Genomic DNA, 226,111 nt, shown 5'->3' on the forward strand with positions numbered 1-226,111 from the left:
GCCTCAAACGCGCACTCTGCCGCGAACTCCTACCCCTCATCACCCAAGCCCTCACCCCAGACTTGACACCCAACGATCTATAGGAGCATCAGGCTCCGCAAACCCTCGTTGACCACAACCCGGCCCGTCAACCAGGATCAACGCAACGTGATCGAACCAAGCGAATCCTGGGGTCGCCGTGAGTACACCCCTGCCAGCCGCGCAACCCTCTAGTCCGCGATCCAGAACACTCGGAGGCAGCTCGGATGATGCAAGTACAACTCCAGGTCGATCTGGAGGGAGACATGTTGGGTGATAGCAGACTCGAGCTTCTGCGCGATCGGTTGGGGCTGCGGAAGCGCGGGCGGCTGTCGGATGACTGGGACGTGATTTTCGGACATCGAGACCTTCGGCCGGGAAGCGCAGAGCGGTTGTGGCTCGATCTGACGAGAGACGCCGACACCTCCTGGAGCCTCCTGGTCAGCTACGAGTCCGAACCACTGTCAGCTGCAGAGCTCCAGGACCTTCGCCAGCAGATCATCAGCACGGCGAGCGAGCTCGGCCTCCGAATTGTCAACGACCACCCCGCCGAGACCCGATCACCTGACCGACCGGCCGCGCGGGAACGGTTGGCTGCCTGGATGACGGAGAAGTCGCCGATCACCGGCCGGCACTTCAGCGCAGACGACCTCGCCGAATACACCGTCACGACCAGAGACGATTGGCTCATCTTCACCCCACCCGCCCGCACCAACCGCGTCTACCTGGTCTCCGACGACACCATCTACTCCTACGCACCCAGCCGCGAAACCCTCGAAACCGCGATCGCCAACGCACAAGCCCAGAGGGATGAGCCCAGACAGGAGAGTGCGATGCGGCTGCTCAACATCTACCTACAGGGTGAGGTCGACGGCACAGCGCTGAGGATCTTGCGGGAGCGTCTGGATCTCACTCCACGCGGGCGGATAGACGACGGCTGGGACCAGGAGTTCGGTGAGCGAGCTCTCCGGGCGCCCGAACAAGGCCGGGCGGAGCTGAATCTGTTCAGGCATGCCGACGATTATTGGAGTCTCCAAGTGTCCGCGGACGCTGGGCTGATCCCACACGCGGAAGTGGAACAGCTCCGGCGGCAAATGCTGGCGGTCGTTGAAGCGGCAGGGCTCACGGTGTCAGAGCAGATCCCTCTGCCGGGAGAGCAGCAGATCGCGCCCAACCGGCTGGGCGCGGCACGACGGCGGCTAACCGCCTGGCTCACCGACAACTCTGAGGAGCCTGGGCGTACCTCCACCACAGCAGATCTCGACCACTATGCAATCGAGCAGCAGGACGACTGGCTTGTCTTCTCACCACGCAACGGCGCCGGCCCGGTCTACCTGGTCGGCGACAACACCGTCTTCGCGTTCTCCCCTGCCTCGGAAACCCTCGAAGCCGCGATCGCGAACGCCCAAGCAGAGCGGGACTAGCTCAGATAGGAGAGCGTGATGCTGAAGCCGCAGCTCGATGTGTTCATGCGGGGCGAGGTCGACGGGCCGAAGCTGCAGATACTGCAGGAACGCCTGGGCCTGAAACCCCGTGGGCGAATGAGCGACGACTGGGACCAGCTGTTCGGTAAGCGCGATCTCCGCGAGCCCGCGCAAGGCCGAGCCTGGCTGAGACTCTACCGGTACGCCGACGACGACTGGAGATACGCCATCTCCACCGAAGGCGAACCAATCCCACGCGACGAGATGGAACAACTCCGCCAGCAAATGCTAGTTGCCATCTGCCACAGGGCTGCACTCAAGGGCAGGGTAGGTCGTTCCGTGGTGGATCCAACCGCGGATATTTGCCCCGACCAGCCATACCTGGTGTTGTTGGAGCACCCCGGAGAACGTGCCTTCGATCAACACCAAGTAGGCGATTACAATGCCCAGGGCGGCGGCCGTATGGCGCGTCATTAGCCCCACGGCCGTACCGACAATCGCGCTGGCGCAAGTAAGCAGGATGATTCGTCCTGCCGTGCCGGCCAGGTCGCCCCATGTGTTGGCAGTGACGCCGGCAGTCGACCCATAGCGATCGACGATCAGCCAAATTCCACCCGTCAGCAAGCTGACAACGAGGATTGCTACTGGCGCTGCAACGAGAGAGGGCGCTGCAAGCTTGCTGATGTAGACGCGGAGCCTGCGCGGCTCGAAGGTCAGCCAGGTGGCGATCGAGCCGGTGCTGAAGTCGGCGCCGATGAAGCTGGCTCCAATCAGGAAAGCGAGAAGGCCGAGCATGTAACCGGAACCAAGAAGGATCTCAGGAACAAGTTCGGTGAATCTGGTCTCAGGTCCTCCGGCCCTGCCTGCTGCGGTAGGTCTTGCGCAGTCCCCGCGCGCTGACCGCTACCGCTGCCGAAAATGTCACCAGGACCGTCCCTCGGCCAGGTCCTGGTGTTCATTACGAGAAGTGTTCACTCGTCCTCAGAGCCCGTCGTTTCGTGCTGCCGCGAAGACCTCCGCGGCGCACCTTTCCAGGTGCTCCTGTAGTTGCGGGTGCGTTTCCACAATCTGGATGCCTGGCCGGTCGCCTTCGTCGTAGACGGCATTAACGCCGTGACGCCGCAGACACGCAACAACTGCCCTATTCTGGTCTGCATAGAACAACTCAAGCTTGCCTTGAATCTCGGTATTCACCAGCGCGCCGCACGGTCCACGCAGCGTCGCCTCCTCCATCCTGTTCACATCACCGCCGAGGCGTAGACTGCCGGACTCGTCTTCGAACAGTCGAATATCGTACTTCTCGAGGCATTTCGCGAGCGCCTGTTCGTGCTGGTTCACGCTGGATCCCTTCGGCTCGCCCTGTCCGGCGACCGCGGCTAGAGGCATGATGCTCAAACTAGCGCTGGCCAGGAGCAACGCTGCCTTGCGACGCATGGTTTATGGGTTCGGCTTGTAGGAGCCGATCGTGGTTGTGCCTGACGGGCAACTGCCGATATCCAGTCTGAATGATGAGACACGGTCGTCGAAGTTGAAGTCGTTCAGGTTCCTCACGCCGTACATTTTGGGCACACACACGACACCTTCAGTCGTACTTCCGTTCTCGTCATTGTCCCAATAGCCAGCGTTGTAGAGACCGGGATCGTTCTCCTGCTTCCACGGCCCTCCGCTCCAGTCACGGTTTCCTCATAGACATGCGTATCCGGCGTTGCATTGGGAAGCGGAGGCGGGGCCAAATGGTGACTTCAATCCAGGGCTTCGTTGGGTTGCTGGCACTCCCGGCGTTCTGATCCACATCGTGCCCGCGGCCGCGTTCGATGATTCGACCGGGCCGACTCTCGAAGACTGCGGGCGCTCTTTCGCGGGCGCCCGTAATGCTGCCTGAGGTGGCAACCCGCCCTAGGCGACCGGTCAGCTCTCGCGGCCACGGTGTTGAGAATCGATCGTTCTCACCACACCCGGCTGAGCCCCTTCGCTGGTCGACCGGCCGCGTGATTACAGTCCGCGGCGCCGAGCACACTCAGGCTCCTCCACATGAGGAGCACCCGCCGAGGGCGGCAACAGACAGGTGCCACGAAGTGGTGTGTCCGCCACCTACTGGATTCCCACTCACCACGATCCTTCTGCGCAAACCAGGCGCGCGTGACCCGATCTGCGCTCCCGCCGAAGGCGCAGAAGGCTGTCGCCGCGCAGCGGCGTCCATTCGCGTCCCAACCACAGCTCCCAGGCGCCGACCACATTCAGCCCGTCGCACGTCATGCGCACCCGCCGGAGGCGGCAAGGGAACAGTCGCCGCGGAGCGGTGTTCTTTGGACGGGGCCGAGTGGTGTTGTTTAGAAGGTGTCGGCGGGGATGTAGGTGCCCCAGACTTCTCGGAGGGTGTTGCAGACTTCGCCTACGGTGGCTCGGGCTTTGAGGGCTTGTTTCATGGGGGGTAGGCAGTTGTCGGTGCCCTCGGCTGCTTTCTTGAGGGCAGTTAGGGCCTCGTCTACGGCCGCCTGGTCTCGGTCGGCGCGGAGTTTGGCCAGGCGGGCTACCTGTTGGGCCTCGATCGCGGGGTCGACGCGGAGGGGTTCGTACGGCTCCTCCTCGGCGATCCGGTACTTGTTCATCCCGACGACCACCCGTTCGGCCGAGTCGATCTCCTGGGCGATGCGGTACGCGGACTGCTCGATCTCCTGCTTCTGAAAACCTTGCTCGATCGCGGCGACGGCACCGCCGTACTCCTCGACCTGGTCCATCAGCTCGACCGCGGCGGCCTCGACCTCGTCGGTGAGCGACTCGACAACATAGGAACCGGCGAACGGATCGACCGTCGCGGTGATGTCGGTTTCGTACGCGAGCACTTGCTGCGTACGAAGCGCCAGCCGGGCCGCCTTCTCGGTGGGAAGGGCGATCGCCTCGTCGTAGGAGTTCGTGTGCAGAGACTGCGTCCCACCCAGTACGGCGGCCAGTCCCTGAATCGCGACCCGGACGAGATTGACCTCCGGCTGCTGCGCGGTCAGCTGCACGCCGGCCGTCTGCGTATGGAACCGCAACATCAACGACTTCGGATTCTGCGCACCAAAGGAATCCCGCATCACCCGCGCCCAGATCCGCCGAGCGGCCCGGAACTTGGCGACCTCCTCGAGCAGTGTCGTACGCGAGACGAAGAAGAACGACAGCCGCGGCGCAAACGTGTCGACGTCGAGCCCTGCGGCGACCGCCGTACGCACGTACTCGATCCCGTCGGCCAACGTGAACGCGATCTCCTGCGCGGGCGTCGCCCCCGCCTCGGCCATGTGGTAGCCGGAGATCGAGATCGTGTTCCAGCGCGGCAACTCCGTCTGGCAGTACGCGAAGATGTCGCTGATCAGCCGCAGCGACTCCTTGGGCGGATAGATGTAGGTGCCGCGGGCAATGTATTCCTTGAGTACGTCGTTCTGGATCGTCCCGGTGAGCTTGTCACCGGCGACGCCCTGCTCCTCGGCGACGAGTTGGTACAGCAGCAACAGCACCGATCCCGGCGCGTTGATCGTCATCGAGGTGGAGACCTGGTCCAGCGGGATGTTGTCGAACAGCACCCGCATGTCGTCGATCGAGTCGATCGCCACGCCGACCTTGCCGACCTCGCCGTGCGCGATCGGGGCGTCGGAGTCGTACCCCATCTGGGTCGGCAGGTCGAAGGCGACCGAAAGGCCCATGGTCCCGGCGTCGATCAGCTGGTGATAGCGCTGGTTCGACTCGGCCGCCGTACCGAATCCGGCGTACTGGCGCATGGTCCACGGCCGCTGGGTGTACATCGTCGGATACACACCACGGGTGAACGGGAACCTGCCCGGCTCGCCCAGCTTCTCCTCGGGCTCGAACCCGTCCAGCGCGTCCGCTCCGTACACCGGCGCGATCTCGAACCCCGACTCACTCCGATGACTCATCCTCCCACCGTAGGCCGAACCACCGCCCCACTGGTACGCACCACCCAGGTGAGATCCAGCACCCCGGGTGACTGAATGAAGTAGGATTCCTACTAGTCGGATTCTTACCGTAGGAGGTCTCGGATGAAGCTCAGGGCGAAAGGGCAGCTGACGATTCCCGCCGAGATCCGCGAGCATCTCGGGCTCCACGAGGGAGACGACGTCGAGTTCGAGATCCACGACAACGTCGTCCATCTGACCAGAGCTCAGGAGAGCCGGCCCCACGGACGGCGGATCGCCTCCCGGCTGCGTGGGCGAGGCTCGAGCGGGATGAGTACCGACGAAATCATGGGTCTACTCCGTGGCGAGGACTGACCTCAGGCTGGTCCGGCCGACGACCCTGGTAGACGCCTGCGTGATCCTGGATCTGACCACGAACGACCCGAAGTGGGCCGACTGGTCCGAGGACGCGATCGCACAGGCCGCGGACCAAGGTCCGCTGATCATCAACCCGATCGTGTACGCCGAGATCTCGGTGGACTTCACGTCGATCGAGGAGCTGGACGAGGTGCTGGAGGACGCGGAGCTGCGTCGCGAGCCGCTGCCGTTCGAGGCCGGCTTCCTGGCGGGCAAGGCGTACCTGTCGTACCGGCGGCGGGGCGGCACGCAGAGGTCGCCGCTCGCCGACTTCTACATCGGCGCCCACGCGGCAGTCGCCGGCCACCGCCTCCTCACGCGCGACGACACCCGCTACAGCTCGTACTTCCCCTCCGTCCCCCTGCTCACCCCGTCCAACTGAGACTCAGACGACGGTGAATCCAAGCTTTGTGGCTACTTCGGCTTGAGCATCGTCGCGGGTGGCGAAGCCGCATTCCTCGGGCGCGGCGAGTGGCAGCGCAGCCAGTTCGGCGACGGCGAGGTGAAGTGCGTCGAGAGAGCGTAGAGCGTGGTGGGCGGCGATCTCGATCGCGCGGGTCTCGACGGCGATCTGATCGGGTCGTAGCAAGGTGACCGGACCGTCTGCCGAGGTATCCGATTCGAACGCTGCCAGCAGGCTGTCCAGATCACCCCGGCCGCGGCGCGCCGCGCGGCTGAGCGCGCTGGTCACCTCGACCAACGTCCACGTCGAGGAGACGAGCGCGTCCTCGCCGAAGAGCAGCTGGCTGGCGGCCTCGTGCCCGTCCTCGTCCGGCAGGTACGCCCGCGCGAGAACAGAGGAGTCGACGTAGATGATCACCTAGCGACCATCCTCGAAGATCTCGTCCAGCACCGGGCCGAGACCTCGGGCAGAGTCGAGCGCTGCTTGCCGTTCGTCCATCGAGAGAACCCGCCGCGGCCGGTGCGGCTCGGCGAGCACGCCGAGTTGGTGGGCTTTCGCACGGACTCGGCGTCGGATCGACGCTGGATCCTCCTCGATCGAATGGTCGAGGAGCTCGGTCGCCAGCGCATTCACCGACTGGCCGCGTTCACGCGCACGCGCCGCCAGCCGCGCGTGGAGATCGTCTGGCACCCGCAGCAGAATTTGCCTCATGCCGTGAATGCTATCACCGATGTTTGATGATAGCTATCACTCTCGTCGAGGGGCGTCGCAGTTGAAGGTCTGGGACTCGGGTTAGGTGGTGGCGAGGAACTGGGTCATCGACGGGGTGAGGGTGCCCAGCTCGTCGGCCGGGATCGAACTGATCGGCCGATTCGAGGGTGAACCTGAAGTGAACACGAAGTTTGGAACGAGCTCAGCAACTGACCCGCGAAGTCACCCAACTCCCAAGACCGTTGCCGCGGTCACCTTTCCGTGCCGCCAGACTCCGCAAGCCACTCTCGCCCGTCGAGGGCGCCTGCGGCAGGTCCGGCGGGTAGTACCAACTGAACTGCATCAGCAGCGCCGGCCGATCCTCAGAGTTCGCATAGGTCTTACCAAGCACAGCCGGGTGGTCACCTGACGGCCATCGGGCTGCCTCGGACCCGTCGACAGGGCATCGACGGCGCGTTACGAGAGTGTCGCCTAGGGTTCATGCGCGGTGGGGAACCTCACAGGTGTGCGCATCGTGATGGTGGCTGAGACCTTCCTGCCTCAGATCAATGGCGTGGCGAACACGGCTCGCCACGTCGCCGATCGGCTCCGTGCCCGCGGGCACGAACTGCTGATCATCGCTCCCGGACCCGGTCCCGACCGGTACGCGGATGTCCCGGTGATCCGGGCCCGCAGCTTCCGGACCCCGGGCTACAAGGAGTTCCCTGTCGGTCTGCCCGATCCCTCGATCGAACGGGCGATGGCCGACTTCAAGCCGGATCTCGTCCACCTCGCGTCGCCGTTCATCATCGGCGCCTACGGGCTGCGCGCGGCACGCAAGCTGGGCCTGCCGACGGTCGCGATCTTCCAGACCGACATCGCCGGGTTCGCCCGTCAGTACCCGTGGTTCGCCGCCGCGGACAAGGGGATCTGGCGCTGGGTACGGCGTACGCACTCGCGCGCCGACCGGACCCTCGCGCCGTCGACCACGTCGGTACAGGCCCTCGTACAGGGCGGCGTCCCCCGGGTCCACCTGTGGGGCCGCGGCGTGAACCTGGACCTGTTCGACCCCAAGCACCGCGACGAGGAGTGGCGCCGGCAGATCTCGCCGGACGGCAAGCCGATCGTCGGGTACGTCGGCCGCCTGGCCGCGGAGAAGAAGGTCCGCAGGCTCGCCGAGCTGTCCGACCTCGACTGCCGCATCGTGATCGTCGGCGACGGACCGGACCGGGCCTCGCTCGAGCACACGTTGCCGAACGCAACCTTCCTCGGAATGCGCCGGGGCGCCGACCTGGCCTCGATCTTCGCGGGGTTGGATGTCTTCGTGCACACCGGTGAACACGAGACCTTCTGCCAGACGATCCAGGAGGCGCAGGCCTCGGGCGTCGCGACGGTCGGCCCGGCCGCGGGCGGACCGCTCGACCTGATCCACCCGGGTGAGAACGGCCTGCTGTTCGAGCCGGGTGAGCACGGATCGCTGCGGGAGCAGGTCAAGGTCATGCTGGACCACCCGACCGCCCGGAGCCGGATGGCCGCCAGCGGCCTGGAACGCGTGCAGACCAAGACCTGGCCGGCGGTGGTCGACGACCTGGTGGACCGGCACTACGCCGAGGTCCTCGCCGAGGCCGCAGCGGTCCGGCGGGTCGCATGAGCAGACTCCGCATTGCCCAGCTGGCCAACTTCGTCGGGCCGACGTCCGGTGGGATGCGGACCGCGATCGAGCACGTCGGTCAGGGGTACGTCGAGGCCGGCGCCGAACGGATCGTGATCACCCCGGGCGAGAAGGACGTGGTGGTCGAGACCGAGTTCGGCACCGTGGTCCGGACGAAGGCGCTGAAGATCGCCGGCGGGTACCGCATGATCATCGACCCGTGGAAGGTGATCGAGACGCTCGAGAAGTTCCGCCCGACCACGGTGGAGATCTCGGACAAGTCGACGCTGCTGCCGGTCGCGCGCTGGGCCCGCAAGAACGACATCGGCTCGGTGCTGTTCAGCCACGAACGGCTCGACGCGATGCTGTCGCTGTACACCGCGAAGCCGCGCACGCTCGGTGGTGAAGGCGCCCAGTACCGCCAAGGCGTGATCGTCGGCGTCGGCGCGCTCTACAAGCTCCTCAGCCGGACGTACGACGCGGTCGTCGTGACCTCGCGCTACGCGGCCGCCGAGTTCGACGAGGTGACCACGCCGCTGGTCCGGATCCCGCTCGGGGTCGACCTGGACACGTTCCACCCCGCACTGGGTGAACCGGTCGACGACGGCGTACTGAAGCTCGTGCACGCCGGCCGGCTGTCGCGCGAGAAGAGCCCGCACCTCGCGGTCGCCACGGCCGTCGAGCTGCACCGGCGCGGCGTCAACCTGCGGATGGACGTCTACGGATCCGGACCGCACCTCGACGAGCTGATCGAGATCGCCGGCGACGCCCCGATCACCTTCCACGGGTACGTCGACGGTCGCCAGACCCTCGCCCGTCACCTCGCCGAGGCGGACATCGCGTTGTCTGTGTGCCCGGGCGAGACGTTCGGACTTGCCGTCCTGGAGGCACTGGCCGCCGGTACGCCGGTCGTCACGGCGAACCGGGGTGGCGCCCGTGAACTGGTCGACGAGAGCTGCGGCCGGTGGGCACCCGCGAACGCCGCCGACCTCGCCGACGCCGTGCTGCGGCTGACGCAGGTCCCCGGCCGCCGAGCCGCGGCCCGTCGCCGGGCCGAGCTCTACGACTGGGACTCCTGCATCCGCCACATGCTCGCCCTCCACACCCGCCTGGCCGAAGGCCGCTTGGCCGCCTAGGTCAGGTGGTCGTAGTCGCCGCGGACCCAGGCGGCGTGGCGGTCGGCGGAACGGCGTACGACGGCCTTGGCGTCGACCGGGATCACCGAGCCGAAGTTGTTGTACAACCGGTCGTACTCGAACGGGTCGAGCGCCCGGGCGACCCGGTCGACAACCGCGCCGGACAGCGGGATCCGGTTCGGGTAGCTGCGCATGAAGCTGACCGAGGTGCGGTCCGGGTTCGCGAAGATCGTGTCGCCGGACAGGATCACACCGTTGCCCTCGGCACCGTTCGCCCAGTGCACCACGGCACTGCCCGGGAAGTGCCCGCCGGGCTGGATCAGGGTCACCCCCGGTAACGGGTTCAGCGTGCCCGACCAGGTCTGGATCACCGGGTCCGGCCGCGCGACCCACTCCGCGTCCGGCTCGGACACGTACACCGGTACGTTGCCGAGGCGGTGACTCCACTCGACCTGGACGCCGTACATGTGCGGGTGACTCGCGATGATCGCGACCACCTCGCCGACCTCACGCACCCGCCGTACGGCGTCGTCGTCGACGTACCCGATCGGGTCCCAGAGCAGGTTGCCCGCAGCGGTCCGCACCAGCATCGACTGCTGACCGATCCCCACCGGAGGCTTCGAGCGAACGCCGTACAGGTCCGGCTCGACCTCGTCGATCGTGACCTCGGTGCCGGCGGCGGCCAGCTCCTCGAGCGTGGTCCAGTGCTGACCGTCGGCGGGCACCCATTGACGTTCGTCGGCGCAGATCGCGCAGACGTCCACCTGTTCGGAGTGCTCCACCGCACAGGTTGCACAGATCCAGAAACTCACCGTAATTCTCCCCTTCGCTCGGATGCCCTCAGCCAATGCGTTCAAGCTCGGTTGAAGTCAAGCCGCGACGCGACCGAAATCACATCCTCCGCGATCGATGTCACAGCTGTCATGACATTTCCGCGCCGCGCGCGGGTCTAGCATCAAGACGATTCGGCAAACTCGTGCGAGGAGGATCTGGTGCCCAGCAAACCAGCCGGCACGCTGTACCGCGGCCGGGAGGGCATGTGGTCGTGGGTCGCGCACAGGATCACCGGCGTGGGGATCTTCTTCTTCCTGCTGGTGCACGTCCTGGACACCGCACTGGTCCGGGTCTCCCCAGAGGCTTACAACGAGGTCATCGGCACCTACAAGAACCCGATCGTCGGCCTGCTCGAGGTCGGGCTGGTGGCGGCGATCCTGTTCCACGCGTTCAACGGCATCCGGCTGATCCTGGTTGATTTCTGGGCCAAGGGCCCGCGCTACCAGCGCCAACTGATGATCGGCGTCGGCGTGATCTGGGTGGTCCTGTTCGTTCCGTTCGTCATCCGCCATCTGACCCACGTGTTCGGAGGTTGAGATGAGCGACATCGCCGCACCGCGGTCGAGTTCGCGCAGCCGTTCGGTCAAGGGCGGCGGCCGGAACCGGTCCGGTCAGACCAACTTCGAGCTCTACAGCTGGCTGTTCATGCGGCTGTCCGGTCTCGCGCTGGTCATCCTGGTGCTCGGCCACCTGTTCGTGAACCTCATGCTCGGCGGCGGGATCACCGCGCTGGACTTCGGCTTCGTGGCCGGCAAATGGGCCAACCCGTTGTGGCAGGTCTGGGACCTGCTGATGCTGTGGCTGGCGATGCTGCACGGCAGCAACGGGCTGCGCACGATCATCAACGACTACGCCGAGAAGGACCAGACCCGCTTCTGGCTCAAGGCCCTGCTGATCACGGCCGCGCTGGTGGTCGTCGTCCTCGGCACCCTGGTGATCTTCACCTTCGACCCGTGCCTCGATCCCAACTCCACATTGTCTGTCTGTAAGTAAGGAAGTCATGCAGCAGCACCAGTACGACGTCATCATCGTCGGCGCGGGCGGCGCAGGCATGCGTGCCGCTCTCGAGTCGAGCAAGCGGACCCGTACCGCCGTACTCACGAAGCTCTACCCGACCCGGTCGCACACCGGCGCGGCCCAGGGCGGCATGTGCGCCGCGCTGGCCAACGTCGAGGAGGACAACTGGGAGTGGCACACCTTCGACACGGTCAAGGGTGGTGACTTCCTGGTCGACCAGGACGCGGCCGAGGTGATGTGCCGCGAGGCCGTCGACGCGGTCCTGGACCTGGAGAAGATGGGTCTCCCCTTCAACCGGACCCCCGAAGGCAAGATCGACCAGCGGTACTTCGGCGGCCACACGCGCAACCACGGTGAGGCCGTCGTACGGCGTTCCTGCTTCGCGGCCGACCGGACCGGTCACATGATCCTGCAGACGCTGTACCAGCAGTGCATCAAGCAGAACGTCGAGTTCTTCAACGAGTACTACGTTCTCGACCTGTTGATGACCGACGGCAAGGCCAGCGGCGTGGTCGCCTACGAGCTGGCCACCGGCGAGCTGCACGTGTTCTCGGCGAAGTCCGTGATCTTCGCGTCCGGTGGTTTCGGCAAGGTCTTCCGGACGACGTCCAACGCGCACACCCTCACCGGTGACGGCATGGGCATCGTGTGGCGGAAGGGTCTGCCGCTCGAGGACATGGAGTTCTTCCAGTTCCACCCGACCGGCCTGGCGGGTCTCGGCGTACTGCTGTCCGAGGCCGCTCGTGGCGAGGGCGGAATCCTGCGGAACAAGGACAACGAGCGCTTCATGGAGCGGTACGCGCCGACCGTGAAGGACCTCGCGCCGCGGGACATGGTCGCCCGAGCGATGGCGAACGAGGTTCGTGAGGGTCGCGGCTGCGGTCCGGACGGCGCGTACGTGATGCTCGACCTGACGCACCTGGAGCCCGCGCACATCGACGCGAAGCTGCCCGACATCACGGAGTTCGCGCGGACGTATCTGGGCGTGGAGCCGTACACCGAGCAGATCCCGGTCTTCCCGACCGCGCACTACGCGATGGGCGGGATCCCGACCAACATCAAGGGCGAGGCGCTGGCCGACAACGACACCGTGATTCCCGGCCTGTACGCCGCGGGTGAGGTCGCATGTGTCTCCGTGCACGGCGCGAACCGGCTGGGAACGAACTCGTTGCTCGACATCAACGTGTTCGGCCGGCGGGCCGGGATCGCCGCCGCGGAGTACGCCGAGACGGCTGTCTTCGAGGAGCTGCCGACCGACCCCCAGGCGTACGTCGTGGAGTTGGTCGAGGGACTGCGGAGCTCGCCCGGCGAGGAGCGGATCGCGGCGATCCGGTCCGACCTGCAGGCGACGATGGACCTGAACGCGCAGGTGTACCGGACCGAGGGCTCGCTGAAGCAGGCGCTGGTCGACATCGAGGCGCTCAAGCTGCGGTTCACCCAGGTCGGCGTGCAGGACAAGGGCAAACGGTTCAACACCGATCTGCTGGAGGCGGTCGAGCTCGGGTTCCTGCTCGACCTCGCCGAGGTGCTCGTGGTCTCCGCGCTGGCCCGCAAGGAGTCGCGCGGCGGTCACTTCCGCGAGGACTACGCGACCCGGGACGACGTCAACTTCATGCGACACACGATGGCGTACCGCGAGGTCGATGCCGAGGGCAACATCAACATCCGGCTCGACTACAAACCGGTGATCCAGACCCGCTACAAGCCGATGGAGCGGAAGTACTGATGGACGTCAAGGTCAAGATCCTGCGGTACAACCCCGAGGTCCTCGACGAGTCCGAGTGGAAGACGTACTCCGTCACGCTGCAGCCGACCGATCGGGTCCTGGACGCGCTGCACAAGATCAAGTGGGAGCAGGACGGCACGTTGACGTTCCGGCGTTCCTGCGCGCACGGTGTCTGCGGCTCGGACGCGATGCGGATCAACGGGCGGAACCGGCTGGCCTGCAAGACGCTGATCAAGGACCTGAATCCGCACAAGGAGATCACTGTCGAGCCGATCAAGGGCCTGCCGGTGCTCAAGGACCTGGTCGTCGACATGGAGCCGTTCTTCGACGCGTACCGCTCGGTGATGCCGTTCCTGGTCACCAGCGGCCACGAGCCGACCCGCGAGCGGATCCAGTCCCAGGCCGACCGCGACCGCTTCGACGACACCACCAAGTGCATCCTCTGCGCCGCCTGTACGACGTCCTGCCCGGTGTTCTGGTCCGACGGCCAGTACTTCGGCCCGCAGGCGATCGTCGGCGCGCACCGGTTCATCTTCGACAGCCGCGACGAGGGCACCGAGCAGCGGCTGGAGATCCTGAACGACAAGGAGGGCGTCTGGCGCTGCCGGACCACCTTCAACTGCACCGATGCCTGCCCCCGCGGCATCGAGGTCACCAAGGCGATCCAGGAAGTGAAGCGCGCGCTGATCTTCCGCCGAGTGTGAGCTAGACCACACCCAGCAACCAACCTCTAGCCGCCGGGAGTCGTGCGGGCAGAGGTTGGATCCTTACTGGGGGTGACGCAATGGATGGCCTGCGCGAGGCGTACGACGGTTGCTACCGTCGGCTGGTCGGGCAGTTGTACTCCGTCTGCGGCAACTTGGCCGAGGCCGAGGACGCCGTACAGGAGGCGTTCGTCCGCGCGGTCGAGAAGCCGCGTCGCTTCGCCCAGGTGGACAACCCGGAGGCGTGGCTACGGACAGTCGCGCTGAACGTGGCGCGCACGCGCTTCCGCCGGACCATGCGGTTCCACGGGCTGATGAGCCGGGCCGGGCCGCCGCCGGACTCCGTACCAGGGCTGTCGCCCGACCATGTCCTGCTGGTCGACGCGCTGCGGCAGCTGCCGTGGGAGCAGCGTGAGGCGCTGACTCTGCACCACATCGTCGACCTCCCGGTCCGCGAGATCGCCGCTCAGCTCGGCGTCCCGGAGGGGACGGTCAAGGCCCGGCTGGCCCGCGGCCGGAGCCGGCTGGCACCGCTGGTTCGCGAGTTCGCCGAGGAGGTCGACCATGTCTGAGCTGAAGAACCTGGCCTGGACGGTGCAGGAGAAGGTCGAGACCACGCCGTTCGAGCAGCTGGAGCGTCGGGGCGTACGACGTCGGCACCGCCGGCAGGCCCTGGTCGTCACGGGCATCGCGGCCGCGACTGCCGCCGTACTGGTTGCCGTTCTGCTGCCGTCGGCCGGTCGACCCCGCACTGAGCAGCCCCCGGTCGCTCCGGGCCCGACACCGACAACTGTGGACCAGCCGGGAGAGACCGTGGTGGGGGCGACGGATGCCACGATCGACTCGATCAGCATGGCATCGCCGGTCCTCTGGGCGGCCGCCTGGCGATCCTGTCCCAACGGCGCCGCGTGCAGCTACGCGGCGGTGCTGCATTTCAACGACGGCGGCAAGACCGTGACCTCGGCACGCTCGGAGCCCTACACGACGGCGCGGGTCGGGTCGGACGTGATCGCCATCGCTGCCCCCTCGTCCGAGCGGCTGACGCGCGATGATCCAGGCTGGGAGTCGGCCGGGTTCGTCCGCGCGAACGCCGACGGGATGACCTCGTCCGCGCTGCGGTACGCCCCACCGACGGCGACCTGGAAGGCCGGCGAGATCCTCACTGACCGGATCGTGCCAGGTCAGACCGTGATCGTGAATCTCGAGGACGAGACGATGCGGATGCTGGAGATGGCGGACTACAGGTCGCCGGTCGTCGACTCGACCGGGCGGACCTGGTTCCTCAGCGGCACCGGCCGGGCGGACGTCGCCTGGACCGACGACAACGGGAAGCACTGGGACTCGGACCTGCTGGATCCGGACAACCAGAGCGGCCGGGTCGCGGTGAGTCCCGACGGTCGCACGGTGCTGGCGGCGTCGTTCAAGACCGAGGGCAAGATCCAGGTCGTCTCGACGATGAAGATGTCGGCGGACCGCGGCGCGCACTGGATGACCGTGCAGAACTATGCGTCGTCCGGTGATGCCGGACCGGTCGTCTTCGACGACGGGACTGCGGTCGTGCTGGGCGCGCGAGCCAACGACTCCTCGCCGCGGCTCTACCGCATCGGCGACGGCAAGGCCACTCCGCTGGCGAGTGCGCCCACCTCGATCACCGGCCTGTACGGCGACAGCAAGTGGCTCTACGGCCCGCAGCCCGGCGGACCGGGCGGGCCGAGGGTCGCCACCAGCACCGACCGTGGCGCCACCTGGCGGTACGTCGCAGCCCGTTAAGAATCGGTGTGATCTGACTCATAAGCGCGTACCGAATCAACCCTGGTCGGCGGACGTCTGGAACCTGGGACCTGGGAGGATGAGGTGTGGAACGGCTGCGCGAGATCTACGACGACTACTTCCGTCGTGGAGTCGAGTGGGTGTCCCGGCACCGCGGACGGAGCCGCCGTCGGCCGCTGATCATCATCGGCGTCGGAGCAGCCGTGATATCCGTCGTACTGGCGTCTGTTCTGTGGATCACCGACCGGACCGCGCCCGTGCAAGTGCCGACCGCGCTCGAGCCCGCCAACGCGGTCAAGGACGGCAGCGCGGTGGTGAAGTCGAAGGGCGCGCAGGTGCGGTCGGTCGTGATGGTGACGCCGAACCGCTGGGCGGCCGGTTGGTCCGCGTGTGACAACGGTGGCAACTGCCGGTACTCCGCCGTCCTCGATCGGGAGGGGCAGAAGTCGGTCGCCCCGGAGTGGCCGGTGCCGTATGCGATCCTGCGGGCCGGCGGCGAGGCGATCGCGGTGGCTCCGCCGCGCGAGGGCACGCTGTTGGGCGACCCGACGCTGCTGTTCCGGCTGACGTACGACGGACCGGTCACCACGAAGCTCCGGCCGGACCCGCCGACGCGGACCTTCCAGGCCGGCGAGATCCTCACTGACCGGATCGTGCCGGGGCGGATCGTGGTCGTGAACCTCGAGCAGTTGACCGTGCGGATGCTGCAGACGTCCGGCACGAGATCACCGGTCTGCGACATCACCGGCCGGTGCTGGATGCTGACCGGGGTCGGCCGGACGGAGATTGTCTGGACCGACGACGGCGGCCAGTCGTGGGGCTCGGCTCCGCTGGACCAACGCAACCAGCGTGGGCGGCTCGCGGTCAGCCCGAACGGCCAGACGCTGGTGAAGACCGCGGTCACGATCGGCAACGTCGAGACAGTGGCGTCGGTGCAGATCTCGACCGATCGCGGTGTGCACTGGACGACGGTGCTGCATCCTCCCTCGCGGCTGCAGGCGGCGCCGATCGCGTTCGACGACGGGTCCGCGGTGATGCTCGGCGTACGGCGTGGTGGCACGTCACCGCAGCTCTACCGCATCACCAACGGCGCGGCGGAGCCGGACAAGGGGTCTCCCGGTCTTCTGACCGAGCTCGGCGCTACCTCCGACCTGCTGTACAGCCCCGAGACCGGTCGGCGTGGGTCGAGCGTCGCGCTGAGTACCGATCAAGGGAAGAGCTGGAAGCCGTTCCAGCCACGGTGACGCCTTACGGGTGCTTTGCGGCGCCTTTGAGGACCTTGTCGACGGCGTTCTTCGGGCCGTAGACGGCGATCCCGACCAGGTCGAGCTCGGCCGTCGGGACCGCGCGGACGGCCGCCCGGTTGTCGCGGTCGTTGCCGGTGGCAAACAAGTCCTGGGTGAAGACGGCACACTCGAGCTCGCGCTTGAGCGCCCGCTCGTGCGCAACCGTCATGAACTCCTTGCTGCCCTCGAACACCATCACCGGCTGCCTGAACATCGGCAGGTACTGCGTGCCGTCGGCATCCTCGTACGGCGCGCCCACGACCTCGGCATGCGTCCCGGCGATTCCACTCACGAGGAATGCGGTCACGTTCAGGCGTTGCCAGGTCGCGAGGTCGTCGCGCAACAGGACGGCGATCTTGGTGTCGAATCTGATCGGCTCGTTCGGGTTATCCACAGCTCAGAACTCTGCCGCTGTGGGCGGCGTCAGGTCTTGTACGTTCTAAGCATCCAGGACAAACCTGCTGGAGGTCAGGCGCCGGCCTTCGTGAGCAACTTCAGCAGGGTCGATCGCTCCGCCGACGAAAGGGGACTCAACGACACAGTCAGCACAGACTCGAGAATCTTGCCACCCGCCACGCGGATCCGCTCGCCCTCAGGGGTGAGCGTGTGGCGAATCGCCCGCCCAGGCCCCTCAACGCGCTCGATCAACCCACGCGCCACCATCCGGGCAGCCAACGACCCCATCGACTGATCGGTCTGAAACGTCAATTGAGCCAAGTCATGCAACGACGCATCCGGCTTCTCCCGCAGCCGCCGCAACACATCCCACTGCGGCAACGAAACCCCCAGCTCGGCCAACCCCTTACTGGCCTCACTGTGATGCCGCCATTGCAGCCGCTTAACAGCAACCCCAACCTCCTGAACAGAAACCTCCACAACCCCAACCCTACCAGCCATCTCCACTTCCTTATATAAACCTCCTGACCTGATCTTGCCGCCCACCACCTACTTCGGGGGCTGTAGGTGCGGGCGCAGCGTATGTTTTAGGGGTGAGTGGTGGTGCGGAGGTGCGGGCTTGGCGGCCTGGTGTGGAGGGGGTTGTGGAGGTTCTGCACGCCTACTTTCCGTCGCATGCGTACCCGACGCACACGCATGACGCGTGGACGGTTCTGATCGTTGACGAGGGCGCGGTGCGGTACGACCTGGACCATCGGGAGCATGGGTTGGCTCAGGCGCAGGTGTCGCTGTTGCCGCCGCACGTGCCGCATGATGGGCGGTCGGTTCGGCCGGAGGGGTTCCGGAAGCGGGTGTTGTATCTGGCGCCCGAGCGGCTTGGTGACCAGCTGATCGGCGCGGCTGTCGATCGGCCCGAGTACGTCGATCCGCTGCTGCGGCACCGGATCCATCAGCTGCATGGGGTCCTGGTCGACGGCCGGGAGGACCTCGAAGCGCAGAGCCGGCTGACTCTGATCGAGGAACGGCTCGGCCAGCATCTGCGCCGAGCTGTCGCCGATCCGGTCAACAACCGCGATCCAGGAGTCGCAGGACGGCTGCGCGACGTACTGGACGCCAGCGTGCCAGGCGGGATCACGCTGGACGACGCGGCCAAGGTGGTGCATGCGCATCCAGCACATCTGGTCCGGGCGTTCAGCCGGGAGTACGGGATGCCACCGCATCGGTACCTGACCGGCCGACGGGTGGATCTGGCCCGCCGGTACCTACTCGACGGGCATCCGGCCGCCGAGGTGGCCACGCTGGCCGGGTTCTACGACCAGTCCCACCTGAACCGCCATTTCCGCAAGCTGCTCGGCGTCACGCCGATGAGCTTTGTGAAGGGCTGACCTTGGCGGCCTTGTAGGCGCGGACACCCCAGGTGCCGAGCAGCGCCGCGATCAGCAGGTTCACGATGATCAGGATCGTGTGGGCGACGTAGTACCCGGTCGGGCGGCCGGGGTCGTCGACGAGCGCTTTGATGAAGCGGAGGTACGTGACGACGTTCCAGACCGCGATGGCGAGCAGGATCAGGGCGTGCTTGCGTTCGAGCTTCACCCACTCATTGTGTCCAACGGCTCCGTCAGGGGTTCGGGCGGTCGACCGTTCGGAGGAGCTGGGTGCGGTTGGCCACGCCGAACCGGCGGTACAGACGAGTCAGCTGCGACTCCACCGCCTTGACCGACAGGTAGAGGGCCGCGGCGATCTCGCGGTTGGTGGAGCCGTCGCGGACCATGGAGACGATCTGCTGCTCGTTGTCGGTCAGCTCGGACGGCTGCCTGCTGCGACTCGGTACGTCGAGACGCGCGAGCTCGGTCTCCGCCACCTCTCGCCACGCAGGAGCGCCGTACGCCTCGAATTGCTCGATCGCGTCCAGGAACGCCGTCCGCGCGACGGAACGCCGGCGGGCCTGCCGCGCGACGCGGCCGCGAGTGAGCTCACAGCGAGCCAGATCCAGCGGGTACACCCGGTCGCCCGCGCCGCTGATCGTTTCCTCCAGCAAATCCAGCGCCGCGGCCGGATCACCTTGTTTGGCGATGAGCAGGGCCTCGGACCGCGCCAACCCAACTCGCACGACCGCGCGGTCAAGGTTGTCGGCGCGGGTCCTGATCTCGGCGATCAACGCGGCCGCATCCTCGAGCCGACCGGCCGCGACCAAGGCCTCCGCGTAGTCGGCGTGCCAGGGGATCACCGCCGGGTCGTACGGCATCGCCGCCTCCCCCGACTCCGCGATCGCGTCGAACGCCTCCACCGCACGCTGCGGATCACCGGTCAGTACGCCGATCAGCCCGCGCGACACCAATGCGGGTCCGGTCCATTCGTCGTTCCCGACCAGGCGGCATCCTTCGAGCGCGGCCTCGGCCAGCTGCCGGCCCATCTCCGCCGAACCGCCGACCCACTCGGCGCGGCTGGCGATGATCATCCCGACCTCGGCCTCTTCACCGATGTCCTGCATCAGCTGATAGCACTCGTGCCCGGCGGCCAACGCGTCCGCGCCACGACCGCTGCGCTCGTAGATCGCGGTCGCGGAGATCAGTACGGACGCCAACCACCGCATCGCGCCTTGGTCCCGGACCTCGTCGACCAGTGCGCTGATGGAAGCGATCGCCTCAGCGGTCCGGCCGCGGAAGAGCTCGCGCATCGCAGCCATCTGCCGGGCGTTCACGACGGTCATGGTGAGCGGCAGGTCGCGCGCCAGCTCGGCGGCCTCCTGCAGCAAGGCGTCCCCGGTCTGCTCGGCGTCCCGCGCGATCTGCACCGAGCTGGCCGCGCTCAACGCGTCGACGATCGCCTCGGTGTCGCCGCACGCCCGCGCCAACCCCTCGGCAATGCGCGCGTCCTCCGCCGCTTCGTCGAGCCGACGATCGAAATACTCACTGTGGCTGCGCAGGATCCGAACCCGGGCCTCCAGCCGCTGATCACCCAACGATGCCTGGAACGCCTGGTCCAGTAGCTCGACCCGGCGATCCCGATCCGGCCAGGCCGCATCCGCCATCAGCAACAGCGCAGGCACCTTGGTCTCGGCCGTCGTCGAAGCCCGTACGGCGTTCTGCGCCATGTCGGCCGACTCCGCCAAGTGCCCGGCGGCCGCTGCATCATCGGCGGCCCGGGTCAGCCTGCGGGCACGCTCGTCCGGCAAGGTGCTCGGCGTACGCTCCGCAGCCAGTCGCCACAGCGTGGCGGCAGCACCGGGCGCACCTCGACCGGCTGCCACCGCGGCAGCCGCTTCGATCGTGGTCGCGAGCTCCGGGTCGGCTTCTTGCGTCGCGAGCGCACGATGGGTCGCGTTCTCCACCGGTTCGTCGACCACAGCGGCCAGCTGTGCGTGGGCGTGCCGACGAGCCGCTGACGTGGCTTCGGCGTACACGAACTCCCGGAGCAGCGGATGGGTGAACCGCAGTCGCTCGGAGGAAACGTCGACCAACCCGAGCGCCTCCGCCTCGGCCAGCTCGGTCTCGATCGGCCGCTTGAGCGACTGGGTGAGCTGAACCGTGGTCGGGCGCGGTGACGAGGCCGCGTGCAGGAGAAGCTCATGCGTCCCGCGCGAGAGATCGGACAGGCGGTCACCGAGCAGCGTCTTCAGCCGGCTCGACACCGGCAGCGGGTCGTTCGGTGAGACGCCCTGCGGGTGGCGCAGCACCGCGCGGCCCAGCTCGAGCGCCATGAACGGGTTCCCGGCGCTGGCGGTGAAGATGCGCCGGGCCGTCCGCACCGGGAGCGGGCTGGAGAGGCGCTGCCGCAGCAGACCGAGCACATCGGGCTCGGTGAGCGGCGGGACCTCCAGCTGCAGCACCGGCTCCGGGCAGGCCTCGACCATCACCGGGAGGTCGCCGTCGGCTACCTGCTCGGACGCGAGCATGTGCACGCCTTCGGAGAGCCGGCGGGCACAGAACGTGAGCACCTCCAGGCTCGACGGGTCCACCCACTGGATGTCGTCGACCACGAGCAGGACCGGCCCGGAGGCGGCCAGGCGGCGCAGAACGTGCAGCACGGCGAGGCGCACGGCCAGCTCGTCACGGACCGTGTCGGGCGCGCTGGCCTTCAGCAGGGCGACCTCGAGCGGCTGGCGGAGATGGTCGGGCAGCACCTGCCAGGCGAGATCGAGCTGGTGAGAGAGGAGATCGAGGAGCGTGACGTACGGAAGACCGGCTTCGGACTGGGACGGGGCTGCGCTCAGGATCCGGCACCCGGCCTTGGCCCGCTCCGCGACGAGGGCACGACCGAGGGCGGACTTGCCGATCCCGGTCGGGCCGTAGAGCAACACGCTGCCGCTGGTCTCGAGCTGCTTGTTCGCACGCTCGACCAGGCCGGATCGCCCTACTAACTCGTCGTCAGTCATCTATCTCCTCGAAGGTTTACCTTCGCCGATTATCACAGTCAACGACCATCCGACACGGCGAGTGTCACATGAGGAAACTGTCTCGTCACCATCCTGTCACCCGTCGCTGCCCAGATATGAGCAGTCACGGCGGCACGAAAGTGCCGGGGCACCGGATGGCCCACCCGGTGGGTGGACAAGAGACACCCGAACGCAGACAAAGGACAGCGCTTGCCGCGCAAGTGCGCGGCAAGCGCCTGAAAGTTGTCGATCAGATCGAGTCGAGATCGCGTTCGATCGCGGCGAGCTGCTCCGGCGTGCCCTGGACCTGCGGACCCTTGAACCAGTGCCGCGCGGAGGCGAACCACCAGATCCCGGCGAAGCCGAGGACGACCAGGACCGCGAGCGGGGTGTAGTTGAACGTGCTCCCGCTGACCGGGCTGACCTGCGGAAGCATGAACAGGATCGTGATGAACACGACCCAGACGATCGCGATGATCCCGATCGGCCGGCTCCAGCGGCCGAGGTGCCAGGGGCCGGGCTGGAAGTTGTCCCCCTGCAGCAACCGGAGCAGAGTCGGCAGCACGTAGGCGATGTAGAGGCCGATCACGGCGATCGAGGTGACCGCGGCGTACGCGGTCGCGTTCCACAGGTACGGGAGCCCGAGGACGAACGCGCCCCCGGCGGCCAGCCAGATCGCGTTGGTTGGTGTCCGGGTCTTCGGGTTGATCTTGTGCCAGAACGCCGACCCCGGCAGGGCACCGTCGCGTGAGAACGCGTAGATCATCCGCGAGTTCGCCGTCACCGACGACATCCCGCAGAACAACTGGGCCCCGATCACGATCAGCAGCAGGATCTTCCCGGTCACCGCGCCGACCGCGTCGATGAAGATCTGCGCGGGCGGTACGCCGACATCGCTGTTCAGGGCACCGTCGTAGCTCTGGATCGCGAAGGTCAGGCCGATCAGCAGCACCCAGCCGGCGCCGAGCGAGACCAGGATCGACATCACGATCCCGCGCGGACCCGACCGGGCGGCGTCGTGGGTCTCCTCGGTCATGTGCGCGGAGGCGTCGTACCCGGTCAGGGTGTACTGCGCGAGCAGCAGGCCGAGGAGCGCGACGTAGAAGGTGGATCCCCAGCCGGTGTTGTTGACGAAGTGGCCGAAGACGAACCCGGCCGACTGGTGCTTGTCCGGCACGAAGACGAGCGCGCCGACGATGAACAGCACGCCGAGGATGTGCCACCACACGCTGATGTCGTTGAGCCGCGCGACCAGCTTCACGCCGAACGAGTTCAGCAGGCCGTGGACGATCAGGATGACGCCGAACAGCAGGATGGTGTGGCCCGGGGTCGCGCCGAAGCCGAACTGCAGGTCGAGGAACGCGTTCAGGAAGAACGCCGCGCCGAAGTCGATGCCCGCGGTCACGGCGACCTGGCCGAGGAAGTTGAACCAGCCGGTGAACCAGGACCAGGCCGCTCCGTTGGACGGCGCGAGCTTGGCGGACCAGTAATACAGGCCGCCCGCGGTCGGGAAGCTCGAACACACCTCGGCCATCGCGAGGCCGACGAACAACGTCATCAGGCCGACGATCGGCCAGCCCCAGACGATCATCACCGGGCCGCCGGTGTTCATGCCGAACCCGTACAGCGTCAGGCAGCCGGACAGGATCGAGATGATCGTGAACGACACCGCGAAGTTCGAGAAGCCGGACATGGTCCGGGACAGCTCTTGCGCATACCCCAACTGATGCAGGCGTTTCTCGTCCTCGGTCAGGCCTGCGGGTTCAACCGTCTCGTCCTTGCTCACCGGGGCCTCCTCAATGGTCCGCCTCCAGACCTTTGAGCAATTGAGACACGCACAAATCACACTGTCAAGGGAAGTGCTATTAGCTGAGGAAGGCTCTCAATAATGTTGCGGTGCCGGAGAGGTGTTCCTGCATTGCTTGGCGGGCGGCTGGTGAATTGCCGCTGAGGATGGCGTCGACGATGGCCCGGTGTTGGTCGTTGGAGTGCTCGATGTTGCGTTCCAGCAAGGGGATCGCGTCGAGGAGCTCGTTCAGGCGCATGCGGACGTCGGCGGTTGCGGACGTGAGTGACGGCGAGCCCGTCACCTCGGCGATCGCCAGGTGCAGGCGGGAATCGAGCCGGCGGTAGTCGGACAACGACGCCGCCGAGGTGTCGTCCAGGCACCGGGACAGGTGCTCGCGCTCGGCAGCGCTCAAGGTCCGCGACGCGGCGGCCTCCGCGGCACCGGTTTCCAACGCAGAACGCAGTACGAGCGCGTCTTCCAGCCCGTCACCCAGCTCTTGCGCCAGCTTCTTGGCGGGCGTACGACGAGGCTTCGGGAGCTGCTCGTTCACGAAGGTCCCGCCGTACCGGCCGCGACGCGACTCGACGTACCCGGCCTCGGCGAGCGCGTGGATCGCCTCGCGGAGCGTGACCCGGCTGACGTTCAGCCGGGCCGCGAGGTCGCGTTCGGACGGCAGCCGATCGCCCGGTACGACGACGCCGAGCTTGATTGCCTGCAGCAACCGCTCGACCGTCTCCTCGAACGGGTTCCCGGTCCGCACCGGCCGGAACACCGCATCGTCTGCCTGCCCACCCATGACCACAGACTAGATGGGAGTGACGTACGCCCCCGAGATTCCCCCGTCCACGAGGAACGTGTTGGCGGTGATGAAGGAGGAGTCGTCGCTGGCCAGGAACGCGACCGCGGCCGCGATCTCGTCGGGCTCCCCGAACCGGCCCATCGGCACATGGACGAGCCGGCGCTGGGCCCGCTCAGGATCCTTCGCGAACAACTCCGTCAGCAGGGGCGTGTTCACCGGTCCCGGGCAGAGCGCATTGACCCGGATCCCCTGGCGCGCGAACTCGACCCCGAGCTCGCGGCTCATCGCGAGTACGCCACCCTTCGACGCGGAGTACGAGATCTGCGACGTGGCCGCGCCCATCACCGCGACGAACGACGCCGTGTTGATGATCGATCCCTTGCCTCGCCGTTGCATATAAGGAATCGCGGCCTTGCAGCACAGGTACACCGAGGTCAGGTTGACCTCCTGCACCTTGCGCCAGGCCTCCAGCCCGGTGTCGAGGATCGACGCGTCGTCGGGCGGCGAGATGCCGGCGTTGTTGAAGGCGATGTCCACGCTGCCGTAGGTGTCGAAGGCCTGCTGGAACAGGTTCTCCACCGCGGCGGCATCGGTGACGTCGGTCTGCACGAACAGCCCGGCGACCTCGTCCGCCGCTGCCTTGCCCGCGGCCGGATCGAGGTCACCGATCACGACGTGCGCGCCCTCCGCAGCAAGCCGTCGTACCGTGGCCAACCCGATCCCGCTCGCACCGCCGGTCACCACAGCGACGCGACCCTCGAGCCGATGCGCCTTCACGTCCATTCAGTCCTCCGTGCTGATGAAGATGTTCTTGGTCTCGGTGAACGCGTCCAGCGCGTCCGGGCCGAGCTCACGGCCGAGCCCGGACTGCTTGTAGCCGCCGAACGGCGTCGAGTACCGGACCGACGAGTTGGAGTTGATCGACAGGTTGCCGGCCTCGACCCCGCGGCCCACCCGCAGTGCGCGACCGAGGTCCCGGGTCCAGATCGAGCCGGACAGGCCGTACTCGCTGTCGTTCGCAATCCGCAGCGCATCGGCCTCGTCCTCGAACGGGACGACCGCAACCACCGGCCCGAAGATCTCCTCCCGCACAGCCCGATCACTGGCCGGCGCGAGCACAGTGGGCGGGAACCAGAATCCGGGTCCGCTCGGAGCAGTCCCCTGGATCGCCGGATTCTCGACGAACGACGCCACTGTCTCGAGCTGACCCCGGGAGATCAACGGCCCCATCTCCGTGGCCGGATCGCTCGGATCACCGACCTTGAAGCTCTTCACCGCCGGCTCCAGCAACTCCATGAACCGGTCGTACGCCGACCGCTCGACCAGGATCCGCGACCGCGCACAACAATCCTGCCCAGCGTTGTCGAACACCCCGTACGGCGCCTGCGCCGCGGCCTTCTCCAGATCCGCATCGGCGAACACCACGTTGGCCGACTTCCCGCCCAGCTCCAGCGTCACCCGCTTCACCTGCTCGGCGCAGCCCGCCATGATCTGCTTCCCGACGCCGGTCGACCCGGTGAAGACCACCTTCCGGACGGAGGGATGCGTCACGAACCGCTGCCCGACCACCGTGCCCTTGCCTGGCACGACCTCGAACACCCCCGGCGGCAGCCCCGCCTCCAACGCCAACTCTCCAAGTCTTATAGCTGTCAATGGCGTGAGCTCGGCCGGCTTGAGCACGACCGTGTTGCCCGCGGCAAGCGCTGGCGCGAAACCCCAACCAGCGATAGGCATCGGGAAGTTCCACGGCACGATCACGCCGACCACGCCGAGCGGTTCCTTGAAGGTGATGTCGATGCCACCGGCAACGGGAATCTGCGCGCCCAGGAGGCGTTCCGGAGCGGCCGCGTAGTACGTCAGCACATCGCGAACGTTGCCCGCTTCCCAGCGAGCGTTGCCGATCGTGTGTCCGGCGTTCTCAACCTCCAACGCAGCAAGGGTTTCCAGATCCGCGTCAACCGCGTCGGCGAAGCGCCGCAGCAGCCGGCCGCGATCCGCCGGAGTGACGCTTCGCCAAGTTTCAAAAGCCTTTGCGGCCCGCGCGATCGCCTCGTCCGCCTCCTGCTCGGTGGCGAGCGAGATCGTCCGGACGACCTTCTCGGTGGCTGGATTGATGACGTCGTAGGTCATGAGGCGCTCCTGGTGAGGGCGGTGAACAGCCGCAAGTCCTCGGGATTCTCCTCCGGGTGCCATTGCACGCCGAGGGCGAAGTCGTGGCCGTCCACCTCGACAGCCTCGACGGTCCCGTCCCCGGCCCGTGCGGTCACGGTCAGTCCGGGCGCGACGACGTCGATGGCCTGGTGGTGGTAGCAGTGCACACTGCTCCGGTCGCCGAGTAGACGCGCGGTCAGCGTGTCCGGCTCGACCTTCACGTCGGTCCGCCCGAAGACCGCCGGCGACGGACGGTGCTCGTCGTGGGCGACAACCTCGGGAAGATGTTGATGCAACGTGCCGCCGAGCGTGACGTTGAGCATCTGCAACCCGCGGCAGATCGCGAGTAACGGCAGGTCGCGGTCGAGCGCGGCCCGGATCAACACCTGCTCATGCGCGTCGCGGCCCGGCCTGGTGTCGACGGTCTCCGGATGGGGCTCAGCGCCGTACGACGAAGGATCGACGTCGCATCCACCGGCCACGATCAGCCCGTCGAGGACCTCCAGGACGGTCGGGTCGGTCCCCACCGGCGGTAGCAGCAGCGGCACCCCTCCGGCCGCTGCCACCGCCTCGAGGTAGACCCGCGGGAGCAGTGCCGCGTCGCGCTCCCAAATCCCCCAGACCGTCGGCTCCAGGTACGTCGTGATGCCGATCCGCGGCTTATAACCTTTCGAAGCCACGGACCTTCTCCCAGTCGGTGACGGCGGCGTCGTAGGCGTCGAGCTCGACCCGCGCCGCGTTGGTGTAGTGGTCGACCATCTCGTCGCCGAAGGCGGTCCTGGCGATCCTCGAGCCGGTGAACAGGGCCGACGCCTCGCGCAGGGTCGAGGGGACGTGCGGCTTGCCGGATTCGTAGGCGTTGCCGTCCAGGAGTGGCTCGAGGTCGAGCTTGTTCTCGATGCCGTGCAGGCCGGCGGCGATGATCGCGGCGACCGCGAGGTACGGGTTCACGTCGCCGCCGGGGAGGCGGTTCTCCACCCGCAGCGAGTCGCCGTGGCCGACCACGCGGAGCGAGCAGGTCCGGTTGTCCAGACCCCACGCGACCGCGGTCGGCGCGAAGCTGCCGTCGACGAACCGCTTGTAGGAGTTGATGTTCGGCGCGAGCAGATACGTGAACTCAGGCAGGCAAGCCAGCTGGCCGGCGATGAACCACTCCATCAACTCCGAGAAGCCGTGCTCCCGGTCCCCGGCAAGTACGGCGTCGCCGTCCTCCGCGCCGCGGAAGCTCAGATGGATGTGACACGAGTTGCCCTCGCGTTCGTCGTACTTCGCCATGAAGGTCAGGCTCTTGCCGTGCTTGGCGGCGATCTCCTTCGCACCCGTCTTGTAGATCGAGTGGTTGTCGCACGTGACCAGTGCTTCGTCGTACCGGAAGGCGATCTCGTGCTGGCCGAGATTGCACTCGCCCTTGGCGGACTCGACGTACAGGCCGGCCCCGGTCATGCCGTTGCGGATGTCGCGCAGGAGCGGCTCGATCCGCGCGGTGCCGAGGAGTGAGTAGTCGACGTTGTACTGGTTCGCCGGGGTGAGGTCGCGGTAGCGCTTGTCCCAGGCCGCCTCGAAGGTGTCGTCGAAGACCATGAACTCCAGCTCGGTCCCGACGTACGCCGTCAGCCCCCGTTCGGCCAGGCGGTCCAGTTGCTTGCGGAGCACCTGGCGTGGCGACGCGACCACGGGCGTGCCGTCGAGCCACTGCACGTCGCACAGCACCATCGCCGTACCTTCGAGCCAGGGGATCAGCCGGAGCGTGTCCAAGTCGGGCGCCATCACCAGGTCGCCGTACCCACGCTCCCAGGACGACATCGCGTACCCGTCGACGGTGTTCATGTCCACGTCGACCGCGAGCAGGTAGTTGCACCCCTCGGTCCCGTGCTTCAGCACCTCGTCCTTGAAGTACCGGGCACCGCATCGCTTCCCCTGCAACCGGCCCTGCATATCCACGATCGCCACCAGCACGGTGTCGATCTCACCGGCATCGATCAACCCCCGAAGCTCACCCACCCCGAACGCCCCACCAGCCACCGCGACCACTCCCATCCATTGGTCTATGCCCAGCCCATTGACTCAAACCAACCTACCGCTGTCAATCCACTCGCCCCGAGCAGTCGGGTCACCCGGCGTGCTGGTGCCGTGGCACTGGGGGGCCAGGAAATGGCTAGGTGATCCGCGGGGTGATGGGGAAAATCGCCGGATTCGGCCACACCGCCCAAGTGGCCCGATTTCTGGAGGACCGCCATGCGATCTTTCGTCACCCGCCCCCGCGTGTACGCCGTCTTACTAGCCGGCGCGGCGCTCACCTTCAGTCCGCTTGGTAGTCAGGCGACAGCTCAGTTGCCTGCCGGCCAGGCGGCGAACCCTTGTGTCACCCCGGTCGAGGGAGACGCCGCACGTGGCGGCTTCGGGGCCGACCACCGCGAGTTGTCCGCGGCCGAGCAGAAGGCGATCGACGCTCGGACGGCGGAGATCCTGAAGGCCAAGGCGGCCCGCGGGCTCGCGCCCAAGGCCGGCACGCTGGCCGCGGCGAACGTTCCGGTCTACATCCACGTGATGCGGAGCAGCACCGGCGCCGGCGATGTCACCGACGCGCAGATCACCCAGCAGATCGCCGAGCTGAACCAGGACTTCGCCGGTGGCGAGTCGTCGGCGGCCGCGAACACCGGCTTCACGTTCTACCTGGCCGGCACCGACCGGTTCAACAACAACACGTGGCACACCGACGGCCAGAGCACGACGTACCGCGCCCAGACCCGCAAGGGTGGCAAGAACGCGCTGAACATCTGGCTGGTCGACTTCTCCTACCTCGGCATCGCGACGTTCCCGTGGGACTACGCGGGTAACCCGGGGATCGACGGCATCCGGGTGCAGTACAGCTCGCTGCCCGGCGGCTCGGCGACCAACTTCAACCTCGGCAAGACCGCCAGCCACGAGGCCGGACACTGGTTCGGGCTCTACCACACCTTCCAGGGTGGCTGCACCAGCACGAACGACTCCGTCGCCGACACCCCGGCCCAGAGCAGCGCCAGCAGCGGCTGCCCGACCGGCCGCGACTCCTGCTCGCTCTCGGGCGTGGACCCCATCCACAACTACATGGATTACTCCTACGACTCCTGCTACAACCAGTTCACTCCGGGTCAGAGCACCCGCATCAGCAGCATGTGGACCGCCTACCGCGCGTGACACCCTTGCTGTGACATGTGCACCAAAGGCCAACTAGAGTGCGGCCGATGCGTTTGCTTCTGACGGCCTGCGCGACCACCGCACTGGTGGCCGCCGGACCTCTGACAGCGACCGCCGCCGGCCTGGGCTCACAGAGCCCGGTCGGCGGCGCGCTGATGACGACGAAGCCGACGGTCGTCGCCGACGGGGCGGCGCCGCCGGCCGTCCAGGCATCTTCGTACGTCGTGGCCGACCTCGACACCGGCGACGTACTGGCCGCCAAGGCACCGCACGCCCAACTGCGGCCCGCGAGCACCCTCAAGACCCTCACCGCGCTGGTCCTGCTGCCGCGGCTGAAGAAGACCGACCCCGTGATCGGTTCGGATGCCGACGCGGCCATCATCGGCAGCAAGGTCGGCGTGTACCCGGGACTGCACTACACCGTCGACCTGCTCTTCCAAGGCATGTTCCTGGCCTCCGGGAACGACGCCGTCCACGCCCTCTGCGCGCACGACCAGGGCGGCATCCCGGCGACCATCCAGCGGATGAACGACAAGGCCGCCGAGATCGGAGCGGACGACACTCACGTCACCGACCCGACCGGTCTGGACGCCGACGGGCAATATTCCAGCGCCTATGACCTCGCCCTGTTCGCCCAGGCCGGTCTACGCCGGCCGGACTTCGCCAGGTACGCGGCCACGAAGTACACCAACTTCCCGAACGCCGGGAACAAGGGCACATACCAGGTCGCAAACCAGAACAAACTCCTGTTCAACTACGCCGGCGCCCTCGGCGTGAAGACCGGCTACACCACACTGGCCCGGAACACGTTCGTCGGCGCCGCACGCCGCAACGGGCACACGCTGGTCGTGACGATGATGAACGCACCTCACGGCATCACCGAGGACGCCGGCAACCTGCTGACCTGGTCGTTCGACAACTACGCCAAGCTGAGTCCGGTCGGCACCCTGGTCAAGCCGGCCGAGCAGTCCAAGCCAGAGACCGCGCCGACCGACAAGAAGGCGCAGGCCGGTACGCCAGCCCCACCAGGCAGCCGGACCGTGCTCAACCCCGGGCAGGCGATGCAGTCACTCGCCCTCCGCGTCCCAGTCTGGACGTACGCCGCGCCACCGGTCCTTCTCCTCGGACTCTTCCTTCGACGCCCCCGCACACTGCGCAGACGCCAGTCCAAGGCGCGCCGACTAGCGTCGTAGCGACCGGGCAGCCTTGCCGAGCTGTGAGGCCATGATTGCGGCAGTGAGACCCAGTACGGCGCCAGCGGCGACCGCAACCGTGTCAGCCTTCCGCTGTGGTACCGGTACGACCTTGAAACGCTTCCCGGGCGGACCTAGTAGCAGCGGCTCGTCAACAGGCTCCGGAACCGGCTCCGCGGCCTCAACCCGCGCCTGCGCGTCCAACTCGGCCTCTTTCGTCCACGCCGCGATCAGCATGATCACGCGGGTCATCAGGTAGATCCACACCAACAGCGCCAGCGGCAAGGCCAACGCGCCGTACGCCGCGTTGCTGCCGATCACGTGGGTGACGTAGACGTTGCCGAGCTTCTGTGCGAGGTAGAACAGGACGCCACCGGCCAGGGCAGCGATCAGGGACACCTTGCGCGGCAGGATGATCCGGGGCAGGGCAGTCTGCAGGTACAGGAACAGGACTGCGCCGGCCGCGATGCCGAGCACGATGCTGATCAGGTCGAGACCCCAGTTCGCCAGCCAGGTGCCGTCGAGGCCGGTCCAGCCCACGATCCGCCGGGACAGGCCGGTCAGGACCGACGAGGCGCCGGTGGCGATCATCCCGATCAGCCCCAGGCCGATCAGCGCGCCCAGGTCGGTCAGCTTCAACACGAACGTATTGCCCGGCTCGTCGTCGAGCTCGTGCATCGAACGGATCGAGGCCCGGAGCGAGTCGATCCAGCCGAGGCCGGTGAGCAGGAGCGAGATTCCCGAGACCAGGCCGATGGCGCCCGCATGGGAGATCAGCGAGTCGATGTCGATCTTGTCGCCGATGCCGGGCAGGTTCTTCTGGAGGGCGTCCTTGAGGGCCTGGATCGCCTTGTCGCCCAGCAGCGGACCGGTGACCGCCGCGGCCAGCACGATCAGCGGGAACAGCGACAGGAACCCGAAGAAACTCGTTGCCCCGGCCAACCGGTTGCCCCGACGATCGCCGTACCGCTTCCAGGCCCGCCACACCTGCGTCTTGCTGAACCGGCCCCAGGCCGCCTTACCTTGCTGCGAAATGCTGGCCATGCCGCTCCTGTACCCGAGAGTGCCCGCGGCTAGCCTGCCAGGGGGAAGTCGCGCTGCGGACGCCACACGCCGTCGGCGCCGTGTTCGTAGCGACTGAAGGCGGCGACGTCGAAAGCGCAGTCGTACTCGGACAAGGCGTCGTACGCGCGGTCGAGTGCGTCCTTGTCGAGGTCATGGGCGATCGTGACGTGCGGGTGGTACGGGAACCGCAGGTCGACCTGCAGCGGGCCCGACCGGACCTGGGACTGCAGCACCTCGCAGGACGAGATCCCCTCCGCCAGCGGGACGAACACGACCGGCGAGATCGGCCGGAACGTCGCCGTACCGCGCAGCCGGATCCGGAAGCTCGGGAACCGGGCGGCCACCTCGAGCAGGTGGTCGTCGATCAGTCCCAGGTCCGCGTCGTCGATCTCGGTCGGCGGCAGCAGCGTCACGTGGGTCGGGATCGAGGTGGCCATCGGGTCACCGAACTCGGACCGGTACTTCTGCAGCTCCGAACCGTAGGGCTCCGCGATCGGGATCGCGACACCGATGGTCGCCATCCGCGGCCTTACCGGCCCGACCCGGCGGGCGGACCCGGCACGAATCCCAGCCGGTCGTAGACCTGCGCCAGCGTCGGCTCGGTCACCGCGCGGGCACGCTCGGCGCCTTGGGCCAGGATCGCGTCGAGTTGCGCCTTGTCGTCCAGGAATCCGAGTGTCTTCTCCCGGAACGGCGTGACGAACTCGACCACGATCTCCGCGAGGTCCTTCTTGAAGTCGCCGTACCCGCGACCGGCGTACTCGTCCTCGAGTTCGCTGATCTTGCGGCCGGTCAGGGCCGAGTAGATCGTCAGCAGGTTGGCGACGCCGGCCTTGTTCTCCGGGTCGAAGACGACGTCGCGGCCGGAGTCGGTGACCGCGGAGCGGATCTTCTTCGCGCTCACCTTCGGGTCGTCGAGCAGGTCGATGATGCCGGCCGGCGACGAGCTGGACTTGCTCATCTTCGCGCTCGGGTCCTGCAGGTCGGAGATCTTCGCGGTCTCCTTGACGATGTACGGCTCGGGCAGCCGGAAGGTCTTGCCGAAGCGGTGGTTGAACCGCTGGGCCAGGTCGCGGGTCAGCTCCAGGTGCTGGCGCTGGTCCTCGCCGACCGGGACGCGGTCGGCCTGGTAGATCAGGATGTCCGCTGCCTGCAGGATCGGGTACGTGAACAGGCCGACGGTGGCGCGGTCCGCGCCGCCCTTGGCGGACTTGTCCTTGAACTGCGTCATCCGGCTGGCCTCGCCGAATCCGGTCAGGCAGCCGAGCACCCAGGCCAGCTGGGCGTGCTCAGGCACATGCGACTGGACGAACAGCGTCGACCGCTGCGGGTCGATCCCGGCGGCGAGCAACTGCGCTGCCGAACGACGGGTGCGCTCCCGCAACTGCTTCGGCTCGTACTCCACCGTGATCGCGTGCAGGTCGACGACGCAGTAGAACGCGTCATGGTCGTCCTGCAGGGCCACCCACTGCCGCACCGCACCGAGGTAGTTGCCGAAGTGGAAGGAGTCCGCCGTCGGCTGGATCCCGGACAGCACCCGAGGGCGACGCTGGGAACCGGCTGCGGAGGGGTCAGACGCAGCGAGGGACATAAGACCGATTCTGCCAGCGCCCACAGATCACCGCCCACCCGGGCGGGTGAGACCAGCCATACCATCCGGATTATGACCTCGGTGGGTTCACCAGGACCAGCCGCGGGAGGCTAGTTCTTGTTCTTCTTGCCAGCGTTTGGCTTCGCTGCGCTTGAGATCGGCTTCGGCGGGGACGCCGGCCAGGCGGCAGGCTTCGTCGAGCAGATCGTCGTACGCGGCTTCGAGCGCCATCAAGCGGTGGGCCTTGGCGTACATCCGGGCTGACTCCACCCGCCGGATCTCACCGGCGAGATGTCCGAGCCTGGTCTGCAACCACAACGTGTCGAACGGGTCGGGCTCAGGAATCGCGCGCCGGCGCAGCCGCACCCGCTCCACTCGGCGCCTGACTCGCCGCCACCACCGCGGAGGCGGAGGCTGCGGCAGGAGCAGGTTGAGCAGCCCACACAAAACCAGGAACAAGATGACCAATGCCACCCACTCCACCAAACCCACCTCCCACCACTCAACGTTTTGAGCGTACGACTGGTGGGGGTTGGGGGCGAGGGGTTATGCGGCTCTGCGACGGATGTCTAGGGTGATCGGACGCTCGGAAACCGGTGATGAGCTGCTCCTATTTCATGGGTCAGCCCATGAAATAGGAGGTTGCGGACCCTGAGTGTGAGTGAGGAACCCCCGATTTCGTGGGTAGACCCACGAATTTCAGTGGCCTACCCAGGAAAGCGGGGAAGGGGGCCGAGCCGGTGGGGGTGGGTCGTTGAGTCGTGGCGATTGGTTGTACCGGGCCATTCGAGTCGTGGATTTCGGCGGGGTGATCGCGCGTGTCGTCGACCGCGATCCACGACTCGCCGGCCCGACCCGGCTTGATCTCGGGATGCGGCCGGATCCGACCACGGGGGCTGGTTATCCGGCGGTGGTGGCGGGGTTTCCGTCTACAGCGGCGGCTAGTTTGGGGACCAGCTGGTCGAGGACGATCGGGAGGCTGAGGACGGTGCCGAAGCTGGTGGCGTTGTAGAGGGGGTCGTCGTAGTTCGCCTCGATGAAGACGTCACGGCCCTGCGTCCGGACCTTGAGGTTCTTGTACAGCGGGTCCGCCTTCAGCTTCGCCGTACCGCCCTTCTCCGGGAACCACACCAACGCCTGCTGATCCAGGAACGAGATCCGCTCCTTACTGAGATTGGCCCCGAACTTGTCCCCGATCTCCTTGTCCAGATCGGCCGGCAGCTTGAACCCGAACTCCGTCAACAGCCGCGACCGCGGATCCTGACTGCCGTACACGAAATACCCCTCGTACGGCGTCGCCATCAGCGCAACCTTGTCCTTGAACTCCGGATGATCGGCCCGCACCTTCGCAAACCGATCCTCCACCCCCTTCACCAGTTCCTCGGCCTCCGCGGACTTCCCGACCGCCTGCCCGACCGTCCGGGTGACGACCTGCCAGGACACCCCGTAGTCGTTGACGCCGGTCGGTTGCGCGATGGTCGGCGCGATCGCGGTCAGCTTCTTGTAGTCGTCCGCACTGATATCCGAGTACAGCCCGACGATCAGATCCGGCTGCAGCGCGGCGATCTGCTCGAACTGCAGGCCGTCCGCGTCCTTCAGCACCTCGGGTACGGGCGCATCCCCCGCCTTCTCCTTGGCCCACGGGAACAGCGCACCGGGCTTCTCGCCGTACCACTCGGTGGTCGCGATCGGTACGACGCCCAGCGCGATCAACGCGTCCTGGTCGGTCAGCCCGACCGTCACGACCCGCTTCGGCGCCGCCTTCACCACGGTGTCGCCGTACTTGTTCTTGATCGTCACCGGGAACGCGCCGCCACCTTGCGACTCGGACCCGGTCGGCCCGTCGGACGCACCGGAGCAGCCGGACAGTACGAGCAGGGGTACGACGAGCAACGCGAGCAGGCGCAGCGGGTGGCGCATCAGAAGCCTCACAAGAACCGACAGGGGACTTAGGTTGCCCTAACCTAACCGATTCCTCAGTCCCGGCGGTACTTGGTGATCCCGTTGTCCGACTTCAGCTTGTCCGCGGCCGCCTGGATCCGGGCCGTCCACTCCCCCAACTGCAGCCCGCCGGCCATGAACTGCCCGGTCGTCACGGCAGCGGTCGTGGCGAACTCCGGATACCAGCCGTCGAAGTACCACGTGATGGCCTGATCGCCCGCCGCCGACAACAGATCCCGGGCCGACCTGAGCGCCGTACTGATCTCCAGCCCGTCGGCCGCACCACGCACGATCGTCAACTGGTTGGACTCCGACGTGACCTGCGCCGCGACACCCTTCGACAGCGTCGCGCGAAGATACTCGAAGCCGCCGGCCAAGTTCTTCGCCTTCGCCGGCACCACGTACGGCGCGGTCGCCGCGACATGCAGCCCGCGAGTCAGCGCAGGCGACCCGTCCAGAGCCGGTACGCCGATCATCGTCAACGCGAACCCGGGTGGGATCAGCGTCTTCATCTCGTTCTCGAGCCAGTTGCCACAGGGCAGTAGACCCGCCTTCGAGGCGAGCAACTTCCGCTGCGATCCGATGTGGTCGAGCTCCGCGCTCCCCGGCGCGATCAGCCCGCGTTTGGCGAGGTCACCGACCGCGGTGATCGCGCGGGTGACGCTCTCGTCCTTCCAGGCACCGTCCTCGAGGTTGTCGATCCGCTTCACCACGTCGTGGCCGCCGGTCTTGGCGGCCAGCGTGAGCACCAGCTCCAGCAGGTAATACGGATGCGCGCCGGCGTAGATGAAGGGACCGAGACCGGCGCCCTTCATCTCGGTGCCGAGGGCAACCAATTCCGGCCAGGTCCGGGGTGCGTCCCAGTTGTTGCGCTGGAACAGGCTCGCCGAGTACCACAGCCCGTACACCGTGGCGATGTGATTCAGGGACCGCTGTGTCCCGTCGTACTGTCCGCCCGGCAACATCCCGGGCAGCAAGGTGTCCTCGACCGTCACGTTCGGGTCGTCCCACGATGGGGCCTGCAGCAACGATTTCAGACTCGCCAGTTGCTTGTCCCGGACCAGCCGGGCCAGGTCCAGCCCGTCGTCACCCGTGCTCAGGATCGCGTCGGGCGGGTTCCCGGCCGTGAACCGCGGCGTCACCGCGTCCCCCAGCTTCGCGGTCACGGTCGGCGTCACCGTTGCCGTCGCATACTTCTTCCGGTACGCCGACGCCGCGAAACCGCCGTACTCCGCACTGACGACCACGTCGACCGGAGCGTTCGCGTCCACGCTGAACGGATTGTCCGGCGACTCTTGCCGCGGCGGTGGACCGGACGAACATCCGGTCAGCACCGCACCAGCCACGACCCCCTGAAGCACTGTCCGGCGTGTGAGCACCCCGGCAGGTTACTTCCCCCGAGTGTTCAGGCAGACAGCGTGGTTGAGGTGGAGCGGCTCAGGCAGAGCGGCGGATGCGACCGGCGTATCTCGCTTCGAGGGCGTGGTTGTGGTCGTCGCCGCCGGGAATATTCGCGGACAGGTAGACCGGCGGGGTCTCTCCGGCGTCGGTCATCCGGCGCAGGACCTCGGCGACCAGCAGCTGCGCGAGCAACGCGGCCGTGATGGACGACACGGCGCAGACCTTGCCGCCGGACGGCAGGTCGAGCACGGAATCGCCGTACGGAGCATGGTTGTCCAGGACAACATCCGCGAAGTCGATCAGCTTCTTGCCGGACGGGTGCCGGGACTCCATGCCACCGGTGTGCTGCAGCGAGGTGATCGCGATCAGCGGGTGGCCGTGCTCCTTGACCACATTCGCCAGCTCGACGATCGATCCGTTGACGCCGGAGTTCGACGCGATCACGAACAGGTCACCCGGCCGCGCCGCGGAGAGCTCGTACAGCTTGCGGGAGTACGACGGGTCCCGCTCGAGCTCGGCGCTCCGCAGCAGCTCGGGCGGCTCACCACCGAGCAGGACCAGGTCGCGCAGCGCGATCCGGTTGGTCGCGATCAGACCACCCGCGCGGCCGGCGATCTCCATCGCGAGGGCCTCGGAGTGGCCCGACCCGAAGGCCTGGATGACTCCGTCGGCGCGCAGCGAGGTGGTGACGAGATCGGCCGCTGCCTGGATCGGTCCGTCGATCTGCTCGGTGACCGCGGCCAGAATCGGAGTGAGCGCCTGCACATAAGACTGTGCACTCACGCCGCTCGTCTGCTCCGATCCCCCGTGCTTACTGCTGGCCATCTGCGGCCCACCCCTCGACTAATCTGTTCGCCCCGACACTCGTGGTGCCGACAAGTGCGCAAGTTTGCGGTTTGCTGGACAGAACTTTTCTCAACTGGCAGCTAAAGTCAAGGCTCATCTTCGTCTCCTCGCCGGATCGGGACCGTTGCGTGACCTTGTTCTCTCGTGCTTGTCAATAGGCTCTTTGGAGCAGTTTGGAGCATTGCGAATGTCGGTCGAATCCCCGCTTCCGGAACCTGCCGACCCAGTGGCCCTGAGGCCGGCCACACCGCTGGTCCTGGGTGGTGACCTCGGTGGCACCTCCACCCGGATCGTGATCGCGGACTCTGAGGGCAACGTAGTCGGTCGAGGTGCCGCAGCGGGTGGAAACCCGACCAGCCATCCCGTCAGCGCGGCGGCCAATTTCGGTCAGGCCCTGCACGCGGCGCTGGCCGGGCTGGGTTCGACCGGAGCGCTGGACCCGACCGCGGTCAAGGCGGCGATCGTCGGTGCGGCCGGTGGCGTGGCGTTCGGGCGTCCCGACGTTCAGGCGCAGTTCGACGCCGCCTGGTCGGGCGCGGGCCTGACCACCAAGCCCGAGTTCATCGGCGATCTCGAGGTCGCCTTCGCCTCCGGTACGCCGGAACCCGACGGCACCGTGCTGATCGCGGGCACCGGCAGCAACGCCGGCCTGGTCCGCGACCACAAGCTCCTGCGCACCTCCGGCGGCCACGGCTGGCTGCTGGGCGACGACGGTTCGGGCTTCTGGCTGGGCCGGGAGGCTGTGCGCAGCGTGTTGCGCACCGCCGATCTCGGCGAGCCGCTGGGTCTGCTCGGAGAGCTCGTCGTCCAGGCCGTCCTGCCGGATCGCGACGAGCAGGCAATCGCCTTGAGGACCGGATACGACGTACTGCGCGACGACCTGGTCCGGACGGTGAACAGCCGACCCCCGGTCCTGCTCGCGGAGCTGGCACCGACTGTGGTGAAGGCGTACGAGCAGGGCGACGAGACCGCGCAGGCCCTGGTGAAACGCGCGGCCGAGCTGCTCACCGAGACCGTCGCCGTCCTCCAGACGACCTCGGACCGGGGTCCGGTCGTGCTAGCGGGCAGCGTCGCGGGCGAATCCTCACCGGTCGGCAAGCTGATCCGAGAGACGATTCACCAGCACTTCTCCGGCGAGGTGCTGACCGCGCGCGACGGGGTCGGCGGCGCCACCTGGCTGGCCCTCGGCGCCCTCGACCCCACCCTCGCGACGCAGGAGAACCACACCCGCCTAGTCCATCAGTGAGACGGGACGGACTTCGACCGCGAAGAACTGCGCCTCCGGGATCGTTGCGGCGACCTCTTCGGCGCGTTCTGGGCTGTCGACATCGATGAGGAAGACACCGGCGAGCTGTTCCTTCGCCTCGGAGTAGGGGCCGTCGGTGGTCGCCCGGACGCCTTCGCGGACCCGGACGACCCGGGTCCGGTCCGGTGCGTCGAGGGGTACGGCGGCGACCAGTTCGCCGTTCGCATCAAGTTCCCGGACCAGGGTCTGGAGCTGGTCGGCGAGCGCGTCGCGGGCCTTCTTCGGGAGCGCCCTGCCCTCCTCGGTCTCGAGGAACGACGGGTGGCCCCAGGTGATCGGGTTGGTGTGGATGAGCAACAGGTACTTCATGACGGTCCCTTCCGGAGTCTGAGTGGCAACAACTTATGGGCAGCAACCTCTGCCCTCGAATGTCGAGTCCGGGCAGAGCTTTCCGACGTACTGCTCAGCAAGAGCCCGACGACCTAAGGTGAACGACATGAACGAGACGGACATCCGGCTGCCGGACGGCCGGACGCTGCACGCGTACGACAGCGCGCCCGGTGACGACGGCCGGCTCGCGGTCGTCTGGCACCACGGCACGCCGAACCTCGGCGTCCCGCCGGAGCCGCTGTTCGAGGCCGGCGAGTGGCTCGGCATCCGCTGGATCTCGTTCGACCGGCCCGGGTACGGCGGCTCCACCGCGGCGCCCGGACGGACGATGGCCTCGGTCACCGCGGATCTGACCACGGTGCTGGATGCACTCGGGATCGGCACCTTCGCACTGATGGGCTACTCCGGCGGCGGCTCGTACGCACTCGCCGCAGCCGCGGCGCTCGGCGAGCGGGTCGAGGCCGTGACCACGTTCGCGGCGATCGCGCCGTACGACGCGGACGGTCTCGACTGGTACGACGGGATGATCCCGTCCGGACTGGCGTCACTGCGGGCGGCGGCCGCGGGACGGGCGGCCCGGGTCGCGCACGAGGCGTCGGGGATCGAGTACGACCCGGAGTTCAGCGCCGCCGACGTGGCGATGTTCGACGGGCCGTGGGGCTGGCTGGGATCGGTGGCCGGGGACAAGTCGATGCCGCAGGGACCGGACGGGCAGATCGACGACGACTGTTCTTATACGGTCGATTGGGGCTGCGACCCGAGCAAGATCACCGCGCCGACGCTCCTGGCCCACGGGACGCAGGACGGCATCGTCCCCAGCTCACACGGCCGCTGGCTCGCCGAAAACATACCCACTGCCAGGCTTCAGCTGCACCCCGGCGACGGACACATCTCGATCCTCGCCCACGCCGAGCCCGGCCTGGAGTGGATCCGCGAAATGACCGGCTAGTTGGCCCGTAGGCTAGTTGGCCAGTAGGTGCCGGGTGGTCGGCGGTTCGAGGGCGAGTTCGTTGGCTGCGCGGTACAGCTCCGCGTCCCCGCCGGTGATGCGTTCGCGGTGTTGCCGTAGGTGTTCGGACCAGGTCGCCACCTCGAACACTTCGACGTACACATCCGCAGCGCTGACGTCCCGGTACGACGACCACCGGCGAGCTCCGGTGCGTTGGCGCGACAGGCCGACTCTGGTCAGGGCGGCCTGGAACAGCACGGCGTTCTCGGGTGGAACGCGGTACGAGACCTCGACCAGGACCGGGCCTGCTCTGGGATCGATGTCCTCCTGCTCCTCGCTCAGGATCGCGATCTCCGGGTCGGGCCACGGCATCACGATGGTCCGGTCCAGCGACCCGGTCCGCGCATGGATCGGTAGGACCACGAGCGACGTCGCACCCAGCACGAGCAGCACGCCGGAGACGACCAACGTCGTGGCTGCGCCCAGCCCGGCGGCGACCAGTCCCCAGATCAACGCACCGACGCCCTGACCGCCCAGGAAGACCATCAGATAGACGGCCAACGCACGCGCGCGAACCCAGGTAGGCAGCGCGAGCTGGAGCGTCGTGTTGAGCGTCGACAGCCCGGCAAGCCAGCCCGCGCCGGCCAGCACGAAGAGCACGGCGACAATCGTTGCGTTGTGCAACAACGCGACCGCGAAGACCCCGATCGCGTACGCGACGGTGGCGCCGCCCAGCAACACGTTGCGGCCGAGATGCTCGCGGAGCCACTTCAGCGTCACCGCGCCGACGATGGCACCCACCCCGAGAGCGCCGAGCAGAACGCCGTACCCGGTGGAACCTAGGCCGAGGCGGTTGACGGCGGCGACCGGGAGGAGACCCCACAGCGCGGACGCCGGGAGGACGAACAGGCCGGCTCGGAGCAGAACCCGCCGTATTCCGGGCGCGTAGACGACGTACCGGATCCCGGCGCGGAGTGCCGGAAGCATCGCCTCGCCGGCCGCTGCGGAGGTGGCGGGCCGGTGCCAGCGGAGCAGCGCGAAAAGAACCGCGAGATACGAGACCGCGTTGACCGCGAAGACCACGGATGGACCGGTCAGGCCGAGCACGACGCCGGCCAGGGCCGGGCCGATCGCGCGCGCGATGTTGACGTTGAGACTGCCCAGCGCGGCCGCCTCGGGCAGCTCCGCGCGCGGAACCAGCTCGGGCTGGATCGCCTGCCACGCCGGGCTCGTCAGGGCCTGGCAGGCACCGAGCACGAAGATGATCGCGATCAGCGCGGCCGGCGTCAGCAGCCCTTGACCGCTCAGCACGGCCAGCGCGCCCGCGACGATGGCCATCGCGAGGGTGACCGCAGCGATCAACCGACGGCGATCGAGTACGTCGGCGAGCACACCCGCCGGCAGCGACACGAACAGCACCGGAATCAGGCCGGCCGCCTGAACGATCGAGGCGAGGGCGGCCGCGTTGGGCTGATGGACGACCGTCCACTGTGCGCCGACGGTCTGCATCCAGCTGCCGATGTTCGAGCCGAGCTGGGCGAACCACAACGCCCGGAACACACTCCGCCGCAGCGGCGCCCAGGTCGAGGTCTCCGCCGCGGCAGTCACGAGCGCATCCTACGACCGAACTTCTCATTCCAAGCAACAGCTTGACATCTGCTCCGGACCGGCGCATATTCCAAGCATGTCTTTGGAAAAGGATCCGCGACGAACCCGACTGCTCGACGACCCGGTCGCGATCCGGGCGATGGCTCACCCGATCCGGCTGGATCTGCACGCCTTGCTCGGGCGAGAGGGCCCGATGACGGCGGCCGACGCGGCCCGGCAGCTGGGCATCAGCCAGGCGCTGGCATCGCACCACCTGCGCCAACTGGCGAAGTACGACTTCGTCGAACCGGCACCGGGGAAGGACAACCGGGAACGCCCCTGGCAGGTGGTCTCGACCTCGCAGAGCTGGAAGGACGCGTTCAACACCCCGGAGGGCGCCGCGGCCGCCAACGTGCTCGAGCAGCTGATGGCCGAGCGCGCCCTGGACGAGCTCGCCGGCTGGCAGGAGCGCCGGACGGACGAAGAGCCGATCTGGCGGGATCACTCCGGCATCGGGCGAACCGGGATCTACCTGACCGCCGAGGAGTTGGCCGGGCTGGTCGAGGACATCGACGCGCTGCTGAACCGGTACGTCGAGGAGCGACCGATCGACGACAAGTCCACCCGGCCGCCGGGCAGCCGGCACGTCTCCATCACCCAGATCGTCACGATCACCGCAGCAGCAGACGGCACGAAGGAGTAAGCGATGAAGGACTTGTGGGGCGTCCTCGCGCGGCAGCGCGACTATCGGCTGATGTTGAGTGCGGGGCTGGTCTCGCTGATCGGCGACTGGCTACTGCGGACCGGACTCGCGTTCCAGGTGTATGTGCTGACGGGTTCCACGCTGGCCTCCGGCGGGCTGCTGCTGGCGTCGTTCATCCCGCCGGTGTTCCTCGGTTCGCTGGCCGGTGTCTTCGTCGACCGCTGGGACCGGCGCAAGACGATGATCGTCACGAATGTACTGAACGCCCTTGTTCTCTTGCCCTTGCTGGCCGTGCACAGTCAGAGCGCGATCTGGATTGTGTACGGCGTCGTCCTCGCACAGTCTTGTTTGCAACAGTTCTTCAGCCCGGCCGAGCAGTCACTGGTACCGGTCCTGGTCGACTCGAGACAGCTGGTCACCGCAAATGCGTTGAACGGCCAGATCCGCGACATCGCCCGCCTGGTCGGCGCCGCGCTCGGTGGCGTGCTCGCGGCGGCGGGTGGTCTCACCCTGCTCGCTCTCGCCGACGCGGCCACCTTCCTGATCGCGGTCGCGCTGATCGCCCGGATGCGGCACCGACACGTACGTCCGACGTCCGAGGAAGCCACCGCGGGCGGGGCGATCAAGCGATTGAAGGCCGAGTGGACCGAGGGGCTGCGACTGTGCGTCGGCGGTTCGGCGATGCAGTTGCTGCTCGCGTTCTGCCTGGTCACGGCCGTCGGCGAGGGCGTGATGAGCACGCTGTTCGCGCCCTTTGTGAGTTCGGTGCTCGGCGGCGACGGAAGGGCGTACGGCCTGATCGTTTCGTCGCAGGCGATCGGCGGCATCGCCGGCGGGCTGGTCGCCGCGGCGGTTGGTTCGCGGTTGCCTGCGGCAACTATGTGGGGTGCGGGCGCCTTCTGCTTCGGGCTGGTCGACCTGACCCTGTTCTGCTATCCGCTGATCTCGGACAGCCTGCTTCCGGCGTTCGTCTGCATGATCATCGTCGGCCTGCCCGGAGCGTTCACGGTCGCGGGCATGGTCACCGTCCTGCAGAACCTGACCGAGGACGGGACCCGCGGCCGGGTCTTCGGGGCGATCACCGCGGCCGAGAGTATCGCCGTCCTGATCGGGATCACCGCCGCCGGTGTCCTCGGCGACGTCGTCGGGATCATCCCGGTGCTGGTCTTCCAGGGCCTCGGCTATGTCATCGGCGGCGCGGTGATCTTCACTCAGCGGCGGGTGCTGGCTCCTCGTCCGGAGCCGGTTCCTCACCTGACGGCTTGACCAGGTGCATCCGGACGCGGGCGACCCGGCGGCCGTCCATCTGGGTGACCGTCAGGGTGTGGTGGTCGACGCGGGCCTCGTCGCCGGTGCTCGGGACCTTGCCGAGCTGGGCGGCGAGGAAGCCGCCGACCGTTTCGTAGGGTCCGTCGGGGAGCTCGACGCCGGTCTCGTCGGCGAAGTCGTCGAGGTTGAGCAGGCCGTCCACCTCGATGTCGCCGCTGCGCAACCGGGTGGTCTCGGCGGCCTCTTCGTCGTACTCGTCCTTGATGTCGCCGATGAGCTCCTCGACCAGGTCCTCGAGCGTGACGATGCCGGCGGTCCCGCCGTACTCGTCCAGGACGATCGCCAGATGGGTCGAGCGGCGACGCATCTCGGTCAGCGTGGGCAGCAGCTTCGCGGTGTCGGGCAGCATCAGCACTTCACGGGCCAGGTCACCGACCCGGACCGAACGGGACGCGACCGCCGGGTCGAACAGGTCCCGGACATGGACAAAGCCGACGATGTCGTCGGCCGAGCCGTTCATCACCGGATAGCGCGAGTGCGGCCGCTCGGCAGCGAACTTGACCGCCTTGTACGCCGGCATCTCCGCGTCCACGAAGTCCACCTCGGTCCGCGGCAGCATCAGCTCCCGCAACTGCCGGCCGCCGGCCTCGAAGACGTCGTCGACGATGCGACGCTCCTCCTCACCGAGCGACTCGTGCGCGGAGACGAGGTCGCGCAGCTCCTCGTCGGACATCACCTCGCGGTTCGCGTTCGGGTCGCCACCGAGCGCGCGAACCACCAGGTCGGTGGACCTGGAGAGCAGCCAGATGACCGGGCGGGCGCCGGAGGCGATCTTGTCGACCAGCGGCGCAAGGCCGAGCGCGAAGGTCTCGGCGCGCTGCAGCGCGAGCCGTTTGGCGGCGAGTTCGCCGATCACGATCGAGACGTAGGAGATCAGGATGGTGATCAGGATCAGGGCGACCGTGCCGGCCACGGACTCGGGCAGACCGAGGTCCTGCAGGTGCGGGGAGAGGCTGTCGGCCAGCGTCGCGCCACCGAAGGCGGCGGACAGGAAGCCCATCAGGGTCACGCCGATCTGGACGGCGGACAGGAAGCGGTTCGGATTGGCGGCGACCTTGGCCACGATCTCGCCGCGGCGGCCGCGGTGCGACAGTGACTTGATCTGACTCTCGCGCAGCGAGACCAGAGCCATCTCGGCGGCGGCGAAGACCCCGCCGATCATGACGAAGACCAGGATCAGGACGATGTTGAGCAGGGTGTCGTTCATCGGTGGAGGTTCCTAGCGCCCTCTCGGCAGACAGCGAGAGGGCGTGCGTTGGGCGTGGTCGTCCATCTATCTACCCTACCGGTGGCGCAGCCAACGATGCATGTTCGACTTTGTTGGTTTACGATGATTCCTGGCTGTCCACGCGGGATCGCCAGGAGGGTCGAACGATGAACACACCGCGCGGTGTACGCCGGACCGACACCACACTGTCCGACGGACGCCAGCTGATCTACTACGACCCCGCCGACGCGCCGGAGCGGGTTCCGCTCGAGGACACCCGCGGACTGGCGGCTCCGCAGCCGCAGGTGGAGCTCCGGACCGATCCGCTCACCGGTGACGTCATCACCTACGCCACCCATCGCAACACCCGGACCTACCTGCCGCCGGCCGATGAGTGTCCGCTGGACGCGAGCAAGCCCGGCCACCCGACCGAGATCCCGGACCACGACTACAACGTCGCCGTCTTCGAGAACCGGTTCCCCTCCTTCGCCGGCCCGGGCCGGACCGAGGTGGTCTGCTTCACCAGCGACCACAACCAGTCCTTCACCGACCTCTCCCAGGGCCAGGCCCGCCTGGTCGTCGACACCTGGGCCGACCGGACCGCCGAGCTCGGCGCCCGCGACGACGTCGAGCTGGTGTTCCCGTTCGAGAACCGCGGCCGTGAGATCGGTGTGACGCTCAGCCACCCGCACGGTCAGATCTACGCGTACCCGTTCATCCCGCCGCGGATGCAGAACCTGCTGGAGCAGGCCCGCAAGCACCAGGAAGTTGCCGGCAGCAACCTGTTCGCCGACGTCCTGGCCGCCGAGCGGAAGGAAGGCACCCGCGTCATCGCGGAGAACGGCAACTGGACCGCGTTCGTGCCCGAGGCCGCCCGCTGGCCGGTCGAGGTCCACCTCTACCCGCACCGCCAGGTCTTCGGCATCGACGAACTGTCGGTCGGCGAGCGCGACGACTTCGCCGAGCTGTACCTCGACGTCCTCAACCGTTTCGACGGCCTGTACGACGACCCGCTGCCCTACATCGCCGCCTGGCACCAGGCACCGACCCGGCTCGACCGCGAGCTCGGCTACCTTCACCTGGAGCTGTTGTCGATCCGCCGGGCCAAGGACAAGATCAAATATCTGGCCGGCTCGGAGTCCGGGATGGGCGCGTTCATCAGCGACACCAGGCCCGAGGACGTGGCCGAGACCCTGCGGAAGGTTCGCCCGTGAGCTTCAACGACGTGTTCGGTACGGCGCCCGACGGCAGCTGGCGTGCTCCCGGCCGGGTGAACCTGATCGGCGAGCACACCGACTACAACGACGGCCTGGTCCTGCCGATCGCCCTGCCGAACCAGATCGTCGTCACCGCGGCCGCGCGCGACGACGGTCGGATCGCGGTCGCGTCCACCGGGCACGAGGGAGTCACCGAGTTCGCCATCGACGAGCTCTCACCACGATCCGTCGGCGACTGGGCGGCGTACCCGGCCGGTGCGGCCTGGATCCTGCGGGAGTCCGGCTACGCGACCGGCGGCGCCAACCTGCTGATCGACTCGGACCTGCCGTCCGGCGCGGGGCTCTCGTCGTCCGCGGCGCTGCTCTGCGCGACCTTGACCGCGCTACTCGGCCTGCACGCCATCGACGTGGACCCGGCTGAGGTCGCGCGGCTCGCGCAGAAGGCCGAGAACCAGTACGTCGGCGCACCGGTCGGACTCATGGACCAGACGGCCTCGATGTGTTGTACCGAAGGCCATGCGCTGTTCTTCGACATCCGCGCGATGTCCACCGAGCAGATCCCGTTCGACCCGGCCGCCGACGAGCTCGCGCTGCTCGTCGTCGATGTGAAGGCTCCGCACCGCCATGCCGGCGGTGAGTACGCGGCTCGACGCAAGAGCTGCGAGCAGGCCGCGGCCGAGCTCGGCGTACCGGCTCTGCGGTCGATCGCGTACGACGACCTCGACGAGGCGCTCGCCCGGTTGTCCGATGATGTCGAACGGCGTCGCGTACGGCACGTGGTCACCGAGATTCGCCGGGTCGAGGAAGCGGTCGCGTTGATGCATGCCGGTCGGCTGCGCGACGTCGGACCGCTCTTCACGGCGTCACACGTGTCGCTGCGGGACGACTTCGAGGTCACGGTGCCCGAGCTGGACGTCGCGGTCGGCAGCGCTCTCGAGGCGGGTGCGCTCGGCGCGCGGATGACCGGCGGTGGCTTCGGCGGCTGCATCATCGCGCTGGTCGAGGCGGACGCGTCCGAGTCCGTGCTCGCCGCCATCGAGAAGGCCTTTGCGGAGCACGGTTTCAACGCTCCGAGCTCGCTCGCGGCCACGCCGTCGGCCGGCGCCTCCCGCCTGAGCTGATCCGTCAGGAGGCGATCACTAGCTCGCAACCCGTGTCGCGCATGGCCTTGCGAGCAGGATTGGCCAGGCCGTTGTCGGTCACGATGACGTCGAGGTCGGCCCAGGTGGCGAACGTGCTCAGGCCGACAGTCCCCCACTTGGTGTGGTCCGCGACCACGATGACCTCACGGCTCGCGGCGATGAAGGACCGGTTGGTCTCGGCCTCCATCAGGTTCGGCGTGCTGAGGCCGTGCTCGGCGTCGACGCCATGCGCGCCGAGGAACAGCAGATCCAGATGCAGCGACGCCAGCGCGGCCGTCGCGATCGGCCCGACCAACGCGTCCGACGGCGTCCGGATCCCGCCGATCAGCACCACGGTGCGATCCGAGCGGCCGTTGCCGTGGAACACGTCCGCGATGCGAGCCGAATTCGTCACGACCGTCAGGTTCTCGACGCGCAAGAGTTGACGAGCCAGTGCGTACGTCGTCGTCCCGGCGCCGATCCCGATCGCACTGTCGGGCTGGACCCGGCCCGCGGCCTCGGCCGCGATCGCCTGCTTGGCCGCGGACTCCTGCGTGAGCTTGGCATCGAACCCGGGCTCGTGCGCACTCCGCAGCCCGACCGAGGTCGCACCGCCGTGCACCTTGTGCAGCAGGCCACTGGAGTCCAGCGCGTCCAGGTCCCGCCGGATCGTCATGTCCGAGACGCCGAAGCGGTCCACCAGCTCGGCCACCGTGATCGCGCCGCGACTGTTGACTTCGGCAACAATCGTGGCCTGCCGCTGGGCGGCGAGCTGGCCGCCACGGCCCCGCGGCGGCTCGACTCCGGCTGGGTTCACGCCCACAGCCTAGTCTCGAAACCGAGAACTGTCAGTGAAATCGTGTTGCCCGACCCGTCGCACCACGTCACGCTGAAGCATGCGATTCCCCGAAGACGTGCCCGTCCGGACCGATGGCGTCGTGACCCTGCGTGCACACACGGATGCCGATATCGACGGCGCCTACGCGATGTGCCAGGACCCGGAGATGCAGCGATGGACCACGATCCCGGTCCCCTACCTGCGCGAGCACGCGGTGAACTTCCTCACCCAGATCATCCCGAACGGCTGGCGTGACGGCGGGATCTGGGGCTTCGCGATCGAGTACGACGGCAAGTTCGCCGGCACCCTCGATCTGCACGACGGCCGGGGTCGCGGCGGTGAGCTCGGGTTCTCGCTCGCGCCGTGGGCGCGCGGTGCCGGGGTGATGACGCGGGCGGTCAAGCTGGTGCTGCGGTACGCCTTTGACGAGCTCGGGTGGGACCGGGTGATCTGGCGGGCGTTCGTCGGCAACTGGGCGTCGCGCCGGGTGGCCTGGAAATGCGGCTTCCGCGGGCTGGTCGTCGTACCGGGTGGTGGTACGGCGCGCGACGTACGGATGGACGAGTGGGTTGCCACGATCGGGCGGGACGACGAGCTCGAACCGCAGGGCAATTGGTGGCGAGTGTCGGAGCTGGAAGGTGGCGGGCTCCGGTTGCGTGCGTGGCTGCCGACCGATGCGCCACGGATTCAGGAGGCGTGCGGTGACGAGCGGACCCAGTACTGGTTGTCCGGGCTGCCGTCGCCGTACCAGCTCAGTGATGCGGAAGGATTCATCCACACCCGGCTGGACAACCTGGCCAGCGGCGAAGGCGTGTCGTGGGCCATCGCTGATGCCGCCTCGAATCAGTTGCTCGGGTGCGTGAGTGTCTTCGGTATGAACGGCCGGATGGACAAGACGGTCGGCGAGATCGGGTACTGGCTGCACCCGGATGCGCGCGGTCGCAAGGTGATGTCGACCGCAGTAGGCATGGTGATCGAGCATGCCTTCACCCCGATCGCCGACGGCGGGCTCGGGCGTCGACGGCTGAAGTTGTTGGCTGCCGACGGCAACACCGCGTCGGCGCATGTTGCCGAGGTCAACGGCTTCACCCGGGTCGGATTCGAACGCGAGGCGTTCCGCCGCCGCGACGGGGTCTACGACAACGACCTCGTCTTCGACCTGCTCAGCACCGATCCCCGGCCCTGAACCTCGGCTTTCTTCACTCCGGTCAGCAAACTCTCCGGGAGGGGTTGTTTCCAGGCGTGGCGTGGGGTATTGGTGACCGGCTGAAAGCGAGGGGATACGGCCAGTTTGTGTCAGCCGACACAAGTTCCCCTCGCCGTGACGGGGTCTGACTGCTTGAATCAACTGGTGAGAGATCGTGAGGAGCTCGTCCGCCGTTGGCAGGCCGGGTGGTCAGTCTCGCGGGGCTGGACCACAGTCGAGGACGACAACGACGGCATTCTGACCGTTCGTGCGGGCGAGGAGAACCGCGCGACGGAGTACGTCGTACTGGACGCCGACGACAAACCGGAACGGGTCGAGCGCGCCGCCGAGCTGGCGTCGGCCGGAGGTGGCGGACGCGGGGCGGGCTGGATCACCCTGGCCACCGACGACAAGGAAGCCAGGATCGAGCAACTGGAGGACCTCGGCCTCGAGGTCCAGCAGGACCAGGACTGGCTGATGACGATCCAGCTGTCGGAGCAACCTGCCCTGAAACTGAACGAGCGCTATGCCCTGCACACCGAGCTCGAGGACGACCTGATCATCACCCGTGCGACGCTGCACGGCGGGGTGGTGTCGAGCGGCCGGATGGCCGTGGTCGGCGAGGACGCCGTAGCCGATCGGATCGAGACCGATCCGGCACATCGGCGACGCGGCCTCGGCAGCGCGGTGATGGCATCGCTGGTCGAGACGGCCGCGGCCCAGGGCGCCAAGCGCGGCATCCTGATCGCCTCGATCGACGGCCTCCGGCTGTACCGCAGCCTGGGCTGGAAGGTGGTCGCAGACATCGTCATCGCCCGGTCTAGGTAGTGACTGCAGCCGTTTGAAACGGGTGGGATAGTCAAAGGTTTGTGAAGTGCGGCCTGCGCGGGGAGTCACTCGTGGGTGACCTGGGCAAGGCTGCACACCATGACGAACCACAAGCGGACGCCGGACACCGATGAAGGTCCGCGTAACGGCCCGGGCAACGGCATTGCCGGTCCCGCGATCGCTTCGCTGTCGGCCCTGGTCCTGCTGGCCGGCATCGGGTGGTTCGTGCTGCACGACACCAGCAGCCGCAACGTCGGTCAGGAGAGTCCGGCGACCTCGGTCGCCCCGGTGACCGACGACGCGACGGTCGCTGACGACGCGACCCCGACACCGATCCGTCCGACGAGTCCGTCGTACACACCGCGTCGTACGACGGCGACCCCGAGCGTCACGCCGGCCAAGACAACGCGGCCGACGCCGACCCGGTCGACCACCGCACCCAGTCGCGAGGGCACCCGGACTCCCCGGCCGTCGACGAAGCCGACGCCGACGCGCACGACCAGCCCGACATCGAAGCCGTCGACGACGAAGCCGCCCAGCGGGTCGGGAACTGCCGAGGCCCAGGTGCTTGCCTTGACCAACCAAGAGCGGGCCAAGGCCGGCTGTGGACCGCTGCGTACCAACACCGCGCTGACGAGGGCCGCGGACGCGCACGCGTCCGACATGGTTGCCAAGCACTACTTCGCGCACGACAGTCTGGACGGCCGCAGCCCGTTCGACCGGATGAAGGCGGCCGGGTTCAGCGGCGGGTCGATGGCCGAGAACATTGCCGTCGGCTACTCGACCGCGGCCGCGGTGGTGAAGGGCTGGATGAACAGCCCGGGTCACCGCCAGAACATCCTCAACTGCGGCTACTCGATGATCGGCATCGGTTACGACTCGGGTCAGGTGAAGCCCGAGTGGGGTAACGGAAGCTGGGTGCAGGACTTCGGCGGCTGACCGGTTCCTGCCATCGAGAACGGCGTACTTTCTCCTGAAAATCTTCGGGTTTCGGGCCGAACCTTCAGGTTTCGTTAAGGGGCGTACCAGACCTGTAACAGTGACCTTGCCCATCGGTTAAGGTCGCTCTTCGGTGACCAGGGGGGACCTGGCAACAATCACGGGGAACGACGCAGCACTCGGTACGACGAAAAACGAAGAGGACTCGCCCATCCCATGACGGATTCGCCAACCCCCCGGCGGCACCGCGGCAGTCGACGAGCTCCCCGGCGGAGCCGTGGCCTGATCGGTCCGATCGCCAGCGCGTTGTCCGTGCTGCTCGCCGTCGGCCCGGTCGTCTGGCTGATGTCGCACGACAAGTCGACGACCGACGATGCCGCCAAGATCCTGAACGTCTCCGAGGACACCCGCGACGGCGGTTCTCAGGTCGAGGGCACCACCGCCGGCCCGAGCGTCACCGTGACCAAGACCCTGCCGAACGGGCAGACCACCACGGCCGTCGTCGGCCTGTCGGCCCTCGGGTCGGCCGAGTCCGCCGCTCCGTCGTCAACGGGTACGCCGGCCACACCGGCCACTGGCGCCACCCCGACCGGTTCACCGACAAGCATCCTGACCACGCCGACGGCTCCGACCGTCGGCGTGACGACCGTGACGGTGGCGCCGAGCGCGCCGCGGACCACGACCGGCACCAAGCCCGGTCAGCCGAAGCCGCGCCCGTCGCAGACCAAGCCGACCACTACGCAGCCGACCACGACGCAGCCGACTCCGAGCGATACGCCGCAGCCGCCGGCGGGTGGTGGCGGTACGAGTTCGCAGGAGCGCGAGGTCCTCGAGTACACCAACCAGTACCGCGAGCAGGCCGGTTGCGGACCGCTGCGGCTGGACAGTGCGCTGGTCGAGGCCGCGGGCAAGCATGCGTCGGACATGGTTCGCCGGCACTACATGGACCACACCAATCCGGACGGCCAGGATCCTGGCGACCGGATGCGGGCGGCCGGCTACAACGGCTCGAGGTGGGGCGAGAACATCGCGGCCGGTTACAGCACCGCCCAGAAGGTCATGAATGCCTGGATGCAGAGCGACGGCCACCGGCAGAACATCCTGAACTGCAAGTACACGTCGATCGGCATCGGGTACGACTCGGGCCGAGTCAAGTCAGACATGGGTCCAGGCAGCTGGGTCCAGGACTTCGGTCGCAGCTGAGCCGAGCCGATCGTGGTGTGGGGGTCGCTTGTCATTGTGCCGAACACACCGACTGTGGCCGAGACGTTGTCTCACCGCCACAACGTCCGGCCGGTTCCTGGCCGGTCACTGCGGGTAGATCCGTCCTTGTCATGCTGTCGGGCCCTCCTGGAGGGCTCCGGTGAGACGTTTGATGAGGCACGTCTTGGGGGCGAGACAGTGAAGGGAACAACGAAATAATGTCCGACTCCGGCAGTAGCCGGTCCAAGGGCCGCAGGAAGGCGACGCGCGCCGCCACGCGCTCGTCCCGCTCCGGCAACCGGTCCACACCGCCCGCCGACACCACTCCACCCGCTCCACCGGAACCACCCCGCTACGCACCCCGCGGCAACGAGGAGCCCTGGGCGAACACGCAGTCCACCCCGGCGGCCAACGAGTCGCCGTTCTGGGCCAACGCGCAGTCACGCCCGGCCACACCGCAGTACGCGCCGCGTCCGAGCATTCCGAGCTACACCACGCCGGACCCGAACTCCGACCTGGCCGCACGGTCGAAGCCCGGCGGCGGTCCGTCCTGGGTCTCCCAGTCCATCGCCGGCACCGAACCCGAGCCGACACCCGCGCCCGCGCCGCGCCGCCTGACCGCCCGCCGAGCCGCGGCCCGATCCAAAAACTCCAACACCGATCCGGCCGAGACGCGCGCATCCCGCCGTACGCCGGAAACCTCCACGGACAGCTGGCCCGCAGAACCCCAGCCCGCCGCCACAGACAACTGGCCGTCCCGCCTCGGGGCATCCGCCACGGAGCGCTGGCCGTCACGCCCGGCAGAACCGCCGACGGACAACCGAATCTCACGCCCCACCGAACAACAGCCCGCCGGCGAAACGGCCGGCTCATGGTCCGCCCGCCAAGCCGCCACCCCGGAAGCACGCGCCGCGAGCCTCGGACAGGTCGCCAACGACTGGGCCTCCCTCGGCCCCGCACCCGAAACAAGCGCCGTACCCGCCAGCACCAGTCACCCGGGAACGGATCACGCGGGCACCGCACGGGCTGGTACCGATCGTGCTGGCGCTGCACGCGCTGGCAGCGCGAGCGCTGCGGTCGCGGGCGCTGGGGTTGCAGGTGGTGGGGTTGCAGCTGGCTCGGTGGCAGCTGCCGGTGCGCCTACCTCAGTTTCGGGGAGCACGAGCACGTTTGCTGCGGTCGACTCGGCTGCGGGAGTCGGCACGGCCGGCGCTGCAGGATCAAGCGCGGCGGGCACCGAAGGACTCGGTGGACTCCGGACCAGCGGCACCGGTGGATCCGGCGCCGGCGGGCGCGGTGGTTCCGGCGCGCGTGGTGGGTCTGGTGGCAGCGGGCGTGGGCCGTCGGGGCCTGGGCGGGGTGGGTCGCGGTCGGCGGCTCGGAGTGCGGCGGCTGGGAAGGCGGTACGGTCCCGGCGGGTATTGATCGCGATCGCGTCGGTGATCATCGTGATCACCCCGATCTCGTGGATCCTGCTGCACCAGCCGCAGAACGATCCGGCCGACGCATCGGTCCCGATCGTCACTCGCACCGACGACACGTACATCACCCCCAGCGCCAAGTCGGTCGTCGCAACCCCGACCCCGCACCCGAGCACCACGGCCCCAACCACAACCCCAACGACCACCCCCACCGGGACGCCGACGGATTCGGCCACCCCGACCACCGTCCCAACCACCACAGGCCCGACGGACGCCCCAACCACCGCCCCCACCCGCGGCCGCCTGACCGAAGCCCCCACCACCCAACCAACCGACCCAGGCAGCACCACCCCACCAGACCAACCAACCCCCACCGCCCCGACCCCAACCAGCACCCGCACCACCAACAACCCACCACCCCCGCCGGTGCAGGACGGGGATATGGACAGCGACGAGATCCAGCTCTTCAACCTGATCGACAACGCTCGGGTCAACAACGGCTGCAGACGACTGGAGCAAGATCCGAACCTCACCCGCGGCGCGGAGTCGGAGGCCGGCGACCGGGCAAACTCGGGTTCGGTGAACAGCAGCGGATCGTCGAAGTCGACCGCCGGTGGTAACAGCTGGTCCGCTCAGCAGGCCTACGACCAGATCATGGCTCAGAGCAGGAGCACGGTCCTGAACTGCGGCTTGACGACGCTCGGAGTCGGCCGCGACACGCACCAGTACTGCACCGCAGTCGACCTGCTCGGGATCTGCCTGGGGTCCAAGCCGACCCGGGTCGCCTGGGTGGCTGACTTCTCATGATGTTCTGGGGACTTTCGCTGGGGGTTGGTGCGACCATGGGGTGACGTGGTCGCACAACCGTCGGAGGCTGGATGTTCGGGGAACGTGAGGAACTGGATCCGGCCCGGCCCGCGCACTTCGGGATTCCGCCCGACGCGCTGGCGGACGAACGGCCCGATCCCCGCCCGGAGGAGGCCAAGCGGATGGGTCTGAGCCGGCACACCGAGGAGGGCGCAGTGCTCTACTTCGCGTCGTCCCTCGACCGCGGCAACTCCCGGCACCGGATGATCGCCTGGATCCTCCTGATCACCTTCGCCGCGCCCGCCCTCTACATGCTCCTACTGCTGCTGTAGAACGGCCCCGAACTCCTGCCGGTGCCGCTGCGGCGTCGTACCCAGCACGGCGTGGAAGTGATGCCGCAACGCCGCACTGCTTCCGAACCCGCTCTCCCCCGCCACCCGCTCCACCGGGTGATCTGTCGTTTCGAGCAACAATCGCGCCCGGTCCAACCGCTGCCGCAACAACCACGCCTGCCCCGAGCTCCCGGTCCGCGCGCGGAACTGCCGGGTGAACGTACGACGGGACAGTGCGACCGCGGCCGCCCATTCGTCCAGGGACACGGGCTGGTCGAGCCGTGCCCGCGCCCACACCATCGCCTTCTCGATCACGTCATCGCTGGGATCGGGCGGCACCGGGACCGGGATGTACTGCGCCTGCGAACCACTCCGATGCGGCGCAACCACGATGTCCCGCGCCACTTCCTCCGCGTACTCCACCCCGTGCTGAGTCCGGACCACGTGCAAACAGCAGTCCAGCGACGACGCCGTACCCGCTGAGGTGATGACGTCGCCCAGATCGGACCACAGCACGTCCGCCCGGACCGTGAGCTCTGGATGACGCGCCTGCAGCCGCTCGGCCCAGCGCCAATGCGTCACCACCTCGCGCCCGTCAGCGATCCCGCTCGCCGCGACGAGGAACGCGCCGATGCACAACCCGACCACGATCGCGCCGCGCGCGGACGCCTTCCGGATCGCATCGAGCAGTACGTCGGAAGGCTCGCGGGCCGGATCCCAGCTGGGCAGGACGACCATGTCGGCCCGGTCCATCGCCTCGAGCCCGTGCTCGACCGTGACCCCGAACCCCGCGTTGGTCCGCAACGCCCCCGGCTCCTCGGCACAGACGAGTACGTCGTACCGCCTGAGTGCCTCCCGGCGATCGCCGAACACCAGGCAGGGCACGGACAGGTGGAACGGGCTCATCCCGTCGAACGCGAGTACGGCGACTGTGCGCATGGGTCCAGTATGGCCCGATCTTCAGCAAGCATGGCTCCCGGGCCAATGGTGGAACGGCTCACTCGGCCCGAGGATTGCTGACATGAAGATCACGCACATCGGTGGCCCGACCACCGTCATCGACCTTGGTGGACTCAGGTTCCTGACCGATCCGGCGTTCGACGAGCCGCAGGATTACCAACTGCCGGGCCGGGTGATGACCAAGCTCGTCGGCCCGGCGATCCCGGCGACCGAGCTCGGCCCGGTCGACGTCGTTCTGCTCTCGCACGACGAGCACAAGGACAACCTCGACAACGCCGGCCGGGCCTTGCTGCCGGCGATACCGAACGTTCTGTCGACGCCCGGTGCGGCCGGCCGGATTCCAGGTGTTCGTGGTGTGGCGAACTGGGAGTCTGTCGAGCTCGCCCGGCCGGACGGCGGTGTCATCACGGTGACCGGCGTACCAGCGTTGCATGGTCCCGAGGGTGCCGAGGCCGTCCTGGGTGTGGTGACCGGATTCGTGCTGCAGGGCGAGGGGTTGCCGACCGTCTACGTCTCGGGTGACAACGCGTCGGTCGACCTGGTCAAGGAGATCGCCGACCGCTTCGGTCCGGTCGATGTGGCAGTCCTGTTCGCGGGCGGCGCCCGGACTGGCATCTTCGACGGAGCCACACTCACGCTGACCTCGGCGGCCGCGGTCGAGGCCGCCCACCTGCTCGCACCGGCGATCGTCGTCCCGGTTCACACCGAGGGCTGGGCGCACTTCACCGAAGGGCCGGAAACGATCGTCGAGGCCTTCCGCGAGGCCGGGCTCACCGACCGCCTGAGGGTCCTCGATCACGGTGTCGCCACGACAGTTGGTTGAGCCCTTGACGAGCACGGAGCGTGACGGCTAGCGTGCGGGTCGCCGGGGGGAAACCGGCAGCCATGATCGTCGGGCCGGGGGGAATTCGGCCCACTGCCGAAGGGGAATCCTTTGTTCGTACGACGCTTTCGCCTGCTCGTCTCCGGGGTCGCCGCCGTCGCGCTGATCGTCGCCGCGGCGGTGGTCTCACCACTGTCCGCATCCGCGGCGATCACCGTGGTGCTGAGCGGGATTCAGTACGACCCGCCGGGGTCCGACGTTCGCACCAACGCCCAACTGAACCAGGAGTTCTTCACGATCCGGAACATCAGCACGCGCCCGATCAACCTCTCCGGCTTCCGCGTACTGGACGCCGCCAACCACCTCTTCGTCTTCCCGCGCGGCTACGTGCTCACGGGCCGGACGACGGCGATCATCCGGACCGGCAAGAACCGGAACCGCGCGCAAACGCTGTACTGGAACCAGACCTGGTACATCTGGAACAACGACGGCGACACGGCTCGCTTCCAGACTCCGGCCGGCAAGACCTTCGACACCTGCAGCTACAAGGCTGTCACCGGACGGGCTCGCGTCGCGTGCTAGTGCACCGGGGGGCACTAGTTCATCGCGTGTGAGCTCCAGAACGCGCCCAGGTCGGTCATGGTGGCGGCCTGGGCAGCGTTCTTGAAGTCAGCCGGCGTGGAAACGCCGTACCAGTGGGCTTTCGCGTACGACGCCAGCAGTTTGGCCATCGCGGGTGAGCCGAGCACGCGCTCCAGGTCGTGCAGCATGCAAGCGCCGTAGGTGTAGACGTACGGCCCGTACGACGACTGGTGCGCGCCGAAGTAGCCCATGTCCGAAGTGATTGCCCCAGGCAATCGTCCCGGCCAGCAGTTCGGCTGCTGATCGCCGTCCTGCAGCTGGGTCGAGTAGGTCGCGAACGCCTCGTCCAGCCAGGGATCGGCGTACTCGTTGTTGCCCACGATCCCGTACCACCACTGATGCGCGACCTCGTGCGCCACCGGACTCTCCGGCGAGATCAGCAACACGAACCCCGGATACTCCATCCCGCTGAACGACGTCCATCGATCGTTCAGGACCAGGTCGAGCTCGCCGTACGGATAGGCACCGAAGCGCTTGCCGAAGTCATCGATTTCCTTCATCGCCTCGGCCCGCGACGCGGCGGCCGCGGCGGCGGTGACCGTCGGCGTCGCCCAGGTACGCACCGTGACACCACCCGGAGACTTCGCCGTCGTCGTCTGGAACGGCCCGGCCGCCCAGGCGAAATCCCTGACCTGCTTGGCGATCGTGAGTCCATCCTTCGTCACACCGGTCGACGGAACGGCGATCCCGCTCGGATGCGTCAACCGTACGGCGAAGTCGGCGGCGACGGTGTAATAGCTCTCCCCGATCCCGACATCCGGGTCGAGGTGCCAGCCCTTGTCATCGCGGACTGCGAGCACCGGCAGCGCGTTGCCGAAGAAGCTGAATGCGCCCGATCGGCCGAAGTGATCCTGCCGGTCCGGCGCAGTCATCGTGACGTCGACGGTGATCGACGTACGCTGCCCCGGCTCGAGGACCTTCGGCAACACGACCTTCGCCACTGTGCAATCAGCCGTCGTCACCGCACCGACGACCTTCACGGCACCGCAGGCGCGCGCATTTCCCCACAACCGCAGGTAAATCTCCGGTAGTGGATCGGACGAGGTGTTGGTGAAGGCAACCGTCTCCCGCCCGGACCAGGTCGCGCCGTCGGCGCTGCCCGTCAGTTCGACCTGGTACGACGGGATCCCCGGCGCGCGCGGGACCTCGGCGGTTGCCGGGGCTGCCTGAGCAGTTGCCTGAGCGGTTGCCGCGAACAACGAGACTGATGCCAGTAGCAACGATATGACCCGGAGCACGGGTCAGGACGTTACCGACCGTCCTGGGCCGGGTCCGTCCCGGCCGGGATCCATTCGTGTACCAAGATCTCATCGCCGACGGAGATGGTGCCCTCGGCAAGCACCGCGGCCTTGATGCCGAAGCTGACACCGCCGCCATAGGTGGGCTCACGCCGGTACGATGCCAACGTCCGGGTCGGCTCCGGACCACACTTCGCACCGGTCGCCTGGTCGACGGTCGGGACCGCGCACCGGATCCCACGGGCCGAGTATCCGATCTCGACCGAGCCCGCCGACATCCGCAGGACCCGGTCCTCGGTGTGCGGCTCGGGCCAGCCCGTGATGACGAGGTTCGGACGGAAGCGGTTCATCGGGATGGGCTCGCCGCCACCCTCGACCATCCGCGCGTTCAGCCCGTCGAGCGACGAGAACGACGTGATCATCAGCGCGTGCGCGTCACCGAATCCGGTCAGCCCGCGATGCACACCCCACCCCGGCCGGTCATGCTCCGGAGTCACCCGCACCAGCCCCGCCGGCTTGCCGAGTCGCTCGGTCAACCAGGCATCCGCGGCGGGATCCTGCACAACGCCCTGCCCGAACCAGTTGCCGAACAGGCTGACGTCCCGGCGCTTCCCGTCGTACCGGATGTCGACCTCGAGATCCGGCGCGTCCGGCCCGCTCAACCGCAGCACGTCACCGGCAAGCTCCGCCCGCAACGACGCCATCGCGGGCAGGCTGCGCTGACTCAGGAACGACCCATCGGGCTCGACCAGCATGAAATTCCGGTCGTCCCGCAGCCCGGTCGGACCAACCTGCGCGGTCTCGACGGGGATCCCGGTCAGGCCTTTCACCGGGTAGTACTTCAGAGCGGCAACCCTCGCGACGGACATTGCTCGATCATACCGGCACCCGTCTCTTGATTTGTTTGATCGTGTTGGATTATGTTTGATCGCGAGGAGGCTGACATGGATGTCGCTGGGTTCGCCGCCGCGTTGCAGCGGGTTCGGTGCCAGGCCGGGGTGACCTATCGGGAGCTCGCGGATCGGGCGCATTACTCGCATGCGCATCTGGTGCGGGCGACGAGTGGGAGGCAGTTGCCGACCTGGGAGGTCGCGACGGCGTTCCTGGCGGGTTGCGGCGTACCAGCTGAGCTTCTTCCGGTTTGGCGGCGGCACTGGGAGGCTGCCAGCCGGGATTCGCGCGATGTGGTTGGGCTGTTGCGGGTGGCCGATTCGCTGGAGGAGTTGGGGATCGCGCTGTCGGCGCTCGCGCGGCCGCACTCGTTGCGCACGCTCGAGCAGCTGACCGGGATCCCGAGGACCACGATCCAGGCGTGGTTCCAGGGGACCCGGCTGGCCGGGCGGGATCGGCTCGATCAGCTGGTGCACGCGGTCGGTGGGACGGCCGGTGAGCGGACGGCGGCCGCGGCGGCGTTGGACCGGCTCAGCTCCGGAAGATCGCGGGCGGCGCCTGCGGCGTGACGAACCCTTCGGCGTCGGTGAGCGGTGCCGCCTTACCAGCCAGGTCGCCCAACGGCATCACGTCGTACGGCGGTTGAGCCTTGCGCCCGGCCGCGGTGAGGTCGGGGACGGGCTGGGGTGAGGCGACCACGATGACGTTCCCGAAGCCTTTGCCGCGCAGGATCCGTCGCTCGGCGAGAAGGACACCGTCGCCGATCGCGTCGCGTACGGTCGCCGTCGTACGACGGATGAACGGCAGGCCGGCGGATCCGTCGATCAGGTTCGCGACCAGCACGCCGGTGGGGCGGAGGACCCGGGCGCACTCGGCGAAGAACTCGGCGGTGACGAGGTTGGCCGGGACCGCCTCGTGCTCGAACGCATCCAGGATGACGAGGTCGAGGGAGTCGTCGTACACGTCGGCGATGCCGGCGCGGCCCGTGACCGGGCGGACCTTGATGCCGGAGCGCTTCGGCACCGGGAGTGTCTCGCGGACGAAGTCGGTCAGGTCCTCGTCGGGTTCGAGGACGATCTGCCGGGAGCGGGGACGGGTCGCGGCGACGTACCTGGGCAGGCTCAGCGCCGCGCCGCCGACGTGCAGCACCGCGATCGGCTGACGCCGGGGCGCGACCGCGTCCACGACGTCGCCGATGCGGCGCATGTACTCGAACGACAGATGGGTGGGGTCGGCAAGGTCGACCTGGGACTGCAGCGACCCGTCGACCCGCAGCACGAACGTGCCATCGGCAACAGCCTCGACACTCGCCAGCCCCGAACCAACCCTGCGCTCCACCCACCCATCTTTACAGCTACCTACTGTCGCGCTTTACAGCTACTTACCCTCGCGCTCCTCGGCGACGGCAACATCCGTGTTGTCCGTGAACAACCCGTCGATCCCGGTCTTGCGGAAGGCGGCGATCTCGCCGAACAGGTTGCCGGAGTCGGTCGCGACGGCGTCGCTGTCGAAGTCGGCCGGGAGGAAGGTGTTCTCGACCCGGAACGTGTACGGGTGGACGACCAGGCCGGCGCGGTGTGCGTCGGCGACCAGGCTGGTCGGCGTGCCGAGCTTGCCGGCCGCGTCGAGCGGGATGATCTGGTCCTTCGACGGGCCGAGGCCGTCGGCGTACTTCGCGACCTCACGCAGACCGGCCGCGCTGCAGATGTCGGCGTACGTGCGCTTGTCCCCGGCGGCGACGAAGTCGTACGGCGCACCCACCGAGCTGGTCAGCTGGACCAGCGGGACCCGCAGCTGCTTGGACAGCGCCTTCAGGTTGCCGACCTCGAAGGACTGCACGAAGACCTTGGCGTCCGGACGGTTCAGGCCGTTGCGGTTCAGGGTCTTGATCAGCTCCGGCTCGAGCGGCAGGCCCTGCTGACGGAAGAAGGTCGGGTGCTTGGTCTCCGGGTAGATCCCGATCGGCCGGCCGAGCTCCTTGGACAGCCGGCGGGTCAGGTCGATGACTTCCTGGAACGTCGGGATCTGGTACCGCCCGTCGAAGACCGTGTTGTGCTGCCGAATCGCCGGGATCCGCTCCTTGGCGCGTAGCGTCTTCAGCTCGGCCAGCGTGAAGTCCTCGGTGAACCAACCCGTGGTCGCGACCCCGTCCAGCAGCTTGGTGGTCTTGCGGTTGGCGAACTCCGGGTGGCTCGCGACATCCGTCGTACCGCCGATCTCCGGCTCGTGCCGGGTCACCAGCACGTGGTCCTTGGTGGTGACCAGGTCGGGCTCGATGTAGTCGGCGCCCATCCGCGCGGCCAGCTCGTACGACGCCAACGTGTGCTCGGGCCGGTAGCCGGAGGCACCCCGGTGCCCGATGATCACGAAGTCGTCGCGGTGCTTGTCGGCCTGGACCGTTTGCGCCGCGGCACCGGTGGACGGAGCCGAGTTCGGGACCGCCTGGGGGACCAGGACGGCGGCCGCCACGGCCAGCGCCGAGGCCGCGACCGGGACGAACCGGCGGGGCAACACCGTTCGCTTCATGTGTTTCTCCTTACAGATCAGGGACTGAGCGCCACACTTGGGCACCTCAGCGGCCCGCCGACGTACGCCGGATGGCTGTCCGGTGAACGATCCGCCCCTCGCCCAGGTGACTTTGCGCACCCGCGGAGCTCCGAGCGGTGCAGTGATGTGAGGAAGAAGGTGCGGCCCCAGGGTTGGGTTGGGGTGGGGAGGTTGCTAGCGTCCGAACCACACAAAGACTGATGGGAGCGATGTGTCGTGAGCACTACACCGGTGAAGGTGGCCGTAACCGGGGCCGCTGGAAATATCGGCTACAGCCTGCTGTTCCGGATCGCGAGCGGTGCGCTGCTCGGGCCGGACACCCCGGTGGAGTTGCGCCTGCTGGAGATCACGCCGGCCCTGAAGGCGCTCGAGGGCGTCGTGATGGAGCTCGAGGACAGCGCGTTCCCGACGCTGGCCGGGATCGAGATCGGCGATGACGCCAACACCATCTTCGACGGCGCGAACGTGGCCCTGCTGGTCGGCGCCCGCCCGCGGACCAAGGGGATGGAGCGCGGTGACCTGCTCGAGGCCAACGGCGCGATCTTCACCGTCCAGGGCAAGGCGCTGAACGACCACGCCGCCGACGACATCCGGATCACCGTGACCGGCAACCCGGCCAACACGAACGCGCTGATCACCAAGAGCAACGCGCCGGACATCCCGACCGAGCGCTTCTCCGCGCTGACCCGCCTGGACCACAACCGGGCGATGGCGCAGATCGCGAAGAAGACCGGCGCCCCGGTGACCGAGATCAAGAAGCTGACGATCTGGGGCAACCACTCCTCGACGCAGTACCCGGACATCTTCCACGCCGAGGTCGCCGGCAAGAGCGCCGTCGAGGTCATCAACGACCAGGACTGGATCGAGAACGACTTCCTGCCGACCACGCAGAAGCGCGGCGCCGCGATCATCGAGGCCCGCGGTTCCTCCAGCGCCGCCTCGGCCGCCGCGGCCACGATCGACCACACCCGCGACTGGCTGCGCGGCACGGCCGACGGCGACTGGACCTCGATGGCCGTCGTCTCGGACGGCTCGTACGGCGTACCCGCCGGCCTGATCTCGTCCTTCCCGGTCACCACGAAGGACGGCAACTGGGAAATCGTCCAGGGCCTGGACATCAACGACTTCTCCCAGAACCGCATCAACGCCACCGTCGCCGAACTCAACGAAGAACGAGACGCCGTAGAATCCCTCAACCTCCTCGGCTGACAACCCAACACCCAAACACTTGGCGGTCCCAGGCAACGCCTGGGACCGCCAAGTCATTCAAAGACAAGAGCAAAGAACAAGGAAGATCCAAAGAAAAACAGAGTTGCTGGGCGCGTGGCGGGCTCGGTGCATAGGTGCGGGCGGCCTGTGGTTGGCGTGCCGGGAAGGCGATGACCGCGGTGCATGAGGGATCGGGGCTGTCGAAGACCAGTCGCTGAGTGAGCGGTCCTCCCCTTCCGGGTGCGGATGCCTTGCGTGCCCGCTGGGTGGTTCGAGTCGTGGATTGTGGCGTGGTGGGGTGTGTCTGGCCGACCACGATCCACACAGGGACTGGGTCCCTGGCTGGGGTCGGCGGCGGGAAGGAGGTTTGGGAGGATATCGCGCCTGATCAGGGAAGAGATCCTCCCCGAACCTGACTGTTCCGGGCCGACAGTGGTGGTTGAACCGACGATCGGCCGCACCCGACCGCCAGGCCATCACAATCGTCGTCCGGCAGGAGACTCAGGCCTGATACCCGCCGGGACCGTGGATTGTGATGGCCTGGAGCCCTGCTCACTCAGTGGCTGGTCCTCAGCGGCGCCGGCCCCTCGCATGCGGTGAGTCGCTGCACTCCTCACCCGAAGGCCACCGACTGGCCGCACCTACGCACCGAGCCCGCCAGGCACCCAGCCACTTTATCTTTCTGTCCCTGCTGTTTCTTTCCCTTGCTCTTCTTCTATGGGGTTCTGAATAACCCTCTTCTTTGAGGGTTCTGAATAACCCTCGGAGAGGAGCTGGGTGCCTGGCTGGTCTGGGCGGGCCGCCGCCCTCGCCAGGCACCCAGCTCTCTATTTTTCTGCTCGCCCGCTGCTTACTTCAGCGGATACGCACCGATCACGGTCAGGTCGGTGATGTTGCCGGCCGCGTCGACCACGTGAGACTTCAGTGAGATCGTCGGCGCGCCCTTCGGCGTTGCGAAGATCGCCTTGTAGGTGCCGTGGCCGGTCGGCGCGACTGCGGCCTTGTGCCAGGTCTTGCCGCCGTCGCCGGAGACCTGGATCTCCAGCTTCTTGATCCGTGGCGTCGTCCCCGCCGCGGCGTCGATCACCACCGGCAGGACCGTGACCGGCTTCCGCTCGGCCACGTTGTGCCTGTCCACCTTGGGTTGGTAGCGCACCCCGAGCATCGGCAGGTTGGTGTCCTGACTCGCCGCTGCCGACGAGAACGTCCAGCGCAGATCCGTCCTGGTGCTGAACGCCGAGTACGTCTGCCGCGTCTGCGACGATTCCAGCGTGTACGTCGCCTTCCCGGCCGGCAGCCCGTCCGTCACGATGAAGCCGAAGTACGGGGACTCGGCAACGACCTGCCCGTCCCGCTTCAACGTGCTGGACTCGGCGTCGGTCGCGGTGAACCCGCGATCACCGTCCGCGCCGGCGAGGTTGTAGCCCGACACGATCAGCTCGCCCGTCCCGGTCCGCACCGCAACATCCGGCGCGATCGTGAACGCCGCCGCGTTGGCCCGCTGCCGGTACGTCGCCCCGCCCCGGTATTCCTTGACCGGCGATGTGAGGAGGGTGACAACCTGCGGGAACGGGTCGTTCGGGTCGGTGCTCGGGATGATCTCCCGATTCTCGGTCTGCCAGGTGGCCGGCTTGGCGTCGGCGTACACGGTCGCGGCCAGCGGCGCCTTGCCGTAGTCGAGAACGATCGACCAACTGCCGTTCATCCCCGGGGCCGAACCCCACAGGATCCGTTCGATCTGCCGGTTGCTGGCGGCGTTGATCGACTGCCGCAGCACGGCCTGGTCCTTGGTCTTGACCGCCCGGATGAATCCGGTCGGGAACACACCCGGGAAGCTGTTCACCTGGCCGGTGATGTACGGCGAGTTGTCGAAGGTGCCGTCCGCACCACGCTTCGCCCATTGCGAGGTGACGTGACCGGTCAGCTGGTCCGGCGGCAACGCCGCGCCGATCATCGCGGTGTAGACGCCGGCGAAGTTCTCCAAGAGCGTCCCGGAGCTCAGCCCGTAGCTGCCATCAGCAGCCCGTCGGTCGAAGCCGAGGTCGACGAGCGCGGTCTCCGCGTCGGCCTGCGGCACGGTGACCTTGACGGGCTTGGCGGTCCGAGCATCGAAGACGATCGTGGCGTCCTTCGTCAGCTGGATCGACGGGTGCACCACTTCATAGGTGCTGAAGGAACCGTCCGGCTGCTCGACGAACTGAGTGATGTCAGCCATGTACTCACCCTTCGGCAGGCGGTACGTCACGGTGTCCTGGCCGGTGCCGACGAACTGGGACTGAGTCCCGTCCAGCTTGTCCAGGAACCCGAAGATCGGCGTCGGCTTGCCGTCCGGTCCGATCGCGCTCAGCGTCAGGTTGTAGCTCTCGGCCTCCTTCACGACACCCACTACAGAGGTCACGGTGGTGTTGCCGCCGGTCGCGGTGACCCGGCCGGAGTAGCTGCCGTCCGGGCCGGCGTTGTTGGTGTTCGAGGTGGCCTGCACCGACGCCGTACCGCCCGCCGGGATCGTGACCGAGGTGGCGCTCAGCTGGAACGCACCCGCCGGCGCAGGTGCGCCGTCCGGGCCGGCGAGTGAACCGGTCAGGTTGAGCGTGACGGCGTGGTCGCCGAGGTTGCGGTAGGTCAGGGTCTTGGTGACCGGGGTGTCGTCGCCGTGCGGCCAGATCGCCGTACCGAACGACAGATTGCCGGGCTCGGCGAGCACGGTCTGCTTGATCCCCTTGGCCACGTCGATCCGGCCCGCGCCCTGCTGGAACGCGGTCTGACCGGCGGCCGGCTTCGCGGATCCCATCAGTGCGCTCTTGAGCTCCGCGGCCTTCCACTCGGGGTGCTCCTGCGCGAGGATCGCGGCCGCACCAGCGGTGTGCGGGGTGGCCATCGACGTACCGTCGAGACGCAGGTAGTACTGACCGACCGGCTCGCCGATGACCGAGTCCTTCGCCTTCGCCGCGACGATCGAGACGCCAGGCGCAGTGACGTCGGGCTTGACCGCGCCGTCGCCGACCCGCGGACCCTGGCTGGAGAAATCGGCCAGCTGGTCCTGTTTGTCGACCGCACCGACCGTCAGTGCGGCGTCAGCAGAACCCGGCGAGCCGACCGTGCCGGCACCAGGGCCTTCGTTGCCTGCGGCAATCACAAACAGGGTGCCGGTCTCGGCGGTGAGCCGGTTCACGGCCTCCTCGAGCGGGTCGACACCCGGGGTATCGGTACCGCCGACGCTCAGGTTGACGACCTTCGCCTTGACCTCCTTCGCGGCCCACTCGAACCCGGCCAGCAGCGACGAGTCCGAGCAGCTGCCGAAGTCGTCACAGACCTTGCCGTCGTAGAGCCTCGCGTCCGGCGCGACACCCTTGTACTTGCCGTTCGAGGCCGCCGCCGTACCGGCGATCGTCGACGCGACATGGGTGCCGTGACCGAAGTGGTCACCGTCAGGGGAATCGGTGAAGTTCTTCTCCGCACCGACCACCTGGGTCGCCAGGTCCGGGTGCGTCACGTCGATGCCGGTGTCGAGAACGGCGACCGGGATGCCCTTACCGGTGAAGCCTGCCTGCCACGCGGTCGGTGCACCGATCTGCGGGACCGATTGGTCCAGAGCAACCTTGTGCTTGCCGTCCAGCCAGACCTTGTCGATCCCGGCGGCGGACCGAGCGGCCGTCGTACTGGTGAGGAAGGTGGCGGCCTTGGTCTTGTCCACCTTCAAAGCCGCGCCGTTGATCGACGGGAACTGGCGCGCCACCGTCGCGCCCGGTGCCGCCGATCGCTTCTGGGCCTGACCGCCGTACGTGACGATCACGGGGATCGAGCCGGTCGACTTGTCGTCGTACCCGTCCTTGATCAGCTCGGTGACGTCGAACAGCCTGCGGTCGAGCGTGCCGTTCGCAACCTGCTGACGGACATCGGCCGGTACGACGTACAGGTGGCCCTTCACGCGGTGGGTACTGAACGCCAGGTGTTCGCGCCCGGCACCGGGCCGGACCGAGGCGCGCGTCGCGTCACCGCCGGACAAGATGATCCGGTCACCGGTGATGAGCGTGACGGTCTTGTCCGCGGCGTGCCGCTGCACTGCGGTCGCCGCAGACTCGGCCCCGACAAGTTGCGACTGCCCCGAATTCTGGGCCGCACTCTGGGCCGAAGCCTGGCCTGGGGCGGACAGCCCCAGCCCCAAGGCTGTGATCGAAGCGACGGCGGCTACGCCGAGGCGCCTCGACCGTGGTGTGGATATCACAATGAGTCCCTCCCGATCGGTTGTCCTCACAGCTCCTCACAAGGGGTCGACCGATCGCCTCACACAGCGCGGCCGCCCGACCACTCCTGGGTAAGAGTCCGCACCGGTCCGTACGGTTGCATCAACTGCCTGCCACGGCACGAACCTGCACGATTACTGCCCGTAAAGGCAGCAACCCCCTGCCCGTCCATGACGGGCAGGGGGTCACTTCAGCGGATCACCGCAGCGGGTACGCCCCGATGGTGGTCTCGTCGAAGACGTTCCCGTCACGATCGACCACGTGGGCCCGCAGCGAGATCGCCTTGGCGCCCTTCGGCGTCACGAAGATCGCCTTGTACGTGCCGTGCCCGGTCGGCGCGACCGCAGCGTCATGCCACGTCTTGCCGTCGTCACCGGACACCTTGACCGTCACGGTCCGCAGCTTCGGCACGGTCGCACCCTCCTGCGCCACCACAGTCACCGGCAGCGAGGTCACCGTCGTACGGTCGGCGATGTTGTGCTTGTCGACCTTCGGTTGATAGCGAACCCCGACGTACGGAAGGAGCGTCTCGTCCGCGGTCGCGGCCGAGGTGAACGTCCAGCTCAGATCCGTCCTGGTCGTGAACCCGGCGTACGACGGCCTGGTCTGTGACGTCTCCAAGGTGTACTTCGCCTTCCCGGCCGGCAGGCCGTCGACGTAGACCCCACCGAAGTAGTCGCCTTCGGCAATCACGGTGCCGTCGTGGAGCAGCTTGGCGGACTGGGTGTCCACCGCGGTGAACCCACGGTGTCCGTCGGCGTCCTGGAGCGAGTAGGTGTTGATCCCCAGTGCGTCGCCGGACCGCGCCGCATAGCCCGGCGCCGTGGTGAAGGCGGCCGCGTTGAACCGCTCGTCGTACTTCTTACCGGCCTTGTACGTCGCAGTACTGATCAGCTGGGTGATGTCGTCCGGGAACGGCCAATTCGGGTCCGTGCTCGGAACGATCTCGTTCAGCTTGTGCATCCAGCTCGCCGGCTCGGCATCCAGCAGCAGACGGGTGTTCGACGGCTGGGTGAAGTTCAGGTCGGCCGACCAACCGCCCGCGCCGTTCGGACCGCTGCCGAAGTGTGCCACCGAGACGATCCGGTCGCTGGCGGCGTTGATCTGCTGGTGCACGACGGCCAGTTCCTTGTCCCGCACGTTCCGGACGAATCCGGTCGGGAAGCGTCCGGCGAACTCGTTGATCTGGCCGTACAGGTACGGCGTGTTCGTGTACGTCCCGTCGGCACCGGCATCAGCCCACTGCGAGGCGACGTAGCCGGCCATCTGGTCTCCCGGCAGGGTCTCGTCGCCGATCTGACCCGAGTACGCTCCGGTGAAGTCTTGCAGCAGGACCGACGAGCTCAGGCCCACGCCATTCTCCTCGGGCGCTCGCTCGTATCCGAACACGGCCAGTGCCGGCGAGGCGCCGGCCTTGGGCACAGTCACCTTGATCGGCTTCGCGGTCCGGAAGTCCACGACCACCGTGGTGTCCTTGGTCAGCTTGATCGACGGCTGGACCAGGGTGTAGACGTCGAGCTGGTCCGGGTCGTCGGGGCGTTCGACGAACGCGCTGGCCTGCAGCAGGTACTTACCCACCGGCAGCCGATTCTCGACCGTCGGACCGCCCTCGATGAAGCCGAACCGATCGTTGTCGACTCCGCTCAGAATCCCTTCGAACGTACCCGGCTTGCCGTCCGGACCGATCACGTTCAGGGTCAGGTTGTAGCTCTCGCCCTCCTTGACCGTGCCGACCGCGGTGGTGACCTGGGTGTCGCCGGCGGTCGCGGTGACCCGGCCGGAGTAGGCGCCGTTCGGTCCGTCGTTCTTGGTGTTCGAGGTCGCCTGGACCGACGCCGTACCGCCCGCTGGGACGGTCACCGTCGAGGCGCTGAGCTGGAAGGCTCCGGCCGGCGCCGGGGTGCCGTCCGGGGCGTTGAAGGTGGCGGCCAGGTTGAGGGTCACCGACTGGTCGCCGAGGTTGCGGTAGGTCAGCGTCTTGGTGACCGGGGTGTCGTCGTCGTGCGGGTAGGACGCCGTACCGAAGGACAGGCTGGCCGGCTCGGCGAGCACGGTCTGCTTGATACCTCGGGTCAGGTCGATCCGGCCGGCTCCCTGCTGGAACGCGGTCTGGTTGGCGGCCGGCTTGGCCGACGTCATCAGGGCGCTCTTCAGGTCGGTCGCCGTCCAGGTCGGGTGTTCCTGCAGGAGCAGCGCCGCGGCGCCCGCGACGTGCGGGGTGGCCATCGACGTACCGTCGAGACGTAGGTACTGGTCGCCGACCGGTTCGCCGATGATCGAGTCCTTCGCCTTCGCCGCCACGATCGAGACACCCGGAGCGGTGACATCCGGCTTGACTGCGCCGTCGCCGACCCGCGGGCCTTGGCTGGAGAAGTCGGCCAGCTGGTCCTGCTTGTCGACCGCACCGACCGTCAGTGCGGCGTCAGCAGAACCCGGCGAGCCGACCGTGCCGGCGCCGGGACCATCGTTGCCTGCGGCAATCACAAACAGGGTGCCGGTCTCCGCGGTGAGCCGGTTGACGGCTTCCTCGAGCGGGTCGACGCCGGGGAGGTCGGTGCCGCCGACGCTCAGGTTGACGATCTTCGCCTTGACCTCGTTCGCGGCCCACTCGAAGCCCGCCAGGAGCGCCGAGTCCGAGCAACTGCCGAAGTCGTCGCACACCTTGCCGTCGTACAGCTTGGCGTCCGGTGCGACACCCTTGTACTTGCCGTTCGAGGCCGCGGCCGTGCCGGCGACGGTCGAGGCGACGTGGGTTCCGTGGCCGAAGTGGTCACCATCGGGGGAATCCGTGAAGTTCTTCTCCGCCCCGATCACCTGGGTGGCCAGGTCCGGGTGGGAGACGTCGATACCGGTGTCAAGGACAGCCACCGAGATGCCCTTACCGGTGTAGCCGGCCTGCCAGGCGACCGGACCGCCGATCTGCGGGACCGACTGGTCCAGCGCGACCTTGTGCTTGCCGTCGAGCCAGATCTTGTCGACCGCGGCGGCGGACCGAGCTGCCGTCGTACCGGTGAGGAAGGTGGCGGCCTTGGCCTTGTCCACCTTCAGAGCCGCGCCGTTGATCGACGGCAATTGGTGGGTGACCGTCGCGCCTGGAGCGGCCGCGCGCTTCTGGGCCTGACCGCCGTAGGTCACGATCACGGGGATCGACTTCGACGACTTGTCGTCGTACCCGTCCTTGATCAGCTCGGTCACGTCGAAGAGCCGGCGGTCCAGCTTGCCGCTCGCGATCTGCGGCTGGATGTCGGACGGTACGACGTACAGGTGGTCCTTGAGCCGGTACGAGTTGAAGGCTAGGTGCTTGCGGCCCGGTCCCGGCACCAGGGTGGCGCGGCCGCCGTCTCCGCCGCTCAGGATGACGCGGTCACCGGTGAGCAGCGTGACGCTCTGGTCGGCCTTCGCCGTCGCCGGCGCCTTGAGTGGACGAGGTTGAGGTTGCGTTGTCGCGTGGGCGGGGGCAGAAAACGCCAGGCCCAGGGCTGTGATCGAAGCAACGGCGGCTACGCCGATACGCCTCGACCGTGGTGTGGATACCACGATGAGTCCCTCCCGATCGGTTGTCCTCACACGAGGTCGACCGGGTCACTCACTGAACGAATCCGATCGACCACTCACCGGAAGATGTTTTGGCAGCACGCTTCGGTTGCCGCAACTTGCTGCCACGGCAGGTTCCTGCCGGGTCGCCAGGGTTAGGCAGGCGGTGCGACTTCGGCGCTGGACTGGCCGGAGGTGGCCAGGGACTTGGCGATGAAACCGCTGGCCTTGAGGTCCTCGATGACGGTGTGGAGGTAGGCGACGGTCTCGGCGCTGCGGGTTTTCGTCGTACCGACGGCTTGCTGGATCTGCATGAAGCGCTCGTCGATCAGGCGGACCTCGGGGTTCGCGGCGACGAACTGGGTGATCGGCTGGCGGATGCCGGCAGCGACCTCCAAACCCTCGGCCAGGAAGACGTCCACACCTTCGTCGCCACGCACAATCGTTGCCTGCTGCAACGTTCTGGTCAGGTACAGGTCGTACGCCGAACCCTTCTTCACGCCGACCCGGACTCCTTCGGCATCCACGTCGGCGACCGTGGTCAGCGCCGAGTCGGCCGGTACGGCGAAGACGCCTTCGATCACGGCGTACGGTGCGGTGAACGCCACCTCGGCCGCCCGCGCCGGGTCGATCGCGAGGAAGCAGATGTCCGCCTGACCGGTCGTCATCGCCTCGAACGACTTCCGGGCGGCATCGAAACAGACGAACTCCACCGGCAACTCGAGCCGCCGTCCGAGCTCGCGCGCGATGTCCACGGTCACGCCCGACGGCTCGTCCGGTGTGCCCTGCGCGAGCACCGGATTCCCCAGGTTGATCGACGCGCGCAGGACGCCGGTCGGCGCCAGATCCTCACCAATCATCGTCATACCCGGACACTATCCACCCATTTCTGCAGAGACATTGTGTAAGTAGTCGGTGGCTCTTACTGTGTGCGCAAGAACCGTCCGATGGGGGTTGGAAATGAAGCGTCGGAGTTTGGGGCTGCTGGTGTCGGCCGCGCTGGTGTCGGCGGGGGTCTTCGCCGTACCGGCCGAGGCACACGACAGCGGCAAACGAGTGGTGGGGTACTACACGAACTGGAGTGGGTACGCCCGGAACTTCCTGGTCAGCGACCTGGTCAAGAACGGGTCGGCTGCCAAGCTGACTCACATCAACTACGCGTTCGGGTTCGTCGACGCCCAGGGGAACTGCACCAGCAGCGACGCGTGGGCCGACTACCAGCGGCCGTTCAGTGCCGAGCAGAGCGTCAGCGGTATCGCCGACGCGCCCGGTCAGGTCCTCAACGGCAATCTCAATCAACTCAAGCAGTTGAAGCAGAAGTACCCGAGGTTGCACATCAGCATCTCGCTCGGCGGCTGGACCGGATCGGCCCACTTCTCCGACGCGGCGCTCACGCCGGCGTCGCGGGCCGCGCACGTGAAGTCCTGCCTGGACCTGTGGCTGAAGGGCAACCTGCCCGGCCTCCCGGCGGGTGCGGCGAAGGGGATCTTCGACGGGGTCGACCTCGACTGGGAATGGCCTGCCAGCGAAGGCAACCCGGGCAACGTCATCCGGCCGGAGGACAAGCAGAACTTCACCGCGCTCGTGCACGAGTACCGCCAGCAGTTGGATCGGCTGTCCTGGCGCGATCACTACACGCTGACCGCGTTCCTGCCGGCGAACCCGACCATGATCGACAAGGGCTTCGAGGTCAAGAAGCTCTTCAAGGACCTGACCTTCGGTACGACGCAGGGCTACGACTACCACGGTCCGTGGGAGCCGCTCACGAACCAGCAGTCCGCGATCGACGGGCCGAAGGGCGATCCGACCACACCGGAGTTCAGCTCGCAGGTGACGATCGATTCGTACCTCTCCCGCGGTGCGCCCCGCAGCAAGCTCGTCATGGGAGTGCCGTTCTACTCACATGGCTGGACCGGAGTGACGGACCAGAATCACGGTCTCTTCCAGCCCTCAACCGGCGCGGCGCCGTCGACGTTCGACGCGGGCACCGAGGACTACCGCTACCTCAAGGCCAAGGCGGGCGACTTCACCGTCTACCGGGACAACCGGGCCGGATTCGCCTGGCTCTTCGACGGTACGACGTTCTGGACCTGGGACGACCCGATCGAGATGAAGCGCAAGGCGCAGTACATCGACCACCGCGACCTCGGCGGCGCAATGATCTGGTCACTCGACGGCGACACCGCAAATGGAGAGCTCATCTCAGCGTTGCACCGTAACCTTCACTGAGTGAATCTCGACGCACTGACGGACCGGTTCGGCGCCACCCGCGCCGAACCGATCCACGCCGGATTCTCCGAAGCAACCGTCGTACGACTCGACAGCGGCCCAGACCGCCTCTACTACAAGACCGGCGGTAGGTGTTAGTCGGTGGTGCGGAGGTCGGTGGGGGCGCCGTGGACGGCGGGGATCGTGCCGAGCTTGCCGGCCTGGAAGTCTTCGAACGCCTGGATGACCTCGGCGCGGGTGTTCATCACGAACGGTCCGGCCATGGCGACCGGCTCGCGGATCGGACGGCCGCCGAGGACGAGTACGTCGAGATTCGGCTCGGCCTGCGATTGCGTCGTACCGGCTGCGGTGCGAATCGTGTCGCCGGGACCGAAGACGGCCAGCTGACCCTTGTGGATCGGGCGGCGGGCAGCGCCGACGGTGCCCTGACCGGCGAGGACGTAGACGAGCGCGTTGTAGTCCGGCTGCCACGGCAGCACGAGCTCGGCGCCCGGGCTGACGGTCGCGTGCACCAAGGTGATCGGTGTGTGGGTCGAGCCAGGGCCGCTGTGACCGTCGACCTCGCCGGCGATGATCCGGATCAGCGCACCACCGTCGGCAGTCGACAGCAGGGCTGAGTCACCACCGCGGATGTCCTGGTAGCGCGGGGCTGCCCACTTCTGCGCTTGCGGCAGGTTGACCCAGAGCTGGATGCCGTGGAACAGACCGCCACTCAGCACGAGCTGCTCCGGCGGCGTTTCGATGTGCAAGAGCCCGGATCCAGCGGTCATCCACTGGGTGTCGCCGTTGCTGATCACACCGCCGCCACCGTTGGAGTCCTGGTGCTCCATGATCCCGTCGAGCATGTACGTCACGGTCTCGAACCCGCGATGCGGATGCCACGGCGTGCCCTTGGGCTCGCCCGGCGCGTACTCGACCTCGCCCATCTGATCCATGTGGATGAACGGATCCAGGTCACGGAGATCCACGCCGGCGAAGGCTCGCCGTACCGGGAATCCCTCGCCCTCGAACCCGCTGGGCGCCGAAGTCACCGACCGAACCGCCCGCTCGCGCACGACGGCCGGGTCGGGCTCATGCACCCGGGGCAGCACGGTGATGTCACTGACGGTCACGGCAGGCATGGTGATCTCCTCGGTTAGGTAGTTCAAGAATAAACTACCTGGCTCAACCCCGGCAAGAGTGGACGCATTCCCGGCTCCCAGGAACCTCCCAGGCTCTGCCCAGGGTGGTGGGAGGGCCGCTTGTCACCGTTGCAGTGGATGACCCGACGGGACTGGAGACCACTGATGACGACGACGCTCGACCGACCATTGACGACCGATTCGGACCATGCTGCGGGGTGGCTTCGGAGGCTGGTGCGTGGGCCTGCCGAGCAGGCGGCGTACGTCCGGCCGACGGCTGTCTCGCTCCTGATCGGCACCGCGTTCCTGTATCTGTGGAACCTGACCGCCTCCGGCTACGGCAACAGTTTCTATGCGGCCGCGGAGCTCGCCGGGACGCAGAGCTGGAAGGCGTGGCTGTTCGGGTCGCTCGACGCGGGGAACGTGATCACCGTCGACAAACCACCGGGCGCGTTGTGGGTGTCGACGGCGTTCGCGCGGATCTTCGGGTTCAACAGCTTCACCGTGCTCGCTCCGCAGGCGCTGATGGGGATAGTTGCCGTTGGCATCCTTTACCTGACGGTCAAGCGTGTCTCGGGTCCGGGCGCGGGCTTGCTGGCCGGGACCGCGTTGGCCTTGACGCCGGTCGCCGTACTGATGTTCCGGTTCAACAATCCTGATGCGTTGCTCGTTCTGCTCATGGTGGTGGCGGCGTACTTCGTCGTTCGCTCGCTGGAGAAGGCGTCGTGGCGTTGGCTGGCGTTGGCGGGAGTGGCGATCGGGTTCGCGTTCCTGACCAAGATGATGCAGGGGTTCCTGGTGTTGCCGGCGTTCGCGCTGGTGTATTTGATCGCAGCGCCGACGTCGTTGCGGCGGCGGTTCGTGCATCTGCTCGGGGCGCTGGGTGCCGTGATCGTGAGCGCCGGGTGGTATGTCGCTCTCGTTGAGCTGTGGCCGGCCTCGAGTCGACCGTATATCGGTGGGTCGACCAACAATTCGCTGCTGGAGCTTGCCCTCGGCTACAACGGGCTCGGCCGGTTGCTCGGCGGGGACGGCAACCGTGGTGGCGGAGGTGGCGGTGGGAACACGGGGTTTGGTGGGAGCACCGGCATCACGCGGATGTTCGGTGACACCTTCGGTACGGAGATCTCGTGGTTGTTGCCGGCGGCATTGATCGCGCTGGTCGGCGGGCTGTGGTTGACGCGCCGGGCGCCGCGGACGGACCTCACGCGGGCCGGGTTCGTGCTGTGGGGCGGTTGGTTGATTGTGACCGCGGCGGTGTTCAGCTTCATGAGCGGGACCATTCACCCGTACTACGCGGTCGCTCTGGCGCCGGCGATCGCCGGGCTGGTGGCGATGGGTGTTCGGCTGGCTTGGCAGCGGCGGACGTCATGGGCTGGTCGGGGGACGCTGGCGGCGATGGTGCTGGCGACCGGCGGCTGGGACTACGTGTTGCTCGGGCGTACGGCGGACTTCGTGCCTTGGGCGAAGTACGTCGTACTGGTCGCTGGCGTGGTCGGTGCTGCACTCGTCCTTGGTGGACGTTTCGTGCGGACGTTGTTGCCCGGTGTGGTGTTGGCGGTGGTGGTGTCGCTTGGGCTCGGGAGTACGGCGTACGCGGTATCGACGGCGTCGCAGGCGCATACCGGGGCGATCCCGACGTCGGGGCCGAGCACCAGCGCGATGGGCGGCGGGGGCGGGGCGCGGGGTGGCTTCGGCGGCGGTTTCGGCGGCGGGCAGGACGGTGGACCGGGTGGCGGGACGCCGCCTGGCCGCTCGGGGACCACGCAGGGGTCAGCGCCGGGCTCTGGTTCAACCTCGGGCTCGACCTCTGGTTCGGAGTCGGGGTCGGCGCCGGGGGCGGGTGAGGCGGGCGCGGGTCGGATGGGTGCTGACGCTGCTGCTAGTAGTGAGTTGACTGACCTGCTGGGCAAGACCACGACGGCTTGGGCGGCCGCGACGAGCGGGTCGCAGTCGGCGGCCTCGCTCGAGCTCGCTACCGGAAAGGCTGTGATCGCGATCGGCGGGTTCAGCGGGAGTGACGACGCGCCGACGTTGGCCCAGTTCAAGCAGTGGGTTGCCGAGGGCAAGATCTCGTACTACATCAGCGGCGGCCAAGGCGGCAGTCGCGGCGGCGGCTCCTCGGCAGCGTCGGAGATCCAGGCCTGGGTCACCGCCAACTACACCGCCACGACCGTCGGCAGCACCACGGTCTACAAGCTGACGACCTGACGATCTCCAGGCCATCACAATCGTCCGCCTCGGCCACGCCCACGCCTGGGAGTTAGCCGACGCGCCGATTGTGATGGCCTGGAGATCCGGACCTCCGCCACTCACCAACCTGGCCCGACCAGCCGGTTCACGCTCGGCGTCCGTCGCCGGAGCGGGGTTGGTCAGTGGCGGAGGTCCGGCGTGCGGTGGCACATGGCAGACTCAGGCGTTGTGACGGCGCAGATTCTGGATGGCAAGGCGACGGCGGCGGCGATCAAGGACGAGCTGAAGGTCCGGGTCGCGAAGCTGGCCGAGCAAGGTGTGGTGCCCGGGCTCGGGACGATTCTGGTCGGGGACGACCCGGGCAGCCGGGCGTACGTGGCCGGCAAGCACCGCGACTGCGCGGCGGTCGGGATCGCGTCGATCCAGGTCGAGCTGCCCGACACCGCGACCCAGGACGAGATCGCCGCGAAGGTGATGGAGCTCAACGAGAACCCGGACTGCACCGGCTTCATCGTCCAACTCCCGCTCCCCAAGCACGTCGACACGAACACGATCCTCGGTCTGATCGACCCCGACAAGGACGCCGACGGCCTGCACCCGTACAGCCTCGGCAAGCTCGTCCTCGGCCAGGACGGCCCCCTGCCCTGCACGCCGAAGGGCTGCGTCGAGATCCTGCGGCGGTACGACGTACCGATCGCCGGAGCTCACGTGGTCGTCGTCGGCCGCGGCGTGACGGCGGGCCGGCCGATGGGTCTGCTGTTCACCCGGCGGAGCGAGAACGCGACCGTCACCCAATGCCACACCGGTACGACGGACCTCGCCGCGGTAGTCCGCACCGGCGACATCGTGATCGCTGCGGCTGGTTCGGCCGGTCTGATCACCGCCGACATGGTGAAGCCCGGCGCCGTTCTCCTGGACGTCGGCACCAGCCGCAACGCCGAGGGCAAGATCGTCGGCGACATCGACCCCGCCGCCCGCGAGAAGGCAGCGTGGATCGCCCCCATGCCCGGCGGCATCGGCCCGATGACCCGAGCCATGCTCCTCACCAACGTCGTCGAAGCCGCCGAAGCGGCCCTGGCCGGATGAGCCACGTAGCCACGAAGAAGAGCGTGACGTGCTGATGGCAGGAGAAGTCCAGCGCCGCAGCGAGTGGCCCCTGATCCTGACCCTCCTGATCGGCGCCACCGGCCTGATCGTCATGCACTTCTACGACTGGCGCAACGGCATCCTCATCATCGCCGGCGGCGTCGTCCTGGCAGGCCTCCTCCGCGCCACCCTCCCCGACGCCGCCGCCGGCCTCCTCCGAGTCCGCGGCCGCATCTTCGACATCACCTTCCTCCTCCTAGTAGGCGCAGCCATAGCCGTCCTAGGCCTGATAATCCCCAACTGACCGATCCCCCCACGCGTGCGGCAGAACTGCGGTGAGCCCGGCGGACTGTGGTGATGGGATGGGTGTGGTTCACCCCCGCCCGGCCGACTCATGGCTTCCGGCTATCGCGGGACCTGCCGGGCGACGGGTAGGTGGTTGGACAAGCTGAAGAAGAACAAGGTTCTTGAACGGAGGGCGAGGTGACGGAGGTGGACGCACACCGGTTTGCCTGCAGCCGGACCGAGATCGTCGCCGGCTTCGGCGACGAGCGTCTTGGGCTTGGCTGACCCGTGGTGCTGCGGGCTGTGCGACCTGCTACGGCGGCGGACGTGTTGCGGATTGTTGAGATCTACGTGGAGTCGTGGAACGCCGGGTTCGTGGGGTTGATGGCACCCATCGCAGTCGACCAGGGTCGGATCGACCGGTGGGCAAGGGACCTGGCGAGCGGACGGTGGTGGGTCGCCGAGTACGACGGGAGCCTGGTCGGGCTCGTGGGAATCGGAGCGAGCCGGGATCCGGTGCAGCCCGGGCTGGGTGAGCTGGACACCATCGCGGTGGACCCGGCGTACTGGCGCAGTGGGGTTGGACGCGCCCTGATGCACACAGCAATCGAGGCGCTCGCCGCCGAATACCCAGAGGCGATCCTCTGGACGCTGGCCAACTACCCCCAAGCCCAACGCTTCTACGAAGCCACCGGCTGGACCCTCGACGGCAACACCCGCGACAACACCCGCCAGGTCTCCTACCGCCGAAGGTTTTGACCGTCAGGCGATCGCGCGTTCGTAACCTGCACGCCGCAGACTGTCGTTGTATTGGGAATGTTCTAGCGTGCTGTCAGGAAAGAGCAATCCATGTCTTGTACGCGCTGGCGCACGCGGTCGGCGAACGCCGGGCATCCGGCGGCGCGGAGCGCTGCCGGAAGATCGACTGCGCCGTCTTTCTGGAACCAGTACGTCATCTGATTCACGATGACTTTCTGGATCACATTGGGCGCCGATGCCTCGGCGATGCAGAAGAAGTCGTCCGGGTGCTGCGGCTCGTAGGGCAGGGCGGCGAGCTGCTTGTCGGTCATCTTGTGCCATCCGCCGTCGATGGTCAGGAGCACCTCGGCCCTGCAGGCTTTCGCTGCAGCGTCGACATGGGCGTCACCCGCGTCGTTCCCCACGAAGCTCTCATCGATCGTGTACTCCTCGACACGCTCGTCGATGTTCTCATCGATCCGCTTGAACATGGTCGAGATCACTCCGCCTCGGGCCTTCGGGTGGCGGTCGCGGTAACGCGCCGTCGCCTCGGCCATGACGTCCAAGCCGGTCGCGACCGTAAACATCCTCCCGTCGGACTCCAGCTTGGTGAGAAATAGCCAGTCGCGCAGAGTCCTGGAGAACAGAACGTCCGCGTCAACGAAGACCCGGGTAACCATGCTCGGCAGGCTACCCGGGTCCAGTCACGACTGGTCGAGCTCATCCTCCAGCGCACGCAGCTCGTCGAATGCCTTCCGCTGCCGCTCGAGACGAGCGCGCCTGAAGGCCTGCACATCGCTGAGGTTGAGCCGGTGATGGCTTCCCTTACGGTGTGCTGGGATCTCACCGTTCCGGATCATCTTCATCAACGTCGGTCGTGAGATGCCGAGCTGGTCAGCAGCCACGGTTGTCGTCAATTCCTCCGGCAGTGAGCCGATCGTGACTGACCCGCCCCGAGCCATCACCTCGACGACTGTCGCGAGGATGCCGGCCAGCTCCGGAGGAAGCCCGCGCAGCCGCTCAGCATTCTCGACAGCTAGCCGCTCAGGGTGGCCCGCAAGGGCTTCGAAGAGCTCAGTGGCTTGGCGCCGTTCCTTCGCCTCGACCAAGAGACTCTTGTCCTGGCTGACAAGTGCACTAGCCATCTCAACCTCCAACAGGGATCCTTACGGATACAAGTGAAGCACGTTACACCTGCAACCGCAAAGAGATTGCACGCGCCCCGTCCAGCGGAGACTCCGAGATCTCCAAATACAAGTGCGTCCGGGGGGGTAGTCCGAACGCCGCATGAGCGTCGGGCTCCAGCGCGTTCGCGTTGCCCCACCCGCGGTCCTCGAGCAACTCGACAGGTCAGCCCACTTCGTCAACCGGCGCCGTCTCGGGACTGGTCGATCTGGAGGGGGAGCTCCAACAACACCTGGGCAACGCGAATCCATGGCGCCGATACAGAAACGCACTGCGTTCCGAGGGACATACCACCAGCGTGTCGAACCTTTCGGCGCGCGCGTGTGCACGAAGCGCGTCCAGCAGTCGGCCGCCGAGGCCGCTGCCGCGATGCGCTGGGTCAACGAAGACGTTCGTCACCTAGCCCAGCAGGCAGGGTCCCGGATAAGGGCCGGGCACTTTCTCAATGACGTGCAGGAACACCTGCCCACACATGCGGCCATCCACCTCGGCAATCCAAGCCAGCCAGGTCCCGTTCTGCAGTCGCCCCTCGATCCACCGGCCGGCTTCATCCACGGAGGACTCATCCGACACCGGCGTCTCCGCCCCGTCGTTGTCTTCTCTCTTGAAGTCAAGGCGCATCTGCGCCAACACGAATGCGTCGTTGACGGTTGCGCGGCGGATGGTTGCGTCGCTCATCGGCTCAGCCTCGCACACCGTTTGCCTGGCGATCGATCTAGGAAGAGTCTGGTTTCTGGTGGAGCCAGGTGAGGGCGAGTGGGGCGACCTCGGCGGGTGTCAGGTTCCGGGTGTCGAGGCGAAGATGGCGGTGCCGGGTGAGGAACTCGTCGGCCGGGGTCGGCGTGGAACCCGTCGGGTCCGTACTCAGTTGATGGATTTCCAAGCTTCGCACGTTGCCGTCGGACCATTCCGTATTCCGCTTGCTCGGTTTGGCAGCCAGCCGCGATTCGCCCCGGTTGCGCACCAGGCGCGTTGCAAGATCAGCCGTCAGCTCGAGCACGCACACCTCGCCGCCGGCCTCCTCGACCGGCGCGACGAGTTGTTCGACGTAGGCAGTGTCAGCCGGGTCCTGCAGGTCCCAGACGAGGGTGAAGATCAGATCCACGCTGTTACGCACTGCCTCTTCGATCACCCGCCGCCGGAACTCGACGTTCAAGACGTTGAACGGCTCGGTGCCGTAGCCGAAGACCTCCATCAGCGGCTCAATGGTGTGGTGGTTGTGAAACAACCTGAAGTCACTCCGGGCAGCGATCTCTCGTCCTACCGTCATTTTCCCGACGGCCGGTGGTCCGATGATCAGAAGCAACCTCATGGTGGCCAACAGTCCCAGACGGTCCGTCGTACCGGCAACCAAATTCGCACGAGCCCCGGAGAACTGGCCGATCGGCATCCGACGCCACAGGTCGACGATCGCCCCGCACGGCGATAGCAGCCGCGCCGCAAGCGGGTGGACCACATCCACCCCATCACCACACCCAGTTCTAGTGGAAGAAGTGCCGCGTTCCTGTGAAGTACATGGTGATGCCGGCCTTGGTGGCGGCTTCGATGGCGGCTTCGTCTCGGATCGAACCGCCGGGCTGGACGACTGCCTTGACGCCGCCCTCGATCAGAACCTCGAGACCGTCCGGGAACGGGAAGAAGGCGTCGGACGCGGCCACGGACCCGACCGCACGCTCCCCAGCCCGAGACACAGCCAACCGGCAGGAGTCGACGCGGTTGACTTGCCCCATCCCGACACCAACCGAGGCGCCGTCCGAAGCCAGCAGGATCGCGTTCGACTTGACCGCGCGGCACGCCCGCCACGCGAAGGTGAGGTCGGCCAGCACCTCAGGCGTTGCCGGTGCACCAGCCGCGAGCTTCCAGGCGGCCGGATCGTCGCCCGGTGCTTGGAAGCGGTCGCGGTGCTGCAGCAGCAGACCGCCGCTGATCGCGCGCATCTCGACCACTTCGGAGCGGCTGAATGGCGGCGCGACGAGGAGTCGGATGTTCTTCTTCGCCTGCAGGATCTCGGCCGCGCCGTCCTCGAACGCCGGCGCCACCAGCACCTCGGTGAAGATCTCGGCGACCTGCTTGGCCATCTCGACCGACACGGGCGCGTTGGTGGCGATCACTCCGCCGTACGCCGAGACCGGGTCGCATTCGTGCGCCCGTCGGTGCGCCTCGGCGATGTCCTTGCCGACGGCGATGCCGCACGGGTTCGCGTGCTTGATGATCGCGACCGCGGGGTCGCTGAAGTCGTACGCCGTACGACGAGCAGCGTCGGCGTCGACGTAGTTGTTGTACGACATCTCCTTGCCGTGCAGCTGCTCAGCACCCGCGAGACCGCCGGAGCCGTTGAGGTACAGCGCGGCGGGCTGGTGCGGGTTCTCGCCGTACCGGAGCACGGTCGCCTTGTCCCAGGCCGAACCGACCCACGCGGGAAAGCCGCTGCCCTCGGAGGTGTCCGTGAGGTTGCTGCCCATCCAGGATGCGACCGCGACGTCGTACTCGGCGGTGTGGACGAACGCGTCGACGGCCAGCTGACGTCGCTGCTCGAGCGAGAAGCCGCCCTCCTCGATCGCGTCGAAGATCTCGGTGTACCGGTTCGGCGAGACGACGACCGCGACGTTCGCGTGGTTCTTGGCGGCGCCGCGAACCATCGACGGGCCGCCGATGTCGATCTGCTCGATGCACTCGTCGACCGAGGCGCCCGACGCGACGGTCTCGGTGAACGGGTACAGGTTGCTCACCAGCAGGTCGAACGGCTCGACCCGCATCTCGGCCAGCTGCTCCACGTGCTCGGGCTTGCGGACGTCGGCGAGGAGACCGGCGTGCACCCGCGGGTGCAGCGTCTTCACCCGCCCGTCCAGGCACTCCGGGAATCCGGTCAGCTCCTCGACCTTCATCACCGGTACGCCGGCCGCCGCGATCCGGGCCGCGGTGGTACCGGTCGACACGATCTGTACGCCGGCCTCGGACAGCGCCTTGGCGAGCTCCTCCAGACCGGACTTGTCGTAGACGCTGATCAGCGCCCGGCGGATCGGCCTGCGGTCGGTGCTCACTTCAGTCGAACCTTTCGTCCGGTGATGGTCCAGCCTTCGCGGACCAGGCGGCCGACCCACTCCACCAATTGGCGGCGTTCGACCTCCTTGATTCGCTCGGTCAAGTCTTCTTCGGTGTCGTCGTCGAGAACTGGTACGACGACCTGCGCGATGATCGGCCCGGTGTCGACGCCACCGTCCACGAAGAACAGTGTGGCCCCGGCCACCTTCACGCCGTACGCGAGCGCGTCCCGCGGTCCGTGGATCCCGGGGAACGCGGGCAGCAGCGCGTTGTGCGTGTTGATGTAGCGATCGCCGAAGGCTTCGAGGAAGTCGTCGCCGACCAGCTTCAGGAACCCGGCCGACACGACCAGATCAGGCTTGTACGACGCGACGGACGTGGTCAGCGCGCGATCCCAGTCGGCCCGCTCGGCGTAGTCCTTCACCTTGTGCACGAAACTCGGCACACCGGCGGTCTCGGCGCGGTCCAGCCCGGCGATCCCGTCCCGGTCCGCGCCCACAGCGACGACCTGAGCGCCGTACGCCGGATCCGCGCACGCATCCAGCAGGGCCTGCAGATTGGACCCCGATCCGGACACGAGCACGACGAGGCGCGCCGGCTCGGGAGTGGGCGCAACGGGGTCTGTCACGCGCCAAACCCTATCGCTCAGGGTCCGCCTCAACGTCAGCCGGTCGGCGGGAGGCGATGATCGCGGCCGTGATCGAGGCCCCGATCGCCATCCCCGCAGCCAGTACGCCGGCCGCCGGCAGCGCACTCGGGATCCCGACCACGGCCATCCGCCCTGGTCCGGCCGAGCCACCCGACAACGCCATGAGCAGGTAAAGCATGAGTCCGGCGAGCAGTGCGGCGATCCCACCCCGCAGAGCGAACGCATCCCACCCGAGCGCCTCAGCGTCCCGGTCCACCAGCCCACGCCGCGCCACCACGAGTCCCGCGACCACTCCGGCCGCCAGCGGCACCACAGCGGTCAGAACGAGCAGGTACGACGGAGTCGCGCCATCTGCAGGTACTGCGGCCAAGAGCGGCAGCGCAGGCAGGTTCCCGACATCCACGCCGGTCGGGGCGATCGACGTCCCCACTCCCAGCTGGAATCCGGGTCCGGCGAGGAAGGAAACGACGTACAGGATCAGGTTCGGCACCAGCATCAGGCAGATGGCGAACAGCACCACCGACCCGATCACCCCGGCGTCCAGGAGCTCGAGCATCCCGGTGATGCGGGAGAAGTGGATCGCGAGCAGAACGCCGTACAGGATCGATGCGATCCCGATGATGGTCATCACGGCGGCCACCGCGGCGGGAACGGCGTCCCGCAGCCCGGTGGGAGTCGCGTCGGCGATGTCCTGCGCAGCACCGGACTCGACCAGTACGCCGACAGTCCCCGCGACGAACGCAAGTAACGCCGCGCCGAGGAATGCGGACAGCGCAGAGACCTTGAGCCCGCCATCCGCCGTCAGCAACGCCACCACGAGCCCACCGAGGCCATAGACGACCGCAAATAGTCCGGAGAGCAGAATGAGGTCTCGGGCACGGTCAGCGCCGCTACTGCGCGCGGCAGACTTACCACCGCGATAGAGGCACCACGCGAAGAACAGCGTGAGACCGAGCGGCGCGACCGTGAGAGAACCGCCGTTGAGCGTCACACCGGCCTTGTGAGCGACCAGCCACGCCGATGCGCCCGCGCGGATCGCTCCGGACGCACCACCGAAGGTCGCAGCGAGCCAACCGATCACAGCGACCGCCGCACACGTCAGAAGACCCGTCAGCAGGCATGCCCCGGCTGAGATCACGGCGGCGACGACCACGGGCTTGGTCGGGGCGGCAGTGACCTCCGGCGGGCCGGACCCGGGCGGGTTCTGTGCACCGTCCCGGGCGCCCGGACGGCTCAGCATGTCGGTCATCTGCCTCCATCGTCACCCGTCGCGAGACACCACTCGTTCTGACACGCCGGATATGGAAGACTTCAGCGCGCTTACTCACGCAGGGTCCGCACGTTTTCACGTGGGGGTAGCTGTTTGTGGGCAGCGAAGGTTCACCGGGTACTGTCGGGTGGAATCAGTCAGGAGGTCGAGCTTTGGCCGGTTCCCACCGCGCACCACGCGGCGGCGGTCGTGCCGCTGCCCGGGAGGCGCGCCGGCAGAAGGCGCGCAAGCGGAACCAGACGATCGCCGCCGGGATAGCGGTTGTCGTGCTGGTCGGTGGCGGCGGGGTCGCCGCGCTGAACGCCTTCGGCGGCGACAAGTCGCCCGGTTCGAAAGCCGGCAACGGGCCCTCCGACGACAAGTCGAGCGACTCCAAGGTGCTCGCCGACGACAAGGCACTGCTCGACGTCGCCGGCGCGAAGCTCCTCGGCGCGACCGGCGCCTGGACAGTCACCGGGACGTCCGAGGGCAGCGACGGACCGGAGAAGTCCTTCCTCTGTCAGTCGCAGCGATTCGCCGATCCGTCCGGTCTGCGCACGTGGGTCCGGACCTTTCAGAACTCGGCCACCAAGGACACCGCCGTTCAGTACGTCGAGGTCTCGAACGACAAGACCGCCGCGGGCAAGGCTTACACCTCGATCGTCGGCTGGCTGAGCTCGTGCACGGTCCCGCAGACCCAGCTGACCACGAGCTACGCCACGAACGGCGTCGGCGACCGCGGTGTGATCGCGGTGTATGCCCAGCCGGCCGGCGCGAAGACGCGGTACAAGACGGTTGCGGTCTCGCTGGCCGGCCAGGCCACGATCGTGACCGAGCACGACACTCTGAGCGCGGCACCGCCCAAGCCGGACGCCGTGCTGGCGACGGCCGCGGCGGGGGTGAAGAAGATCTGTGCGCAGTCCGGCGGGTGTGGCAGTGGCGCCGCGACGGCCGCGGTCAGTCTGATGCCGTACGCCGATTCGCCCGGGTTCATGGCGGCGGTCGACCTGCCGACGCTGACCAAGATCCAGAAGCCGTGGGTGGCGGTTGCCGCGCAGACCGGTGTCGGAACGGGCTGCGAGAGGATCGAGATCAAGAAACCGAAGTGGTCGAAGGCCTCGACGTTCACGTATGTGACGCCGGATGCCGGGGTCGCGACGGAGTTCGGTCTCGACGACACGGTGGCGAAGTTCGCGTCGGTGAATGCGGCAAGCAGCTTCGTGGCCGGGATCCGGAAGAACGTCGACGGATGTCAGAAGGCGGTCTCGAACGCGAAGGTGAAATCGACCGGAACGATCTCGACCACGTCGATCAAGGGCGAGACCTGGCGGGCGACCTACGACACCGGCGGCGGCAAGAAGTTCACCTACCGCATCGGCATCGCCTCGGTCGGCACCCAGTCGGTCTATCTGCTCTTTCCGGTCCTCGAAGACCTGGACATCACCGACAGTGCGTTCAACCAAACCCTCACCAGAGCAGCCGAGCGAGCAACCACCTACAAATAGCCCCTCGCTTCGCTGGGGGGATGGATGGGTGATCCGCACCCGAGCAGCCGCGCAGGCTAACGACGTACGAAAAGCAGAAAGCGGGACCCACCGCCGGTGGGTCCCGCTTTCTGGTGTCTGTACTACTTGCTCAGGTTCTGCATGATTTCGCGCATCAGGTTGGCGGTCTCGGTGGGCGTTTTGCCGACCTTGACGCCGACGGCCTCGAGGGCCTCCTTCTTGGCGGCCGCCGTCCCCGACGAACCGGAGACGATGGCGCCGGCGTGGCCCATCGTCTTGCCCTCGGGAGCGGTGAAGCCGGCCACGTAGCCGACGACCGGCTTGGTGACGTTGTCCTTGATGAACGCCGCCGCACGCTCCTCGGCGTCACCACCGATCTCACCGATCATCACGATCGCGTCGGTGCCGGGGTCGGCCTCGAACGCCGCGAGCGCGTCGATGTGCGTCGTACCGATGATCGGGTCGCCGCCGATGCCGATCGCGCTCGAGAAGCCGAAGTCGCTCAGCTCGTACATCATCTGGTACGTCAGCGTGCCCGACTTCGACACCAGACCGATCCGGCCCGGCCCGGCGATGCTGGCCGGGATGATGCCGGCGTTGGACTCGCCCGGCGTGATGATGCCCGGGCAGTTCGGCCCGATGATCCGGGTCGTGCCGGAGGCCTGCGCGGCGGCGAAGAACGCGGCGGTGTCGTGCACCGGTACGCCCTCGGTGATCACCACGACCAGCGGTACGGCGGCGTCGATCGCCTCCAGCACCGCGTCCTTGGTGAACTTCGGCGGCACGAAGATGACCGATACGTCCGCCCCGGTCTCCTTGACGGCGTCCGCGACGGTCCCGAAGACCGCGATCGCCTTACCGTCGAAATCCTGGCTCTGCCCCGCCTTGCGCGGGTTCACGCCACCGACGATGTTGGTGCCCGAGGCAAGCATCCGGGTGGTGTGCTTGGTGCCCTCGGAGCCGGTCATGCCCTGGACGATGACCAAGCTGTGTTTGTTGAGGAAGATAGACATTGTTCGGCGATCCCTTACTTCGCAGCCAGCTCGGCGGCGCGCTTGGCGGCGCCGTCCATCGTGTCGACCCGCTCCAGACCGGCGAGGCCCGCCTCGTCGAGGATCCGGCGTCCCTCCTCGGCGTTGTTCCCGTCCAGCCGGACGACCAGCGGCTTGCTCACGGCCTCGCCGCGCGACGCCAGCAGCTCGAACGCCTGCACGATCCCGTTCGCGACCGCGTCACAGGCGGTGATGCCACCGAAGACGTTGACGAACACGCTCTCGACCTGCGGGTCGGAGATGATGATCTCGAGCCCGTTGGCCATCACCTCGGCCGACGCGCCACCACCGATGTCGAGGAAGTTGGCCGGCTTGACGCCACCGAACTCCTCACCGGCGTACGCAACGACGTCGAGGGTCGACATGACCAGCCCGGCGCCGTTACCGATGATCCCGACCGAACCGTCGAGCTTCACGTAGTTCAGGCCCTTGGCCTTGGCCGCGGCCTCCAGCGGATCGGCCGCCGAGATGTCCTCGAACTCGGCGTGCTCCGGGTGCCGGAAGTCCGCGTTCTCGTCCAGCGTGACCTTGCCGTCGAGCGCCTCGACGTTGCCGTCCTCGAGCTTGACCAGCGGGTTCACCTCGACCAGGGAGGCGTCCTCGGCGATGAAGACGTCGTACAGCTTGACGATCTCGGGTACGACGGCGTCGATCACGTCGGCCGGGTACTTCGCGGCGACCGCGATCTCGCGCGCCTTCGCCTCGTTCACGCCGGTGGCCGGGTCGATCGAGATCTGCGCGATCGCGGTCGGGTCGGTGTGGGCGATCTCCTCGATCTCCATGCCGCCGGCGGCGGAGGCGATGCAGAGGTAGTTGCGATTGGCCCGGTCGACCAGGAAGGAGAAGTAGTACTCCTCCGCGATCGCCGCGGCCGGGACGATGTTCAGGATCTTGACGAGGTGACCCTTGATGTCCAGCCCCAGGATCTCGCGGGCCTTCTCCTCGGCCTCGTCCGGGCTGCTGGCCAGCTTGACGCCGCCGGCCTTGCCGCGGCCGCCGGTCTTGACCTGGGCCTTCACGACCACCCGGCCACCGATCTTCTCGGCCGCCGCGCGGGCTTCTTCCGGAGTCGTGACGACCTCGCCAACGGTCGTCCGTACTCCGTGCTTGGCGAAGACCGTCTTCGCCTGGTATTCCATCAAGTCCACGACTGTGGTCCCTCTCTCGCCTGTTCGAGTAGGCCGCGGCAGGCGGGCTGGTCCCGGAAGAGGGCACGGTCGCCGGCGCGTTCCGTCGGCCTGAGACTAGCCACCTCACCGGGCCCGGCAACAGTCGGGGTACACGCTGAGACGACCGTCACAGATTCCTGGCGTGACCGTGCGAGGCTGGTCGGCATGACTGTTTCCGCAACCAGACCAGCTGACGACTGGTGGCGTAGCGCCGTCGTCTACCAGGTGTACCCGCGCTCCTTCGCCGACGCCGACGGAGACGGCACCGGCGACGTCAACGGGATCCGCGCCCGGCTGCCGTACCTGGCCGACCTCGGCGTCGACGCGATCTGGATCAGCCCCTGGTACCCGTCCCCGCTGCTCGACGGTGGGTACGACGTCTCCGACTATCGCGACATCAATCCCGAGTTCGGGACGCTGGCGGACGCGGACGCGCTGATCGCCGAGGCGCACGCGCTCGGGCTGCGGATCCTGATCGACCTGGTACCGAACCACTGCTCCTGGGAGCACCCGTGGTTCAAGGCGGCACTGGCCGCGGGCAAGGGTTCTCCGGAGCGGGACCTGTTCTGGTTCCGCGACGGCAAGGAGGGCGGGCTGCCGCCGACCAACTGGCCGGCCGCGTTCGGTGGCGGCGCGTGGCAGCAGATCGACGACGGCCAGTGGTACCTGCATCTGTTCGACATCTCCCAGCCGGACTGGAACTGGGACAACCCCAAGGTGATCGAGGAGTTCGACTCGATCCTGCGGTTCTGGTTCGACCGTGGCATCGACGGTTTCCGGATCGACGTGGCCGACTCGATGGCGAAGGATGCCGCCCTGCCCGACGTACAGCTCAAGGACGGTGAGCCGACGCACGAGAAGTACGTCGGGCACCCGTACTACGACCAGCCCGGCGTCCACACGATCCACCAGCGGTGGCGGGCGATCGCCGATTCGTACGCCGATACGCCGCAAGGACCCCGGGTGTTCGTCGCGGAGGCGTGGTTGTCGCCGGCCGAGCGGCTCGCGCAGTACGTCCGGTCGAACGAACTGCATTCCGCGTTCAACTTCGACGTACTGCGGGCTGCTTGGGACGCGAAGGAGTTGCGTGAGGTCATCGACCACACGACCGAGAACCTGTGGGCCGTTGGAGCACCGGCGACGTGGGTGCTGAGCAACCACGACACGATCCGGCACCGCACTCGCTACGGCCGGGACCAGCGGGATGCGCTGGAAGGGGCAGGCGTCGTACCGACCGATCTTGAGCTCGGTCTGCGCCGGGCGCGGGCCGCTGCGTTGCTGGAGCTCGCGTTGCCTGGTGGGGCGTACGTGTATCAAGGCGATGAGCTCGGACTGCCCGAGGTCGAGGATCTGCCCGAGGACGTCCTCGACGACCCGACCTGGGAGCGTTCAGGCCACACCGTCCGCGGCCGCGACGGCTGCCGCGTACCCATCCCGTGGTCCGGCACCGAGCCGCCCTTCGGCTTCGGTCCTGGCGAGGGCCAGCCCTGGCTGCCTCAACCGGCGGACTGGTCCACTCTCACCGCAGAGTCCGAAATCGCCGACGCCAACAGCCACCACAACCTCTACAAAGCCGCACTCGCCATCCGCAAATCCCACCCAGACCTGGGCGAAGGCCGCCTCACCTGGGACGAAGACGCCCCCGCCGACACCCTCTCCTTCACCCGCAACACCTTCCGCTGCGTAACAAACCTCGGCGACGCCCCAGTCCCCCTCCCCACCCACACCGCCATCCTCCTCACCAGCCAACCCCTGACCCCCACCAACCAACTCCCCCCAAACACCACCACCTGGCTAGCCGTCTGAGCCGCGATGCAAGAACCACAACACCCTCGTAACTGAGTGTGTATACTGATAATGCCAAGGCGGTAGCTGCGGAAGTGGACCCGGGAGCCAGCCGGACGACTGGTCGCCCGGGTTTCGCGCGTTCAAGCCAGTTGATCGGATACCGCTCCGCGGCGCCTGTTCTGTTGCCCCTGCGGCGGGTGCGCGAACTGCGGGGACACGCTCATCTGATCTGCGCCGAGCGGACTGTGGTTGGGTCAGGCCTTTGCAGAGGAACTGTGGTCCGCCGGCTCCCGCGGGGAGCTTTGAGCCGAGTGATGTGGATCCGGGAGGTCGGCGTGGAGCCCCGGCTGGTCTAGCTCGGTGCGATCCGGGCAGTCTCATCGGCCTGCCGATCGCCGGGCCCGTGACCCCAGGTTCGGGAAGATCTCTTCCCGTTCCGAGCACAACATCCTCCCGGACCGCCTTCCCCGCACCACGATTCCGCGGTCCGGACACCCGCGACCACATGCCGAGACCCGGCTCCGGGTGGGCATCGAGTCGTGGCTCAGGGTCGGCGACACGCGGCAGATCGCGCCAAAGTCCACGACTCGAACACCCGGCCCGCCCCACCCACCACGATTCAGCGATGTGATCACGCCGGCACCCCATAACCCCGGTCCGTCAGCCCACCACGATCCACCGCCGTGAACACCTCCGACGTACGACCACTCGGGTGAGCGGCTCCGCGACCAGCACGATCACGCAGCCCGAAGACCGCGACACCACAGTCCCTGCGCATGGCTTGGCCCAATCACAGCCCCTCCGCGAGGCTCGACCGCACCACGCTCGCCCGGCGCCAAACCGCACCTGCGGCGGATCCACGATCCGCGCCCCGCCGAAGGCAGAGACAGCCGCCGCGCAGCGGTGTCCGATCAATCCCCGCATCACACTTTCGTCGTTCTGGGGGAACCAGGGCCGGGATAGCATCTCGGCTGGTCTTCTAGGAGGGGTTGGGCGGATGTGGCGTGGGCGGCGGGAGCGGCGGGATGAGGTGGAGTCGCCTGTCGGGCAGGTGATGGGTGGGGATGTGGCTGGGGCTGAGAATCTGCGGTTGCGGGTTTATCGGGAGGATGCGTTTCCGGCGGAGGTGTGGCCGCATCTGCTGACTCGGCCGTTGGCGCCGGGGCTGGTGCAGGCCGTCGTACGGGACTTTCCGGACAAGCTGATGCCGGTGAACCGGATCGATCTGGATGGTGCGGACGAGAACGTCGTGTTCGGGCGGGCTGCGGCGCTGTCGCTCGGTGAGGAGTCGTACGTCCAGGAGCAGGAGGCGATGGCCCTGCCGATGCGAGTGATCGGAGGCACGCATCGGTACGTCGGTTCGCACCTGCAAGTGCTGCGTCGGTACGTCGATCCCGCGACCGCGCCGTACGGTGCCTTGATCGCTTTGCCGCTGCCCGAGTACGTCTTCATCCACGTGATCAGTCCGGAAACGCACGTGATCCTGGCGATCGACAGCCTGCAATCCGTGTCCCAGGAGTTTTTCGGCGGCGGCGACCACCCGATCACCCCGCAGGTCTACTGGTGGCGTCCCGGTGCGTACGAGGCGCTGCCCGAAGAGCAGGCTCTGGTCAGCGGCCAGGTCCCGGACCTCCAGCCGGTGGCCGTGGAGATCCAGCGCGACCCGGTCACCGTCAACGTCCTCAACGAGCAGACCAACGACCTGATCCAGCGCTGGCTGGCCGACAACGGGGCATAGCAAGAGGGCCGGAAACCCTGAGGTTTCCGGCCCTCTCCCCTGTTCAGCGGTAACGCTCTCGGTCCTGGCGGTCGCGCTCGTCGCGCTCCCACCGGTCCCTGTCCTCGCGGTCCCGCCGATCCCGTTCGTCCCGATCACGGCGGTCCCGGTCCTCCCGGTCCCGCCGAGCTCGGTCGTCCCGAGCCTGTTCCGCGCGTTTGCGGAACAGGCTCACTTCACGCCGCCTGCCGTCAGGCCGGCGACGATGCGGCGCTGGAAGAGCAGTACGGCGATCACGAGCGGAATCGTCACCACGACACCGGCCGCCATCTGGCTGCCGAACGGTTGGTCCCGGCCGGTCGTGCCGGTGAACTGCGAGATGATCACGTTCGCCGTCTGGATCGACTTCTTGTTCGTCATGCTCAGCGCGATCAGGAATTCGTTCCAGGCCGCGATGAACGTGATGATCGCGGTCGTGAAGACACCAGGCGCGGCCAACGGGATGATGACCTTGCGGAACGCCTGCGCCGGAGTACACCCGTCCACCATCGCCGCCTGCTCGAGCTCCTGCGGCATCTGCCGGAAGAACGCGGTCAGGTTCCACACCGCCAGCGGCAGTGCGAACGACAGGCTGGGCACGATCATCGCCTGGTAGGTGTTGATCCACTTGATGTCGATGAACAGCTTCAGCAGCGGGATCACCAGCGAGATGCCCGGGAACATCGACGTGGTGATGATGATGGCCAGCACGACGTTCTTGAACTTGAAGTCGAGCCGGGCCAGCGTGTACGCCGCGACCATGCCGATGATCAGCGTCAGGATCGTCACGGTGCCGGCCACGATCAGGCTGTTCAGCAGGCCCCGGCCGAAGCCGTTGGAGCCGGCGAAGACATCCTTGAAGTTCTGGATCGAGAACGGCGCCGGGATGATCTTGTTCGAGAACTGGTCCGACGGCCGGCGCAGCGCCGACACGACCATCCAGTAGAACGGCGCGAGGCAGTAGATCACGATCACCGCGACGCCGAGCAGCGGTGCGAACCGGCGGAACCAGCTGGCCTCGGCCGGCTGGGGAGCTACGGCGGCCATTACATCCCACCTCCCATGGCGACGGCACCGACCGAGGTGTTGTCGCTCGAGCCCGAGACCGCGTTCTTCTTCCGCCAGCGCTTGCCGCCACTGCCGCCGCCACCGGGCTTCTTCGCCCGGGCCTCACCGATCACATCGGCTCCGAGGATCCGCACAAAGGCATAGGCGACCACGGCGACGTAAACGAACAACACCGTCGCATAAGCGGCCGCCGGCCCATATCTGGTGTTGAAGGCTTCGTCGTACGCGAGCATCGACAAGGTCTCGACCGAGTCCTTGTGCGGGCCGACCAGCACGAACGGCAGGTCGAAGATCCGCAGCGTGTCGAGGATCCGGAACAGCACTGCCACCAGCAGTGCCGGCTTCACGAGCGGCAAAGTGATCCGGGTGAACGTCTTCCAGACGCTCGCGCCGTCCACCTTCGCCGCCTCGTACACCTCGGCCGGGATGGTCTGCAGACCTGCGAGGACCAGCAGGCCGATGAACGGTGCGGTCTTCCAGGTATCGGCGATGATCACCGACAGCTTGGACTGCCAGCCCTCGGTGGACCACAGCACCTGCGCGCCGATGAGTTGGTTGGCGACGCCGTCGGCCTGGAAGATCCACTTCCACAGCAACGCCGAGACGACGGTCGGGATGGCCCACGGGACCAGGATGCTGGCCCGGACGATGCCGCGGCCCTTGAAGGCCTTGTGCATGATCAGCGCCATCGCGACGCCGAGGACCGTCTCCAGTACGACGCAGACCACGGTGAAGAACGTCGTGTTGTAGAACGCGTTCCAGAACCGGTGGCCGGTGTCGCCCTTGAAGATGTCGAGGTAGTTGTCGAGCCCGACGAACGTCGAGCCCTTCACGATGAAGCCGTTCGCGTCGAGCTTCGTGCCGCTCGTGAACAGCGACTCACGCAACGCCGAGATGATCGGGAACAGTACGACGAGTCCGAGCACGAGCAGCGTCGGCGAGAGCAGTAGCGCGGCCAGCCGGCCGGTGCCCTCGTTGAAGCGCTGCTGCCGCTTCGGTTGCTTGGGTTCCTTGGCCGGCCGTTCTGCGACCGGCGCGGTTGCAGTCACCTGCGCCTCCTTCTGCTTCCCGGGCGAACCCGGGCAGGGACTGGCCGGGGCCGGCGCGCGGTCACTGTCTCACCGCGCACCGGCCCCGGCACATCGGTCATTGCGTGATGAGCGATTGCAGCTTGGTCTGCAGAGCGGTCAGGGCCGTCTTGGGATCCGTCGCCGGCTTACTCAAGATGTCGTACGCCGTCTGCTGGATCGCTGCCGTCACGTCGCCGTACTTGACCACGCGCGGCCGCGGCTGCGCGGACGCGATCGAGGCCTTCAGCTCGGGCAGGTACGGGAACTGCTTGGCCAGCGCCGGGTCGTCGTACAGCGAGGCCCAGGTCGGCGCCAGCGACGTCTTGGTGAGGTTGTCCTTCTGCTGGGCCTCACTGGCCATGAAGTTGATGAAGTCGACCGCGGTCGCCTTGTTCTTGGCGAACTGGCTGATCGCGTAGTCGTGACCACCCAGGGACGAGACGCCCGGGCCGGACTTGCCCGGCAGCGGTGCGACCGCGAACTTGCCGGCGACCTTCGACGAACCGTCGGTCTTGTTCGCCAGCGAGTAGACGTAGGGCCAGTTCCGCAGGAACAGCAGCTTGCCGTCCTGGAACGCGCGCCGGCTCTCCTCTTCTTTGTAAGTGATGGCGGCCTTCGGGATGGCGCCGGTCTTGAAGCCGTTCTGCAGCTCCTGTGCGCCGGCCAGTGCCTCCGGGGTGTCGACGTTCGGCTTGCCGTCCTTGTCGACGATCGCGCCGCCCGCGGAGTTGATCGCCTCGGAGAAGTTGACCGTCAGGCCTTCGTACTTCTCGAACTGGCCCGCGTAGCAGTTCAGGCCCTTGCCGGCCGGCGTCGCCGCGACCTTCTGGCAGTCGGCGAGCAGCTCGTCCCACGTCTTCGGCGGGTCGGTCACACCGGCCGCCGTCAGCAGGTCCTTGCGGTAGTAGAGCAGACCACCGTCGGAGGTGATCGGCACGCCGTACAGCTTGTCGCGGTACTTGGCGGTCTCCACCGTCGCCGGGACGAGCTTGCCCAGGTCGGGCACCTTGTCCTCGGGGATCTGGGTGATCCACTGGTTGGCCGCGAACTCCGACGTCCAGACGACGTCCATCACCAGCACGCTGTACGCGTCGGACTGGTTCTGCGCGTTCTGGACCATCTGCTGCCGCTGCGCGTCCGCGTCGTCGGGGAGCTCCTTGAGCTCCACCTTCTCGTTCGGGTGCGTGGAGTTCCAGGCGTCGAGCTGGTGCTGCAGGTTTCCGGACGTGTCCTTGCCACTGGCAAGGGTGATCGGTCCTCGGCCCTCGAGCGCGCCGGCCGAGCCCGAGCCCCCGTTGCCACTGCTCCCGTCGTCACCGCCACACGCGGATGCCAGCAGCACCAGGCTGCTTGCGACGGCAACGAATGCCGCCTTGCGTGTGTGTGATCGTTCAAACCTCATCGTTTACCTGCCCTCTCCCGATGGGACGTCGCTTTGGGTCTGCGTCAGCGGGTTGCACAGTCCCCCACCGCACTGCGATCCGCCCTGTCCGGACAGTAACCGAGAGTGGGGCCGATGTGTTCTGAGCCACACACACATTCCCACCGGACAGTCTCTGAAACGGACAGCCGCATGGCTGTATGCGACCGCGATTCGACAGCCCGCACAACCAGGTATTTCTTAACGATTCGGTATTACCGACAAGTAACCCGTCTGAACCCGGCCGGTACGTTCAGTTCGACTCCGGGCTGTCGTCATCACGCTCCGGAGCGGATCCGGGACTCCGGGAAAGACTCAGGTGGGACTCAGGCCGGACTCAGGCAGGTGATGCGGACGCGTCACCGACGTTGGCCCGAACCCACTCGACGATCTCGGTCGTCGTCGCGCCGGGAGTGAAGATCTTGTGTACGCCGAGCTCGGCGAGCGGCGCCAGATCCGCATCGGGGATGATCCCGCCGCCGAACACGACGATGTCGTCGGCCTCCCGGTCGACCAGCAGCTCGCGGACCCGCTTGAACAGGGTCATGTGCGCCCCGGACAGCACCGACAGGCCGATCGCGTCGGCGTCCTCGGCGATGGCGGTCTCGACGATCTGCTCGGGCGTCTGGTGCAGACCGGTGTAGATGACCTCCATCCCGGCGTCCCGCAGGGCCCGGGCGACGACCTTCGCGCCACGGTCGTGGCCGTCCAGGCCAGGCTTGGCGACGACGACGCGCAGAGGACTCGTAGCAGGCATGCTCGCAGGCTAACCGGTCCGTACCTCACGGATAAGACACGGAGCAGTGTGTTCCCCCACACGCAGGATGGGAACCGGTTACCGTGGAAAGTGATCGGACCATTCGGGGGGTCTGATTCGCCGGGAGGAGTCGCCCATGAGTGCCTGGCAAGAGGAAGTACGCGGTGCGCTGGACGGGTTGAAGTACGGCGCCCGCTCTGCACTGAACCTGCGAGTCCTGCAGGGCGCCGCCGTGGAGATCGGGTGGCTCACTACCCACCTGGCCATGTATCCGCTCGGCCTGGTCGGCGGATCCGCAGCCCCGATCCAGCGGCTCTCCCTGACCGGCCTGACGCCGGCTCAGCGCAGCCTGCTGGTCAGCGACGTTCGAGCGGCCGGTACGCCGATCCTGCTCGCCCACGGGATCATCGACAACCACACGATCTTCGCGCTGATGCGCCGCCAGCTCGCGCGGCGTGGATTCAGCAGCATCCACACGTTCTCGTACTCACCTCTGACGCTGGACGTACGCCGTACCGCGGAACGGATGGGCCAGGAGATCGAGGCGATCTGCGAGGCGTCCGGTTCGGACCAGATCCACGTCGTCGGGCACAGCCTGGGCGGTCTGATCGCGCGGTACTACATCCAGCGGCTGGGCGGCCATGAGCGCGTCCACACCTGCGTCACGCTCGGGACTCCGCACCAGGGCACGATGGCGGCCCGATTGTTGCCCTGGCCCCTGGTCAAGCAGGTGCGCCCGGACAGCGACCTGATGGCCGAGCTGGCCGAGCCGGCGCCGGAGTGCGGGACCAGGTTCATCGCCTTCTACAGCGACGTCGACCAGCTGATCGTGCCGCAACGCAGGGCCCGGATTCGGCATCCCGATCTGGTGGCGAGTAACGTGCGCGTTCACGGCGTGGGCCACCTGTCCCTGCCGTTCCATGGCGAGGTCGTGCACCAGATCACCGGGGTGCTGGCCCACCTTGACGAGCAACAGAGCAGTCCGGAATCTGCCTGACCAGGCAGGCAACCGGGCACTCGGAGCGGATGCACGTGCAGCCGCTCATGCAAAGGTTTCGTGAAGGAGACGGGGAAAAAGGGGTGGCAGGGTTTGTGCCCCCGTGACCCATCCGTTATGGTGCATGAGCCCGACGGGGGAATAAAACCTCCCGGAGGGTGGACAACCCCTCCCCTGTGACCGAAAGGCCACGTTGTGTCCCAGCACCGTGCCGCGGGCGACCGCGACACGCCAGGCAACACTGCGCGCAAGCCCGGCGCAGGACGTCACAGTGCCAAGCATCGTGTTGCCAGGCGTAATACACCAGGTGGTACCCAGATCGTCGGTTTGACCGCGGCCCTCGCCGCGGCGGCAGGCGCTGTCGGTTTCAGCGCCAGCTCGCTCGCGTCACCGACGCAGGCGAACTCGGCGGTCAATCTCGCCGCGCTCAGCCTCGACAGCGGGCAGCAGCTGTCCGGTATCACCACCGCACGGATTCAGGCCCGCCAGCTCGCCACCCGTGACTCCTCCCGGGTCCAGCTGGCCGCCACGGACACGACGAAGAAGCAGGCCGCGGCCACTCAGCTGGCCAAGCAGCGGGCCCTCAAGCTCAGCGCCACCCAGGCGCTCACCAACCAGCGCGCGAGCGCGCTGGCATCGGCGAAGGCGAAGCAGGAGCTCAAGGAGAAGACCGCCCGCGAGTCCGCCACCCGCTGCCAGATCATGGTCACCGGCTACCACATCACCGCGACCTTCGGTCAGGGCGGCAGCCGCTGGGCCAACAACCACACCGGCCTCGACTTCGCCGCCCCGCAGGGCACCCGGATCGGGGCCGTGATGAAGGGCGTTGTGATCTTCGCGAACTGGGCCGGCCCGTACGGCCGCCAGGTCCAGGTCCGGCACGAGGACGGCACCGTCACCTGGTACAACCACATGTCGGAGTTCGCCGTATCGGTCGGCGAGACCGTGTATGCGGGTGACAAGGTCGGCGAGATCGGGATGACCGGCAACACCACCGGCCCGCACCTCCACTTCGAGGTTCACCCCGACGGCGGCGCGGCGATCGACCCGGCACCCTGGCTGCGCAACCACTGTGGTCTGGACCCGTAAAGAAAACCTCTCTGCCTGGCCCCCTCTGCACGGCTAGGCTCCGCGCATGACGTCGTACGCCGAGGTTGCCGAGGCAGCCTGGAGTTGGGTCCTCGATCAGGTGCACTGGGACGACGACGGCCCGTGGATCCCGGAGTCGGCCGGTGGTCAGAAGCCGACCGAGTACCTCGACGGCATGCACAGCGGGATCGGCGGACTCACCCACGCACTGACCGAGATCCGGTTGACTCGTCCCTGGACCTCCGACGAGCAGCGTCTCGCGTCCGGCATCGCGGACCGCATCCGCGCCGTCATCCCGGCGGACGGCTCGATCAGCTACTTCGACGGCCTGGTCAGCTCGATCGGCATCCTGACGGCGCTCGGCGAGCCCGGCAGTGCCGCCGCGGTCGAGCGTGCCCTCGAGATCGTGACCGACGCGGGCTGGCACGAGAGCTTCCTGGACGACACCGACAGGTATCACCCAGGCGGCGCGGTCAACGACGCCACACTCGGCACCGCAGGGGCCTTGATGGGCGCTCTGTGGGCGCTGCGGCACGGTGTAGATGCCCGGCCCTTGGCTGACCGCGCTGTCGAGCTCCTGCTGGCCGAGCAGGAAGAGACGGCAGCCGGTCTGAACTGGCTGTTCATCCCGCGACGATTCGTGGTCGCGTCGCCGCCGACCGAGATGCCGAACTTCTCGCACGGGCTGGCCGGTATCGCAGCAGTCCTGGCCACAGCCGGCGTCGAGCTGCAACGGCCGGAGCTCGTGACCACGGCCCGGCGGGGTGCCGAGCATCTGGTCACTCTCGGCATCAACGACGACAAGGGTTTCCGCGTGCCGCGGGTGATCCCGTGGGCCGAGCGTCACGGCGACGAGTACACGTACAACTGGTGTCACGGCGGCGCCGGTACGGCGTTGCTCTTCAGCGCCCTCGAGTACGCCGGAGTCGGCCAGATCGCCGGTGAGTCCCCGACCGTCTGGCGCCGGCGCTGCCTGGACAGCGTGCGGTACTCCGGCATCCCCGAACGTCTCCACCCGGGCTTCTGGGACAACGACGGACGCTGCTGCGGTACGGCGGGATCCGGCGACGCGTTCCTGGACGGCTGGCTGCGCGACGGCGACAAGCAGGACCTGGAGTTCGCGATCCAACTGGGTGACACCCTGCTCGACCGGGCGTACCGCGAGAACGATCACGCGTACTGGCGTTTCCTCGAGCACAAGAACGACGAGCCCCTACTGCCGCCGGGCGTCGGCTGGATGCAGGGAGCGGCCGGGATCTCGGCGTACCTGTTCCGGCTCGAGCGCGTGCTCGGCGGCGATCAGACCGCGGTCGCGCGGATGGACAACTGGTGGGCCATCATCCCGAATAGCTAACTAGCGCTGCCAGACCTCGGCGGTGGTGAGGAACGCGGACGAGCCGGGCCGGTCGGGTGAGCCGTCGACCTGGACGAAACCGGGGACCGAGGCGCCGCCGATCGAGACGGTCGCGGACCGGACCGGTGCGATCACCAGGCTGAGGCTGTGGGTGCCCTCGGCCAGCTGGAAGTTGTCGGTCGCGAACAGCCGGCGGTCGAGCACGCCGCCCATCTCGATCTGGATGTCGGCGGCTTTGGCGCTGAGCCCGTCGGCCAGGTTCATCGAGACCTGGACGAGGTCACGCTCGACCGCGGGCTCGTGCCACGGCAGGCCCTGCACCTCGAGGAACGAACGCACGAAGTACCGCTCCAGCCAGGCGGCCAGGTCGACGTCCTCCGACACCACGCGAACGATTCCGTCGAACCAGAGGACCACCGCCGTACCCGCACCGCGGATCGACCAGTCGACCATCCAGATCGACGCGTACGCCGTGACCTTGCCGTTCTCGTCGAACAGCCGCAGCCCAGGGTTGGACCCCGCCAGGATGATCCGGCGGTTGGTGTCCGACGACTTGGGCATGGGGAACGCTTCCGGGGAGGGGCGAAGAGCCTTGATTGTCTCAATCTCCGGCTCAGACGCAACGTAAACGTCCAAAACCTTGACCGAGCTATGCCCTTCCCGCTCAGATCTTTTCTACCGGTGCATACCGCAACAACAATCTCTTGACGCCTTCGGACCCGAAATCTATGTCGGCTTGGGCTTGTTGACCCTCGCCTCGGACCACCACGACTGTGCCCATCCCGAAGCTGTCGTGGACGACCCGGTCGCCGGGGTTGAGGCTGATGACGGGCTTGTCCGAGGCCGTCTTGCGCGGCGGCTCGTACCGGCTGGAGATCCCGCTGCCGCGCGTCGTCCCGGTCCCCGACCAGCGGGTGATCGCGGACTCGTCCCGGCGCCAGTCGAGCAGCTCGGCCGGGAGCTCCTCCAGGAACCGTGACGGCGGGTTGTGCTGGGGAGCGCCGTACGCCGATCGCACCGCGGCGCGGGACAACGCCAGGCGTTGCCGGGCGCGAGTGATGCCGACGTACGCGAGCCGGCGCTCTTCCTCGAGCTCCTTCATGTCGGTCAGCGACCGCGAGTGCGGGAAGACACCGTCCTCCATCCCGGTCAGGAACACGACCGGGAACTCCAGGCCCTTCGCGGTGTGCAGTGTCATCAACGTGACCACACCGCCGTCCGCGGCCGCATCCGGGATCTGATCCGCGTCCGCGACCAGGGCGACCCGCTCGAGGAACGCCTGCAGGTCGGACGGTTCGCCGGCCGTGGTGCGCTCCTCGACGAACTCGCGGGCCACGGAGATGAATTCGTCCAGGTTCTCCAGGCGGGTCTCGTCCTGCGGATCCGTGGACTTCTGCAGCTCGTCGTAATACCCGGAGCGGTGCAGGGCGAAGTCCAGGATCTCGTCCGGCGGCGCACTCGAGTCGACCATCACGGTCAGCTCGTCGAGGATGTCGATGAAGGCCTGAACGGCGTTGACCGAGCGCGACGCCATCGCCGGCGCGTCCTCGGCCCGGCGCAGCGCCTCGGCGAACGAGATCCGGTCCCGCGCGGCCAATGCCTCGATCGCGGCCTCGGCCCGATCGCCGATGCCACGCTTGGGCACGTTGAGGATCCGGCGCAGTGAGACGGTGTCGGCCGGATTCACCAGCACGCGCAGGTACGCGAGCGCGTCGCGGACCTCCTTGCGCTCGTAGAACCGAACGCCGCCGACGACCTTGTACGGATGGCCGGTGCGGATGAAGACCTCTTCGAAGACTCGCGATTGCGCGTTGGTCCGGTAGAACACCGCGACATCGGACGGCTTCACCTTGTCGGCGTCGGCGAGCCGGTCGATCTCGTCGGCGACGAACTGGGCCTCGTCGTGCTCGTTGTCGGCGACGTACACCGCGATCTGCTCGCCCTGCCCCTGGTCGGACCAGAGGTTCTTCGCCATCCGGCCTTCGTTGCGGCTGATCACCGCGTTCGCCGCGGTCAGGATGGTCTGGGTGGAACGGTAGTTCTGCTCGAGCAGGATCGTCTCGGCGCCGACGAAGTCCTCTTCGAACGCGAGGATGTTGCGGATCGTCGCGCCCCGGAACGCGTAGATGGACTGGTCGGAGTCGCCGACCACCATCAGCTCACCAGGTGGCGCCGTCGGACCGTTGTAGTCGGTCGGATCCTCACCGCAGAGCTCGCGGATCAGCGTGTACTGCGCGTGGTTGGTGTCCTGGTACTCGTCGACGAGCACATGGCGGAAACGGCGGCGATAGTACTCACGGACCTCGGGGAAGGCCTGCAGCAGATTGACCGTGGTCATCAGCAGGTCGTCGAAGTCCAGCGCATTCGCCTGGGCCAACCGCTCCTGGTAGATGCGGTAGCACTCGGCGTACGTCTCCTCCAAGTGGTTGGAGGTCTTCGCCGCGGCGGTCTCGTGGTCGATCAGCTCGTTCTTCTGGGTGCTGATCCAGTTCAGCACGGCGCGCGGGTTGTACCGCTTGACGTCCAGGTCGAGCTCGCGGCAGACGAGCGTCATCAGCCGGCGCGAGTCGGTGTCGTCGTAGATCGAGAACGTCGAGTTGATCCCGAACCGCTTGATGTCGCGGCGCAGGATCCGCACACACGACGAGTGGAACGTCGAGACCCACATCAGCTTCGCCCGCGGGCCGACCAGCTCGACGACCCGCTCGCGCATCTCGGCGGCGGCCTTGTTCGTGAACGTGATCGCCAGGATCGAACCGGGGTGCGCGTCGCGGGCCGCCAGCAGGTAGGCGATCCGGCGGGTCAGCACCCGGGTCTTGCCGGAGCCCGCGCCGGCCACCACGAGTAGTGGTTTGCCGGAGTGCACGACCGCGGCCCGTTGCTGTGGATTGAGCCCCTCCAGCAGCGATTCCGGATCGGTCCGATGCTTTGTGGGCTCCTCCAGCGGCACCGGGAGCTCGTCAGGCGAAAACAGCGTAGTCATCACCGACCACCTTAGGCGCTCCCTCCGACACTTACCGAACGCCGGTTCGAACGGCCTAGGGTGAGGTATGAGGAATCCGGTGTTCGCGCGGTTGTATGCGCGGCTTCGGCCGCGGATGGACGAGGCCGGGGCGAGTGAGTACCGGCGGCGGTTGCTGGACGGGTTGTCGGGCCAGGTGGTCGAGGTCGGTGCTGGTGACGGCGGGAACTTCGCGCACTACCCCGCCGCGGTGACGAGCGTGCTCGCGATCGAGCCCGAGCCGTACCTCCGCGGCAAGGCACAGCAGCAAGCCGAGTCGGCACCGGGCGGCATCGTGGTCGTGAACAGTACGGCGGACCGCCTGCCGCTGCCCGACGACTCGGTCGACGCCGTGGTGATGTCGCTGGTCCTGTGCTCGGTCCCCGACCAGGTAGTCGCGCTCACCGAGGCTCGTCGCGTCCTACGGCCTGGCGGCGAGCTCCGCTTCTGGGAACACGTCGCAGCCCCTCCCGGCGCGATGGAGACCTTCCAGAAACTCCTCGACCTGACCATCTGGCCGCCACTGGCCGGCGGCTGCCATCTCCATCGCGACACCGCCACCGCAATCACCACCGCGGGCTTCACCATCGCCACCATCGACCGCTTCAGTTTCCCGCCCAGCGGACCGGACCCATCCCGCCACCACATCCTCGGCCGCGCCACCTGAGACCGGTCGTTGCGGGCTGAGCTGGCACATTTCATGGGTTGGCCCATGAAATGCGGGGTTGCGGACCCTGAACATGGGTCAGGAACCCCCGATTTCACTGGCAGACCCAGGAAATTCGGTGGCCAACCCAGGAAATCAGGCCGGGTGATCTCCTGATGTGGCCGGACTCGCCTTGTGGGGTTGGGGTTGGGGGAGCTCGACCTGTCGAATCTGGTTCGTCACGCTCCCCGGTCGGGGCTGTTTTGTGTCCGCAGTCCCCAGTCGGTGGTCATGGGCGAGTCAGGACGGCGACTGCCGCGCGACCCGTCCTTAGGACAGCTGGCGGGTCAGCTGAAGCTCAACCGGGCTGATGGAACCGAGCCACAGCATCTTGGCAGCGTGGTCGTCGCAGGACGTGATGCGGAGCCCGGGGACGCCTTCGATCGTCCCCTCGTAGTCCTTCGCAGCAAGGTGCGCCACGACGGTCGCGAGCTCAGGCCCGTCCATCCACTCCACCCGAGCCAGATCCGGGCGCGCCTGCCACATGTCGACCCAAGCGGCGGGGTCCTCGCTGAACAGCGTGGTCCGCAAGATCATGGAGACGGCACCGAGCAGCGTCGCGGCCGGGGTGGCGGTCAACTCCAGCAGAGTGCGTTCCTGATCGGACAGACCATCGGCGACCAGGATCGCGTTGTCACTCAAATTCACTCGACGGAGACTGCCATAACACTTTGTTGGCTGTGGGCAGACTTGCCGTGAGCAGAAAAGCTGGGATCTGCCTGGTCGGCCGGGTCAGTGTTGACGACATGGCAGAAGACATGAAACCGCCGATGTTCAACGAGACCGCGCGGCAGCGGTTGCTCGGGCAGCGGATCGTCGTACTCGACGGAGTCCTCGACGACGACAACGGCACCTTGCTCGCGACCCAGCTCCTGACGCTGGCCGCCGAGGACCCCAAGGCCGACATCGCCTTGTGGATCCACTCACCCGGCGGATCAGTACCGTCGATGCTCGCGATCCGGGACGTGATGCGGCTGATCCCGTGCGACGTGTCGACGCTGGCGATCGGGCTGGCCTGCAGCGCCGGACAGTTCCTGCTGTCGGCCGGTACGCCGGGCAAACGCTACGCGCTGCGGCACTCGAGAGTGCTGATGCATCAGGGCTCGGCCGGTATCGGCGGGTCCGCGGCGGAGATCGAGATCCAGGGCAACGACCTGCGGCACATCCGCGACACCGTCCTCGCGCTGGTCGCCGAGGACACCGGGCAGTCGTTCGACACGGTGCATGAGGACTCTCGCCACGACCACTGGTACACCGCCGAACAGGCCCGTCAGTACGGCTTCATCGACCACATCGTCGAGTCGTTCGACCAAGTGACGCCCGCACGAAAGGACGCCGCATGAGCAACAGCTACATGATCCCGAACGTGATCGCCGAGCACCCGCGGGGTGAGCGGATCATGGACGTCTACTCGCATCTGCTCTCGCAGCGGATCATCTACATCGGTACGGCGATCGACGCCGGCGTGGCGAACGCGATCATCGCCCAACTGCTGCACCTGGAGACGGACAAGCCCGACCAGGAGATCGAGGTCTGCATCAACTGCGAGGGCGGCGACATGTCCGCGATGCTCGCGATCTACGACACCATGCGGTTCATCCGCTCGCCGATCGCGACCCGAGGCATCGGCCAGGTGATGGCGGCCGGCGCGGTCCTGCTGGCGGCGGGTGAGCCCGGGCGCCGCGCCGTACTGCCGCACACCCGGGTCGTGCTGCACCAGCCGGCCGCCCGCGGCCAGGGCACGATCCCCGATCTGATCCTGCAGGCCGACGAGGTGGTTCGGGTCCGCAGTGAGGTCGAGGAGATCCTGTCGCACCACACCGGCCAGTCGATCGACAAGCTGCGGCACGACACCGACCGGGACCTCGTGCTGACCGCGGAGGCGGCGAAGGAGTACGGGATCGTGGACGAGGTGATCACTGCGCGGATGCCGCTGGCCGCACTGGCCTAGCCGGCGGCAGCGAGGACCTCGTCCGCGACGGCGACGTGGTGGGCGAGGTCAGCGGCCGGACGGCCGAGGCGGTTGGTCAGATAGGCGTACGCGATCCGCCGGTCGGGGTCCGCCCACCCCACGCAGCAGTTGCTGCCGTTGTGACCGAACGTCCGCGGACTGCTCAGCGTCCCGAACGACGGAACCGAATCCGGCACCGACCGCGGACCGCCGAGCTGGAACCCTTGTGACCACCGGATCGGCGACCGCGCGGTCCGATCGATCGCACCCTCGCTGGACGGCTCGGTTGCGATCGCGAGCGACTCCGGACGCAGCAACCGCCCGGCCGGACCGACTCCACCGTGCAGCAAGGCCTGATAGAGCGCAGCAAGGTCCCGTGCGGTGGTCGAGATCCCAGCAGCCGGTACGACGGCCGCCCGGGTACTGCGGCGGTTCACCACGGACTGGATGAACGGGCCAGCCGGTCCCGCCACCCTCAGTGGGACGTGCCGATCCCACTGGTCTGCGGGGAGTCCGAGGTAGGTGTCCGTGACCGCGAGTGGTTCAAGGACGGCACGGCGTACCAGATCCTCGATCGGCCGCCCACTACACCGTCGAGCGACCTCACCGAGGATGAAACCGAAGGCCAGCGGGCTGTAGGCCACTGTGCCGACCGGCCAGCGCGGAGTGGCCTCTTCGATCCGCCGCAGCGACCGGTCCCAGTCCGCCATGGCACGGGCGTCGCCGAGGTACGAACCGGCGGTGGTGACACCGGACCGGTGCTGAAGCACCTGGCGGACGGTGATCTCCCGCTTGCCGTTGTGCGCGAACTCGGGCCAGTAGGCCGCGACCGCGTCGTCCAGGTGGAGCCGTCCGGCCTCGATCAGCTGGTAGATCACGATGGCGACGTACGGCTTGCTCGCGGAGAAGAGCCAGAACAACGCGTCCGGTGCGCACCCGAAGGATCTGTCGAGGATCAGGTGGCCGTCGCGGAGCACACAGAGCTGGGCGATCGCTCCTCGGTTCTGGACGAGCTCAACCGCCGCAGCGAGCCGGCCGGAGTCCAGGCCGACGTCCTCCGGGTCGCACGTACCGCCGAATTCCATCGCACCTCCTAGGAGTCCAGCTTGCAGTGACGTATCAAGGGCCGCACCAAGCAGTTAGGGTCGGTCAGGTGAACGTGCCTGTGGGAAATCCGCGTCCGGACCGCGAAATCGAGCGAGTGCTGTGCGTGGTCGCGCACCCGGACGACATCGACTTCGCCGCAGCCGGCACGATCGCGTTGTGGACGAAGGCCGGTATCGAGGTCCACTACTGCATCGTCACCGACGGCCAGGCCGGCGGGTTCGAGCCGGATCGGGACCGGGCCGAGATCCCCGTCGTCCGGCGGGCCGAGCAGACCGCCGCGGCCGAGAAAGTCGGCGTCACCGATGTGCACTTCCTCGGGTACCACGACGGCGCGGTCGAGCCCACCCAGGACCTGGTCCGTGACATCGTCCGAGTGATCCGCAAGGTCCGCCCGCAGCGGCTGCTGAGTCCTTCACCGGACCGCAACTGGATGCGGCTGCAGGTCTCCCACCCCGACCACCTGGCCACGGCCGAGGCGGCCGTCCGCGCGTTCTACCCGGCGGCCGGCAACCCCTTCGCCTTCACCGAGCTCAGCGAAGAGGCCTGGGACCTCGACGAGCTCTGGATGATGGAACACCCCGAGGTCAACCACTACGTCGACATCACCGACACCTTCGACCAGAAGATGGCCGCTCTGATGTCCCACGCCAGCCAGCACCACGACCCCGAGCATTTGGCCGGTGCCATGCGCGACCTCAGCCTCCGCCGGGCCACCACCGCCGGCTTCCCCGCCAACCACTACGCCGAGCAGTTCACCGTCATCCGGCTTTAATGATTTTGCCGGTGGGCCGCGACCAGACAGGGTTCGGGCATGACGATTTCGCATGCGGTGGTTGGAGATGGGCCTGCGTTGCTACTGGTGCACGCGGGGGTGGCGGACGCACGGATGTGGGCTCGCCAGGTCGAGGAGCTCAAGGCAGACCACCGGGTGATCACGGTCGACCTGCGAGGGTACGGCGAGACCCCGCTGCAGCCCGCCGCCAAGTACTCCGACGCTGGTGACCTCCTCGCCGTACTGGACGAGCTCGGCGTGGACAGTGTCACGGCGGTCGGAGCGTCGTACGGCGGTTACGTCGTACAGCAGGCGGCCAGCCGACAGCCGGAGCGGTTCAACCGCCTCGTCCTGATCTGCGCGCCGACCGACAACGTCGTACCAACCGACGACCTCCGCGCCGTGTGGGCCGAGGAGAACCGCCTGGTCGAGGCGAACGACGTAGCCGGTGCCACCGACCTCACAGTCCGCAAGTGGATCGGACCGGACGCCGACGACGACGCCCGCGAACTACTCCGAGCGATGCAACAGCGCGCCTACGACCTCCAGATCCCCGCCGGCGACGTAGACAACGAGGAGTACACCGTCGAGCCCGAAAAGATCAGCGCGCCCGTGCGACTGATCACGGGCGCACATGATTTCCAGTTCTTCGCGGACTGCGCAACCTACCTACAGGAACGCCTGCCCAACCCCGAGCGCCTCGACCTCCCGTGGGCCGGGCATCTCCCGACCCTCGAGCGTCCCGCCGAAGCGCTCCGGCTGATCCTCTAGTCGGCCAGGGCACCCATCGGGTCCCAGGCCGGGAGCACGATAGGGGCTTCGTCCAAGCGGGCCTGGAGGTCGGCGGGGAGGGCGGAGCGGCGGACGGCGATCTCGAAGACGTGCTCGGCGAACCAGGAGTCGTTCATCGTCCAGAAGCCGCTGTCGCCCTTCTCCTCGCCCCAGCTGTTCTCTACCCGCCAGCGCCGCGGTTTGCCGTCCAGTACGTCGACGCCGGTGAAGAGCATCGCGTGGGTCATCAGGGTCTCGTGGTGGACCAGGCGATCGGCCTTGTTCAGCGTGAACTCGGTGTCGTAGACCGAGCCGTAGTCGTAGAGCTTGGCGTCCCAGTAGCCGAGGTCGCCATTCATCTGCTTGCCGACGTCGCAGCCGAACCAAACCGGCTCACCGTTGAGGATCGCGTCCTGGGTGAGCTGCTTCATCAGGTCGATCTCGACGTTCAGGTAGGTCACCGGGGGTGCGTCGATGACGTTGCCCAGGTAGTCGACGGTGAAGGTCTTGCCGATCGGGCTGGTCTCGCGCGGGTCGTGCACCAGGCAGACGTAGTCGTCGACCGGCAGCTCCACATACGCCGCGGCGAACTCGGCCGGCGTGGTCCAGCCGTCGCGGTGGAAGGCCTTGTCACTGTCCTTCCACTGCCACAGGAACTTCTGCGGCGGCGTCCCGAGGTGGATGCTCAGCACCCGGTGCACAGTGCTCAGGATCTCCTGCTTGCGATCGCGGCGCGCGTCCACACTGTCGAGTGCGCGCAGATCCCGGGCGCCCTGGCGGAGCACCTTGCGCAGGATGTCGTTCATCTGGGCGGTCGAGGACGAGCTCTCGGTCTCCGGCATCGCCGACTTGGGCACCAGGCCGTGCTTGCGGACCACCGCGACGAACATGTTCCACTGGCCGCCGTCACCGATCGGGTCGGAGAGCAGGTGTGCCACCGTCCGGTCGTCGGCGTCGCGCTCGGCCGTCTCGATGATCGCCTCGAGGAAGAAGTTCGAACGTTCGAACTTGTCCCAAAAAAGAACGTAGTTCTGGGAGAACTCGAAGTCCTTCACCCCGAGCTTCGCGGCCGCCCCGGCCCGGAGCAGGTTGAGCCCGGCGAACATCCAGCACCGGCCGCTCTTCTTCTGATGGGTGACCTTCCAGTCGTCCAGCACGTTCGACACCGAGTGGTCGATCGAGGTGACCACCTGGCGGTCCAGGGCGATGGTGTTGACCGGCGTCTGCGTGACGGCGTTCTGCATCACCCGGTACTGCGGGTTCGACGCGAACTCCTTCTCGAAGAGCGCGAGCTGATCGGCTGTGAGATTCCGCTCCATAAGAGTCGACGGTATAACAGCCACCAAGCCCCGGACGCCCGTACCGGGGTGGCGGATGGGTGCCCTGTCCAGATCTCGCCACCCACACCGCGTGCGTTAGGCTTGATGAAAACGACGTTCAACAGAGGAGGGACCATGCCGCGACGCCCACCACCCACCGGTAAGCGCAAGCCGAAGCAGAACCCGCTCGACCGCGACGGCATCACCTACATCGACTACAAGGACACGGCGTTGCTGCGGAAGTTCATCTCCGACCGCGGCAAGATCCGCTCCCGCCGGGTCACCGGACTGTCGGTGCAGCAGCAGAAGCAGATCGCCCGCGCCATCAAGAACGCCCGCGAAATGGCGCTCCTGCCCTACACGTCGGCAAGCCGCTGACGGTACGGCGACCTCACACCAGACGACGGTCCGTGGCCCAGCGGGTCAGCTCGTGGCGGTTGGAGAGCTGGAGCTTGCGCAGCACCGACGAGACGTGGGTCTCGACGGTCTTCACCGAGATGAACAGCTCGCGGGCCACTTCCTTGTAGGCGTAGCCGCGGGCGATCAGCCGCAGGACCTCGCGCTCACGCTGGGAGAGCCGGTCGAGGTCCTCGTCGACCGACGCGATGTCGATGGCACCGGAGAACGCGTCCAGCACGAAGCCGGCCAAGCGCGGTGAGAAGACCGCGTCACCCTCGGCGACCCGATTGATCGCGTCGATCAGCTCGGTACCGCTGATGTTCTTGGTGACGTAGCCGCGCGCGCCGGCCCGGATCACGCCGATCACGTCCTCGGCCGCGTCGGAGACCGACAGCGCCAGGAACTTGATCTCCGGGTGCCGCTGGTGGACCTGCTTCATCACCTCGGTGCCACCGCCACCTGGCAGGTGGACGTCCAGCAGCACCACGTCGGGCTCGGTGCCGACGATGGCCTTGACGGCAGAGTCGACGTCGGATCCCTCCCCGACGATGTCGACCGCGGTGCCGATCTCGCTGCGCACCCCGGCCCGGAACATGTCGTGGTCATCGATGACGACAACGCGCCTGCTGCTCATCTGTCCATCTCCAGTCGCACTTCGGTCCCTGTCTCCGGATCGGACCGCACCGTTGCGCGGCCGCCGTGCCGTTCCATCCTGCCCAACACACTGTGCCGCAACCCGAGCCGATCGTCCGGCACGCCCTCGACATCGAACCCCTTGCCGCGGTCCCGGACGAACATCTCCGCCCGGTCGCCGTCCACCTCGACGAACACGTCGATCTTCGCCGCGCCCGAGTGCTTGGCCGCGTTAACCATCGACTCGCGCGCGGCCCGGACCATCGCGGCGAGCCCTTCGGTCAGGTCGCAGTCGCCGACCGTCACGACCTCGACCGGCACGCCGTGCGAGTCCTCGACCTCGGCGGCGGCCCGCTTGGCGGCTCCGGCCAGAGTCTGGTCGGTGTTGTCGTCCTCGTCGTACAACCAGGACCGCAGCTCACGCTCCTGCGACCGGGCCAGCCTGGCGACGGCCTTCGGATCGTCGGCCTGCTTCTGGATCAGGGCGAGCGTCTGCAGCACCGAGTCGTGCAGGTGGGCGGCCATGTCGGCGCGCTCCTCCGACCGGGCCCGCTCCGCGCGTTCGTTGTTCAGGTCCCGGCTCAGCCGGTGCACCCACGGTCCGGCGATTACGCCGAGGCCGACCACGGCGAGCACCAGCGCGATCAGTACGTCGCCGACCATCGACAGCCGGCCGTTCTGTACCAGGAACAGCGTGACCGCGGTCCCGAGCAGCACCAGCCCGACGGCGATCCGGATCAGCGACTTCCAGCCGCCCTTCCCGAGCACGATGCCGAGGATCGGAACCCGAACGTCCCGGGCCCACTGCTGCTTCTGGCTCTCGTCGGCCTGTCGCCAGATCAGCGCGAGACCGGTCCCGGCGAACACCAGCGGCCAGAACATCTTCCCGGCGATCCCGAGCCCGGCGACCTGCAGCAGGATCAGCAGCCCGATCCCGATCGCCACCAGGGCCGTGACCTGTCCGCGGCTTTTCTCCCGCTTCCGCTCCTTGGCCTCGGCAACCGGTGGCGGCGGTTCATCCGAACGCAGCCCGCCGCGGGTGTGCGCAGCCAATCCGGGCGCCGCCGGCATCGTCCGCGGCGCCAGCGGCATCAGGAACCACAACGCCGCATAGACAAGTACGCCGACGCCGCCGAAGACCGTGGTCGCGATCAGCACCAGCCGGACGACGGTGTCGGAGACGCCGAGGTGATCGGCGACCCCACCGGCAACGCCGGCGATGACACGTCCTTCGGTCCGGCGATACGCCCGGCGGACCGGGAGTGGCTCGGTCGGCGGCCGCGGCTGACCACCTGGGCCGGGCTGACCGCCGTACGCCGGTCCGGCACCGTTCGGTCCAGCGTTGCTCGGTCCGGCACTCGGTCCCGCGCTGAACGGTCCGGCGCTGTAGGTCGGCCCGCTGCTGTAGGGATGGCCTGAGTAGCTCTGTCCTGAATAGCCCGCGTAGCCCTGGCCTGCACTGCCGTTGGGTGCGCTGCCGTTGGTGGCATTACCCATCCTGGCCGCGTAGGCGGCGTACGGGCCTTGGTACTGCGCGGGGCCTTGGGGTCCCCAGCCCTTGTACTGCCACGGGCTCTGGTCCGGCCCAGCCGGGTTTTGCGCGGCCGGGTTTTGCCCAGGCGCGGGCTCGGGTGGGGCTCCGTTCGCGGAGGACCCGCCCGGAGGCGTGGCGGCTGGCTGGCTCATCCCTACGATCGTCACATGCCGGACCGGTCCACACCAGCAGGCTTACCCCGGGCGGCATCCTCACCGCGGTTCGCCCCGGCTCAGGGTCTGCTCGGGGAGAACCCCGAGTCCGGCAGACTCCGGGGTCCTCGGGGGGCATCCCCGATGTGATCACGCCGCCGAACGCGCCACTATCGATGTCATGGAGCAGAACCAGAGTGGACCCGGTGGGTTCGACCGCAACCGCCTGCAGAACGTGCAGAGCTGGCAGCGGAGCCGGTCGGACCGGTGGGTGGCGGGTGTCTGTGGCGGTATCGGCCGCGCGCTGAACATCGACCCGGTCCTGGTTCGGGTGGTGATGGCGGTGCTGATCATCAGCGGCCCGGGCATCATCTTCTACATCGCCGCCTGGGTGCTGATGCCCGAGGACGGCAGCGAGCGCTCCGCCGCGCAGGGTCTGCTCGGCGACCGGGTCCGGCCCGATCACCCGTGGCTGTGGCCGATCGTGATCGGCGTCTGCGTGTTCGCGGGGATCGCGATGATGTCGTCGTTCAACATCGGCCGCTTCATCCCCGGTCCGCTGATCGTGCTCGCGGTCATCTGGGTGGTCGCCCGCAGCCGCAAGGGCGGAGGACGCCGCCGCCATCAATGGGGTGGCACGGGCGTCAACCTGACGCAGCAGGGCCAGCAGTGGGACGGCCGCGGGACGGACTGGGCGGGTCGCCCCCAGGACACCACCCCGGGCACCCCACCGGCTTCGCCGTACGCAGCTCCGCAGAGCGCAACTGCCCCGACATTCGCACAGACCGGCCCGTCCGTTCCCCCGACGGGCACGGCGTCCTCGGCCACACAGCGACCTCAGGACCGCACCGTCGAATCGGTCCAGCCTGTGTGGACCGAGGACGACCCCCTCGGCCTGTACGTCGACGAACCGCCGACCGCTCCCCCGCCCAACCGGACCACGACTGCGGAGCCGCCGGCCAAGGGTGTCCGCGGGATCAAGTCGATCGTCGTCGTACTCACCGGTCTCGCGATCGGGATCGCCGCACTCGCGGGCGCCCCGACGGCGACCATGCTGATCATCGGCCTGGCCACGCTCGGCGCCGGCATGCTGATCGGTGGGTTCGCCGGTCGCACGCTCGGCCTGCTGCCGCTGGGCATCCTGCTTGCCCTCGGGGCGGTGGCGAGCACCGTCTTCCCGAGCGTGCCGCGCGATGTCGCCGACATCAACTACGTCGCACCGGCCGATCAGACGATCAGCGCGACCGGGACGACCTACACCTTCGACGTCGGGTCGGCCCACCTGGACCTGACCAAGGCCACGTTCGCCCCGGGCGCCAAGGTCGAGGTGCACGGCGGGGTCGGCGAGATCCTCGTCAAGGTCCCGGCGGACGTCGACCTCGAGGGGCAGCTGACGTCCAAGACCGGCGAGGTGGTCTGGCAGGACCAGCACAAGGGCGGCCATAATGCGGAACTGACCCTCAACGACCTCGGCGCCGACGGCAAGGCAGGCCCACAGAAGGTCACCCTCGACCTGGACCTCCGTCTGGGCAGCATCAAAGTGGAGCGCGGATGAAGCAGCCGCAGAATCAGCCCCGCAAGCGGGCCAAGCCGGATGTTCCGGGCGTGATCGCCGGGACCATCCTGACCGGTGCCGCCACGATCTGGATGCTGAACGACAACGGCGTCCTGCAGACCGACGACCTCGGCGTCACCGGCGCCCTCCTCCTGGTCACCGCCGGCGTCATCGGCCTCGCCGCCTCCCACCGCAGCTGATCGGTTCTTGTAACGGACGTATGGACTTGGTTCGGACGCCGCTTCGCGGCGGCTGTGTTAGTTGCCGCCTTCGGCGGGGCGTCGAGGGTGGATGCGCCGCTCGGGTGGTGTGCGAGAGGGGGGCTGTGGTTGGGTCGGGCCTCGCAGAGGGACTGTGGTGTCGCGGTCTCCGGGCTGCGATCGTGCCAGTCATTTCCGCGGGCCACCTGTGACCAGACCGCTGGCAACCAGCTTCCTGCAAACCATCCCAGCACCGCGAGATGGAGTCAGGAATCTGGCGTCGCGGACCTGCACCACTGACCAACCACGCCGGTGAAGACCTACCCAGCGCTCGGAATCTCGCCGGGCCGGCCCCGGGACCGCGATTGATGAGTGGCTGAGGTCCGGGCGCCGCCTCGGCTTCGTTGCCGGTGGCATCTTGTTGCCCGGCTGGCGCGCGTTCGCACTGATCGCATCGCTGCCGCCGGCAGGATGCCCTAAGCTTGTGGACCGCCCGCCGGCTTCGGTCGGTGGGCGAGTACCCGAGGGGTCCGGGTAGAGCGGGTCCCGTGCTCGAGGAGTTCTGATGGTGCGCGGCACCGTGAAGTGGTTCAACGCCGACAAGGGCTACGGCTTTCTGGCCGCCGACGGCGAGGACGACGTCTTCGTCCACTGGAGCAAGATCGTCTCCGACGGCTACAAGACGCTGGAGGACGGCCAGCAGGTCGAGTTCCAGATCGTCGACGGGCCGAAGGGCCGGGAGGCCGACGCCGTCACCGCGGTCTGACCCGACGCACGGGTCGGAGTTTCGGCCCTGCACCGAACGGTCGTCAACCGGTAACCTGACGTCTCACGGTGTGAGGGGTGGAGAGTGACAGAGCCGGTACCTGTGATCCGCAAGCTCGAGCGAGCGCTGGCCGACGACGACTTCGCGTGGTCGTTGATTCTCACCGGCGAGGACCAGACCGACAAGCTGGCCACGCTGACCGGCGACCTGCGCGGACCGTTCTCGAAGACCGGCGACGGCAAGCAGATCGCCTCGGGCTTCTCCTATTGGGGTATCGGCCCGACGATCGCCTGGGCGAACGCCACCAACGATCCGTTCTACCTGGTCATGAAGGCCGGCGCGGAGTCCTTCCTGCGGCACTGGCGCAAGGTCCTGCCGCACGTTGCCCACGGCGGCTATCACCTGGTCAGCCTCGGCGTCGGCACCGGCGTCAAGGACCGCACCATCCTCGGCGACCTGCACCGGAACAACCCGGACATGTATTACCTCCCGGTCGACATGAGCTCGGAGATGCTCCGGCTGGGGACGCTGGAGCCGGTCCGTGGCGCCCAGTTCCCGATGCCGCAAGTGCTGCCGGTGCAGCTCGACTTCTCGCTGACCGACAACATGAAGGAGCTCGGCCAGATGCTGGCCCGGCTGGTCGGCGCCGACCCGATCCTGTTCACCCTGACCGGGAACACGCTGGCCAACTTCGAGAGCGACGAGGAGCTCCTCAGCACGCTGACCCAGGTCCTGCGCCCGCAGGACCGGCTGCTGCTCGAGGTCGCGACCACGAGTCGCCTGGACCAGGAAGCGGCGAAGGCCGCCGCCGACGAGTACCACCAGACGCGGGCGTTCGCCGAGTTCGTCACCAGCGCCCTGCGCTACAACACCGATCTGGCCATCGACAACGAGCGCATCGACTTCCGCGGCGAGATCGAGAACGACGACGCCCTGCGGGTCAAGATCGTCTGGCAGAACAACACCGGCGCGCCGATCCTGATGGGCTTGCCGGACCACACCGAGGTGGTGCTCGAGCCGGAGGACACGATCCTGCTCTACACCACCCGCAAGTTCTCCAACGAGCGGCTGAAGAAGCTCACCGAGGCGTGCGACCTGACCCCGATCGAGCACGCGCACTCCGGGTTCCGGCACACCCGGCGGCCGAGTCCGTTCGGCCTCGACCTGCTGCTGCTCGCGCCCGGTACGGCGGAGAACATCGAAGCCAACTCCATCGCCGACGACCTCTGGTCCAACCCGAGATGATCCCAGCCGTCGCGCGCTGGACGGCGTACCGGAGATCCATTGTCACCGCGATCAGCTACGGGCTGCTCGCGCTGGCGTTCGTGCTGGGCGTGATCTGGTTCATCTCGCCCGGCAACGCCCGTTGGGAGCCGGCGGTCAACTCGCTCACGCTGGTCGCGGGCCTGACCGGCATCTTCGTCGAACGGCTGACGGCCGAGGCAGAACGCCGTACCGAGGTGCTGCGCGCGGTCCGGGACGAGCTGCAGGAGAACACCAAGCTCCTGTACGACGACCGGTTCTCGCCGAACGCGCCGACCACGCGGCAGGTGTACCCGCGGCTGGTCGTGTCGGCGGTCGACCTCGCGCTGGTCTCCGGCGCGCTCGGGCTGCATCGCGACGCCGAGCTGGTCGGCCTGCTGCACCGCTGGCGCGACACCGTGCACCTGTTCAACCGGCGCCTCGACCTGACCGAGATCAGCACGTTCTCGAACACGATCTCGGCGGCCGAGCTGGCCGCGTTCCACCGGGCCCTGCATCGCGAGAACAGCTACTTCGCCGCGACCCGGGCGACGCTCGACACTCTGCTCGCCCGACTCCCCGTTGCTTAACGGCTGAGGCCGTAACTAACGCTTTCGTTGCCAGTACCGGCAAATCTTGCCGAGCGATTGACTTCGCCAGCCGGTCAGGGCTTCACTTTCGGACAGGACCGTAAATACGGCACCGGGAGGCGCCTGTGAGATCTGCCCGCTCGCTCGTCGCGGTAGTGCTCGCTGCCGTTCTCGTCAGCACCTCCGCGCCGGCCGAGGCCACTCGACACCACCCACCCACAGCCACCGTCGTCTCCCTCGGTACGCCGTTGTCCGACGTACTACTGATCGGCGGCACGGTCGCACCGGGCCCGAACGGCAAGACGGCGATCTGGAACGTGTCGACCGGGACTCCGGCGTACCTGAGCGCTATCGATCCCGTCACCGGCGCCAGCCTGCTGTCCCAAGCGCTGCCCGGCGCCGACGGCAGCTACGCGGTGGCCGCGACCCCGGACGGCACGATCTACGTCGGCACCTACAACAACGGCCACCTCTACCGCCTGCGCCCGGGCGGTACGGTCGAGGACCTCGGCCGGCCGATCGCGACCGAGTCGTTCATCTGGCGGATCACCACCGACGACCAGGGCAACGTGTACGGCGGCACCTTCCCGAACGGCAAGGTCTTCCGGTACGACGACAAGACCGGCGCCGTCCGCGACTACGGCCAGGTCAGGGCCGGGCAGCCGTACGTCAAGAGCCTGGATTACGCGAACGGCAAGATCTACACCGGCTCTCTCCCGGACGCGCACGTGATGGAGCTCGACGTGACCTCGGGCGCGATCACCGAGCTCCCCTCGCCACCCGGACTCGACCCGACCGGCAAGACCGTCTACGACCTGAACACCCGTGGCGGCCGCGTCTACGTCCGGATCGGCACCTCGGCCCCGGGACCGCTGTACGTCTGGGACATCGCCTCCCGCACCTGGGTCGACGACATCCCGAACACGCACGGTCTGGACATCTCCCCGATCGGCGCGGACGGCTCGCTGTACCTGATCCAGTCGAGTGAGCTGAAGAGGTACGACCCGACGACCAAGACGCTGACCGGGACCGGCCTCACCTTCACCGGCCGGATCCAGAACGCGCGCGCGATCGGGTACGCCGACCTCGGCCTGCCCGACTACCCGGGCACGAGCGTCGTCGGCACGCTCTGGCGCGGCGACGAGTTCCGGTACAACCCGCAGACCGGCAAGTCCGAGATCTTCCCGACCCAGGTACGCCGGGAGCCGATCGAGATCCTGTCCGTGGCAGGCGGTAAGGACAAGATCTACGCCGGTGGCTTCCTGAACGGCGGCGTCGCCGTGGTCGACCCGAACACCGGCGCAGCCACCTTCAACCGGTTCTCGCAGGTCGAGGCGCTGATGGAAGCCTCGAACGGCATGGTCTGGGTCGGCGCCTACCCGGAAGCCCGCCTGTACGGCTACGACCCCACAAAGCCCTGGAGCAGTCCGGAATACTCGCCGGGACCGCCCGGCACGCCTGACAACCCGGTCCAGGCGCTCAACCTCAAGCCGGACCTGTTCCAGACCCGGGCCCGCGCGCTGGTCGAAGTCGACGGCAAGATCGCGGTCGGCACCGTGCCCGACGGCGACCGGCTCGGCGGTGCGCTGGTCATCTACGACCCGAAGACCGGGGTAGCGCAGAAGTACCGCAACGTCGTCCAGGACGAGAGCGTTTTCGGCCTGACCGCGCGCCGCGGCATCGTGTACGGCGGTACGTCGATCGCCGGCGGGCTCACCACCACCCCGCCCACCCGGACGGCGGGCACCGTCTTCGCCTGGGACGTGAAGAGGTCCCGGAAACTCTGGGAAACCGTCCCGGTGCCCGGGGCGGCCACGGTCTCGTCCGTCACCATCGGCCCGGACGGGCTGGTGTGGGGCGTGGCGGGCAAGACCGTGGTCGCGATGGACCCGGGGTGCGGCAAGGTGGTCAAGTCGTTCACGCTCGGGACGACCACGTCCAGCGGAGACATCGTCGCGACCCGGGAGGCCGTGTACGTGAGCATCGACCAGAACAAGATCTACCGGATCGGGCCGGGACGCGGGGACGTCCCGACCTTGTTCGTTGCGCATCCGCACCGGCGGCTCGGCGTCCGGGGAGATCACCAACTGCTGTTCTCCAGCGGTTCCACGCTGTTCCGAGTTGATATCAGCCGTTGACAGCCGAAATTCACCACAGCTACTTTCGGTCCTGACCGTTATTCGGTCTCCTACTTTCCGGCCCTGACTTCCGGACACCCTGGGGGTGGCAATGAGATCTACTGTCCGCCGCATCGCGGCACCACTCACGGCGCTCGTACTGGCCGCGGCACTGAGCTCGTGCTCCGGTTCGGACTCGCCCGACGCCAAGAAGACCGTCACGCTCTGGATGTACCCGGTGATCGCCGACCAGGCGACCAACGACGCGTACTGGAAGAAGGTCGAGACCGACTTCGAGGCGGCCAACTCCGGCATCGACCTGAAGGTCGAGGCCCAGGTCTGGGACGCGCGGGACCAGAAGATCGCGGCCGCGTTCGCCGGCAAGAAGGCTCCCGACGTCCTGCTGATGATCCCGGACCAGATCCCGCAGTACGTCGTCAACGGCTCGCTGGAACCGATCGACGACGTGATCTCGCCGTTGAAGGACAAGTTCCTGCCCGGTGCGGTGCCCGGCCTGACCGTGCAGGGCAAGATCTACGGGGCGCCGATCTACAACACCGTCAGCACGACGATGTACAACAAGACGATCCTGACCAAGGCCGGCATCACCAAGCCGCCGGAGACGTGGGACGAGATCAAGGCCGCCGTACCGAAGATCAAGGCTGCCGGTTTCTCCACGCTGGACTACTCGGCCTCACCCGAAGCGACGCTGAACCTGAACTTCTACCCGCTGCTGTGGCAGGCCGGCGGCAAGGTCTTCGCCGACGACGGTAAGTCGGTCACCTTCAACCAGGCGCCGGGGCTGGAGGCGCTGACTTTCCTGAAGTCGCTGTGGGACGAGGGCGCGATCCCGAAGAGCGGCCTGACGAACGTCAACAAGATCGCCGACCAGCCACTGGGCAAGGGCCAGGTGGCGATGGCGATCACCAGCACGCCGGCCGACGCGGCAACCGTGGCCACGTCCTGGGGCAAGGACAACGTCGAGCTCGGTACGCCGCTGACCGGTAAGAAGCAGGTCGGGTACGGCATCCCCGGTGGCCTCGTCCTCAACGCGGCCTCGAGCAACAAGGACGAGGCCAAGAAGTTCCTCTCCTTCATGGTCCAGCCCGCTCAGCTCGAGGGTCTGAGCAAGGCATCGGGCTACTTCACCCCGCTCGCCGACACCAAGCCTCCCACTGGGGACCCGAACGCGGCGAAGTTCGCGGACGCACTCCAGTACTGCTACGCCGGCGAGGCGAACCCCTCGGCCCGCCAGGTGATGGGCCTCCTGAGCACCGAGATCCAGGCTGTCCTGACCGGTAAGAAGCAGCCGCAGCAGGCCCTGGACGACGCCGCCAAGCAGGCCAACGACCTGTTGTCGAGACAACGTTGACCGATCCCGAACCGGCCACTGCGGTTGACGCTGCGGCCGGCTCTCCGGTTCGGACCCGCTCACGGTCGCTGCGGCGACCGTGGGTGGGGCTGTTGTTCGTCGCGCCGATGCTGGTGTTGTTCCTGGTGTTCCGGGTGGTTCCGGTGGTCGGGGCATTCTTGCTGAGCCTGACCGACTACCGGCTCAGTGGCCAGTGGTCGTTCATTGCCTTGGACAACTACAAGCGGCTGTTCTCGGACAGCCTGTTCCACGAGACGTTGCTCGTCACGCTCACGTACACGGTGATCTTCGTCCCGCTCACGGTCCTGCTGTCGCTCGGCACCGCCGTACTCCTGCATCAGGTCGTCTGGAAACGCGGCTTCTTCCGCGGGGTGTTCTTCCTGCCGTACGTGACCAGCATCGTGCTGGCCGCGGTGATCTGGAAGTGGATCTACGACGTCCAGGACGGCCTGCTCAACTCAATCCTCGGGATCGTCGGTATCGGCCCGATCGACTTCCTCGGCCAGTCCGGCTCGGTGCTTCCGTCGATCGCGGTGACCTCGGCGTGGAAAGGGTTCGGCTACTCGATGCTGATCCTGCTCGCGGGCCTGCAGGCGGTCCCGAAGTCGTACCTCGAGGCCGCGATGATCGACGGCGCGAGCACGTGGCAGCGATTCCGGTACGTGACGCTGCCGCAGCTGCGCCCGATCCTGTTCTTCGTGCTGGTGATCGAGACCATCGGCGCGTTCCAGGTCTTCGACGCGGTGTACGTGATGACCGGCGGTGGCCCGGTCCACTCCAGCTACTCGCTCGTCTACTTCCTGTACGACAGCGCTTTCAAGTACTTCGACTTCGGCTACGCCAGTGCGATCGGCCTGGTCCTGTTCCTGATCGTGCTGATCGTCTCGCTCGTCCAGCGCCGGCTCGTCGGGAGGGACGACTGATGGTGAACGTACTCGAACGCCCACCCGTCGAGGAGTCCCGCGACACCCGCCCCGTCGGCCGGCGCCCGGTCGCCCGGCTGACGCTGCCGACGTTGCTCACGCTGACCGCGATCGTCACCATCGTCCCGTTCGCGGCGATGGTGCTGGTCGCCTTCGCGCCGCCGAGCGGCCAGACGTTCCCCCGCGCCCTGAACCCCGCGCATTTCACCCTCGAGAACTTCAAGGCCGTCCTGTCCAGTTCGGACATCCCCCGGTGGACCGTCAACTCGCTGATCTACTCGCTCGTCTCGGTCGTCTGCGTCCTGCTCTTCTCGTCGATGGCCGGGTATGCGTTCGCGAAGAAGAAGTTCCCCGGCCGGGAGCTCATGTTCTGGGCCTTCCTGGCCACGCTGATGGTCCCGTTCCAGGCGACCCTGATCCCGTCGTACATCCTGGTCGCCCGCCTCGACTGGGTCGACAGCTACTGGGGCCTGATCGTGCCCACCCTGGCGAACTCCCAGGCCGTCTTCCTGATGCGCCAGTTCATCAGCCAACTCCCCGACGAACTCTTCGAAGCCGCGCAGATCGACGGCGCCGGCGAGTGGCGCATCTTCACCACGATCGTCATGCCCCTGATCCGCCCCGTCCTGGCCACCCTGGGGATCTTCGTCTTCCTCTGGCACTGGAACGACTTCCTCTGGCCCCTGGTCATCGGCCAATCAGGCACCATGCAAACCCTCACCGTCGGCCTGGCCACCCTCCAAACCCAAGCCGTCCCCATCAACCACATCATGGCCGGAGCCACCATCACGGTAGTCCCCAGCCTCCTGGTCTTCGGCCTACTCCAGCGCTACCTGACCGACAGCATCGCCATGTCCGGCCTGAAAGCGTAGTTCTCCCCCGCGTGCTACGCAGTCGCTGATGATGCTCGGGATCTGGCTCATGAGTCTGCTTGTGGTTGATGGGCCAGCCGGCGCGCAAGGTACGGCGCGGTAGCACTGCCCTCCGCCGAGGCGACGTCGGCGGGGGTGCCGATGGCGACCACCCGTCCCCCCGCATCGCCACCGCCCGGACCGAGGTCGATGACCCAGTCGGCGGTGGCGATCGTGTCGAGGTCGTGCTCGACGAGGACGACGGTGTTGCCTGCCTCGACGAGCAGGTGCAGTTGTCGCAGCAGCAGGGCGATGTCGGCAGGGTGGAGGCCCGCGGTCGGTTCGTCGAGCAGGTACAGCGCGTGACCGCGGCGAGCGCGCTGCAGTTCGGTGGCCAGCTTGATGCGCTGCGCCTCACCGCCGCTGAGTTCCGTCGCGGGTTGGCCCAGCCGCAAGTACCCCAGCCCCACCTCGCGCAGCGTCTCGAGACTCCGGGCGGCGGCGGGAACGTCCGCGAGGAACTTCGCCGCGTCGTCGACCGTCATCGCCAGTACGCCGGCGACGGTCTTGCCCTGGTAGGTCACCTCCAGCGTTTCGGCGTTGTAGCGGGAGCCATGACAGGTCGGGCACGCCGCGTAGGTTCCCGGCAGGAACAGCAGCTCGACGGCCACGAATCCTTCGCCCTGGCAGGTCTCGCACCGGCCCTCGGCGACGTTGAACGAGAACCGGCCGGCGCCATAGCCGCGGGCCTTCGCCTCGTCCGTGGCTGCATACAGCTTGCGCACCGCGTCGAACATCCCCGTGTACGTCGCGAGGTTGGACCGCGGCGTACGCCCGATGGGGCGCTGGTCGACCAGGACGAGACGGTCGAACGACTCGAGTCCCGACGCGTCCTCCACATCGATCTCGAGGTCGGCCTGGTCGGGATCCTCGGGTGCCAGGCCCAGATGGCAGCGCACGAGCTCGGCGAGTACTTGGGTGACCAGCGTCGACTTCCCCGACCCGGAGACGCCGGTGACCGCCGTCAGCACGCAGAGCGGGATGTCGACCGAGACGTCGGTGAGATTGTGGCGGGAGACGCCACGCAGATGGAGGTGGCCGTGCGGTGCCCGCGGGCTGTGGTCAAGAGGCTCGGCGCGCCCGAACAAGTAGTCGCTCGTGGCGGACTCCTCGACGTCCTCCAGGCCGGCCACCGGGCCGCTGTAGAGCACCCGGCCGCCAGCCTCCCCCGCACCCGGCCCGATATCGATGACCCAGTCCGCGCGTCGTACGACGTCCATGTCGTGCTCGACCACGAAGAGCGAGTTGCCCGCCGCCTTGAGCCGGGCCAGAACGTCCAGCAGCGGCTCGGCATCGGCCGGGTGCAGGCCGGCCGAGGGCTCGTCCAGCACGTAGACGACCCCGAACAGGCCGGACCGCAGTTGAGTCGCGATGCGCAGGCGCTGTGCCTCGCCGGGCGACAGAGTCGTCGAGGAGCGCCCGAGGCTGAGGTAGCCCAGGCCGAGGTCGAGCAGCACCTCGATGCGCGCGACCAGGTCGGCGCTGATCCGCACCGCTACCTCGTTGGTCTCCTCGGGCAGCTCGGCGACGGGCCGCAGGACAGCGACCACTTCGGCGAACGACATCGCGTTGACCTCGGCGATGGAGTACCCGGCAACGGTGACCGCGAGCGCCTCCGGCCGCAGTCCGCTGCCGTGACACTCAGGACAGGGCACGCTCCGCACGAACCGCAGCGCCCGTTCGCGCATCCGCTCGCTCTTGGAGTCGGAAAGCACGTGCATGACGTGCTTGCGGGCGCTCCAGAACTTCCCGTAGTAGCCGTAGTCGACACGGTCACGCTCTGGCTTGATCAGCACCGATGGCTGCTCGTCGGTGTAGAGCAGCCAGTTCCGGTCCTTCTTCCGCAGCCTGCTCCACGGCTTGTCGATGTCGATGTCGAGACCACTCACGATGCTGCGGAGGTTGGCACCCTGCCACGCACCTGGCCAGGCCGCGATCGCGCCCTCGCGGATGCTCAGCGACGGGTCCGGGACGAGGAGATCCTCGGCCACGTCGTGTACGACGCCCAGCCCATGGCAGCGCGGACAAGCGCCGGCGGCGGTGTTCGGCGAGAATGCTTCGGCGGCCAGGTGCGCGGCACCAGGCGGGTAGGTCCCCGCTCGTGAGTAGAGCATCCGGAGCAGGTTCGACAGCGTCGTGATCGTGCCGACCGTCGACCGTGAACTGGCCGCACCACGCCGCTGCTGAAGGGCCACGGCCGGCGGAAGTCCGGTGATCTCCTGCACATGAGGCGCACCTACCTGCTGAAGCAGCCGACGAGCGTACGGCGCGACCGACTCGAAGTAGCGCCGCTGCGCCTCGGCGTACAGGGTGCCGAACGCGAGCGAGGATTTGCCGGATCCGGAGATCCCGGTGAAGGCGACCATGGCGTCGCGCGGGATGTCGACGTCGACGTCGCGCAGGTTGTTCTCGCTCGCGCCCCGCACGTGCACGAAGGTGTCGCTCGGGTCATAGGTCACGACCCATCTTGACCCTCCACGCGCGTGGAGGAGCATCCCGGGACAAACTTCCTGCTACCTACCGGCTCGCACGGCGGCGCGTGCGTCGGCGGTAGCCGACAGGTCGGGCGGCGGTAGCCGACCATCGGCTCGGGGGTTAGAGGTTTCCGAAGGCTTCTATGGCGTGGAGGGTGTCGGATTGGGAGAGGCCGGGGGGTTGGATTCTCAGGATTAGGCCGTCGGCGCCTAGGGACTCGTAGTGGGCGATGCGGTCGGCGCATTCGGTGGGGGAGCCGATGACGCTGCGGGCGGCTATGTCGTCCCAGCCTTGGGTGTAGCGGCTGGCGTCGGCGGAGGTGCGTTTCCAGCCGGTGTAGGCGTCGTACAGGTCGCGGAGGGGATCCTCGAGGATTTGACGCGCCGCCTGGGACGTGGGCGCGCAGAAGCCTTCGCGGCAGATGATGACCTCGGCGCCTAGCGTGCCTTCGCCGCGGGGGTACGAGTGGTACTCGGCGATTTTGGCCGGTAGGTCGGCGTCCAGTTCGTTGAACGACGTGGTCCAGCCGTCGCACATCCGTGCGGTCCGCTCGAGCATTGCCGAGACCCGGCCGCCGTTCCACAGCCGGGGACGTGGGTTCTGCACCGGACGCGGCGACAGGAACGCATCCGCGATGCTCGTGAACTTCCCGTCGTACGTGACCGAGTCCGAGGTCCACAACCGGGTCAGGATCGTCAGGCACTCCTCGAAGCGCGCGACGCGCTCGGCCTGCGTCACGCCGTACAGCGCGAACTCCTCCGGCCGGTACCCGAGCACGAAGCCGGCCGTCAGCCGCCCGCCGGAGAGTACGTCGATGTGCGCGAGCGTTTCAGCCAGTACGACGGGGTCGTACAGCGGAGCCACGATCCCCGCGGTCGCGATCCCGATCCGCTCGGTGTGGGCTGCCAGCCAGGTCAGCGACGTCAGGATCTCGTGGTACCCGGGCCGGTGCAGGTGCCGCTCACCGAGCACGATCCACTCGAATCCTGCCTGCTCCGCGAGGCGCGCCTGCTCGACCGCATCGGCCAGGCGCGGGGGCTCGTCCGCGGTGCCGTAGAGGTTCAGATAGAGACCCAACCGCATCGGGGTGCCACCTTCCGTTGACAGAGAGCGCTCGCGGTATTTACGGTCTTGACCGTAAATGCTTTCCGATCAGAATGCGACCCTAGGAGCCGGAATTGAGTGTTGCATCGCATCCGGTCGGGTTGCCGACCGGGCCACAACAGACCGGACCCGCCCTCGCATCGAGCCGGATCAGCGCGATCAAGACCCGCGTGGTCAGCGCGCGCTACCGCCGCCCGTTCCAGATCAGCAGCGGCATCAGCACCGAGCTGGTCAGCCTGGTCGTCGAGATCCACACAGCCGACGGTGCGGTCGGTATCGGCGAGACGTCCCCGATGACGGCGTACACCGGCGAGACACTGGCCGGAGTCACCGCAGCGATCGAAGAGCACCTCGCACCGGCGCTGATCGGGCGTGATCCCCTCGACCGGGCCGGTGCCCATGTTCTGATGGACACCGTCCTCCGCGGGCAGCACGTGGCCAAGTCCGGGCTGGACATCGCGCTGTACGACCTGGCTGGGCGCATCAGCGGCTGGCCGGTCCACGCCCTGCTCGGTGGCAGCGTCAGGGAACGTGTGCAGACCACGTGGGTCGTCGGGCTCGGCACGCTCGACGAGATGGCTGCCGAGGCCGCTGAGTACGCAGACCGAGGTTTCCGGCATCTGAAGGTCAAGGGCGGCCAGGAGCCGGCCAAGGACCTCGAGCTGGTCCGTGCGGTCCGTGCGGCGATCCCAGCGGACGCAGAGCTCTGCCTGGACGCCAACGAGGGGTACGACGCAACCACAGCGCTCCCGTACCTCGCCAAGATGACCGAAGCCGGCCTGGACCTGCTGGAGCAGCCCCTACCCCGCTGGGACCTGGACGGGTTCGTGCGCCTGCGTGACCGGCTCGACGTACGACTCATGGTCGACGAGAGCATGCACTCGCTGCATGACGCGATGGAGATCGCTCGGCGTGGCGCGGCCGACGTACTGAACATCAAGATCCTCAAGGTCGGCGGACTGCACCGCGCACTCCAGATCGCGAATGTTGCCGAGGCGGCCGGGCTCGCCGTGAAGGTAGGCTCGATGCCGGAGCTGGGAGTGGCCACGCTGGCCGCGGTCCACCTCGCCGCCGCCGTACCGGGCGCGACCGTTGCGGGCGACTTCGTCGGGCCGCTGATGGTCGATGAGGACCCGCTGGCGCCCAGTGTGTTCGCCGACTGCAACGGCTGGATCGACGTACCGAAGCGACCAGGTCTGGGTCACGACGTCTGAGAGGTCCCATGCACGCATTGGTCGAGCAACTCCGCGGCACTCTCATCCCCGCGGTCGCCACACCGATGGACGCCGACGGCGTAGTCGCGTACGACGCTCTGTCCGCGTACGCCGGTGCCCTCGCGGCAGAGTCCATCGGCGGACTCGCGGTGTGGGCTCACACCGGCCGTGGGCTCTACCTGTCCGCTGCTGACCGGTCCAAAGTGCTCGCAGCGTGGAGGCAGGCCACGGACGTCCCGATCATCGCGGGAGTCGGCGTACCGCGGGCAGCTGAGGCGCACTCGCTCCAAGAGGCGGCGGATGCGACCGTGGCGATGGCACTGCAGGCCGCTCAGGGCGGTGCGGATGCGGTCATGGTCTATCCGCTCGCTGCGCTCGGCGGGCTGCCGGACGGGCACGCACAGGCGGTGGAGCTGCACGAGCGGGTCGCAGCGGAGAGCGGACTGCCACTGGTCGGCTTCTACCTCCACGGCGAGGCGGGTGGGTATCCGTACCCGCCAGAGCTGATCCGCGACCTGCTCGCGCTGCCGTCCATGCTCGGAGTGAAGACAGCGACGCTGGACCGAGCCATCGGATGCCAGGACGCGATCTGGGCCGGACGTGGCACCGGGAAGCTGCTGATCACCGGTGAGGACCGGATGTACGGGCCTTCATTCATGTGGGGCGCGGACACGGCCCTAGTGGGGATTGCTGCCGCACAGGTCCCGTTGTCGGCCGCCGTATTGAGTGCCTGGACGTCGGGAGACCACACTGGCTTTCTGACTGCCTCTGAGCGGCTGGACCGGTTCGCTGCGGCCACTTTCTACGCACCGATCGAGGGCTACGTGCAGCGCATGCTCTGGGCCGCAGTGTGGGAAGGGCTCCTGCCGGAAGAGGCGGCGTACGACGTCTATGGCCCAGACCTGCCCGCGGCCGAGCGCGACCTGGTCATCCGCTGCCTCGAGGACCTCAACAGCTGACGGGCAGTGAGGTGGCGCGCTCCCTCCATCGCTCCACCACACCGACGCCGTCGCGTCCGCCTCAGGGCTGGCGGTAATTGCGGTCTTGACCGAAACTAAAAGAGGCGAGCGCGAACGTCAAGGGGTAACTCGTTCCCTGCGCTATTCTGCCAATTGAGGGCCCGACCAGAAGTCACTAAGGAGTGCCGTGCAGATCAGCCCAGGCAAGGGCGCGGTGGCCTGATGAGCCTGACGGTCGGCGTCGTCGGCCCGGAGGACCTGGTGCAGCGCGTGATCCTGCTCGGCCCGCCGAGCGGCGCGACGCTGCTCGCGCTGCCGTACCGGCACGAGACCGAGGCGGTCGAGCTGGTCAAGCAGGCCCACGAGGACGTCGACGCCCTCCTCTTCACCGGCGTCGTGCCGTACACGATCGCCACCGAGGCCGGCGTGATCAACCGCCCCGCGATGTACGTCTCGTACGACGGTGCCACGCTGCTACGCGCGCTGGTCGAGCTACTCCGCCTCGGCCACAACGTGACCCAGTTCTCTATCGATACACTCCGGCGCAACGAGGTACTCGAGACGATGATCGAGGCGAAGCTGCCGACCGATCAGATCCACGTCCTCCCCTACCGGCCCGGACTGACATCGGACGACATCGTCGCGTTCCACCGGACCGCGCGGGACAAGCACGACACCAAGGTCGCGATCAGCTGTCTCGGCTCGGCCTTCCACCTGCTCGAGAACGAGATGCCCTCGGTCCGGCTGGCGCCGTCGCGGTACTCGATCCGGTCGACCCTGCAGGCCCTGGTGCTGACGACCACCGGGCAGCACGTCGGTGACGCACAGGTCGCGCTCGGCGTGATCGCGCTCCCCGAGCCGGACGAGGCGCTGGCCGGCGATCTGATCACCCTCGGCGGCAGTCTGGCCGCGCTGCCGGACGGGCGGCACCTGGTCGTCACCACCCGCGGCCTGCTCGAGCAGGCGACCGAGCAGTTCACGCGCATGCCCTTACTCGACCACCTCGCGGCGCGGCACAGCACGGCGTACGTCGGTTTCGGTGTTGGACGTACGGCGGCGGAGGCAGAAGCTCTCGCCCGCCGGGCCGTTAGCCGGGCGGAGTCGATCGGCTCGGTCGCCGGGGTTGTCTCGATGTCGGACGACGTGGAGATCGTGATCGAGCCGAGCGGCGATCACCCGGTCACCAACCGCGGCCCGGAGAGCCTGCCGCTGCTGGCCCGCCGGGTCGGCCTCAATACGCAGACCCTGGCTCGGATGCGCGAACTGACGGCCACTCTGCCCGACGGCCTCACCACTCAAGACGTTGCGGACCACTTGGCCGTTCAGCTGCGCACGGCCCGCCGAGTGCTGAAGCGCCTGGAACGGGCCGGTCTGGCCGCCCCGACAGGCACTCAGCAACACGGTCGGACGGGCCGTCCACCGACGGTCTATCTCATCCGCCTCTAGCGTCCTGTTACGTGTCCGGTTTCAGCTGCCTTCAGCCATTCCGTTCCGCGTTCAGCCATTCTGTTCCACCTTTGTTCAGCGCGAGTAGTTGATCCAGGTGCCGGCCGGCGGGCGCTGGCCGATGCCGGGACGGCTGTAGTCACAGACGCCGGTCGGGAAAGCTTGGCGAAGCTTGGCCTTGTCCGCGGCGGTGAAGGTACCTGGGTAGTCCCGCAGATTCAGCGGTTTCAGCGCGCACTTCAGCGTGGTCAGGCTGAGACCTTCCTCGGCAACGAGCCTCGGGTTGGCCGCGACCTGGTACGCCGTTCCGCACTGGCCGGTCGGCGGGTAGGTCAGCTTCTCGTTGATCCGCTGGGTTGCGGACAGATAGCAGCCGTCGCTCAGGTCGGCCGGCTTGTTGGCGATGACCTTCTGCTGCGCACTACGCCGGGAAGTGTCGCCGGTGATTGCGGCCAGCCAGCGATCCATTGCGTCGAGCTCGTAGCGAGCGGCGGCCGCCGACTGCGCCGGGTCCAGCGAGGACATGATGATGACCTGGTTGGCCGCCGTGCCGTTTGCCTTCAGCAACCGGTCCCGCGTGATCCACGACAGCTCCGACGTATGGATATCGATGCCGAAGCCGGCTTTGTCGGCGTACGTGCGCTGGTCGATGATCGGGGTCGAGGCGAGGCCCATTCCCCCGCTGGCCGAGAGGTTGTCGGCGTACGCGATCTTCAAGGCCTTGGGGTCGGCCACCGCGCGGTCGGCGACCAGGTTGCCGGCCTCGTCGACGCCGCCGACACTCGCGTTGAGGTCCGCGAACTGGGTGGGCGTGATGGTGCCGGACTGCAGTGCCTTGAGTCCGTACTGGATGCCGACGTTGTCCCTTGTACTGCGGACGAAGCCGGTCTTCGGGTCACGTCCGAGCTGATTGGCCCATTGATCCGACGACATGCACTTGATGCCGCCGGGGTTGGTGACCGGGTCGTAGAGCGCGGTGGGCGGGATCGGTGAGTTCGGGCTGCGGTCGCAGCTGCCGGTCGGGGTCATCTTGGGACCGAAGCCGGCCTGCCACGAAACGCAGGGGCTACTGCTGACGAATCCGGTGACCGCGGTCTTCTGCGCTTCGGTCAACGGGGTTGTCGCGAAGGCCTTGTTGAGCACGCTGCAGTCGGCCGCCTCGGTGAACGCCGTCAGCATGTCTGGGAAGGAGACGCCGGGGATGATGCCGTCGAGGATGCCCGGGTAGCCGTCGGCGATGTCGTGCTGGTTGACGCTTCCGCCGGAACCGCCCCAGCCGATCGTGTACCGCACCGGGCCGTACGTCTCGATGAAGTGCTCCTTGACCATCATCGCGGCCTCGCCGGAGATGACGATGCTGCAGTTGATCTCGGGCACGTTCAGCGTCGACGATGCGACCGCGTATCCCTGGGAGAGGAACAGGTCGTTCAGGACGTTCCCGGTCTGGCTGCCCTGGTGGTAGCCGGCGTTGCAGCCGCCGCCGAACGTGTACACGAGCTTGTTGTTCCAGCTCTGCTGCGGCTTCACGGGCGAGGGATCGGTCCCGTCGTACAAGGCCGCCGTCTGGTAGACCGCGCGGTCGATCGTGCCGGTCTCTACGCGGACGACGTACGGGACGACGCGCCCGTCGACTGTCGCCGTGGCGAGGTCGGCGGGTCGGGTCGCGGGGTCGGCGAGCGGTACGAACTTGCCGGTCGTCGACTTGTACTGATACGTCACCTTGGTCGGCGCCTCGCACAACGGCTGTACGGCGGGCGCCAGGCCGAACTTCGTTGTCTCACAGTAGAACGGGACCTGCTGTGGTCCGGAGAACACCGGCCCGGACAACGGATAGTTCCTGACCCGGAGCGACGAACCTGCGGCGGTCAACACGTTCTCGCCGTTCCGCAGCCCCTTCACCAGACCAAGAAACGTCCCGTCCGGCTGCTCGACGAACCCCGAACTGACATCACGCCCGTTGGCCCGGACGGTCGCCGGCCGGCTGAGCCGCACCAACACGTCCCCACCACTGACAAACTCAGCCCTCGTATTCGAGACCACCGAGATCGACACCGGCGCCCCGTCTTCAGTCGCCACCGCCGACCCAGGCGCCGCAACCACCAAACCCAACGCCACCAACGCAGCCCACCAGGATTTACTCACGCCCCGCACGGTAGTAATCGCTCCCAGTCTCCACCACCTCCACATGGAGACCGACCTCCAACCCCCCGCGCGCCAAACCGGAGGCTCCTACGCCCCGCCCACCACGCGCGCGACCGACCCGCCTCGTCCCTCCCGCGGGCACCCGCCGTCCACCAACCCGACTTTGTGCACCAAATCCGTACTTTCACGCCCGGTCCGTGCGGACCTGGTGCACAAAGTCGGCGCTACGACGCCTGCGGCGGCGAGTCCGTGGGGCGGGGTCGCGGCGGCGGGTGCGGTGGGTAGGGGCGGGGTCGCGGAGGCGGGTGCGCTACGGGGTGATGATGGTGATGCCGGGTTGGGTGTTGTCGGCCAGGGCGGCAGGGGCTTCGGCGAGGGTGATGGTGCGGGTGATCAGCGCGGCGGGCTTTAGGTTGCCTTGGGCAACTAGGGTGAGCATTTCGGGGTAGGCGTGGGCGGGCATGCCGTGGCTGCCCAGCCATTGGAGTTCTTGGGCGATGAGGCGGCTCAGGTCTAGCTGGACGCCGCCTGGGAGGAGGCCGACCTGGAGGTGGCGGCCGCGGGGGCGGAGGGAGAGGAGGGCTTGTTGGATCAGGTCGCTCGAGCCGAGTGCGTCCATGGTGACGTGGGCTCCACCCAGGGCGCGGAGGTCGTCGACCGTGGTGGACGAGGCTTGCAAGGTGTGGGAAGCGCCGTACGCACTCGCGAGTGACAACGCAGCCGGATTGGTGTCGATGGCAACGACGCGAGCACCCGACGCGGCGGCGATCATGACCGCGGAGAGGCCGACGCCGCCGCAGCCGAAGATGGCGACGGTTTCACCGGCGACGACACGACCGATTTGGCGGATCGCCCGGAACGACGTCGCGAATCGGCACCCCAGACCCGCCGCAGTGGCAAAGTCCAGCTCGTCCGGCAGCCGGACCAGGTTCACCTCCGCATACGGTACGGCGACGTACTCGGCGAACGAGCCCCAATACGTGAACCCAGGCTGCTCCTGGTTCGGGCAGACCTGCTGATTGCCTTCGCGGCACTGCTCGCACACGCCACACGCGCAGATGAACGGCGTCGTGACCCGGTCCCCGACCGACCACCCGCGCACACGCGCGCCGACGGCGGCAATCGTCCCGGCCAGCTCGTGCCCCGGCACATGCGGCAACACGATGTCCGCATCGTGACCCATCCACCCGTGCCAGTCGCTACGACACAATCCGGTCGCCTCGACCTTCAGTACGACGGAACCCTCGGCCGGCTCGGGGTCTGGAACCTCCTGTACGACGGGAAGTACGCCGTACCTCTCGATCACCACTGCGCGCACTGCGTCAGCCTACGCAGAACTCGTTCCCCTCGGGGTCGAGCATCACGATGTGACCGAGCTGATCCCCGTAGAACTCCTCACGCACCTGCACAGCGCCCAACCCGACCAGCTCCGCAGCCTTCGAGCGCATCCGCTCCCCGGAGGCCTCGGTCCGTAGGCCGGGCCCGGCCACCCGGATGTCGATGTGCAGCCGGTTTTTCGCCGTCTTCGGCTCGGGCACCCGAGCGAACCCGATCGCCGGCAGCTCGTCGTCGGGGTCGATGATCGACGCCCGGTCCGGCCCGTCGAACCCGGGCTCCAGCACATAACCGAGCGCTGCGGCCCAGAATCTCGCGAGCGGTTGTGGGTCCGCGGCGTCACGGCCGATCGTCCATTTGGTCGCCATACCGACCGACGATAACGATGGTTCCGGACGTTCCACGCCCGGAACCATCACGAATTTCAGCCGCCTGCAACCGCCGGGATGATCGAGACCTGACCGCCGTCCTTGATCGCGGTCCCCAGCCCGTCGGCGAACCGTACGTCGTCATCGTCGACGTACACGTTCACGAACCGGCGCAGCTCACCCGCCTCGTCCAGCACCCGGCTCTTGATCCCCGGGTACGACGTGTCCAGCGAGTCGAGCACCTCACTCAGCGTCGAGCCCTCGGCGGAGACCTCGGAGACACCCTTGGTGTACGGGCGCAGGATGGTCGGGACGCGAACACTCACACTCACTGCAGGCCTGCCTTCACGAAGGCGTCGTACGACGCGGGGATGGTCACCTTCGGGCCGACCCGGTCGGCCACGGCGTCGAGGGTCTTCAGGCCGTCACCGGAGTTGATGATGACGGTCTCGGCGTCCGGGTCGAGCTGTCCGGTCGCGATCAGCTTCTTCAGGGTCGCGACGGTCACCCCGCCCGCGGTCTCGCCGAAGATGCCTTCGGTCCGGGCCAGCAACTGGATGCCCTCGATGACTTCCTCGTCGCTGACGTCCTCGATCGCACCGCCGGTACGGCGAGCCACGTCGAGGACATAGGGTCCGTCCGCCGGGTTGCCGATGGCGAGCGACTTCGCGATCGTGTCCGGCTTCACCGGCTTGACGACGTCGTACCCGTCGCGGAACGCCTGGGCGACGGGCGAGCAACCGGTCGCCTGAGCGCCGTACACCTTGTAGTCGGTGGCGTCGACCAGGCCGAGTTTGCCCAGCTCGGTGAAGCCCTTGTCGATCTTGGTCAGCTGCGAACCGGACGCGACCGGGATCACCAGCTGCTGCGGGATCCGCCAGCCGAGCTGCTCGGCGATCTCGAAGGCGAGGGTCTTGGAGCCTTCGGAGTAGTACGGCCGGACGTTGACGTTGACGAACGCCCAGCCCTCCTCCTCACCGGCGATCTCGGAGGCCAGCTTGTTCACGTCGTCGTAGTTACCCTCGACCGCGACCAGCGTCCCGCCGTATACGGCAGTCGTGATCACCTTCGGGCGCTCGAGGTCGTGAGGGATGAAGACGACCGAGCGGATACCGGCCCGGGCGGCGGCCGCGGCGACGGCGTTGGCCAGGTTGCCGGTGGAGGGGCAGGCGAAGACCTTCAGGCCGAGCTCGCGGGTGGCGCTCAACGCGCTCGCCACGACCCGGTCCTTGAAGGAGTGGGTCGGGTTGCCGGAGTCGTCCTTCACCCACAGCTTGCGCAGGCCGAGCTCGCGGGCGAGGTTCTGCGCGTCGACGAGCCGGGTGTAGCCGGGCTCGGTGTTCGGGAAGCTGGCCACGTCGACGGGGACGGGCAGCAGCGGTTGGTAGCGCCAGATGTTCTTGGGGCCGGCTTCGATCTGCTCACGCGTGATGGTCGGGTACTCGTACCCGACCTCGAGTGGACCGAAGCACTCCATACAGGCGTAGAACGGACCGAGCGGCGACTTCGCTCCACAGGCGCGACAGCTCAGGTGCGTACCGTTGCCGAAGGCACCTTCACGGATGGTGTGCGTTGCGGTGCTGAGGCTCATGACGGAGTTTCCCTCCTCATCTTCCCCGGCCGGATCTCGGACGGGACGGATTTGGCACCGTTCCGCCGCGAGCGACCCGGGACCGGGTCCTCAACGGGGAGGGTTGCCGGGACGTCAACGGGCCGTTTCCCTCAGTCCCTCTGGATGAGCTCCCCCGAGATTACCCAATCGGGTCCACATTGTGTCCCGCGTTCCCACCATCCGAGACAGCCGATCTCACCGTCACCCACCTCGGCGCCACCCTCAAACCCCCACCAACCCCAGACCCCGTCCGTTCCCGTCCGCTCCCCGTCCCGTCCCGGGGATTTGCCTGGCAGACCCACCAAGTCGGAGGTTCCACACCCACATCACGGGTATGGAACCCCCGAACTCATGGGTCTACCAAGCAAATTGGTGGGTCAGCCAGGCAAATCAGCGTTGCCGGAGGGCCAGGGGTGCTGGGGGTCAGCGGAGCCGGTGGGTGGCGCCGGGGGTGTGGGTGGGGAGGGACTTGCGGGGGCCGTGGCGTGGGTGGTGGATGCCGGCCATGTCCAGCAGGCGTTGGACGCGGAAGCGGTGACCGCGGTACGGCTCGATCAGCTCGGCGCAGCCCTCGTCGTCGAGCTCCTCGCCGATCAGCGCGTACGAGACGTCGCGCGAGACGTGATAGTCCGCGAACGAGAACGCATCCGCGTCACCATGCGCCCGCTGCCTCACCTCCGCGGCGGTCCACACTCCAACACCAGGCAGCGACCGCAGCCGGCGCTCGATCTCGGCCGAATCGCTCAACTCCAGCGTCCGCTCCAACGCCTTCGCCCGCGTCGCCGCCGTCACAACCACGCGCGAACGACGGCCCTCGACACCAGCCCGCAACCACTGCCACGACGGAATCAACCGCCAGTCCTCCGGCGCCGGCGGCACCATCATCGCGCGTCCCTCGGGACCACCTGGGCCCGGCGCGGGTTCGCCGTACTCGCGCAGCAGCACCCGCCAGCCCCGGAACGCCTCCTTGCCGGTGACGACCTGCTCGATCCCCGCAGCGGCCATCGCCTCGAACACCGCCCGCGTCCGCGGCACCCGCACATCAGGGAACCGCCGCGCCGCATCCACCAACGCCCGATGCTCCGGCAACGGCTCGAACCCTTCCCAACTGTCCTTGTCCCCCAACAACTCCGGCACCCCGTCGAGCGCCCACTCCGCCCCCGCACCCCAAGCCTCGGCCTCAACAGCTCCCGCGTACGGCGTCAGCCGCAACAACACCGGCCCTTCGGGCGTCCGAGTAGCCCGCCACACCGTCCGCCGCCCAGCATCAAACACATACGCCGGGTCCCCGGGCCCCTTCCGCAACCCCCCAATCACCGAATGCGGATCCACCACCCGCCCAGCCCGCCAAACCCGCACCACCGAACTCACCCGCCCAGTGTTACGCACCCCGCCGACAACTACCCGAGGACGGTAGGCACTCCGGCCAGCCGCTCACGCATCCACGGATACGGATCGACCAGTGGATCTCGGACGGAGAGGGTGTTCTGCACGACCTCCGCGAGACGCTCACCCATCACGTAGTGCCGCCCCTTGGTCTCGCCGACAGCTCTCAGCAGCCCAAGCTCGGTGAGCCTGGTCAGATCGCGGGTTGCAGTCCGCTCCTCGATCCCGGCCCGGCGCACGTACGTCGAACGCCGCATCCTGAAGCCGAGCGACGCGTCGAAGAGCTCGTCGGCGACACGTTCGGCCAGGCCGTGCTTCTCGATCAACTCGTCGAACGCCAACCACAGCTTCCCGGCCTCGCGATACCGCCTGCGGACGGTCTGCGCCTGGATGTGGTGTGCGCGCAGGTTGAACTTGACCCACAGAGCCGCCGACCGGTCCGGATGCCATGCTCCAGCGCCGGTCGCAGCCAGCACCCGGTAGTAGTCCTCGGTGTTGCTCCCCAGCCATTCCTCGATACTGGAGAACGCCGGCTCGCCGATGCCGCCCCGGGACAGGACCAACGTCTGCAGCGCTCGCGCCATCCGGCCGTTTCCGTCGCGGAACGGGTGGATCATCACGAGATTGAGGTGTGCCATCGCCGCACGCACGAGCGGGTCCGCCGCATCACCGGCGAGGCGATCCATCAGCTCCCCGACAAGGTCAGGGACTTTCTCGGCCGGCGGACCTTCGTAGACGTTCACTCCAGTAGTCTCGTCGTGCACGTAGACGGCGCCCTGACGGTAGCTGCCCGGACTCTTCGACAGGTCGTGGCTGAGCATCATGAAGTGCATGCCACGAACAGCGGACACATCCAGCCGGAAGTCCGCATCCTGCGCCATCGCCAGCACATATCCGAGCGCCTGCCGATACCCCCGGATCTCGGCGAACGTGAGCTCGTCGGCACTGAGCGCTTCTTCGTCGTCCAAGGCGGCCGCAGCGTCGTCGAGGTTCACGTCGTACCCCTCGATGCTGTTGGAGCCCTGGATCGCCCGAGCCAACATGCTCCGCCGCAGTCCGCCGGCCCAGCTCCGAGGCACGCGCAGGATGTCGGTGAGTTCGGCACGGAGCGCATAGATCTGCCCGAGGACCTGCTGATCCTCGGGATCCGGCTCCGGCGTGCTGTAAATCGTCATGACCCCACTGTCCTGATGTCTTAATTCTTAGGACATCTTAGCCGCATGTCCTAAGAATTACGACATTGGGACAAGAGGTGCCGGCTGAGCTGATACTGAGATGTATGAGTGGGTGGCAGTGGGTGAAGGTGGTGGGGAATTTTCTTAATTTGAGCACTGTGGTGGGGGTTTTGGTGGGGGCGGTTGGGCGGGTGGAGTTCAGTCGGGGGCCTCGGGGGCTGGTGTTCGGGAACGGGTACAAGTTGCGGTTTCCGGTGGCGGGGGCTTTTACGATCGGGAACGTCGTGCTCAGCAAGCACCCGCGGGCGTACTTCGACAATGCGGCCCTGGTGCGGCATGAGGAGCGGCACTCGTGGCAGTACTTCTGCTTGATCGGCTTGCCGATGCTCCCGTTGTACGTCGTTGCCGTGGTGGTCTCGTTCGTGCTGACCGGGGATCCGGCGTCGCGTAACTTCTTCGAGCGGTTGGCCGACCTCAAGGAAGGTGGCTACGTGGAGCGGCCGATTCGGCCCATCGGCAAGACGGTGACGCAGGCGTTCAGCGGGCTGCGATCGCGTCCGAAAGGGCCGTGAGGACAGTCACCACGCCGTCCGGGTCGTCGACGACGATGTCGGCGGCTTGGATCAGCTCAGTGGCGTTGGACGAGCGAGTAGCGACCAGTACGGCGCGGAGTCCGGTCTTGCGATGCTCTTCGACCGCCCGGAACGCAGCCAGGTCGCCCAGGTCGTCACCGGCGTACAGGATCGACTTTGCACCGGTTGAGTCGAGCAGCCGACGCAGTGCGACGCCCTTGTCGATGCCTGGTGGTCTGAGCTCCAGGACCAGGTTGCCGGGCTCCAGGCGCAGCTCAGACGATTCAGCCAGCGCAGTGAGCGGCGTACGCAGTCTTTCCAGCGCACCGGCCGGATCGGCCAGCCGACGGGTGTGGACCGCGAGCGAGCTCTCTTTGTCCTCCACGAACGCATCCGGCAGCCCAACCTCGGCCAGCAGCCCAGGCAGCCGATCACGCGCGGCAGCAACACCAGGAGGCACGGCGTCGCTCGTGATCGTCCCTGTCGACGCGTCCCACTGCTCCAGACCGTAGTGCCCCAGTACGACGAGACTCCCGAGCCCCGGGTGACCAGTCACACCGGTGAGCTCGGTCGCGACCAGCGCGGGACGTCCAGTGACGATCGCGACCTGTCGAACCGAACGCGCCAGCCGGGCCAGTGCGTCCAGCGCACCCTCGGCCGGCCGAGCCCGAGCCGGGTCCTCAACCAGGGGTGAGAGGGTGCCGTCGAAGTCGGTGGCGATGACTGCGGTGGCCGGTTCACCGACGATGGCTTCCCAGCCGTCGCGGCCGGGCTCGGTCTGGATGGTCGGAGTACTCATCCGGGGTAGTCCGAGGTCAGGATCACGGTCAGGCGATCCTTCTTCATGTTGTCCAGCGCGCCCTTGGTCCGCCCGACACCGAGGTCATGGGCGAGCTGGTTGGCGGCATCGAGCATGCCCGGCGGGTAGTAGACCGTGCTCTCGACGACCTTGCCGCGCCAGACGTCCGCACCGGCCACCACCCAGCCGGCCTGCCGCGCGCGCACCGCAACCGAGGCAGCCAGGCCCTTGCGCGGAGTGTTGTTGTAGATCTCGGCCGCCGGTCGCTCAGCCGGCGGAATCGTCGTCGGCCCAGGCGGCGGTACAGTCGCCGGCGGCTGCGTCGGCTGAGTGGTCTGAGGCGGCTGAGTGGTCTGAGTCGGCTGGGCCGTCTCCGGCGGCTGGGTCGGCTCACTCGGCTGCGTGCTGGGCGGCGCCGTACTAACTTTCGACGGCCTCGGCACGCTCGCCGCGATGGTCGACGGTCCCGACGCCGGTTTCTTCGCGCCCGCCGGCTCCTGCGCCTCGCTGTTGTGCCCTCTGGTACCGAAGAGCACCAGCAGACCGACGACGATCGCGACAACCGCCGCCACGGCAACGAGGGACGAAAGAACCTGTCCCCGATCGTCCTTCGGGCGCGGGAACGTAGTACTCGCCCTGAGGCGGATCAAGATCAGACCTCGATGCCCAGCCGGCGTGCGGAGCGGGCGCGCTGGCGGGCGGCGCGCAGTCGGCGCAGCCGCTTGGTCAGCAGCGGGTCGTGGGCGAGCGCCTCGGGCCGGTCGATCAGAGCGTTCAGAACCTGGTAGTACCGCGTGGCCGACATCTGGAACTGGTCCCGGATCGCCTGCTCCTTGGCACCGGCGTACTTCCACCAGTGCCGCTCAAACGCGAGGATCGCCGCATCCCTCTCAGAGAGTCCGGCAACGGCCGGCTGCGCAGCTTCGGCTGGGCCGGAAGAGCTGGCGTTGGCGCTGTCCATCTGCTGGTGACTCCTGTGCGGTCGGTGATCGTCCGTCCGCGCTCCACTCTACGTGCTGAACAACACCGATGTCATTCACCGCACCCCGACACGGTCCGTGTCGTTGAGCGGGCAACGGATCGCGCTCAACCATGACAGGATCAGGAGGTGAGCTCAACCTCCTCCAGTGTGGCGCTGGTGGAAGAGCTGCAGGCCAGGGGGCGTGAGGTGGACGTGCTGGTCAACTCCGTCTGCACGCCCAATCCCGCCGCTCTCACCGAAGCCGCCCAACTCGACACAGAGCGTGACGACGGGCGGGTCCGTGGCCCGCTGCACGGCGTACCGGTCCTGATCAAGGACAACATCGACACCGCCGGCCTCGCGACCACCGCCGGTTCGCTGGCGCTGGCCGAGCAGCCACCGCCGCTGGACGACGCACCTCTGGTACGGCGGCTCCGCGAGGCGGGCTGCATCGTCCTGGGCAAGACCAACCTGAGCGAGTGGGCCAACTTCCGCGGTTCGTCGTCCTCCTCCGGCTGGAGCGCGTACGGCGGTCTCACGCGCAACCCGTATGCCTTGAACCGCTCCCCTGGTGGTTCCTCGAGCGGATCCGGCGTCGCGGTCGCCTCAGGGCTCGCGGACTACGCCATCGGCACCGAGACCAACGGCTCGATCGTCTGCCCGGCCGCTCTGAACGGAATCGTCGGTCTGAAGCCCACAGTGGGTCTCATTCCGCAGCAGGGCATCGTCCCGATCTCCCACTCACAAGACACGGCCGGTCCGATGACGAAGACCGTCACCCAGACCGCAGCACTGCTCACGGCCATGACCGGCGGCAGTACCGACTACACCGAGCACTGCCGCGGTGCGGACCTCAGCAACATCCGGATCGGCGTACCGCGCGGCCCGCTCTGGGGCTACTCGCTGGGCCTCGACAAGGTCACTGAACAGGCGCTGGAGATACTCAGCCGGTGCGGAGCCACCCTGGTCGACCACCTGTCGCTTCCGACCCCTGGTGGTGACGAAGACCAGCTCCACGTGCTGTCTCACGAGCTCAAGGTCGACATGGCGGCGTACCTGGCCACCCGTGCACCCGGCGGCCCCAAGACGCTGGACGACCTGATCGCATTCAACCGGGAGCACGCCGACACCGAGCTGCAATGGTTCGGCCAGGAGCTGTTCGAGCGAGCCGCAGCGACTGAGGGCCTGAGTTCACCGGTGTACGTCGCCGCCAGGCTGACCGCGATGCGGGCCGGCCGTGACGGCATCGACAACATGCTGCAGGACAACCAGCTCGACGCACTGGTCAGTCCGTCGTACTCGCCGGCGTGGGCCATCGACCTCGTCAACGGCGACCACGTCCTCGGCGGCTCGTCGTCGCACGCCGCACTGGCCGGCTATCCGCTGATCTCGGTGCCGTCCGGTTTGGTCGCCGGACTGCCGGTCGGGATCACCTTCAGCGGCACGGCGCGGAGTGACGCCACGCTCATTCGCTTGGCTCATGCCTTCGAAACCGCGAGAATCAAGGCTGACGGACCGTTCCCGAGCCCGGAGTTCACCCAGTGGGTCTAGATCGCGTCAGATGGGGCATCGTTGCTACCGGCAACATCTCGACCCAGTTCACGCAGGACCTGGGTCTACTCGCCGACGATGCCGTCGTCACGGCGGTCGCCTCCCGCTCCCAGGACAGCGCGGACCGGTTCGCCGCCGAGTTCGGCATCGAGAACGCGTACGACGACTACCGCCGGCTGATCGACGCCGGCACCGTCGACGTGATCTACATCGGTACGCCGCACACCCAGCACTACCCGATCGCCCGTACGGCGCTGCAGGCCGGGATCGCGGTCCTCTGCGAGAAGCCGGTCACGCTCACCGCCAAGCAGGCCCGTGACCTGATCGCGGTCGCCACCGACCACAAAACGCTGTTCGCCGAGGCGATGTGGATGCGGACCAACCCGGTCATCCAGGCGTTCTTCAAAGACCTCGAGAGCGGGGTGATCGGCGAGCCGCAGCAAGTGGTCGCGGACTTCGCCTTCCACAAGCCCTCACTGCCTGCCCGCCTGCTCGACCCCGCTCTCGGCGGCGGCTCGTTGATGGACGGCGGCATCTACCCGATGACGCTCGCCTACCTGGCGCTGGGCCGTCCGGCCGAGGTGAAGGCCGTCGGCTCGCTCAACGAGGACGGCGTCGATCTGAACGTCGCCATGGCCTGGCGCTACGACTCCGGCGCGGTTGCCGCGCTCACCTGCGGCCTGAAGTCGCAGAGTCCGTGGGTCGCGTCGGTCAGCGGTCCCGACGGCAGTCTGCAGCTGCCACACCGCTTCCACCACCCCGATTTCTACACGCGCACCACGGCTACAGGCAGTGAGCGGATCGACGTACCGACGCATGGCCGTGGGTACCACTACGAAGCGGCCGAGGTGATGCGTGCGTTGCGCAACGACCTGATCGAGGTCCCGGCTCTGCCTCACGCCGGCACGCTCGACATACTCGAACTGCTCGACGAGACCCGGAGCCAGATCGGGGTGCGCTACCCCGGTGACGACGACGATCTGAGTGGATGACATGTCTGACGGACGCAGTGCCTTCGTAGTGGTGGCCAACCGGCTCCCGGTCGACCGGATCGAGATGCCCGACGGCAGTACGGCGTGGCGCCGCAGTCCGGGCGGACTGGTCACCGCACTCGCGCCGGTGATGCAGCGGCACCACGGCGCCTGGATCGGCTGGACCGGTAGCGCCGACGAGAAGGTCGACCCGTTCGACAACGAGGGCATGCACCTGGTCCCGGTGATGCTGACGGCCGAGGACGTGCAGCTGTACTACGAGGGCTTCTCCAACGCGACGCTCTGGCCGCTGTACCACGACGTGATCGTCGCACCGGAGTTCCACCGTGAGTGGTGGGAGTCGTACGTCGCGGTGAACCGACGGTTCGCCGAGGCCGCCGCGGAGGCTGCCGACGACAACGCGGACGTCTGGGTGCACGACTACCAACTGCAGCTGGTCCCGGCGATGCTGCGCCGGCTGCGTCCCGACGTACGCATCGGGTTCTTCCTGCACATTCCGTTCCCGCCGACCGAGTTGTTCGCGCAGATGCCGTGGCGCCGGCAGATTCTGGACGGGCTGATGGGCGCGGACCTCGTCGGGTTCCAACGACCTGGTGCCGCGTCGAACTTCGCCCGCCTGGCCCGCAACCGGATGGGCCTGCGGACGCGCGGCGACCGCATCCACCTGCCCGACGACCGGATCGTCCGGGCCAAGGCGTTCCCGATCTCCATCGACGTCAGCGAGCTGGAGGACCTGGCCCGCCAGCCGGAGACCATCGCCCGCGCCGCCGAGATGCGCCAGGAGGTCGGCAACCCGGCGCACATCCTGCTGGGCGTGGACAGGCTCGACTACACCAAGGGCATCCGCCAGCGGCTCCGCGCGTTCGGTGAGCTCCTCGACGAGGGACGTGTCTCGGTCGACGACGCTGTGTTCATCCAGGTCGCCACACCGTCGCGGGAGCGCGTCGAGCAGTACCGCGTGCTCCGCGACGAGATCGAGCTGCTGGTCGGCCGGATCAACGGCGAGCACGGCCGGATCGGTACGCCGGCGATCAACTACCTGCACACGACGTACTCGCGCACCGAGATGGCCGCGCTGCTGCGAGCCGCGGACGTCGCGGTCGTGACCCCACTGCGCGACGGGATGAACCTGGTCGCCAAGGAGTACGTCGCCACCCGGTACGACGACACCGGCGCGCTCGTGCTGAGTGAGTTCGCCGGCGCCGCGGACGAGTTCCGGCAGGCGTTCCTGGTGAACCCGCACGACATCAACGGCATGAAGGACACGATCGTCGACGCGATGAACACCGACGAACGCCAGCTCGGCCGCCGGATGAAGGCGATGCGCAAGCACCTCGCCGCGCACGACGTGAACGTGTGGGCGATGAGCTTCCTGAAGGCCCTGCATGACGAAGACTGAGGGCGCCATCACCAACGGGGGCCGGATTCTCGCCCTCGATCTAGGTACGTCGTCGTCGCGCGGACTGGTGTTGTCCGCCGACACCGCCGCGCCGATCGCCGGCGCGCTCGCCCGGCACAAGATCACCCCCACGTACGGATCCGCCGGCTCCGCGACCTTGGATCTGCACGAGTACGTCGAGGGCCTGCTCGGCTGCCTCGACGAGCTGCAGCAGAACGGTCACCTGGACGAGATCGGCGCGATCGTGCTGTCATCGCAGTGGCACTCGATCGTTGCCCTCGACAACAACGGTCACGCCCAGACCCCCGTGATCACCTGGGCGGACACCCGGTCGGTGGATCTCGGCCTGCACCCGTCGTTCGACGAGAAGGCTTTCCACGCCCGGACCGGCACGTGGCTGCACCGGCTCTACTGGACGCGGCGGATCCCGTGGCTGCTGTCCACAGGCTCGCCGGCCGGCTTCGCGGGACTGCCCGACCTCGTGCTCGAGCGACTGACCGGCGAGCGCGTCACTTCGGTGTCGATCGCCTCCGGCACCGGGACGCTCGACCTGGCCAGCGGCCTGTACGACGAAGAGGCGCTGCAAATCGCGGGAGTCAAGGCCGACCAACTGCCACAGATCGTCCCGACCGGGTGGACCGGCACACTGTCCGCCGAGTACGGACGCCGCTGGCCCGGCCTCGTCGGTGTACCTGTGCATCCGCCGACCGGCGACGGCGCCGCGTCGAACGTCGGGACGGGCGGATACGACTCGGGGACCGCAGCGGTGACGGTTGGTACGTCGGCCGCCGTACGCGTGGTGCATCCGATCGACAATGCACCCGAGCTGCCGTGGGAGTTGTGGCGCTATCGGGTCGACGACAAGCGGGCCGTGACCGGGATGGCGTTCTCGGCCGCGGGCAACCTGCACTCGTGGCTGACCGGCGTACTGCAACTGGAGTCCGGCGCGCCCGGCGACGTACCGATCGGGTCCTCGCGGGTGATTGCAGTCCCGTTCATGGCCGGGACCAGGCCTCCGGCGACTGTGCCGAGCGGATCCGGGGTGTACTTCGGCCTCTCCTTCGACGACACCGCAGCGGACCTCCTGGCCGCATCGCTGCAGGGTGCCTCGCTGGAGGTCGATCGCGGGCTGCGAATGCTCGATGGATTGTTCGGGCGGCAGCTGGACGTCGTACTGGGTGGTGGCGGCATCGATGCATCCGAGTGGTGGCGCCGCTGCCTCACTGCGACGTTCGCACGCCCGACCACGGTCTGTGCGGAGGCCGAAGTCGGCGCGCGCGGCGCTGCGGCCGTGGCCCTCGGCCTTTCACCCGACCCGGGTGGTGAGCACCTCATCCCGGTTCAGTCCGAGGTCGACGCGGTTGCAGCGCTTCGGCCGCGCTACGAGGCGATGCGTGCGCTCGCCGTACAGGCGTCGACGATTTAGGTACCGCATTCGCAGTACGGCGAGGATACGGCCGCAGGACGACGCGACTGTCGATCCGAACACGTACTGTGAGGACATGGGTGCGCTGTCGCGGTGGTACCGGGGCCTACGAGTGCCGCCGGCGCTGTCGGAGTGCGCCCTGGCCGGGTTCATCCTTCTGCTCAATCTGATCCTGCTAGGCAAGCGACAGCATGATCACGTCGGGCCGACCGTCACGGGCATCGCGCTGTGCATCAATGCGGCCATCGGGATGCTGTTCCGGCGGAAGGCCCCGCTGCTCGCGCTCGGGATCACCACGGCCGCCGGGGTCGCGTTCGCGATCACCCAGCAGGTCAAGAGCCCGATCGGGCTCTTCATGGCTTGTGCGGCGTACACGGTCGTGATGCGCACCGATCGCCGGACGCGCACCGTCGCGATCATCCTGGTGGTCGCCAATACCGTGGTCGCGGCCGCCGTCTTCACCAACGGTGAGCTGCTCGCGAGCCTTTTCAACGGCGTGGTCGTGCTGTTCGGGGCCGCGATCGGCGAGGCGACCAGGTACCGGCGGGCGTATCTGCGCGAGCTGGAGGAACGGGCCGTCCGCGCCGAGCAGTCGCGGGACGAGGAAGCGCAGCGGCGCGTGATCGAGGAGCGGCTGCGGATCGCGCACGAGCTGCACGACGTGATCGCGCACCACATCGCTCTCATGAACGTCCAGGCCGGTGTCGCAGCGCACGTCTTGCGCGATCAACCGGACGAGGCGGAGCGTGCCCTGGCCCTGGTCCGGTCCGGCGGACGCACGGTCTTGCAGGAGCTCACAGTGCTGCTCGGCGTGCTCCGGCGTTCCGGCTCGCCGCTGCCGACCGCACCGACGCCGTCACTGCAGGAGTTGGGCGCGCTGATCGCATCGTTCACCGCGGCGGGCGTCAAGGTCGACTGGGCCGCGCCGGACGCCATCGGTGAGCTGCCAGAGGTCATTGAGCTGACTGCCTACCGGATCGTGCAGGAGTCGCTTACCAACGTGCTCAAACACGCACCGGGCGCCGCTGCGGACGTCCGCCTGGTGCGGCGCCGAGGAACGCTCACGATCGACGTCACCGACACCGGCGCCACGGGCGGTCTGAATCACAACAGCGCCGGCAATACCGGCCATGGTCTCGTCGGGATGCGCGAACGGGTCGCGGCCGTCGGCGGCGAGCTCTCGACCGGACCAGAGCCCGGCGGCGGGTTCGGCGTACATGCAGTTCTTCCTCTGGAGACGGGAGTGGTGAGTGACGATCCGGGTGCTGCTGGCCGACGACCAGACGCTGATTCGCAGCGGTTTCCGTGTATTGGTGAGCTCGGCGCCGGATCTGGAAGTCGTCGCTGAGGCGTCGAACGGCCGCGAGGCGGTCGAACGGGCCCGGACCGAGCGGGCCGACGTCGTCCTGATGGACATCCGAATGCCGGAGGTCGACGGCCTCGCGGCGACCCGGCTGATCACGGCCGACGAGGCGCTCGCCGGGGTCAAGGTCCTGATCCTGACGACCTTCGAGGTGGACGAGTACGTCTTCGACGCGATCCGGGCCGGGGCGAGCGGCTTCCTCGGCAAGAGCGTCGAACCGGACGAGCTGATCGACGCGATCCGGGTGGTCGCGCGCGGCGACGCGCTGCTGTCGCCCAAGGCGGTTCGCGGCCTGATGAACCGCTTCCTGACCGAACCACAGGCAGGCCAGGCCATCGGCCCGTCCGTTCTCGACGTACTGACCGAACGCGAGCGCGAGATCGTCGGTCTGGTCGCATTGGGCTTGTCGAACGAGGAGATCGCCGTACGACTCGTCCTTTCGCCATCCACCGCGAAGACTCACGTCAACCGGGCCATGGTGAAGCTCAACTGTCGTGACCGCGCGCAGCTGGTTGTGCTCGCTTACCAGACCGGGCTGGTCCGGCCGGGCACCGTCGTACCGCAAACGCAGTAGCCCGTACGGCGTGCGCAGTACGGGCAGATGTCCGCGATCAGGCGACGCCAGCGACAGAGCCGGGTCGGAAGCATCTGCTGCATGGCTATCTACCTGTATCGGCTCGGCCGGTTCGCGTTCCGACGGCGCCGGCTTGTGGTGTTCATCTGGCTCGGCCTCTTGGCCGCCGGCGCGGTCGGGGCGGTCACGTTGTCCGGTCAGACCTCGAACGGCTTCTCGATCCCCGGCACCGAGTCGCAGCGCGCGGCGGACCTCCTGCAGGAACGTTTCCCGCAGGCAGGTGCCGACGACGCCACCGCTCGAATCGTCTTCCAGGCTCCCGAGGGGCAGAAACTCGCCGACTCGCCACAGGTGAAGGCGACCCTGGATCGGATCGCCGCCGCGCCGCAGGTTGCGAGCGTTCTCGATCCCTTCACCGCCAAGGCGGTCTCGCCGGACGGCCGGACCGGATACGCGCAGGTGACCTACCAGGTTGGTGCGACCGACGTCACCCCGGAAGCGAAGGATGCCGTCGAGGCCGCGCTCGCTCCGGCTCGCGCGGCCGGGCTGACGGTCGAGTCCGGCGGTGACGCGTTGCAAGCCCAGGGCCAGCAGCCGCTGACCGAAGTCATCGGTCTCGGCGTCGCCGCCGTGGTCCTGCTGATCACGTTCGGATCGTTGATCGCGGCCGGCCTACCGTTGCTCTCGGCAATCATCGGGATCGGGATCGGGGTGACCGCGATCACGGCGGCGACGGGGTTCATCGAGATCGGGTCCGGGACGCCGATTCTCGCGCTGATGATCGGGCTGGCCGTCTCGGTGGACTATGCCCTGTTCATCATGTCCCGCTACCGGCATGAGCTGAGTAACGGGCTCGAGCCTGCTGAGGCCGTGGGACGGGCGGTCGGGACGGCGGGGTCCGCGGTGGTGTTCGCGGGGCTGACCGTGGTGATCGCGCTGGCCGGGCTGTTCGTGGTCGACATCCCGTTCCTGACCCAGATGGGGCTCGCGGCCGCGTTCACGGTCGTCATCGCGGTGGCGATCGCGCTCACGCTGTTGCCGGCGCTGCTCGGATTCGCCGGGCGCCGAGTCGTCGGCGGTCGGATCCCGGGATTGCGGTCGGGCGACCCGGAGCAGACCGGGCGAATCACCGCAGGGCGCCGCTGGGGACAGTTCGTCACCCGCCGACCGGTGGCGGTCTTGCTGGTTGCGGTCATCGGTCTCGGCGCGCTGGCATTGCCGGCGACCGATCTCCGACTGGGTCTGCCCGACGACAGCACGGCCGCTCCCGACTCCACTCAGCGCAAGGCGTACGACCTGCTGACCGAAGGCTTCGGGCCGGGATTCAACGGTCCGCTGATGGTGGTCGTCGACGCGGGTGCGTCCGCGGATCCACAGGCCGCCGCCACTGCGACAGCGACCGCCGTACGTGGTCTGCCTGACGTGACCCTAGTGGCCCCGCCGCGGTTCAACCCGGCCGGAAACACGGCATTGCTGACGGTCATTCCGTCCAGTGGGCCCAGCTCGGCGCAGACCGGCGACCTTGTCCAGGCGATCCGGTCGTTGCCGACCAGCGGCGGTAGCGAGGTGTCGGTGACTGGTTCCACCGCGGTCAGCATCGACATGTCGGACAAGCTCAGAGACGCGCTCGCGCCTTATCTGGCGTTGGTGGTCGGGCTCGCGTTCCTGCTGCTGATGCTCGTGTTCCGCTCGCTGCTGGTACCACTCAAGGCGACGCTCGGCTTCCTGCTCACGGTTGCGGCGACCTTCGGTGCGCTGGTCGCGGTGTTCCAGTGGGGTTGGCTGGCCGGGCTGTTCGGGATCGAGGGGCAGACCGGTCCGGTGATCAGCATGCTGCCGATCTTCCTGATCGGGGTGGTGTTCGGGCTGGCGATGGACTACCAGATCTTCCTGGTCACCCGGATGCGCGAGCAGTTCGTGCACGGTGACGAACCGCGCGCCGCCGTCGTCGGCGGTTTCTCCCACGGGGCCAGGGTGGTGACCGCAGCCGCGGTGATCATGACAGCGGTCTTCTCGGGCTTCATCCTCTCCGGCGAGACGCTGATCCGGGAGATGGGCTTCGGGCTCGCACTCGCCGTACTCATCGATGCCTTTGTGGTCCGGATGACGATCGTCCCCGCCGTGATGGCCCTCCTCGGCCGGCACGCGTGGTACCTCCCACGCTGGCTGGACCGCCTCCTCCCGAACATCGACATCGAAGGCGAGTCCCTCCGCCGTACCCTCACCACCCCCCGCGAACCCGAACTGGTCCACTAACCGCGCCAGGCCGACAGGAGCGATACTGGGAGACGCACATCCGGTGGAATACGTGGGAAATGAGGACTGGTCGAGGATGACTGAGACGACCGAGAGCAGCACGCCGAAGACGTCGACGCACGACACCGAGCCGAGCCCGAAGCTTCGGGAGTTCATGAACTCGGGGTGGGGCGACTCGGAGCGAGCGGACGTGACGCTGAGCGACGTCGGGGTATGGGCGGCGAAGCGGCGCGACGCGCTGTCGCAGGCGTTCCCCGGTGAGCGTCTCGTCATCCCGGCCGGTACCTACAAGGTCCGCTCGTACGACACAGATTTCGTGTTCCGGCCCCACACGGACTACGTCTGGCTCACCGGCAACCAGACCTCCGACGCCGTCCTGGTGCTCGAGCCGAACGGGACCAGCGGCCACGACCCGGTCCTGTACTTCCGGCCACGCTCCGACCGTTCCGCGGGCGAGGAGTTCTGGCGCGACCGGACGTACGGCGAGCTCTGGTCCGGCCGGCGTCCGTCCCTGGCCGAGACGTCCAAGGAGTTCGGCATCGAGACCCGGCACATCGACCGGCTCGCCGACGCGCTGAAGGGCGACGTCCAGACCCGGGTACGACGCGACGAGGACGTGTCGATCGCGTCACTGCTCAGTGGCGCGAAGACCGACGACCAGAAGGACCAAGAGCTGGCCGCGACGCTGTCCGAGCTGCGGTTGGTCAAGGATGCCTTCGAGCTCGAGCAGTTGCGGGACGCGGTCGCGATCACGCACCGCGGGTTCTCCGACGTCATCGCGGAGATGGACAAGGTTCGCCAGTACGGCGAACGCTGGATCGAGGGCACGTTCTGGCGCCGGGCCCGGGCCGAGGGCAACGACGTCGGCTACAGCTCGATCGCCGCGGCCGGACCGCACGCGACCACGCTGCACTGGATCGAGAACGACGGCCCGGTCGTCGACGGCACCCTGATGCTGCTCGACATGGGTGTGGAAAACCGTCAGCTCTACACCGCGGACATCACGCGCACGCTGCCGGTGAGCGGCGAGTTCACACCCCGCCAACGCGAGCTGTACCAGCTGGTCCTCGACGCCCAGAACGCCGGCATCGCTTCCCTGAAGCCTGGCGTGACCTTCCGGACCGCACACTTCGCCGCAATCGAGGTTCTGGTCCGCGGCCTGGACGCGATGGACCTCCTACCGGTCTCCGCCGAGGAGGCGCTGGACCCGGAAAGCATGCTCTACCAGCGCTACACCCTCCACGGCGTCAGCCACATGCTCGGCCTGGACGTCCACGACTGCGCCCAGGCTCGCACCGAGATCTACCGCCAAGGCCCGTTGAAGACCGGCTACGTCCTCACCGTCGAGCCCGGCCTCTACTTCCAACCCGACGACCTCACCGTCCCCGAAGACCTCCGAGGCATCGGCATCCGCATCGAGGACGACATCCTCATCACCGAAACCGGCGCCGAAAACCTCTCCGAAGCCATGCCCCGAACCCCCGAAGCCCTCCAATCCTGGATGGCCTCCTAACCGCCCCGCAGCGCCGCTGGCGGGTCGGGTGGCTCGAGTCGTGGATTTTGGCGCTGTTTGGCGCGTGTCGCCGACCCTGATCCACGACTCGATCCCGGCACCCGGCGCCGATCTCGGCATACGGCCGGGTTCGTCCGGATGGCGGGATTCGTGGGCAGGGAAGGGGGACGGGCCGGCCGGTGGATCAATCTGCCCGGATCACGGGGCCCAAGGCCCCGAACAGCCCTTACGGGCGGCGCGGACACCGACGGTGACTGCGGAGACGCCATGACATGTCCGCAGCCCCCGCCAGCGTATCTGCGCCACCGGATACCAACCGCCGGCACACCAGGACCAGACCAGTCAACACACCCGCTACTGCACGGTTCTGCACCGAACTAGGCCGGCCCGGGTCCACGCCGACTTCCCGGGTCCAGATCTCGGGCTCATAGCTCCCGCGGGATCCGCGTAGCGCGTCCTTCCCTTGGTCGCACCATCACGCAGCGGAGCCCGCGGACGACAGTCCCCCACAGGGCCCGACCCAACCACAGTCCGTCGCACCCGGCCCACCACATCCCCCGCGCCAACCACGTCGACGGGAACGACCGAATCTGCGCCCCCGCCGAAGGCGGCAAGAGAGCAGCCGCCGCGGAGCGGTGTCCGGTGGACCGTGCTTGAGGGGTTACCAGATGCGGACTCTGTCTTCTGGGGTTAGCCACATGCCGTCTGTGGGTTGGGTTTTGTAGGTTTGGTGGTAGGCGTCGATGTTCTTCACGACGGCCGTGCAGCGGAACTCTGGTGGGGAGTGGGCGTCGATCGCCAGGCGGCGGGCGGCTTCTTCGGGGCGGGTCTTGGTGGCCCAGACGCGGGCCCAGGAGACGAAGAAGCGCTCGGCTCCGGTCAGGCCGTCGATGACTGGCGGTTCGGCGCCGTCCAGGGAGAGCTCGTACGCGAAGTACGCGATCGACAAACCGCCCAGGTCACCGATGTTCTCGCCAAGGGTGAGCTTGCCGTTGACGTGTTGATCAGGCACCTCGGCCGGCACGAGAGCGTCGTACTGCGCGACCAGCTTGTCGGTGCGGTGCTCGAACGCGGCGCGATCCTCGTCGGTCCACCAGTTGTTCAGGTTGCCGGCGCCGTCGTACTGCGAGCCCTGGTCGTCGAAGCCGTGCCCGATCTCGTGCCCGATGACGGCACCGATCGCGCCGTAGTTGACCGCGTCGTCGGCATCCAGGCCGAAGAACGGCGGTTGCAGGATCGCGGCCGGGAAGACGATCTCGTTCATCCGGGGGTTGTAGTACGCGTTCACCGTCTGCGGTGTCATCCGCCACTCGGTCCGGTCCACCGGCTTGCCGAGCTTGGCCAGGTCCCGCTCGGTCTCGACCTCGACCGAACGGCGCACGTTGCCGACCAGGTCGGTGGGGTCGATCTCGAGAGCGTCGTACGACTTCCAGACGTCCGGATAGCCGATCTTGGGCACGAACGTGCCAAGCTTCTCCAACGCCCGCTGCCTGGTGTCCGGTCCCATCCAGTCGAGCGCTTCGATCCGCTGCCGGTACGCCTCGACCAGGTTGTTCACCAGCTCGAGCATCCGGGCCTTGCCGGCCGGCGGGAAATGCTCGGCGACATACAGCTTGCCGAGCGCCTCACCCAGCGCGGACTCGACCGTCCCGACCCCACGCTTCCACCGCTCGCGCAGCTCAGGCGCACCGGTCAGCGTCTTGCCGTAGAAGGCGAAGTTCTCGTCGACGAACGCCCGGCTCAGCAGCGGCGCCGCGGTGTGCACGATCCGCCAGCTCAGCCACTCCTTCCACCGGTCGAGCTCGATCTCCTGAAGGATTCCGGCGGCCGCGGTCAGGAAGTCCGGCTCGCGAACGACGACCTGGTCGAAAGCGTTCTCCGGTACGCCGGCGCCCTCGAGCCACCGGGTCCACTCGAACCCAGGCGTCAGCGCGTCCAGCCCGGCCCGGTCTAGCTTGTTGTAGGTCAGCTTGACGTCACGGTCCTTCACCCGATCCCAGTGCGCACCCGCGACTCTGGTCTCCAGCTCCATCACCCGCTGCGCGGCACCGGCCGGATCGGAGACCCCAGCCAGCTCGAGCATCCGCGTGACGTGCGCGACGTACGCCGTACGCACCTCTGCGAAACTGTCTTCGCGGTAGTAGGACTCGTCCGGCAGGCCCAGCCCGCCCTGCATCAAATGGACGATGGTCTCGTCGGAACTCTTGGCGTCCGCGTCGACCCAGTAGTGGAAGACGGCGGACACGCCCTGCAGCTCGAGCTGACCGATGACCGAGACCAGCCCGGACAGGTCCTCGACCCCACGAACCAGCGCGAGCTGGTCGGCGATCGGCTCGGCGCCGAGGCTCTCGATCCGCTCCTCGTCCATGAAGCTGGTGTAGAGGTCGGCGATCTTGCGCGCCTCACTGCCCGCGGGGTGCCCGGCCGCGACGGCCTTCTCGACGATCGCGCGGACATCCTGCTCGGCCTCGTCCCGGAGCACATGGAAGGCGCCGTGGATGGGCTTGTCCGCGGGAATCTCGTGCGCGTCGAGCCAAGGGCCGTTCGCGTACAGGTACAGGTCGTCCTGCGGCCGCACCGTCGTGGACAGACTCGAAGTATCGATTCCTGCTGTCATCCGTGCCCCTTGTCCCGTGTCGGATTGCTGTCTGCGAACATACCCGTTCGCCGCCGGCCCCGTGATGAACTATCCACAGGCCCAACCCGTTGAGCCCAGCAAGAAGAATCACCGGATCAGGAGGACCCGCCCATGTCGCACCTCGTCCGCCGGCTCACCACGCTGATCGGCGTCCCGGCTCTGATGCTGGGTTTGGTGAGTACGTCGGCTGCCACGGCCGCCCCATCGACGACGACCAACCCGACCGCTTTCCCGACCCGGATCGAACTCCCGGCCGGTTTCCAGCCCGAAGGCATCGCGATCGACGGAGGTACGGCGTACCTCGGCTCCCGCGCGAACGGCGACATCTACGCCGCCGATCTGAAGACCGGCACCGGCAAGGTGATCAGCACCGGGCCGGGCACCGGCTCGCTGGGGATGAAGGTGGACGGCTCCGGCCGGCTGTTCGTCGCCGGTTCGGGCGGCGGCAACGGTCGGGTGATCGACACCCGCACCGGGAAGGTGCTCGCGAGCTACACGTTCACCACAGCGACGCCAACATTCGTGAACGACGTGATCCTGGGTAAGGACGCGGCGTGGTTCACCGACTCGCAGCAGCCTGTGTTCTACAAGGTCCCGTTCGGCCGCCACGGAAAGCTGCCCGCCAACGCTGAGACCATCCCGCTGTCCGGCGACTATCAGCACACCCCAGGCGCGATCAACGCCAACGGCATCTCGCTCACCCCGGACGGCCGTGCCCTGATCATCGTGCAGTCGTCGACCGGCTTCCTGCTCCGGGTGGACCCGAAGACCGGAGTCGCCCGGCGGATCGATATCGGCAACACCGTGATGACGAACGGCGACGGCCTGCTGCTGATCGGACGGACCCTGTACGTCGTCCAGAACCGCTCGAACCAGATCTCCGTCGTGACCCTCAATTCGGCGGGGACCAAGGGCACTGTGGTCCGTGTGGTCACCAGCACGGACTTCGACGTCCCGACGACCGCCGCGGCCTTCGGGGACCGGCTCTACCTGCCGAACGCCCGGTTCAACACCCCGCCGACACCGACCACGCCGTACTGGATCAGCGCAGTGTCGGCGACCACCAAGCCGATCAAGCACGCGGTCGACGAGGGCGAGTGCGACAAGATCCGGTTCTTACCCAGTAACAGCTAGTCAGGACACCCTGCGGAGGTTGCCTCGGGCTGCGGCCTTGAGGCGACTTCCGCAGGAGAGGCGGACGGAGTAGGCGGCCGGGATCGAGAGCGGCTCACCGGTCTGCGGGTTGCGGCCGGTACGCGGCGCTCGCAGCACCCGCTCGATGCTCAGCAGGCCGGTCAGCGACACCTTGTTGCCCTGCTGCACGGCCTCGGTGACGACGTCGCCCAGGGCGTCGAGAACCTTCTCGGCCTGGTTCCGCGGGATGCCCGCCTTCTGCGCCACCTCGGCGACCAACTCGTTGCGGTTCACGGGCTCTCCTCAGATTCGACTCAGACTCGGTTCAGATGCGGAAAAACCTTCCGAGCGGCACCTTAACCAAAATGATTGTCGTTAGCGAGAAGCATCCGCATTCCGGTCACCCCGGACAGACTGGGAACTTCCGCACCGGGATGACCGTCGTTCAGAGCCCGTCGCGATCGTGCCAGTGGTGCTGCCACCGGGCGTCGATCGCGTCGTCCGCCCGTTGGTACCGGATGTCGGTCGACAGCCGCAGCTCAGCCGACACGTTGTCCAGAGCGGCGTGAATCGTGTGGGCGGTGTGAATGACCACGTCACCGGCCGCATAGTCGGTGACCAGCCAGTTCGCGTCGTACTGCTCGGCCAGACTGGGCAGGTCGGCGGTCATGGACGCCGCAGGTCGTTTCAGCCGCCCGGCAGCCTCCTCAGCAAGCACTCGTTGGTGGCTGCGCTCCAGATAGGTCAGTCCGCCGCGAGCGACCGGACAGTCACCGAGTGGGATCCAGGCTGACAGCACCTGGTCGCTACCCTCCCGGAGGTACAGCAAGTCGTAGTGCGCCTGAGTCGCCGTACCGATGCCGTTCTCGCCTGGTGCCGTCTGCCGGATGATCTTCCGACGATGCAGGAACGGCTCCCCGCCCAGGAACCACTCGAACCACCCCTTGAGCGCCGGCTGCGCGCAGAACGCCGCGTACTCCGCCCCCGGCACTATCTGCTCGAAAAGCACCTGCCGGTACGACGCTCTGTCGCTCAGCCCGCCGGTCAGCCCGAGGTAGTACTCGCGGAAGCCGCGCACCACCGCGGGATCCAGCAACCCGGTCAGAAACAGATACCCGGCCTTCCTCAGCCGCGCCCGCAACGCAGCGCGATCGGCACGCTCCTGCGCAGGCACCGGGACAAGCTCACCCAGCCGCCGCTCATCAAGCAGATACCCATTGGAAGTCAGCACCGCTCCAGTTCACCCTGCAGCAACCACAGGCGGAATGGACACTCGCGACCGACTTCTTGGACTCTTGTGCCATGGCGGATTGGTCGATCTACCTGACCCCTGGCGCAACCGAGCAGCAACTTGGACTCTTCTGCCTGGGCGCCGGAGAGCAGCTCAGCCCGCCCGGCCCGGTCCCGGAGCGAGCACTCGGCTGCCACGCGCTGGTCTGGCTCAAACAAGGACGCGGTCAGCTTCTGCACGGTCCAGACCGTCAGCTGTACGACGTCCACGGGCCGGCCATGATCTACCTCTACCCCGGCGTCCTGCATGGATACCGTCCAACCACGAGCTGGCGCCAGAGCTGGACACTCTTCAGCGGTCCAGCGACCGGAGCACTCACCACTCTCGGCCACCTGAACCAGCCCGTACGCCGGTACTCCGATCCACGACCGATCGACCGGGCCTTCAGCCGCCTGCTCCGCGTCAGTGAGACACGTGACGCCGTACAGACCATTGCGGCGCTCTATGACCTCATCGCAACGGCCGCGCCCGCACCCACCGACGACGTAACCGTACAGCTGGCCGAGCTCGCGTGCTCACCGCTCAGCGTTCCGGAGTACGCCGCCGCGCTCGGACTGACCGTCAAGGAGCTGCGTGAGGCAGTTCGTCGTACCACTGGCTCCACGCCGCAGGAACTGGTTTTGACCACCAGACTGAACACCGCGAAGAGTCTGCTGGCCGAGGAGGACCTGACCGTCGCAGCGGTGGCCCGGCGGGTCGGGTACGACGATGCCGCCTACTTCACCCGTTTGTTCACCGCCCGGGTCGGGGTCTCGCCGCGCGCGTTCCAGCGGTTTGGTTCGGTGTCCGGGCCGATTTCCTCCTTCCGGAGGAGGCGGGATCTACTTTCCGACCGGTAAAACCATTCAGTGGGGTGACGTGCGCGGGCACTGGGCACCTATACCGTCATGGCTATGAGTGAAACGCAGCCCATCGACCCGCGCCCAGCGACCAGACGCCCGAAGAAGCGGCGGAACTGGTTCCTGCGGACCGTCGGACTGATCGTCCTGTTGTTCATCCTGATGCTGGTCGTCGTCCCGCTCTACGCCTGGAGCCGGATGGACAAGATCGATGCGATGCCGACCGGCGCCCGTCCGGCCGATACACCGGGAACGACATACCTGATGGTCGGCTCGGATGCCCGCGAGGACCTCACCCGGGCCGAGCGCGCGCGGCTGCACACCGGCGGGGACGCCGGGCCGCCACGGACCGACTCGATCATGCTGATGCATGTGCCCGAGTCCGGCCCGACGGTGCTGATCAGCATCCCGCGTGACAGCGCGGTCAACATCCCTGGTGTGCAAGGCAAGCAGAAGATCAACGCGGCCTTCAACAAGGGCCCGGCGCTGCTGATCCAGACCATCGAGAACACCACCGGACTGCGCATCGACCACTACGTCGAGGTCGGGTTCGGCGGGTTCGCCTCGGTCATCGACAGCATCGGCGGCATCAACATGTGCTTGCCCAAGGCAATGAAAGATGCGGACGCGCACATCAACCTGCCGGCCGGCTGCCAGAATCTCGACGGCGTGAACGCGCTCGGCTACGTCCGATCACGGCACGCCGACGGCAACAACGACTTCGGCCGGGTGGAGCGGCAGCGCGCGATGGTCGGTGCGGTCGCGAAGAAGGCGAGCTCGCCGTCCACGTTCCTGAACCCGATCCGCTACTACAACGTCGCCACCAAGGGCGTCGACGCGCTGACGGTCGACAAGGACATGAGCCTGTTCGACTTCATCGGCTTCGCCCGCGGCATGCGTGCTGTGTCGGGCAGCGGCGGCATCACCTTGACCGTCCCGATCAGCAGTGACCACTACGACCTCGGCAACAATCGGGGCGTCGCCGTGAAATGGGACACCGCCAAGGCACTGGCTCTGTTCAACGCCATCAAGGCCGACAAGACGTCGGGTCTGAAGAGCAGTTGATGAAGCTGGACGACGTGGCCGGACTGCGGTTCAACTACACCGTGGTCGGATCGACCCGGTACGACGAGACGCCGCAGGGGTACCACCGGCTCGAGCAGCGCAGCCGGATCGGCGCGGGCAGTGAGGTATTCGCCCGCGCCGGTCAGGCGTTGCTGAACTGGCGCATGCATCGGGCAGCCGGTTTACCGATCACCGCGACCGACACGCCCCCGACGATCGGTACGAACGCCCTCGGCCGCGCCGGCGCCGGCATCCTGATCGGTCGGCTCCGCACGATCTCCCCACTGGGCGTCCTGGGGCTGCCGATCCCGTGCCGCGTCGTCTGGACTGTCGACGAGCCGGACCGCGTCGGCTTCGCGTACGGGAGCCTCGAAGGGCACCCGGAGGCCGGTGAGGAGTCCTTTGTGGTCACCCGCGAGCCAGACGGCATCTACTTCACCATCCGCGCCTACAGCCGGGCTGCGGCTTGGTACACCCGCCTCGCCGGACCTGCCGGCCGCAAAGCCCAGCAGTACGCCGCCAGCCGCTATGCCAGCGCGTTGAGAAGGCTAGCCACCCAGTAACAGAGCAAAGGAAACGAAGGAAAGAATGGAGTTGCTGGGGCGCGTGGCGGGCTCGGTGCGTAAGTGCGGGCAGCCTGTGGTTGGCCTGCCGGGAATGCGACGACCGCGGTGCGTGAGAGATCGGGGCTGTCGAGGACGCTCGCTGAATGAGCGGTCCTCCCTCGCATGCGGTGAGCCGGTGCACTCCTCGCCCGGCGACCATGGGGTTATGCGGCCCCGCAATGCTCATACCGTTGCGGGGCCGCGACCTTTGTACCGTGCGTGCCAAGACCCAGGGTTGAGCGACACGCGAACACCGGACGACAACCCGGGATGCATCCGTCGGCGTCGTACTGCGAAACTGTGGCGGGTGAGCGCGAAGACGTTGACGGATCTGGTGGCGCCGGACTGGGCCGAGGCCCTGCAGCCGGTCGAGGACACGGTCGCGAAGATGGGTGAGTTCCTGCGCGCGGAGATCGCGGCGGGTCGGCCGTATCTCCCCGCGGGTGAGAACGTGCTGCGCGCGTTCAAGAGCCCATTGCAGCAGGTGAAGGTGCTGGTGGTCGGCCAGGACCCCTACCCGACCCCAGGCCATCCAGTGGGATTGAGCTTCTCGGTCGCACCCGACGTACGACCGATCCCGCGGAGCCTCGCCAACATCTACCGCGAGCTGATGGCGGACGTCGGCGTACCTGCGCCCTCGAACGGCGACCTGACGCCGTGGGCCGAGCAAGGCGTGCTGATGCTCAACAGAGTGCTCACTGTCCAGCCGGGCAAGTCGGGAGCGCACCGCGGCAAAGGCTGGGAGACCGTCACCGAGCAGGCCATCCACGCGCTGGTGAACCGGGGTGGCCCGCTGGTCGCGATCCTCTGGGGACGTGACGCCCAGACGCTCAAGCCGATGCTCGGCAGCACGCCGTACGTCGAAAGCGCGCACCCGAGCCCGATGTCCGCCGACCGTGGCTTTTTCGGCTCCCGCCCGTTCAGCCGCGTCAACGCACTCCTGGTCGAGCAAGGCGCTACCCCGATCGATTGGCGCCTGCCTTAGCGCGCGGAGTACTTAGGGCACTCTGAGGGGCATGACCCGTTTTGTCATCGATGCACCCACCCTTCTGCACCTGGTCGATGGTGACCTGACCGTCGATCCGGCTCATCAACTGGTCGCTCCCAGCGCCATCCGCTCGGAGGCCCTCGAACTGCTATTGACCGATGTCCGCGCCGGCCGCCGGACCGAGCCGGACGCACGGCGGCTGCACACCCGGATGACCGAGCTGAAGATCCGCACCCTCGGGGACCGGATGTCCCGCTGGACCGCCTGGAAGGTCGCCCGCGAGCAGGACTGGGACACCCTTCGCGACGCGGAGTACCTGGCCGTCGCGAAACTCCAGGCAGACGCGCTCGTCAGCGTCGATCCGGAACTCGTCCGGAAAGCCTCCGGCGTCGTCCCCATTGCACCCCTGGACGACCTACTTCGGCCGTAAGAGAAGTTTGTTCGAATGATGCATTGCAGGATCGTTCAACAATCTCTTATGGTGGCCGGACAATCCGTCCCCGGGAGGAACCATGTGGGTTCTGCTCGCCATCGCCGTGGTCGTCGTCGGCTTCGCACTCCGGCTGAACTCGATGCTGGTCGTCACCGCCGCCGGTATCGTGGCCGGCCTGATCGGCGGCCTGTCACCGGTCAAGATCCTGGATACCTTCGGCCAGGGCTTCGCCGGCAGCCGATCCGTCACGATCTTCATCGTCGCCTTACCCGTGATCGGGCTGATCGAGCGGTACGGGCTGCAGGACCAGGCCCGCAAGCTGATCAGCAAGCTGAAGGTCCTCACCACCGGCCGGTTGCTCGCCCTCTACCTGCTGATCCGGCAAGGTACGGCGGCGCTCGGCCTGACCAGCATCGGTGGGCCCGCGCAGACGGTCCGGCCGCTGATCTACCCGATGGCCGCCGGTGCGGCCGAGCGTCGCTACGGCACGCTGACCGAGAAGACGCGGGAGAAGATCAAGGGCTTCGCTGCCAGCTCCGACACGGTCGGCCTGTTCTTCGGTGAGGACATCTTCGTCGCGATCGGTTCGATCCTGCTGATCACCGGCTTCGTGGACACGACGTACGGGCTGCACCTCGAAGCGATCGACATCGCGCTCTGGGCCATCCCGACCGCCATCTGCGCGCTCCTGATCCACGGCGGCCGGCTCCTGTTGCTCGATCGGCAGCTCGACAAGCTGGCCGAGCAGAGCAAGACCGAGACCGAGGAGGTGGCGCAGTGATCAAGGTCGAGTGGTTCTACTGGCTCTGCGGCATCTTCTTCGTCCTGATCGCCCTCCAGGTCGTCAACGACCGCACGAACCCCAAGCGCATCGGCAGCGCCGCGTTCTGGGGCATCCTCGGCCTCTCCTTCGGCTACGGCACGTTCGTGGTGAACAAGACGGCCCCGGCCTGGCTGCTCGGCATCGCGGTGATCGGCCTGGCCGTGCTGGCCGGCTCCGGCTTTCCCGGCCGGGGGAAGGAGCAGACGACCACTCCGGAAGAGCGGATCCGGTTCGCCGACCGGTTCGGCAACAAGTTGTTCCTGCCGGCGTTGGTGATCCCGGTCGTCGCGGCGATCTTCGCCGCCTGGCTGGCGAAGGTGAAGCTGGGTGACGGCAAGCTACTGCTGCAGTCCGGTTCGGCCACGATCATCGGCCTCGGCGTCGCATCGCTGCTGGCGCTGGTGGTTGGGATGGCATTGCTTCGGCCGAGGTCCCCCGCCGTACCGCTGCACGAGGGTCGCCGACTACTCGAACACATCGGCTGGGCCGCGATTCTGCCGCAGATGCTCGCCACGCTCGGCCTGTTGTTCACCGCCTCCGGTGTCGGCAAAGCGGTCGGCCGGGTCACCGATCACCTGGTCCCGAAGGGCTCGCTGATCGCCGCGGTCGCGCTGTACTGCATCGGGATGGCGGTCTTCACGATCATCATGGGCAACGCGTTCGCCGCGTTCCCGGTGATGACGACCGCGGTCGGGTGGCCGCTGCTGGTGCAGCAGTTCGACGGTTCGCCGGCGATCGTGTTCGCGGTCGGCATGCTGGCCGGCTTCTGCGGAACCCTCTGTACGCCGATGGCCGCCAACTTCAACCTGGTCCCCGCCGCATTGCTCGAGATGAAGGATCAGTACGGCCCGATCAAGGCCCAGATCCCGACCGCAATCCCCTTGCTCGCCTGCAACATCGCGATCATGTACGTCTTCGCCTTCTAGAAGGAGATCCATGAAGTACGCCGCTGCCTGGGCCGAGATCGCTTGTGCGGTGCTCGAAACCCTGTACCCGTACGGCGCCGCGCACGCCTCGCAGAATGCGAACGACGTGGACGTGACGCCGGACCGGTTGCATCCGGCCTTCCACGGTTCCTACGACTGGCACTCCAGCGCGCACATGCAGTGGTCCCTGGTCCGGCTGCTGACACTGGCCCCGGACCAGGCCGGACCGCGACCGATCGAGATCCTCGACCGGCGGCTCACCCCGGAGGCGATCGCGACGGAGGCGGCGTACCTGAGCGAGCGTCCGTCGTACGAACGCCCGTACGGCTGGGCCTGGGCTGCGATGCTCGCCGCCGCCGCGCAGGGTCGGTACGACCTCGGTCCACTGGCCGATGTCATCGCCGACCTCGTCCTCGGCTGGCTGCCACGCCAGGCGTATCCCGTCCGTCACGGCGTCCACCTCAACAGCGCCTTCGCACTCGCACTGCTTTTGGAGGCGTACGACGACCTCGGCCGCGCGGATGTGGTCGACGCGATCCGAAGCCGCGCGGTCGAGTGGTTCGGTGGCGACACCAACTACGACACGAGGTTCGAGCCCTCAGGTACGGACTTCCTCTCACCGGCGTTGAGCGAGGCCGAGCTGATGCGCCGCGTACTCCCGGATGACGAGTTCGGCCCGTGGCTTACAGCGTTCCTGCCCGGCCTGGGTACGACGGCTCACGCGCACCTGCTCGATGTGCCGGCCACTGACGACTCCGGCGACGGACAGCTCGCGCACCTGTCCGGGCTGGCGTTGTCGCGGGCCTGGCAGCTCCGAACGATCGCACCGGCGCTACCCGACGTTGCCGACGTACTGCGTGCCGGCGCGGACCGTCAGGTGGAGGCGGTCATCCCGACAGTGACCCACGGCGACTTCATGTCGACGCACTGGCTGGTGTCGTTCGCCCTCCTGGCTGACCAGGCGTAGACACCCCGGACCAGCTCCGCCACAGCTGCGCATAGCGTCCACCGCCGGCGAGCAGCGACTCGTGCGTACCCGACTCGACCACCCGCCCGTGGTCGAGCACAATGATCCGATCGGCCTGCTGTGCTTGAGTCAACCGGTGTGCGACGACCAGCGTCGTACGTCCCTCGGTTGCAGCGATGCTGGCCCGCTCAAGCTCCCGCGCACCCGCACTACCGGCCTCAGCGGTCGCCTCGTCCAGTACGGCGATTGGTGGGTCGGCCAGCACCAGGCGAGCAAACGCGACCTGCTGTGCCTGCGCACCGGTCAACGGATGCCCGTTCTCCCCGACAACAGTCCCCAGACCATCCGGCAGCGCACGCACCCAGGCCAAGGCGCCCACCCGCTCCAACGCGCGCTCGACCTGAGCATCCGTGGCGTCCGGCCGAGCCAGTCGCACGTCGTCCGCCAGCGAACCGGAGAACACATGCACCTCCTGGCTCAACAGCGCCACCTGCTCCCGAGTCCGATCCTCACCGAGCGCAGCGACATCCACTCCACCCAGCTTGACCACACCGGCGGTCGGAACGAGCACACCGGCCGCAATCGCAGCCAGGGTGGTCTTTCCGGCGCCACTCGCGCCGACCAGCGCCACCCGCTCACCTGGTTCGAGCCGTAGCGACACGTCGGACAGCACCTCGGGTCCGTCGTACGTGTGGCTGATCCCTTCCAGGTCCAGCGACGAGTCCGCCGGAGCAGGACCCGCAGGCGGCTCAGGGATCGGCTCGATCTCGAGTACGCCGGCCAGCCGGGCAAGGCCCGCACCAGCGGTCTGGATCTGGTCGAACTCCATCAGTACGACGTTGACCGGGTTGAACAACCGGTGGAAGTACAGCGCGGCCGCGGTCACCGCACCAATGCTCACCTGATCCGCGCGGACGAGGAAGAACCCGGTCACCAGGATCGAGGTCAGCCCGAGGAACTCGGCGTGGTTGATCCGCATCGAGAAGAAGCTGAACAGCTTGAAGACATGGATCGAGATGTCCCGCGCCTTGGCCGAGGTGACACTGATCTTCTCCAGCTGACGATCCTCCAGCTGGTAAGCCCGCACCGTCGCACTGCCGCGGAGGGACGCGATGATCGCCTCAGACCGCTCTCCGAGCGCGACCCGCTCCTGGCGGTAGTACGGCGCCGACCGCCGCAGGTACCACCGCAGCGCCGCGACGTAGAGAGGGACGGCCAGCAACCCGGCCAGACCGAGCCGCCAGTCCAGGGCGAACATGCCGACCACGGTGAGCAGGATCGTCAACATCGCACCCAGCACAGCCGGTCCGACCTCGGTCAGCGCAGACGCGACCGATGCGACGTCGTCACCGACTCGGGAGAGCAGATCGCCCATCCGGACCTTCTCCAGCACCGGTGCGGGCAGCTGGAGCGCCCGGTCCAACACCTTCTCGCGGATCCGCGCCAGCACGGTCTCACCGACCCGCGCGACCAGCGTCACCCCAAGCGCAGTCAGTGCGCCGGCCAGCAGCGCAGCCACGCCGATGAGGAGCACGACCTTCACGATCGCCGTGTTGTCGGCGCCACCGGAGACGTCGTCCACCAGCACACCGAGCGCCCAAGGAGCGACCAGACCGGCCGCACTGGCGCCAGTGATCACCAGCGCGGCAACAACCGACAGCACCGGCTGCCGCCGAATCTCTTGCCACAACACAGCCCACGTCGCGCGCGGTCCGGCAATGGGGAGCAGGTTCATCGCAGCACCGCCTCCTGGTACGCCGAGTCACGCGCGGCGAGCTCCGCATGGATGCCCTCGGCAACCACCGCACCGGCCGCGATCACGACCACCCGGTCCATCTTGCCCAGCAACGCCGGGCTGCTCGTCAACACCAGCGTGGTCAGCCCGGACCGCTCCTCAGCCAGCCCCTCCGCCAGCAATTCCTCCGTCACGGCGTCAACCGCCGTACTCGGGTCGTGCAGCACCAGGACTGGCGGCTGAGCAAGGAGTGCGCGAGCCAGCCCGAGCCGTTGCCGCTGCCCACCGGACAGCGACTGACCGCGGTCGGCCAATGGACGGTCGAGCTCCTCGATCAGGTCCGCAGCGCCTGCAGCCGTCATCACCCGGTCCAGCGACGGGGACTCGACGAGCAGATTGCTCCGCAGCGTTCCCTCGAACAGGTCCGTCTCGTGTTGCTCCAACAGGACGGTCTGCCGCAGTACGTCGATGTCGAGCTCGTCGATCGGCGTACCGCCAACACGCAGCACACCGGCGTGTTCAGGTGCTCGACCGGCTACAACCGTCAGCAACGCATCGGCGTCTCGTGGGTCGTAACACAGCACGCCCACGGACTCCCCCGGTCGCAGCGTCAGATCCACTGCGGACAAGGACTTATAGGACACCCCGTCCAGCTCTAGCAGCGGCTTCGAGGCGTCCAACGTTGTAGCAGTACCGCTGACGACAAGCGGCGGAGAAGACAGAACAGAAGCCAGCCGCTCGGCCGATGCGCGGGACGTAGCGAGGACCTGGCTGGCATACCCAAGCGTCCCGACCGGCTCGGCGACGAACTGCGCCAGACCGACCACGGTGATCAGCTCGCCGATCGTGATCTGTCCGTTCAACGCGAACCACCCCGACACCCCAGCAACAGCCGCGAGCAAGAGTCCGCTCAGTGCGGTCGTCACACCATCCTGCAGGCCGGCCGTCGTGGCCGCACGCAGCGTCGCCTGCAGAGTGGTCTCGCTGGACCGTCGGTAGCGCGCGGCCGCGTTGTGCTGCGCCCCGATCCCCCGCAGGGTCCGCAGCCCGCCGACCAGGTCGGTAGCCAGGGCGGTCGTCTGCGCCACCGCCTGCTGCTGGCTGGACGTACGACGAGTCAGCAGCGGCGACAACGCCTGGATCCCCAGCACCAGCAGCGGTACGCCGATGAGCACGCCAAGCCCGAGTGGTACGTCGACCAGCAGCAACGACACCGACGACACTATCAACGCCGTACCAGCTGCACAGCCGATCGAGACGGCCCGCATGATCAACGCGGTCCGCTCAGCGTCGGACGTCGCGATCGACAACAGCTCTCCGGACCGCAGCCCAGTGGTGTGACCGCGTGGGTCCATCACTCGTTGCGCGATCTCCAGTCGGAGCATGTGGGTCTCGTACTCGATCGCACGCACGATCTGCCGCGCACCGGTCTTCCATGCGTTCGACAGCACGGCGAACAGCACGATCATCATCAGCACACACCACAGCAGCGGACGCACCTCGCCGGTCGACACAGCCCGGTCCACGAAGATGCCGATCGCCACCGGCACGGCCGCCTCGGTCGCTTGATGCAGCGACAGCACCAGGACCCCAGCGATCATCCGGCCCCGATGCCGTCGGATCGCGCGCCTCAACAATTCCCCAGTCGACATAGTTAGGTGAGCCTAACTCACCAACCGCGATTGACACCCGCCCGCGTCCGCCGTACGGTCTCGCGTTAATAGGAAACTTTCCTAACAGTTCGTTCGACCAGCGAGCCGAGCAGACGGATCCGGCGGAGGGAGGCAGGGTTAGCTCATGGCAACAACACCCGGAACGCCGCGCCTGCTCCGCGCGATGAACGACCGCGCCGCTCTCGACCTGCTCCTCAGCGAGGGCCCGCTGTCCCGCACCACGCTCGGCAACCTGACCGGTCTGTCGAAGCCGACCGCGTCCCAGCTGCTGGCTCGCCTCGAGGCGGCCGGTCTGGTCCGCCCCAGCGGCACCACCGCCGGTCGCCCCGGCCCGAATGCGCAGCTGTACGAGATCAACGGCGGCATCGCGTACGTGGCCGGGCTCGACGTCACGCCGACGCGGATCCGCGCGGCCGTCGCGGACCTGACCGGCAAGGTCGCGGGCACCTATGAGCTGCCGACTCCCGGCCGCAGCGCCAAAGGCACCGTGGATCGAGTGCTCAAGGCACTCGAGGGCGCGGCCGGCGAGGCGGGCCTGACCCGGGAGCGGCTTCACCGCGTCTCGATCGGTACGCCGGGTGGGTTCGACCCGACCACGGGTCGGCTGCGGTACGCGACCCACCTGCCCGGCTGGCACGCGCCGCACCTGCTCGACGAGCTGGCAGCGGCGATCGCCGTACCGCTGGAGATCGAGAACGACGTCAACCTGGCCGCCGTCGCGGAGCAACGCGTCGGCCACGCCCGCGACAGCGACAACTTCGTGCTGCTGTGGGGCGAGGAGGGCATCGGCGCGGCGATCGTGATCAACGGGACGCTGCTGCGCGGCGCGACCGGCGGCGCCGGCGAGGTCGCGTTCATGCCCCTGCCAGGTACGCCGCTGGTCCGCAACGTCGGCCGAAACAACGCCGGCGGCTTCCAGGAGCTCGCCGGCGGCGAACCCGTCCTGGAGCTCGCCCGCGAACACGGCCTCAAGGCCCGTACGCCGGAAGCTGCCATCGCGGTCGCCCTGGAGACCAAGGGTGCGGGCGACGCCGTCCTCGCGGAATTCGCCCACCGGCTCGCGGTCGGCCTCGCGGCCATCGTCGCCGTGGTCGACCCCGAACTGATCGTCCTGGCCGGTGGCGTGATCACCGCTGGTGGCGATCGCCTGCGCGGACTCGTCCAGGACGAGCTCGCCGATCTCGCCGTACCCCGGCCGCGGTTGCTGATGACCGCGGTCAGCACCGACCCGGTCCTGGCCGGGGCCTTGCAGTCCGCTCTGAGCACCACCCGCGACGAAGTCTTCGACACCGCAGGTCCACCTATCACCTAGGAGTTCTTGGATGCCCCGCTTCTCCCGTGCCTTAGCCGGCGCAACCGCAGTCGCTTTGCTGGCCACCGCTTGTACAGGGACGTCAGCGGCCCCGAAGGCGAATGACGACGCCACCCAGGACGTCAGCATCACCTTCTGGCACGGTTGGAGCGCACCGAGCGAGGTGGCCGCGATCACCACCAACGTGAAGGCGTTCGAGGCGAAGCATCCGAACATCCACGTGAACGTCGTCGGCAACACCAACGACGACAAGATCAAGCAGGCGCTGCGGGCGGGCGGCTCAGATGCACCGGACGTGGTGTCGTCGTTCACCACCGACAACGTCGGCACCTTCTGCGCATCGAACGTCTTCAGCGACCTCAAGCCGTTCCTGGACAAGTCCGGGATCGAGCTGGACAAGACGTTCCCCAAGCCGCTGCAGGACTACACGCAGTTCCAGGGCAAGCGCTGCACACTGCCGCTGCTGAACGACGCGTACGGTCTGTATTACAACAAGGATGCGTTCAAGGCCGCCGGGATCGCGGCGCCGCCGAAGACGCTGTCGGAGTTCAACGCCGACGCGAAGAAGCTCACCAAGACCAAGGGCGACACCTTCACCCAGCTCGGCTTCATGCCGAACTTCCACGGCTACGAGTCGACCACCTCGCACTTCGCTGCGTTGTGGAACCCGACGTACTTCACTGCTGATGGCAAGTCGAACCTCGCTGCCGATCCGGCGTTCGCGAACATGCTGACGTGGCAGAAGGGCCTGGTCGACGAGCTCGGCGGGTTCGCGAAGCTGGAGAAGTACCGCTCGACCTTCGGTGACGAGTTCGGTGCGAAGAACCCGTTCCACACCGGGCAGGTCGCGATGACCATGGACGGTGAGTGGCGGCTCGGCATGGCTCGCGAGGCCGGGGTGAAGTTCGACATCGGCGTCGCGCCGTTCCCGGTGCCCGACGACCAGGCCGACAGCTACGGCAAGGGGTATCTGTCCGGCACCGTGATCGGGATCGCGAGCACCAGCCAGAAGCAGAACGCGGCCTGGGAGCTGGTCAAGTTCATGACCACGGACACCGACGCCGTCGTCAGCTTCGCGAACGCGATCCACAACGTGCCGTCGACGCTGGACGCCCTGAAGTCGCCCAAACTCAGCCCCGACTTCAAGACATTCCTCGAGATCGCCCAGCACCCGAAGAGCAGCACGACGCCGGCCAGCCCGAACGGCGGCGCGTACCAGCTCACGCTGCAGGACTTCGGCTTCGCCCACGAGTCCGGCAAGGTCCCCGACCTGGCCGCCGGGCTGGCGAAGACCGACCAGCAGATCGACAAGGATCTGGCGCAGGCCAAATGACTCTTCGACAAAAGCGTCGCCGAGAGGCTCTGCGCAACCTCGCGTTCCTGTCGCCCTGGCTGATCGGCGTCAGCGTCTTCTTCCTCTACCCACTCAGCTCGACCGTCTACTTCAGCTTTATGAAGTACGACGGGTTCACGCCGCCGACCTGGACCGGCCTCAAGAACTGGCAGTACGTCTTCTCCGACTACCCGTTCTTCTGGCCCGCCTTGCGCAACACTCTCTGGCTGGTCGTCGTGATGGTCACGCTCCGGGTGGTCTTCGGTCTGGGGATCGGCATGCTGATCACCAAGGTGAAGACAGGCGCAGGCTTCTTCCGTACGGCGTTCTACCTGCCGTATCTGGCTCCGCCGGTGGCCGCGACGATGGCGTTCGCGTTCCTGCTCAACCCGGGCACCGGACCGGTGAACAACATCCTCGGCAGCCTCGGACTGCCGCAACCAGGCTGGTTCAACGATCCGACCTGGTCCAAGCCTGCCCTGACCTTGCTGGCGTTGTGGGGCATCGGCGATCTCATGGTCATCTTCATGGCGTCATTGCTCGACGTACCGCAGGAGCAGTACGAAGCGGCCGGTCTGGATGGCGCTGGGGCGTGGCAGAAGTTCCGCTTCGTGACTCTGCCGAACATCTCGCCGATCGTGCTGTTCGCGGTCGTCACCGGGGTGATCCAGACGATGCAGTACTACACCCAGCCACTGGTCGCCGGGAAGGTCGCCAGCGGAGTGATCGGCGGATCCGGTCAGCAGTTCGAGCCTGGGTATCCGGAGAAGTCCACGCTGACGTTGCCGCAACTCGTGTACCACCTGGGCTTCCAGCGGTTCGACACCGGCGGCGCATCGGTGATCGCGCTCGTGCTGTTCGCGTTGGCGATGGCGTTCACCGCCGTACTCATGCGCTCGATGACCGATAGGAGTGCAGCATGACCGCGACCGCCATCTCCGCTCCCGTACCGATCACGTCGGCGGCGCGGACGGCCCGCCGTACGCGCTTCTTGCACTGGGTTGCGATCCATTCACTCGCTATCGCGGCCGCTCTGTTCTTCCTGTTGCCGTTTGTCTTCATCTTCCTGACTGCGTTGATGAGTGACCAGCAGGCGCTCACCCGAGACCTGTGGCCGAACAGCTGGCACTGGGAAAACCTGCGGACCGTCTGGGAGACACCGGGCTTCCTGACCTGGTGGAAGAACACCCTGCTGTACGCCGGACTCGGTACGGCGCTCACGTTGGTGTCGAGCATTCCGGTCGCCTACGCGCTGGCGCGGTTCACGTTCCGCGGACGCAATCTCGCGCTGATGCTGGTGATCTCCACGATGATGCTGCCGCCACAGGTGGTGATCGTGCCGATGTACCTGTTCTGGGCCAAGCAATTGCATCTGTCCGGGACCCTGTGGCCACTGATCATCCCACTGGCCTTCACCGACGCGTTCTCGGTCTTTCTGCTCCGGCAGTTCCTGCTGACGATTCCGAAGGACTACGTGGACGCAGCGAAGGTGGACGGCTGCGGTGACTTCAAGGCACTGGTCAGAATCGTGCTACCGATGGCGAAACCGGCCATCGCGGCCGTAGCTCTGTTTCAGTTCTTCTACTGCTGGAACGATTACTTCGGACCACAGATCTACGCCAGTGAGAACCCGGCCGCCTGGACGCTCAGCTACGGACTCGAGTCCTTCAAGGGCGCACACCACACCAACTGGAACCTCACCATGGCAGCCACGCTGCTGGTGATGGCTCCGGTGATCATCTTGTTCTTCTTCGCACAGAAGGCCTTCATCGAAGGCGTCACACTGACAGGGGTCAAAGGGTGAAACTCACAGTCGTTGGTGGCGGGTCTACCTATACGCCGGAGCTCGTTGACGGGTTTGCTCGGTTGCGGGACACGTTGCCGGTCTCCGAGTTGGTCCTCGTCGACCCGGCGGCCGACCGGCTCGAGTTGGTTGGTGGGCTGGCTCGCCGGATCTTCGCCAAACAAGGCCATCCGGGTCGCGTGGTCACCACGTCCGATCTCGACGCGGGGATCGACGGTGCGGACGCCGTACTGCTCCAACTGCGCGTCGGTGGGCAGGCCGCGCGGAACGAGGACGAGACGTGGCCGCTGGAGTGCGGTTGTGTCGGTCAGGAGACGACAGGGGCCGGTGGGCTCGCCAAGGCGTTGCGGACCGTGCCCGTCGTACTGGATATCGCTGAGCGGGTACGGCGTACCAATCCGGATGCTTGGATCATCGACTTCACCAATCCGGTCGGGATCGTGACGCGGGCGCTGTTGTCGCACGGTCACAAGGCAGTCGGGCTGTGCAACGTGGCGATCGGGTTCCAGCGGCGGTTCGCTCGGATGCTCGGGGTTACGCCCGCGGAGGTGTCGCTCGACCACGTCGGGCTGAACCATCTGACCTGGGAGCGGGCGGTGCGGGTCAACGGCGAGGACATGTTGCCCAAGCTGCTTGCTGACCACTTGGACGAAGTGGCTGACGATCTGCACTTGCCGGCGGACGTGGTGCGGCAGTTGGGCGTCGTACCGTCGTATTACCTGCGTTACTACTACCAGCACGATGAGGTGGTGCAGGAGCTGCTGACGCAGCCGTCGCGGGCGTCTGAGGTTGCTGCGCTGGAGAAGCAACTGCTGGAGATGTACGGCGATCCGCAGCTGGACGAGAAGCCCGCACTGCTGGAGCAGCGTGGTGGGGCTTACTACTCCGAGGCTGCTGTGGCGCTTGCGTCGTCGTTGCTGAACAACACCGGGGACGTGCAGGTGGTGAACACGCTCAACAACGGGACGTTCCCGTTCCTGGCCGACGATGCTGTCATCGAGGTGCCGGCCACAGTAGGGGCCGAGGGTGCGACGCCGGAGCCGGTGTCTGCGTTGGAGCCCTTGTATGCCGGGCTGGTCGGCCATGCGACGGCGTACGAGGAGCTGGCGCTGGAGGCTGCGGTGAAGGGCGGGTCGGAGCGAGTGTTCGAGGCACTGCTCGCGCATCCGTTGGTTGGGCAGATCTCGATCGCTCGGGAGCTGACTGATCGACTGCTCGCTCACAACAAGGCGTATCTGTCGTGGGCGCAGTAGTCCCGGGCGGCGTACTTGCCTTCGACGCCGGGAACAGCAAGACCGACGTCGCCCTGGTGGCGGCGGACGGGACCGTGCTCGGGATGGCGCGAGGCGGTGGGTTCGAACCCCAGAAGATCGGGCCCGCCGCTGCGGTCGCCCAGCTTGAACCGTTGGTGACAGCTGCGGCCGCCGCGGCAGGACTGGTCCTTGACGGAACGTCTGCACTCAGCGGATCGCCCTTGGTGCTTGGGGGTCGGCCGTTGGTGCAGCAGATTTCGGCGTGTTTGGCCAATGCCGATCTGCCGGTCGAGGAGGAGTTGCTGACTGCGGAGTTCGAGGCGCGGGGGTGGGCGGAGTCGGTGTACGTCACCAATGACACGTTCGCTTTGCTGCGGTCCGGGGTCGACGAACCGCGGGGTGTGGCGGTCGTGTGCGGCGCTGGGCTCAACTGCTCCGGGTTGCTGCCGGATGGGCGGACAGCTCGGTTCCCTGCGCTGGGGAAGCTGACCGGCGATTGGGGCGGTGGGGCCCAGTTGGCCGAGGAGGCGTTTTGGGCGGCGTCACGGGCGGCCGATGGGCGTGGGCCGGCGACCGCATTGGTCGCCGCGATCCCGGCGTACTACGGGATGGCGTCGCTGGATGCGGTGATCGAGGCGTTCCATTTCGGTGAGCTGCCGGTGGAGCGGCAACTGGAGGCCGGGCCGGTGTTGTTCCAGGTCGCGGTGGCCGGTGATGCCGTTGCCCTCGGCATCATTCAGCAGCAGGCCGAGGAGATCGTCGCGATGGCGGAGAGTGCGTTGCGACGACTGGACCTGCTCACCGAACCGGTGACGGTTGTGCTTGGTGGAGGGGTACTCACAGCCGGTCACTCGGTGTTGCTGGATCGCGTCGTACGCCTGCTGTCGTCGGTCGCTCCCAACGCGATCCCTCGGGTGGTCGACGTACCGCCCGTGGTTGGAGCCGCGTTGCTGGGTCTCGACCACACGGCAGCCGGGGAGGCGGCGCAGGCTCGACTGCGCGCCGCGTTCGCACCGTCGCCCGCCGCCTGAGCTGGTCCGCCGCCTGAATCCATCCGCCGCCTGAGCTGGTCCGGCCCGGGCCCCGTGCCGGGCCGGACCTTCCCTCTACCCTTGCGTCCTCGATTTGCTGTGTAATCATGATTACATGAGTACACAGAACGAGCAGGAGAAGGTACGCGGCTGGCTGACCGGCCGGCTGCCGAACGAATGGTTCGAGGGCGAGCCGGAGCTGACCATCGACCGGGACGAGATCCTGATCGTGGGCCGCATCCCCGCGCCCGAGCAGGCCGACGACGTGAGCGCGGCCGAGCGGTCCGCCGCCGAGGAGGGCCGGATCAAGCAGTACCGCGAAGACACTCGCGAGCGCCGCATCGAGATCGCCCGCGAACTCGAGCACTCCACCCGCCGCAAGGTCGCCTGGGGCGTCCACTGCGGCGACACCACCACCATCTTCACGTCCTTGTCCGCCCCCGTGATGACGCGCCTGCGCCAGCCCGAGCGCAAGGTGCTCGACACCCTCGTCGACGCCGGCGTAGCCCGCTCCCGCAGCGACGCCCTCGGCTGGTGCGTCAAGCTCGTCGCCCAGCACAGCGAAACCTGGCTGGCCGACCTCCGCGAAGCCATGACCAAGGTAGAAACCGTCCGCCAGGCCGGCCCCGACACCCAAAACTAAGCCTGGCGGCACGCATCACCGGCTTAGTGGGCGATCTCCAGGCCAGAACAAACGACGGGCGGCAATCCTGAGGATTGCCGCCCGTCGTGGTTCTCGGTGGTTACTGGCCGCCTTGCCAGTTGCCGTTGGAGGGGGTGCCGTTGGACCAGCCGGCGGCGGGGGGTGCGCCGTGGGTGGCGTGTTGGGGGTCGTAGCCGGGGTGGGGTTGGCCTTCGTAGTTGCTCGGGTACGACGGGGTGCCGTTCGAGCCTGTGGTTGCGTTCGAGCCCATGGTGCCGTTCATGCCGTTCTGGGGTGCGGGCGGCTTGAGGTTGTCGCGGCTGAACAGGTTGGTGAGGGCGCGGCCGGCCATCTCGCGGCCCCCGAGGCCGAAAGCCAGGCCAAGGGCCAGGGCTGCACCGGCCAGGACGATCAGCAGGGTGTTACCGGTCAACTGGACCGCGATACCGAGCTGGGTCAGCGCGGCGAACGCGGCGTACACGAGGATCGCGTACTTGCCGACCTTGGCCAGGGTCTCGTTGCCGGTCGCGCCCCGAATGATCGCGGCCAGGAAGTTCGCGAACAGCGCCGCCAGGCAGATGATCACGATCGCGGCGAAGATCCGCGGGATGTAGCCGAGCATCGTACTCATGAAGTTCGAGATCTCCGGGACCCCGAGGGCGGAGGCGAACATCGTGAAGCTGATCAGGAACACGAACCAGAACACGACCTTGCCCAGCATCGCCGAAGCGGTCAGCCCCGTGCCGGACCGCTGCAGGACGCCGGAGACGCCGGCTCTGTCCATCCACTGGTCGAACCCGACCCGCCCGAGCAGCTTGCCGACGAGCTTCCCGAGCACCTTGGCGACGAAGTAGCCGATCACCAGGATGACGAGACCGCCGAGCAGATTCGGGATGAAGCCCAACAGTTTGCTGAAGGCATCTTCGAACGGCTGGGTGAAATCGATCGCTAACGCGGACATCGGACCTACCTTCCGGAGTGGGCCCGCATCCGCTGCCGCGCAGGACTGCACGCGACCCCGGCACGGGCGGATGCAGTGGTGCCAGTATCACCCGTACCCGTGGTTGCGCAGGGCAAACAGCTGTCACCGGCGTGTGACAGGACTGTGGCAATCCCGGTCATCCAAGCCTTGCCACACAAGGAATTCCAAGAGTCTTTGCATAAGGCAATCACCATTACCTCGGAACACTGATTACCCCGCAGTCGGCCCGCACCGGCGGTTTGAGATGCTGTCGGCATGAACGATGTGGTGATCCGCCGTGCCACCGCCGCCGATGTTGCCGGGATCGTCGCGATGATCGCCGACGACCAGCTCGGCGCGACCCGCGAGTCCGTCGACGACTTGACGCCGTACCTGAGCGCGTTCGAGCGCATCGACGCGGATCCCCACCAGGTCCTGATAGTTGCCGAGCGCAACGACGAGCTGGTCGGCACGCTCCAGCTCACGATCGTCCCCGGCCTGTCCCGCCGCGGCTCCACCCGCGGCCTGATCGAGGCCGTCCGCGTCGCCGCGCCGGCCCGTGGCTCCGGTCTCGGTACGACGCTGATCGAGTGGGCGATCGAGGAATCCCGCAACCGCGGCTGCACGCTGGTCCAGCTCACCTCCGACAAGACCCGCACCGCCGCGCACCGCTTCTACGAACGCCTCGGCTTCGCCAACACCCACGAGGGCTTCAAACTCACGCTCAACTGACGTACTCGGACGGCGCGGTCCAGGTGTTGCACGAGGCAAGGTTCCCGCCGGACGCGAAGGTGTCGGCCGCCCAACGCTGGTCGCTGTCCGTCGAGCCGTGGTCGGGCGGCGCATCCGGATCGTTGTCGTCTCCATGGTCTCCGAGGTTCAACGCCCAGTACCGGGAACCGAGGAGATCCAGCGTCTGCTGGTTCCCACGGAGAAAGGCCGCCGCGAAGCAGTCCGCCTGCAGCTCCAGGCGCCGGCTCTCCTCCAGCTGCGCTGTCTGGGACTTGTCATCGTAATGCGAGTCGTAGTACCTCCCGATCCCGCTCAATTCCTGAATGTGATGCCCGTACTCGTGCGCCGCCGTGTAGATCAGATCCATTTGGATGTCGAACTGGTCCATCCCTAGCACCTGGTCACTCGTCCAGTCGAGGTAGATCCCGTCCCCGACCGAGCAGTAGAACGCGTCGCCGCCGGGACCGTCACACGGCGACCCGTCCTTTCCCTTGTAGACGTGCAGAACCGGCGGGTGGAAGCGGAACCCCGCACGCTTCACGACCGGTGCCCAGGCCTGGTCGAGGCAGGTGAGGACGGCACGGACGTACTGGGTGACCGCCGGCGCAGAGACCAACCGGACCGTCGGAAGCGGACACTTGACCGCGCCCACCTTTCCGCCGGCATAGATCTTGTTGCTCTGCAGCACCGCCGCAGTCTTCCGCGGCTTCGGCGGCCGCGGAGTCACCTTGGACGCGGTCCGAGTCGGGGTGGGAGTCGGCGTGAACGTCGGAGTTGGTGTCGGTGTCGGCGTAGGAGTGGGCGTCGGCGTACTGACAACCACTGACGGCTGAGCACCGACCGTGGCGGGACCGCATCCGGTGAGCAGCAGGAGTCCGGCAACAAGTAGTGCGCGGCGCATCTCAACTGACTCGATTGGCGGCCGCGGTAAAGGTGTTGCAGGAGGCGGGAGCCGCGGTCTTGAAGGCTTGGAGGGTCCAGTAGGCGTGGTTCGTGCGGGAGCCGTGGTCGCGGACATGGGAACCGTTGGACTCGTCGCCGACGCGATGGACGATGTGCTGCCACGTTGCGAGACGGCCGCCGGTCAGGCCGAGGGTGCTCCGGTTGGCGCCCATGAAGGCCGCGCCCAGGCAGCTTGCCTGGAGTTCCTTGCGGCGCTCGACCTCCAGCTGGCCCTTCGCGGACTTGCCGGTCAGCAGGTCGCCGTACACCGTGAGAATGCCGACCGACTCCTGCACGTGGTGCCCGTACTCGTGAGCCAGCAACTGCTCGAAGTTGATCACGTTGCGCGTCGGGTCGCCCTGCGCATCGAGGAAGTCGTCGGTCGAGATGCAGATCTTCGCGGTGGTTCCATCGGAGTTGTAGAAGGCGTCCATGCCTGGTGGCGGGCCTACGCATTGCGGGGTGGCGGCCGGCTTGCGCTTGGCGTAGTTGAACACCTGCGGCGGAGAGAACGGCATGTCGGACGCGTTGACCACCGGCTTCCAGGCGGCGTTCATGCATGCGACGAAGGCTCGCGCGTACGTGAGCTGCTTGGCCTTCGTCCGCAGATCCGGGCGCGGCAACACACAGCGCACCGCAGGAACCTTCCCCGCCGCAAACAGCTTCTTCTGCACGGTATCCAGCGCCAGATCAGCCACCCCATCACCAATCGGCGTCGCCGTAGCCGTCTCACTCGGACTAGCTGTAGGCGTCAGCGTCGGCGTCGGCGTCGGCGTAGGCGTAGGAGTCACCGAAGCAGACGCCGCAGCAGCCGGCTTGTCCACCTGCCCACACCCCGCCACCAACCCCAACCCAAGCCCAAGCACCGCAACAACCCCCACCCGAATCACTAGCTGACCTTGGCAGCAGGCGCGGCAAACGTGTTACAGGACGCAGGATTCGCGGACTTGAAGGCCGGTCCGGCCCAGAGCCATTGGCTCTTACGGGAGCCGTGGTCCTTGATCTTCTTCGGGTTGTACTCGTCGCCGCTGTGTTGCGTCTCGTACTCCCAGACGCGGAGCTTCTCGCCGGACATGCCGAGCGACTGCTTGTTCGCCCCCAGGAACGCGGCGCTGAAGCACGTCGCCTGGAGCTCCCGGCGGCGGGCCCACTCCAGCTTCATCGACTTCGAATTCGTCCATCCTTGCCGGGAGAACGAAGCGGTGATCATCTCGGTCATCTGCTGGACGTGGTGGCCGTACTCGTGCGCGAACGTGTCCAGCATCCACACCTTCGCCGCGGTCGGATCCGACTTGTAGAACTTCAGATCCTCCTTCCAGCTGATGTAGATGGCTTCGCCGGTCGAGCAGTAGAACGCGACATCCACTTCGCCGGTGCAGTCGGGGTTGATCGACGCGACGCTGCTCTGCAACAGCACCTTCGGCGATCGGAAGGTATAGCCCGCCTTCTTCACCAGAGGAGCCCAGGCCTTGTCCAGGCAGGGCAGGAGAGCCTTGTAGTAGTTCAGGATCTGCGACTGCGAGTTCGGTACGACCGCCGGCTCTTTGCAGCTGACCGAGGCGACCACACCGGCCGTGTAGATCTTGTTCTGCTGCAGCCGGACGATGTCGGGGATGCCGGGGACGATCTGCGTGACGGTCGGGTCGGGCGGGATCGGCGGCGGGGGTTCGGTGTTCTTGAGGGACGGGCGGGCGAGGGGGTTGTCTACCGGGTTGTCGTAGGAGCCGATGAGTTTGAAGCCGGCGTAGGTGGCGCCGGCGAGGATGATCAGGATGAGGGCGGAGAGGGCGGCGATGATGCCCTTGGAGTAGTGGCGTGGGGGTTTGACCGGCGGCGCCTCGGCGGTGAACTGGGCGCCGGTGCGGGACGGGTTCGAGTGCCAGCCGGTCTTCGGCCGGGGTCCTCCGGTACGGCGGGTGCCGGTCAACGGAGCCGGCGGGGCGCTCGTCAGCGGTGCCGCCGGGGGTCCGCTGTACTCGCTGATCGCGTCGGGATCGTTCGGCAGCGGCCGCGCCTTCCGTTTCAGCCCCTGGTCGATCGCGGAGACGTCGCGTGCCTTGCCGAGCTCGAGCGGCTGGGGCCGGTTGAGCCCGGTACGAGCCGCGTCGGTCAGGACGTCGCCGGAGTTGCCCGGCAGGAAGTGACCCGGGGTCGGCGAGGTTTCCGGCGTACCGGCGTTTCCGTTGGATCCGCCAGCGGCGGCACCGTCGGCGTTCTCCTCAGGCATCGGTCCTCGTCTCCATCGGCTGAATCCTGGTCAGCTGACCTTGGCGGCTGGTGCCACGAAAGTGTTGCAGGTGGTGGGATCCACGCTGGCGAAGCCCCGGTTCACCCACCAGGTCAGACTCGCGGCGGAGCCGTGGTCGTGGACCTTGACCTTCTCGCTGGAGTTCTCGTCGCCGCCGTGCGCGACCTGCCAGTTCCACTGCTTGAGCAGGTCACCGCGCAGCGGGAAGCTGGCCTTGGCCGCGCCGAAGAAGACCGCCGAGAAGCAGTTCGCCTGCAGCGCCGCGCGCCGGTCCTGCTCCAGCTGGCCGGCCTTGCCCGCCGCGGTGGCGCGCAGGTTGTCGGAGGCGTCGAAGATCCCGACCAGGTTCTGCAGGTGGGCGCCGTACACGAATCCGAGCGTCTGGGCCATGTCCGCCCGGGTCGCCACCTTGTTCTTCGGGTACTGGTCCATCAGCTCCTGCCACGGCATCGTGACGCTGCCGCCCTGGTCGTCCTGACAGTACGACGCGACCTTCTTCTGGAAGCCGCATGCGGTCTCGTCACCGTCGTCGAAGACGATCAGCCGCGGCGAGCGGAACTCGAACCCGGCCTTCTCGACCAGCGGCTTCCACGCCGTGTCCATGCAGGCGATCAGGCTCTCGTAGTACGAGTGGACGTTCTCCTTCGAGGTCGGCTTGTACGCCGGCTCCGCGCACTTGACCACCGGCAGCTTGCCGGCCGCGTAGAACGGGTTCTTCGCGACGATGTCGGCGTCGGGTGTCGCCTTGCCGGCCGGCTTCTTGGTCGGCTCGCCGGTCGCGCCGACCGACGGCGTACCCCCGATCGGGCCGCCGGCATCGCCTTCCGTCAACGTCAGCACCTTGGCGGCCGCCACGACACCGCCACCGACGACCACGAGCGCCAGAACGACGGCGCCCACGATCAGCAGCTTCGAGCGCTTCTTCGGAATGAACGGGATCGGATCCGGGTGGAAGACGGCCCGGTACGCCGCGGCCCCCGGGTCATCCGGTGGCGGCGGGCCCAGCCGGCTCCCGGTCAGCGTGGTCCGCTTCGGGTCGATCCGCGAACCGGACAGCTGCGGCGCCGCCGGCGGCGCGTCCCCACCCAACCGCGGCGTCGGCGCGGCCAAGGGCGTCGTACCGCCGCTGGTCAGGCGCGGGGTCGGCCCCGCAACCGGGCCGGCCGCGGCCGGTCCGGTCTTGTCGTTCGCGCCCTGCTCGCCTTCGCCGCCTGGTAGGAAATGCCCAGGCTTGGGCACCGACTTGTCCGCCATACTTCCCCGCTTCTCCCCAGTACCGGATTCCACCGGTCCCACCCACTGAAAATCGGGATGCCCCCTGTCCCGAACCAACGGGATGCTAAGGCCTGCGTCACGCGCGCGGATACCGGGTTGCAGCTATTGACATCGTTTCGCTACCACTCCGGGCTGGAATGTCACCGTGTGTGATCGCCCGTTATACCGGCCTGGACAGGTTTGCCCGCACGGCAGGTCCGCGTCGGCCACGGGCCAGGAAGTGCGGACTGGCCGACATCAGGCGTGGATCTGCTTCGAGGATCCGGGCGGCTCGGAGGGCGGCGGGGAGCAGGCCGTCGACCTGGTCCGAGCTGACCGCGTCCAGCGCCGGAGCCGACGGACCCTCGACACCCAGGACGTCGATGTCGGTCAGGCCCGCAGCGGCGAACTCGGCGGCCAGCTCGTCGGCATGGTGGAAGTAGGCGTTCGTGAAGCCGTTCGGGTCGTCGTAATTCCGGCCGGTCGTGAGCGCGTCGGTGAACTCCGACTCGTTCTCCTCCGTCAGCAGCCCGGCGCCCCCGGCTTCGAGCAGGCCGCTGTACCGGCTGATCGCCGCGGCAACGACGAGGCCACCGGGCCGGGTCACCCGGACCGCCTCGGACAGAGCCTGCGCGCGGTCGGCCGCGTCGACCAGGTGATAGAGCGGGCCGAGCAGGAGCGTCACGTCGACACTGGCGTCGGTTTGCTCGAGCCGGCGGGCATCACCCACGACGGCGGCGAAGGTGCCGACGGCGGCGGCCTGTTCAACGTGCTCGACGATTGGATCCACCAACGTGACCTGATGACCGTCCGCGGCCAGCCACCGCGCATGGACGCCGGTCGCACCACCGACATCGAGTACGACGGACGCCGGAGGCAACCATCGCCGCAGCAACTCCTGCGTCCGAAGGAACTCCAACCGCCCGTGCCCGGAGCGGCTCAACCGGTCGTCCTCCACATACCGGTCCCGGTAGAAGGTCCGGATCAAGGGATCAAGTTCAGTCATGCCATCACTGTGAGCGCCGAAAATTCCGCGCACACCTGGTTTTCGGCTGACTACCCTGTCGCCCGCCTGTTGTCCGTGCGGGTTGTAGGGGATGCTGGGGGCATGAGCTGGGCTGTTTATGCGGTGCGCGGACCAGGGGGCGTACGTCGCCTCGACGACATGCCGGACGGCTACGAACCACCCTCGGTGGGATCGACGGCCGACGTGGTGGAAGTGGTCCGAGCGGTGGTGCCGGACGTTGACACGAGCAAGCCGTCCTGGCTGACGCTGCGCGGCCCGGAGTACGACGTCGAGATGACCATCGGCAAGGGAGTCGAGGTCCGCGACATCACCTTCTACCTGAACGACGGTCCCCGCTCGATCCCGGTCGTGATGGAGATCAGCCGCCGCCTCGGAGTCACGCCGTACGACACCGAGTCCGGCAACTTCCTCACCGAGGAGTCCCGCCCACCGGTCCCACCCCCGATGGAGCCCGACGAGATCAAGATGAACAAACCCAAGTGGTGGAAATTCGGCCGCAAGTAGTCAGGCTCGACGGGTCGCCACCAGGGTGGCGATCTTGTTGATCCGGTGTTCGGGGTTGCCGAGCGCGTCGTGCCAGTAGTTGCCGGCGGCGTGGTCCTCCGGGGTGGCGCAGGTGGAGATGGTCAGCATCGCCTGGGTCAGCGGTACGCCGGGATGCCCGGGGACAGGCGCATTCTGCTGGGCCTTCTCGGCGGGCTTGCGGAACGAGATCGTCATCGTCCGGGAGACGACATAGTCGTAGACGGTTCCGCCCGCGGTGATCAGCACGTGGTCGCCGTTCTTCAGCTCGGGAGCGCGTTCGAGCGGGCGGCCGTGGCTGACGCGGTGGCCGGTGATGATGAAGTTCCCGATCTCACCGGGTCCTACTCCACCGGCGCGGCCGCGGGGGCTTGCCGCGACACCGCGGTTTTGGATCACGGTCCCGGGCCGGTCGTCCGCCGTACCTGTGTAGGCCACCACCTGCAGTCCGCGCACTCCGATCGCCGGGATCGTCATGCTCACCGGACCGGACACCGGCCGCGGCGAGGTTGGCTTCGAGGGGCTGGGCGTCGACGGATCGACGATCGACGGCCTGGGGGTTGAGGTCGTCGGTGCAGGCGAAGGCGAGCTGGTTGGCGACGCATCGCTGCACCCGACCAGCCCAACGAACAGCACGACCACACCAACCAGCCTCACCCGACGACGGTAAGCCGCCGAACCGAAAGCTGCCCGAAAACGCTCAGTCCAGCACGGTGAGCGTCGCTGCCCCCACCCGAAGCATGCCCGACGTCAACGGCGTCGTCCGGATCCCGCCGTGCCCGCGCAGCGCCTTGAACGCCCCGGGCGCCAGCGCGACGTCCATCCACGCACACGGATTGGCCGGCCGATTCGCCTGAAACGTGATCGGTCCCGCGCCAGAGTCCACGCTGAACCGACGCCCAGCCACGCGAGACCCATCAGGCCCACGGTGAGCGGCCAACTCGTCGATCGGGAACCCCCGGAGCACGATGTTGCGGCGCATCAGCAGGGGATCGGGCACCACCGACAGGTCCAGATCACGAGCCAACTGATCAAGCGACGCAGCGTCCACGAAGGTGATCGCAGCGTTCCGGTGCACGGCCTGCCCGAAGTAGCGATCGCCAACGATCCCCAACCCGGCGCGAATCTCGATCTCCGCCCGCCCGACCGGCTCCGGATCCGCCCGCGGACCGTCCTGCGGCCGTCCCTCGAAGGCATGCACCTTCGAGACCATCAGCGCGACGATCTCGACCTCCACCGGACTACGGTACGACGTTCAGCCCCAAGTGAGCGGGTCGAGCAGGCGGAAGAACTCCACCCGCCGCGGATCCGGCTCCGCCAGAGCTCCAGGCCATCACAATCTGTCGGTCGGACGGGTGCCAGGCGTGGCGGCTGGGTTCGGTGGCGATTGTGATGGCCTGGGGATCGGCCCGGGCGGACCCCAGCCACTCATCAACGGGTGACCCGGCCCCTGCTGGGCAAGGTCGTGAGCGTGGACAGGTGCTCAACGGTCTGGTTTGTGAGTGGTGCCGGTCCGCTCGCCCACCAAGCGGCGTTCAGCTGCACACCCGGCCCGCGGAAACGACAGAAGAGCCGTGTAGCCGCTCGAGTTCAACCGGCTCGCAGAAATCACTCGGCGGCGCGTGCAACTCTCTCCCTCGCGTGACTCAGGATCGGACGGACAGGTCGCCCGACCACCAAATTGCCGTCAGCAACAAACCCTTCTTCGCGGCCGGTCAGGTCCTGGATCAACCGGTCCCGCCACACCTGCCGCAGCTCGGGCCGCTCGTGCACCAGGTTGTGCAGCTCCCCCGGATCCGCGACCAGGTCGAACAGTTGCTCAACACCCCGAGCCGATCCCCAGACGTACTTGACCTTCCCGTCCGTGACCCACTGCAACGACTGATCCCAGTACACGTGCTCACCGTGCAACCACTCACGAACCGGCTCCGCAGCACCACGCAGGTACGGCGCCAACGACGCCCCATCCACCGACTCCGGAATCGGCACCCCGGCCAGCTCGAGCAGCGTAGGCATCACGTCCCGCAACTCGACCACGTGATCCACGACCTCACCCCGCGAGGCCCCGGCAGAGGCTCGATCCGCCACGATGAACGGCACCCGCGCGGATCCCTCGTACGGCACCGACTTCCGGAACATCCGATGGTCGCCCATCATCTCGCCGTGGTCGGAGACGAACGCGAAGATCGTGTCGTCGAAGACCCCGAAGTCGGCCAGCGCCTCCCGGATCCGGTTGAGCTGCAGGTCGAGCTGCGCCATCAACCCGTAGTACCCGGCCCGGGCCCGATGCACGACGCGATCCGGCAGATCCCCGATCATCGCCTGGTAGTCCCCGTCCTGCCGGAACTCGTCCCAGTCGCTCTCCCAGTCCCCCAACACCCGCTCGTACGGCGGCAACGCGTCGTACCGGTCGAAGGCCCACGCCGGCGGATCGTACGGCGGATGCGGCCGATGAAACGACAAGTACAGAAAGAACGGCTTGGTCGGATCCCGCCGGTACAGCCACTCGATCGTCTGCGTCCCGACCCATTGCGTCGGATGCAACTCCTCGGCCTTGTCCCAGGGCCGCGCGACGACCGAGTTGCAGTTCACCCCATGATCGAAGTAGTCCGCGTCCGGCGAGACTCCAGGCTGCCGCCGCAACCACGGCACGTAGTCGTCGAAGAACCCGAACTGCTGGCGATGCGACCGCCGCGAGTGATGCAGAAACCCGTCATGCAGTACGACGTCGTCGAACCCGAGCCGCGCCCGCTCCGGCCAGACGTGCATCTTCCCGATCGCCTGCGTGTGATAGCCGGCCCGCTTGAACTCACCCTGGATCGTCACCGGATGCGCCGCCTCGAAGGGAACGCCGTCGGTGTACCCGACGCGTCCGTGCCGCTCCTGCGACTGCCCGGTGAACAACGCGACCCGCGCCGGCACACACGTCGGCGTCGCGGAGTACGCGCTGCTGAACCGCACCCCGGATCGCGCCAACTCGTCCAGATGCGGGGTCTCGACGTACGGATGGCCGGCGCACGACATCGCGTCGCCGCGCCACTCGTCGACACAGATCAGTACGACGTTGGGCTGCTTCATTCTGTGCTCTTCACTGGGAGGACGACTCCCGGACAATCAGCTGCCACGGGAAGTCGAAGACCTCACCGGGAGCGCCTTCGCGGTCTGTCAACCGCCCGACAATGATCCGCGCCAGCGCCTCGTTGAACCCGACCGGCCCGACGGTCGACAGCGACGGATCCAGATGCTCGCCCTCGGGCGTGTTACCGACCCCGACCACGGCGAGGTCTCGCGGTACGTCGATGCGCAGTCGATGCGCTGCCCGGACAGCGGCGATCGCGGCGAAGTCCGTCGTACAGTAAAGCGCGGTCGGGCGATTCGGCTTGCTCAGCAAGGCCATCGCGGCCCGGTAGGCGCCTTCTGGATGCTGCTCGAAGATCTCGACATCCTCCGGGCGGATCGGCTGACCGGCGGCGCGCAGCGAGTTCACATAGGCGTCGTACCGGGCGAAGCCGGAGGTCCGCGAGGTAAGCGCACCGACCCGGTCGTGATGCTCGAGCAGGTGCTCGACGGCGAGGTGACACCGCGGCTCGGCGCCGGAACGGATCACGTCGAAACCTCGCGGCTCCAACGTCTCGCTGAACGCGACGATCTGCACACCCTGAGCCGCAAACGCCTCGAGCTCGGCGATCTGCTCCGGATCCTTGCTGACGCTGTCGATGAAGATCACGTCGGGCGTACGGTTCGAGAGCACGGTCCGCCAGTCGCCGTCGGCAACGATCAGCGCGGTCTTGGCCAGCGGACTGACCGCCGTACTCACGGTCTCCGCCACCGCCTGCGACCACGGATCGGCCAGCACGCTCAGCGACAGCAGGACCAGGTCGGACTTGCCGGTGCGGATCGCGCGAGCCGCGTCGTTGCGGCGGTACCCGAGCCGCGACGCCACCTCGCGGACCCGGTCCGCGGTCGAGTCCTTGATCGTGTGACTGCGATGCCGCCCCGACAGCACGTAGGAGACGGTCGCGACCGAGACCCCCGCTTCCTTCGCCACCATCCGAAGGGTCGGACGGTCCTGCGTCTGGCCGGTCATGCCGTCGATTCTCTCAGATCACCCCTTGACGGCACCGGTGATGACGCCCTTGGTGAAGTGTCGCTGCAGGAACGGATACACCAGCGCGATCGGCACGAGTGCGACCACCACGACGGCCATCTGCAGCGACTGTGGTTGCGGCAGCGGTTCCACCCCGAGTTGGTCCGCCGACAACGACTTGCCCTGCAGGACGTAGGTCCGCAGGATCACCTGGACCGGCCACTTCGACGTGTCGTTCAGGTACAGCAGCGCGTTGAAGAACGCGTTCCAGAACCCGACCGCGTAGAACAGGCCGACGACCGCGATCACCGCCTTCGACAACGGCATCACGATCCGCCGCAGGATGGTGAGGTCGCTCGCACCGTCGATCCGCGCGCTCTCCAGCAACTCACCCGGCACATTCATGAAGAAGGTGCGCAGGACAACGAAGTTGAACGCGCCGAGTGCACCCGGCAGGATCAGCGACCACAGGCTGTCGAGCAGTCCGAGTTGCTTCACCACCAGGAACATCGGGATGATCCCCGGCGCGAACAGCAGCGTGAACAGGACCATCAACAACACCGGCCGACCGAACAGCACGGGTCGCGAGGTCGCATAGGCCAGCGCGATGGTGACGGCGAGGGCAATCGCCGTACCGACGATCGTGACGAAGACACTGACCAGGATCGCCCGGCCCATCAGCCCGCCGCTGAACAAGGTCAGGTACGCCTTCACGGTCGGATGCGACGGCCACAACACATACCCGCCCGCGTCGATGATGTCGCGATCGCTGGCCAGAGATGTCGAGATCACCACCAGGATCGGTACGACGATCACGAGCGCGAAGCCGCCGAGTACCAGAGCCTTGATCGCCTGATATCCAGGAGAAGGACGTTCTTTCCAGATAGGTCTCATGCGCCGCGCCTTTGGAAGATGCCCGGCTCACCGAGCCGATGTGCCAGCGAGTTCGCACCCCAGAGCAGCAAGGCCCCGACCACACCTTTGGCCAGTCCGGCCGCGGCGCCGCTGCTCCAGTCCCCGCCGACTACGCCTGCGTAGTAGGTGAAGGTGTCGAGTACTTCGGCCGCCCCCGGCCCGACCGAATCCCGCTGCAGGATGAACTGCTCGAACCCGACGCTGAGAATGTCGCCGATCCGCAGGATCAGCAGCAGCACGATGACGGTCCGCAGGGACGGCAACGTGATGTGCCAGAGCCTTCGCCAGCGGCCGGCGCCATCGGCCGCGGCCGCCTCGTACAGTGCGACATCCACGGTCGTCAGTGCGGCCAGGAAGATGATCATCGCCCAGCCCGCGTCCTTCCAGATCAGCTGGGCGACGACGAGCAGCGGGAAGGTGTCCGGGTTCGTCATGAACGGGATCGGGTCCATCCCCACATGCCTGAGCAGATTGTTGATGAACCCCGCACCGCCGAGCGACTGCTGGAAGAGCGTGACCACAAGCACCCAGGACAGGAAGTGCGGCAGGTAGGCGATCGTCTGGAACCACCGCCGGAACCTGTTGCTCACCAGCGAATCGACGATCAACGCCAGCCCGATCGGCACCGGGAAGAACAGCAGCAACTGCACGCCGGCCAGCACCAAGGTGTTGCGCAACGCGTCCCAGAAGTCCGGGTTGTCGTACAGGTTGACGAAGTTCTGCAGACCGTTCCACTCGCTGTGCATGATGCCGAGGTACGGCTGGAAGTCCTGGAACGCGACGACGTTCCCGATCACCGGGAGGTAGAAGAACACCAGCAGGAACACGACACCGGGGATCATCAGCAACACCATCTGCCAGTCCCGGCGCCACTTCGCCGCGAACGGCAGTCCGGTCTTGACGCGCTGGGGTGACGACGACTTCTTCAGCATCGATCAGGACCCGGTGACCGGGACACTCGACGGCAGCACCGCCGCGAATTCGGCGGCCATCTTGTCGCCGCCGCCGGACTTGAACCGCTTGAGTGCTTCGTCGTACGCCGAGATCTTCTGCCGGCCGGTGACGATGTCGACGATCGTGTCGCGGAAGGCCGCGGTCAGCTTGGGGCTGAGCTTGCTGCTGGTGTCGGAGTACGTGCCGGCGGTCGGGTTGCGCATCGCGTGTTCAAGCAGCTTCTGCTCGGTGGCGTAGATCTTGCGGGTGTCGTCCGGGTACGCCGGGTTGAAGATCACGCTCTCCGGCGCGTTCATGATCTGCAGGGCGCTGACCAGGCCGGGCGCCTGCTGGGTGCCGGCCTTGGTCAGTACCGGATTCTTCTGCGCGTCGAGCTGGTACTGCTGCCCTTCGACGCCGAAGTTCTTGACCAGGTACTCCTTCGTACCGAACGGCGCGGACAGGTAGTCCATCAACGCGAGCAGCTCGCGGATCCGGCCCTCGTCGGTCTTCTTGAACGGCGTGAAGCCGACCGTCCCGTAGCCCATGTCGTAGACCGGCTTCGCCTTGCCGTCATGGCCGAACGGGATCATCGTGTCGACAAACAGCGTCGGGTCCAGCGCCCGGAAGTCCGCGGTCGCGCGGGGCCCGACCACGACCTGCGCGGCGATCTGGCCGTTCACGGTCTTCGGGGTCGCGTCGGCCAGGTTGAGGTCGGGGTAGAAGACTTTCGCTGCCCAGAGCTTCGCGGCGTACTCGACCGCGGCCCGGTAGTTGTCGGTCTCGTACAGGTGGGTCAGCGAGCGGTCCTGGTTCACGCGCCACGAGTTCGGGGCACCGAACCATTCGCCGAACATGTGCAGCATATTGATGATCGCGGGCTCGAGCGCGTAGTTGGTGCCGCTCGTCAACTCCTTGCACTTGGCAAAGAACTCGTCGGCCGTCGAGCACTGCAGCCCGCCGACCTTCGCCCAGGTCTTCGGATTGCCCATCATCACCTGCCCGAACGGCGTGGACGGGATCGGCGCACCCCAGATCTTGCCGTTGACAACCGCCGTCCGCCACGAGGCCGGCTTGAGCGCCGCCAGGTTCGGATACTCCAGGACGGCGTCGCCCGACAGGTACTTGGTGAGGTCCTGGAACTTCGCCTCGAGCATCGGCCCGATATTCGGGATGCCCTGGTTCGGCGGCAGCCACATCAGGTCCGGGAGTGCGTCACTGGCCAGGTGCGTCGCGAACTTCTCCGGGTAGCCGGGATCGGTGCCGATGGTGAGCTTGAGCTCGGCGCCGAGCGCCTGGTTCAGCGACTGCCACATCGCGTTGCTGCCCATCGGCGGCGGCGGCGTCGCGAACGTCTCGGTCAGCGCGGTCACCGCGTTCTTCAGCGGCGGCCGCTGCACGCTCGCGATCGCGTCCGACGGGAACTTGAGGAACCCGGGCTCGAGCCCGGACTCCGCCCCTGGCAGGTCCGGGTGCAGGCCTCCGAAGGGTTTGTACGTCGGCAGAGTGAGGTCACTCGATGCCTTCGCGCCACCGTTCGCCGTACCACCGTCACCGCAGGCTGCCAGCGTGGGGCCGGCAATCACCGCGGCACCGGTCACCTGCAGGAATCGCCGCCGATTGATCATAGCTGCTCCAAGTCATGAACAAGTGCTCACTAACACACACTTAAACGTTAACCCGGACCGTAAACCTCGGCCGACCTCCGATGCAAGGCATCGCCCACATTTGCTGGTCGGGCGCACAAAAGACCGGCGGCCGCGGGCTCTCGAGGAACCCGCGGCCGCCGGCCGGTCTTACGTCAGTACGTCGTCAGCACCGCAGCACCAGGCTGGTGAGCGCGGTACAGGTCTTGCTCGCCGTGTCGTTGGCCGCGACCGGGTCGGACGGCGAACTCGCCGTCCGCTCGGCCGTCGCCAGCAACTGTCCGACGATCAGCAGACCGGCATCGGCCGCGAACGTCCGGGTCGTACTCGCGCCACTGGCCAGCGATGCGACATCACAGTTCACGTTCCGCGTCGACCCCACCCGCGCACACGTGCCCCCGGCGTACACGAGCTTGCTCGGGAACGTGCCGACCACCCGCACGCCGGTCGCGTCTTCCGGGCCGTTGTTCTTGATCGTCACCGTGTAGGAGATCCGCGAGCTCACACCGGGCCGCACCGACGCTGCCAGCGTCACCGCGATATCGGCCGGCGGCGCGGTGATGTCGAGAGTCGGTCCGTCGAACGTCTCGAACGAGTAGTTCTCACCGATGAACTGGTGCTGCAGCGTGATCGTCTGCGGCGTCGCGTCCGCCTTCACCCGGAAGGTGAAGACGACCGTCGCGGACCCACCCGGCGGAATGTCGCCGACGCCACCGCGGACGCTGATTCCCAAGGTGTCACACGCGAACGCGCCCGGGCACGACACCAGGTCGACGAGGTCCGGAAGCGACGTTTCCTTGGCGTACAGGCCGGCCTTGCCACCGATGATCGTGAAGTCGCGGTCGTTGTACACCGTCTGCGTGACGGTGAAGGTCTGACCGGCCGCGACCGATGTCGTACCGACCTCGATCGCGCTGCTCGGCGGCGCGGCGCTGGCGGTGAGCCCCGCCGCAACTACAGTCGCACCGGCAATCCCCGTTGCCAGCACAGCACGAAGTAACTTCCAGGCATGCATAGCAAGCCCCCCATTTTCCCCTTTTGAACCCCAGTACTGCCCCCACAGACCGCCGACGGCGGTTAGAGCAGTATGAAGGGATCTCCGGGCCCCGCACAACCATTCGACCGACTGGTATTCACCCCACGCCCGCCGTGTCAATGGTTGATCCGCCGCGGACCCGGCCTCCGCACAACTGTGTCCCCAACGGCAGTATTACCTGCTAGCGGGCAGGTCTGGGTTGGGCTTGTGGGGCATGCTCGACAGTGAGCCCAACCACGCGAAAGGACACAGAATGTCGGCCGAACCGCTGAGCAAGGTCCTGTACACCGCCGAGGCGACCGTGGAGGGCGGGCGAGCCGGTCACGGCCGCACCGCCGACGGCCATCTGGACGTCGATCTGTCCGTCCCCGCCGACATGGGCGGCGACAGCGGCCCCGGCACCAATCCCGAAGAGCTCTTCGCGGTCGGGTACGCCGCCTGCTTCCAGTCCGCCCTCCTCGGCATCGCCCAGGGCCGCAAACTCAACGCCACCGACTCCGTCATCAAGTCGCGCGTCGACATCGGCCCCACCGGCCACGGCGGCTTCGGCCTGGCCGTCACCCTCGACCTCCACGCCCCCAACCTCACCCCGGAGGAGGCCGCCGACCTGATGCTCCGAGCCGAACAACGCTGCCCCTACTCCAACGCCACCCGAGGCAACATCCCCCTCACCCTCACCGTAGACGGCACCCCCGTCGAACAATCTACGGCCGTGGCCTGACCCCGTACTTCTCGATCACGAACCGCCAGAACAACGGAACAGCCTCCGAGACCGGCCGCTCGACCACCTCGTCGTACCCGGTGGTGGCCAGATGCTCGATCCGAACCAGCCCCGCCTTGGCGGCCGGTCTCAGAGAACCAGGCGCCCGCACGTAGATCACCTCACGCACGCTTGAGGGCACCGGCCGCGGCACCACCACCAGATCGTGCATCGACGTACCAGCAGCCAGCTCCGCATCCGCTCCACACTCGAGGACGCTGTCGATCACGTCCACCAGATACTGGAAGCGCGGATACTTCGCCGCCATCCCACCCAGGAACTCTCTGATCTCGTCCCACGGCCGCTCACCGAACGACCGTTCCCACGCACCCTCGCCCCTGCCAATCCCCCACCTGGTCATACGACGAGTGTCGCGCACCCCTGTGACCCACGCCATGCAAATAGCTGAACGTGCCGGGGGCAACTTTTGCGTCGTTCGGTGTGGTCTGAGGGAAACGTTTCAGGTGGATCTCAACGGTCGGCGGGGGTGAACTTTCTCCGACGGTCAGGGTCCAATGGGCGTTGTCCGGATCCGGGCACTCTGGGGATGCGTGGAGGATGCAATGAATCGCGGGATGAGGCGATGGCCGGCTGCCGTCGGGGTGGTTGCTGTCGCGGTCGCAACGGTCGGGGTTGCGGCGGGATCAGGGGCTGAGGCAGCTCAGAACGACGTGACCACGAGTACATCGCAGCGCATCGGACCGAAGGATCGAGTGGTCACCTTGATCACCGGCGATCGGGTCGTCGTGGTCGGTGGGGATCTGGGTAAGGTCCGGGTCGAGCGTGGTGAGGGCCGCGGGCAAGTAACGTTCCAGCTCCTGCGATCGGGCGGCAAGCTCGTCGTACTGCCGTCCGACGTCAGCGCCGAGGTGGCATCCGGCAAGCTCGACCGGCGGCTGTTCGAGGTGTCCACCCTCCTGCAGTTCGGGTACGACGACGCTCACACCCAGTCGACCCCGTTGATCGTCACCTACACCGGCGAACGGTCGGCGGCGCGGGCACTGTCGTTGCAGGCGGCAACGATCCGGCAAGATCTGCCCGCGGTCAACGGCGCCGCACTGTCCGTACCGAAGAACACCGGTGCCCAGTTCCTCCAGCAGCTAGCACCGCAGGCCCGCTCGGCGAGCGCCGGCGCGATCGCGAAGATCTGGCTGGACGGCAAGCGGCAGATCGCGCTCGACCAGAGCGTCCCGCAGATCGGCGCGCCGACCGCATGGAAGGCCGGATTCACCGGCAAGGGCATCACTGTCGCCGTACTGGACACCGGGATCGACGCCACCCACCCGGACTTCAAGGGCAAGATCACCGCCGAGAAGAACTTCACCACCGACAACGCCGACGACAACATCGGCCACGGCACCCACGTCGCCTCGACGATCGCCGGTACGGCGGCCGCGTCCAAGGGCAAGTACAAGGGTGTGGCGCCGGACGCGAAACTGCTCGACGGCAAGGTCTGCGCCGGCGACGGCTGCGACGAATCCGCGATGCTGGCCGGGATGCAGTGGGCCGCCGTGGATCAGAAGGCGAAGATCATCAACCTGAGCATCGGCGGTCCGGACACCCCGCGCATCGACCCGCTCGAAGAGGCCGTGAACCGGCTCAGCGCCCAGACCGGCGCCCTGTTCGTGATCTGCGCCGGCAACGAAGGCGAGGACGGCGGACACGTCGACTCACCAGGCAGCGCGGACTCCGCATTGACCGTCGGCGCGGTGGACAAGAAGGACCAGTTCGCCCCGTTCTCGAACCCCGGCCCGCGGATCGGCGACGGCGCGATCAAGCCCGACGTGACCGCGCCCGGTGTGGCGATCGTCGCGGCGAAGTCCAACCACTCCACGATCGGCACACCCGTCGGCAAGTACTACCTCCAATTGGACGGTACGTCGATGGCCACGCCACACGTCGCCGGATCGGCCGCACTCCTGCTCCAGGAGCACCCGAGCTGGACAGCCGAGGACCTCAAGAGCGCACTGATGGGTACGGCGAAAGTCCTGCCGAAGCAGTCCGTGTTCCAGCAGGGCGCCGGCCGGATCGACGTCGCGAAGGCGATCGCCGACACGGTTGTCGCCGTACCAGGGAGTGTGTCGTTCGGCACGCAACTCTGGCCGCACACGACCGACAAGCCGGTGGTCAAGAACGTCGAGTACCGCAACCTCGGCACCAAGCCGGTCACGCTGACCCTGACGACCGCCGCCACCGGCCCGGACGGCAAGGCTGCGCCGACCGAAGTCTTGTCGGTCAGCCCGTCCACGCTGACGATTCCCGCCGGAGGGAAGGCCTCGGTCGCGGTCACCTCGGACACCCGGAAGGCTGCGGTCGGCATGTACACCGGCCAAGTCGTTGCCACTGGCACCGGTCAGCGCGTGGCTTCGCCGTTCCAGATCGGGAAGGAGCGCGAGAGCTACGACCTCGCACTCAAGCACCTGCTGCCGAACGGCAAGGCGACCGACCAGATCGTGAGTGGGATCATCAGCCTCGACAACGGGAGCATCTCCAACGTCGAGGTCGATGCCCAGGGCAACGGCAAGGTCCGGCTGCCGAAGGGCCGGTACGTCGTCGACGCGACCATCAACGGCGAGGCGGACACGCAGTACAACCTGGTCTGGCCGATGGTGAACCTGAACCACCCGGTCAACCTCGTCGCCGACGCGAAGCTGGCCCGTCCATTCGGCTTCAAACTGCCGGCGAAGGACGCGAAGCTGACCGAGCTGCAGGTCGGTTACTCGATGACCTCCCCGGCCGGTGTGTTCGAGAACCTCCACGCCACGGCCGATCTGAGCAAGCTGTACACCGCCACGCTCGGCGCACCGGCGCCAACGAAGGACTTCGTGGGATACACCTACTCGCGCTGGGGAAGGCCGGCCAAGAGCGCTCAATTCGTGGACTCGCCGTACAGCTACAACCTGATGCAGGGCGTCCGTGGCCGGTACGTCACCGGGTACAACCGGATCGTCAACCAGAGGTCGCTGGCAACCGTGACCACGCAGTACACGGCGGACCAGCCGGGCGGGATCGTGAGTGATCTGCGGCTCGGGAGCCTGCCAGGGACGCAGCAGCCGACGGAGCCGGAGGCATTCCTCTACCACCTGCCGGCGAAGGTCGTGCAGTACTTCGACCCCGGTACGCAATGGTCGGCGAACATCGACCGGGATCGGGTCGTCGCCGGTGCGCCGGACCCGCTGGTCACGTTGCTGTCGGAGACCATCTATCAGCGTGGCAAGAGCTACGTCGAGACGTGGGGCGGCGCGGTCGCGGCGCCCGCCCTCGACGGGCTGACGCGACGGACCGGGAACGAGATCGACACCAACCTCTCCCCGAACACGGACCGCGACGGACACGTCGGCATCGCAACAGCGTCGGGCGGCACGTCCACCACCAAGCTGTTCCGCAACGGCAAGCTGGTCGCTTCGGAGGACACCTATGGTCAGCTGACCGCCGAGGGCCAGCCGACGGGCAAGGCGTCGTACCGGCTCGAGTACGCCCAGAAGATTCCGGCGATGCAGCTGGCGACCCAGCTGAACTACGTCTGGACGTTCACCTCGGCTGGGACCGGGACGAAGACGGTGCCGCTGCCGCTGTGGGGCACGCAGTTCCGGCCAGGCGTCGACCTGAACAACTCGGTGCGGCGTACGGCGACGACGAGCCTGCCGTTCGTGGTCAAGTACCAGCCGAAGGCGCCGGTCGGCACGTTCAAGGCGGTCTCGGTGTGGGTGTCGGGCGACGGCGGCAAGACCTGGACAAAGGCGACCGTCGTGTCGAAGCGGCACGGGAACTACGTGGCGTCGTTCAAAACCCCGGCCACCGCGAAACTGATCGCCCTGAAGTCCGTCGTCACCGACAAGTCCGGCAACACCGCCACCCAAACAATCACCAACGCCTACCACATCCACTAACGCCGGTTTCGCGCACGGCGTGCAGCTCGACAGGACGTATACGTCCACTGCCGCCTGGTCCCGCGGTTCCGCCGGCTGGGGGCGGCAGGCTGTAGGCATGTACGTCCTGTCGAGCTGCACGTCCTGGGCCGGCGGCGGGCACAATGGGTTTGTGGGTGACCGGGTGCGGGTGGTGTTGGCGGAGGATATGCACCTGATTCGGGGGGCGTTGATCGCTTTGCTGGGGCTCGAGGGGGATCTGGAGCTCGTGGCGGATGTGTCTACCGGTGAGGCTGCGCTGGCTGTGGTGGTGCGGGAGCGGCCGGATGTCGCCGTACTGGATATTGCGATGCCTGGTGAGCTCGATGGGCTCGAGGTGGCTGGGCGGCTGGCTGTTCAGGTGCCGGAGTGCCGGGTGCTGATCTTGACCTCGCTCGGGCGGCCGGAGGCGCTCCGGACCGCACTCGATGCTGGGGTGACGGGGTTCATGCTCAAGGACGCGCCGCCGGAGCGGTTGGCGGACGGGATTCGCCGGGTGGCCGCGGGAGAGCTGGTGATCGATCCGGAGCTCGCGGCGACCGCGATCACTGGGCCGCGCAATCCGCTGACCGACCGCGAACTCGACGTACTGCGGCTTGCCGCCGACGGGGTCGAGCTAGCCGAGATCGCCGGTCGCCTCCACCTGAGTAAGGGGACCGTGCGGAACTACCTCGGCGCGGCCGTCACCAAGCTGGACGCCCGGAACCGGTTGGACGCCGTCCGCATCGCGACCGAGGCCGGCTGGCTGTAGCGCGACCAGCGAGTACCCGCCGTCAGGCGTCGGCCCGGTGACCAGCCGGCCGCCCGCAGCACCCATCCGCGCGGCGAGGTTGCCGGTCCCCTGACCTCCGGACGACGTCGCCGGCAAAGCCCGGTCGTTGACGACCCGGAGGACAGCCTCGGCCGATGTGGACGTCACCTCGATAGTGCAGTACGTCGCCTCGCTGTGGCGCAGCACGTTGGCAACAGCCTCACGCAGTACGACGGCGAACAGCTGATCGACAGCCGGCTCCAGCGGAGCGCTTTCGATCGTCACACCAACGCCAGCGACCGTGAGAATCGCCCGCGCCGATTCCAGCTCGTGGCGCAGCGACAACTCGGCCAGGTCGGCCTGCGGAATCCCCTTGAGGTCGGTCAGCGCGCGCCGCGCAAGCCGAGTGATATCGGCGAGTTCGCCCTCCGCCTGCTCTGGTACGCGGAGCGCAAGCTCGGCGCGAACGACGATAGCCATCAACCCCTGCCCAAGCAGATCATGAACCTCGCCGGTGATGCGTCGCCGCTCCCGGATCAGCGCGATATCGGCCAGCGCGAACCGCGTCTCCTCAGCCTCCGCGACGAGCTCGGTGTGCAGCGCGAGAGCCCACACCATCGCCGCGATCGCAATCACGTCGAACATCCCGGACAGCAGCTCGGGCACCGTTACACCGCGTGCGGCCACGCTACCCGCGACGATCAGTACGACGACGCCGCCAAGGGACCACGTGATCCACCGGCGTCCGCCGTACCGGAGTAGGAGAAGCGAGCCGAGCGGAAGCCCGATGAGTTGAGGCAGCGCGTGCAGCGGCATGACGAGCGTCAGCGCCGCGAGAGCGAGCTGGATGGGGACCGTGAGACCGGCGTACCGCGGTCGAGTGCCGAGGGGACGCGGCCAGGAGTGATGCAGCTGAAGCCCGACCACCGCGAGGGTCACCAGCGCGGCCCAAAGGCCCACGGGCGATCCGAGCAGCGGCCAGAGATGGAGTCCCGCAACGGCCAGGAATCCGGCATGTGCCGCGATCAGGATCGGGATGGACAGGCGGGGCGTCAGATCGTCCGGCCGGTACGACGGCGCCGGCTCCGCAACTGTCCGTCGAACCATCGCGGCGCCCGCACGAGCCCGCGCGAGGATCTCGGTCAGACGGCCCGCGGCGGCGAGACCGATGATCGCCGAGAGGGTGCTGCCGAGGGCGGTGTCGAGATCACGGCCGGCCCGTTCGCGTTCTGCGGCGACCGATCCGGTGGCGAGGTCGTTGCGCGCGGCATCGAGTACGACGCGCAGCTGGCCGAGCCGGGTCACGCCGTACAGGACCAAACCCTGGGCGAGCGCGTTGACCACGGCGTTGACACAGGTGAGTGGGCTGCTGGTGCTGCCGAGGCCGGCCGCTGCCAGGACAGCCGTGAAGAGCACCCAGCGCAGTGGCCCTCGAACAACCAGGAGGATGGTCGCGCCGATCAGACCGAGCCCGCCGGGGCCTGCCCAAGGTAGGAGAAGGGCTTGCGCAATCAGGATCCAGTCGTGGCGGCGAAGCAGTTGATGACGTTGCCATCGCGGCGGGAGGCTGTGCAGAAGCTGCAGCGCAGCCATGACCAGCAGAGCGACTGACGGGGTGCGGGCCGGATCGAAGGCGGCGCTGACGATGACAAGGAGCACCACCAGCACACGAAAACTCTACCGTGTCAAGGAAGATTGATGCCGAAGGCATGTGTATTTCTCAGCTCCGACCGGTGCGTACGGCACTGGTGACGCACCGGCGCGGTCCAGTTTCCTGGAAGCGTGAACCTGAGAAGATTGACCGCGACCCTGCTCGCGACCGGTGTGGCTGTCTCCGGCCTCTTTGTCGGCCCGACCCCGCGAGCCGAGGCCGCAACCGTCGACCCGCAAGGGCTGGTCGATCGGATTGTGCCTGCGCAGCTCGCCAAGGAGCACATTCCGGGCGCCGCGGTCGTGATCGTCTCGGGCGGCAGGACCGTCTTCGCGCGCGGGTACGGCGTCGCGGACGTCGACACCAGGCGACCGGTCGACGCGAACCGCACGCAGTTCTTCACCGGCTCGTTGGCGAAACTCTTCACCACCCAAGCCGTCCTGCAGCTGGTCAAGGCAGGCAAGCTCGACCTGCACACCGACGTGAACCAGTACCTGCACACCTTCAAGATCAAGGACACCTACCCCGGCCAACCGGTCACGCTCGACCAACTCCTCACCTACACAGCCGGATTCGACGACGACATCGTGGGACTCGGCGTCTCCACACCAGCCCAGGCAGGTGACCTCGCCCAGAGCCTGAAGGATCGTCAGCCGGCCCGGATTCGCCCGCCCGGCACAAAGGTTGCCTACAACAACTACGGTCTCGCCTTGGCCGGCTACCTGGTCGAACTCGCGTCCGGCCAGACATTCACGCAGTACGTCGAACAGCACGTCCTCAAACCCGCGGGGATGAACTCGAGCACCGTGGCCGAAACCTCCGGTCCCGAATTGGCTCACGGCTACCGCCCGTCCGGCAACGGCGAGGTCGCTGAGCATGGGCAGTACGGCCCATGGGCGCCGGCCGGCACCGGACCGGTCATCACGGCCGCGGATATGGGTCGCTACCTGCAGGCACAGCTCAGCGGCGATCCGATCGCTCAGCTCATGCAGGCTCAGCACTTCACCCAGGACAAACGGATCCCTGGGATGGGTTACGCATTCGAGGAGCGGCCGTACAACGGGCATCGGTTGGTTTTCAAGGACGGCGATGTCCCTGGGTTCCACGGCGTGATGGCACTGCTGCCCGAGCAGAAGTTCGGGATCTACGTTGTTTACAACGGCGATGGCCTCGACGGTACGGCGTCGTGGAGTGGCGTCGACCTGATCCACAAGGTGATCGATCAGTACTTCCCGGACACCCGGCCGGCGCCACGGGCGATCGGCGGCGACGTCTCGTCGTACGCCGGTACTTATCGTTCTGCTCGGGTCAGTCACAACAGCCTGCAGAAGGTGGCGGCGCTGTTCGCCACTCCGACGGTCGAAGCCGGGCCCGACGGAATTCTGACCACGACCGGATTGTCGATCGACCCGGCGCGCGCGACGCAGCATTGGGTGCAGGTCAGCCCGGGTCTGTTCCAGGAGAAGGACGGCCAGGATCGGATCGCCTTCGACGGCCACGGGACCTTGACCGACTCCGCGAACCCGTCCGAGGCGTTGGAGAAGCTCCCCTGGTACTCCCAGCCCTCGCTGCATCGGGGTCTGCTCGGTGTCGGAGCGCTGCTGCTGATCGCCGGATTCGTGGTGCTGTCCCTGGTTGCTCTGGTACAGACGTTGCGCCGTCGTCCTCGGCATCCGGCTGGAGCCCGCGTCGCTCGGCTGGCGCTCTGGCTGACCGGCCTGCTGACGACCGTCTTCCTGGCCGGAATCGCCGCCGCGATGGCTGATTCGGCTGCCGTGACTGAGCTCGTCACGCTGAATCCGACGTGTTTCGCCGTACTGCCATACGTCGGGACGGCCGCGCTGATCTGCTCGCTGGTCGCGCTGGCGATGATGGTCGCGGTGTGGTGGCGCGGCTGGTGGACGCGGACCGGGCGAGTGGCGTACACGCTGGTTGCACTGGCGGCGATCCCGTTCTTCAAGATCGCCATGGTCTACAACCTGGTCGCTCTCCCGTTGCCGACCAACTGATTTCGTCGAGGTGGTATCAAGGGGTCGTTCACGCCACTGCCTCTGGAGGCTCAGCTTGAGTAACGCCGACATCGTCATCGCTGCACTCCGCACCGGCTACGACCGGCTCGCGGCCCTGGTGACGGACTTCGACGACGAGGCCCTGGCGGGTCCGTCGGCAGCGACGGAATGGGACATCGCGCAGGTGCTCAGTCACCTCGGCAGCGGCGCGGAGATCATGACCAACACCCTCCAGCTCGCCCTGGACGACAAGCCGCCGGCAGACGGCGACTTCAACCAGAGCGTGTGGGCCCGCTGGAACGCGTCGTCCCGCCGGGATCAGGCCGCCGGCTTCCTGATCTGGAACGAGAAGCTCATCGCCCTGTTCGACTCGCTGAACAGTGATCAGCGTGCCAACCTCCGCATCGACCTCGGCTACCTCCCTGCCCCGGTCGACGTCGCGACCCTCGGTCGTACGCGTCTCAGCGAACTCACGTACCACTCCTGGGACGTCCGCAGCGCGTCCGACCCAGAGGCCACGCTCGATGCTGACGCCGTACCGCTGATGCTGCAGATGGTCGAGGCCACAGCCGACCTCAGCTGGATCACCAAGCCGGCTGAGCTGAACGGCGAGCAGGCTCAACTGACCGTCACCACGACCGACCCAGCTGCTGACTTCACTCTGCGGCTGGGCGACCCAGTCAGCCTCGACCCGGCCGTCACCGACAACCCTGACGGGACGCTGACCCTCCCTGCAGAAACCTGGCTACGCCTGACAGCCGGCCGCCTCAAGCCCACCGACACCGTCACCCTCACCGGCCCGGTCACCCTCGCCACCCTCCAAAACGTCTTCGCCGGCTACTGATCACAACGGCGCCCGCTGGCGTGTCAGGCCTCGGCGGGCGCCTCGATGAACGTGTAGAGCGCCTTGATCTTTCCGTCCGCGAAGATCGCGACGTCCATGCCGTTCAGGACCGCGGGGCCTCCGGCCGGACCGCTCTGCCAGCGCAGGCGGCCGAGGTCGTGAATCACCTCGGCGTGACCGACCAGGCTGAACGCGAAGTCCGGGGGGCTCGCCTCGAGGATGCGACCGACCTGCTCGGAGATGGCCGCCTGGCCGACCGTCTCACCCTCCGCGGCGTACATCGCGCAATCATCCGCATAGAGTTCGGCGACCGCCTGCCTGCGACGGTCGGCGTCCAGCTCGCCGAAGACTTCGGACACGTTTCGCTCCATGAGTTGCCCGAGCGTGGTCTGCAATGGTCACTCTTCTCGTTGCGTCGGACCGCCGCGCCGGGGGCGCTGCGGATGCGGATCAGAGACCAGCATGGTGCCGTCACCGCGTGATCGAATCCAAGAATTCCCTAGTCCGTGAGCCGGGACTGCCCCTCGGTTAAGGTGAGCTATGTTTCGGGCCGAGCTGAGCGGGAGCTCCTCGGCGGCCCGGTGGCCGGGCGGGCAGTTGGTCGGGCGGGGCCGAGAGCGGGCAGTGCTCGACCGCCTGCTGGACGCCGAGCACGGTGGTGTTCTGGTGCTGCGCGGGGAGCCTGGGGTCGGCAAGACCGCACTTCTGGGGTACGCGATCGAGGCACGGCAGGAATTTCGGATCACTCGGACACTCGGGGTCGAGCTCGAAATGGAGCTCGACTACGCGGCGGCCCAGCAGCTGTGCTCGCCGGTCCTTCACCTGAAGGCGACCCTTCCGTCGCCCCAGCGCGACGCGCTCGACGTAGCGTTCGGACTCCGCGGTGGACCTACTCCGAATCCGTTTCTGGTCGGACTGGCGGTCCTCGGCCTGCTGTCGGCGGCCGCGGAGGAGCGGCCGGTCCTCTGCGTCGTCGATGATGCGCAGTGGCTGGATCAGGCTTCGGCACAAGTGTTCGGTTTCGTGGCCCGCCGCGTCCTGGCCGAGAGGGTCGTGCTGGTCTTCGCGACCCGAGAGCCGGGTGACGCGCTGACCGGCTTGCCAGAGCTCCAGGTCGAGCCTTTGGGGCATCGTGATGCTCGTACTCTGCTCGAGTCGGTCCTGCCGGGTCCGCTGGATGAGCGGGTGCTCGAACGGATCATCGTAGAGACTCGCGGGAATCCACTCGCGCTGCTCGAGCTTCCCAGAGGCCTGACCCCGGCGCAGCTGGCCGGCGGGTTCGGTTTGCCCGCTATGGTCCCGTTGCCCGCCGGCATCGAGGCGAGTTTCACCGAACGCCTGGCGACACTCCCGATCGACGCGAGGCGCTTGTTGCTGGTGGCGGCCGCCGACCCGGTGGGCGATCCGGCGTTGCTGCGGCGGGCGGCCCGACAACTCGGCATCCCCGATCAGGCTGAGCGAGTCCTCGATTCGGAGGAGCTACTGGCCGCGGAACCACGCGTGGTGTTCCGCCATCCAATACTACGGTCGGCGGTGTACGGCGCCGCCGTACCTCAGGAGCGACGCGAGGCCCACCGCGCGCTCGCCGAGGCGACCGACCCGGACATCGACCGGGATCGTCATGCCTGGCACCGGGCGCACGCGGCGGCGATTCCCGACGAGAGTGTTGCCGCCGACCTGGAGTACTCCGCGACCCGGGCCCGAGCGCGGGGCGGGTTCGCGGCAGCCGCCGCGTTCCTCGAGCGCGCGGCTGCGCTGACCCCCGAGCCGTCGCGCCGCGCGCAACGCGCCCTGATCGCTGCGCAGCTGAAGTTCCAGTCCGGCGCTCTCGACGACGCGCTCGGTCTGCTCGGCACCGCGGAGAATGGCGTCCTCAATTCCCTGGAGCGGGCGCAGGTCGGCCTGCTGCGGGCCCAGATCGCGTTCGTCACAAGGCGCGGCAACGATGTGGCACCTCTACTCCTCGAGGCCGCCGATCGGTTCGCCGCCCTCGACCCCGCACTCGCACGGGAAACCTATTTGGAGGCGCTGGTCGCAGCGGGGTTCGCGGGCCGCCTCGCCGGCGCAGGTGGACACGCGCAAGACGTAGCGACACCTGCGAGGGCGGCCCTGCCTGCAGGGCAGGCGCCGAGCCGGATCGACCTGCTGCTCGGCGGGCTGACGATGCTTTTCAGCGACGGCTACGAGGCTGCGGTCCCGATCCTGCGGCAGGCCTTGAGAGCGTTCGCCACCGAGGTGCCGGCGGCCGAGGACCTGCGGTGGGGGTGGGCGGCGACGGTGGTGTCTGTGCATCTGTGGGACGACGAGCAGTGGGACACGCTCTCGGACCGGCCCGTTCGCCTGGCCCGTGAGACCGGGGCTCTCGCCGATCTCCAGCTCGCCCTCAGCCAGCGCATCTCCTTGCATCTCTTCACGGGAGAGCTGTCGACGGCCGCTTCGCTCGTCGAGGAACTCCAGGCCGCGACGGAAGCCACCGGCACCACCCTCGCTCCCTACGGCAGGCTGGGACTCCTTGCTCTGCGTGGTTGCGAGGTCGAGGCCACCTCGCTCATCGAGCGCAGTCGCTCCGAGCTGACGCAGCGCGGCGAAGGAGTCGGGGTTGCACTGCTCGACTGGGCCGAGGCAGTACTGTTCAACGGGCTCGGCCGCTATGAGGAGGCCCGAGCGTCCGCATCGCGAATCGCCGACCATCCACAGGACCTCGCTCCCTCCAACTGGCATCTGGCCGAGTTGATCGAGGCCGCCGTACGAGCCGGAACACCCGAGCTGGCCGCCGACGCGCACCATCGGCTCGTGGCCATGACCGAGGCCAGCGGCACGGACTGGGCGCTCGGGATCGCGGCGCGCTGCCAAGCGCTCCTTACCGACGGCAAGCATGCTGAAGCGTTCTACGTCGAGGCGATCCAACGACTCGGCAAGACCCGGATCGCGATCGAGCTCGCCCGTGCCCACCTTCTCTACGGCGAATGGTTGCGACGCGAACGCCGACGCCTCGATGCACGCAAGGAGTTGCGGGTAGCTCACGACCTCTTCTGCGGCTTCGGCATGGACGCGTTCGCCGGTCGCGCCCGGGCCGAGCTGGAGGCAACGGGCGGCCGTGCCCGCAAACGCAGCGCAGACACGCTCGCCGACCTAACCCCGCAAGAGGCTCAAATCGCTCGCCTGGCGGCGGCCGGAAGCACCAACCGCGAGATCGCCACCCAGCTCTTCATCAGCCCGAGCACCGTCGAGTACCACCTCCACAAAGCCTTCCGCAAACTCGAGGTGCGGTCCCGTACCCAGCTCGCCCACCACTTCCGCTAGTGCCGGGCGCGGGCGGCCTCGATGTCGGGGACGTGTTGTTCGGCCCAGCGTCGTACGGCGCGGAGCGGGACGAGCAGGGAGCGCCCTAGCGGGGTCAGGGCGTACTCGACATGCGGCGGGTTCTCGGCGTACTCGTGCCGACTGATCAAGCCGTCGACTTCGAGGGAGCGGAGGGTCTCGGTCAGGACCTTCGGGGTGATGCCCTGGATATGTGCTTTGAGTTCGGTGAAGCGGCGAGGCCCGTCGTCGAGGGCATTGACCACGAACACGGTCCATCGCGCGCCGATGCGGTGGAGCACGGTCCGGCTCGGACAGGTCGCCGCCATCACGTTGTACGCCTTGCCCATGGGTGCTCCCAGTTCCGTTGAAGATACCAGTATCAAATCCATACCGTGAGTCCCGATTCTACGAGAGGGAGTAACGACAATGGAACGGATCCTGGTCATCGGCGGCGCCCGGGCACTCGGGGCGGCGATCGCGCGGCGCGCGGTGAAGGACGGGTACGACGTGGTGATCGGCGCCCGCGACCTGGTTGCCGGCGAGGCGCTTGCGGCCGAGCTGGGCGCGACCGCTGTACGTATCGACCTGCAAGACGAGACGACGATGGCCGCTGCGGCCACTGAGCTCGCGGATGGCATCGACCACCTCGTGACCACCGGTTCGGCGCCGCACGACGTTCGGGCGGTCGAACTGGATCACGACAAGCTCATCACCGCATTCACGGCGAAGGTGATCGGCCCGATGCTGGTCGCCAAGCACTTCGCGCCGATCCTCCGCCCGACCGGTTCGATCGTGCTCTTCTCCGGGGTTGTCGGCTGGCGCCCCGGCCCTGGCTCGCTGGTCAAGGGCACCACCAACGGCGCCGTCGAGTACCTCGCTCGCCACCTGGCCGCAGACCTGGCCCCGATCCGGGTCAACGCCATCTCCCCCGGCATCATCGACTCCGGCGCCTGGGACCGTCTGGGCGACAACAAGGCCGCCTTGCTGACCAAGAGTGCCGCCGGCACCATGGTCGGCCGGTACGGCGAACCCGACGACATCACCGACGCCGTGATGTGGCTCCTCCAAGCCGGCTTCATCACGGCCGAAACCATCCACCTGGAAGGCGGCACCCGCCACAAAGCCTCCTAAGCACCTACAGTCCGGCTCTTCTGTCGTTTCCCGGGGGGCAGGTGCGCAGCTGATCGCCGCTTGGCGGGCGAGCGGACCGGCACCACTCACCAACCAGACCGTCGAGCGCCTGTCCACGCTCACAACCTCGCCCGGCAGCGGCCGGAGCACCGGTTGATGAGTGGCTGGGGTCCGCCCGCACCGATCTCCAGGCCATCACAATCGTCACCGAACTCAGCCGCCACGCCTGCCACCCAGCCGAAGGACAGATTGTGATGGCCTGGAGCTCCGCCTCGTCACGCCGCACCGTGACCCCGGCCGCCGCGTCAGGTCACCCTGACGCACCCCGAGGCGAACACCGACCACGACCCAAGAGCTTGTTCCCCATCAGCCGTGGATTGGCCTCCAGCCGAGTAGACCTCCACGGCCATGGGTTGGCCTGGGCCGAGTGGCGACCCCTCCGGCGCCACTCGACCCGGCCTAGTCCTCGCTGCCGTCCCCCGACATCGCAGCGGTGACTGGGCGACCGCGACCCGCCTCGGCCGACATGTCCTGGCCGTGGGACTCGCGGGAGTACAGATGGATCTCCAGGCCGTCCGGGTCGTGGAAGATGACGATCCAGCCGATCGTGGCCACCACGACCTGGTGTTCGATACCCAGCGCGGTCAGATGCTCCACCCAGGCGTCGACAGCCGCCTTGTCCCGAACGCCGAAGTTCACCGGGTCGAACCCGGAGAGCCCAGCGACGTCCGGCCGCTCCCGCAGCGCGAACCCCGCGCCGTCCAGACCGGCGGCGGAGTAGACCACCCCACGCACCACCCCGTCGTCGTCCGGGAACTCGAGCACCGGACTCAGGTCGAACAGTCGCTCGTACCACGCCCGGCTCGCACCCAGATCCCGTACCGGGAACTTCACCCCGAAGATTCCATCGAGCTCGGCTTTCATCCTGTCCCCCGACAACCGTAGAGTTGAACTGCGTACAATTAGTTTGAAGACGATTCCAGCCAAATGTCAAGAAGGTTGTCGCCGTGACCGAGAAGCGCCGCTACTCCAGCTCCCTGCGCAGCGAGCAGACCGCGCTCGCCCGGAGCCGGATCCTGTCCGCGGCAGCGGGTTTGTTCGTCGAGCGCGGCTACCTCGGTACGACGCTCGCCGCCATCGCCACCGAAGCGGGCGTCAGTGTGCAGACCGTGTACAACGTCATCGGCGGCAAACCCGCGCTGCTCAAGGCGGTCCACGACGTCCAGTTAGCCGGTGACGACGAGCCGATCGCGATGTTCCAGCGGCCGAAGTTCCAGGCGATGATCGCCGCCCCGACCGGCCGGGAATGCCTGGCCGCCTACGCCGCCCTGGCCCGCGACATCAGTGAGCGCAACATGGAACTGCTCCGGATGGCCAAGGCCCAGGCATCGACCGGCGACGCCGACCTGACGGATTATGTGACCACGGTCGAGGGCGAGCTGATGATCGGCTGCCAGAGCATCGGCCGGCACCTCGCGGACAAGTTCGGCCTGCGCCCCGGACTCGATCCACAAGGCGCCGCAGACATCCTCTGGTCGCTGCTGTCCGGCGATCTCGACCATCGCATGGTGGTGAATCGCGACTGGGGCTGGGACCGCTACGAGACCTGGCTCGCCCAGACCATAGCAGACCTCATCCTCGGCCCCGCCTAAACCGGCTCGGCGACAAGCATCGAGAACCGGTCGTTGTAACGGACAACCGACCGTGGAGCGACCGGCCACCAGTTCGACCCGATCCAGCAATCCCGCCGTAAGGAACGCCGAGAAGTCGTGCGCAGCGGCGATCGACGCCATCGCACGGCCGTGGAACCCCCGAAGGCCGCAAGCTGGAACGCGAAATCAGCCACGCCATCGCCACCACCCTGAACACCTGGGAACAACCACTAGGCCCCCCGCTTCAACGCCCTCTGGACCACACAAACCTCGCGACGCCGACCCAGCATTGCGTGACGAGGGAATAGCTCTCGACAGGGGTGCGGGTTGTGTTATTTTCCGCCAGGACTCTGGGTGAACGCCCGATTGAGTCGCGACTTGCCGGCGGCGAACGAGCATCGGCAGTTCCGTGCGAGGGGGAAATTCATGCGAAGAACATGGCTTGGGATTCTGTTGCTGGTCGGAGTTGTGGCGCAATCAGCCGTCCTGCCTGCCGACGCGGTACAAGCTACGGCTGTCGCCGCCCCGAGCCCGTTGGTAACCGTGCTCGAAGCAGGACAGAAGCTCTATGGCTACGCCTCGGTCGCCAACGGGCCGGCCAGCTTCGTGGTGAACACCAGCGAATTCACGGTGAATTACGACGGCGTCTTGAACGGCCCGGGCCGGATCGAACTCGGCGACCTGTGCTGGCAGGTGCTCGACGCGGTCCATCCGGCGTTGACCAGGATCTACGCGGAGCTGACCACCGCGGGTGACTTCCGGCTCGTCGCCCCGGGAGTCGGCGTTCTCTGGAACTCCAACACCGCAGGGCGAGGCGGTAAGCGCCTGGTGCTCACCCGCACCGCCAATCTGATCCTGTACACGGCCGACGGGAGGATCGTCTGGCAGTCGACGTCCGGTCAATGCTGGCTGAACGCGAACAGCGCGCTGTCCAGCAAGCAGAGCCTGCGCCTGGGATGGACCAAGAACCGAACGCCCGCGCCATGGCTCGTACTGGCGATGCAGGCCAACGGCAACCTGGTGCTTCGCCGCGGGAGGCACACCGTCTGGCAGGTCCGTCCGAACGTCCCCGGCTCCTATCTCAGGTTCACCTCCAACGGCGAACTTCTGATCCGGTCACCGAGCGGCAAGCTGCTCTGGCGCAGCGGGCGGCACGCGAAGACCGGTTGCGCCTGTTGGCTCAGGATGAACCACCCCTACGCGGGCCAGATCGCGGTCATGGACTACAGCGGGCGCACGCCGGTCACCGTCTGGCAGAGCCCGCTGCCCTTCTAAATCGCTCGAAACGAGGCTCAGGCTTCCTGGGCACGTCCTCGGCGTCTTGGGCGAACCGGATACGCCGGCGGGTGCGTACTGCGGGTAGATGCGTCGGGGTCTCGGCGGGTCTGAGTCCATGGTGTTGGCCGGTGAGCGCGGTTGGGGGTTGCGGCGGATGAGTGTTTTTCGTGGGGAGTTCTTGGGTGAGTTGGTTTGGCCCGATTCGGTTGGTTATGACGAGGCGCGGCGGGTGTGGAACGGGCACATCGACAAACGGCCTGCGCTGATCGCGCGATGTTCCGGAACCGCCGACGTGCAAGCGGCGTTGCGGTACGCGCGGGAGCACGGACTTGTGATCGCGGTGCGGGGCGGCGGGCACAACGTCGCGGGCAGGTCGACCTGTGACGGCGGTGTGGTGATCGACCTCGGGCTCATGCGGGAGATTCGGATCGACGCCGACGCACGGATCGCCACGGTCGGGCCCGGCGTGATCTGGCGCGAGTTGGATGCCGCGACCCAGGAAGTCGGGCTGGCGATCCCAGGGGGCACGGTGTCCGACACCGGCGTTGCGGGGTTAACGCTGGGCGGCGGGCTTGGCTGGCTGTCACGCCGCTTCGGGCTCACCTGCGACAACTTGATCTCGGCCGAACTCGTCACCGCCGACGGCACAGTCCTGCGGGTCGACGAGCGGAATCACCCCGACTTGCTGTGGGCCCTACGCGGTGGTGGTGGGTCGGTCGGTGTCGTCACGTCGTTCGAGTTCCGGCTGCACGAGCTGGCCCATCCTGTTCTCGGAGGACCCCTGTTCTATCCAGCCGACAAAGCCCCCGAGCTGCTGAGGTTCGTCCGGGACTGGGCTGCCGACGCACCCAGGAGCGCCAGTGTGATGGCGATGCTCGGGACAGCACCACCGGCGCCGTTCCTGCCGGCGGAACTTCACGGACAGCCGATGGCGATGGTCCAGGCCGTGTGGACCGGGCCACCATCCGAGGGCGAGGCCGCGCTTGCCTCGCTGCGCGCCTTCGGTCCACCTGTCGTCGATCTGGTCGGCCCGCTGCCGTACACCGCACTACAGCAGGCCACCGACGCCATGGCACCCCGCGGCCACCAGTACTACCTCAAAGCATCCTTCCTCGACGCACTCGACGACACCGTGATCGACGCCGCCCTCAAAGCACAGGAACAGTTCACCAGTCCCACCTCCGGGATCGGCTTCACCCTCATCGGCGGAGCGATCGGTGACATCGACGACGGCGCCTTCTCCCACCGAGACGCGACCTGGATGTGCGACATCCTCACCTCCTGGGCCCCAGAGGACCCGAACGCCGTACCGCACCTCCACTGGGCCCGCGACCTCTGGGAAAACCTCGAACCCATCACCCGCGGCGGCTACGTCAACCACCTCGCCACCGAAGAACTCATCCCCCGCCGCGGCTACAACCCCCACACCGCAACCCGCCTCGCCACCATCAAAACCACCCACGACCCCAACAACATCTTCTAACAGGGTTATTCAGAAGATCTTGAAGACCCAGAGCAAAGAACAAGAGCAAGAACGTCAAAAAGGCAGGGAAGAGAAAATCGAGAGGGTGCTGGGTGCCTGGGTGGGCTGGGCGGGCCGGTGGTGGTCGGCGGGTCAGAGTACGTGCCGGCATCGAGTCGTGGATCGCGGTCGGCCAGACACACCCCAGCACGCCATAATCCACGACTCGAACCACCCAGCGGGAGGACCGCTCACTCAGCGACTGGTCCTCGACAGGCCCGATCCCTCACGCACCGCGGTCGTCGCATTCCCGACACGCCAACCACAGGCCGCCCGCACCTACGCACCGAGCCCAGCAACTCTATCTTTTCTGTCCTTCCTTTCTCTTTGCCTTCTTCTGTGAGGGTTCTGAATAACCCTCTAAGTCAAATGTCCTGGGCATAGTCCTGAAAGACGAAGGCTGGGATCAGTTCGACCAGTTCGTGCATCGCTCCGACGCGGGCGAGCACGTCCTCGGCGTCGAACGGATTCGATCCCCAGTTGATGAGCGTCCGGTCTCTGATCTGCCAGACCAGGCGGCGGTTGCGCATCATGCACTCCATCATCCGTGGGTTCAGGACGGCAGAGGCATACCGCCTGTCCTCGCACTGGATCCGGAAAACCTTGTTGAATCTCCTGCTCTCGAACTCCAGATCCGGACCCTTGAAAGACTCGCCATGAAACCCCTTGGGCGTTGCTCGCAGCTCCGGCAGGCGGACTCCGAGGTCCAACGAGATCAGGAAAACGTGCTGCATCTCAGCCGACCGACCGGACTCGAGCGTGTACGAATAGTCCATCACGTACGCCGAGCGTCCACCGAACTCTCCGCTGAAGCACTCACCCGGCTCACCTCGGTAGAAGATGTCCGCCGCCGCCTTCACCAGCCCGGGCACCGGATCACACGAAACCCAGCCGAGCCTCCGGAGCTCACCGCCGCGTCGGGCCCGCCGCAGCGACCGTGCGCTCTTCGCGTTCTCCTCGGAGACGGCAATCCAGAGGTAGATGGCCGGAATACCCAGCGCCACGCAGACCATGCCGACACCGACGAGTGCTTCCCAGATCATGTCTTCAACAGACGCACTGCGCCGCTCATGGTTCCACCCCATCTCCTGGTGCTCTGATCGTAGCGAGGACCTGGTCGGCGCCGCCCCGACCAGCAGCTCAGCGCAGCACCGCGATGCGGCGGCGAAGGCGCCGCGGCTCCAGGGCGAGAAGAACGAGCACAGCCACGCCGGCCAACTGCGGACTCGCTGTCCACCACGCGTGATCCCTGTCGAGGAGAATCAGTACGGCGCTCAGTAGGAGGAGGGCGGGGACAACGATCAGCAGAGCCCGGAACCAGCGAGCCTTGTACCGCTCCAACTGTCGCACGGCGGAGTCCAGGGCGGCGGCTCGTACGGCGGGATCGTCGGGGACCGGTCCGCCGCGGGATGATCTCAGCGCCGCTCGGCGTTGTTCCCGGGTCAAGTCTCCGGGCAGCGCAGCCAAGAACCGGTCCGCACGTCGCCGCATGATCACCATCGCGACACCGAACGGCACACCGGTCGCTGCGCCTGCGATCAGTGCGGAGGTCCAGGTGTGCGCGATCAGGTAGCGCGCGGCGAGTGCGAACAACACGCCGTACAGAAGTCCGCTGAGAACGCCGGTCAGCCAAGTGCGCATGGCCTACCCGGTGCCCACGCCTGACTGCTCCATGCGGGCTCAGCCGAAGCTGAAGGTGAAGGCTGAGATGCCGGGGCTGTAGGTCAGTGTCATCGTTTGGCGTTGCTGGGTGGGGTTGTCGACCAGCTGGTAGGCATTCGGCGTACCGCTGACCTTGATCGTCTTGTCGGGTACGCCGGGGATCGACACGGTGACTGTGCCTTCGCCGGACAGGACGTGGAAGACCTTGGCTGCGTTGAAGTTCAACCTGGCCGTCGATCCCTGGGTGGAGGTGACGCTCTGGGTACCGACCGCCCAGTTGCCGCCGAGGCTGAAGGTGTCGTTCGGCTGGGTGGGATTGAGGCCGAAGGCAACCGTCTTGTTCGGCGTCAGCGCGCCGGTGCCCTTGAGGTTCGTCGACCGCGAGTACCCCAGGTAGGTCTCGGGCGTCGTACCCTCGGCGCCGATCGAGTCGGCCTTCACCGTGCCGTCCACCGGCGCGGGCAGCTGGACGTTCGGGTTCGCGTCCTTCAACAGCTGCCGGATCTGGTTCTCGGTCTGGTCATAGCTACCTTCGCCGAACTTGATCGAACGAACGGTGCCCTGGGCATCGATCAGGTACTTCGCCGGCCAGTACTGATTGCGGTACGCCGTCCACGTCGCGAGGTTGTTGTCCTGACCCACCGGATAAGCGATACCTTCCTTGCGTACGGCGGACTCGAGGTTCCCGGCGCTCTTCTCGAACGCGAACTCCGGTGAATGGATCCCGACGATCTGTAGCCCGAGCGCCTTGTAAGCCTTGTCCCAGGCGAGCAGATGCGGTGTCGCGCGCTGGCAGTTGATGCACGAGTAGGCCCAGAAGTCGACCAGAACAACCTTGCCCCGCAAAGCACCGAGAGTGGCCGGTTGTCCGCCAGGAGTGTTGAACCACTTCTGCGTACCGGTGAACTCCGGCGCCGCACCGCACGACGCAAGCTCGGCCGCGCCCGGCGTGCACTTCGCGAGATCTTGCCCGCCCTGGCCGATCGCCGGAGCAAGGACGCCCTGGACGGTCTTGTTCTCGGCAACCTTCTTCTCCAGCCCGCTCGTGTAGCTGGGCAGCGCACGCTGGATGACGTCGGTGATGTTGAAGGCGAGCGCGATCGCCAGCAAGATCATGACGATCCCACCGCCGATGCGGAATCCCTTCTGGTGCTCGCGATACGCCTTGACCCGCTGAGAGATCCGCGATCCCGCCGAAGCGAAGATCAGCAGCGGCAGCGCCGCACCGATCGCGAACGAGACGGTCAGTACGACGGTCCGCCAGCCAACGTTGCCCGTGGCACCGGCGACGGTGATGGCGGCCAGGACAGGTCCGGCGCAGGGGACGTAGAGGGTGCCGAGTCCGAGACCGAGGACGAAGGCTCCGTTGTTGTTCTTGGTGATTTTCGGCAGGCGGTAGAACGGCTTCTCGATCCAATGCCCGAGGGCTGGAAAGATCAGGCCGAGCCCGACCACCGTGAGGATGGTCAGGCCACCCCAGCGCAGGAAGCTGTCCGGCAAACCGAGTGCGGACAGAATCACCGACCCGGTCAGCGTGAACAGACTGAAGCTGACCACGATGCCGGCGATGATCTTCAGCGGCCGGAAGTCGCGCGGCGGCTTCACGGCGGACTCGGATTCGACGACCAGCAGGTTCGTTCCGCCCGTCTCGTTCTCAAGAACCGCCTTTTTCTTAACGACTTTCGGCGTCGTAGCGTCGGATTTGCCCGCCGTGCCGGCGAAGAAGATGATCGGGAGCATCGGCAGGACGCAGGGCGAGACCCCGGTGATCAGCCCGCCTACCAATCCGATAAAGGCCAGCGTCAACATCGGGTCACTCCCACGGAGAAGGTTCCAACAGGTCACCTCCCGTTCGAGCCAGAACACCCGGCCGGATGGGTGAAAGTCCTCCCGATCTCCGACCCATCCGGTCCGGCCGCGGCGCCGAAGGAGGGATGTCAGCTGCGATCCACCCAGTGGATCACGGCACATGGTGGCGACAGAGCCGGGCTGTTCGACGGACATGCCAGTCGCCCCGGTTCAGTCACTCACATCGGAAGAGAGATTTCGTCATGTCCAAGAACCTGGTTCGCGCCGGCCTCGCCGCGTCCGCACTCTCCCTGTTGTTCGTCACCGCGGCCTGTGGCAGCAACGATGACGCCGGCTCCTCGCCGTCGACCAGCACCTCGTCGAGCTCGGCCCCGGCCGAGACGCCCAGCGCGACCACTGCCGACAACATGTCCGGCCTGGTCGGACCGGGCTGCGCCGACTACGCCAAGCAGAACCCGACCGGCGCCGGTTCCGTCGACGGAATGGCCGCCGCACCGCTGGCCACCGCCGCGTCGGGCAACCCGCTGCTCACCACGCTGGTCAAGGCCGTGTCCGGCAAGGTGAACCCGAAGGTCGACCTGGTCTCGACGCTGAACGGTGGCGAGTTCACCGTGTTCGCGCCGGTCGACTCGGCGTTCGCGAAGATCGACGCGAAGACGATGGCCACGCTGGGCACGAACGACGCACTGCTGAGCAAGATCCTGACCTACCACGTCGTGGCCGGTCAGCTCGACAAGACCGCGGTCCTCGGTGAGCACGCGACCGTCGAGAAGCAGGACGTCACCGTCACAGGATCGGGCGACAACCTGATGGTGAACAACGCCAAGGTCATCTGCGGCGGAGTGAAGACCGCCAACGCGACCGTCTACCTGATCGACACCGTACTGATGCCGCCGGCGGCCTGACGAAACCGCCGACCCGGCATCACCGGTGGTGTCTCCTCTTCGGGGGGAGGCACCACCGTCCGCCTACGGAGGGCGGTGGGGGTTTCAGACTGCCGTGCGGTGGCTACCGGGCGGGTTCGGCAGGGGGTCGACACGGAGGTTGTAGATGACGACGTTACGCGCGCTGGTGCTGAGTTGTTCGTTGAAGAAGTCGCCGGCGAAGTCGAGTTCGGAGCTGATCGGGCGGGAACTCCTCACCGCGCTGTCGGATCACGACGTCGAGGGTGAGGTCGTCCGAGTCGTCGATCACGACGTACGGTTCGGGGTCAGCGTGGACGAGGGTGATGGGGACGAGTGGCCGGCGCTGCGGGAGAAAGTGCTGGCCGCGGACATCCTGATCATCGCGACGCCGATCTGGATGGGACAGCCGGCCAGTGTGTGCAAGGTGGTCCTCGAGCGCCTTGACGCGGAGTTGTCCGAGAAAGACGATCAGGGCCGGCCGTTGGTGTACGGGAAGGTCGCCATAGTTGGTGTCGTCGGCAACGAAGACGGCGCGCATCACGTCAGCGCGGAACTCTTCCAGGCGTTGAACGACGTCGGATTCACGATCCCCGCAGCTGGTGCGACGTACTGGGTCGGCGAGGCGATGGGTTCGCTGGACTACCAGGACGCCGGACCGAAGGCCGACACGACCGGTCTCACCACCAAGACCGCCGCCGCGAACGCCGCGCATCTTGCCCGACTGCTGCGCGACCAGCAGTACCCAGAGATCGACTCCTGACCGACCGCGCGCGGCGGGACCTTCGGGTGCGTTGGGTCATCCGTCGGAGTTGTCGCCGAGCGCTGCGCGCGAGCGCGGCTCGTTGTACGCGGCGGGGGTGGCCGATGCGTCGTGCTGATCGAGCTTGCGCCGGTAGAAGTCGTAAGCGGCCTGCTTACTCATCCCCAAGGCGCTGCCCACCTGACTCCAGCTCGAGCCTTCTTCGCGGGCCTGTCGCATCATGTGCCACCGCGCACCGGTCAGCAGCTCGACTACGCGCCGACTGGCCTGGAGCGCTTCCAGTCCGGTGACACCCGGTAAGTCCGCCAGGGACTTCACGAGCACCGCGACCGGATGTCCTGCTGCCTGCTCCTGCTCGATCCCACGCTCATACGACTCCCGCCGGTCACTGACCCGCAACACCGCGAGCAACTCTTCCAGGCTCCTGGCATCCCCAGCTGCTGCGGGCTGTCCTGTTTCAGCGCTCATTGCGTCAAGTTAGCTTGACGAGAGGTCGGCGTCAAGCTAGCTTGACTGCATGGGAATGGCGGATTCAGGCGAGCGCCGGCGGCTGCTCAACACTTATGGCACGCCCGTCGCTCCGGCCTGGCCGCGACTCGACCTGATCGGGGGCGACGCGGCCGAGCGGTTTGCTCAGCTCGCGCTCGACCTGCACGACTCGGCCGGTATGGAGGAAACCGTCCAGGCGGTCGTGCAGTTCGCACTGCAAGCGCTGGACTGCTCACATGCCGGTGTCGCCCTGATCGTGAACGGCAAGCGGCTGGAGATCCCCGCGGTCACCGACCCGGTGGTGGCCGAGATCTACGCATTCCAAGTCGGCGGAACCGGCCCACTGGCGGTTTCGATGCACGAGCACTCGACCGTCCTGATCCGCGATACCAAGATCGACGATCGCTGGCCGGAGTGGGCCACGAAGGTCCTCGAGCTCGGCGTGCGCAGCGTCCTGGACGTACCCCTCACGACCGCGGCCGGCACAGTTGGAGTGCTGGGGCTGTACAGCATTCGACCCGACGCATTCGGTCCTGACGAAGAAGCGATCGCGCACATCCTTGCCCGGCACGCCTCGGTGGCCGTCGCCAGCGCCCGGCAAGAGGACAACCTGGCGCAAGCCGTTGACGCACGCAAACTCGTCGGCCAGGCGATGGGCATCCTGATGGAGCGCTACCACCTCGACGGCGACCAAGCGTTCGCCGTACTAAGACGGTATTCCCAAGGCACCAACACCAAACTGCGCGACGTCGCCGTACAGCTCATCGAGACCCGCAAACTCCCCGCTGACAGGTAACAACCCAGCGCATACACCCGGGCACTGGTTGTCCAAGGCATCCTGATCGCGCGCGAGATCCGGATCGCCAGGCCCCGGGAGTTCAGACCAGCAGCCCCGGGGCCGTGCTCTGCAGTCGAATCCGCTCCCTTCGCACCGGCGTTACCCGACGGCGTTCAGCGCACCGATGCCCGCAAGGGTGGCGCTCCGCTGTGAGCCGATATATGAATGAGTCATGCATGAGAGCAATCTCTGGGTGTCCTGGACGCTCCGCAGCCACGACGCGCTGATCGCCGCGCTGCCGACCGGGCTCGGTCTACGGGACGCTGCTGCGCTGACGCTGATCGGCAGTCATCCAGGGTGTTCCGCCGACTGGTTGTGGGCGCGGATCGGTCTGACCCAATCCGGTACCGTCCGCCTGGTCGACCGGTTGGAGGGCCTCGGCTACCTGTCGCGGGAAAAGGCCGGACGATCCGTGCGGCTGAGCCTGGTCGAGGCCGGCGAGGAAGCACTCCAAGGCTGGAACCAGGCACGCGAAACAGCAAGTAAAGAGGTTCTGCGCGGGTTGACCGCAGCCGAGCGCAAACAGTTCGCAGCGTTGCTGGCGCGAGGACTCCGCGAGACCGAACGGGTCCGCGTCGATGCGGACACCACGTGCCGGTTGTGTGACTGGCGCGCCTGTCGGCGATGCCCGGTCGACCAGTCGGTGACGGACCCGTGACGGTCACCGGCCCCACTCGCACACAGTCGCTACCCACTGAGACGCGTTGGCTCGCGACCGCCTGGACCCTCGCCTCGACAGCCGACAACTTCCTGCTGTTCGTGCTGCTGTGGATCGCAGGCCCACAGGGATGGTCAGGGACCGAGACCGCGCTACTGGTCGTCGCAATGCGCCTGCCGACACTCGTTGGCGGCGTACTGGGTGGGCGCGCCGTCGACCGGTTCGGGCCGGTCCGCATGATGGTGCTCGACGGCGCAGCCAGGACGGCATTGATGGGCGGCCTCGTCGTCGCGGGCGCCGACGGAACCTTCAACCTCTGGATCGTGCTCGCGCTCGGAGCCACCGCCGGGATCACAGCACCCATGACGTACTCAGCGGCGCGCACTCTCATCCCACGCCAGGTCCGGCCTGAGCTGCTCGGCAAAGCCAACGCGTTGCTCAGCATTGGTGACCAACTACCGATGCTGCTCGGGGCCGTCCTGACCGGGCCGGCGCTGTCAGTCCTCGGACCAGGCTCGGCCTTTGTGCTCCCGCTTCTCATGATGCTGGGTGCGACGGCCATCGCGGTCGGTCTTCGTCGTACGCCGAAACACGACATTGCCCCCGCGCCGCCCGAGGCCGAGCCGGGCCGCCGACGGTACCCACGACGCGTCATCGCCCTTGTTGCACTGTCCGTGGCCTACTACTTCACCTACGGACCCTACGAAACCGTCATGCCCTACTTCGTCCGGGATCGATTGAGCTCTGGCTTAGGCGGCTACACGTTGCTCTGGGCTCTCTTCGGCGGCGGCGCGTTGCTGACCCTGCCCGCCGCAGCTCGCCTCTCGCGCCGCCGGCCAGGCCTTGTCAACGCGGTCGGAGCGATCACCTGGGGTGGACTGATGGTCCCGCTCGCGTTCACCGATCAGTTGGTCGTCGCGGCCTTGGGTTTCGTGGCCGCCGGCGCGATCTGGGGCCCGTACTCCGCGATCGAGACGACTGCCCTGCAACGCTGGACCGATCCGCGCGACCACGGCCGGATCTTCGGCACGCAGCGAGCCCTACTAGCACTCGCCGCACCGCTGGGGGCAGCGGTCGGAGCCATCGCCCACGACCACTTCTCCTCCGCACCGATCCTGGCGGCATCCGCCGTCGGCTGCACCGTCGCAGGCGCCATCGCCTGCACGATCCCCACCCTCAGACGGGGCTGACGCCAAGAGCCGGAAGTGGTCGAACGGTCTACTTCGCGAGGCGGCTGTGTTCGAGGTCGCCCCAGACCTGGATGATCTTTCCGTCGGCGACGTGATACATGGCGAATTCCTGCAAGCTGGCGGCCTGTCCGTCAGGCGCGGTGTAGGTGTCGATCAGGTGTGCGCTCAACCAGCCACCGTCAATGAGCAGGTGCTGCAGGTCCCAGTGGAAGTCCGGATATTCCTGTACGACGGACCGCAGCCCGCCGCCGTAGCGCTCCAGGTCGTGTGACTCGCCATTCACCTCGACTTCCCCGTCGACGAACTCGCTCAACTCGTCGAACCGGTGCTCGTTACACCGCTCGAGATAGCTCCGATAGAACCGATCCAGCTCTTCACGCTCCATGAGCGATCAGTGCCCACTAGCAGCAACCATTAGCAGTTGGGCGGGATCGGCGATCGTCAACACCACCTCGATCCAGGCGTACGAGCCGCCCGGCACGCGGTTGCTTTGCGAGCACCCCTCGAACCCGCCGCAGCTACGGGGTCAGCAACACCTTGACGGCGCCATCACGTTTGGCCTGGAACATCTCGTACGCAGCGGGACCTTCGGCCAGGGGAAGGTGGTGGGTGGCGAAGGAGTCGACCTTGAGGGGGTCGTCGTCGCCGAGGAGCGGGAGGATGTCGTCGCTCCAGCGGCGGACGTTGGCCTGGCCCATCCGGAGCTGGATCTGCTTGTCGAAGATCGTCAGCATCGGCAACGGGTCCGCCATCCCTCCGTAGACGCCGATCAGCGAGATCGTGCCACCACGCCGTACGACGTCGATCGCCAGCAGGAACGCGGCGAGCCGATCCACACCGGCTTTCTGCATGAACGGCCGCTGGATCACATCCGGCAGCAACCCCGCCGCCTGCTGGGCGAACTTAGCGGCCGGCGAACCGTGCGCTTCCATGCCGACGGCATCGATCACCGAGTCCGGCCCGCGCCCAGCGGTGAGTGTCCGGATCGCCTCGGCCGCGTCGTCGCTGTACTCGAGGGTCTCGACGCCGTACAGCCTCGCCCGCTCCAACCGCTCCGGGACGAGATCGACGCCGATGACCCGGTGGCCGCGGTGCAGCGCGATCCGGCAGGCCATGTCGCCGATCGGGCCAAGACCCAGTACTGCGACCGTGCCGCCCTTCGGGATCCCGGCGTACTCGACCGCCTGCCAGGCTGTCGGCAGTACGTCGGACAAGTACACGAAGCGGTCGTCCGGCGGACCGTGCGGCACCTTGATCGGCCCGTACTGCGCCTGCGGGACGCGCAGGTACTCCGTCTGACCGCCGGGGACCTGCCCGTAGAGCTTGGTGTAGCCGAACAGCGCCGCACCCATCCCCTGGTCCCGCACCTGCGTGGTCTCACACTGCGTCTGCAGACCTTGGTCGCACATGAAACACGAGCCACACGCGATCTGGAACGGTACGACGACGCGGTCGCCGACACTCAGGTTGGTCACCTCGGAACCGGTCTCCTCGACGATCCCGATCACCTCGTGACCGAGCACATCGCCCGCGTCCAGGAACGGCCCCATCACCTCGTACAGGTGCAGATCCGAGCCGCAGATCCCGCTCGACGTCACCTTGATCACTGCGTCCGTCGGCTGCTCGATCCGCGGATCCGGCACGTCGCCGTACTCGATCTTCCGCTTGCCCTGCCAGGTCAGTGCCTTCACGAATGCTCCTCGGGTCAGCCGGCTCGTTGGGCCGGGGTGTGCCAGGTGCTCATCAGGTGTTCGGCGAACAAGTTGTCCAAGGCAAGGGAGCAGCGGGCTCCGAAGAGGACGTCTCCGATCGCGGACGGATGATCCTGGACGTAGCTGCCGCACAGGTCGTGCGCGGCGATCTGCTCGTGGACCGCATCCGCCTCGACGTGCTCGGTGAAGTAGCGCGCCTGTACGTCGGTGGCGCCGAGGCGGGCCGCGCCCGTGGCGTACTGACGGTTGGGCAGCGTGGACGTCATCTCCAGCGCCGCCAGGTGACCGAGCAAGGCCGGCGTCCAGCGCCGATGCATCGCGAAGAACGACATCACGTTGGAGATCGCCAGCGTTACGGCGCGTACCTGAGGCACATAGTGGCCGTAGGCATCATTCAGACCGAGCCAGCGCATCGTGGTCCGGAAGAGTTCGGCGTGCATCCGCTCGGCGCGTCCGGCGCCGTACTCGTCGGACTGGATCTCCACCAGCGCGGCCTTCGCGGCACCGTCCAGCCGGGGAATGCCGAAGCTGTGCGGGTCCGCCTCCTTCAGCTGGTAGACCGACCGATTCAGCACGAACTCACGGAACTGCTCGAGCGTCGCGTGCCGCCGCAAGTACGCCGCCAACTTCGGGCCATCATCGGCATCGACCAACGTACGGAGCTGTTCGGCCACCGGCGCATCGGTCGGCTGCACCCGGCAGTTCGATTCGAGCCAGGCCGTCCACGGTCGCTCCAACTCGGTGCGGAAGGCAATGATCTGCGGATCCCACTGGCCGTCCGCAACCGCATCGTCGAAGCCGCGGTAGTGGAGCTCGTACGCGACCCACAACGCGAGCTGCAGATCCTCGTCCGCCCACGGTGTCGCCGACCCGATGACCGCGATCGCATCGCTCCGACGACCGTGAAGCCGGCTCGTCAGCCAGCCGCTCAAGGGGCCTCGTGGGGGTGGCAACTGCATGGATGTCTCCTTGTCTGTCAGGCCTCGCCCCAGTACCCGGGAGGAAACCGCATGTTCGGTGGGTACCGGTTCGGACATGACAGCGAATACCGAGGACCGCGCGACCGTGCTCCGCGCCTATCCGAACGGCCCGATCCTGGTCCGTGGGGACTTCGAGCTCCTCGACGAGGACGGCCGCCGTGTCCCCACCGGCCGCCGTACCATCGCGCTGTGCCGCTGCGGCCGCTCCGGCATCGCTCCGCTCTGCGACGGCACGCACTCGCTGCGCACCCGCCGGGAGCGCTGATGGCGGCCAAACTCGTCGCAACCGTCCTCGGTACGCCGGACCCGCCCACGCTGGCCACCTTCTACCGCGACCTGCTGGGCTGGGAGATCACCAGCAGTGAGTCCGGCTGGGCCCGGGTCCAGCACCCGGACCGCGACCGGCCCAGTCTCAGTTTCCAACTGGAGACCGACCACACGCGGCCGGTCTGGCCGCAGCAGCCCGGTGACCAGCAGATGCAGGCGCACCTCGACGTCCAGGTCGACGACCTGGAACACGACACCGCTCGCGCGGTCAGCCTCGGCGCAACCGTGGAGGACCACCAGCCACAACCCGACGGCGTACGAGTCATCCGCGACCCCCACGGCCACCTCATCTGCCTCTTCCTCCCAGGCTTCTGACCACCCGGCATCAGCAATCCAGAAGGAGGAGGCCATGAACGCGAAACCTTCCGAGGTCGGGGACCTGCGCTTGGCCACGATCGTCGTGAACTCGCTCGATATGGACAGGTCCGCTGCTTTCTGGTCCGCGGCCCTCGGCTACACACCGCCCGACCGGATCGGCGCCGATGACCAGTTCGCGAAGCTCACCGACCCGGACGGCGCCGGCCCGAGCGTGCTCCTCCAGCGAGCCGAACAGATCTCCGCTGACGCGGCACCGGTCCACATCGACCTGTACACGAAGGACCGGGACCAGCACATCGAGCGTCTGGTCAGGCTCGGAGCCGCTGTCGTCGACGACTGGGACTACCCGGCCGAACACGACTTCATCGTGCTCCGCGACCCGGACGGCAACGAGTTCTGCGTTATCTCTGTCGAACCCTGATGACCGTCGCTGATTGGGGCGGGGTACACGGTGGCTACGAAGTGCCCAGTCGAGAGGATGATGAGATGCCCGGGGATGTTGTCGACCTGATCATGCAGGACCACCGCGAGGTCGAGCGGTTGTTCGACGAGCTCAAGGAGAACCCGGAGAAGCGTCCCACTCTGCTGCCGGTGCTGACGACGCTGTTGACCGCGCACAGCCGGGCCGAGGAGGCCGAGGTGTATCCGGTCGCCGCGGCCGAGGCCGGCGAGAAGGAAGACGTCTCCCACAGTCAGCAGGAGCACATCGAGGCAGACCTGCTGCTCGCCAAGCTGGCCGAGACCGACCCGACCTCCGCGGCCTTCGACAAGGCGCTGCAGAACCTCGTCGACGCGATCTCGCATCACGTCGAAGAGGAGGAAACGAAGGTCCTCCCCGGAATGCGGGCCAACCTGTCCGACGCCCGTCGTACCGAGCTCGCCGACGCCTTCGCCGCCAGTCGCAAGCAGCACCTCGGCGAACAGCCCGGCGAGATCACCAAGGAAGAGTTGGCCCAACAGGCCGCGAACGCCGACCTGACCGGCACCTCCGGCCTCACCAAGGACCAACTCAAGAAGAAGGTCGAGGACGCCGCCGACCTCTGAGCCGAGCGGGCGTCACCCGACGAACGAGCCGACCGGCCGCAGCGCCGCGGCCGGGAGGCCGTGCGGGCCGAGAAAAGTCAGTACGCCGACCAGCGCCGTACCGTTGAGCGGTTCGGCCTGCGAGCCGAGTCAGCGCCGTACCGGCTCTGCGGTTTGGACGCTGCCCTCAAGCGCGCGCTCGAGCGCGGCGTCGGCCGGGCATTCGACCTCCGGGACCACGCCGATCTGCTCCCAGTTCGTGCCCGTGGTCGCGTTCACCGACCGGGCGACCGGCACGGTCAGTTCCAACGTCTCGGTCAGTTCGAAGATCTCGACCGGATGCGCCCCACCGCCGGTTCGCTCACCGACGACCGTTGCTCGGCCCTGCGCCTGCAGGTTGTACGCCAGTTCCTCACATCCGGAGAATGTCGCGGCGCTGGTCAACACGGTGATGGGTACTGTCAGCGGCAGGCGACCCGCGGCCGGGTTCGTCCAGAACTGCCGTGCCGTGCCGTCACGCGAGACGATGTCCTGCAGGTGCACCGGCTCGTCGCCGAGCAGGTAGCCGCAGATGAACGCCACCGTCTCGGGAATGCCGCCCCGACCGGCGCGCAGGTCGATCACCAACCGGTCGACGCCGGCCAACAGGTCGAAAGCGGCAACGATGTAGCGCTCGGCCAAGTGCACCGGCGACGTGTACGGCGCGATGGCCAGCAAACCGGTGTGTTCGTCCAACCGCTCCACCCGACTGATGCCGCCGGCATTGCGGACCGCCTCGGCGGCGTAGTGCTGCTCCCAGTCGTCAGGACTGGCCAACGCACCGGACGGGCGATACCGCACCCGCAGATGCCGATCGTGGTTGACCGCCTGCAGGCGCTCGGTCAGTCGCGCGGCGGTCGCGGACGGATCGCCAGCTGTGTCAACGCCGGCCAGTCCGGCGACGATGTCCTTGGCAACCTCGGGGAAGACGTAGTTTTCGTCCACCAGGGCGGCGATTCGGTCGGTCAGATCTGCTGTGATCGTCATGCGCCGAGTCCAGCAGCCCGCTTGACAAAGCGACAACTGCTCTTAACGCTTGATTTCGTGACAGTGCCAGAGCTGCTCGACGCCACCAACCCCGTCCAGGCTCGCGCCCTCAGCCATCCCACTCGGCACCGCTTGCTCCTGGAGCTGGGCGAGAGCGCGGCGACCGTCAGCCAGCTCGCCAATCGCCTGATGATCAACAAAGGCAACGTGGCGCATCACTTGGCAGTCCTCGTCGCGGCCGGACTGATACACAAGGGCCCCACGCGCACAGTGCGAGGCGGCACCGAGCAGTACTACGTCCGCCCGGCTCGACGCATCAAGTTCGAGGGCGGCCCGGACAACGCCGCCCTCTTCGCGATGATGAGCAACCTGACCAGCGAGATCGCCGGCGACCCCCAGGCCCTCCTCAACCACCGCATCCTCCGCCTGACCGCCCGCCAAGCCGCCGCCCTGGCCGCCCACCTGGACACCATCGTCAACCAACTAGAACCAGCCAACCCCCGCGAACACCGCTACGGCGTAGCAGTAACCGTCTACCAGCACGGCCACACCCGCTAACTCCTTGCGCCACAGGGCTCAGGCCAGGCAGGCCTCAGGCCGGGCAGGCCTCAGGCCGGGCAGGCCTCAGGCCGGGCAGGCCTCAGGCCGGCGAGTACGGTGGCTGGGTCCGGAGGGGGCTGAGGCCCGCGTCATGTTCGAGGAGATCCAGCGATGCCAGTCGCCACACTGTTCTTGATGGTCGGGCTTCCAGGTGCCGGTAAGACCACCCGAGCTCAAGAACTGGCGAAGTCACACGATGCGCTGCGGTTCACCCCGGACGAATGGCACCTTTCCCTGTTCGGCACCTCGTTGCGGGCCGAGGGCAAGCGTGACCTCTTGGAAGGCTGGATGATCACGGTCGCACTGCGGACGCTGCGGCTGGGCACCAGCGTGGTCCTCGACTTCGGCCTCTGGGGCCGAGACGAGCGATCGGCCCTACGTTGGCTGGCCGCCCAAGCCGGCGTACCGTGCCAGGTCGTCTATCTGCCCGTCGACCTGGACGTCCAACTCGCCCGCATCGCCCACCGCCAAGCCACCACGCCTCAAACCTTCCCAATGCCCGAAGCCGACGTCATCACCTGGCGCGCCAAGTTCCAGGCCCCCGACGCCGCCGAACTAGCCGGCCAAGACACCCCGTCTCCACCCCAACCATGGACAACCTGGCCCGCATGGGCCACCAACCGCTGGCCGACCCTCACCACCGACTACTCCTAAAACACGATCCAACCTCTTCGAACCGGCAGATCCACGACTGACTCGTCATAACCAGCTCGTCGCAAACACCGACGACCCGCAGGTCGTCATCGGTGACTATTTGCGCAGCACACGATTCCCGACGGCCACGAAACCGATCAGCTGCAGCACGCCACCCAGGACCTCTGGCCACTCGTTGCCCAGGACAAACAAACCGACGATGTGCAACGGCGGCCAGGCGGTGATGAAGGCGGCCGCGAAGGTCGGGACGGCCTTGCTCCGCAGCAGCGCAATCCCGAGCATCAAAGTGCCGACGATATTGCCGAGGATAAAGACGAAGAAGATCCATCCGAAGGCTGGATCACCTCCCTGTGACGCATCGAGCACCGAGGCGAAGTCCCCCATCGGACCGCCGTGCTCGGCCATGGCCAGGACCACGGTGTTGAACACGCCCACACCGAAATAGCAGATGTAGCCCGCGGCAACGAGCGTGCCCGAAATGAACCCCAACCGGGCCGAACGACTACCGATGACCCGCATCGCCGCGATCGCCGCCGGCACCATGAACAACGATCCAACGATCGCCGCGAACGTCGCGAACCTCGCTTCGCCCGGGTGAGCCGTTGCCAACGCCAACGAGTCTGCGCCGGTCTCGTCGGTCCCACCATGCAGCGTCATCAACGCGAACAGGAGGTTCGACACCACCAGCCCCGCAGGCCCGACAACCGTCGAAATCAGCAACCCCACCCGCCGCAGCCCCAGCTCCGGCGCCAACCGCTCCGCAGCCACCTCTGTATGCACCATCATTCTCTCTCCCCCATCGCGAATCGCTTCGGCACCAGTACGACGAACCCCAGACATCCGGTTCACGATCCAAACGACTCGACTTGCTCCGAAGAACGAGAGACCAACTACGCCAATGCCTACTGCCGGGAACCCCGACGATCTCTCCCGTGCTGATGCACTGACGGATCGATGTCAGCTCGAACTGGTCGACTTCTTCGGGGCCGCCGTCGACGGGCCGCGAGGCTTGTGGCTAGCGGGCTCGGGTGACTTCGGTTCGGAGACCGACTTGGCGGTAGCCGAGGCGGTGGTTGATGGCCAGCATCGGGGCATTGTTCTGGTTCATGATCGTGTAGGCGTTCAGAACCCCTGCGTCTTTCGCGGCAGCGAGGGCGGCGGCCTTCACCAGACCCGCGAGTCCTTTGCCGCGCCACTTCGAGTCCGTGCCAGTCATGTCGGACCAGATCTTGGTGTCCTCGCGGTCGACGAGAGTGAAGCAGACCACCGATCCGTCCTCGACAAGCGCGAGGCTGAGCTCGCGGTCGAGCGACGTACCCGCCCAGATGTCGTCGCAGAACCACTCGAACTCGACGTCGAAACTTATGCCCCCCGGAATGTCCGCGGCTGTATCCCGATAGACCGGGTAGATGTCCGTCGCCTCCAGCCGCGAGAGCGGGACCAACGAGAGCCCGTCCGGAATCCACGGCACGGGCAGGTCCGTCAACTGCAGACCGGCGTACACCATCTGGTCGCCGGCCGTGAACCCGAGCGACCTGGCGAACTGCGTACCGCCTTCGTCCGCGAAAGCCTGAACGTACGCGGACGGAAGAGTCGCCAACCATGCATCGCAAGCCTCGTACAGTCCGGTCCCGATGCCCGACCGGCGATGATCCGGATGCACCATCAAATTCAGCGAGTACGCATCGGGCTCCCGCAGCCAGGTGGCACGGTGCAATCTCGCCCACCCGACAACCCGCCCACCAACCTCCGCCGCGAACACAGGCTCTTCCCTGCCCGCCTCCAACTCCGCGAACTCACGCCGCAGCCGCTCCGGCGCCCCCACCGCATAGGGCCGAACCACCCCACTCAGAGCCACCACCGACTCCACGTCCCCAGCCCGCGCACGCCGAATCTCCACCCCAAAACCGTACAAGCCAAACCGTCCACCCCGACGCACGCCGAAACAGCCGTAGTCAGAGCGACGCCGACCCCAGGCTGTCGGTCGCGGGCCGCAGCACGCGGGGGTTACTCACCGCCGCTGACCGGCCGACCGATCTGTGGCGGGTCGGGCTGATCAGAGGCGGGGATCGCGGGGGTCGCGGACGGGGGCGTCGAGGCGCTCCTCGCGGATTACCGTTTCGCGGGTGCGGCCGCGGCTGGACAGGAAGAGTGTCAGTACGATGCCGAGCGCGCCGGCGCCCATGAGGATGTAGCCGATCACCGTCAGATCCACCCCGCTGATCCGGTCCGAGACGCCGAACGCCAGCACTCCGCCCAGGGCGAGCAGAAAGATTCCGGCACCGATACCCATCACAGTCTCCTCAGAAAGCGTCCGACCGGAGAGCGTCCCCGGCCCGTCTGTTGCTGCTTCCCTGTTCCCGCGCGGCCGCGGGCGAAACGACAGTCACCGCCCGAACCCAGCGGTCAGTCCGTTGCCTGGCCAGTCTTCTCCTTGGCCACGGCTAGGTTATGCGCGGCTCTTCGAGATCGCTGCTGGGCAGGCCGATCACCGTTGTCTGACAGCGGTCTCCGTCAATCGCATCCACCACCGGAGCCCGGCGCGCCCTCGGCGTACTCCTCTCCTGACGTGCGCTCAGAGGATCTACGTCGGTGTCCACCTCGACCGTTTAGGCGGGGCGGTGGCGGACACCGGTCCGGGTATGCCGACCGTGCTGCCGACCGCCTCGCCGCTGGACACCGGACTCGTCCTGCGGGACGTCCTCCTGCCCCTGGTCGCACAGGGCGCGATCATCCGCCGGCCGCGGCTAGGCACCCTCGCCGAGAAGCTCAAGACCGACGATCGCGCCCTCCGGCGGGTCCGGAAGCTCCGCGACAAGTACGGCGACGGTCCGGTGCAGCTCCACGTGGCCGGACGGACGATCGCGTTGGTGCTGTCGCCGGACGACGTACACCGGCTGCTGGCCGGCACGCCGGATCCGTTCGCGGCGTCGACCGCTGAGAAGGCCGGCGCGCTCCGGCATTTCCAGCCGCACGCCGTACTCGGCACCGATCCGCCGCTGCGCGCCCCGCGCCGGGAGCTGAACGAG

216 protein-coding genes, 1 pseudogene and 1 riboswitch (1 of these 218 cut by a window edge) are annotated in these 226,111 nt (G+C 67.4%); of the genes and pseudogenes, 111 read left to right on the forward strand and 106 right to left on the reverse strand.

Annotated features, from left to right (window positions below; all coding sequences use genetic code 11):
- The first annotated feature begins 245 nt into the window (after window positions 1-245).
- The gene (locus ACWF4Z_RS12045) at window positions 246-1,442 is read left to right on the forward strand and encodes a hypothetical protein (RefSeq protein ID WP_452243011.1); all 1,197 of its coding nucleotides are present in this window, start codon (window positions 246-248) and stop codon (window positions 1,440-1,442) included.
- Between the two features lie 288 nt (window positions 1,443-1,730).
- Here the strand turns inward: ACWF4Z_RS12045 and ACWF4Z_RS12050 are convergent, their stop codons facing one another.
- The 3 genes from ACWF4Z_RS12050 to ACWF4Z_RS12060 form a co-directional block, all read right to left on the reverse strand.
- Window positions 1,731-2,237 (reverse strand): hypothetical protein, encoded by a 507-nt coding sequence (locus ACWF4Z_RS12050; protein WP_452243012.1) that lies wholly within the window; start codon window positions 2,235-2,237, stop codon window positions 1,731-1,733.
- A gap of 186 nt (window positions 2,238-2,423) precedes the next feature.
- A complete protein-coding gene (locus tag ACWF4Z_RS12055) occupies window positions 2,424-2,828 on the reverse strand; it encodes a hypothetical protein (RefSeq protein WP_452243013.1) in 405 nt (134 codons plus the stop codon).
- A 944-nt stretch (window positions 2,829-3,772) separates the two neighbouring features.
- Window positions 3,773-5,353, reverse strand: coding sequence for an acyl-CoA mutase large subunit family protein (locus ACWF4Z_RS12060; RefSeq protein ID WP_452243014.1), 1,581 nt, complete (start codon window positions 5,351-5,353; stop codon window positions 3,773-3,775).
- Between the two features lie 123 nt (window positions 5,354-5,476).
- Here ACWF4Z_RS12060 and ACWF4Z_RS12065 point away from each other — a divergent pair, with 123 nt between their 5' ends.
- Together ACWF4Z_RS12065 and ACWF4Z_RS12070 are read left to right on the forward strand one after the other, a co-directional pair.
- Entirely contained in the window at window positions 5,477-5,707 is a 231-nt protein-coding gene (locus ACWF4Z_RS12065; protein ID WP_452243015.1) for an AbrB/MazE/SpoVT family DNA-binding domain-containing protein, read from the forward strand.
- The gene (locus ACWF4Z_RS12070; protein ID WP_452243016.1) at window positions 5,694-6,131 is read left to right on the forward strand and encodes a type II toxin-antitoxin system VapC family toxin; all 438 of its coding nucleotides are present in this window, start codon (window positions 5,694-5,696) and stop codon (window positions 6,129-6,131) included. The genes ACWF4Z_RS12065 and ACWF4Z_RS12070 overlap by 14 nt, the downstream gene beginning before the upstream one ends.
- Window positions 6,132-6,134: 3 nt before the next feature.
- Here ACWF4Z_RS12070 and ACWF4Z_RS12075 read toward each other — a convergent pair whose 3' ends face one another.
- Together ACWF4Z_RS12075 and ACWF4Z_RS12080 are read right to left on the reverse strand one after the other, a co-directional pair.
- A complete protein-coding gene (locus tag ACWF4Z_RS12075) occupies window positions 6,135-6,569 on the reverse strand; it encodes a type II toxin-antitoxin system VapC family toxin (RefSeq protein ID WP_452243017.1) in 435 nt (144 codons plus the stop codon).
- Window positions 6,570-6,863 carry a toxin-antitoxin system HicB family antitoxin gene (locus ACWF4Z_RS12080; protein WP_452243018.1) on the reverse strand — a complete coding sequence of 98 codons (294 nt, stop codon included), beginning with the start codon at window positions 6,861-6,863 and terminating at the stop codon, window positions 6,570-6,572. It abuts the gene before it with no gap.
- A gap of 505 nt (window positions 6,864-7,368) precedes the next feature.
- Between ACWF4Z_RS12080 and ACWF4Z_RS12085 the strand changes: the two genes are divergently transcribed.
- Complete coding sequence (locus ACWF4Z_RS12085; RefSeq protein WP_452243019.1) at window positions 7,369-8,493, forward strand: glycosyltransferase family 4 protein; 1,125 nt, start codon at window positions 7,369-7,371, stop codon at window positions 8,491-8,493.
- Window positions 8,490-9,629, forward strand: a complete 1,140-nt coding sequence (locus ACWF4Z_RS12090; protein ID WP_452243020.1) for a glycosyltransferase — start codon at window positions 8,490-8,492, stop codon at window positions 9,627-9,629. Before ACWF4Z_RS12085 ends, ACWF4Z_RS12090 begins: the two co-directional genes overlap by 4 nt.
- Here the strand turns inward: ACWF4Z_RS12090 and ACWF4Z_RS12095 are convergent.
- Window positions 9,626-10,441, reverse strand: a complete 816-nt coding sequence (locus tag ACWF4Z_RS12095; RefSeq protein WP_452243021.1) for an MBL fold metallo-hydrolase — start codon at window positions 10,439-10,441, stop codon at window positions 9,626-9,628. The genes ACWF4Z_RS12090 and ACWF4Z_RS12095 overlap by 4 nt on opposite strands.
- Window positions 10,442-10,621: 180 nt before the next feature.
- Between ACWF4Z_RS12095 and sdhC the strand changes: the two genes are divergently transcribed.
- From sdhC to ACWF4Z_RS12130, 7 genes are all read left to right on the forward strand, one after another.
- On the forward strand, window positions 10,622-10,999 hold the full coding sequence (gene sdhC, locus ACWF4Z_RS12100; RefSeq protein ID WP_131352855.1) for a succinate dehydrogenase, cytochrome b556 subunit: 378 nt from the start codon (window positions 10,622-10,624) through the stop codon (window positions 10,997-10,999).
- Window position 11,000: 1 nt separating this feature from the next.
- Window positions 11,001-11,456 carry a succinate dehydrogenase hydrophobic membrane anchor subunit gene (locus tag ACWF4Z_RS12105; protein WP_452243022.1) on the forward strand — a complete coding sequence of 152 codons (456 nt, stop codon included), beginning with the start codon at window positions 11,001-11,003 and terminating at the stop codon, window positions 11,454-11,456.
- A gap of 7 nt (window positions 11,457-11,463) precedes the next feature.
- Window positions 11,464-13,206, forward strand: a complete 1,743-nt coding sequence (gene sdhA / locus ACWF4Z_RS12110) for a succinate dehydrogenase flavoprotein subunit (protein ID WP_452243023.1) — start codon at window positions 11,464-11,466, stop codon at window positions 13,204-13,206.
- Window positions 13,206-13,910 (forward strand): succinate dehydrogenase iron-sulfur subunit, encoded by a 705-nt coding sequence (locus tag ACWF4Z_RS12115; RefSeq protein WP_452243024.1) that lies wholly within the window; start codon window positions 13,206-13,208, stop codon window positions 13,908-13,910. The genes sdhA and ACWF4Z_RS12115 overlap by 1 nt, the downstream gene beginning before the upstream one ends.
- Window positions 13,911-13,990: 80 nt before the next feature.
- Window positions 13,991-14,482, forward strand: a complete 492-nt coding sequence (locus ACWF4Z_RS12120) for an RNA polymerase sigma factor (protein ID WP_452243025.1) — start codon at window positions 13,991-13,993, stop codon at window positions 14,480-14,482.
- Window positions 14,475-15,680: a sialidase family protein gene (locus ACWF4Z_RS12125; protein WP_452243026.1), complete on the forward strand. Its 1,206-nt coding sequence runs from the start codon at window positions 14,475-14,477 to the stop codon at window positions 15,678-15,680. Before ACWF4Z_RS12120 ends, ACWF4Z_RS12125 begins: the two co-directional genes overlap by 8 nt.
- Window positions 15,681-15,766: 86 nt before the next feature.
- Window positions 15,767-16,924 carry a hypothetical protein gene (locus tag ACWF4Z_RS12130; protein ID WP_452243027.1) on the forward strand — a complete coding sequence of 386 codons (1,158 nt, stop codon included), beginning with the start codon at window positions 15,767-15,769 and terminating at the stop codon, window positions 16,922-16,924.
- 4 nt (window positions 16,925-16,928) lie between these two features.
- On the opposite strand, the gene ACWF4Z_RS12135 is transcribed toward ACWF4Z_RS12130, so the two are convergent.
- Both ACWF4Z_RS12135 and ACWF4Z_RS12140 read right to left on the reverse strand, forming a co-directional pair.
- Entirely contained in the window at window positions 16,929-17,360 is a 432-nt protein-coding gene (locus ACWF4Z_RS12135) for a DUF2000 family protein (RefSeq protein WP_452243028.1), read from the reverse strand.
- A 74-nt stretch (window positions 17,361-17,434) separates the two neighbouring features.
- Window positions 17,435-17,842 (reverse strand): MarR family winged helix-turn-helix transcriptional regulator, encoded by a 408-nt coding sequence (locus tag ACWF4Z_RS12140; protein ID WP_452243029.1) that lies wholly within the window; start codon window positions 17,840-17,842, stop codon window positions 17,435-17,437.
- 164 nt (window positions 17,843-18,006) lie between these two features.
- On the opposite strand from ACWF4Z_RS12140, the gene ACWF4Z_RS12145 reads away from it, so the two are divergent.
- The gene (locus tag ACWF4Z_RS12145) at window positions 18,007-18,747 is read left to right on the forward strand and encodes an AraC family transcriptional regulator (protein ID WP_452243030.1); all 741 of its coding nucleotides are present in this window, start codon (window positions 18,007-18,009) and stop codon (window positions 18,745-18,747) included.
- Here ACWF4Z_RS12145 and ACWF4Z_RS12150 read toward each other — a convergent pair.
- From ACWF4Z_RS12150 to ACWF4Z_RS12185, 8 genes are all read right to left on the reverse strand, one after another.
- A complete protein-coding gene (locus tag ACWF4Z_RS12150) occupies window positions 18,719-18,955 on the reverse strand; it encodes an SCO4848 family membrane protein (RefSeq protein ID WP_452243031.1) in 237 nt (78 codons plus the stop codon). The genes ACWF4Z_RS12145 and ACWF4Z_RS12150 overlap by 29 nt on opposite strands.
- A 25-nt stretch (window positions 18,956-18,980) precedes the next feature.
- The gene (locus tag ACWF4Z_RS12155; protein ID WP_452243032.1) at window positions 18,981-21,737 is read right to left on the reverse strand and encodes an AAA family ATPase; all 2,757 of its coding nucleotides are present in this window, start codon (window positions 21,735-21,737) and stop codon (window positions 18,981-18,983) included.
- Window positions 21,738-21,987: 250 nt separating this feature from the next.
- Window positions 21,988-23,523 (reverse strand): amino acid permease, encoded by a 1,536-nt coding sequence (locus ACWF4Z_RS12160; RefSeq protein WP_452243033.1) that lies wholly within the window; start codon window positions 23,521-23,523, stop codon window positions 21,988-21,990.
- 79 nt (window positions 23,524-23,602) lie between these two features.
- Entirely contained in the window at window positions 23,603-24,322 is a 720-nt protein-coding gene (locus tag ACWF4Z_RS12165; RefSeq protein ID WP_452243034.1) for a FadR/GntR family transcriptional regulator, read from the reverse strand.
- A 9-nt stretch (window positions 24,323-24,331) separates the two neighbouring features.
- On the reverse strand, window positions 24,332-25,108 hold the full coding sequence (locus ACWF4Z_RS12170; protein ID WP_452243035.1) for a 3-oxoacyl-ACP reductase: 777 nt from the start codon (window positions 25,106-25,108) through the stop codon (window positions 24,332-24,334).
- Window positions 25,109-26,455, reverse strand: coding sequence for an aldehyde dehydrogenase family protein (locus tag ACWF4Z_RS12175; RefSeq protein WP_452243036.1), 1,347 nt, complete (start codon window positions 26,453-26,455; stop codon window positions 25,109-25,111). It abuts the gene before it with no gap.
- On the reverse strand, window positions 26,452-27,156 hold the full coding sequence (locus tag ACWF4Z_RS12180; protein WP_452243037.1) for a gamma-glutamyl-gamma-aminobutyrate hydrolase family protein: 705 nt from the start codon (window positions 27,154-27,156) through the stop codon (window positions 26,452-26,454). Before ACWF4Z_RS12180 ends, ACWF4Z_RS12175 begins: the two co-directional genes overlap by 4 nt.
- The gene (locus ACWF4Z_RS12185; RefSeq protein WP_452243038.1) at window positions 27,137-28,513 is read right to left on the reverse strand and encodes a glutamine synthetase family protein; all 1,377 of its coding nucleotides are present in this window, start codon (window positions 28,511-28,513) and stop codon (window positions 27,137-27,139) included. Before ACWF4Z_RS12185 ends, ACWF4Z_RS12180 begins: the two co-directional genes overlap by 20 nt.
- A gap of 198 nt (window positions 28,514-28,711) precedes the next feature.
- Between ACWF4Z_RS12185 and ACWF4Z_RS12190 the strand changes: the two genes are divergently transcribed.
- Both ACWF4Z_RS12190 and ACWF4Z_RS12195 read left to right on the forward strand, forming a co-directional pair.
- Window positions 28,712-29,653: a zinc metalloprotease gene (locus ACWF4Z_RS12190; RefSeq protein WP_452243039.1), complete on the forward strand. Its 942-nt coding sequence runs from the start codon at window positions 28,712-28,714 to the stop codon at window positions 29,651-29,653.
- A gap of 47 nt (window positions 29,654-29,700) precedes the next feature.
- Window positions 29,701-30,846 (forward strand): D-alanyl-D-alanine carboxypeptidase family protein, encoded by a 1,146-nt coding sequence (locus ACWF4Z_RS12195; protein WP_452243040.1) that lies wholly within the window; start codon window positions 29,701-29,703, stop codon window positions 30,844-30,846.
- On the opposite strand, the gene ACWF4Z_RS12200 is transcribed toward ACWF4Z_RS12195, so the two are convergent.
- The 7 genes from ACWF4Z_RS12200 to ACWF4Z_RS12230 form a co-directional block, all read right to left on the reverse strand.
- Window positions 30,835-31,890, reverse strand: coding sequence for a YihY/virulence factor BrkB family protein (locus tag ACWF4Z_RS12200; protein ID WP_452243041.1), 1,056 nt, complete (start codon window positions 31,888-31,890; stop codon window positions 30,835-30,837). The genes ACWF4Z_RS12195 and ACWF4Z_RS12200 overlap by 12 nt on opposite strands.
- A 29-nt stretch (window positions 31,891-31,919) precedes the next feature.
- Window positions 31,920-32,432: a 2'-5' RNA ligase family protein gene (locus ACWF4Z_RS12205; protein WP_452243042.1), complete on the reverse strand. Its 513-nt coding sequence runs from the start codon at window positions 32,430-32,432 to the stop codon at window positions 31,920-31,922.
- Between the two features lie 8 nt (window positions 32,433-32,440).
- Window positions 32,441-33,502, reverse strand: a complete 1,062-nt coding sequence (trpS, locus tag ACWF4Z_RS12210; protein WP_452243043.1) for a tryptophan--tRNA ligase — start codon at window positions 33,500-33,502, stop codon at window positions 32,441-32,443.
- 87 nt (window positions 33,503-33,589) lie between these two features.
- Entirely contained in the window at window positions 33,590-33,976 is a 387-nt protein-coding gene (locus tag ACWF4Z_RS12215; RefSeq protein WP_452243044.1) for a hypothetical protein, read from the reverse strand.
- 426 nt (window positions 33,977-34,402) lie between these two features.
- On the reverse strand, window positions 34,403-35,422 hold the full coding sequence (locus tag ACWF4Z_RS12220; RefSeq protein WP_452243045.1) for an iron-siderophore ABC transporter substrate-binding protein: 1,020 nt from the start codon (window positions 35,420-35,422) through the stop codon (window positions 34,403-34,405).
- Between the two features lie 56 nt (window positions 35,423-35,478).
- A complete protein-coding gene (ngcE, locus tag ACWF4Z_RS12225) occupies window positions 35,479-36,822 on the reverse strand; it encodes an N-acetylglucosamine/diacetylchitobiose ABC transporter substrate-binding protein (RefSeq protein WP_452243046.1) in 1,344 nt (447 codons plus the stop codon).
- Window positions 36,823-36,880: 58 nt separating this feature from the next.
- A complete protein-coding gene (locus ACWF4Z_RS12230; protein WP_452243047.1) occupies window positions 36,881-37,669 on the reverse strand; it encodes a sugar isomerase domain-containing protein in 789 nt (262 codons plus the stop codon).
- Between the two features lie 247 nt (window positions 37,670-37,916).
- Here ACWF4Z_RS12230 and ACWF4Z_RS12235 point away from each other — a divergent pair, with 247 nt between their 5' ends.
- On the forward strand, window positions 37,917-38,936 hold the full coding sequence (locus ACWF4Z_RS12235; RefSeq protein WP_452243048.1) for an N-acetylglucosamine kinase: 1,020 nt from the start codon (window positions 37,917-37,919) through the stop codon (window positions 38,934-38,936).
- Here the strand turns inward: ACWF4Z_RS12235 and ACWF4Z_RS12240 are convergent.
- Complete coding sequence (locus tag ACWF4Z_RS12240; protein WP_452243049.1) at window positions 38,922-39,305, reverse strand: YciI family protein; 384 nt, start codon at window positions 39,303-39,305, stop codon at window positions 38,922-38,924. The genes ACWF4Z_RS12235 and ACWF4Z_RS12240 overlap by 15 nt on opposite strands.
- 127 nt (window positions 39,306-39,432) lie before the next feature.
- Here ACWF4Z_RS12240 and ACWF4Z_RS12245 point away from each other — a divergent pair, with 127 nt between their 5' ends.
- Complete coding sequence (locus ACWF4Z_RS12245) at window positions 39,433-40,275, forward strand: alpha/beta fold hydrolase (protein WP_452243050.1); 843 nt, start codon at window positions 39,433-39,435, stop codon at window positions 40,273-40,275.
- Window positions 40,276-40,287: 12 nt separating this feature from the next.
- On the opposite strand, the gene ACWF4Z_RS12250 is transcribed toward ACWF4Z_RS12245, so the two are convergent.
- A complete protein-coding gene (locus ACWF4Z_RS12250; RefSeq protein ID WP_452243051.1) occupies window positions 40,288-41,883 on the reverse strand; it encodes an MFS transporter in 1,596 nt (531 codons plus the stop codon).
- Window positions 41,884-41,959: 76 nt separating this feature from the next.
- Here ACWF4Z_RS12250 and ACWF4Z_RS12255 point away from each other — a divergent pair, with 76 nt between their 5' ends.
- Complete coding sequence (locus ACWF4Z_RS12255; protein WP_452243052.1) at window positions 41,960-42,565, forward strand: helix-turn-helix domain-containing protein; 606 nt, start codon at window positions 41,960-41,962, stop codon at window positions 42,563-42,565.
- A gap of 3 nt (window positions 42,566-42,568) precedes the next feature.
- Window positions 42,569-43,831 (forward strand): MFS transporter, encoded by a 1,263-nt coding sequence (locus ACWF4Z_RS12260; RefSeq protein ID WP_452243053.1) that lies wholly within the window; start codon window positions 42,569-42,571, stop codon window positions 43,829-43,831.
- Here the strand turns inward: ACWF4Z_RS12260 and ACWF4Z_RS12265 are convergent.
- On the reverse strand, window positions 43,773-45,101 hold the full coding sequence (locus ACWF4Z_RS12265; RefSeq protein ID WP_452243054.1) for a hemolysin family protein: 1,329 nt from the start codon (window positions 45,099-45,101) through the stop codon (window positions 43,773-43,775). The two genes, ACWF4Z_RS12260 and ACWF4Z_RS12265, sit on opposite strands and share 59 nt — an antisense overlap.
- A gap of 167 nt (window positions 45,102-45,268) precedes the next feature.
- Here ACWF4Z_RS12265 and galT point away from each other — a divergent pair, with 167 nt between their 5' ends.
- Complete coding sequence (galT, locus tag ACWF4Z_RS12270) at window positions 45,269-46,315, forward strand: galactose-1-phosphate uridylyltransferase (protein ID WP_452243055.1); 1,047 nt, start codon at window positions 45,269-45,271, stop codon at window positions 46,313-46,315.
- Complete coding sequence (gene galK / locus ACWF4Z_RS12275; RefSeq protein ID WP_452243056.1) at window positions 46,312-47,439, forward strand: galactokinase; 1,128 nt, start codon at window positions 46,312-46,314, stop codon at window positions 47,437-47,439. Before galT ends, galK begins: the two co-directional genes overlap by 4 nt.
- 4 nt (window positions 47,440-47,443) lie before the next feature.
- Here the strand turns inward: galK and ACWF4Z_RS12280 are convergent, their stop codons facing one another.
- Entirely contained in the window at window positions 47,444-48,256 is an 813-nt protein-coding gene (locus ACWF4Z_RS12280) for a DeoR/GlpR family DNA-binding transcription regulator (RefSeq protein ID WP_452243057.1), read from the reverse strand.
- A gap of 79 nt (window positions 48,257-48,335) precedes the next feature.
- Between ACWF4Z_RS12280 and ACWF4Z_RS12285 the strand changes: the two genes are divergently transcribed.
- The 4 genes from ACWF4Z_RS12285 (at window position 48,336) to ACWF4Z_RS12300 (ending at window position 52,433) form a co-directional block, all read left to right on the forward strand.
- A complete protein-coding gene (locus ACWF4Z_RS12285) occupies window positions 48,336-49,463 on the forward strand; it encodes a GNAT family N-acetyltransferase (RefSeq protein ID WP_452243058.1) in 1,128 nt (375 codons plus the stop codon).
- Between the two features lie 165 nt (window positions 49,464-49,628).
- Window positions 49,629-50,291 (forward strand): GNAT family N-acetyltransferase, encoded by a 663-nt coding sequence (locus ACWF4Z_RS12290; RefSeq protein ID WP_452243059.1) that lies wholly within the window; start codon window positions 49,629-49,631, stop codon window positions 50,289-50,291.
- 99 nt (window positions 50,292-50,390) lie between these two features.
- Window positions 50,391-51,230, forward strand: coding sequence for a CAP domain-containing protein (locus ACWF4Z_RS12295; RefSeq protein ID WP_452243060.1), 840 nt, complete (start codon window positions 50,391-50,393; stop codon window positions 51,228-51,230).
- 216 nt (window positions 51,231-51,446) lie between these two features.
- Entirely contained in the window at window positions 51,447-52,433 is a 987-nt protein-coding gene (locus tag ACWF4Z_RS12300) for a CAP domain-containing protein (protein ID WP_452243061.1), read from the forward strand.
- Between the two features lie 352 nt (window positions 52,434-52,785).
- Here the strand turns inward: ACWF4Z_RS12300 and ACWF4Z_RS12305 are convergent, their stop codons facing one another.
- Window positions 52,786-52,914 carry a hypothetical protein gene (locus ACWF4Z_RS12305; protein WP_452243062.1) on the reverse strand — a complete coding sequence of 43 codons (129 nt, stop codon included), beginning with the start codon at window positions 52,912-52,914 and terminating at the stop codon, window positions 52,786-52,788.
- 6 nt (window positions 52,915-52,920) lie between these two features.
- On the reverse strand, window positions 52,921-53,271 hold the full coding sequence (locus ACWF4Z_RS12310; protein ID WP_452243063.1) for a hypothetical protein: 351 nt from the start codon (window positions 53,269-53,271) through the stop codon (window positions 52,921-52,923).
- A 583-nt stretch (window positions 53,272-53,854) separates the two neighbouring features.
- Between ACWF4Z_RS12310 and ACWF4Z_RS12315 the strand changes: the two genes are divergently transcribed.
- Window positions 53,855-54,661, forward strand: coding sequence for a hypothetical protein (locus tag ACWF4Z_RS12315; RefSeq protein ID WP_452243064.1), 807 nt, complete (start codon window positions 53,855-53,857; stop codon window positions 54,659-54,661).
- A 71-nt stretch (window positions 54,662-54,732) separates the two neighbouring features.
- Entirely contained in the window at window positions 54,733-54,993 is a 261-nt protein-coding gene (locus tag ACWF4Z_RS12320; RefSeq protein ID WP_452243065.1) for a hypothetical protein, read from the forward strand.
- Here ACWF4Z_RS12320 and ACWF4Z_RS12325 read toward each other — a convergent pair.
- On the reverse strand, window positions 54,979-55,932 hold the full coding sequence (locus ACWF4Z_RS12325; RefSeq protein ID WP_452243066.1) for a GlxA family transcriptional regulator: 954 nt from the start codon (window positions 55,930-55,932) through the stop codon (window positions 54,979-54,981). The genes ACWF4Z_RS12320 and ACWF4Z_RS12325 overlap by 15 nt on opposite strands.
- Window positions 55,933-56,014: 82 nt before the next feature.
- Here ACWF4Z_RS12325 and ACWF4Z_RS12330 point away from each other — a divergent pair, with 82 nt between their 5' ends.
- Together ACWF4Z_RS12330 and ACWF4Z_RS12335 are read left to right on the forward strand one after the other, a co-directional pair.
- The gene (locus tag ACWF4Z_RS12330) at window positions 56,015-56,776 is read left to right on the forward strand and encodes an MBL fold metallo-hydrolase (RefSeq protein WP_452243067.1); all 762 of its coding nucleotides are present in this window, start codon (window positions 56,015-56,017) and stop codon (window positions 56,774-56,776) included.
- A gap of 111 nt (window positions 56,777-56,887) precedes the next feature.
- A complete protein-coding gene (locus tag ACWF4Z_RS12335) occupies window positions 56,888-57,358 on the forward strand; it encodes a lamin tail domain-containing protein (RefSeq protein ID WP_452243068.1) in 471 nt (156 codons plus the stop codon).
- 14 nt (window positions 57,359-57,372) lie between these two features.
- Here the strand turns inward: ACWF4Z_RS12335 and ACWF4Z_RS12340 are convergent, their stop codons facing one another.
- Window positions 57,373-58,656: a M1 family metallopeptidase gene (locus tag ACWF4Z_RS12340; RefSeq protein WP_452243069.1), complete on the reverse strand. Its 1,284-nt coding sequence runs from the start codon at window positions 58,654-58,656 to the stop codon at window positions 57,373-57,375.
- Between the two features lie 11 nt (window positions 58,657-58,667).
- Entirely contained in the window at window positions 58,668-59,525 is an 858-nt protein-coding gene (locus ACWF4Z_RS12345) for an MOSC domain-containing protein (RefSeq protein ID WP_452243070.1), read from the reverse strand.
- Window positions 59,526-59,600: 75 nt separating this feature from the next.
- Between ACWF4Z_RS12345 and ACWF4Z_RS12350 the strand changes: the two genes are divergently transcribed.
- Window positions 59,601-60,116 carry a helix-turn-helix domain-containing protein gene (locus ACWF4Z_RS12350; protein ID WP_452243071.1) on the forward strand — a complete coding sequence of 172 codons (516 nt, stop codon included), beginning with the start codon at window positions 59,601-59,603 and terminating at the stop codon, window positions 60,114-60,116.
- Here the strand turns inward: ACWF4Z_RS12350 and ACWF4Z_RS12355 are convergent.
- Both ACWF4Z_RS12355 and ACWF4Z_RS12360 read right to left on the reverse strand, forming a co-directional pair.
- Window positions 60,079-60,885, reverse strand: coding sequence for a spermidine synthase (locus ACWF4Z_RS12355; protein ID WP_452243072.1), 807 nt, complete (start codon window positions 60,883-60,885; stop codon window positions 60,079-60,081). The genes ACWF4Z_RS12350 and ACWF4Z_RS12355 overlap by 38 nt on opposite strands.
- Before the next feature lie 39 nt (window positions 60,886-60,924).
- Window positions 60,925-62,073 (reverse strand): glycerophosphodiester phosphodiesterase, encoded by a 1,149-nt coding sequence (locus ACWF4Z_RS12360; protein ID WP_452243073.1) that lies wholly within the window; start codon window positions 62,071-62,073, stop codon window positions 60,925-60,927.
- Between the two features lie 237 nt (window positions 62,074-62,310).
- Between ACWF4Z_RS12360 and ACWF4Z_RS12365 the strand changes: the two genes are divergently transcribed.
- The gene (locus ACWF4Z_RS12365; protein ID WP_452243074.1) at window positions 62,311-63,303 is read left to right on the forward strand and encodes a malate dehydrogenase; all 993 of its coding nucleotides are present in this window, start codon (window positions 62,311-62,313) and stop codon (window positions 63,301-63,303) included.
- An 850-nt stretch (window positions 63,304-64,153) separates the two neighbouring features.
- Here the strand turns inward: ACWF4Z_RS12365 and ACWF4Z_RS12370 are convergent.
- From ACWF4Z_RS12370 to ACWF4Z_RS12380, 3 genes are all read right to left on the reverse strand, one after another.
- Entirely contained in the window at window positions 64,154-67,366 is a 3,213-nt protein-coding gene (locus ACWF4Z_RS12370) for a S8 family peptidase (protein ID WP_452243075.1), read from the reverse strand.
- Window positions 67,367-67,745: 379 nt separating this feature from the next.
- The gene (locus ACWF4Z_RS12375) at window positions 67,746-71,084 is read right to left on the reverse strand and encodes a S8 family serine peptidase (RefSeq protein WP_452243076.1); all 3,339 of its coding nucleotides are present in this window, start codon (window positions 71,082-71,084) and stop codon (window positions 67,746-67,748) included.
- A gap of 152 nt (window positions 71,085-71,236) precedes the next feature.
- Window positions 71,237-71,947, reverse strand: a complete 711-nt coding sequence (locus ACWF4Z_RS12380) for a transporter substrate-binding domain-containing protein (RefSeq protein WP_452243077.1) — start codon at window positions 71,945-71,947, stop codon at window positions 71,237-71,239.
- A 94-nt stretch (window positions 71,948-72,041) separates the two neighbouring features.
- Between ACWF4Z_RS12380 and ACWF4Z_RS12385 the strand changes: the two genes are divergently transcribed.
- Both ACWF4Z_RS12385 and ACWF4Z_RS12390 read left to right on the forward strand, forming a co-directional pair.
- Window positions 72,042-73,310 carry a glycoside hydrolase family 18 protein gene (locus ACWF4Z_RS12385; protein ID WP_452243078.1) on the forward strand — a complete coding sequence of 423 codons (1,269 nt, stop codon included), beginning with the start codon at window positions 72,042-72,044 and terminating at the stop codon, window positions 73,308-73,310.
- Complete coding sequence (locus ACWF4Z_RS12390) at window positions 73,311-73,448, forward strand: hypothetical protein (RefSeq protein ID WP_452243079.1); 138 nt, start codon at window positions 73,311-73,313, stop codon at window positions 73,446-73,448.
- Here ACWF4Z_RS12390 and ACWF4Z_RS12395 read toward each other — a convergent pair.
- Window positions 73,445-74,431 carry a pirin family protein gene (locus tag ACWF4Z_RS12395; protein ID WP_452243080.1) on the reverse strand — a complete coding sequence of 329 codons (987 nt, stop codon included), beginning with the start codon at window positions 74,429-74,431 and terminating at the stop codon, window positions 73,445-73,447. The two genes, ACWF4Z_RS12390 and ACWF4Z_RS12395, sit on opposite strands and share 4 nt — an antisense overlap.
- 165 nt (window positions 74,432-74,596) lie before the next feature.
- Here ACWF4Z_RS12395 and ACWF4Z_RS12400 point away from each other — a divergent pair, with 165 nt between their 5' ends.
- The 4 genes from ACWF4Z_RS12400 (at window position 74,597) to ACWF4Z_RS12415 (ending at window position 78,754) form a co-directional block, all read left to right on the forward strand.
- Window positions 74,597-76,642: a glycosyltransferase family 39 protein gene (locus ACWF4Z_RS12400; protein ID WP_452243081.1), complete on the forward strand. Its 2,046-nt coding sequence runs from the start codon at window positions 74,597-74,599 to the stop codon at window positions 76,640-76,642.
- A 210-nt stretch (window positions 76,643-76,852) separates the two neighbouring features.
- Window positions 76,853-77,710 carry a bifunctional methylenetetrahydrofolate dehydrogenase/methenyltetrahydrofolate cyclohydrolase gene (locus ACWF4Z_RS12405; RefSeq protein ID WP_452243082.1) on the forward strand — a complete coding sequence of 286 codons (858 nt, stop codon included), beginning with the start codon at window positions 76,853-76,855 and terminating at the stop codon, window positions 77,708-77,710.
- 34 nt (window positions 77,711-77,744) lie between these two features.
- The gene (locus ACWF4Z_RS12410) at window positions 77,745-78,014 is read left to right on the forward strand and encodes a DUF3017 domain-containing protein (protein WP_452243083.1); all 270 of its coding nucleotides are present in this window, start codon (window positions 77,745-77,747) and stop codon (window positions 78,012-78,014) included.
- A gap of 284 nt (window positions 78,015-78,298) precedes the next feature.
- Entirely contained in the window at window positions 78,299-78,754 is a 456-nt protein-coding gene (locus ACWF4Z_RS12415; protein WP_452243084.1) for an N-acetyltransferase family protein, read from the forward strand.
- 62 nt (window positions 78,755-78,816) lie between these two features.
- Here the strand turns inward: ACWF4Z_RS12415 and ACWF4Z_RS12420 are convergent, their stop codons facing one another.
- The 8 genes from ACWF4Z_RS12420 to ACWF4Z_RS12455 form a co-directional block, all read right to left on the reverse strand.
- Entirely contained in the window at window positions 78,817-79,413 is a 597-nt protein-coding gene (locus ACWF4Z_RS12420) for a hypothetical protein (protein WP_452243085.1), read from the reverse strand.
- Window positions 79,414-79,437: 24 nt separating this feature from the next.
- Window positions 79,438-79,878 carry a helix-turn-helix domain-containing protein gene (locus ACWF4Z_RS12425; RefSeq protein WP_452243086.1) on the reverse strand — a complete coding sequence of 147 codons (441 nt, stop codon included), beginning with the start codon at window positions 79,876-79,878 and terminating at the stop codon, window positions 79,438-79,440.
- Between the two features lie 205 nt (window positions 79,879-80,083).
- Window positions 80,084-80,317, reverse strand: coding sequence for a GNAT family N-acetyltransferase (locus ACWF4Z_RS12430; protein WP_452243087.1), 234 nt, complete (start codon window positions 80,315-80,317; stop codon window positions 80,084-80,086).
- Window positions 80,318-80,596, reverse strand: coding sequence for a hypothetical protein (locus ACWF4Z_RS12435; protein ID WP_452243088.1), 279 nt, complete (start codon window positions 80,594-80,596; stop codon window positions 80,318-80,320).
- Window positions 80,597-80,633: 37 nt separating this feature from the next.
- Window positions 80,634-81,380, reverse strand: a complete 747-nt coding sequence (locus ACWF4Z_RS12440) for an AAA family ATPase (RefSeq protein ID WP_452243089.1) — start codon at window positions 81,378-81,380, stop codon at window positions 80,634-80,636.
- A gap of 19 nt (window positions 81,381-81,399) precedes the next feature.
- Window positions 81,400-82,959, reverse strand: coding sequence for a bifunctional phosphoribosylaminoimidazolecarboxamide formyltransferase/IMP cyclohydrolase (gene purH / locus ACWF4Z_RS12445; protein WP_452243090.1), 1,560 nt, complete (start codon window positions 82,957-82,959; stop codon window positions 81,400-81,402).
- Window positions 82,956-83,588: a phosphoribosylglycinamide formyltransferase gene (gene purN / locus ACWF4Z_RS12450; protein WP_452243091.1), complete on the reverse strand. Its 633-nt coding sequence runs from the start codon at window positions 83,586-83,588 to the stop codon at window positions 82,956-82,958. Before purN ends, purH begins: the two co-directional genes overlap by 4 nt.
- 10 nt (window positions 83,589-83,598) lie before the next feature.
- On the reverse strand, window positions 83,599-84,858 hold the full coding sequence (locus ACWF4Z_RS12455; RefSeq protein ID WP_452243092.1) for a cell division protein PerM: 1,260 nt from the start codon (window positions 84,856-84,858) through the stop codon (window positions 83,599-83,601).
- A 173-nt stretch (window positions 84,859-85,031) separates the two neighbouring features.
- Here ACWF4Z_RS12455 and ACWF4Z_RS12460 point away from each other — a divergent pair, with 173 nt between their 5' ends.
- The gene (locus ACWF4Z_RS12460) at window positions 85,032-86,363 is read left to right on the forward strand and encodes a hypothetical protein (RefSeq protein WP_452243093.1); all 1,332 of its coding nucleotides are present in this window, start codon (window positions 85,032-85,034) and stop codon (window positions 86,361-86,363) included.
- A 122-nt stretch (window positions 86,364-86,485) separates the two neighbouring features.
- Here ACWF4Z_RS12460 and sucD read toward each other — a convergent pair whose 3' ends face one another.
- Window positions 86,486-87,376: a succinate--CoA ligase subunit alpha gene (gene sucD / locus ACWF4Z_RS12465; RefSeq protein WP_452243094.1), complete on the reverse strand. Its 891-nt coding sequence runs from the start codon at window positions 87,374-87,376 to the stop codon at window positions 86,486-86,488.
- Window positions 87,377-87,390: 14 nt separating this feature from the next.
- Complete coding sequence (gene sucC / locus ACWF4Z_RS12470; RefSeq protein WP_452243095.1) at window positions 87,391-88,563, reverse strand: ADP-forming succinate--CoA ligase subunit beta; 1,173 nt, start codon at window positions 88,561-88,563, stop codon at window positions 87,391-87,393.
- Window positions 88,564-88,749: 186 nt separating this feature from the next.
- Here sucC and ACWF4Z_RS12475 point away from each other — a divergent pair, with 186 nt between their 5' ends.
- Together ACWF4Z_RS12475 and ACWF4Z_RS12480 are read left to right on the forward strand one after the other, a co-directional pair.
- Window positions 88,750-90,390, forward strand: a complete 1,641-nt coding sequence (locus tag ACWF4Z_RS12475; RefSeq protein ID WP_452243096.1) for a glycoside hydrolase family 13 protein — start codon at window positions 88,750-88,752, stop codon at window positions 90,388-90,390.
- Window positions 90,391-91,438: 1,048 nt separating this feature from the next.
- Entirely contained in the window at window positions 91,439-92,110 is a 672-nt protein-coding gene (locus ACWF4Z_RS12480) for a hypothetical protein (protein ID WP_452243097.1), read from the forward strand.
- Window positions 92,111-92,320: 210 nt separating this feature from the next.
- Here the strand turns inward: ACWF4Z_RS12480 and ACWF4Z_RS12485 are convergent, their stop codons facing one another.
- The 4 genes from ACWF4Z_RS12485 to ACWF4Z_RS12500 form a co-directional block, all read right to left on the reverse strand.
- Window positions 92,321-93,175 (reverse strand): carbohydrate ABC transporter permease, encoded by an 855-nt coding sequence (locus tag ACWF4Z_RS12485; RefSeq protein WP_452243098.1) that lies wholly within the window; start codon window positions 93,173-93,175, stop codon window positions 92,321-92,323.
- Complete coding sequence (locus tag ACWF4Z_RS12490) at window positions 93,175-94,245, reverse strand: carbohydrate ABC transporter permease (RefSeq protein WP_452243099.1); 1,071 nt, start codon at window positions 94,243-94,245, stop codon at window positions 93,175-93,177. Before ACWF4Z_RS12490 ends, ACWF4Z_RS12485 begins: the two co-directional genes overlap by 1 nt.
- Window positions 94,246-94,342: 97 nt before the next feature.
- Entirely contained in the window at window positions 94,343-95,668 is a 1,326-nt protein-coding gene (locus tag ACWF4Z_RS12495; RefSeq protein WP_452243100.1) for an ABC transporter substrate-binding protein, read from the reverse strand.
- 355 nt (window positions 95,669-96,023) lie between these two features.
- Window positions 96,024-96,443 carry a cobalamin B12-binding domain-containing protein gene (locus ACWF4Z_RS12500; protein WP_452243101.1) on the reverse strand — a complete coding sequence of 140 codons (420 nt, stop codon included), beginning with the start codon at window positions 96,441-96,443 and terminating at the stop codon, window positions 96,024-96,026.
- Between the two features lie 136 nt (window positions 96,444-96,579).
- Here ACWF4Z_RS12500 and ACWF4Z_RS12505 point away from each other — a divergent pair, with 136 nt between their 5' ends.
- The 3 genes from ACWF4Z_RS12505 to ACWF4Z_RS12515 all read left to right on the forward strand — a co-directional run bounded on the left by ACWF4Z_RS12505 (window position 96,580) and on the right by ACWF4Z_RS12515 (window position 99,883).
- Window positions 96,580-97,440: an esterase/lipase family protein gene (locus ACWF4Z_RS12505; protein WP_452243102.1), complete on the forward strand. Its 861-nt coding sequence runs from the start codon at window positions 96,580-96,582 to the stop codon at window positions 97,438-97,440.
- Window positions 97,441-97,767: 327 nt separating this feature from the next.
- Complete coding sequence (locus ACWF4Z_RS12510; RefSeq protein WP_452243103.1) at window positions 97,768-98,529, forward strand: M23 family metallopeptidase; 762 nt, start codon at window positions 97,768-97,770, stop codon at window positions 98,527-98,529.
- A 46-nt stretch (window positions 98,530-98,575) separates the two neighbouring features.
- A complete protein-coding gene (locus ACWF4Z_RS12515; RefSeq protein WP_452243104.1) occupies window positions 98,576-99,883 on the forward strand; it encodes a lanthionine synthetase LanC family protein in 1,308 nt (435 codons plus the stop codon).
- Here the strand turns inward: ACWF4Z_RS12515 and ACWF4Z_RS12520 are convergent, their stop codons facing one another.
- On the reverse strand, window positions 99,884-100,444 hold the full coding sequence (locus ACWF4Z_RS12520; protein ID WP_452243105.1) for a hypothetical protein: 561 nt from the start codon (window positions 100,442-100,444) through the stop codon (window positions 99,884-99,886). It abuts the gene before it with no gap.
- Between the two features lie 103 nt (window positions 100,445-100,547).
- Window positions 100,548-102,866 (reverse strand): DNA helicase PcrA, encoded by a 2,319-nt coding sequence (gene pcrA, locus ACWF4Z_RS12525; protein WP_452243106.1) that lies wholly within the window; start codon window positions 102,864-102,866, stop codon window positions 100,548-100,550.
- 67 nt (window positions 102,867-102,933) lie between these two features.
- Between pcrA and ACWF4Z_RS12530 the strand changes: the two genes are divergently transcribed.
- Window positions 102,934-103,551, forward strand: a complete 618-nt coding sequence (locus ACWF4Z_RS12530; protein WP_452243107.1) for a class I SAM-dependent methyltransferase — start codon at window positions 102,934-102,936, stop codon at window positions 103,549-103,551.
- 309 nt (window positions 103,552-103,860) lie between these two features.
- Here ACWF4Z_RS12530 and ACWF4Z_RS12535 read toward each other — a convergent pair whose 3' ends face one another.
- The gene (locus ACWF4Z_RS12535; protein WP_452243108.1) at window positions 103,861-104,238 is read right to left on the reverse strand and encodes a hypothetical protein; all 378 of its coding nucleotides are present in this window, start codon (window positions 104,236-104,238) and stop codon (window positions 103,861-103,863) included.
- Window positions 104,239-104,285: 47 nt separating this feature from the next.
- On the opposite strand from ACWF4Z_RS12535, the gene ACWF4Z_RS12540 reads away from it, so the two are divergent.
- Entirely contained in the window at window positions 104,286-104,933 is a 648-nt protein-coding gene (locus ACWF4Z_RS12540) for a ClpP family protease (RefSeq protein WP_452243109.1), read from the forward strand.
- Window positions 104,930-105,541 (forward strand): ClpP family protease, encoded by a 612-nt coding sequence (locus ACWF4Z_RS12545; RefSeq protein WP_452243110.1) that lies wholly within the window; start codon window positions 104,930-104,932, stop codon window positions 105,539-105,541. The genes ACWF4Z_RS12540 and ACWF4Z_RS12545 overlap by 4 nt, the downstream gene beginning before the upstream one ends.
- Here ACWF4Z_RS12545 and ACWF4Z_RS12550 read toward each other — a convergent pair.
- Window positions 105,538-106,626 carry a serine hydrolase domain-containing protein gene (locus ACWF4Z_RS12550; RefSeq protein WP_452243111.1) on the reverse strand — a complete coding sequence of 363 codons (1,089 nt, stop codon included), beginning with the start codon at window positions 106,624-106,626 and terminating at the stop codon, window positions 105,538-105,540. The two genes, ACWF4Z_RS12545 and ACWF4Z_RS12550, sit on opposite strands and share 4 nt — an antisense overlap.
- A 68-nt stretch (window positions 106,627-106,694) precedes the next feature.
- Here ACWF4Z_RS12550 and ACWF4Z_RS12555 point away from each other — a divergent pair, with 68 nt between their 5' ends.
- Both ACWF4Z_RS12555 and ACWF4Z_RS12560 read left to right on the forward strand, forming a co-directional pair.
- The gene (locus tag ACWF4Z_RS12555) at window positions 106,695-107,420 is read left to right on the forward strand and encodes a PIG-L deacetylase family protein (RefSeq protein ID WP_452243112.1); all 726 of its coding nucleotides are present in this window, start codon (window positions 106,695-106,697) and stop codon (window positions 107,418-107,420) included.
- A 39-nt stretch (window positions 107,421-107,459) separates the two neighbouring features.
- Window positions 107,460-108,191, forward strand: coding sequence for an alpha/beta fold hydrolase (locus ACWF4Z_RS12560; RefSeq protein WP_452243113.1), 732 nt, complete (start codon window positions 107,460-107,462; stop codon window positions 108,189-108,191).
- Here ACWF4Z_RS12560 and ACWF4Z_RS12565 read toward each other — a convergent pair.
- Window positions 108,188-109,510 (reverse strand): aminopeptidase C, encoded by a 1,323-nt coding sequence (locus ACWF4Z_RS12565; protein WP_452243114.1) that lies wholly within the window; start codon window positions 109,508-109,510, stop codon window positions 108,188-108,190. The two genes, ACWF4Z_RS12560 and ACWF4Z_RS12565, sit on opposite strands and share 4 nt — an antisense overlap.
- Before the next feature lie 135 nt (window positions 109,511-109,645).
- Between ACWF4Z_RS12565 and rpsR the strand changes: the two genes are divergently transcribed.
- On the forward strand, window positions 109,646-109,888 hold the full coding sequence (gene rpsR, locus ACWF4Z_RS12570) for a 30S ribosomal protein S18 (RefSeq protein ID WP_452243115.1): 243 nt from the start codon (window positions 109,646-109,648) through the stop codon (window positions 109,886-109,888).
- Window positions 109,889-109,901: 13 nt separating this feature from the next.
- Here rpsR and ACWF4Z_RS12575 read toward each other — a convergent pair whose 3' ends face one another.
- Together ACWF4Z_RS12575 and ACWF4Z_RS12580 are read right to left on the reverse strand one after the other, a co-directional pair.
- Window positions 109,902-110,543: a response regulator gene (locus ACWF4Z_RS12575; RefSeq protein ID WP_452243116.1), complete on the reverse strand. Its 642-nt coding sequence runs from the start codon at window positions 110,541-110,543 to the stop codon at window positions 109,902-109,904.
- Window positions 110,540-112,228 carry a PspC domain-containing protein gene (locus tag ACWF4Z_RS12580; RefSeq protein WP_452243117.1) on the reverse strand — a complete coding sequence of 563 codons (1,689 nt, stop codon included), beginning with the start codon at window positions 112,226-112,228 and terminating at the stop codon, window positions 110,540-110,542. Before ACWF4Z_RS12580 ends, ACWF4Z_RS12575 begins: the two co-directional genes overlap by 4 nt.
- A gap of 181 nt (window positions 112,229-112,409) precedes the next feature.
- On the opposite strand from ACWF4Z_RS12580, the gene ACWF4Z_RS12585 reads away from it, so the two are divergent.
- The 9 genes from ACWF4Z_RS12585 (at window position 112,410) to ACWF4Z_RS12625 (ending at window position 121,865) form a co-directional block, all read left to right on the forward strand.
- Window positions 112,410-113,783, forward strand: coding sequence for a PspC domain-containing protein (locus ACWF4Z_RS12585; protein ID WP_452243118.1), 1,374 nt, complete (start codon window positions 112,410-112,412; stop codon window positions 113,781-113,783).
- Entirely contained in the window at window positions 113,780-113,983 is a 204-nt protein-coding gene (locus ACWF4Z_RS12590) for a hypothetical protein (protein ID WP_452243119.1), read from the forward strand. Before ACWF4Z_RS12585 ends, ACWF4Z_RS12590 begins: the two co-directional genes overlap by 4 nt.
- A gap of 565 nt (window positions 113,984-114,548) precedes the next feature.
- Window positions 114,549-114,749 carry a cold-shock protein gene (locus ACWF4Z_RS12595; RefSeq protein WP_452243120.1) on the forward strand — a complete coding sequence of 67 codons (201 nt, stop codon included), beginning with the start codon at window positions 114,549-114,551 and terminating at the stop codon, window positions 114,747-114,749.
- Between the two features lie 84 nt (window positions 114,750-114,833).
- On the forward strand, window positions 114,834-115,994 hold the full coding sequence (locus ACWF4Z_RS12600) for an L-histidine N(alpha)-methyltransferase (RefSeq protein WP_452243121.1): 1,161 nt from the start codon (window positions 114,834-114,836) through the stop codon (window positions 115,992-115,994).
- Entirely contained in the window at window positions 115,991-116,581 is a 591-nt protein-coding gene (locus ACWF4Z_RS12605; protein ID WP_452243122.1) for a hypothetical protein, read from the forward strand. Before ACWF4Z_RS12600 ends, ACWF4Z_RS12605 begins: the two co-directional genes overlap by 4 nt.
- A gap of 125 nt (window positions 116,582-116,706) precedes the next feature.
- A complete protein-coding gene (locus tag ACWF4Z_RS12610; RefSeq protein ID WP_452243123.1) occupies window positions 116,707-118,719 on the forward strand; it encodes a hypothetical protein in 2,013 nt (670 codons plus the stop codon).
- Window positions 118,720-118,810: 91 nt separating this feature from the next.
- Window positions 118,811-120,070: an ABC transporter substrate-binding protein gene (locus ACWF4Z_RS12615; RefSeq protein WP_452243124.1), complete on the forward strand. Its 1,260-nt coding sequence runs from the start codon at window positions 118,811-118,813 to the stop codon at window positions 120,068-120,070.
- Window positions 120,067-120,993, forward strand: a complete 927-nt coding sequence (locus ACWF4Z_RS12620; RefSeq protein WP_452243125.1) for a carbohydrate ABC transporter permease — start codon at window positions 120,067-120,069, stop codon at window positions 120,991-120,993. Before ACWF4Z_RS12615 ends, ACWF4Z_RS12620 begins: the two co-directional genes overlap by 4 nt.
- On the forward strand, window positions 120,993-121,865 hold the full coding sequence (locus tag ACWF4Z_RS12625; protein WP_452243126.1) for a carbohydrate ABC transporter permease: 873 nt from the start codon (window positions 120,993-120,995) through the stop codon (window positions 121,863-121,865). The genes ACWF4Z_RS12620 and ACWF4Z_RS12625 overlap by 1 nt, the downstream gene beginning before the upstream one ends.
- 47 nt (window positions 121,866-121,912) lie before the next feature.
- On the opposite strand, the gene uvrA is transcribed toward ACWF4Z_RS12625, so the two are convergent.
- Window positions 121,913-124,363: an excinuclease ABC subunit UvrA gene (gene uvrA, locus ACWF4Z_RS12630; protein WP_452243127.1), complete on the reverse strand. Its 2,451-nt coding sequence runs from the start codon at window positions 124,361-124,363 to the stop codon at window positions 121,913-121,915.
- Window positions 124,364-124,499: 136 nt separating this feature from the next.
- On the reverse strand, window positions 124,500-125,462 hold the full coding sequence (locus ACWF4Z_RS12635) for an LLM class flavin-dependent oxidoreductase (protein WP_452243128.1): 963 nt from the start codon (window positions 125,460-125,462) through the stop codon (window positions 124,500-124,502).
- A 95-nt stretch (window positions 125,463-125,557) separates the two neighbouring features.
- On the opposite strand from ACWF4Z_RS12635, the gene ACWF4Z_RS12640 reads away from it, so the two are divergent.
- From ACWF4Z_RS12640 to ACWF4Z_RS12650, 3 genes are all read left to right on the forward strand, one after another.
- Window positions 125,558-126,697, forward strand: a complete 1,140-nt coding sequence (locus ACWF4Z_RS12640) for a mandelate racemase/muconate lactonizing enzyme family protein (protein ID WP_452243129.1) — start codon at window positions 125,558-125,560, stop codon at window positions 126,695-126,697.
- Window positions 126,698-126,705: 8 nt separating this feature from the next.
- A complete protein-coding gene (locus tag ACWF4Z_RS12645; protein WP_452243130.1) occupies window positions 126,706-127,656 on the forward strand; it encodes a dihydrodipicolinate synthase family protein in 951 nt (316 codons plus the stop codon).
- Between the two features lie 222 nt (window positions 127,657-127,878).
- Window positions 127,879-129,102 carry a hypothetical protein gene (locus ACWF4Z_RS12650; RefSeq protein WP_452243131.1) on the forward strand — a complete coding sequence of 408 codons (1,224 nt, stop codon included), beginning with the start codon at window positions 127,879-127,881 and terminating at the stop codon, window positions 129,100-129,102.
- Window positions 129,103-129,177: 75 nt separating this feature from the next.
- On the opposite strand, the gene ACWF4Z_RS12655 is transcribed toward ACWF4Z_RS12650, so the two are convergent.
- The 7 genes from ACWF4Z_RS12655 to ACWF4Z_RS12685 form a co-directional block, all read right to left on the reverse strand.
- On the reverse strand, window positions 129,178-131,244 hold the full coding sequence (locus tag ACWF4Z_RS12655) for a DUF6351 family protein (protein ID WP_452243132.1): 2,067 nt from the start codon (window positions 131,242-131,244) through the stop codon (window positions 129,178-129,180).
- Between the two features lie 310 nt (window positions 131,245-131,554).
- On the reverse strand, window positions 131,555-132,562 hold the full coding sequence (locus tag ACWF4Z_RS12660) for a zinc-dependent alcohol dehydrogenase family protein (protein ID WP_452243133.1): 1,008 nt from the start codon (window positions 132,560-132,562) through the stop codon (window positions 131,555-131,557).
- A 4-nt stretch (window positions 132,563-132,566) separates the two neighbouring features.
- A complete protein-coding gene (locus ACWF4Z_RS12665) occupies window positions 132,567-132,947 on the reverse strand; it encodes a VOC family protein (protein WP_452243134.1) in 381 nt (126 codons plus the stop codon).
- A gap of 56 nt (window positions 132,948-133,003) precedes the next feature.
- Window positions 133,004-133,279: a ubiquitin-like small modifier protein 1 gene (locus ACWF4Z_RS12670; protein WP_452243135.1), complete on the reverse strand. Its 276-nt coding sequence runs from the start codon at window positions 133,277-133,279 to the stop codon at window positions 133,004-133,006.
- On the reverse strand, window positions 133,276-134,538 hold the full coding sequence (thrC, locus tag ACWF4Z_RS12675) for a threonine synthase (protein ID WP_452243136.1): 1,263 nt from the start codon (window positions 134,536-134,538) through the stop codon (window positions 133,276-133,278). Before thrC ends, ACWF4Z_RS12670 begins: the two co-directional genes overlap by 4 nt.
- Window positions 134,539-134,551: 13 nt before the next feature.
- A riboswitch (SAM riboswitch) is annotated at window positions 134,552-134,689 on the reverse strand.
- Between the two features lie 293 nt (window positions 134,690-134,982).
- On the reverse strand, window positions 134,983-135,834 hold the full coding sequence (locus ACWF4Z_RS12680; RefSeq protein ID WP_452243137.1) for a DNA-3-methyladenine glycosylase family protein: 852 nt from the start codon (window positions 135,832-135,834) through the stop codon (window positions 134,983-134,985).
- Between the two features lie 125 nt (window positions 135,835-135,959).
- Window positions 135,960-137,120, reverse strand: a complete 1,161-nt coding sequence (locus ACWF4Z_RS12685) for a Fic family protein (protein ID WP_452243138.1) — start codon at window positions 137,118-137,120, stop codon at window positions 135,960-135,962.
- 254 nt (window positions 137,121-137,374) lie between these two features.
- Here ACWF4Z_RS12685 and ACWF4Z_RS12690 point away from each other — a divergent pair, with 254 nt between their 5' ends.
- A complete protein-coding gene (locus tag ACWF4Z_RS12690; RefSeq protein WP_452243139.1) occupies window positions 137,375-137,692 on the forward strand; it encodes a hypothetical protein in 318 nt (105 codons plus the stop codon).
- Here ACWF4Z_RS12690 and otsB read toward each other — a convergent pair.
- The 3 genes from otsB to ACWF4Z_RS12705 form a co-directional block, all read right to left on the reverse strand.
- Window positions 137,658-138,491: a trehalose-phosphatase gene (otsB, locus tag ACWF4Z_RS12695; RefSeq protein ID WP_452243140.1), complete on the reverse strand. Its 834-nt coding sequence runs from the start codon at window positions 138,489-138,491 to the stop codon at window positions 137,658-137,660. The two genes, ACWF4Z_RS12690 and otsB, sit on opposite strands and share 35 nt — an antisense overlap.
- Window positions 138,488-139,063, reverse strand: coding sequence for a LytR C-terminal domain-containing protein (locus ACWF4Z_RS12700; RefSeq protein ID WP_452243141.1), 576 nt, complete (start codon window positions 139,061-139,063; stop codon window positions 138,488-138,490). Before ACWF4Z_RS12700 ends, otsB begins: the two co-directional genes overlap by 4 nt.
- Before the next feature lie 80 nt (window positions 139,064-139,143).
- Window positions 139,144-139,452 carry a DUF3263 domain-containing protein gene (locus tag ACWF4Z_RS12705; RefSeq protein ID WP_452243142.1) on the reverse strand — a complete coding sequence of 103 codons (309 nt, stop codon included), beginning with the start codon at window positions 139,450-139,452 and terminating at the stop codon, window positions 139,144-139,146.
- 147 nt (window positions 139,453-139,599) lie between these two features.
- Here ACWF4Z_RS12705 and ACWF4Z_RS12710 point away from each other — a divergent pair, with 147 nt between their 5' ends.
- From ACWF4Z_RS12710 to ACWF4Z_RS12745, 8 genes are all read left to right on the forward strand, one after another.
- Entirely contained in the window at window positions 139,600-141,003 is a 1,404-nt protein-coding gene (locus ACWF4Z_RS12710; protein ID WP_452243143.1) for an amidase, read from the forward strand.
- A complete protein-coding gene (locus tag ACWF4Z_RS12715) occupies window positions 140,994-141,995 on the forward strand; it encodes a Gfo/Idh/MocA family protein (protein WP_452243144.1) in 1,002 nt (333 codons plus the stop codon). Before ACWF4Z_RS12710 ends, ACWF4Z_RS12715 begins: the two co-directional genes overlap by 10 nt.
- Window positions 141,988-143,394: an alpha,alpha-trehalose-phosphate synthase (UDP-forming) gene (locus ACWF4Z_RS12720; protein ID WP_452243145.1), complete on the forward strand. Its 1,407-nt coding sequence runs from the start codon at window positions 141,988-141,990 to the stop codon at window positions 143,392-143,394. The genes ACWF4Z_RS12715 and ACWF4Z_RS12720 overlap by 8 nt, the downstream gene beginning before the upstream one ends.
- Complete coding sequence (locus tag ACWF4Z_RS12725; protein WP_452243146.1) at window positions 143,381-144,820, forward strand: FGGY family carbohydrate kinase; 1,440 nt, start codon at window positions 143,381-143,383, stop codon at window positions 144,818-144,820. The genes ACWF4Z_RS12720 and ACWF4Z_RS12725 overlap by 14 nt, the downstream gene beginning before the upstream one ends.
- 76 nt (window positions 144,821-144,896) lie before the next feature.
- A complete protein-coding gene (locus ACWF4Z_RS12730; protein ID WP_452243147.1) occupies window positions 144,897-146,168 on the forward strand; it encodes a sensor histidine kinase in 1,272 nt (423 codons plus the stop codon).
- Entirely contained in the window at window positions 146,071-146,757 is a 687-nt protein-coding gene (locus ACWF4Z_RS12735) for a response regulator (RefSeq protein WP_452243148.1), read from the forward strand. The genes ACWF4Z_RS12730 and ACWF4Z_RS12735 overlap by 98 nt, the downstream gene beginning before the upstream one ends.
- An 81-nt stretch (window positions 146,758-146,838) precedes the next feature.
- Window positions 146,839-149,013, forward strand: coding sequence for an MMPL family transporter (locus ACWF4Z_RS12740; RefSeq protein ID WP_452243149.1), 2,175 nt, complete (start codon window positions 146,839-146,841; stop codon window positions 149,011-149,013).
- 76 nt (window positions 149,014-149,089) lie between these two features.
- Window positions 149,090-150,526 (forward strand): aminopeptidase P family protein, encoded by a 1,437-nt coding sequence (locus ACWF4Z_RS12745; protein WP_452243150.1) that lies wholly within the window; start codon window positions 149,090-149,092, stop codon window positions 150,524-150,526.
- A 661-nt stretch (window positions 150,527-151,187) separates the two neighbouring features.
- On the opposite strand, the gene ACWF4Z_RS12750 is transcribed toward ACWF4Z_RS12745, so the two are convergent.
- Complete coding sequence (locus ACWF4Z_RS12750; RefSeq protein WP_452243151.1) at window positions 151,188-153,143, reverse strand: M13 family metallopeptidase; 1,956 nt, start codon at window positions 153,141-153,143, stop codon at window positions 151,188-151,190.
- 132 nt (window positions 153,144-153,275) lie between these two features.
- Between ACWF4Z_RS12750 and ACWF4Z_RS12755 the strand changes: the two genes are divergently transcribed.
- Window positions 153,276-154,298 carry an SMP-30/gluconolactonase/LRE family protein gene (locus ACWF4Z_RS12755; protein ID WP_452243152.1) on the forward strand — a complete coding sequence of 341 codons (1,023 nt, stop codon included), beginning with the start codon at window positions 153,276-153,278 and terminating at the stop codon, window positions 154,296-154,298.
- Here the strand turns inward: ACWF4Z_RS12755 and ACWF4Z_RS12760 are convergent, their stop codons facing one another.
- Both ACWF4Z_RS12760 and ACWF4Z_RS12765 read right to left on the reverse strand, forming a co-directional pair.
- Complete coding sequence (locus ACWF4Z_RS12760) at window positions 154,299-154,592, reverse strand: HU family DNA-binding protein (RefSeq protein WP_452243153.1); 294 nt, start codon at window positions 154,590-154,592, stop codon at window positions 154,299-154,301.
- Window positions 154,593-154,743: 151 nt separating this feature from the next.
- Window positions 154,744-155,529, reverse strand: a complete 786-nt coding sequence (locus ACWF4Z_RS12765; protein ID WP_452243154.1) for a phytanoyl-CoA dioxygenase family protein — start codon at window positions 155,527-155,529, stop codon at window positions 154,744-154,746.
- A gap of 71 nt (window positions 155,530-155,600) precedes the next feature.
- On the opposite strand from ACWF4Z_RS12765, the gene ACWF4Z_RS12770 reads away from it, so the two are divergent.
- From ACWF4Z_RS12770 to ACWF4Z_RS12805, 8 genes are all read left to right on the forward strand, one after another.
- The gene (locus ACWF4Z_RS12770) at window positions 155,601-156,428 is read left to right on the forward strand and encodes a helix-turn-helix domain-containing protein (protein WP_452243155.1); all 828 of its coding nucleotides are present in this window, start codon (window positions 155,601-155,603) and stop codon (window positions 156,426-156,428) included.
- Between the two features lie 54 nt (window positions 156,429-156,482).
- A complete protein-coding gene (locus ACWF4Z_RS12775; RefSeq protein ID WP_452243156.1) occupies window positions 156,483-157,493 on the forward strand; it encodes an LCP family protein in 1,011 nt (336 codons plus the stop codon).
- On the forward strand, window positions 157,493-158,056 hold the full coding sequence (locus ACWF4Z_RS12780) for a DUF1990 family protein (RefSeq protein ID WP_452243157.1): 564 nt from the start codon (window positions 157,493-157,495) through the stop codon (window positions 158,054-158,056). Before ACWF4Z_RS12775 ends, ACWF4Z_RS12780 begins: the two co-directional genes overlap by 1 nt.
- Before the next feature lie 349 nt (window positions 158,057-158,405).
- Window positions 158,406-159,083 carry a uracil-DNA glycosylase gene (locus tag ACWF4Z_RS12785; protein WP_452243158.1) on the forward strand — a complete coding sequence of 226 codons (678 nt, stop codon included), beginning with the start codon at window positions 158,406-158,408 and terminating at the stop codon, window positions 159,081-159,083.
- Between the two features lie 31 nt (window positions 159,084-159,114).
- On the forward strand, window positions 159,115-159,516 hold the full coding sequence (locus ACWF4Z_RS12790; protein ID WP_452243159.1) for a type II toxin-antitoxin system VapC family toxin: 402 nt from the start codon (window positions 159,115-159,117) through the stop codon (window positions 159,514-159,516).
- An 82-nt stretch (window positions 159,517-159,598) separates the two neighbouring features.
- On the forward strand, window positions 159,599-160,300 hold the full coding sequence (locus ACWF4Z_RS12795) for a DUF969 domain-containing protein (protein ID WP_452243160.1): 702 nt from the start codon (window positions 159,599-159,601) through the stop codon (window positions 160,298-160,300).
- On the forward strand, window positions 160,297-161,268 hold the full coding sequence (locus ACWF4Z_RS12800; protein WP_452243161.1) for a DUF979 domain-containing protein: 972 nt from the start codon (window positions 160,297-160,299) through the stop codon (window positions 161,266-161,268). Before ACWF4Z_RS12795 ends, ACWF4Z_RS12800 begins: the two co-directional genes overlap by 4 nt.
- A 10-nt stretch (window positions 161,269-161,278) precedes the next feature.
- Window positions 161,279-162,235: a DUF2891 family protein gene (locus ACWF4Z_RS12805; RefSeq protein WP_452243162.1), complete on the forward strand. Its 957-nt coding sequence runs from the start codon at window positions 161,279-161,281 to the stop codon at window positions 162,233-162,235.
- On the opposite strand, the gene ACWF4Z_RS12810 is transcribed toward ACWF4Z_RS12805, so the two are convergent.
- Window positions 162,183-163,970, reverse strand: a complete 1,788-nt coding sequence (locus ACWF4Z_RS12810; RefSeq protein ID WP_452243163.1) for an ABC transporter ATP-binding protein — start codon at window positions 163,968-163,970, stop codon at window positions 162,183-162,185. The genes ACWF4Z_RS12805 and ACWF4Z_RS12810 overlap by 53 nt on opposite strands.
- The gene (locus tag ACWF4Z_RS12815; protein WP_452243164.1) at window positions 163,967-165,571 is read right to left on the reverse strand and encodes an ABC transporter ATP-binding protein; all 1,605 of its coding nucleotides are present in this window, start codon (window positions 165,569-165,571) and stop codon (window positions 163,967-163,969) included. Before ACWF4Z_RS12815 ends, ACWF4Z_RS12810 begins: the two co-directional genes overlap by 4 nt.
- Window positions 165,572-165,767: 196 nt before the next feature.
- On the opposite strand from ACWF4Z_RS12815, the gene ACWF4Z_RS12820 reads away from it, so the two are divergent.
- The 7 genes from ACWF4Z_RS12820 (at window position 165,768) to ACWF4Z_RS12850 (ending at window position 173,019) form a co-directional block, all read left to right on the forward strand.
- Window positions 165,768-166,955 (forward strand): ROK family transcriptional regulator, encoded by a 1,188-nt coding sequence (locus ACWF4Z_RS12820; protein WP_452243165.1) that lies wholly within the window; start codon window positions 165,768-165,770, stop codon window positions 166,953-166,955.
- A 10-nt stretch (window positions 166,956-166,965) separates the two neighbouring features.
- Window positions 166,966-168,288: an ABC transporter substrate-binding protein gene (locus ACWF4Z_RS12825; RefSeq protein ID WP_452243166.1), complete on the forward strand. Its 1,323-nt coding sequence runs from the start codon at window positions 166,966-166,968 to the stop codon at window positions 168,286-168,288.
- On the forward strand, window positions 168,285-169,211 hold the full coding sequence (locus ACWF4Z_RS12830; protein ID WP_452243167.1) for a carbohydrate ABC transporter permease: 927 nt from the start codon (window positions 168,285-168,287) through the stop codon (window positions 169,209-169,211). The genes ACWF4Z_RS12825 and ACWF4Z_RS12830 overlap by 4 nt, the downstream gene beginning before the upstream one ends.
- Window positions 169,208-170,092 carry a carbohydrate ABC transporter permease gene (locus ACWF4Z_RS12835; RefSeq protein WP_452243168.1) on the forward strand — a complete coding sequence of 295 codons (885 nt, stop codon included), beginning with the start codon at window positions 169,208-169,210 and terminating at the stop codon, window positions 170,090-170,092. Before ACWF4Z_RS12830 ends, ACWF4Z_RS12835 begins: the two co-directional genes overlap by 4 nt.
- A complete protein-coding gene (locus tag ACWF4Z_RS12840; protein WP_452243169.1) occupies window positions 170,089-171,345 on the forward strand; it encodes a 6-phospho-beta-glucosidase in 1,257 nt (418 codons plus the stop codon). Before ACWF4Z_RS12835 ends, ACWF4Z_RS12840 begins: the two co-directional genes overlap by 4 nt.
- Window positions 171,333-172,376 (forward strand): N-acetylglucosamine kinase, encoded by a 1,044-nt coding sequence (locus ACWF4Z_RS12845; RefSeq protein ID WP_452243170.1) that lies wholly within the window; start codon window positions 171,333-171,335, stop codon window positions 172,374-172,376. The genes ACWF4Z_RS12840 and ACWF4Z_RS12845 overlap by 13 nt, the downstream gene beginning before the upstream one ends.
- Before the next feature lie 115 nt (window positions 172,377-172,491).
- A complete protein-coding gene (locus ACWF4Z_RS12850) occupies window positions 172,492-173,019 on the forward strand; it encodes a hypothetical protein (RefSeq protein ID WP_452243171.1) in 528 nt (175 codons plus the stop codon).
- A gap of 100 nt (window positions 173,020-173,119) precedes the next feature.
- On the opposite strand, the gene ACWF4Z_RS12855 is transcribed toward ACWF4Z_RS12850, so the two are convergent.
- On the reverse strand, window positions 173,120-173,980 hold the full coding sequence (locus tag ACWF4Z_RS12855) for a mechanosensitive ion channel family protein (RefSeq protein WP_452243172.1): 861 nt from the start codon (window positions 173,978-173,980) through the stop codon (window positions 173,120-173,122).
- A 276-nt stretch (window positions 173,981-174,256) separates the two neighbouring features.
- Here ACWF4Z_RS12855 and ACWF4Z_RS12860 point away from each other — a divergent pair, with 276 nt between their 5' ends.
- A complete protein-coding gene (locus ACWF4Z_RS12860; RefSeq protein ID WP_452243173.1) occupies window positions 174,257-174,712 on the forward strand; it encodes an N-acetyltransferase family protein in 456 nt (151 codons plus the stop codon).
- Here ACWF4Z_RS12860 and ACWF4Z_RS12865 read toward each other — a convergent pair.
- The 5 genes from ACWF4Z_RS12865 to ACWF4Z_RS12885 all read right to left on the reverse strand — a co-directional run bounded on the left by ACWF4Z_RS12865 (window position 174,705) and on the right by ACWF4Z_RS12885 (window position 180,162).
- The gene (locus tag ACWF4Z_RS12865; RefSeq protein ID WP_452243174.1) at window positions 174,705-175,613 is read right to left on the reverse strand and encodes a neutral zinc metallopeptidase; all 909 of its coding nucleotides are present in this window, start codon (window positions 175,611-175,613) and stop codon (window positions 174,705-174,707) included. The genes ACWF4Z_RS12860 and ACWF4Z_RS12865 overlap by 8 nt on opposite strands.
- Before the next feature lies 1 nt (window position 175,614).
- Complete coding sequence (locus tag ACWF4Z_RS12870; RefSeq protein ID WP_452243175.1) at window positions 175,615-176,478, reverse strand: neutral zinc metallopeptidase; 864 nt, start codon at window positions 176,476-176,478, stop codon at window positions 175,615-175,617.
- A gap of 65 nt (window positions 176,479-176,543) precedes the next feature.
- On the reverse strand, window positions 176,544-177,881 hold the full coding sequence (locus ACWF4Z_RS12875; protein ID WP_452243176.1) for a neutral zinc metallopeptidase: 1,338 nt from the start codon (window positions 177,879-177,881) through the stop codon (window positions 176,544-176,546).
- A 30-nt stretch (window positions 177,882-177,911) separates the two neighbouring features.
- The gene (locus ACWF4Z_RS12880) at window positions 177,912-179,156 is read right to left on the reverse strand and encodes a neutral zinc metallopeptidase (protein WP_452243177.1); all 1,245 of its coding nucleotides are present in this window, start codon (window positions 179,154-179,156) and stop codon (window positions 177,912-177,914) included.
- A 181-nt stretch (window positions 179,157-179,337) separates the two neighbouring features.
- A complete protein-coding gene (locus tag ACWF4Z_RS12885) occupies window positions 179,338-180,162 on the reverse strand; it encodes a class I SAM-dependent methyltransferase (protein WP_452243178.1) in 825 nt (274 codons plus the stop codon).
- Between the two features lie 102 nt (window positions 180,163-180,264).
- On the opposite strand from ACWF4Z_RS12885, the gene ACWF4Z_RS12890 reads away from it, so the two are divergent.
- Window positions 180,265-180,687 (forward strand): hypothetical protein, encoded by a 423-nt coding sequence (locus tag ACWF4Z_RS12890; RefSeq protein WP_452243179.1) that lies wholly within the window; start codon window positions 180,265-180,267, stop codon window positions 180,685-180,687.
- Here the strand turns inward: ACWF4Z_RS12890 and ACWF4Z_RS12895 are convergent, their stop codons facing one another.
- Window positions 180,688-181,182: a class E sortase gene (locus tag ACWF4Z_RS12895; protein ID WP_452243316.1), complete on the reverse strand. Its 495-nt coding sequence runs from the start codon at window positions 181,180-181,182 to the stop codon at window positions 180,688-180,690.
- Between ACWF4Z_RS12895 and ACWF4Z_RS12900 the strand changes: the two genes are divergently transcribed.
- Entirely contained in the window at window positions 181,181-181,375 is a 195-nt protein-coding gene (locus tag ACWF4Z_RS12900; protein WP_452243180.1) for a hypothetical protein, read from the forward strand. The two genes, ACWF4Z_RS12895 and ACWF4Z_RS12900, sit on opposite strands and share 2 nt — an antisense overlap.
- Window positions 181,376-181,405: 30 nt before the next feature.
- On the opposite strand, the gene ACWF4Z_RS12905 is transcribed toward ACWF4Z_RS12900, so the two are convergent.
- The 7 genes from ACWF4Z_RS12905 to ACWF4Z_RS12935 all read right to left on the reverse strand — a co-directional run bounded on the left by ACWF4Z_RS12905 (window position 181,406) and on the right by ACWF4Z_RS12935 (window position 189,301).
- Complete coding sequence (locus tag ACWF4Z_RS12905; protein ID WP_452243181.1) at window positions 181,406-181,942, reverse strand: molybdenum cofactor biosysynthesis protein; 537 nt, start codon at window positions 181,940-181,942, stop codon at window positions 181,406-181,408.
- Between the two features lie 371 nt (window positions 181,943-182,313).
- Window positions 182,314-183,783: an arylsulfatase gene (locus tag ACWF4Z_RS12910; protein ID WP_452243182.1), complete on the reverse strand. Its 1,470-nt coding sequence runs from the start codon at window positions 183,781-183,783 to the stop codon at window positions 182,314-182,316.
- A gap of 10 nt (window positions 183,784-183,793) precedes the next feature.
- On the reverse strand, window positions 183,794-184,792 hold the full coding sequence (locus tag ACWF4Z_RS12915; protein WP_452243183.1) for a LacI family DNA-binding transcriptional regulator: 999 nt from the start codon (window positions 184,790-184,792) through the stop codon (window positions 183,794-183,796).
- An 18-nt stretch (window positions 184,793-184,810) separates the two neighbouring features.
- Window positions 184,811-185,686 carry a carbohydrate ABC transporter permease gene (locus ACWF4Z_RS12920; protein WP_452243184.1) on the reverse strand — a complete coding sequence of 292 codons (876 nt, stop codon included), beginning with the start codon at window positions 185,684-185,686 and terminating at the stop codon, window positions 184,811-184,813.
- Window positions 185,683-186,639: an ABC transporter permease gene (locus ACWF4Z_RS12925; protein ID WP_452243185.1), complete on the reverse strand. Its 957-nt coding sequence runs from the start codon at window positions 186,637-186,639 to the stop codon at window positions 185,683-185,685. Before ACWF4Z_RS12925 ends, ACWF4Z_RS12920 begins: the two co-directional genes overlap by 4 nt.
- 3 nt (window positions 186,640-186,642) lie before the next feature.
- Window positions 186,643-188,268, reverse strand: a complete 1,626-nt coding sequence (locus ACWF4Z_RS12930) for a sugar ABC transporter substrate-binding protein (RefSeq protein WP_452243186.1) — start codon at window positions 188,266-188,268, stop codon at window positions 186,643-186,645.
- 184 nt (window positions 188,269-188,452) lie between these two features.
- A complete protein-coding gene (locus ACWF4Z_RS12935; protein ID WP_452243187.1) occupies window positions 188,453-189,301 on the reverse strand; it encodes a hypothetical protein in 849 nt (282 codons plus the stop codon).
- Between the two features lie 274 nt (window positions 189,302-189,575).
- Between ACWF4Z_RS12935 and ACWF4Z_RS12940 the strand changes: the two genes are divergently transcribed.
- Window positions 189,576-190,043, forward strand: a complete 468-nt coding sequence (locus tag ACWF4Z_RS12940; protein ID WP_452243188.1) for an organic hydroperoxide resistance protein — start codon at window positions 189,576-189,578, stop codon at window positions 190,041-190,043.
- On the opposite strand, the gene ACWF4Z_RS12945 is transcribed toward ACWF4Z_RS12940, so the two are convergent.
- The gene (locus ACWF4Z_RS12945; protein WP_452243189.1) at window positions 190,027-190,443 is read right to left on the reverse strand and encodes a hypothetical protein; all 417 of its coding nucleotides are present in this window, start codon (window positions 190,441-190,443) and stop codon (window positions 190,027-190,029) included. The genes ACWF4Z_RS12940 and ACWF4Z_RS12945 overlap by 17 nt on opposite strands.
- 214 nt (window positions 190,444-190,657) lie before the next feature.
- On the opposite strand from ACWF4Z_RS12945, the gene ACWF4Z_RS12950 reads away from it, so the two are divergent.
- Entirely contained in the window at window positions 190,658-193,972 is a 3,315-nt protein-coding gene (locus ACWF4Z_RS12950) for a S8 family peptidase (RefSeq protein ID WP_452243190.1), read from the forward strand.
- A gap of 97 nt (window positions 193,973-194,069) precedes the next feature.
- Entirely contained in the window at window positions 194,070-194,741 is a 672-nt protein-coding gene (locus tag ACWF4Z_RS12955) for a response regulator transcription factor (protein WP_452243191.1), read from the forward strand.
- Window positions 194,742-195,125: 384 nt separating this feature from the next.
- On the opposite strand, the pseudogene ACWF4Z_RS12960 reads toward ACWF4Z_RS12955, so the two are convergent.
- Window positions 195,126-196,334 (reverse strand): annotated as a pseudogene (locus tag ACWF4Z_RS12960) (histidine kinase); the annotation flags it as partial.
- Between the two features lie 189 nt (window positions 196,335-196,523).
- Between ACWF4Z_RS12960 and ACWF4Z_RS12965 the strand changes: the two are divergent.
- Both ACWF4Z_RS12965 and ACWF4Z_RS12970 read left to right on the forward strand, forming a co-directional pair.
- Entirely contained in the window at window positions 196,524-198,401 is a 1,878-nt protein-coding gene (locus ACWF4Z_RS12965) for a serine hydrolase domain-containing protein (protein WP_452243192.1), read from the forward strand.
- A gap of 55 nt (window positions 198,402-198,456) precedes the next feature.
- Window positions 198,457-199,245 (forward strand): maleylpyruvate isomerase family mycothiol-dependent enzyme, encoded by a 789-nt coding sequence (locus ACWF4Z_RS12970; RefSeq protein ID WP_452243193.1) that lies wholly within the window; start codon window positions 198,457-198,459, stop codon window positions 199,243-199,245.
- Window positions 199,246-199,268: 23 nt separating this feature from the next.
- Here the strand turns inward: ACWF4Z_RS12970 and ACWF4Z_RS12975 are convergent, their stop codons facing one another.
- Entirely contained in the window at window positions 199,269-199,604 is a 336-nt protein-coding gene (locus ACWF4Z_RS12975; protein ID WP_452243194.1) for a nuclear transport factor 2 family protein, read from the reverse strand.
- 181 nt (window positions 199,605-199,785) lie between these two features.
- Between ACWF4Z_RS12975 and ACWF4Z_RS12980 the strand changes: the two genes are divergently transcribed.
- Window positions 199,786-202,548: a LuxR C-terminal-related transcriptional regulator gene (locus tag ACWF4Z_RS12980; protein ID WP_452243195.1), complete on the forward strand. Its 2,763-nt coding sequence runs from the start codon at window positions 199,786-199,788 to the stop codon at window positions 202,546-202,548.
- Here ACWF4Z_RS12980 and ACWF4Z_RS12985 read toward each other — a convergent pair.
- Entirely contained in the window at window positions 202,545-202,895 is a 351-nt protein-coding gene (locus tag ACWF4Z_RS12985) for a winged helix-turn-helix transcriptional regulator (RefSeq protein ID WP_452243196.1), read from the reverse strand. The genes ACWF4Z_RS12980 and ACWF4Z_RS12985 overlap by 4 nt on opposite strands.
- Before the next feature lie 79 nt (window positions 202,896-202,974).
- Here ACWF4Z_RS12985 and ACWF4Z_RS12990 point away from each other — a divergent pair, with 79 nt between their 5' ends.
- Window positions 202,975-203,679 (forward strand): SDR family NAD(P)-dependent oxidoreductase, encoded by a 705-nt coding sequence (locus ACWF4Z_RS12990; protein ID WP_452243197.1) that lies wholly within the window; start codon window positions 202,975-202,977, stop codon window positions 203,677-203,679.
- A 459-nt stretch (window positions 203,680-204,138) separates the two neighbouring features.
- Here the strand turns inward: ACWF4Z_RS12990 and ACWF4Z_RS12995 are convergent, their stop codons facing one another.
- Window positions 204,139-204,603, reverse strand: a complete 465-nt coding sequence (locus tag ACWF4Z_RS12995; protein ID WP_452243198.1) for a VOC family protein — start codon at window positions 204,601-204,603, stop codon at window positions 204,139-204,141.
- Window positions 204,604-204,686: 83 nt separating this feature from the next.
- On the opposite strand from ACWF4Z_RS12995, the gene ACWF4Z_RS13000 reads away from it, so the two are divergent.
- The 3 genes from ACWF4Z_RS13000 to ACWF4Z_RS13010 all read left to right on the forward strand — a co-directional run bounded on the left by ACWF4Z_RS13000 (window position 204,687) and on the right by ACWF4Z_RS13010 (window position 208,092).
- Window positions 204,687-205,331 carry a TetR/AcrR family transcriptional regulator gene (locus ACWF4Z_RS13000; RefSeq protein WP_452243199.1) on the forward strand — a complete coding sequence of 215 codons (645 nt, stop codon included), beginning with the start codon at window positions 204,687-204,689 and terminating at the stop codon, window positions 205,329-205,331.
- A 354-nt stretch (window positions 205,332-205,685) separates the two neighbouring features.
- The gene (locus ACWF4Z_RS13005) at window positions 205,686-206,606 is read left to right on the forward strand and encodes a hypothetical protein (RefSeq protein WP_452243200.1); all 921 of its coding nucleotides are present in this window, start codon (window positions 205,686-205,688) and stop codon (window positions 206,604-206,606) included.
- Between the two features lie 157 nt (window positions 206,607-206,763).
- On the forward strand, window positions 206,764-208,092 hold the full coding sequence (locus tag ACWF4Z_RS13010; RefSeq protein WP_452243201.1) for an FAD-binding oxidoreductase: 1,329 nt from the start codon (window positions 206,764-206,766) through the stop codon (window positions 208,090-208,092).
- Between the two features lie 404 nt (window positions 208,093-208,496).
- On the opposite strand, the gene ACWF4Z_RS13015 is transcribed toward ACWF4Z_RS13010, so the two are convergent.
- The 3 genes from ACWF4Z_RS13015 to ACWF4Z_RS13025 form a co-directional block, all read right to left on the reverse strand.
- The gene (locus ACWF4Z_RS13015) at window positions 208,497-209,174 is read right to left on the reverse strand and encodes a DUF3137 domain-containing protein (protein WP_452243202.1); all 678 of its coding nucleotides are present in this window, start codon (window positions 209,172-209,174) and stop codon (window positions 208,497-208,499) included.
- A 97-nt stretch (window positions 209,175-209,271) separates the two neighbouring features.
- The gene (locus ACWF4Z_RS13020; RefSeq protein WP_452243203.1) at window positions 209,272-209,772 is read right to left on the reverse strand and encodes a hypothetical protein; all 501 of its coding nucleotides are present in this window, start codon (window positions 209,770-209,772) and stop codon (window positions 209,272-209,274) included.
- A 39-nt stretch (window positions 209,773-209,811) separates the two neighbouring features.
- Window positions 209,812-211,602: a cytochrome c biogenesis protein CcdA gene (locus tag ACWF4Z_RS13025; RefSeq protein ID WP_452243204.1), complete on the reverse strand. Its 1,791-nt coding sequence runs from the start codon at window positions 211,600-211,602 to the stop codon at window positions 209,812-209,814.
- Between the two features lie 242 nt (window positions 211,603-211,844).
- On the opposite strand from ACWF4Z_RS13025, the gene ACWF4Z_RS13030 reads away from it, so the two are divergent.
- Together ACWF4Z_RS13030 and ACWF4Z_RS13035 are read left to right on the forward strand one after the other, a co-directional pair.
- Window positions 211,845-212,507 carry a fasciclin domain-containing protein gene (locus tag ACWF4Z_RS13030; RefSeq protein ID WP_452243205.1) on the forward strand — a complete coding sequence of 221 codons (663 nt, stop codon included), beginning with the start codon at window positions 211,845-211,847 and terminating at the stop codon, window positions 212,505-212,507.
- Window positions 212,508-212,652: 145 nt separating this feature from the next.
- A complete protein-coding gene (locus ACWF4Z_RS13035) occupies window positions 212,653-213,267 on the forward strand; it encodes a flavodoxin family protein (RefSeq protein WP_452243206.1) in 615 nt (204 codons plus the stop codon).
- A gap of 36 nt (window positions 213,268-213,303) precedes the next feature.
- On the opposite strand, the gene ACWF4Z_RS13040 is transcribed toward ACWF4Z_RS13035, so the two are convergent.
- Window positions 213,304-213,735 carry a hypothetical protein gene (locus ACWF4Z_RS13040; RefSeq protein WP_452243207.1) on the reverse strand — a complete coding sequence of 144 codons (432 nt, stop codon included), beginning with the start codon at window positions 213,733-213,735 and terminating at the stop codon, window positions 213,304-213,306.
- Between the two features lie 49 nt (window positions 213,736-213,784).
- On the opposite strand from ACWF4Z_RS13040, the gene ACWF4Z_RS13045 reads away from it, so the two are divergent.
- From ACWF4Z_RS13045 to ACWF4Z_RS13055, 3 genes are all read left to right on the forward strand, one after another.
- The gene (locus ACWF4Z_RS13045; RefSeq protein WP_452243208.1) at window positions 213,785-214,552 is read left to right on the forward strand and encodes a GAF and ANTAR domain-containing protein; all 768 of its coding nucleotides are present in this window, start codon (window positions 213,785-213,787) and stop codon (window positions 214,550-214,552) included.
- Between the two features lie 214 nt (window positions 214,553-214,766).
- The gene (locus ACWF4Z_RS13050) at window positions 214,767-215,252 is read left to right on the forward strand and encodes a MarR family winged helix-turn-helix transcriptional regulator (protein WP_452243209.1); all 486 of its coding nucleotides are present in this window, start codon (window positions 214,767-214,769) and stop codon (window positions 215,250-215,252) included.
- A complete protein-coding gene (locus tag ACWF4Z_RS13055; RefSeq protein WP_452243210.1) occupies window positions 215,249-216,442 on the forward strand; it encodes an MFS transporter in 1,194 nt (397 codons plus the stop codon). The genes ACWF4Z_RS13050 and ACWF4Z_RS13055 overlap by 4 nt, the downstream gene beginning before the upstream one ends.
- 28 nt (window positions 216,443-216,470) lie before the next feature.
- Here ACWF4Z_RS13055 and ACWF4Z_RS13060 read toward each other — a convergent pair whose 3' ends face one another.
- The 3 genes from ACWF4Z_RS13060 to ACWF4Z_RS13070 all read right to left on the reverse strand — a co-directional run bounded on the left by ACWF4Z_RS13060 (window position 216,471) and on the right by ACWF4Z_RS13070 (window position 219,113).
- Window positions 216,471-216,827 (reverse strand): ester cyclase, encoded by a 357-nt coding sequence (locus ACWF4Z_RS13060; protein WP_452243211.1) that lies wholly within the window; start codon window positions 216,825-216,827, stop codon window positions 216,471-216,473.
- 133 nt (window positions 216,828-216,960) lie between these two features.
- The gene (locus ACWF4Z_RS13065) at window positions 216,961-218,133 is read right to left on the reverse strand and encodes a zinc-dependent alcohol dehydrogenase (protein ID WP_452243212.1); all 1,173 of its coding nucleotides are present in this window, start codon (window positions 218,131-218,133) and stop codon (window positions 216,961-216,963) included.
- A 14-nt stretch (window positions 218,134-218,147) separates the two neighbouring features.
- Window positions 218,148-219,113: an iron-containing redox enzyme family protein gene (locus ACWF4Z_RS13070; protein ID WP_452243213.1), complete on the reverse strand. Its 966-nt coding sequence runs from the start codon at window positions 219,111-219,113 to the stop codon at window positions 218,148-218,150.
- 76 nt (window positions 219,114-219,189) lie between these two features.
- On the opposite strand from ACWF4Z_RS13070, the gene ACWF4Z_RS13075 reads away from it, so the two are divergent.
- The 4 genes from ACWF4Z_RS13075 to ACWF4Z_RS13090 all read left to right on the forward strand — a co-directional run bounded on the left by ACWF4Z_RS13075 (window position 219,190) and on the right by ACWF4Z_RS13090 (window position 220,823).
- Window positions 219,190-219,399: a CDGSH iron-sulfur domain-containing protein gene (locus ACWF4Z_RS13075; protein ID WP_452243214.1), complete on the forward strand. Its 210-nt coding sequence runs from the start codon at window positions 219,190-219,192 to the stop codon at window positions 219,397-219,399.
- Window positions 219,399-219,776: a VOC family protein gene (locus ACWF4Z_RS13080; protein ID WP_452243215.1), complete on the forward strand. Its 378-nt coding sequence runs from the start codon at window positions 219,399-219,401 to the stop codon at window positions 219,774-219,776. Before ACWF4Z_RS13075 ends, ACWF4Z_RS13080 begins: the two co-directional genes overlap by 1 nt.
- A 34-nt stretch (window positions 219,777-219,810) precedes the next feature.
- Window positions 219,811-220,200 carry a VOC family protein gene (locus ACWF4Z_RS13085; protein WP_452243216.1) on the forward strand — a complete coding sequence of 130 codons (390 nt, stop codon included), beginning with the start codon at window positions 219,811-219,813 and terminating at the stop codon, window positions 220,198-220,200.
- 65 nt (window positions 220,201-220,265) lie between these two features.
- Window positions 220,266-220,823 carry a hemerythrin domain-containing protein gene (locus ACWF4Z_RS13090; protein WP_452243217.1) on the forward strand — a complete coding sequence of 186 codons (558 nt, stop codon included), beginning with the start codon at window positions 220,266-220,268 and terminating at the stop codon, window positions 220,821-220,823.
- A 129-nt stretch (window positions 220,824-220,952) separates the two neighbouring features.
- On the opposite strand, the gene ACWF4Z_RS13095 is transcribed toward ACWF4Z_RS13090, so the two are convergent.
- Complete coding sequence (locus tag ACWF4Z_RS13095; protein WP_452243218.1) at window positions 220,953-221,828, reverse strand: S41 family peptidase; 876 nt, start codon at window positions 221,826-221,828, stop codon at window positions 220,953-220,955.
- Window positions 221,829-221,885: 57 nt separating this feature from the next.
- Between ACWF4Z_RS13095 and ACWF4Z_RS13100 the strand changes: the two genes are divergently transcribed.
- Both ACWF4Z_RS13100 and ACWF4Z_RS13105 read left to right on the forward strand, forming a co-directional pair.
- Window positions 221,886-222,386, forward strand: a complete 501-nt coding sequence (locus ACWF4Z_RS13100; RefSeq protein ID WP_452243219.1) for an ArsR/SmtB family transcription factor — start codon at window positions 221,886-221,888, stop codon at window positions 222,384-222,386.
- A 153-nt stretch (window positions 222,387-222,539) separates the two neighbouring features.
- On the forward strand, window positions 222,540-223,082 hold the full coding sequence (locus ACWF4Z_RS13105; RefSeq protein WP_452243220.1) for an AAA family ATPase: 543 nt from the start codon (window positions 222,540-222,542) through the stop codon (window positions 223,080-223,082).
- Between the two features lie 96 nt (window positions 223,083-223,178).
- Here the strand turns inward: ACWF4Z_RS13105 and ACWF4Z_RS13110 are convergent, their stop codons facing one another.
- From ACWF4Z_RS13110 to ACWF4Z_RS13120, 3 genes are all read right to left on the reverse strand, one after another.
- Window positions 223,179-223,868 (reverse strand): hypothetical protein, encoded by a 690-nt coding sequence (locus ACWF4Z_RS13110; protein WP_452243221.1) that lies wholly within the window; start codon window positions 223,866-223,868, stop codon window positions 223,179-223,181.
- Between the two features lie 229 nt (window positions 223,869-224,097).
- Window positions 224,098-224,982: a GNAT family N-acetyltransferase gene (locus tag ACWF4Z_RS13115; protein WP_452243222.1), complete on the reverse strand. Its 885-nt coding sequence runs from the start codon at window positions 224,980-224,982 to the stop codon at window positions 224,098-224,100.
- Window positions 224,983-225,138: 156 nt separating this feature from the next.
- Window positions 225,139-225,375 (reverse strand): DUF6458 family protein, encoded by a 237-nt coding sequence (locus tag ACWF4Z_RS13120; RefSeq protein WP_452243223.1) that lies wholly within the window; start codon window positions 225,373-225,375, stop codon window positions 225,139-225,141.
- 328 nt (window positions 225,376-225,703) lie between these two features.
- Here ACWF4Z_RS13120 and ACWF4Z_RS13125 point away from each other — a divergent pair, with 328 nt between their 5' ends.
- Window positions 225,704-226,111 carry the start of a cytochrome P450 gene (locus ACWF4Z_RS13125; RefSeq protein WP_452243224.1) on the forward strand. Its footprint extends 1,050 nt past the window's final position, so the window shows 408 of its 1,458 coding nt (coding positions 1-408); its start codon is at window positions 225,704-225,706; its stop codon lies beyond the right edge, outside the window.

This window comes from Kribbella sp. NPDC055071 (assembly GCF_053608045.1).

Bases quoted from the DNA above. Each gene is read 5' to 3' on its own strand.
- ACWF4Z_RS12890 (WP_452243179.1), top strand. From the start codon at position 180,265: ATGAGCTGGGCTGTTTATGCGGTGCGCGGACCAGGGGGCGTACGTCGC.
- ACWF4Z_RS12530 (WP_452243107.1), top strand. From the start codon at position 102,934: ATGAGGAATCCGGTGTTCGCGCGGTTGTATGCGCGGCTTCGGCCGCGG.
- ACWF4Z_RS12550 (WP_452243111.1), bottom strand. From the start codon at position 106,626: ATGGAATTCGGCGGTACGTGCGACCCGGAGGACGTCGGCCTGGACTCC.
- ACWF4Z_RS13030 (WP_452243205.1), top strand. From the start codon at position 211,845: ATGTCCAAGAACCTGGTTCGCGCCGGCCTCGCCGCGTCCGCACTCTCC.
- ACWF4Z_RS12950 (WP_452243190.1), top strand. From the start codon at position 190,658: ATGAGGCGATGGCCGGCTGCCGTCGGGGTGGTTGCTGTCGCGGTCGCA.
- ACWF4Z_RS12645 (WP_452243130.1), top strand. From the start codon at position 126,706: ATGCACGCATTGGTCGAGCAACTCCGCGGCACTCTCATCCCCGCGGTC.
- ACWF4Z_RS13105 (WP_452243220.1), top strand. From the start codon at position 222,540: ATGCCAGTCGCCACACTGTTCTTGATGGTCGGGCTTCCAGGTGCCGGT.
- pcrA (WP_452243106.1), bottom strand. From the start codon at position 102,866: ATGACTACGCTGTTTTCGCCTGACGAGCTCCCGGTGCCGCTGGAGGAG.
- ACWF4Z_RS12410 (WP_452243083.1), top strand. From the start codon at position 77,745: ATGGCAGGAGAAGTCCAGCGCCGCAGCGAGTGGCCCCTGATCCTGACC.
- ACWF4Z_RS12105 (WP_452243022.1), top strand. From the start codon at position 11,001: ATGAGCGACATCGCCGCACCGCGGTCGAGTTCGCGCAGCCGTTCGGTC.
- ACWF4Z_RS12685 (WP_452243138.1), bottom strand. From the start codon at position 137,120: ATGACGATTTACAGCACGCCGGAGCCGGATCCCGAGGATCAGCAGGTC.
- ACWF4Z_RS12350 (WP_452243071.1), top strand. From the start codon at position 59,601: ATGGATGTCGCTGGGTTCGCCGCCGCGTTGCAGCGGGTTCGGTGCCAG.
- ACWF4Z_RS12930 (WP_452243186.1), bottom strand. From the start codon at position 188,268: ATGATCAATCGGCGGCGATTCCTGCAGGTGACCGGTGCCGCGGTGATT.
- ACWF4Z_RS12400 (WP_452243081.1), top strand. From the start codon at position 74,597: ATGACGACGACGCTCGACCGACCATTGACGACCGATTCGGACCATGCT.
- ACWF4Z_RS12505 (WP_452243102.1), top strand. From the start codon at position 96,580: ATGAGTGCCTGGCAAGAGGAAGTACGCGGTGCGCTGGACGGGTTGAAG.
- ACWF4Z_RS12500 (WP_452243101.1), bottom strand. From the start codon at position 96,443: ATGCCTGCTACGAGTCCTCTGCGCGTCGTCGTCGCCAAGCCTGGCCTG.
- ACWF4Z_RS12995 (WP_452243198.1), bottom strand. From the start codon at position 204,603: ATGAAAGCCGAGCTCGATGGAATCTTCGGGGTGAAGTTCCCGGTACGG.
- ACWF4Z_RS12615 (WP_452243124.1), top strand. From the start codon at position 118,811: ATGAGATCTACTGTCCGCCGCATCGCGGCACCACTCACGGCGCTCGTA.
- ACWF4Z_RS12345 (WP_452243070.1), bottom strand. From the start codon at position 59,525: ATGTCCGTCGCGAGGGTTGCCGCTCTGAAGTACTACCCGGTGAAAGGC.
- ACWF4Z_RS12425 (WP_452243086.1), bottom strand. From the start codon at position 79,878: ATGGCTAGTGCACTTGTCAGCCAGGACAAGAGTCTCTTGGTCGAGGCG.
- ACWF4Z_RS12580 (WP_452243117.1), bottom strand. From the start codon at position 112,228: ATGAGCCAGCCAGCCGCCACGCCTCCGGGCGGGTCCTCCGCGAACGGA.
- ACWF4Z_RS12585 (WP_452243118.1), top strand. From the start codon at position 112,410: ATGGAGCAGAACCAGAGTGGACCCGGTGGGTTCGACCGCAACCGCCTG.
- ACWF4Z_RS12940 (WP_452243188.1), top strand. From the start codon at position 189,576: ATGTCGGCCGAACCGCTGAGCAAGGTCCTGTACACCGCCGAGGCGACC.
- ACWF4Z_RS12895 (WP_452243316.1), bottom strand. From the start codon at position 181,182: ATGACGATCCCGGCGATCGGAGTGCGCGGACTGCAGGTGGTGGCCTAC.
- ACWF4Z_RS12560 (WP_452243113.1), top strand. From the start codon at position 107,460: ATGACGATTTCGCATGCGGTGGTTGGAGATGGGCCTGCGTTGCTACTG.
- ACWF4Z_RS12385 (WP_452243078.1), top strand. From the start codon at position 72,042: ATGAAGCGTCGGAGTTTGGGGCTGCTGGTGTCGGCCGCGCTGGTGTCG.
- ACWF4Z_RS13015 (WP_452243202.1), bottom strand. From the start codon at position 209,174: ATGATCTGGGAAGCACTCGTCGGTGTCGGCATGGTCTGCGTGGCGCTG.
- ACWF4Z_RS12945 (WP_452243189.1), bottom strand. From the start codon at position 190,443: ATGACCAGGTGGGGGATTGGCAGGGGCGAGGGTGCGTGGGAACGGTCG.
- ACWF4Z_RS12915 (WP_452243183.1), bottom strand. From the start codon at position 184,792: ATGACCGGCCAGACGCAGGACCGTCCGACCCTTCGGATGGTGGCGAAG.
- ACWF4Z_RS12265 (WP_452243054.1), bottom strand. From the start codon at position 45,101: ATGAACGACACCCTGCTCAACATCGTCCTGATCCTGGTCTTCGTCATG.
- ACWF4Z_RS12260 (WP_452243053.1), top strand. From the start codon at position 42,569: ATGAAGGACTTGTGGGGCGTCCTCGCGCGGCAGCGCGACTATCGGCTG.
- ACWF4Z_RS12650 (WP_452243131.1), top strand. From the start codon at position 127,879: ATGAGCCTGACGGTCGGCGTCGTCGGCCCGGAGGACCTGGTGCAGCGC.
- ACWF4Z_RS13075 (WP_452243214.1), top strand. From the start codon at position 219,190: ATGACAGCGAATACCGAGGACCGCGCGACCGTGCTCCGCGCCTATCCG.
- ACWF4Z_RS12295 (WP_452243060.1), top strand. From the start codon at position 50,391: ATGACGAACCACAAGCGGACGCCGGACACCGATGAAGGTCCGCGTAAC.
- ACWF4Z_RS12830 (WP_452243167.1), top strand. From the start codon at position 168,285: ATGACTCTTCGACAAAAGCGTCGCCGAGAGGCTCTGCGCAACCTCGCG.
- ACWF4Z_RS12380 (WP_452243077.1), bottom strand. From the start codon at position 71,947: ATGACGATGATTGGTGAGGATCTGGCGCCGACCGGCGTCCTGCGCGCG.
- ACWF4Z_RS12875 (WP_452243176.1), bottom strand. From the start codon at position 177,881: ATGCCTGAGGAGAACGCCGACGGTGCCGCCGCTGGCGGATCCAACGGA.
- ACWF4Z_RS12455 (WP_452243092.1), bottom strand. From the start codon at position 84,858: ATGACCGACATGCTGAGCCGTCCGGGCGCCCGGGACGGTGCACAGAAC.
- ACWF4Z_RS12170 (WP_452243035.1), bottom strand. From the start codon at position 25,108: ATGGACGTGAAGGCGCATCGGCTCGAGGGTCGCGTCGCTGTGGTGACC.
- ACWF4Z_RS12220 (WP_452243045.1), bottom strand. From the start codon at position 35,422: ATGCGCCACCCGCTGCGCCTGCTCGCGTTGCTCGTCGTACCCCTGCTC.
- ACWF4Z_RS12885 (WP_452243178.1), bottom strand. From the start codon at position 180,162: ATGACTGAACTTGATCCCTTGATCCGGACCTTCTACCGGGACCGGTAT.
- ACWF4Z_RS12980 (WP_452243195.1), top strand. From the start codon at position 199,786: ATGTTTCGGGCCGAGCTGAGCGGGAGCTCCTCGGCGGCCCGGTGGCCG.
- ACWF4Z_RS12910 (WP_452243182.1), bottom strand. From the start codon at position 183,783: ATGAAGCAGCCCAACGTCGTACTGATCTGTGTCGACGAGTGGCGCGGC.
- ACWF4Z_RS12060 (WP_452243014.1), bottom strand. From the start codon at position 5,353: ATGAGTCATCGGAGTGAGTCGGGGTTCGAGATCGCGCCGGTGTACGGA.
- ACWF4Z_RS12065 (WP_452243015.1), top strand. From the start codon at position 5,477: ATGAAGCTCAGGGCGAAAGGGCAGCTGACGATTCCCGCCGAGATCCGC.
- ACWF4Z_RS12055 (WP_452243013.1), bottom strand. From the start codon at position 2,828: ATGCCTCTAGCCGCGGTCGCCGGACAGGGCGAGCCGAAGGGATCCAGC.
- ACWF4Z_RS12495 (WP_452243100.1), bottom strand. From the start codon at position 95,668: ATGAGGTTTGAACGATCACACACACGCAAGGCGGCATTCGTTGCCGTC.
- ACWF4Z_RS12780 (WP_452243157.1), top strand. From the start codon at position 157,493: ATGAAGCTGGACGACGTGGCCGGACTGCGGTTCAACTACACCGTGGTC.
- sdhA (WP_452243023.1), top strand. From the start codon at position 11,464: ATGCAGCAGCACCAGTACGACGTCATCATCGTCGGCGCGGGCGGCGCA.
- ACWF4Z_RS12175 (WP_452243036.1), bottom strand. From the start codon at position 26,455: ATGACCTACGACGTCATCAATCCAGCCACCGAGAAGGTCGTCCGGACG.
- ACWF4Z_RS12125 (WP_452243026.1), top strand. From the start codon at position 14,475: ATGTCTGAGCTGAAGAACCTGGCCTGGACGGTGCAGGAGAAGGTCGAG.
- ACWF4Z_RS12190 (WP_452243039.1), top strand. From the start codon at position 28,712: ATGCGATCTTTCGTCACCCGCCCCCGCGTGTACGCCGTCTTACTAGCC.
- ACWF4Z_RS12790 (WP_452243159.1), top strand. From the start codon at position 159,115: ATGACCCGTTTTGTCATCGATGCACCCACCCTTCTGCACCTGGTCGAT.
- ACWF4Z_RS12230 (WP_452243047.1), bottom strand. From the start codon at position 37,669: ATGGCCAGCAGTAAGCACGGGGGATCGGAGCAGACGAGCGGCGTGAGT.
- ACWF4Z_RS12855 (WP_452243172.1), bottom strand. From the start codon at position 173,980: ATGTCCGCGTTAGCGATCGATTTCACCCAGCCGTTCGAAGATGCCTTC.
- ACWF4Z_RS13045 (WP_452243208.1), top strand. From the start codon at position 213,785: ATGGGAATGGCGGATTCAGGCGAGCGCCGGCGGCTGCTCAACACTTAT.
- ACWF4Z_RS12810 (WP_452243163.1), bottom strand. From the start codon at position 163,970: ATGAACCTGCTCCCCATTGCCGGACCGCGCGCGACGTGGGCTGTGTTG.
- ACWF4Z_RS13090 (WP_452243217.1), top strand. From the start codon at position 220,266: ATGCCCGGGGATGTTGTCGACCTGATCATGCAGGACCACCGCGAGGTC.
- otsB (WP_452243140.1), bottom strand. From the start codon at position 138,491: ATGAGTACTCCGACCATCCAGACCGAGCCCGGCCGCGACGGCTGGGAA.
- ACWF4Z_RS13040 (WP_452243207.1), bottom strand. From the start codon at position 213,735: ATGAGCGCTGAAACAGGACAGCCCGCAGCAGCTGGGGATGCCAGGAGC.
- ACWF4Z_RS12395 (WP_452243080.1), bottom strand. From the start codon at position 74,431: ATGCCTGCCGTGACCGTCAGTGACATCACCGTGCTGCCCCGGGTGCAT.
- ACWF4Z_RS12775 (WP_452243156.1), top strand. From the start codon at position 156,483: ATGAGTGAAACGCAGCCCATCGACCCGCGCCCAGCGACCAGACGCCCG.
- ACWF4Z_RS12605 (WP_452243122.1), top strand. From the start codon at position 115,991: ATGATCCCAGCCGTCGCGCGCTGGACGGCGTACCGGAGATCCATTGTC.
- ACWF4Z_RS12325 (WP_452243066.1), bottom strand. From the start codon at position 55,932: ATGCGCACAGTCGCCGTACTCGCGTTCGACGGGATGAGCCCGTTCCAC.
- ACWF4Z_RS12820 (WP_452243165.1), top strand. From the start codon at position 165,768: ATGGCAACAACACCCGGAACGCCGCGCCTGCTCCGCGCGATGAACGAC.
- ACWF4Z_RS12595 (WP_452243120.1), top strand. From the start codon at position 114,549: ATGGTGCGCGGCACCGTGAAGTGGTTCAACGCCGACAAGGGCTACGGC.
- ACWF4Z_RS12285 (WP_452243058.1), top strand. From the start codon at position 48,336: ATGCGATTCCCCGAAGACGTGCCCGTCCGGACCGATGGCGTCGTGACC.
- ACWF4Z_RS12835 (WP_452243168.1), top strand. From the start codon at position 169,208: ATGACCGCGACCGCCATCTCCGCTCCCGTACCGATCACGTCGGCGGCG.
- ACWF4Z_RS12740 (WP_452243149.1), top strand. From the start codon at position 146,839: ATGGCTATCTACCTGTATCGGCTCGGCCGGTTCGCGTTCCGACGGCGC.
- ACWF4Z_RS12245 (WP_452243050.1), top strand. From the start codon at position 39,433: ATGAACGAGACGGACATCCGGCTGCCGGACGGCCGGACGCTGCACGCG.
- thrC (WP_452243136.1), bottom strand. From the start codon at position 134,538: ATGAGCCTCAGCACCGCAACGCACACCATCCGTGAAGGTGCCTTCGGC.
- ACWF4Z_RS12255 (WP_452243052.1), top strand. From the start codon at position 41,960: ATGTCTTTGGAAAAGGATCCGCGACGAACCCGACTGCTCGACGACCCG.
- galT (WP_452243055.1), top strand. From the start codon at position 45,269: ATGAACACACCGCGCGGTGTACGCCGGACCGACACCACACTGTCCGAC.
- ACWF4Z_RS12625 (WP_452243126.1), top strand. From the start codon at position 120,993: ATGGTGAACGTACTCGAACGCCCACCCGTCGAGGAGTCCCGCGACACC.
- ACWF4Z_RS12925 (WP_452243185.1), bottom strand. From the start codon at position 186,639: ATGCTGAAGAAGTCGTCGTCACCCCAGCGCGTCAAGACCGGACTGCCG.
- ACWF4Z_RS12935 (WP_452243187.1), bottom strand. From the start codon at position 189,301: ATGCATGCCTGGAAGTTACTTCGTGCTGTGCTGGCAACGGGGATTGCC.
- ACWF4Z_RS12050 (WP_452243012.1), bottom strand. From the start codon at position 2,237: ATGCTCGGCCTTCTCGCTTTCCTGATTGGAGCCAGCTTCATCGGCGCC.
- ACWF4Z_RS12515 (WP_452243104.1), top strand. From the start codon at position 98,576: ATGACGTCGTACGCCGAGGTTGCCGAGGCAGCCTGGAGTTGGGTCCTC.
- ACWF4Z_RS13050 (WP_452243209.1), top strand. From the start codon at position 214,767: ATGCATGAGAGCAATCTCTGGGTGTCCTGGACGCTCCGCAGCCACGAC.
- ACWF4Z_RS12420 (WP_452243085.1), bottom strand. From the start codon at position 79,413: ATGGTTACCCGGGTCTTCGTTGACGCGGACGTTCTGTTCTCCAGGACT.
- ACWF4Z_RS13035 (WP_452243206.1), top strand. From the start codon at position 212,653: ATGACGACGTTACGCGCGCTGGTGCTGAGTTGTTCGTTGAAGAAGTCG.
- ACWF4Z_RS12360 (WP_452243073.1), bottom strand. From the start codon at position 62,073: ATGAAGCGAACGGTGTTGCCCCGCCGGTTCGTCCCGGTCGCGGCCTCG.
- ACWF4Z_RS12750 (WP_452243151.1), bottom strand. From the start codon at position 153,143: ATGACAGCAGGAATCGATACTTCGAGTCTGTCCACGACGGTGCGGCCG.
- ACWF4Z_RS13095 (WP_452243218.1), bottom strand. From the start codon at position 221,828: ATGACGATCACAGCAGATCTGACCGACCGAATCGCCGCCCTGGTGGAC.
- ACWF4Z_RS12590 (WP_452243119.1), top strand. From the start codon at position 113,780: ATGAAGCAGCCGCAGAATCAGCCCCGCAAGCGGGCCAAGCCGGATGTT.
- ACWF4Z_RS12900 (WP_452243180.1), top strand. From the start codon at position 181,181: ATGCTCACCGGACCGGACACCGGCCGCGGCGAGGTTGGCTTCGAGGGG.
- ACWF4Z_RS12665 (WP_452243134.1), bottom strand. From the start codon at position 132,947: ATGGCGACCAAATGGACGATCGGCCGTGACGCCGCGGACCCACAACCG.
- ACWF4Z_RS12985 (WP_452243196.1), bottom strand. From the start codon at position 202,895: ATGGGCAAGGCGTACAACGTGATGGCGGCGACCTGTCCGAGCCGGACC.
- ACWF4Z_RS12330 (WP_452243067.1), top strand. From the start codon at position 56,015: ATGAAGATCACGCACATCGGTGGCCCGACCACCGTCATCGACCTTGGT.
- ACWF4Z_RS12860 (WP_452243173.1), top strand. From the start codon at position 174,257: ATGAACGATGTGGTGATCCGCCGTGCCACCGCCGCCGATGTTGCCGGG.
- ACWF4Z_RS12520 (WP_452243105.1), bottom strand. From the start codon at position 100,444: ATGCCCAAGTCGTCGGACACCAACCGCCGGATCATCCTGGCGGGGTCC.
- ACWF4Z_RS12770 (WP_452243155.1), top strand. From the start codon at position 155,601: ATGGCGGATTGGTCGATCTACCTGACCCCTGGCGCAACCGAGCAGCAA.
- ACWF4Z_RS12195 (WP_452243040.1), top strand. From the start codon at position 29,701: ATGCGTTTGCTTCTGACGGCCTGCGCGACCACCGCACTGGTGGCCGCC.
- ACWF4Z_RS12865 (WP_452243174.1), bottom strand. From the start codon at position 175,613: ATGCGCCGCGCACTACTTGTTGCCGGACTCCTGCTGCTCACCGGATGC.
- ACWF4Z_RS12990 (WP_452243197.1), top strand. From the start codon at position 202,975: ATGGAACGGATCCTGGTCATCGGCGGCGCCCGGGCACTCGGGGCGGCG.
- sucD (WP_452243094.1), bottom strand. From the start codon at position 87,376: ATGTCTATCTTCCTCAACAAACACAGCTTGGTCATCGTCCAGGGCATG.
- ACWF4Z_RS12575 (WP_452243116.1), bottom strand. From the start codon at position 110,543: ATGAGCAGCAGGCGCGTTGTCGTCATCGATGACCACGACATGTTCCGG.
- ACWF4Z_RS13110 (WP_452243221.1), bottom strand. From the start codon at position 223,868: ATGATGGTGCATACAGAGGTGGCTGCGGAGCGGTTGGCGCCGGAGCTG.
- trpS (WP_452243043.1), bottom strand. From the start codon at position 33,502: ATGTCCCTCGCTGCGTCTGACCCCTCCGCAGCCGGTTCCCAGCGTCGC.
- ACWF4Z_RS12880 (WP_452243177.1), bottom strand. From the start codon at position 179,156: ATGGCGGACAAGTCGGTGCCCAAGCCTGGGCATTTCCTACCAGGCGGC.
- ACWF4Z_RS12705 (WP_452243142.1), bottom strand. From the start codon at position 139,452: ATGGACAGCGCCAACGCCAGCTCTTCCGGCCCAGCCGAAGCTGCGCAG.
- ACWF4Z_RS12955 (WP_452243191.1), top strand. From the start codon at position 194,070: ATGTACGTCCTGTCGAGCTGCACGTCCTGGGCCGGCGGCGGGCACAAT.
- ACWF4Z_RS12240 (WP_452243049.1), bottom strand. From the start codon at position 39,305: ATGAAGTACCTGTTGCTCATCCACACCAACCCGATCACCTGGGGCCAC.
- ACWF4Z_RS12730 (WP_452243147.1), top strand. From the start codon at position 144,897: ATGGGTGCGCTGTCGCGGTGGTACCGGGGCCTACGAGTGCCGCCGGCG.
- rpsR (WP_452243115.1), top strand. From the start codon at position 109,646: ATGCCGCGACGCCCACCACCCACCGGTAAGCGCAAGCCGAAGCAGAAC.
- ACWF4Z_RS12815 (WP_452243164.1), bottom strand. From the start codon at position 165,571: ATGATCGCTGGGGTCCTGGTGCTGTCGCTGCATCAAGCGACCGAGGCG.
- ACWF4Z_RS13010 (WP_452243201.1), top strand. From the start codon at position 206,764: ATGAGTGTTTTTCGTGGGGAGTTCTTGGGTGAGTTGGTTTGGCCCGAT.
- ACWF4Z_RS12115 (WP_452243024.1), top strand. From the start codon at position 13,206: ATGGACGTCAAGGTCAAGATCCTGCGGTACAACCCCGAGGTCCTCGAC.
- ACWF4Z_RS12920 (WP_452243184.1), bottom strand. From the start codon at position 185,686: ATGAGACCTATCTGGAAAGAACGTCCTTCTCCTGGATATCAGGCGATC.
- ACWF4Z_RS13060 (WP_452243211.1), bottom strand. From the start codon at position 216,827: ATGGAGCGTGAAGAGCTGGATCGGTTCTATCGGAGCTATCTCGAGCGG.
- ACWF4Z_RS12545 (WP_452243110.1), top strand. From the start codon at position 104,930: ATGAGCAACAGCTACATGATCCCGAACGTGATCGCCGAGCACCCGCGG.
- ACWF4Z_RS12635 (WP_452243128.1), bottom strand. From the start codon at position 125,462: ATGCGGTTGGGTCTCTATCTGAACCTCTACGGCACCGCGGACGAGCCC.
- ACWF4Z_RS12435 (WP_452243088.1), bottom strand. From the start codon at position 80,596: ATGAGCGACGCAACCATCCGCCGCGCAACCGTCAACGACGCATTCGTG.
- ACWF4Z_RS12745 (WP_452243150.1), top strand. From the start codon at position 149,090: ATGACTGAGACGACCGAGAGCAGCACGCCGAAGACGTCGACGCACGAC.
- ACWF4Z_RS12825 (WP_452243166.1), top strand. From the start codon at position 166,966: ATGCCCCGCTTCTCCCGTGCCTTAGCCGGCGCAACCGCAGTCGCTTTG.
- ACWF4Z_RS12205 (WP_452243042.1), bottom strand. From the start codon at position 32,432: ATGGCGACCATCGGTGTCGCGATCCCGATCGCGGAGCCCTACGGTTCG.
- ACWF4Z_RS13120 (WP_452243223.1), bottom strand. From the start codon at position 225,375: ATGGGTATCGGTGCCGGAATCTTTCTGCTCGCCCTGGGCGGAGTGCTG.
- ACWF4Z_RS12565 (WP_452243114.1), bottom strand. From the start codon at position 109,510: ATGGAGCGGAATCTCACAGCCGATCAGCTCGCGCTCTTCGAGAAGGAG.
- ACWF4Z_RS12300 (WP_452243061.1), top strand. From the start codon at position 51,447: ATGACGGATTCGCCAACCCCCCGGCGGCACCGCGGCAGTCGACGAGCT.
- ACWF4Z_RS12475 (WP_452243096.1), top strand. From the start codon at position 88,750: ATGACTGTTTCCGCAACCAGACCAGCTGACGACTGGTGGCGTAGCGCC.
- ACWF4Z_RS12320 (WP_452243065.1), top strand. From the start codon at position 54,733: ATGTTCGGGGAACGTGAGGAACTGGATCCGGCCCGGCCCGCGCACTTC.
- ACWF4Z_RS12155 (WP_452243032.1), bottom strand. From the start codon at position 21,737: ATGACTGACGACGAGTTAGTAGGGCGATCCGGCCTGGTCGAGCGTGCG.
- ACWF4Z_RS12805 (WP_452243162.1), top strand. From the start codon at position 161,279: ATGAAGTACGCCGCTGCCTGGGCCGAGATCGCTTGTGCGGTGCTCGAA.
- ACWF4Z_RS12755 (WP_452243152.1), top strand. From the start codon at position 153,276: ATGTCGCACCTCGTCCGCCGGCTCACCACGCTGATCGGCGTCCCGGCT.
- ACWF4Z_RS12485 (WP_452243098.1), bottom strand. From the start codon at position 93,175: ATGGCCGCCGTAGCTCCCCAGCCGGCCGAGGCCAGCTGGTTCCGCCGG.
- ACWF4Z_RS12305 (WP_452243062.1), bottom strand. From the start codon at position 52,914: ATGCTCGGACGCGGCGCGTACTGCGGTGTGGCCGGGCGTGACTGCGCG.
- ACWF4Z_RS12795 (WP_452243160.1), top strand. From the start codon at position 159,599: ATGTGGGTTCTGCTCGCCATCGCCGTGGTCGTCGTCGGCTTCGCACTC.
- ACWF4Z_RS12090 (WP_452243020.1), top strand. From the start codon at position 8,490: ATGAGCAGACTCCGCATTGCCCAGCTGGCCAACTTCGTCGGGCCGACG.
- ACWF4Z_RS12185 (WP_452243038.1), bottom strand. From the start codon at position 28,513: ATGGGAGTGGTCGCGGTGGCTGGTGGGGCGTTCGGGGTGGGTGAGCTT.
- ACWF4Z_RS13070 (WP_452243213.1), bottom strand. From the start codon at position 219,113: ATGCAGTTGCCACCCCCACGAGGCCCCTTGAGCGGCTGGCTGACGAGC.
- ACWF4Z_RS13080 (WP_452243215.1), top strand. From the start codon at position 219,399: ATGGCGGCCAAACTCGTCGCAACCGTCCTCGGTACGCCGGACCCGCCC.
- ACWF4Z_RS12725 (WP_452243146.1), top strand. From the start codon at position 143,381: ATGACGAAGACTGAGGGCGCCATCACCAACGGGGGCCGGATTCTCGCC.
- ACWF4Z_RS12200 (WP_452243041.1), bottom strand. From the start codon at position 31,890: ATGGCCAGCATTTCGCAGCAAGGTAAGGCGGCCTGGGGCCGGTTCAGC.
- ACWF4Z_RS12045 (WP_452243011.1), top strand. From the start codon at position 246: ATGATGCAAGTACAACTCCAGGTCGATCTGGAGGGAGACATGTTGGGT.
- ACWF4Z_RS12850 (WP_452243171.1), top strand. From the start codon at position 172,492: ATGAGTACACAGAACGAGCAGGAGAAGGTACGCGGCTGGCTGACCGGC.
- ACWF4Z_RS13085 (WP_452243216.1), top strand. From the start codon at position 219,811: ATGAACGCGAAACCTTCCGAGGTCGGGGACCTGCGCTTGGCCACGATC.
- ACWF4Z_RS13025 (WP_452243204.1), bottom strand. From the start codon at position 211,602: ATGTTGACGCTGGCCTTTATCGGATTGGTAGGCGGGCTGATCACCGGG.
- ACWF4Z_RS12165 (WP_452243034.1), bottom strand. From the start codon at position 24,322: ATGGGTGGGCAGGCAGACGATGCGGTGTTCCGGCCGGTGCGGACCGGG.
- ACWF4Z_RS13020 (WP_452243203.1), bottom strand. From the start codon at position 209,772: ATGCGCACTTGGCTGACCGGCGTTCTCAGCGGACTTCTGTACGGCGTG.
- ACWF4Z_RS12080 (WP_452243018.1), bottom strand. From the start codon at position 6,863: ATGAGGCAAATTCTGCTGCGGGTGCCAGACGATCTCCACGCGCGGCTG.
- ACWF4Z_RS12120 (WP_452243025.1), top strand. From the start codon at position 13,991: ATGGATGGCCTGCGCGAGGCGTACGACGGTTGCTACCGTCGGCTGGTC.